The sequence below is a fragment of the Nonomuraea sp. NPDC004580 genome (genome assembly GCF_040609855.1).
In the GTDB taxonomy this organism is placed as follows: Bacteria; Actinomycetota; Actinomycetes; order Streptosporangiales; family Streptosporangiaceae; genus Nonomuraea; species Nonomuraea salmonea.
In genome coordinates this window covers 56,248-277,606 of sequence record NZ_JBEXLH010000002.1, presented here as the reverse complement: position 1 = coordinate 277,606, position 221,359 = coordinate 56,248, and the positions used below count along the sequence as shown (strand labels likewise).

Sequence of the window (221,359 nt, the reverse complement as noted above, 5' to 3'; positions counted from 1 at the left end):
GGCACCTTCAGCTACACCGTGCGCAGGCCGCTCGGCGTGGTTGCCGCGATCATCCCGTGGAACCTGCCGTTCCTGCTCATGACCTGGAAGCTCGCGCCCGCCCTGGTCTCCGGCAACACCGTGGTCGTCAAGCCGTCGGAGCACACGCCGGGCTCGGCGGCGATCTTCGCGGAGATCTGCGCCGCCGCGGGCCTGCCGCCCGGCGTGGTGAACATCATCTTCGGCCACGGGCCGGCGGGCCAGCTCCTGGTCGAGCACCCGGACGTGAACGCGGTGACGTTCACCGGCTCCACCAGGACCGGCTCGGCGATCATGCGGACCGCGGCCCAGCGGGTCAAGCCGATCTCGTTCGAGCTGGGCGGCAAGAACGCCGGGCTGGTCTTCGAGGACTGCGACCTCGACAAGGCCGTCGAAGGCACGGTGAGGTCGGTCTTCACCAACGGCGGCCAGGTCTGCCTGTGCACAGAGCGCGTGTACGTCCAGCGCTCGATCTTCGAGGAGTTCTGCGCCCGCCTGGCCGCCCGCGCCCAGGAGGTCGAGCCGCAGCCGATGATCTCCGCCGCGCACCGGGACAAGGTGCTGTCCTACTACGCCCTGGCCCGCTCGGAGGGAGCCAAGGTGCTGACGGGTGGCGGCGTGCCGGTGTTCGGCGACCACCGCGACGGCGGTTATTTCGTCGAGCCGACGGTAGTGGCAGGCTTGTCGGAATGGTCGAGGTTCAACCGGGAGGAGATCTTCGGTCCCGTGTGCCACGTCGCGCCCTTCGACAGCGAGGCCGAGGCGATCGACCTGGCCAACTCCAGCGAGTACGGCCTGGCCGCCACGGTCTGGACGGACGGCCTGGACCGCGCGCACCGCGTCGCCCAGCGCCTGGAGGCCGGGCTGGTCTGGGTCAACACCTGGTACGTACGCGACCTGCGGACCCCGTTCGGCGGCGCGAAGCTGTCGGGCATCGGCAGGGAGGGCGGCACCCGGTCACTCGACTTCTACTCAGAACCCACCACGATCACCATCAAACTGGAGCAGCCCGATGCATGACGAATGGTCCCAGGCAGTGGACGCGCACGCCCAGGCGGCCGATCGGCTGGCGGAGGCGGCGCGTACGGGCAAGCCCTGCGCACCGATCAGGGACCTGGTCAGCACGCAGGCCGACGGGTACGCCGTCCAGGAGATCCACACCAGGCGGGCGCTCGGCGCGGGCCGCCGGCTGGTCGGCAGGAAGATCGGCGTCACGAACCGGGTGCTCCAGGAGCGCTTCGGCATCGACCAGCCCGACTTCGGCATGTTGTTCGCCGACACGTCCTACTGCGACGGGCTGCCGATCCCGTACGAGCGGTTCCTGCAGCCGCGCGCCGAGGCCGAGGTGGCGCTGGTGCTCGGCGCCGACCTGACCGGCGGTCCTTTCACCGTGGCCGACGTGATCAGGGCGGTGGACTTCGCGCTGCCCGCGATCGAGATCGCCGACTCGCGCATCGCCGACTGGGACATCACGCTGGCCGACACCATCGCCGACAACGCCTCGGCGGGGGCGTTCGTGCTGGGCGGCACGCCGGTCCCGCTGAGCGGGCTCGACCTGCGGGCGGCCGGGATGACGATGACGCGCGGCGGCACGGAGGTCTCGACCGGCTCCGGCGAGCTGTGCCTCGGCCACCCGCTCAACGCCGCCGTCTGGCTGGCCACCCGCCTCGGCCGCACCGAGTACGCGCTGCGGGCCGGCGACGTGGTGCTGACCGGCGCGCTCGGCCCGATCGTGCCGGTCGAGCCGGGCGACGTGTTCGAGGCGAGCATCGAGGGGCTCGGCTCGGTACGGGCGGTGTTCGGCAAGTGAGACCGCCGCCCAAGGCCATCCGGGTGCCCGGCAAGGCCATGCCACGAGGCCGGTTCCCGCACGTCAAGCGGGCCGGCGATTTCCTGTACGTGTCGGGCACGAGCTGCCGCAGGCCCGACGACAGCTTCGTCGGCGTCGAGGTGGACAGGTACGGCGCCACCAGCCTCGACATCCGCGCCCAGACCAGGGCGGTCATCGAGAACGTCGGCGACATCCTGAAGGCCGCGGGCGGGTCGCTGGCCGACCTGGTGCAGATCACCACGTACCTGGTGAACATGAACGACTTCAAGGGCTACAACGAGGTCTACGCCGAGTTCTTCGACGAGGAGGGGCCCACCAGGACGACGGTCGCGGTGCACCAGCTCCCGCATCCCCACCTGCTCATCGAGATGCAGGCGGTCGCCTACCACCCCCAGGAGCGGGCGTGAGCTGAAGGGAGCCTCCCCATGCGCGTCCCTGTGCTGGGGCTGCCGGTGGCCGGCCTCCTGATCACGAGCGTCGGCATGTACGCCCCCAGCCTCGGCAATCCGGACAATGCCGCCGTCGTCGCCCGCTGGGGGGCCAGGACGGGCAGGAACCCGTCGGCGGTGACGCTGCAGGGCTGGGACGCGATGCGGGTCATCGACGCCGCGCTGGCGAGGGGCGGCGACCTGGCGCGGCGGCTGGGGGAGCTGGGCGAGCTGGCGGGGCCGCGCGGCCCGTTCCGGCTGAACGATCAGCACGATCCGGTGCAGAACTGGTACGCCCGGAAGTATCAGAATGGGGTGAACAGCGTCATAGCCACCATTCCGCCATGAATTAGGAGCGACCGTTGGATCGCGACCAGTGCCTCGCCCTCGACGCGCAGGACCCGCTGCGGGCCTTCAAGGACGAGTTCGTCCTGCCGGAAGGCGTGATCTACCTCGTCGGCAACTCGCTGGGCGCGCTGCCGCGCCGTACGGCGGAGCGGATGCGGCGCACGGTCGAGGAGGAGTGGGGTGAGCAGCTCGTCGGCGGCTGGAACCACGCCGGCTGGTACGAGCAGCCGCTCACCATCGGCGACCGCCTGGCCCCGCTGATCGGCGCGGGCCCCGGCCAGGTCGTGGTGGGCAACACCACCTCGATCGCGATCTTCCAGGCGGTGGCCGCGGCGCTGCGGCTGCGTCACGAGCGCCGGGTGATCGTCTCCGACGCCGCGAACTTCCCCACCGACCACTACATGGTGCAGGGGCTGGCCGGGCTGCTCGGCGGCTACGAGGTGCGCGACCTGGCCGAGGGGCGCTTCGACGACGCGGCCGTGGTGCTGCTGTCGGAAGTGGACTACCGGACGGGCGCGCGTCAGGACGTGCCCGCGGTGACCGCCGCCGCGCACGCCGCGGGGGCGCTCATCGTGTGGGACCTGTGTCACAGCGTGGGCGCGATGGAGGTGGACGTCTCGGAGGCGGACTTCGCGGTCGGATGCACGTACAAGTATCTGAGCGCGGGGCCTGGCGCGCCCGCCTTCCTCTACGTCAACCCGCGCCACCAGGCCACGGCCGAGAACGTGCTGTCCGGCTGGCACGGGCACGCCGCGCCGTTCGCGTTCGAGACCGACTTCCGTCCGGCCGACGGCATGCGCAGGTTCGTGGTGAGCACGCCGCACGTGCTCTCGCTCGCGGCCCTCGACGCGGCGCTCGACATCTGGGAACGCGTGCCGATGGCGCAGGTCAGGGCGAAGAGCATGGCGCTCACCTCGCTCTTCGTGGACCTCGTCGGAGACCGGCTTGAGCTGGCCTCGCCCGCCGACCCGGCCGCCCGCGGCAGCCAGATCAGCCTGCGCCACCCCGACGGCTATCCGGTGATGCGGGCGCTGATCGACCGCGGCGTGCATGGGGACTTCCGCGCGCCCGACACGCTCAGGTTCGGCTTCGCGCCGCTCCACCTCGGCTACACCGACGTCTACGACGCCGCCGCGACCCTGCTGGAGGTGCTGGACAAGGAGCTGTGGCGCGACGAGAAGTACGCCGTCCGCCTCGCCGTCACCTGACCGCACGCCGCGCGCCCGCCCGTCGCCCGTCGCCCGGCCTCGCGCCCGCCCGCGCCGGGGGCGGGGGCGGGGGCGGGCGGCTCTCAGCGCGCGTCGAGCTCCTTGATCGCGCGCTTGGGCGCGACCGCGCGGTAGCTCTCCTCCACCCAGTCGAGCAGCACGTCGGTCCCGGGCAGCTCCGACAGGAACGGGACCGTCACCCAGCCCGCCTTGCCCAGCCCGTGGCCGCTCGGCTGCGCGCCCTCGACGCTCAGCGCGTGGCCATGGGCCTCGGACAGCAGCTTGACGGTGAACGTGGGGGCCCACCGGTCGGTCGGCTCGTCAGAGCCGAGGAAGACGAAGATCTTCTTGTTCACCTTGACGACGGTGTCGCCCCAGGGGTGGTCCTCGCGGGCCTCCGGCAGGCCCAGCGCGAACGCCAGCAGCTCTTCCCGAACGTCGTGCCAGTCGCTCATAGCCTCCGACCTTAACCGGCCCGGCGGAATTCTTCGAGCCTGTGTTCGATGGCGTCCCTGATGCGGTCGCGGGCCTCCATCCGGGGCACGCCCGCCATCAGCAGCTTGTCGTAGTCGGTGTCGAGATGCCGGATGGAGGCGATCACGGCGAGCGTGATGGCGTTCTCGTCGAGCGCCCTGGCCGCCGCCGACCTGCCCACCCGGCCGCTGCCGCGCTGGCCGGCGTGCTCGGCGATCTCGCGGGCGCGCGGCTCGGGGCAGCCGGGGAACAGCCGGGCGATCTCGGCCGCCATCGTGGCCTGGAACTCGACGTCCTGCTCGGCCCTGCGGACGCGGTCGCGCTCGCGGCGGCGCAGGCGTACCTCCTCGTCGGCCAGGCAGCGCTCCTCGGCGGCGGCCAGCGCGGCCTCCTCCACCAGCAGGCCCTGGCGCTGGTAGACCTTGCGCCGCCGGTTGTAGCGGACGACGACCGCCGACAGACCGCTCTCCTGCTTGGCGCGGCGGCTGAGCGCCGCGTTCCCGGCCGGCAGGAACACCAGGTGGTCGAGGTCGGCGCAGGTCAGGCAGTGGGGCTCGTCGTCCTCCATGATCAGGTAAGGGCCAGTGTCGCGGCAGGACGCGCACGTGAACGGCTCAAGCGGCGCCACCACCACCAGGTCGGGCGCCTTGCTCTGCGCCTCGGTGAGCCGGCGCACCCTGGCCTCGCTCAGGTCGGGCGACAACCAGTGCACGCGGAACGGACTCTGGTCGGGACCTGTGATGAAGCGCAGCTCGCGGCGGTCGCGGGTGCCCGCGACATAGGGGGTCTCGACCGGCCGCAGTCCCTTGGCCAGCGCCCACTCGCGCAGCAGGGCCGCCGTGGTGAGCAGCCGCTCCTCGTCCACCGCGGCCAGCTCCGCCAGCGTGCCCGCCCTGCCCTGCCGCCAGACGTCCACGTGCCGGGTGTGCAGCCAGCGCAGCCCCGTCACCACGTCGAGGAACGTCACGTATTTGCGGGTGGTCAGCGCGATCTCGGCCGCCTGCGCGATTCGGCGGGCCAGGTTGGGCTTGGACATCCTCCAAGTTTGTCGTGTGATGGCGCGGCACGAAGCTTTCCTTGGGCCGGTTACGGCAAGTAACTCCTTCGGACCCGGGCTCCGAAGGAGAAGAAGTGCGTCTGTTCTGGCCTGCCCTGCTCGTGCTCGCCACCTCGTGCGGGCCGGCGGACGAGGGCATGCAACCCGTCGTGTCCGGGCGGTTCGGCAGCCGGCCGATCGTCACCATCCCGAAAGGCAAGCCGGGCAGGACGCCGCAGATCACGGTGCTCTCGACGGGCACCGGGCGGCGCACGGTGCCCGGTGACGTGGTGCTCGCCGACGTGGACATCCGGCGCTGGAAGGGCAACCAGCCGTACATGAGCACGTACGACGGCAACCAGCCCACCACGGTCGTCTTCGACGGCCGGCAGGTGTCGGAGACCTGGCGGCAGTCGCTCATCGGCCGGCCCGCCGGCAGCCGGATCATGCTGGTCAGCGCGGCCGCCGAGGCGCTCGGCCCGAACGTGCCGCTGGCCGGCGTCTCGCCGCACGACACGCTGGTGCTCGTCTTCGACATCCTCGGCGGCTACCCGCCGGACGCCAGGCTCGTCGGCCGCACGCTGCCGGTCGTCCCCGCCGACCTGCGGCCCGCCGACCCGCCGCGGGTGCTCATCGACGGCTCAGGCAGGCAGGTCGTCGCCGGATCGAAGGTCGTCATCCAGTACGTCGCCGCGTCCTGGCCGTCCCGCGAGGTCGTGGACTCCTCGTACCGGCGGGGCGGGCCCAGCGCGTTCACGCTGGAGGCGGGCGCGGTGCCGGCCGCCTGGGTCGGCGCGCTGGCCGGGCAGCGGGTCGGCAGCAGGATCGCGGTGCCGTCGCCCGGCGAGCGGCCCAAGCTCTACGTGATCGACATCCTCGACACGATCACGAGCGCGTAGGCCGGGCGGCCCTCTCGCCGCCCGGCCTCCGGTTCACGCTTCCAGCTCAGCTGCAGTGCTCCCATGGGCTGTTGTACGCCGTGGAGCCGGCCTTGCCGCCCCACTTGACGCAGGTCGCCTGCGCCGCCGCCTTGACCGGTCCCGCGTAGTAGCCGTAGTTGCCGGAGTCGGTCTTGCGTGTGCTGCCCTGCACTTCCAGGTAGGCGCTGGTCGCGGTGGCCGTGCCGAGCGACTTCGCCTTCAGCGTCACCACGCAGTTGTTGGCGGTGCTGGAGTTGTAGAGCAGGTAGACGGTGCCGTCGCTGCCGAGCGCGGCCGAGTCGATCACGCTGAACCCGGAGCCGCACACCTCCTGCGGCGTGTACGGGTTCGCGGAGCCGCCGCAGTTGCGCGAGGTGAGGGTCTGGTTCGGGTATCCGAACGTGGTGCCGTTGAAGACGGCCCGCTGAATGTTGGACGGATAGCTGCTGCCCAGCCGTACCTCGTAGTGGAGGTGCGGCGAGATGTTGTTGCCCGGTTTGCTGGTGTTGCCGACGGTGCCGATCTTCTGGCCCTGGGAGACGGACTGTCCTGCGCTGACCGAGCGGGTGTTCAGGTGCCCGTAGTACGTCGACCACCCGCCCCCGTGATCGATCTTGACGAGGTTGCCGAAGCCGTTGGCCGAGCCCTGGTGCGCCGAGATCGCCACCGTGCCGGAGGCGGCGGCGACCACGGTGTCGCCGAGGTCGGCGTCCGCGGTGCTGCCCCTGTTGAAGTCGATCTCGTAGGACCGGTGCGCGCTGCTGGCGCTGGAGTTGCCCGTCCACGACTGGCCACAGGGGAAGGGGAGCTGGAAGTTCGTCGCGAGTATCTGGGCCTCCGCCGATTCCGGCGCCGGATCGGCCGCCGCGGGGGTGGCCGTGCCGAGGCCGGCGAGCAGCACGAGGCTCGCGACCATTGCTCCGTAGAGCTTCATCGGGTGATCCTTTCCGTGGGATCTCTGAGACCCAGGGTCCGCACGAGCCGCACAGAAACTGTCCACAACCGATACAAACGGCTGTCAGGCCTCTGTAGAGGAGCTGATGCGGATGACGGTCACCTTCCACGTGCTGGGGCCGCTGGAGGTCCGCCGAGACGGGCACCCCGTCCGGATCTCCGGCAGGAAGCCCCGCCTGCTGCTCGCCACGCTGCTGCTGGACGCGGGGCGGCTGGTGGGCGCCGACCTGCTGGCCGAGGTGCTCTGGGCGCACCGGCCGCCGCGCTCGGCGCAGGCCAACCTGCGGACGTACGCCAGCTCGCTCCGCACCGATCTCGGCGGGGGGGTCCTGCGTTCCGACGGCGGCGGGTACGCCGTCGACGTGCGCGCGTCCGAGCTGGACCTGCTGGCCTTCGAGCAGCTGGTCGACCGGGGCGAGTACGACGCGGCGCTCGCCCTGTGGCGCGGCGCGCCCTTGTGCGACCTGCCCGGCAGCCCGGTCTGGGACCGCAGGCTCGAACCACTCCATGAGCTGCGCGCGCGGGCCGCCGAGGCGCTGATCGAGCGGCGCATCGCGGCCGGCGACCACGACGGCGCGGTCTCGGAGCTGCGCGGCCTGCTGGCGGAGCAGCCGTACCGTGAGGACCTGTGGGGCCGGCTGGTGCTGACCCTGCACAGGGGCGGCAGGAAGGCCGAGGCGCTGCGGGCGTACGCGACCGTGCGCGGCCGGCTGGTGGACGAGCTGGGCGTCGAGCCCGGCGCGGAGCTGCGCGGCGCGTACGAGCTGATCCTCGCCGACGAGAGCGCGCCCGTCGTGCCCCGGCAGCTCCCGCCCGACCTGCCCGACTTCACCGGCAGGGCCGAGGCCGTCGCCGCGCTCGGCCTGCCGCATCCCGTGGCGGTCGTCTCGGGACCGCCGGGTTGCGGCAAGTCGGCGCTGGCCGTGCACGCGGGCCACGCGTTACGCGCGGCGTACCCGGCCGGGCAGCTCTACCTGGAGCTGGGCGACCGCGAGCCGGACGACCTGCTGGCCGAGGCGCTCAGGGCGCTCGGCGTGGCGGCGCCGCCGCCGACGACCGCCGAGCGCTCCGCGCTGCTGCGCTCGCTGCTGGCCGAGCGTCCCATGCTGATGCTGCTCGACGACGCCCGCGACGCCGACCAGGTACGCCCCCTGCTGCCCGGCAACGACAGCGCGGTGATCGTCACCAGCCGGCGCAGGATCACCGAGCTGCCCGGCGCCGCGCTCGTCCAGCTCGGCCCGCTCGCGCCCGACGAGGCGCTGTCCCTGCTGGCCAGGGTGGCGGGCGCGGACCGGGTGGCCAGGGAGCGCGAGGCGGCGCAGGCCATCGTCGCGGCCTGCGGTCACCTGCCGCTCGCCGTCAGGAACGCGGGCACCCGCCTGGCCGCCCGCCCCGGCTGGTCGCTGTCGGTGCTGCGGCAGCGGCTGGACGACGACTGGCTGGGCGAGCTGCGCGAGGTGCGGACCGGCCTGGACCGCGGGTACGCGCGCCTGCCCGCCGACGCCGCCCGCACGCTGGCCACCCTGGGCCTGCTCGGCCCCGCCGCGCAGCCCGGCTGGGTGATCGACGCCGCGCTCGGCCGCCACGGCGCCGGCGACGTCACCGACCTGCTGGTGGACGTCAACCTGCTGGACCCGGTCGGCACGGACGAGATGGGCCAGCCGCGCTACCGGGTGCCCGACCTGATCGCCAGGCACGCCAGGTCCCAGCGCGGCGACCCGGCGGCCGTGGGACGGGTGCTCGCGGCGTGGACGGCGACCGCGGAGCACGCGATGGCCCGGCTGCCGACCACGGTGTTCAGCCTGACGGCGGCGGGCGCGCCGCGCTGGCGGCTGGCGGGCGCCACGCTCGACCGGCTCACCTCCGATCCGGTGACCTGGTTCGAGGCGGAGCACGAGACGCTGAGCGCGGCCGTGGAGACGGCGGCGGGCAACGGGGCCGCCGAGTCGGCGTGGGGGCTGGCCGCCGCGATGGTGCCGTACCTGGACCTGCGTTGCCACCTCGACACCTGGCGGAGCACCCACACCACCGCACTGGCCGCCGCCCGCGCGGCCGGCGACCGGTACGGCGAGGCCGCCATGCTCAGGGGCCTCGCCCAGGTCGCCCTCTACCAGGACCGCTACGACGAGGCCGCCGACGCCTTCACCCGCTCCCGCCGCGTCTTCCGCGAGCTGGGCGACCGCAGGGCGGAGGCCACCTCGATCTGCGGCCTCGGCGCGGTCAGCCAGTTCCGCGGCCGGTACGCGCAGTCGCTCGGCCACTTCAGGGACGCCCTGACGATCTTCGAGGCGACCGGCGACAGGCCGGGCGAGGCGTATGCCCGGCAGGCCATCGGCCGGGTGTGCCTGAAGTCGGGCGACCTCGCGCAGGCGTCGGAGTCGCTGAGCCGGGCCATGCGGCTGGCCCAGGAGCTGGGCGACGCCCACCGGGAGGGCTGCGTGTGCGTGCAGATGGGGCACCTGCACCGGGCGATCTCGTTCCACCGGCACGCGCTGGAGATCTTCGAGTCGCTGGGCGACCGGCACTGCGGGGCGTACGCGCTGCAGAGCCTGGCCGGCTTACAGGCGGCCGGCGGCGACCTCGCGCTCGCCTCCACCGGGCTCGAACGCTCGCGGGAGATCTTCCAGGAGCTGGGTGACCGCAGCGGGGAGGCGTCCAGCACGCAGCTCCTCGGCGAGCTGCACCGCTCGGCGGGGCGTACCGGGCTCGCGCTCGACTACCTCAGGCACGCCCACGCGCTGCGCGCCGACCTGTGAGGCGCCTAAGGGCGGGACACGATGCGGCGGACGAACCTGGTGAGCCGCGACTTCTGCTGCTGCCTGGCCGGTGGCGGGGCGTCGCGCAGCGCCTGCAGGGCCTGCGCCGCCGTGGGCCGCTTGGCGGGGGAGTGGTCGAGCATCATGCGGACCACCTCGGGCACGTTGGGGCCCTGCGCGTCGGAGCTGGTCGGGAGCTGGCCGGTGAGCAGCTGGTAGGCGATGGCGCCGGCGGCGTAGACGTCGGAGGAGGTGGTCATGAGGTCGGGCCGCTCCTGGCACTCGGGCGCCACGTAGTGGGCGTCGAGCACGTTGCCCAGCTCGTGGGCCACGGTGTAGTTGCGCGGGCCCGGTTTGGCGTAGTCGAACCCGGTGAGCACCGCGTGGCCGTCGTCGCTGACCAGCACGGAGGCAGGGGTGAGCGCGCGGTGCACCACCCCGTGCAGGTGGGCGTGCGCCAGGCCGCGCAGCAGGTCCTGGATCACGCCCATCGGGGCGGCCTTGCCCATCGCCAGGTGCAGCGCCTCGCCGTGCACGTCGTCGAGGACCAGCACGAACCGGCTCTCGTCGTCGATGGCGAAGAAGTCGCGCGAGCGCACCACGCACGGGTGGGGCGGGATGCGGGCCAGCGTCTGGTAGGCGTTGGCGATGCGCTGCCGCTCGGCCGCCCGCGACTCCTGGTCGGCCAGCGGGTCGGCCTGGTAGACGCGCAGCAGCACGGTCTCACTGCCGGGCAGCGTGGCGTTGAACGCCCGGTATTCGGTGACCTTGGCGTCGCCGCCGAGCTGCTCCTCGACCTCCCAGTTGCCGAACCTGGGCGGTGCGGTGCTGCGGCGGACGGTCTGGTTGAGCGCGTCGAGGATCGCCGTGACGTAGGGACGCACGTCGGGGCTGCAGCCGCGGCGCACCCGCGAGACGTCGCTCAGCGTGGCCACCAGGCCGGGCAGGTCGGTGACGTTGACCGCGTCGCGCCCGACGGGATCGACCAGCTCGGCGTCGGGTGAGGTGAGCACGACCAGGCTGTCGACGTAGACCCGCTCGAGCTGGGTGGCCCGCGAGACCAGCAGGCCCTTGAGCGCCTTGGCGGTGCCCCGCAGCTTCGTCACCGGCGAGCCGAACGCCTCCCTGCGCGGCGGGAACCAGCGCGTGCCCGACACCTCGATGCGGCCCCTCGTGCCCTTGACGTCGACCACCACGAGCGAGTGACCGGTCAGGACGAGCACGTCGACCTCGAACACGTCGTGCCCGCGCGGCACCTCGACGTTGTGCAGCAGCAACCAGTCGGCAGGCGCGTGGTCTCGCAGATATGCGATCACGCGCCGCTCGGCGTCGTTGACCGGACGTCCTCCGCCGACGATCTCTGCCATGACCACTATCCTCGCACGGGATCGGGCCCGGACTCCCGCTGGGAGCCGTCCCCGGCCGGCCGAAGGTTCCCGCACGTCATCGCGGGTGTCCCCGGCCTCCCCACGGTGCTACGGCGGCCATTCCAAAAGCGTTTTCCTGCTGCCGGATACCAGCGCCAAGCAGCGGTCGATCATTGCCCAAAGACCGGTGAACGGACCCCCTATAAGCGGCGCGGCCGATCGGCGCTACCGGTTCAATGGCGGTCCCGCGCGGTGTCGCCCATGCGCCGCCGGTGCAGCGCAGGAAAACCGACTCAAAAAATCCAGATGGCTCTTTGACCTTGCCGAGAGATTTTCAAGTTGCGCTTTTCCAGGGTTCCCGTGATGGTTATTCGCGGCACCTAGCAGCCCTGCAACGAACGACCACGGCGCCAGGAATTCCACGCCGTTCCATGGAGGAAAGCAAACATGATCCGTCGCATTCTGGCCGGTGCCGCAGTCGCGGCCGCGGCCTTCGGCTTCTCCGCGTCGGCCGCGTCCGCTGACGTGGGTCCCAACCCGTACAACAAGGGCGCGGCCATCGGGAGCCAGTTCCAGATCCTGGACGACGTGCTCAACGACGTCGGCAACCACTCGCTGAACAACCTCGAGGTCAGCATCCTGACCGCGCTCGACGAGGTCAACGTCGCGCTGCTGAACAACAACCAGCCGCAGGTCGGCCACGCCAACAGGAACACGCGTATCGACAACGGCGACGCCCGCGCCCAGTAGGCCGGGCAGGCGGAAGGGGCGGCGACCGACGCCCCGCCGCCGGTGCGCGTGTAAAAGGTGAAGGCCCGCGACAGCAATGACGCCGCCGATCCATCGGGTGCCCGTGCCCGCCCGCGATATGCGGACGCCGGTTTCCAGCGCCGTGCCGGCGAAACCTGATGCCAAGGAATCGAGGCGGCTTCTTGACCTCCATAAGGTCTTTCCGGGTTGCGGGCCCAGCCGCCTGCCGCGATTGTTATTCGCGGCACCTCACAGCCCTGCACGAACGACTATGGCGCCGGGAATTCCGGGCCGTTCCATGGAGGAAAGCAAACATGATCCGTCGCATTCTGGCCGGTGCCGCAATCGCGGCCGTCGCTCTGGGCTTCTCCGCGTCCGGCGCGTCCGCGGACGTCGGGCCCAACCCGTACAACGGGGGCCAGGCCGTCCTCAGCCAGTTCCAGATCCTGGACGACGTCCTCAACAACGTCGCCAACCACTCGCTCAACGACCTCGAGGTCAACATCCTCAAGGTCCTCGACGAGGTGAACGTGAGCGCGCTGAACAACAACCAGCCCGAGGTCGGCAACCACAACAAGAACACCAAGATCCAGAACGGCCAGGCCCAGGCCAGGTAGGACGCGAACCTGAACGATCGTGGCGATCCGCGAGGCCACGGAGCGGTTCCCTGGAACACCGGAGCGTTCGACGGCCGTACGCCGTCGCGGCGAGCGACATCGCCCAGGACCGTACGGCCGGCGCCGTCGGAGAACGCTCACCGGAAATAGGCTGGAAAAGGCTACTGATCGCGCATCGGAGCTTTTCCAGCGGTAAGCCGGGAATCAGCACCACAGCATTCAAGCGCTCCTTGACCTCCATAACGAGTCGCCATCTCCGAGGTCTGCCACGATCACCGTCAGCGGCACCGCACAGCCCTGTACGAAAGAAGCTGGCGCCGGTAATTCCGCGCCGATTCATGGAGGAAAGCACACAATGATCCGTCGTATCCTGGCCGGCGCCGCCGTGGCGGCCGCCGCCTTCGGTTTCGCCACCTCCGCCGCGTCCGCCGACGTCGGCCCCAACCCGAGCAACAAGGGTCAGGCCCTGCTGACGCAGTGGCAGATAGCCGACGACGTCCTCAACAACCTGCTCAACCACTCGGCCAACGACATCGAGGTCGGCATCCTCCAGCTCCTGGACGAGACCAACGTCGCGCTGCTGAACAACAACCAGCCGCAGGTCGGTGACGGCAACGTCAACACCGACATCGACAACGGCCGCGCGCAGGCCAGGTAGGACCTGGACGTAGCAGGCGGGGAGGGTGCGGCGGTCCCCTACCGGACGGGCCGCGTGGCCAACGCTCCTCCCTCGACCTGGGTGAGCCGGTGAGGCCGGCCGTGGAGACTCGCGAGGCCACGGCGCCGCCTCTCCGGTGACCGAATGTTCGGTACGCCGTACGCCTCCGGCGCGGGACCCCATCAGGGCCCGCCCTGAGGCGTGCGGCATTCTCATGGCTCAGAGGCCTTGGTCGCCCCGGCCGACCTCCACCCGGACGATGCCGAGCAGGTCCGCGCGGTTCAGCGGGTCGATGCGGACCTGGGCGCCGGTGTGCGGCGCGTGCACCATCCGCTCGGCGTCCACCGCCAGCCCCACGTGCTCGGGGCCCGGGGTCGCCTTGTCGCTGTCGAAGAAGACCAGGTCACCCGGCTCCAGCAACTCTTTCGTGATCCTGATGCCCGCGCGCCACTGCTCGTACGTGGTGGTCCCGATGAGCGCGCCCGCCCGGGCGTAGGCGTACTCGGCGAGCCCGGAGCAGTCGAAGCCCTTGGTGGTGGCGCCGCGCCCGATGCCGTACCCGGGCCCGTGCACCCCGCCGCCGCCCCACGAGTACGGCACCCCGATCATCTCCAGCGCCGCCCGCAGCGCGATGCTCCCCGCCACCGACCTGGCGCTCACGGAAGACGTGGCCCCCGCCGCGTGGACCACGAGCCCTACCAGGCAGACCGCCACCACCCGCAGCGCCGACGGCCCGGTCGGTCCCCGCAGATCCCGCCTACGCCGGCTCCGCTGTCTTCGCTGTCTCCGTCTCTGGTCCATGGCACATCGACGCTCCCGATCCGAGCCGCGCCAGGCGCCGCCGTCGCCGCCCTGCCCGCAGTTGTCTCCTCTGTGGCTTTTCTCGCCTTCTATGGCGACAAAACGCCATCGATGGCAGCCCGCTAAAAGATGAAATTTCCACCAATTAGGGGTCGGTCTCCGCTCGCACGGGCGCCTCCCTAGATCCTCGGCAAACGACTCGAGAGCCCCACCGCCCAGGCCCGGCGAGCCACCGTGAAGCACGCCGGACCGCCAACTTCAGGATTATCCGAAAAACCGGTCATATTCCGACGAAAAATCCATAGCCCGGCATACTTCGTGTAGCCTAGGTTTCGGATTAATCGCCGAAAAGCGCGTGCGACAGATCCGCAGGTGCGACCACGGCGACAACCCCCAAGAGCCAGCGTGTTGGGGGGTGCGGGGAGCGTGAGCGTCCAAGAACGGCTGCTGTACCAGGACCGACAACTGACGATCAGTACGGCGGTGGCGCCAGGCCTGCCCGCCGTGCCGGCGGTCGCGCTGATCGGCGAGATCGACGTGACCAACAGCCGTGCGGTGGCCAGCACCCTGGCGAGCTGCCGCCAGGGCACCTACATCGTGGTCGACACGGGAGAGCTGACCTTCATCGACGTCTCGGGGCTGCGCGTGCTGGCGATGCCCGCGCTGCCGCCCGCCGAGCGGTGGATCCGCCTGTACAACGTCACGCCGTACCAGCGGCGCCTGCTGCGCATGCTGGGTTGGTTCTACCAGCCGAAGGACGTCAACGTCCCGCTGCAGCAGGGCTGACGGCGACAGGGCTGACGGCGACAGGGCTGACGGCGCCCGGCGGCCTGATGACCGCGGCCGAGGTGCCGAGCCCGGTCGGACCGTGGAAGCGTGGCAGCGGCGCCTGGTGGTGCCGCTGCAACGACGGCTCGTCGTAGCGGAAGCAGCCCTGGTGCCAGTTGAGAATGCCGGCCAGCCAGTCGCCCAGCTCGGTCAGGAAGCCGTCGAGGTCGCGCCGCGCCTCCTCGCCGAGGCCGAAGTCGTCGCACACGATCGGCAGCTCGTTCGCCGCGATGTGCTCGAACTGCCGCACCCGCGAGGCCATCAGGTCGGCCACGATGCCGAGCGCGGTGGGGTAGTCGCAGCCGAAGAAGTTCTGGACGACGAGGATCGCGTTGTGCACCTCGCCCTCGAACTCGATCTCCTTCTGGTACGAGAACACGTCGTTGACCAGCGTGCCCGCGTCCATCATGGCGTTCTCCAGCGCCACCATCGGCCCGCTGGCGTAGAAGTCGTCAGGGATCGACTTGGAGTGCCGCAGCCGGCTCAGGCTCATCGTGAGCTGCGAACCGAACGTGTGCCGCCGCATCTCGATGTAGTCGACCGGGTCGGGGATGTGGTGGGCGATCTCGCCGGCCAGCTCCCACAGCCACGCCTCGCACATCTGCTCCACCGCCGCCCGCAGCTTGCGCCGGTCCTCCTGCGGCATCGGCCCCGCCGTACGCGCCCAGATGTCGGCCAGCGACCGCTCCAGCGCGTTGGCGGGCGCGGGGGCGGGCGTGCCGTCGAGCGGCATGAAGTCGCCGAACCTGGCGACCGCCACCTTGGCGGCGGCCAGGTTGCGCGGGCGGCCGAAGACGACGGGGAAGTAGTCGTCGCCGTACGTCCCCCAGGCCAGCCAGGCGGAGGCCAGGTCGAGCTCCTCGGGCGTCGCGCCGGGATGCAGGCCGGCCGCGCACAGCGGCAGGTCGTAGTCGACGAGCTTGGCCTCGTCCCAGACGGCGGGCCCGGCGACGCCGTGCGGCGGCTCCAGGATCCCCATCTCGCGGCACCAGGAGACCAGCTCGCGCCTGGCGCCGTCCAGGTGGGGTGACAGGCGCAGCTCGAACGGCACGTACAGGTCGGGGATCCGCGAAGGACCCACCCGCTGGTACGGCACGTGCGTGAACGAGCGCACCCGCTTGGCCCCCAGCAGGTCGATCACGGACGACATGCCGAGCGGCCGGCTCGCCCCCGCCCGCTCGTTCATGTAGCGGCTGGAGCGCATGTGCCACTCGTGCCCGCCCGCCTGCCAGTCCTGCAGCCCCTTCACGTACGCCGCGACGCCGGCCGCGCTGAGCGGGTCGATGCCGTGCTCCACGAACAGCGGCCCCAGCTCGAAGACCGCGGTGTGCTCGAACTGCTGCAGCCGCGAGGTCAGCAGGTCGTTGACCGCGTTCGCGGCCTCCTGCGTGGAGCAGCCGAGGAACTTCTCCAGCACCAGCACCCCGTTGCTCAGCTCGCCCTCGTCGGTGACCTCCCGCTGGTAGGAGAACAGGTCGTTGCGCAGGTGCACGGCGTCGGAGAAGGCGTCCTTGAGCACCCGCAGCGGCCGGGAGCCCGCGATCACGGCCGGCACCTCGGCGCCGGCCGCGTGCTCGACCAGCCCGGCCGACCAGGGCGCGCCGCCGACCTTCCGGCGCATCTCGATGTACTCGACGGGGTTGGCGACGCGGCCCCTGTTGATGTTGGCCAGCTCCCAGAGCGACTCGTCCAGCAGGTTGCGGGTGCTCTCGGCGAAGCGGGCCCGCCAGTCGAGCGACATGCTCGGCACCGTACGCGGCCACAGGTCGGCGAGGCCCGCCTCCACCGGGTTCTCCGGCTCTGGGACGGTCAGGTCGAGCCCCATGGGCATGAAGCGGGCCAGCCGCGCGAGGTACTCCTTGCCGCCCTTGAGGTCGCCGGTCCGTTTGAAGAACTCCAGGAAGTGGTCGTCGAAGAAGAAGACCCACACGTACCAGTCGGTGATCAGGCCCAGCTCTTCCGCGTCGCAGTCGGGATGCGTATAGGCGCACATCAGCGGATAGTCGTGGGCGTCGAGGTCGGCCTCCTCCCAGACGCCCGAGCCTTCGAGCATGCCCATGTCGCGCGCCCACTGTCGGGAATGCACGCGGGCCTCGTCCAGGTGCCGGTTGAGCCGGGCCGGATACGGCAGGTAGAAGTCCGGCAGTTCGAACGGCTGCGTCATGGTCGTCTCCTTCGCGTCGTCAACGGTTCGGGCGGCAAGCGGCCCCGCCCGCCAGAGGTGGCGGACGGGGCCGTGGGAGGGTCTAGCCGTTACGGCCGAGCTCGACGTCCTCCAGCACGCCCAGCGCGTCGGGCACCAGGACGGCGGCCGAGTAGTAGACGCTGACCAGGTAGGAGATGACCGCCTTCTCGTTGATGCCCATGAACCGCACCGACAGGCTCGGCTGGTACTCGTCGGGGATGCCGGTCTGGTGCAGGCCGACGACGCCCTGGTTCTCCTGTCCCGTCCGCATCAGCAGGAACGACGTGGTGCGCGCGGCGGAGACGGGGATCTTGTTGCACGGGAAGATCGGCACGCCCCGCCAGGCCGGCACGCGGTGCCCGTTGACCTCGCTCTGCTGCGGGTAGACGCCGCGCTTGCTGCACTCGCGGCCGAAGGCGGCGATGGCCTGCGGGTGGGCGAGGAAGAACGAGGGCTCCTTCCACACCGTGGACAGCAGGTCGTCGAGGTCGTCGGGGGTGGGCGGGCCGGAGCGGGTGCGGATGCGCTGGCTGAAGTCGGCGTTGTGCAGCAGGCCGAAGTCGCGGTTGTTGACCAGCTCGTCCTCCTGCCGCTCGCGCAGGGCCTCGATCGTGAGGCGGAGCTGCTGGTCGAGCTGGCTCATCGGCTGGTTGTACAGGTCGGAGACGCGGCTGTGCACGCGCAGGACGGTCTGGGCGACGCTCAGCTCGTACTCGCGGGGCGTCTGCTCGTAGTCCACGAACGTGCCGGGCAGCTCGGCCTCGCCCGTGTGACCGGCGGACATGTTGATCGCGGCCTCGCCGTAGTCGTTCTGGGCGTGGTTCCCGCTGGTACGCCAGGTCTCGACGTGCTCGCGCAGGGCGGGCGAGCGCTCGGCGACCTGCTCGTAGTCCTGCCTGGACAGCGTCAGCACGGTGGTGGCGGTCTTGGCGCGGGCGGTGAACTCGTGGTGGCCGCCCTGCACGAGCGCCTGCTCGCCGAGGTGGTCGCCGTCGGCCAGCACGCCGAGGTTCTGATCGTCCCCGTACGCGCCCCGCCCGACCTTGGCCACCCGCCCGTGGGCGATCAGCACCAGCCGGTCCACCTCGGCGCCCTCGGCGACGATCTCCTCGCCGGCCGCGACCTCGCGCTGGGTGAACCGGTCGGCCAGCGCCTCCAGCACCTCCATGTCGTCGAAGCCGCGCAACATGGGCAGCTCGGTCAGCTCGGCCGGGATCACCCGCACGTCGGCGCCCGTGGTGCTGAAGGTGATCCGGCCATCACCCAGTGTGTACGTCAGTCGCCGGTTCACCCGGAACACACCGCCCGAGCACTGGACCCACGGCAGCAGCCGCAGCAGCCAGCGGGAGGTGATCTCCTGCATCTGCGGCGGCGTCTTGGTCGTCGTCGCCAGCTGTTTGGCGGCATCGGTGCTGAGGCTGAGCTGACCGTTGCCGTTGGCGCTGCCGTTGCTCGGCGCGGTCGAGTGGGTCGTTTCTGTCATCGTGCACCACCAATCTGGATGGGCGGGCTAGCCGCGGTTGCGGGAGGTTCGGAGTTCGAGCGGAAGGGAGAACGTCAGGGTCTCCTCGGTCAGGGTCACCGGCTGGACGTCGGCGAACCCGCGGGCCGAGAGCCAGTCGAGTAACTCCGTGACCAGCGGCTCGGGCACGGAGGCGCCGGAGCTGACCCCGACCGTGCGCACGCCGTCGAGCCAGCGCTCGTCGGCGTCGGAGGCCCGGTCGACCAGGTGGGCAGCGTCCGCTCCCGCGTTCACCGCGACCTCGACCAGCCGCCGCGAGTTGGAGGAGTTGGCCGAGCCGACCACGACCACCAGCTCGCACTCGGGCGCGATGCGCGCGACCGCCTCCTGACGGTTCTGGCTGGCGTAGCAGATGTCGTCGCTGGGCGGATCGACCAGGCCGGGGAACCGCTCGCGCAGCCCTTCGACCGCCCGCATGGTCTCGTCCACGGCCAGCGTGGTCTGCGACAGCCAGCTCACCGGCTCGGAGCCGTCCAGCTCCAGCTCCTCGGGCCGCGCCGGATCCATGACGTGGATGCGCTCGGGGGCCTCGCCCAGCGTGCCCTCGACCTCCTCGTGCTCGGCGTGCCCGATGAGCACGATCCGGTGCCCGGACTCGGCCATCCTGGCCGCCTCCTTGTGCACCTTCGTGACGAGCGGGCAGGTGGCGTCGATCGTCCGCAGGCCCCGCAGGCCCGCCGCCTCCTTCACCGCCGGGGCCACGCCGTGCGCCGAGAAGACGACCAGCGCCCCGTCGGGCACCTCGTCCAGCTCCTCGACGAAGACCGCGCCGCGCCTGGTCAGGTCGTCCACCACGAACGTGTTGTGCACGATCTGCTTGCGGACGTAGACCGGCGCTCCGAAGCGCCGCAGCGCCTCCTCCACCGTGACGATCGCGCGTTCGACGCCCGCGCAGTAGCCGCGCGGGGCGGCGAGAAGTACCCGTCCCATGTTGGGGATCCCCTCACTTGCTGCGATGTGCGAGCTGGTCGGCCATCTCGGCGAGCACGCCGGCCGCCTCTGGCTTGACCTGCGCCTCGCTCAGTGCCGACATGGCCTGGCGGACGCGGTCCTCGATCATGTCCTCGACCCTGGCCAGCGCCCCGGTGTCGATGAGGATGCGGCGCACCTCCGCGGCGCGCTCCTCGGTCAGCTCCGGGTTGCCGTGCCAGGCGCGCAGGTGGGCGAGCTGGGCGGGGGAGGCGTGCTGCACGGCGTGCGCGTACATCACGGTCTGCTTGCCCTCGCGCAGGTCGTCCAGCGCGGACTTGCCGGTCTCCGAGGCCGAGCCGAACGTGCCGAGCACGTCGTCACGGAGCTGGAACGCCTCCCCGAGCGGCACCCCGAACCGGGAGTAGGCGTCGAGCAGGTCGGGCGGCGCCCCGGCGAGCGCGCCGCCGATCTGCAGCGGCCGCTCGACGGTGTACTTCGCGCTCTTGTAACGGATCACGGTCAGCGCCTGAGCCTCGGTCGCGCCCGAGCGCAGCTGGGCGAGGACGTCGAGGTACTGGCCGCTGATGACCTCGGTGCGCATGGCGTCGAACAGGTGATGCGCGGCACGCAGCCGCGCCGGGTCGATGCCGCAGGACGACAGCAGCGCGTCGGACCAGGCCAGGCTGAGGGTGCCGAGCAGGATGCCGCCGGCCCGGCCGAACGCCTCGGCGCCCGGACCCCGGTGCAGGTCGGACAGGCTGCGGTGCACGGTGGCCTGCCCGCGGCGCAGGTCGCTGCCGTCCATGATGTCGTCGTGGATCAGCAGCCCCGCGTGACACAGCTCCAGTGCGGCGGCGGCGCTGATGATCTCCTCGCAGTCGTCGCCGCCGGCGCCGCGCCAGCCCCAATAGCACAGCTGGGGCCGCACACGCTTGCCGCCGCCGAGGATGAAGTCCGCCAGCAGCCCGTACGCCGCCTCGACCCCGGGGTCGGAAACCGGGTTGCCCCAGTCTTCGAGAAAGCCGCAGAGCCGCTGGTCGATGCGGGCACCAAGAGAGTGCTGCGGGAAGCTCACCGGCATACGCGCGGCCCTTCTGTCGTCCGTCACTACCCCTAGTTACTCACTGAATACGGAGTGTGTAAAGTAGCTTTTGCGGCCCAAGCTTTCTTTTGCCACAGCAGTCACACGGCCTGGGGATGTCATGAAGACGCTGCTGACTCACGTGTCCACCCCCGACGACCTGCGTGCCCTTCCGGCCGAGCTGCTGCCGGGGCTGGCCCGCGAGATCCGCGACTTCCTCATCGAGAAGGTGAGCGCGGCGGGCGGCCACCTCGGCTCGAATCTCGGCATCGTGGAGCTGACGATCGCGCTGCACCGGGTCTTCGACTCGCCGGACGACGCGATCGTGTTCGACACCGGGCACCAGGCGTACGTCCACAAGATCCTCACCGGCCGCCGCGACGCCTTCGACGGGCTGCGCGTGCGCGGCGGGCTGAGCGGCTACCCCAGCAGGGACGAGTCGCCGCACGACCACGTCGACAGCTCCCACGCCTCCACCGCGCTCGCCTACGCCGACGGCATGGCCAAGGCGCGCCGGCTGGCCGGCGAGGGCGGCCGTCCCGTGGTCGCGGTGGTCGGCGACGGCGCGCTCACCGGCGGCGTGGCCTGGGAGGCGCTCAACAACCTCGGCGCCGACCGCGGCCTGCCGGTCGTCGTCGTGCTCAACGACAACGGCCGCTCCTACGCGCCCACGGTCGGCGGCTGGGCCGAGCACCTCGGCAGGCTGCGGGCCGCGCCTGGCATCAGCGTGTTCGAGAGTCTGGGCCTGCGCTACCTCGGCCCGGTCGACGGCCACGACATCGCCGCCCTTGAGCAGGCGCTGCGCACGGCCCGCGAGCTGCGCACGCCGGTCGTGGTCCACTGCGTCACCCGCAAGGGCCGCGGCTACGGCCCCGCCGTGCAGGACCTCGACGAGCACCTGCACGCCATCCCGGCCTCCGACCCGGCCACCGGACAGCCGCTGTCACCGGTGCACGGCACCTGGACGCACGCCTTCTCCCACCACCTGTGCGCGCTCGGCGAGCGCCGCCGCGACGTGGTCGCCGTCACCGCCGCCATGCCGGGGCCCACCGGCCTCGCGGCGTTCGGGCGGCGCTTTCCCGGGCGCATGTTCGACGTCGGCATCGCCGAGCAGCACGCCATGGCCTCGGCGGCCGGCATGGCGATGAGCGGGCTGCATCCGGTGGTCGCGATCTACGCCACGTTCCTCAACCGGGCCGTCGACCAGGTGCTGATGGACATCGCGCTGCACCGGCTGCCCGTGACGCTCGTGCTCGACAGGGCCGGGATCACCGGCCCCGACGGGCCCAGCCACCACGGCATGTGGGACCTCGCGACGCTGGCGGTCGCGCCGGGGCTGCGGGTGGCCGCGCCGCGCGACGCCGTACGGCTGGGGCAGCTGCTGGACGAGGCGGTCGCCTGCGACGGGCCCACGGCGCTGCGCTTCCCCAAGGCGGCGGTCGAGGCGGAGATCCCGCCCGTCGGCAGCGTCGGAGAGGTGGACGTGCTGGCGTCGGGCGGTCAGGACGTGCTGCTGGTCGCGGTCGGCGCGATGGCCGGGCCGTGCCTGAGCGCGGCGGCGTCGCTGGCCGAGTCGGGCATCGGGGTGAGCGTGGTCGATCCGCGATGGGTCATCCCGGTCTCCGCCGACCTGCGCAAGGCGGTCGGCGGCAGCCGGCTGGTGGTGACGGTCGAGGACGGCGTCGCCGCGTCGGGGGCCGGCGCGCTCGTCCGCCAGGTGTGCGCGCCCGGTCAGGGGGTGCTCAACCTGGGGCTGCCGTGCGCGTTCATCGGCCAGGGCGGGCGCTCTGAGCTGCTGGCCGAGGCGGGGCTGACCGGCCAGGGCATCGCGCGGGCGGCCGGCGACGCCCTGCGCGCCCTCGACCGCACCTGACCCCGCCTCAAGCGGTGTGCGGTGGGCGGCCCAGCTCGAAGGTCATGCCGTGGCTGCTCGCCGTCGTGGTCACCGGGCGGCGGAGCAGCTCGCCGGCGCGGTGCGCCACCTCCTGGAACTGGCGCTGCCGCTCGGGGGTGTCGGCGGACGCCAGGCGGACGGAGCCCTTCTGCGCGAGCTCCTGGGCCAGCCACTGCGCCATGGAGCTGTAGAAGCGCGCCTCCTCGTCGGCGTCGAGCGGGGCCGGCCGCACGCGGCCGGTCTCGGGCGCGGGAGGGTGCACCGCGTGCGGCTCCAGGACGGACTCGCCGGCACGGGGCTCCAGGGGGTTCTCCATGCGGCGCAGTCTAGGGCGGCGAGCCCGGTGCGCGGCGCCGTTTGGCGCTCTGCGTGGGGGTATGCGGCATTTGTCCCCGACATCGAGGAGCCGAGCATGAAGGCAGTCACCTGGCACGGCAAGCGCGACGTACGGGTCGAGGAAGTGCCCGACCCCGCCATCAAGGAGCCCAACGACGCGGTCATCAGGGTCACCAGCACCGGGATCTGCGGCTCCGACCTGCACCTGTACGAGGTCCTCGGCCCCTTCATGACCGAGGGCGACATCCTCGGTCACGAGTCCATGGGCGTCGTCGAGGAGGTCGGCTCCGCGATCACCACGCTCAAGCCCGGTGACCGCGTGGTCATCCCGTTCAACATCTCCTGCGGCCACTGCCACATGTGCGGCCTGGAGCTGTACGCGCAGTGCGAGACCACCCAGGTGCGCGAGCAGGGCATGGGCGCCGCGCTGTTCGGCTACACCAAGCTGTACGGCCAGGTCCCCGGCGGCCAGGCCGAGTACCTGCGGGTGCCCGAGGCCCAGTTCGGCCCGATCAAGGTCCCGGACGGGCCGCCGGACGAGCGGTTCGTCTACCTGTCGGACGTGCTGCCCACCGCCTGGCAGGCCGTCGCGTACGCCGGCATCCCCGAGGGCGGCAGCGTCACCGTGTTCGGCCTCGGTCCGATCGGCCAGATGTGCGCCCGCATCGCCCGCCACCTCGGCCACCGCGTGCTCGCCGTGGACGGCATCACCGCCCGCCTGGAGCTGGCCCGCCGCCACGGCATCGAGGTCATCGACGCCAGCGAGGTCACCGACGTGCCAGGCGAGGTCAGGGAGCGCACGTCGGGGCGCGGCACCGACTCCGTCATCGACGCGGTCGGCATGGAGGCGCACGGCTCGCCCGCCGCCAAGCTCGCCCAGACACTCACGGGCCTGCTGCCCGACGCCGTGGCGGCGCCGCTCATGGCGAACGCGGGCGTCGACCGGCTGAACGCGCTCAACCAGGCCATCGAGACCGTCAGGCGCGGCGGCGTCATCTCCATCACCGGCGTCTACGGCGGCATGACGGACCCGCTGCCCATGCTGCGCCTGTTCGACAAGGGCGTCACGCTGCGCATGGGGCAGGCGCACGTCAAGCGCTGGGTGAGCCCGCTCATGCCGCTGGTCACCGACGACAGCGACCCGCTGGGCGTGATGGACCTCGCCACCCACCGGATGCCGCTGGAACAGGCGCCGCAGGCGTACGAGATGTTCCAGAAGAAGGCGGACGGCGCGGTGAAGATCCTGCTCAAGCCGTGAGCGCTGGTTTCGCCGCCCCAGGCTCGGGCAGCGGTGCTGCCATGAGAGTCGTAGTGGTGGGAGCCACGGGGAACGTGGGCACCAGTGTGGTGCGTGCGCTGGCCGCGGACGACGACGTCACCTCGATCGTCGGCGTCGCCCGCCGGCTGCCGGGCTGGCGGGCGGAGCGCACCGAGTGGCACCAGGCCGACGTGGCGACCGCCGACCTGACCAGGATCTTCGACGGCGCGGACGCCGTGGTGCACCTGGCGTGGCTGTTCCAGCCGACCAGGGACCCGGCGATCACCTGGCGGGCGAACGTGCTCGGCAGCATGCGCGTCTTCCGCGCCGCGGCGGAGGCCGGGGTGCCGGCGCTGGTGCACGCCTCGTCGGTGGGGGCCTACTCGCCGGGGCCCAAGGACCGGCCGGTGGACGAGAGCTGGCCCACGCACGGCTGGCCCGGGGCGGCGTACGGGCGGGAGAAGGCGTACGTCGAGCGGGTGCTCGACGTCTTCGAGCACGATCACCCGAACATCAGGGTCGTCCGCATGCGGCCCGGCTTCATCTTCCAGCGGGCGGCGGCTACCGAGCAGCGCAGGTTGTTCGGCGGACCCCTCGTGCCGCGGCGGATGATCAAGGCGGGCCGGGTGCCGTTCGTGCCGGACATCCCCGGGCTGCGGCTGCAGGTGCTGCATGCCGAGGACGCGGCGCAGGCGTACCGGCTGGCCGTGACCAGGCCCGTGCACGGCGCGTTCAACCTGGCAGCCGAGCCCGTGCTGGACCCGGGCGACCTCGCCGAGCTGCTGGGCACGCGCACCGTGCGGGTGCCGCCCAAGCTGGCCATGGCGGCGGTCTCCGCCGCCTGGAACCTGCGGCTCGTGCCGGCCTCGCCCGGGCTGCTGGAGATGGCGCTGCGGATCCCGCTCATGCGGACCGACCGGGCCAGAGACGTGCTGGGCTGGAGTCCCGAGCATTCGTCGTACGAGGCGATGCAGGCGTTGTTCGAGGGGCTGCGGGAGGGCGCGGGCATGGACACCGCGCCGCTGGCCCCCGACGGCGGCCCGGCCGGGCGAGTCCGCGAGATGGCCTCGGGCATGGGCAGACGTCCTTGACACTCTGACTTTGTGTAAATTCCGGGGGTCGGGGAAAAGGATCACGTGAGGTCCTGAAGCGCGGCCTGTGTCGGAATTGGCACGGAGGAGCGCATGCGCGTGTTGTACAGCCAGACCTTCACCTTCCACGACGTCGGCAGGTTGCGCCACGAGGTCGCCGAGCACGCCGGGAGCTGCGGGCTCCACGGGTTGAGACTCGACGACTTCGTGCTCGCCGTGCACGAGAGCGTGGTCAACGCCGTGGAGCACGCCGGCGGGCACGGCCAGTTGCGGCTGTGGACGGTCGACGGCGTCATCAGGGCCGAGACGAGCGACCGGGGCGCGGGCATCCCCGAGCCGTACGTGGACGGCGACAAGCAGGCGTCAGGCCAGGCGTGCACAGGACGCGGCCTCTACCTGATCCACAGATTGTGCGACGCGGCCGACCTGCGAACCGGGCCGGACGGCACCCGCGTGCTGCTCACCATGCGGTTACCGCGCGGCGCCGACCTGCCCGTGCGCAGGGGCATGCGGCGGATCAGGGTCGTCGCCCCGGGAGACGGGCACTCCGGCCACTTCACCGCCTGATCATTCTCCGTCCCGCGCGCGGCTGACCAGCGCAGGCGCCGGGTAGTCTCGTAGGGACGGAGAGGATCACCACGTGAGCGGCGACATGCCATCCCCCGAGATCATCGCTCCTGTCCGGCGTCTCGGCCGGCGAGAGTTCGATTTCGAGCGCCAGGTCGCGATCATGGCCATCGTCAACAGGACGCCCAACTCCTTCCACGACCAGGGCCGCACCTTCGAGCTCGACCAGGCGGTCGCGGCGGCCACGAAGGCCGTGTCCGAAGGGGCCGACTGGGTCGACATCGGCGGGTTCGCCTTCAGCGCCGCCCAGGCTCCGATCAGCGTGTCCGAGGAGATCGACCGCGTGGCGCCCGTCATCGCCAGGGTCAGGGCCGCCACCGACGCCGTGATCTCTGTCGACACCCACCGGCCCGAGGTGGCCGAGGCCGCCGTCGCGGCCGGCGCCGACGTCATCAACGACACCAACGGCCTGCGCGAGCCGGGCATCGCCGAGGTCGCGGCGGCCACCGGCGCGGCCGTGGTCGTCACCCACAGCCTGGGCGGGCCAGGCCGGCGGGTGCTGCGGCCCAGCTACGCCGACGTCGTCACCGAGGTGGCCGACTATCTGCGGGAGCGGGTGGCGTACGCGCTCAAAGCCGGCATCGCGCCCGAGAAGATCATCATCGATCCCGGCCACGACCTCAACAAGAACACCTTCCACTCCCTTGAGCTGACCCGCCGCCTTGAGGAGATCACCGCGATCGGCTATCCGACGCTGGTCGCGCTGTCCAACAAGGACTTCATCGGCGAGACGCTCGACCGGCCGCAGGGCGAGCGGAAAGAGGGCACGATCGCGGCCAACGTGGTCGCCGTCCTCAAAGGGGCGCGCATCCTGCGGGTCCACGACGTCGCGGCCACCGTCGCCTCCATCCGCATGACCGAGGCCGTGCTCGGCTGGCGCGGACCGCTCGCACCCCGTCACAACCTGGCATGAGGAGGTTCCGTACGTGACCCGGCGCAAGCCCATCGGGATGCCCTTCGAGAGCTGGATCGATCGCCAGATCCGCGAGGCGGAGGAGCGCGGCGAGTTCGACGACCTGCCAGGCAAGGGCAAGCCGCTGCCCGGTGAGGGCAAGCCGCTCGACGAGATGTGGTGGGTGAAGCAGAAGATCGAGAGCGAGGGGCTGTCGATGCCGCTGCCCCCGACGCTGGCGCTGCGCAAGGACGCCGAGAAGGCGCTGGCGGCGGCGCGTGACGCCCGGTCCGAGGCCGAGGCGCGGCGGATCGTCGAGGAGGTCAACGAGCGCATCCGCGAGGCGATCCGCACGGGGCTGTCGGGCCCGCCGCTCAACCTGATGCCGTTCGACGTGGACGACGTCGCCGCCGAATGGCGCCGCACCCACCGCTGACCCCCCGTAAGGAGTCGTGCGCCGCCCGGACCCCGGTCCATGCGTGGGACCGGGGTCCGGGCGCGGCGGCCCGGACCCCGGTCCGGTTGCTGAGGGACCCGGGTCAGGCGGGTCCCTCTGGCCGGCCGGCGCCCCGGGTCAGGCGGGACGCCGGTCGGCCGGGTCCTTTCAGTTGATCGGCGGGTAGGCGTTCTGCAGCAGCTGACGGAACTGCGCCGAGAACCACTGGCCGGAGATCGGCGCGTCCGCGAGGGCGCCCGACATGTTGTTGCCGTTGAGGTCGTTGCCCTCGTACGTCGGGTCGCACATCCGGTCGAACCTCTTGCCCTCGTCGTTGTCGATCTCCCGGCTGGAGCCGTCGGACTCGCCCGGAGGCTTGATCCAGACGTAGGCGTCGATGCCGCTGGCGGGCGCGGCGGTCGGGCGGGCGCCCATGCCGGCACCGTTCTGGTTGCACCAGTTACCGGCGTGGATGCGCCGGTCGACGCGGGACTGGTCGACGAACTGGTCCACGTTGGTCGAGGTGCTCGGGCCGCCCGGGCGGGCGCTGCCGCCCCAGCCGTTGCGCGAGGTGTCGATCAGCATGCCGAGCCCGGAGCGGAAGCCCTTGGCGACCAGGGCGTTGCGCAGGGCGACGGCGAAGGACTGCTCGTCGACGTAGTAGTTCCAGTCGACCCACTTGGACTGGCGGACCGAGATGTTGTTCACCATGGTGTTGACGGTGAAGTGCGGCTCGACCGTGGCGGAGTAGTTGGCGGTGTTGACGATGAAGCCGTCCACGCTGTCCACGCCGTCGGCGGTGCCGGCCACCGTCTCGTAGAAGAGGTTGACGGAGGGCTGGAAGTTCGAGTCCCAGCCGAGCCACGCGTGGTGGGCGGCGTCCACGTAGGTGTAGACGTTGGGGATGGCGTGGAGCTGGTCGAGCGCGTACCGGACGCCGTCACGGTAGCCGCCGGGGCCGTTGGCCTCGCGGCAGTCGGCGAACCTGTCGAGGTTCGTGACGAGGTTCGGCAGCGAGTCGGGCTCGATGATGGTGACGATGCGCAGGTTCGCGTAGGCGGAGTCGCCGAGGATGTCGGCGATCGGGTCGATGTACTCCGTCTTGTAGCGGTTGAGGCCGTTCTGCGAGATGCGCAGCTCGCCGTTGGAGGCCAGCGCCGAGCAGTCGCGGTTCGGCAGGTTGTAGATGACGACCTGGATGGTCAGCGGCGCGGAGCCGTTGGCGGCGTCCTGCCTGACGGCCTCGTCCATGTGCTCGCGCAGGCTCAGCGCGTCGCCCGGTCCCTCGATGGCGGCGATGCGGTCCATCCACACGGCGGTGGAGGTGTCGGCGACGGCGTCGCCGCCCGGCTCGGCGGCGGCCCTGGCGCTCCAGGTGGGGTTCACGTAGCCGGTGGCACCGGAGTACGGGTTCTCCACGTGGGTGGGCGTGGGGCCGCCGTCGTCATCGGCCTCGGTGGCGGTGACCGTACGCGAGGTCAGGCCGGTCGAGGCGACGGTGAAGGTACGGGTGCCGTTCGCCGAGTCGGAGTCCTGCGCGGCGGCCAGGGTGACCGTCTGCGGGGTGTTCCAGTTCGACGTGCTGAAGGTGAGCGAGCCGCCGGACCTGACGGTCAGGTCGGAGTCGCCGCTGCCGGCCGTCGTGGTGACGGTCACGCTGGAGGACGGCTGCGCGGCCAGGCGCGCGGTGAACGTGCCGGTCGAGCCCTCGGAAACGGTCACCGAGGTCGGCGTCACGACGATGGCCTGCTCCACCGTGGCGTCGTCGTCGACCTCGGTCGCGGTGAGCGTGGCGCCGGTGACGCCGCTGCCGCCGACGCTGAAGGCGGCGGTGCCCGCGGTGGTGTCGGAGTCCTGCGCGGCGGCCAGGGTGACCGTCTGCGCGGTGCTCCAGTTGCTGGGGGTGAAGGTGAGCGAGGCGCCCGAGCTGACCGTCAGGTCGGTGTCGCCGCTGGTACGGGCGGTGGCGACGGTGACGTTCGAGCTGGGCGCGGCGGACAGGCGCGCGGTGAACGTGGCCGTGCCGCCCTCGCCGACGGGCACGGAGCTGGCCGACAGGATCACCGACGGGGTGGTGGGCGTGGTGTCACCGCAGGTGGTGCCGTTGACGGAGAACCTCTCCGGGCTGGGGTTCGTGCCCGTCCAGGTGCCGTTGAAGCCGACGGAGACCGACGCGCCGGTCGCCAGGCTGCCGTTCCACGGCATGTTGGCGCCGGTGACGCGGGTGCCCGACTGACTCCAGTTCGCGCCCCAGCCGCTGGGGGTGTACTTCTGGCCTGTGGTCGGATAGTCGAAGGCCAGCGACCACGAGGAGATCGGGTCGCCGGTGTTCTTCAACGTGATGTTCGCGGTGAAACCGCCCTGACCAGGGCTGCTCGTCCACGAGTTGGCTGTGTAGGTCACGTCGCAGGCGACGGCGGCGTTCGCGGCCGTGCTCTGGCCTGCGACGAGCCCTAAGGCCGCGACACTCGCGGCGGTCATGGTCACGGCCCATTTGCGGAGGCCGCGGTGGAGTCTCACTTGCGATCATCTCCAGTACTAGGTGGCTGGGAGCGCTCCCATGGTCTGCCGCCTCCGCGGCGGTGTACAGAGGCCGGTCCTCGGGAAGGCCGCTGCCGCCCCGCATGCTCGCTGAATGCCCCGGAACGTGGATGAAACTTTCATCCCGGGCAGCCTGGTGAGAGGAAACGCGGGGGTTACCGCGACGCCATTCCGTTGACATACGAGCGAGGTCACCCACAATCCCGTTTGGGAGCGCTCCCACATCCCTACTCCCATGGAGACCCCGTGAAGCACAGACCTCCGATCCTCTTGACCCGCTTATCGAGGCGGCTCGCCGTGGCCACCTCCCTGGTCCTCGCGGCCGGGCTGACCTCGGCCATCACGGCGGCCCCCGCCCAGGCGGCCGTGGCGTGCGACGTGACGTACGCCGCCAACCAATGGACCAGCGGCCAGGGCCAGGGCGGTTTCACCGCGAACATCACGGTGAAGAACACCGGCGACCCCATCACGTCGTGGACGCTGGCCTTCGACTTCCCGACCACCGGCCAGCGCTACACGCCGAGCGGCTGGGGTGCGAACTGGAGCCAGTCGGGCACCCGAGTCACGGCCACCAACATGCCGTGGAACGGCAGCCTGGCCACCGGCGCCAGCACCAACATCGGCTTCAACGGCACCTGGACGGGCAGCAACCCGAGCCCGGAGACGTTCAGCGTGAACGGCGTGACCTGTGGCGGCACGGGCAGTGCGCCCAGCGTCGCGCTGACCTCGCCAACCGCGGGCCAGACGTTCACCGCCCCGGCCACCGTGCCGATCGCGGCGACCGCCTCCGACTCCGACGGCACGGTCACCAAGGTCGACTTCTACCAGGGCTCCACCCTGCTCGGCACCGACACCTCCTCGCCCTACAACTACAGCTGGGCGAACGTGGCGGCCGGCAGCTACTCCATCACCGCCCGCGCCACCGACAACTCCGGCCAGGTGACCACCTCGTCGCCGGTCGGCATCACGGTCTCGCCCAACAGCGGCCCGGCGCTGGTCGTCAGCCCGACGACGGTGTCCGTGCCCGAGACGGGCGAGGCGACCTTCGGCGTGCGGCTGTCGCAGGCGCCCTCGTCGAGCGTGACCGTCTCCGTCGCCCGCGCCAGCGGTGACGCCGACCTCACGGTCTCGCCGTCGTCCAGGACGTTCACCACGTCGAACTGGAACACCGCGCAGAACTTCACGATCAGCGCGGCCGACGACGACGACACGACCGCCGGCTCGGCCGTCTTCCGGGTCAGCGCCACCGGCTACACCGCCGTCGACGTGACCGCCAACGAGGCGGACGACGACGTCGGCGGCGACAACGAGTACGTGCAGCGCTTCGTGGAGCTCTACAACGAGATCCACGACCCGGCCAACGGCTACTTCTCACCCGAGGGCGTGCCGTACCACTCGGTCGAGACGTTCATGGTCGAGGCGCCGGACCACGGGCACGAGACGACGTCCGAGGCCTACAGCTACTACCTGTGGCTGGAGGCGGCCTACGGGCGGGTGACCGGCGACTGGTCCAAGTTCAACACCGCGTGGGCGTCGATGGAGAGGTACATCATCCCGTCCACGGCCGACCAGCCGACGAACTCCTTCTACGACCCGTCGAAGCCGGCCACGTACGCGTCGGAGCACAACGACATCAGCCAGTACCCGACCCAGCTGGAGACCGGCGTCAGCGTCGGCACCGACCCGATCGCGAACGAGCTGCAGAGCGCGTACGGCACCCGCGACATCTACGGCATGCACTGGCTGCTGGACGTCGACAACACCTACGGCTTCGGCCGCTGCGGCGACGGCACCACCAAGCCCGCCTACATCAACACCTACCAGCGCGGCGCCGAGGAGTCGGTCTTCGAGACGATCCCGCAGCCGTCCTGCGACACCTTCGAGCACGGCGGCCCGAACGGCTTCCTGGACCTGTTCACCAAGGACGCCTCGTACGCCAAGCAGTGGAAGTACACCAACGCCCCCGACGCGGACGCCCGCGCCGTGCAGGCCGCCTACTGGGCGCTGACCTGGGCCAAGGAGCAGAACAAGGCCGGCGACATCTCCGCCACCGTGGCCAAGGCCGCCAAGATGGGCGACTACCTGCGGTACGCGATGTACGACAAGTACTTCAAGCAGCCGGGCTGCACGAGCCCCTCGTGCCCGGCCGGCACCGGCAAGAACTCCTCCAACTACCTGCTGAGCTGGTACTACGCGTGGGGCGGCGCGACCGACGCCAACGCCGGTTGGGCGTGGCGCATCGGCTCCAGCCACAACCACGCTGGCTACCAGAACCCGTTCGCGGCCTGGGCGCTGTCGAACGTCAACGAGCTCAAGCCGAAGAGCGCCACCGGCGCCACCGACTGGAGCACCAGCCTCACCCGGCAGCTGCAGTTCTACACCTGGCTGCAGTCGGCCGAGGGCGCGATCGCGGGTGGCGCGACCAACAGCTGGGAGGGCGGCTACGGCACGCCGCCGTCGAACCTGCCGAAGTTCCACGGCATGGCCTACGACTGGCAGCCCGTCTACCACGACCCGCCGTCGAACCAGTGGTTCGGCTTCCAGGCGTGGACGATGGACCGCGTGGCGCAGCTCTACTACGCCACCGGCAACACCGCCGCCAAGGCGCTGCTCGACAAGTGGGTGGCGTGGGCGCTCGACCACACCACCGTCAACGCCGACGGCACCTACGAGGTGCCCTCCACGCTGGAGTGGTCCGGCCAGCCGGCCGGCAACTTCAACGCCACGACCGGCATGCCGCCGGCCAACCCCGGCCTGCACGTGACGGTCAAGGACTACACGCAGGACGTCGGCGTGGTCGGCGCGTACGCCAAGGTGCTCATGTACTACGCGGCCAAGGCCAACCACGCCGAGGCGCGCGACACGGCCAAGGCGCTGCTCGACGGCGTCTGGGAGAACCGTGACGACAAGGGCGTCTCGGTGCCGGAGACGAAGGCCGACTACCGGCGCGTGGACGACCCCGTCTACGTCCCGCCGGGCTGGAGCGGCACGATGCCGAACGGCGACCCGATCAACTCGAACTCCACGTTCCTGTCGATCAGGTCGTTCTACGAGGACGACCCGGACTGGCCGAAGGTCGAGGCGTACCTCGACGGCAGCGGCCCCGCCCCCGTCTTCAACTACCACCGGTTCTGGGCGCAGGTGGACGTCGCCGTCGCCCTCGCCGAGTACGGGCGGCTCTTCCCGTGAGAAAGGCAGCACTGATCGCTGCGGCGTCGCTGGTCCTGCCCCTTCTGGGGGCGGGGCCGGCGGCCCACGGGCAACACGCCGCGCAGACCGCGCAGGCGGCGCCCGCCTTCGCCTATGGTGAGGCGCTGCAGAAGTCGCTGTGGTTCTACGAGGCCCAGCAGTCGGGCGCGCTGCCCGGCTGGAACCGCGTCTCCTGGCGCGGCGACTCGGGCATGAACGACGGCGACGACGTCGGGGTGGACTTGACGGGCGGCTGGTACGACGCGGGCGACCACGTCAAGTTCGGCTTCCCGATGGCCTTCTCCGCCACCATGCTGGCCTGGGGCGCGGTCGAGTACCGCGACGCCTACGCCTCCTCCGGCCAGCTCACCCACCTGCTCAACAACCTCAAGTTCGTCAACGACTACTTCATCAAGGCCCACCCGTCGGCGAACGTGCTCTACGGGCAGGTCGGCAACGGCGGCACCGACCACGCCTGGTGGGGGCCGGCCGAGGCGATGGCGATGAACCGGCCGGCGTACAAGATCGACGCGTCGTGCGGCGGGTCGGACCTCGCGGGGGAGACGGCGGCGGCGATGGCGGCCTCCTCGATCGTCTTCCGCCCGACGAACCCCTCCTACGCCGACACGCTGGTGACGCACGCCAAGCAGCTGTACTCCTTCGCCGACACGGTCAGGAAGAAGTACACCGAGTGCATCACCGACGCCTCCAGCTTCTACAACTCCTGGAGCGGCTACAACGACGAGCTGGTGTGGGGCGCGATCTGGCTCTACCGGGCCACGAACGACGCCTCCTACCTGGCCAAGGCCGAGGCCGGCTACGCGAACCTCGGCACCGAGCCGCAGACCAGCACCAAGTCGTACAAGTGGACGATCGCCTGGGACGACAAGTCGTACGGCGCGTACGTGCTGCTGCACAAGCTGACCGGCAAGCAGCAATATCTGGACGACGCCAACCGGTGGCTCGACTACTGGACGGTCGGGGTGAACGGGCAGAAGGTGCCGTACTCGCCGGGCGGCCAGGCCGTGCTCGACCGGTGGGGCTCGCTGCGCTACGCGGCCAACACCGCGTTCGCGGCGCTGGTGCACAGCGACACGATCACCGACGCCACGCGCAAGGCCCGCTACCACGACTTCGCGGTACGGCAGATCGACTACGCGCTCGGCGACAACCCGCGCAACTCCTCGTACGTGGTCGGCTTCGGCGCCAACCCGCCGAAGAACCCGCACCACCGTACGGCGCACGGCTCGTGGACCGACCAGATCACCAACCCCGAGCAGACCCGCCACACGCTGTACGGCGCCCTCGTCGGCGGCCCGCCCGACCCGAACGACGCCTACACCGACAAGCGCGACGACTACGTGATGAACGAGGTCGCCACCGACTACAACGCCGGCTTCACCAGCGCGGTGGCCCGGCTCTACAAGGAGTACGGCGGCGAGCCCGCGGCGAACTTCCCCGCCGAGGAGACCCCCGACGGCCCCGAGATCTTCGTCGAGGCCGGCGTGAACGCCTCCGGCTCGACGTTCACCGAGATCAAGGCCATCGTGCGCAACCAGTCGGCCTGGCCGGCGCGGGTGCTGTCGGACGGGAAGTTCCGCTACTACTTCACGCTCGACGGCGACACGACCGCCTCGCAGATCAGCGTCTCGTCGGCCTACACGCAGTGCGCGGCGCCGGTGCTGCGCCAGGCGAGCGGCCGCACGTACTACGCGGAGATCGACTGCTCGGGGCAGGCCGTCGCGCCCGCCGGGCAGTCGCAGCACCGCAGGGAGGTGCAGTTCAGGATCGCCAGCTCGGGGACGTGGGCCCCGGCCAACGACTGGTCGTACCAGAACATCCCGACCACGCCCGGCACCACGCCGGTGCGGACGGACCGCATCACCCTCTACAGCGGCGCCACCAAGATCTGGGGTGAGCCCCCGGGTCAGGAGGAAGAGGACACGACGCCGCCCAGCAAGCCGGGCAAGCCCGCGGTCTCCGCGATCACGGGCTCGTCGGCCCGGCTGACCTGGACGGCCTCGACCGACGACGTGGGCGTGGCCGGGTACGACGTCTACCTGGGGTCCACCAAGGCAGGCACGGCCACCACCACGTCCTTCAACCTGACCGGGCTCACCCCCGCCACGGACTACACCGCCCACGTGGTGGCCAGGGACGCGGCGGGCAACACCTCGGCGGAGTCCGACGCGACCGCCTTCACCACCACGGAGTCCACCGACGGGACGCCGCCCAGCAGGCCGGGGAAGCCGGCGGTGTCCGGGATCACCGCGACCGGCGCCCGGGTGAGCTGGACGGCGTCCACGGACGACGTGGGCGTGGCCGGATATGACGTCTACCTGGGGTCCACCAAGGCAGGCACGGCCACGTCCACGTCGTTCGACCTCACCGGGCTGACCGCGGGCACCGCGTACACGGTGACCGTGGTGGCGCGGGACGCGGCGGGCAACAGCTCGCCGGCCTCCGAGGCCACCTCGTTCACCACGTCCGGCGGGTCGTCGGGCGGGTGCGCGGCGGCGTACAAGGTGATCGGCTCGTGGGGCGGCGCCTTCCAGGCGGAGGTGACGGTCACCAACGCCGGCACGTCCGCCGTCAGCGGCTGGACGGTCACCTGGAGCTCGCAGAACACGATCACGCAGCTCTGGGGCGGCCGGCACACCGTGTCAGGCGGCACGGTGACGGTGCGGAACGAGGCGTGGAACGGCTCGCTCGCGCCCGGCGCGTCGGCGACGTTCGGCTTCATCGCCAACGGGACGTCCACGACGCCGGAGCTCACCTGCACGCCCGCATGAAAGACCCCGCCCCCGCCGCAGCAGCGGCGGGGGCGGTTCCACTGAACCCGTCGGCCCGCACGTGCGTATGAGGAGGTGAGGCGAACCCTTCAATCCCTGCCCGAAAACCATCCCCGCCCGGATGGGACGGACGCGGCCGAACCTCCACTCGGCCGCGTCCGTTTTCTCGTGCACAGGGCGCGTCGAAGGGGGCGCGTCGAAGGGGGTGCGTTGCAGAGGTTGCGTTGCAGGGGGTGCGTCGAAGGGGCGCGGCCGGGGCTTCCGCCCCGGCCGTTTTGCTCTCTAGGGTTTCCCGGCCGCCGAAGTGGCCAGGGCGAAGCGTTCGCGGGCCGCCTCGATGGCGGCGTCGTCGGAGAATTCCTCGAACGCCTCCTGGTGGTAACGCTCGGGGATGAGCCGCTTGACCCTGTCGGGGTAGCCGGCGCCCGGCTCGGGCACCCGCACCTGCGGCGGGATGCTGATCTTCACGGCGATCGGCCCCGAGGCCCGCACGGACGACGCCCACTCGGGGCTCTCCCCGGTGATGGCGCACATGTGACGGGCGTAGACCCAGCGCACCTCGACCAGGGAGGTGGCGTTCGGAGGTTCGGTGCCGAAGGGCTCCACGGCGCACACGACGCCGGAGTCGAAGCTGTGTCCGTGGGCGTGGTGCTCGCCGGGTGAGGCCTGCTCGAGTATCAGGGTCACCTGCGCGGCGAGCTCGTCGTTCAGCGTGGAGGACGGCTGCCTGGCCGCGAAGAACATCACCCCGGCCAGGGTGGCCCCGGCCAGGGTGATGGTCGCCGCGATGAGCCCGCGACGCGTTTTGATCACGGGCTGGTGCAGGTCAGGCTCGGTGCGGGGTTCGGGACCGAGCCGGTGGCGTTGAACCCGAACGTGGTGGACGCGCCGGGCGCGAGCTGCCCGTTGTACGTGGCGTTCTTGACCGCCACGTTGGGAGCTTGGCCGGACAGCACGCCGTTCCACGGTGAGCCGTCGAAGTTCTGCCCGCCGGTGTAGGTCCACTTGACGGTCCAGCCGTTGACGGCGCTGGTGCCGTTGTTCTTGACCGTCACCTCACCCTGGAAGTGGCCGGCCCAGCCGGTGTCGGTGGCCTTCCACGTGGCGGTGCAGGCGCCGGGCGGCGGCGGGTCCGTCGGGCCCGGGTCGGGGTCGGGGCCGGGCGAGCTGCCGCCGGGGCCGACGCCGGTCACTTCGCCGTTGCCGCCGTCGAAGACGACGTCGGAGCAGCTGTAGAAGTTCTCGTTGCTGTCGGAACGGATCCAGTGGGTGAAGATGATGTGCCGGCCGCTCTTACCGGACGGGAGCTGGGCGTTCCAGTAGTAGTAGTTGAGGCCGCCCGCTCCGCCGGACTTGGGCGGGTTGCTGACGCTGCCGAAGCGCTCCAGGTCGGACCACTTCAGCGGCGAGCTGGGGTTCCAGCCGTTCTTGGTGATGTAGTAGTCGAACTTGCCGGGGTGCTCGGCCCAGTTGCTGTGCCGCATCTGGATGTTGGCGCCCGACGTGAGGTGGGTGGTGGGCCAGTCGGTGCGGGCCGCGTTGTAGGCCGAGAAGTCGTAGGGACCGCCGGTGCCGCCGCTGCAGATCTGGCCGTCGGGGATGAAGCCGGTGGTCCGGCCGGCGCCGTCGGAGCGCAGGACCGCGAACCAGTTGTAGAGGGGGGTGGCGCCGCTCTGGTTGACGGCGGAGGCGCACGCGGGGTTGTAAGGCTGGATCTGCCCGTTCTCCCGCAGGGCGTCCTGCCAGCACAGGAACGTACGGCTGCCGGGGAACATCGACACGCCGTGCGCCTGTGCCTGTGTGGGCACCATTAACGCGGAGGTGATGAGGACGAGGACGGCGGTGAGTGCCGCCGACTTGAACAACTTCATGGAGATTCCCTTGCGCTGACGACAGAGGAAACCTGCCCACGACCTGCCCGCCCGGCCTGCGCATTGAATCATGCTTTTTCGGGATTCGACAATCTTCCGTGAAACTTTCAGCCGATCTTGGTCATGGTTTGTGCTGGTGGTCGTACCTGGGGGCCATGAAGCACGTACGACATGCTTGCCGGAGTTTCTCGGCGGCTGGAGGCTGACGTAGTGGGAGCGCTCCCACTACACTCCCCTGTCAGAGAGGCGGGAGCTACACGCCATGAGGCACGCGCACATCTACTTGATCATCGGGGCGTTACTCAGCCTCGGCCTGTTCGCCTCACCGGCGAAGGCCGCGCCGGTGATCTGCGAGAAGTACGGCTCCACGAGCATTCAGAACGGCCGCTACGTCGTCATGAACAACGTCTGGGGCGCGAGCACGGCCCAATGCATCGACGTCAACCAGAGCGGCGGCTTCACCGTCACCCAGTCCGCGCACAACAACTCCACCAGCGGCGCACCGGCCGGCTACCCCGCCATCTACGCCGGCTGCCACTACGGCAACTGCACCTCGGGCAGCAACCTGCCCATGCGGGCGAACTCCTCCGGCTTCGCCGCGCTGCGCAGCAGCGTCAGCATGTCGTACCCGGGCTCGGGCACCTACAACGCCTCCTACGACCTGTGGTTCGACCCCACGCCGCGCACCGACGGCCAGAACACCGGCGCCGAGCTGATGATCTGGCTCAACCGGCAGGGCTCGATCCAGCCCATCGGCTCGCGGGTCGGCACCGTCAACCTGGCCGGCTCGACCTGGGAGGTCTGGTTCGGCAACACCGGCTGGAACGTCATCTCGTACGTGCGCACCTCGCCCGCCACCTCGCTCGACTTCACCATCGACACCTTCTTCTCCGACGTGGTCAACCGCGGCTACGGCCAGCGGTCGTGGTACCTGACCAGCGTCCAGGCCGGCTTCGAGCCCTGGATCGGCGGCGCGGGGCTGAGCGTCAACTCCTTCTCCTTCACCAACACCGGCGGTGGCGGTGGGGGCGGCGGTGGCGGCAACGGCAGCTGCACGGCCGCCGCCACCACCCAGGGCTCATGGAACAACGGCTACGTCGTCCAGCCCGTGACCGTGACCAACCGCGGCACCTCGGCGCTGAACGGCTGGACGGTCACCTTCCCGCTGCCGTCCGGCCACACGATCACCGGCATGTGGAACGCCGACTACTCGGTCAGCGGCGGCACCGTCACGGTGCGGAGCCTGTCGCACAACGGCGGGCTCGCGCCGGGCGCCGCGACCTCCTTCGGCTTCCAGGCGTCGCGGCCCAACGGGAACACGCAGGTGCCCAGCGGATACACCTGCGCATAAAGGCTCGCGCGGGCTCGCTTTGCGAGGGGCCCAGTCCGCGCGAACGAGGGGTACGGCTGGTGCTGCCGTACCCCTCATCACCTCCTCGGTCAGTCGCGCCGGAGGGCGGCTTCGATGTCGTCCAGCCGGGCCTGCAGCTCGCTCAGGCAGGCCGGACGCAGGCGGCCTTCGCGCAGCCGGTCGGAGAGCTTCTGGCGCAGGTCCCGCGTCCTGGAGACCTCCTCCGACGGGCCGTGCGCCGGCGCCTGGCCGTGGGAGACCACGGTGGCGAGCACCTGCTTGAGGTCGAGCACCACGTCGTCGTCCGTCGCGCCGCACGGCGTCCTGGCCTCCAGCGTGGTGGTGAACTCGGCGGCGGCCTGCTCGACCGTGCGCGCGGAGGCCGGGGAGCGCTCGATCAGCCGGGCGGTCGGCGACGGCGGCACCGGCACCACCGGTGCCACCCCAGGGTCGCGCATCGTCTCCTGCGGCGTCCCCGACTGCTGGAACCACAGCAGCGCCGACAGCGCGAGCGCCGCGGACCCGGCCACCGTGAGCCCGCGCCGCACGTGACGGCCCAGCGTCGCGGTGCCGAGGGCGGAGGTCAGCGCGGAGACGATCTCCGCCGCAGCCGGCCGGTCCTCCGGCCGGTGCGCCAGACAGCGCTGACAGAGCGTGGCGACGGCGTTCGGCACGCCGGGCACGCGGGGCGGCGGCTCGGTCCTGCGCGCCGCCTCGATCTCCTCCCACGTCGTCTCCGGGTACGGCGTCCGCCCGGTCAGCATGAGGTGCAGCAGCACGCCGAAGGCGTAGACGTCCACCGCCGGATGGGTGGGGGCGCCCAGCAGCCGCTCAGGAGCGACGTAGGGCGGAGTGCCGCGGTCGTCCTCCGGGTCGCCGGCCCAGGCCGCGATGCCGAAGTCGAGCAGCTTGGGGCCGCTCGTGGTGAGCAGCACGTTCTCGGCGGTGACGTCCCGGTGCACCAGGCCGCGGGCGTGCCCGGCCATCAGCACCCTCGCCAGCCGCAGCGCGATGGAGGCGGCCTCCTGCCAGGACAGGGGGCCCTGCTCGATGCGTTCGGCCAGCGGCGTGCCGTCGAGCAGCGGCATCACCACGTACGCGGCGACGCCGCCGCTGGTGGTGACGGTCTCGCCGTAGTCGTAGATCTCGATCGAGTCGGGATGGATGAAGCGGGCCGCGGCCCTGGCCTCGCTGCGTACGCTGACCCGCTCTCCCGGGTCGGTGTGCAGCGAGGCCGTGAGCACCTTGACCGCGATCATCCGGTGCAGGGACTGGTCGAAGGCACGCCAGATGACCGACATGCCCCCGCGGGCCAGCGGGTCCAGCAACAGGTACCGCCGGGCCAGGACGTCCCCTGGATTAAGCCGACTCACGGACGACCAGTTCCGTGGGGAGTACGGGGTCGACGCCCGAGGCCCCTGTCAGGAGCAGCCGGGTGGCGACCGTGGCGAGCTCCTCGACGGGCTGGCGGATGGTGGTCAGGGCGGGGACGGTGTGCCGGGCGACCGGCGCGTCGTCGAACCCGATCACCGCGACGTCGGCGGGCACCTTGCGCCCTGCTCTGCGCAGGGCCTGGATGGCGCCCGCCGCCATCAAGTCGCTGGCCACGAACACGGCGTCGAGACCGGGCGCGTGGCGTAACAACCATTGCATGGCGTGGGTGCCGGATGCGGCGGTGAAGTCCCCGTACGCGACGGGGACGTCCGGAGCCCCAGCCGCCTGGAGGGTCCTGACGAGACCTTCCAGCCGGTCGCGGGCGCCGGGTAAGGAGGGCGGGCCGCCGATGGCGGCGACGTTGCGGCGGCCGGAGAGCAGGAAGTGCTCGGCCGCCTGGCGGCCTCCGTCGAGGTTGTCGACGTCGGCGAACGGGAGCTTGAGGTCGTGGGGCGGGCGGCCGATGTTGCGGACCGGGATGCCCGAGGTGGATAACTTGATCGCCAGGGGATGGCGTTCTCTGGCGCCGATGATCAGCACCGCGCCGGATAACGCGGGCAGCGTGGACGAGGTCGGGGTGACGGTGGTCACCATGAGGTGGGTGCCGTGCTCGCTGATCACGGCGCCTGCGGCGGACAGGAGCCGGGCATAGTAGGGTTCGGAGAACAGCCGGGGCAGGTGGTCACAGATCACCGCCGTGACTCCGTCGGCCATGGTCTTGGCGGCCGTTCCCCGGGGTGCGCGTTGTCGGACGTATCCCATTCGGGACACGGCGTCGTAGACTTGGCGGCGGGTCGAGGTACTGACCCGCACCGAGCCCGTGAGGACTCTTGATGCGGTCGCGGGGGAAACCCCTGCAGCGGCCGCCACCTGTGCCAGTGTGGGCTGCTCGGTCATGGAGCACCTCGCGGAAAGATCCTGGGAGCGCTCCCACGTTACCAATGTTTCGCCGCTGTTAATAGGGCCTTTGCTAGGAGTGCGTCCGCTTGTGCGGACGCACTCCGAATTTGCTCAGCTAGAGGCGGTGGTAACCGTCAGAGGTTTTTGTGCAGGAACGAGATCACGGAGATATTTCCGTGCCCGATTTGTCGTATCCGACAATCAGGAAACCCTGCCATTGTGATCAACCGAAGTCCGCGATGTCCGCCTCGTCCAGGGTGCCGTCCTCGATGTCGCTCGTCGCGTCGTCCGGCTGCGTCTGGCGCACCGGTGCGCAGCCCGAGCCGCAGCCGCCGAAGCGGGCCGTGTTGACCGGGTGGAACTCGGTGGCGGGCACGCCCTTGAGCGCGGCCATCATGGTGTCCTTCCAGATCGGGCCGGGGATCGTCGCGCCGAAGACGTTGCCGTAGTACTTGCCGCCGATGGTGACGCCGTTCAGCTTGTGGTCCTGCGCGCCGCGCGGGTCGCCGATGCTGACCGCGCCCGCGAGGTCGGGGGTGAACCCGGCGAACCAGGCGGTGGCCTGGTTGTCCGTGGTGCCCGTCTTGCCGGCGGCGGGCCGGCCGATGCCGCCCACGCCGCGCATGGTGCCCTTGGTGAAGACGCCCGACAGGATGTTCGCCGCCGCGTCGGCGACCTCGGGGTCGAGCGCCTTCTTGCAGTCCGGCTTGTAATTGGTCACCTTGCCGTTGCGGTCGGTGATCTTGGTGATCGCCATCGGCTCGCAGAACTTGCCGCGCGCGCCCAGCGTGGCGTACGCGTTGGCCACCGTCACCGGGTCCATCTCGTTGGTGCCCAGCGTGAACGTCTCGAACTCGAGCAGCGGCAGCCCGTCGGAGCGGTGGATGCCCAGCGACTTGGCGGTCTGGACCGTCTCGCACAGGCCGACCTTCTGCTCCAGCATCACGAAGAAGGTGTTGACCGACTGCCACGTGCCGGTGGCCAGCGTCTTGAAGCCGCCGCCGCCCTCGTCGTTGGTGACGGTGTGGCTGGGGTCGCCGATGCTCTCGCCCTTGCAGTTCTTGAACGAGGAGTAGTACGGCGCGGTGTAGCCGCTGCCCACGGTGAACCCGTCGTTGATCTTCCAGCCCTTCCTCAGGGCCGTGACCAGCGTGAACGTCTTGAACGTGGAGCCTGCCTGGAAGCCGGTGCCGCCGCCGTGCTTCGCGTCGGCCACGACGTTGTACGACATCTCCTTCTTGCGCTTGTTCATGCCGTACTTGCGGCTGGCCGCCATCGCCTTGATCTCGCCGGTGCCCGGCTGCACCAGGGCTTCGGCGGCGACCGGGTTGTCCTTGGCGAAGACGTACTTCTTGATCGCCCGCTCGGCGGCCCGCTGCATCGTCGGGTCGAGCGTGGTCTGGATGGTCAGGCCGCCCCGGTTGAGGAACTGCGAGCGCGCCTTGGCCGTCTTGCCGAACGCCTTGTTGCTGAGCACCTCGTTGCGCACGTACATGCAGAAGTACGGGTACGGGCTCGCGCCGCAGCCGCCGGGCAGCGGGGTGCCCTTGTAGCCGAGCGGCTTGGCCTTGGCCTCCTCGGCCTCCTCGGGCGTGATCTTCTTCAGCTCGGCCATCCGGTCGAGCACCACGTTGCGCCGGTTGAGCAGCCGCTTGCGCTGGGCCTTGCCGAGGTTGGGGTCGGTCGCGTTGGGGTCCTGCACGGCGCCGGCCAGGGTCGCCGCCTGCACGAGGTTGAGCTGGGACGCCTTGACGCCGAAGAAGCGCTTGGCGGCGGCCTCGACGCCGTTGGCGTGGGCGCCGAAGTAGGCGATGTTGAGGTACTTCTCCAGGATCTCGTCCTTGGTGTACTTCTCCTCCACCGCCATCGCGTAGCGCAGCTCCTTGAGCTTGCGCGCGTAGCTGGCCTCCAGTGCGGCGTTGCGCTCCTTGTCGGTGGTGGCCGAGTTGAGCAGCACCTGCTTGACGTACTGCTGGGTGATGGAGGAGCCGCCCTGCGCGATGCCGCCCGAGGCGAAGTTCTTGGCCAGGGCGCGCATGGTGCCCTCGATGTCGATGGCGCCGTGCTCGTAGAAGCGGAAGTCCTCGATGGAGATGATGGCCGTCTTCATGATCGGTGCGACCTGGTCGAGCGTGACCGACTCGCGGTACTGCTCGTAGAACTGCGCGATCGGGTTGCCCTTGGCGTCGACGACGGTGGTCTTCTCCGCGAGCGGGGGCTCTTTGAGCTCTTCGGGTTTGATCCCGAGGTCCTCGGATGCCGAGACGAATATCGCTCCGGTGCCGCCGACCGCGGGCAACGCGACCGCGGCGGCCAGCACGCCGGCCGCCGCAGCGGCCGCCGTCAGGCGCGCGACACTCGACAAACGGGAACCCATGGTGGTAATCCCCTCCCCCTCGTGGCAATAGGGTGCATCCTAAACCCGGGCATGACATGCTCCGCGTAAAACCTTGGACGCCTCATGACGCCGGAAAGTTGGCCCACATCGGCGTTTTTTGCCGGGGTCATGGGTATAACCGACGTTTGCCCAGCTTGAGGCCGCTGCGGTTCCAGTGATCTTCTGTGGCGGCTGTGATTCCGTCCAGCCGCGGGCAAAGAAGCGTGTCGGCCGCCGTGTCCCCGTACGCCGATCTGGCAACGTCTACCAGGCCATTTCTTCCCGCGCCTTGGTGGAGGGGCTTCATGCGTCACGTCGGGGAAGGCGAGCACGTCGATCGGCTGCTCGCCGCCGCCAGGACCTGCTGGGGGGAGCACCCCGGCGGAGACGGGTACGTCGCGGTGGAGGCGTACGACGAGGACCTGCGGGCCGTGGCCAGGACGCTGCTGGTGGGCCGGGCGCTCTGCGGCCTGCTGGGGACACGGCTCGTCGCGCGCACCCGGCCGTCGTGGGCCCGGCTGGCCGTGGCCTTCGGCGCCGCCGACACGCCGCCCGACCAGCCGCCCGCGGCCGTGGTCACCACGGTGGCCGACCGGTCGGTGCCGAGGGAGGTCCCCGTCCTGCACGTGCACGGCACGGGCTCCCTCCAGGCGTACGCGCTCTTCCCCGACCAGGGGGCATGCTCGATCGACGAGGAGCTGCCCGCCAGGGTGGGCGCGTTCTTCGAGCGGCACGTCTGGCCCCGCCGCGAGGCGATCAGGCCGGGCGCCGAGCGGGTGACCAGGCGGGCGCGGCGCGGCTACCAGGTCCGTACGGAGACGGAGCGCCGCCAGCTCCGCCACTACGGCTGCGCCAGGCTCGGCCTTGACCCCGACCGCCCCACGATCGCCGTGCACGCCCACGCGCCCGGCCGCGACGACCGCATGTTCGCCGCGATCACCCAGTACGCCGCCTCCGACGAGTCCGCGAACTGGCTCTTCCACGACCCCGTCACCTGGCACGCCCGCACCCGGCGGGTGGACGGCAAGCTCTCGGCGAACCTGCTGTGGAGCATGACCGACGCCGCCGTCACGTTCGGAGACAACGACCTGCCCGCGTTCGGCATCCCCGTCATCCAGGCCGGCTGGTCGGCGGGACGCGCGTGCGGCGCCGTGCACGCGCCGGCCACGCCGTCGGAGCTGCGCGCGCTGCTCGGCGAGGCCATCGCCAGGCACGCCAAGGGCGAGAGCATCCTCGCGCCGGAGCAGCGCGAGCGCGCCCGCCTCTGGCTCTGGCTGCGCCGCTGCGGCGCCGACGTGCCGAGCCAGCTCCTGCCCCACTGGGAGCAGGGCGACGACTACGCGCGGGTGCTCGCCGTCAACCTGCGGCACGTCGAGCCGGACGGCGACCCGCTGTTCAGCGCCGTCGCCCGGCTGTGGGAACGGCGCGACCCCGTCCTCACCCGCTTCGACTTCCACGATCAGGACACCACGTGCACCCCCTGGAGGAACACCCGATGAGCAGCTCAGGATCAGTCACCGATGTGGACCCGGTGATCCTTCCCGCCATTCCACCCGTGCATCTGAGCAGCGGCAAGGTGGCCCCGCTGCAGGTCACCGACAGGCTGCGCAGGGGCAGCCAGATCGTGGGCAGGTTCGAGACCTCGGGGCTGGCCGGGTTCAAGGTCGCGGCGCAGGGGCGGCCGCTGCGGGTGCAGGTGTCGCTGTCGGCCGACGAGCGGTCGGTGAGCGGCTGGCACGAGGGGCGGGTCGAGCCGCTGGGGCCCGTGCCGCGTTTCCTCCAGGTCAGGTCCCAGGGCCGGCTGCGGCAGTGCGTGCTGTTGCGCGGCCGCAGGGCGCACGCCAGGGTGGCTTTCGACCTGACGCCGGAGGAGATCCCCGACGACGGGCTCATCTGCGTCGAGGTCCTCGACATCACCGAGGGCGACGGCATCAGCGAGGAGGTCCGCGAGGCCGTCTCCGGGCGGATCGCGTCCGACGGGGTGGCCGGGGTGCGGCTGGACAAGGTCGTCTTCGAGGAGCCGCCGCCCGTGGACTACGACCCCGACACGCTCGACGGGTCGCGCTGCGAGCTCTACTCGCTGATCAGCGCGGGCGGGCTGGCGAACGTCAACCGGCAGGGCGCGCGGGTGCTGCGCTCGGGCATGTTCGTGGTCAATCCCGTGCTCAAGGACCGGTTCGGCTCCAGCGGGGACATCACGCTGCGGCTCGGCACGCGGGCCGAGGCCGTGAGCATGATCCCCGCGACGTGGAGGCGGGTCAACAGCGAGCTGCGCTGGCTGCGGCACGCCACCAGGAAGCTGCTGCACTCGGCCGCGCCGCCGGTCGAGCGGGTGCTCAGCGTCAGGGACGGCTCCCTGGGCGAGCCCAGGCAGAGCGTGCAGGGGAACGTGACCGAGCTGGTGGTGCCGAGCCCGTCCACCTCGCCGCTGCTCGTCATGCTGGGGCCGTGCCCCGACTGCATGCCGACGCTGGAGTCCGGTACGCAGTCGGTCTGACCCACCCCAGGTCGCATGCCGGATCAGCCCAGTTTTAGCGGCTTATATCGCGATCACCTGTGAGAACGCCGCTCAGCGGGCAGTGTTCTTCTGTGGGAACGAGCGGATTGCGGATCGAGACGACCCGGCACCTTCACTGCACGGTCGTCCGTGCCGGCGGAGTGCTCGACCACGCCGGCCGCGTGCGCTTCAGCTCCTGCATCGACCTGGTCTGGAACTGGTCGGTCGGCCCTGTCCTCGTGTTCGACCTGGCCGACCTGGACTTCTACGACGCCTCGATCATCGGGGTGCTCGGCATGGCGCTGCAGCGGATGGAGGAGGAGGGCGGCAGCGGCCGAATCATCCTGGTCCGGCCGTCGGCGCACCTGCTGACCGTGCTACGGCAGACCGACCTGCTGTCACACGTGGAGCTGCGCGACAGCGTCGCCGAGACGGTCACCGAGCTGACCCTGCACCCCTCGGAGCCCGAGCACCACCACCCCGGCGCCGCCCGCCGCGCCACGGGCTGACCGCCTCAGAGCCCGTACGTCTCCAGCAGGCGGAGCCAGATCTCGCTCACCGTCGGGAAGGACGGGACCGCGTGCCAGAGGCGGTCGAGCGGCACCTCGGCCGTCACCGCGATGGTGGCCGCGTGGAGCAGCTCCGCCGCGCCCGGCCCGGCGAAGGTGACGCCCAGCAGGACCTTCCTGTCCTCGTCCACGACGGCCTTGGCCCTGCCGCGGTAGCCGTCGCCCAGCAGGTAGGCCCCCGTGACGGCGCCCATGTCGTACTCGACCGCCCGCACCCGGAAGCCCTCGTTGCGGGCCTGCTCCTCCGTGCGCCCGACCGCGCAGACCTGCGGGTCGGTGAAGACGACCTGGGGCGAGCCGTAGGGGCCGGCCAGGTCGCGCATGGCGGGCAGCTCGTCGCCGCGCGCCCTGGCGGCGATCACGTCACCGCAGATCCGCGCCTGGTACTTGCCCATGTGCGTGAGCAGCGCCCGCCCGTTGACGTCGCCCACGGCGTAGAGCCAGCCGTCGGCCACGGCGGTGGCCCGCATGCTGTCGTCGACCTCGACGGGGGCGTCGTCGGGCAGGCCGATCGTGTCGAGCCCGAGCCCCCGGGTGGCGACGTCGCGGCCGGTGGCCACCAGCACCTCGTCGGCCTCCAGCGGCGGGTCGTCGCCGAGGTGCACCGTGACCTTGCCGCCCGGCTCGGGCCGCTCGACCCGCTCCATCTGCGCGTGGAAGCGCACGTCGATGCCGGCCTCGGCGAACGACTCCGCGACCAGCTCGCCGGCGAACGGCTCCATGCGGCCGAGCAGGCGGCCCCCGCGTACCACGACGGTCGTCTGACGGGCGCCCAGCCCGTGCATGGCCTGCGCCATCTCGCAGGCGACCACGCCGCCGCCCAGCACGACCAGCCGCTCGGGGACCGAGGACGCCGCCGTCACCTCGTGGCTCGTCCACGGGTTCGCCTCGGCCAGGCCGGGCACGGGCGGCACGGCGGCGGTGCTGCCGGTGGCGAGCACGACGGCCTGACGGGCGGTCAGCACGCGCTCGTCGCCGTCCTCGGTGGTGACCCGGACCCGCTTGGGGCCGTCGAGCCGGCCGCGCCCGCGGAAGAACTCGATCGGCACGCTCTCGATCCAGCGCACCTGCCCGCCGTCGTCGTAGCCGGAGACCGCCTCGTCGCGCCTGGCCAGCACCCTGGCGACGTCGATCTCGCCCAGCGTGAGCCCCGGCACCCTGGCGACCTCGGCGGCCAGGTCGACCGGCCGCAGCAGGGCCTTGCTGGGGACGCACGCCCAATAGGAGCATTCGCCGCCGGCCAGCCGTTCCTCGACGATCGCTGCGGTCAGCCCGCCGCGCACCGCGCGGTCCGCCACGTTCTCGCCGGCGGGTCCGGCGCCGATCACGATCACATCGAACTCGTCAGCCACCGCTGCCTCCCCAAGCACTCGCTCGGCCCATGAGGAGATGTTTTCACGTCGCGGCTGTCAGCGGGCGTGGCGGGGGTGGCCTGCATCGTTGCGAGCCCCCTCTCATGTCCGGGGCGCGTCAGCGCTCCCTCATCCTCCTCCTGCCGCGCGCGATCGGATAGGCACTACGGACTCAAAGCACGTCCAGAAGGGGGTTCGGCAGGCTCGTCCAGTGGTCTCCGATGCCTCTCACCCGCGTGAGCAGGTGGGCTTTGGCCGGGAGCCGTTCCGCGAACAGGGCGGCCCGGTCGGCGGCCGGCAGCACGTCGGCGGCGTCGCGGGCGGCGGTGGCGACGACGTGCCACAGCTCGCCCTCCACGGCCCTGTCGCCCCGGCCGGCGGCGGAGATCAGGCTGCCGAACGTGGTCGCGGCCAGCGAGCCGAGCAGCTTGGCGTGCAGGACGGCCGGATCGTCGCTGAGCAGCCGCGCGCTGACCGGCGGGGTCTCGATGCCGTGGCGGGTGAGCCTTTCCGGGCTGATTCTGACATCGGCCAGGTCGCGGTAGATCAGCCGGTACGGCCGTCCGTCGCCGTCCAGGACCACCAGCAGGTTCTGGCCGTGCGCCTCCAGCGCGATCCCGTGGGCCAGCATCCCCAGCGCGCCCTGCCAGAGCAGCCGCGCGAGCGCCCCCAGCCAGGTGGCCGTCGCCTGGGCGGGGAGGGCGGCGAGGGGCAGGACAGGGTCCGGGTCCGGGGTGGGGTCGCGGAGCATGACCGACACGTCCGCGCTGGGCCGCCCGTCCACCGATCCGGCGGCTCCGGCCAGGTAGCGGGCGATGCGCAGCCCTCCGCCCCGCTCGGCCACCGTGGTGAGCAGGTCGGACAGGGGCACGCAGTCGCGTACGGAGCCGGGGGAGATGTCCCTGATCCCCGAGGTCATGCGGGTGGTGAAGGCCGTCTTGAGGTGGGGACCGCCGTCGAGCGGGGCCAGCGTCCGTACGGACATGAGGGGCCGCGCGGGCAGCGCTCCCGTCGACTGGGGACGGAACCCCAGCCCGGCGAGCACGTGGCGGGTCTGCCACGGGTGCACGGGCAGCAGCAGCCGGTCGCCGTCCACGAAGGGCCATGGTCCGGTGACGAGGCAGTCGCGGGCGGGCAGGGCCAGCAGGTCGAGGTGGACGGTGGGGCGGTGCTCCGGCATGTACGCCAGCTGCTCGGCCACCGACACCCCTGGCCTGTTGCGGCACCCCGGATGGTAGGGATGCCCGTCGATGACGCTCTGCTCGTGCTCCTCGGCCGTCTTCGGGGCCTGCTCCGACGCGCCGGCGCGGGAGAGCGCGAGGGAGGCGACGCTGTTGTCCAGGTCCTCGACCAGGGCGGCGGTGCCGGGCAGGGCGAGCGCTTCGAGCAGCGCGGCCGGGTGGGTGCGGGGCCTCCCGTCCAGCAGCAGCTCGGGCTCGTCCCGGACGTCGTACGGCCGCCGCTCCGGCCCGGTGAGCCGGCGTCCGTCGGCGAGCACCACGCACCCCGGTCCGGCCGCTCTCAGGCCGGGCAGCGGCTCGTACAGCAGCCCCCGCCACAGCCGCCCCATGACGGCGGCCCGCGCGCCCGGCAGCCCGGCGGCGTAGCGGCCGGACAGCTCGGGCCGTACGCGGGCCAGCTCCCCGGCGAACGCGACCTCCACCGGCCTCATGATCTCCACCTTCCGCGTCCTCATTCCCGCTGGCTACCCTGTGGGCACCAATGGGGACAAAAGGGTAGGAGTACGGTCGCCATGGCAGCCACCGACGACGTACTTGCACCCACCGGCCCTCCACCGGACCCGGCCGGCGAAGCCGCCGCACTCGCAACGACGGCCCTGCTCAACTGCCTGATCAGAGAGGTGGCTCAGCCCCCACGGTCCGCGCAGGTCTATCGGTTGCCCGCGACCGGGCGCCTGTTGCGCGTGGCGGGTGGCCGGCGGCCGGGTGCGCCGCTGTTGCGGGTCGCCGGCGGGTGGCGGCCCCTGACGCTGGGCGAGCTGGTCGAGCTGACCGCCGCCGAGCTGCGGGCGGGCACCGGGGTGGGCAACGACGTGGTGCCGGCCGAGATCCTGCACAGCCGCGACGTCGCCGCCGCCCTGCTCGCGGCCAGGCGGGACGTGCCCTTGCCCGCCGACCTCTACCTGCGCTCCGAGCAGGCGCTGATGGCGGGGCACCCCTACCATCCCGCCCCCAAGGCCAGGGGCGGGATGGGGCCGGAGGCGTGGCTGCCGTACTCGCCGGAGGTGCGGGCCGGCTTTCCGCTGACGTTGCTGGGCGTGCCGGACGGGAAGCTGATCGAGAACGGGGACGTGAGCGCGCTCGACCGGCTCGGCGGGCCGCTGCCCGCTCATCCCTGGCAGGTCGAGCTGCTCGGCGGGCTGCCGGACCTGCACAGGCTGGGACGAACGCAGGGCATGGCGGTGGCGACGGCCTCCATCCGTACCGTGTACCTGCCGGACGCGGACCTGTTCCTCAAGTTCAGCCTGGACGTCCGGATCACCAACGACCTACGCCGCCTGTGGCTGCACGACCTGCGGCACCTCCCCGTCGTGGCGGCCCTGCTGGAGACGGTCTTCGATGACCTGCCCGGCCCGTCGCTGCTCCGGGATCGGGGTTACCGCAGCGCCGAGCTGGACGGCGACGGCGGCGAGGCGCTGGCGGTGATCGTCAGGGACGGGCTGGGCGAGCACGTACGCCCGGGGCTGACGCCGCTGCTGGCGGCCGGGATCGCGGAGGGCTTCCCCGGCAACCCGCTGGACGCCCTGGACGAGGACGCGGCACTGCTGTGGTGGCAGCGCTACCTGGATCACGTGGTGCCGCCGGTGCTGCACGCGTACCTCAGGCATGGGGTGGTGCTCGAATGCCACCTGCAGAACGTGCTGGTCGCGGTGGACGCGGCCGGGCTGCCCGCGCAGGCGCTGTTCCGCGACTACGAGGGCGTCAAGCTGGTCGCCGAGCGGCACGGCGAGGGGCCGCTGCTGGGCGCCGTACGGGCGTGGGAGCGCCTGGTCTACTGCCTGGTCGTCAACAACCTGTGCGAGATCGCGGGCGCGCTGATCGAGCGGCATCCGGGGCTGCGGGCGGAGCTGTGGGCGCGGGCCAGGGCGGTCTTCGCGGCGGCGGGCAAGGAGTACGGCGATCCGCCGGAGCTGCGCGAGCTGCTGGCCGCCGCGTCCGTGCCGGCCAAGGCCAACCTGCTGCTGCGCTGGCTGGACGCCGACGGCGCGGCCATGCGCTGGGTGCCGGTCCCCAATCCGTTGAGACTCTTTACGGCATAAGCTATTGTCGCCGCATTAATTCTTTACGGCGTAACGAATCAGGGGAGGGCGCCATGGCCGAGGCGACGATGCACGACGGCGAGACGATCGAGGTGGAGGTGCACGGGCCGGGACCCGCCGTGCTGCTGCCGGTCGATCCACACCCTGTGGAGGGCGAGCGGGCCGAGGAGATGCGCAAGTGGGGCATGGACCCGGCGCTCGGCCGCACCTTCGTCGACGGGCTGTCGGACGCCTTCCAGGTGGTGGTCTTCGACTACCAGGGGCACGTGATGGACCACCCCAAACCCGGCACCCTCACCCCCGATAACGTCGCCCGCGACCTCCTGGCCGTGGCCGACGCCGCAGGGGCCGAGCGGTTCGCCTACTACGGGTACTCGTGGCTGGCGCTCAGCGGGCTCCAGCTCGCCCTCCGCACCGACCGCCTCTCCGCGCTGGTCATGGGCGGGTTCCCGCCGTACGCGGGGCCGTACGCGGAGATGCTCAAGGTGACGATGGCGACGTACGAGATGGCCGTCGACCCGCCCGCGCCCGAGCAGAGCGACGACCCCTGGTCGTCGACGGACGGGCTGCCGAGCGAGGAGCAGGCCAGGCAGTTCGTCACCCTCTACGAGGGGCTGCAGGGCTTCGACGACAAGGAGGCCGGGCTCACCTGTCCGCGCCTGTGCTTCGCGGGCTCGGAGGACGAGATCCGTTACGAGGAGAAGTGGGGCGGCGTGACCGTGGACCTGCGCGGCCCGCTCGTCCGGCACCGCGCCGCGCTGGTGGAGCGGGGCTGGGACGTCGAGGTGCTCGACGGGCTCGACCACATGAGCGCGATGCAGCCCGTCAACGTGCTGCCGGTCCTGCGTCCGTGGCTGTCCAAGGCACTGGGGTGAGTCAGGGCAGCAGGCGCAGGCGGCCGATGATGGCGGTGGTGGAGCGGTCGGGCAGGTAGTCGAGCACCCGCACCTCGCCGCCCAGCGCCCGCACCAGCGGCGCCTCGGGCAGCATCTCGGCGGTGTAGTCGCCGCCCTTCACGTACAGCTCGGGGCGGATCATCCGCAGCAGCCGCTCCGGGGTGTCCTCGTCGAACTCGGTCACGTAGTCCACGAAGGTGAGCGCGGCCAGCACCGACATGCGGTCCTCGCACGGGTTGACCGGGCGGCCGGGGCCCTTGAGCCTGGCCACGCCGGCGTCGCTGTTCACCGCCACCACCAGCACGTCGCCGAGCCGGCTCGCCTGCTCCAGGTACGTCACGTGCCCCCGGTGCAGCACGTCGAAGCAGCCGTTCGTGAACACCACCCGCTCGCCCCTGCGCCGGTGCTCGTCCAGGAGCCTGGCCAGCTGCTCGGCGGCCCGCACGGTGCCCTCCTGGCCCTCCTGGCGGCGCAGGGCGCGCTGGAGCTCGTACCGGGTGCAGACGGCGGTGCCGTGGCGGCGGACGACCACCCCGGCCGCCGCCTGCCCGGCCCGCGCCGCCTCCTCGGGGGCCGCGCCGCCGGCCAGCCAGAGCGCGAACGCGGCGGTGTACGTGTCGCCCGCACCCGTCGCCATGTGCTGCGGCGCGGGCTGGGCGTAGGTCCGGTACGGCGGCTGCCCCGGGCGGTGCAGCAGCGTGCCCTCGCCATCGAGGGTGGTGACGATCATGCGCGCGCCGGTCAGCTCCAGGAGCTGCTCGGACCTGGCCATCAGGTACGCGGGCCGGTCGCCGGTCTCGTCCTCGTCGTCGAGCAGGCGGACGACCTCGGCGAAGTTCGGCAGCACCGCGTACGGGCCGCACTCGCGCCAGGGGGCGACCGCGTGCGCGTCCACGACCAGCAGCGGCAGTCCCGCCAGGGCCTTGCGGACGGCCGGCGTGCAGACCCCGCCCCCGTAGTCGCAGGCCACGACCACGTCGGCCCCCGCCAGGGCGCCGGTCAGCCGGCTGAGCAGTTCGCGCTCGGCGTCCTCGGGGAGTTCGCCGTGGTCCTCCTCGTCGTAGCGGGCGGTGAGCTGGCCGCTGGTGATCAGCCGCCGCTTGTGCGCCGTACGCCGGCCGGGCACGGTCACGAGATCGACGCCGACGCCGAGCAGGCACAGCGACTCGACGAGCGTCGCGCCGCACTCGTCGTCGCCCACCACGCCGACGAGCCGGACGCGGGCGCCGAGCGCCACCAGGTTGGCGGCGGTGTTGGCGGCGCCGCCGGGGGCGTCCTCGGTGGTCTCCAGGCTCATCACGGGCACCGGCGCCTCCTGGGCGAGACGCTTGGCAGAGCCATGGAGCCACGAGTCGAGCATGACGTCGCCGACGACCACGGCGCTGGGGATCTTGTCTGTGCCCATGAGGGGGAGGTACCAGTAAAAGCCCTGCTCAAACCCGTCATACCGGAAGTTAGGCGCGATAGGGGACGGGTAGCCAGGCGGCTATGCACGGCCCTGGAGACCTCGATGTGCTCGTACCGACCAAGGACCGCCCGGCTTCGCTGGCGGTGACGCTGGCCGGGCTCGCGGCGCAGGACGCGCGCGGGTTCCGGGTCGTGATCTCCGACCAGTCGTCCGTGCCGGTGACCGGCGACCCGCTGGTGGCGAGCGCCGTACGGATCCTGGAGCACCGCGGCCATCCCGTCTCCCTGCTGCGCCACGTGCCCGCGCGGGGGCTCGCCGAGCAGCGGCAGTTCCTGCTGGAGCAGTCGGAGCGGCGGTGGTGCCTCTACCTGGACGACGACGTGTGGCTTGAGCCATGTGCGGTCTCCGTGCTGGTGTCCGCTCTTGGTGAGCTGGGGTGCGGGTTCGTCGGGTACGGGCTGCACGGGCTGTCCTACCGGCACGATCGGCGGCCCCACGAGCTGGCGCCGTACGAGGAGTGGGCCCGGCAGGTGTGGCCCGAGCGGGTGCGCAGGGACGGCCCCGCCTGGCGGCGGCACACCCTGCACAACGCGGCCAACCCGCTGCACCTGGCCGAGAAGGTGGGGATCAGGGCGGCGTGGCGGGCGTACAAGGTGGCCTGGATCGGCGGGTGCGTGCTCTACGACCGGGCCCTGTTGCAGGGGTGCGGCGGGTTCGAGTTCTGGCGGTCGGTGCCGGTCGCGCACGCCGGCGAGGACGTCGTGGCGCAGCTCCGCGTCATGGAACGGCACGGCGGCGCCGGGCTGCTGCCCAGCCGCGCCTACCACCTGGAGCTCCCGACCACCGTCGTGGATCGCGGCGCCGAGTGCTACGACTACGTGATGGAGCCGTCATGATCGCTCCTGATCCCGCAGTGAGCGCCGGGCCGGCGACCGTGGCCGGCTCGGAAGCGGGCGGCGGGCTGGTGGCGGATGTGCGGCGGATCGCGGTGCTCCGGGCGAACGCGCTCGGCGACTACCTCATGGCCGTGCCGGCGCTGGACGCGCTCAAGCGTGCCTATCCCGGTGCGCATCTGACCCTGCTCGCCACGCCGTGGCACGCGGCGTTCCTCACCGGGCGTCCAGGGCCCGTGGACGACGTGGTGGCGCTGCCGCCGATCACGGGCGTGTCCACGTCCGAGGGCGGGCGCAGCGCCCCCGACGTGCTCTACGACGAGCTGCGCGAGCGGCGCTTCGACCTGGCGGTGCAGATCCACGGCGGCGGGCGCTACTCCAATCCGTTCGTGCGCCGGCTGGGCGCCCGGGTGACCGCCGGGCTGCGCGCGCCGGGGGCGGAGAGCCTGGACCGGTGGCTGCCGTACACCCACTACCACCACGACACCCTGCGCTTCCTCCAGGTCGCGGCGCTGGTCGGCGGGGTTGTGGGCGGGGTTGTGGGCGGGGTGGGCGGCGGGCTGGAGCCGCGCGTCGAGGTCACCGGCGGCGACCGGGCCGAGCTGGCCCGCGTGCTCGGCAGGACGCCGCGGGGGCTGGTCGCCGTGCATCCCGGCGCCACCGACCCGCGCAGGCGCTGGCCGGTCGAGCGCTTCGCCGAGGCCGCCGACCGTACCGGAAGACCGGTGGTCGTGACCGGCACCCGCGCGGAGGAGGACCTGGTCACGGGCGTCGTCGCGGCGATGCGGCGGCCCGCGATCCCCGTCGTCGGCACCCTCGGGCTGGGCGGCCTCGCCGCGCTCTACGAGCGCTGCGACCTGCTCATCGCGAACGACACCGGCCCGCGCCACCTGGCCGCGGCCGTCGGCACCCCCACGGTCGCCGTCTACTGGTGCGGCAACCTCATCAACGCGGGCCCGCTCAGCAGGGCCGCGCACCGGCCGCTGATCTCGTGGACCACGGCCTGCCCGGCCTGCGGCGCGGACGGCGTGGACCCGGCGGCCGAGCGCTGCCCGCACGTGGAGTCCTGGGTGCGCGACGTCACGGTGGACATGGTGGCGGAGCAGGCGGACGACCTGCTCCACGGAACTCCGGGGGAGAGCTGATGACGGAACACGCGGTGCTCGACGAGCTGCGCCAGGCGATCGACGAGGCGTTCCAGGGACGCGAGCGGGTGGCGATGAGAGACGTGTACGCGCAGGCGTCCCGGCACGTCAGCCTGCCCGCCGACCTGCTCGGGCACCTCAACGAGCTGCCCGAGGGCGCCTACGACAGGCAGGAGCTGACCGAGGCCATCAACGCGGTCATCACCCGCAGAGGCGAGCAGGACACGCTCGGCCTGCTGGAGGTGCCGGGGGACGACGCGTCGCTCGACTACCTCAATCCCACGCCGACCCGCCCAGAAGGCGAAGATCGCTAGGCGGGCGGGAGCAGGGCGGGGGACGCGTCCAGCAGCTGGAATCCGTTGTCCCGCTGCCGGACCCGTCCGCCGGTGGGATGCGTGAAGTGGGTGCCCAGCAGCAGGTCGTCGGTACCGGCCAGCTCGGTCAGCAGGAGGCGGCGGGTGGTCCGTGCCTCGCCGGGATCGACGTCGCCGACGCTCCCCATGTCGGGGTACGCCAGTTGCACGGGATGATGCAGGCTGTCGCCGCTGATCAGTGCGTTGCGGCCGGTGCCGGTGAGCTTCACCGACAGGTGGCCGGGCGTGTGGCCGCGGGTCGGCACCAGGCGGACGCCGTCGGCCACGTCGAGGCCCGAGGCGGGGATGTCGAGCAGGTCGTACAGGTCGTGGTCGCGGATGGGACGCAGCGAGTCGCGGTGCACCTGGGCGACGTCCTCGTCGGTTTCCGCGACGGCGGTCCAATAGTCCCATTCCCTGCGGTCGGTGAGGTAGCGGGCGTTGGGGAAGGTCGGCGTCCAGCGGCCGTCGGCCAGGTGGGTGTTCCAGCCGACGTGGTCGACGTGCATGTGCGTGGTGATCACCAGGTCGACGGTGTCCGGGGCGAAGCCCGCGGCGGTCAGCCGGTGCAGCAGCGGGGTCCGCAGGTTGTCGGCGTCGGGGATCTGCCGGGGCTTGTCGTTGCCGATGCCGGTGTCGACCAGGATGCGCTTGCCGTTCGCCTCGATGGCGAAGAGGTGGACGTGCATCGCGACGGCTCCGCCGTCGGTGAAGTCGGGGTGGAGCCAGGGGTGGTGCAGGTGCTCCGGGGTGGCGTCGGGCAGCAGCCATTGACTGGTCGCCGGTGACATGTCGATCTCGTCGACTCGGCGCACCACGATGCCTCCGAGGTCCCAGCCGAGGAAGGCCGGGGATACATGGCTCGCTACCACTTTGAATCCATTCGTCGGGTTTCCGATGCGTCGACCCTAGAGCCGTTGCTCACCTTTCGTAAGTACGTACCTTTATGTAAGGTCGTGGCATGGCGGTGAGTGAGCAGTTCGAGCTTCCGGCGGACTCCTTCGACAAGGACTGTCCGACCCGGCCGGTCATGGCCGAGGTGACCGGCCGGTGGGGTGCGTTGATCATCGCCGCGCTGGTTCCCGGGCCGATGCGCTTCTCCGCCCTTCACCGGCACGTCGGCGGCATCAGCCAGAAGATGCTGTCGCAGCACCTCAAGTCGATGGTGCGCTACGGGCTGGTCGAACGCCTGGTGGAGCCGACCGTCCCGCCGCAGGTCAGCTATCGCCTGACGCCACTCGGGCGGAGCCTGGCGCGGCAGCTGTGCGCGCTGCTGAGCTGGTTCAGCGACAACACCCCGGCGCTGCAGGCCGCCCAGCAGCGCTACGACGAAGACCGTCCCAAGGTCGCATAGCGGGGCGGCGCCACGGCGTCTGCAAGGGTGAATGTCGATCCCCTTGGAGGTGACCGTGGACGCCGCGGACGAACACCTGTTCCGCGAGTTCGTCGCCGCTCGATCGCCTGCCCTCATGCGGCTCGGGTACCTGCTGACCGGCGGTGACCAGCACGCGGCCGAGGACCTGGTGCAGACGGCGCTGGCGAAGCTGGCGGGCAGATGGCGGCGGGTGTCGGCGCCGGAGGCGTACGTCCGGCAGATCATGTACCGGCAGCAGGTGAGCTGGTGGCGGGCGAGCGTACGCCGGCCCGAGGTGGTGCAGGCGAGCCCGCCGGAACGTGCCGCGCGCGACGCCCACCACCAGAGCGAGCTGCGCCTCGTGCTGCGCTCGGCTCTGTCCAGGCTGACCGCCCGGCAGCGGGCGGTGCTCGTGCTGCGGTACTTCGAGGACCTGCCTGAGCAGGAGGTGGCGAAGATGTTGGGCTGCACCGTCGGCACCGTGCGCAGCACCGCGCACCGGTCGCTGGCGCGGCTGCGCGAGATCGCCCCCGAGCTGGCACAGGTAATGGAGGAGGTGGCCAGATGACCAGGTTGCTGCGTGACACGTTCAAGGATTGGGCGGACGAGGCCGAGGTGCCGGCCGACCTCGCCGACCGGGCGCTGCGCAGGCGCGCGCCCTGGCTGCCGATTGGGGCCGCGCTGCTGGTGGGCGCCATGATCGCGGCCGTCGCGGTGTTCGTGACCTGGCGCGCCGACCCGGTCGTGGTGCCCGCCGACGGGGTGCAGCTGCCCGCCAGGCCGTCGCCCGCGCCGACGGACGTGCATACCGACACGGAGAACGTCCCGCCGGCCAAGCTGATCGCCGCGGGGACCATGGCTGTGTCGGCCTACTACCAGAACAGCGCCGAGCCCATCGAGAACGGCCTGAAGCGCGTCCGGTACACCTGGTCCCTGTACGACCCGCGCACCGGCGGCTACGAGCGGATCCCGTACGCGTGGGTGGACGTCGCCCCCGGCCTTCAGGTCGCGGCCGTCGTCGAGGGCGACGTTATGGGCAAACGGGTGGGCGTGCTCGACATGAACACCCGGCAGATGCTCGCCTGGTACGAGCTGGAGCGCGACGTGGCCTCGGTCGCCTGGTCTCCAGACGGCACCAGGATCCTCGCCACCGCCTACTCCGAATACCCTGACCTGCAGGAATCCCGCGGCGAGGAGTTCGGCCCACGCAGGGCCCCCAGCCCGCGCACCGGCTACTACGTCATCGACGTCCCGGCGGGCACCACCGACTACCACGAGCTGGCGCCGCTGCCCACCATGGACGAAGGTCTTCCCTTCCTGCGCACCCCTGGGGAGCGGCGGCTCGAAGGGAACAGGCGCCAGGACCTCGGCTGGAGCCTCGACGGCACGCTGATCTGGAGCCCCACGATCAATCGCCCCGATCGCGTCTGGTACACGATCGACGGCAAGGAAACGGAGGCGCCGGCCGGGCAGCACTACGTCGGCCACTCGCGACACTCGGCGCTCTCGCCGGACGGCCGGCTGCTGCTCGGTGACGACGGGCTGCCCACGAAGATCACCGATGTCAAGACCGGCGAGGTGGCCGGCCGTCAGCGGGTGCTGCAGCTGCACGCCTGGGCCGGCGACGACGAGGTCATCGCGCTCGGGTGCGCGGGGACGTGCGAGAACGAGTTCAAGAACGGGCTGGTGCTCGTCAGCGTGGACGGCTCCAGGTCCACCCAGCTCGCCGCCAACTCCAACAGCCAGGCGGACGGCGCCTGGAGGGCGGTCCTCACACCGCGCTGAGGGGTGGCTCGGCGGACCCGATTTTTGACCGATCGGTCTCGATACTGCTAGCGTCACGTCCGTGGCAAGGACCAAGGAGTTCGACCCGGACGTGGCGCTGCAGCATGCGCTTGAGCTGTTCTGGGAGCGCGGCTACGAGTCGACCTCGATGGCCGACCTCGTGGAGCGGCTCGGGGTCGCGAAGGCGAGCATCTACGCGACGTTCGGCGGCAAGCGGGAGCTTTACGTCAAGGCGCTCGACCGCTACGTGCGCGGGCGCGACGTGATCGGCCCGCTCTCCCAGCCGGGGCCGGCGGTGCCCGCCGTCCGGGCGCTCCTGGACTCGTACGTGGCCACCTGCCTGGCCGACGAGCTGCGGCGGGGCTGCATGGTGGTCAACTCGGCCGTCGAGTTCGCCGCCCGCGACCCGGCCGTGCTGGCGAAGGTGGCGGCGAGCTGGACGGAGCTGGAGACGGCGCTGACCGGCGCGCTCGTGCGGGCCCGCGCCCAGGGCGAGATCCCGTCGGGCAAGGACCCGCAGGCGCTGGCCGCGTTCCTCCTCGTCCTGCTGCAGGGGCTCCAGGTCCTCGCCCGCGCCGACCCCGACCCGCGCCGCCTGCGCGACGCGGTCGACCAGGCCATGATGGCCGTCCAAATATGAGAACGATTGGTATGGAATCCATGCAGCGAAGGTTCGAAGGCAAGGTCGCGCTCGTCACGGGCGCGAGCGGGGTCGTGGGACGGGCGGCGGCGCTGGCGTACGCGCGGGAGGGCGCCGCCGTCCTGGTCGCCGGCCGCGACGAGGCCCGGCTGGCGGAGCTGGTGAAACTGATCGAGGACAGCGGCGGGCGGGCGAGCGCGTACGCGGTGGACGTGACGCGCTCGGCGTCGGTCGCCGCCATGGTGGACGCCGCCGTGACCCGCCACGGCCGCCTCGACATCGCGCTCAACGCAGCCGGCATCTTCGGCACAGTGGCCCCGCTGGCCGACTACGACGAGGACACCTGGGACGACGTGGTCGCCGTCAACCTCAAGGGGGTGTTCCTGTCGATGAAGCACGAAATCTCGTACATGCGGGCCCACGGCGGCGGCACGATCGTGAACGTCGCGTCGAACCTGGGAGCCCACTGGCGCCTGGCAGGGGCCAGCGCCTACGCCGCATCGAAGGCCGCCGTAAGCCACCTCACGAGAACCGCCGCCCGCGACCACATCGCCGACGGCATCCGCATCAACGCCCTGAGCCCCGGCCCCATCGATTCCCCCATGTCGATGCGCCCCGGCGAAACCCGCGAAGACCGCGACACCCGCATGAAAGGCTCGCTGCCGATCGGCCGCGTCGCGACCCCGGAGGAAATCGCCGCCGCCGCATTGTGGCTGTCGTCAGAGGAGTCAAGCTTCGTCGTGGGCACCGACCACGTCATAGACGGCGGTGCCACCGCCTGAAACGACCCTCTGGCAGTCGCGGTCAGACGCGCAGAGTACGCAGCGCCTTCAGGACCTCTGACCCTCCCAGCACCACCTCGGCACCGGGGCGGGGTGCGGCCCTCAGCATGGCGTGCAGCACGTCGACGAACGGCTGGACGAGGAGAGCGTTGGCCATCTTGGTGGCCTCGCGCGAGTCACCGCCGTCCTGCAGGCGCAGAGATTCGCGAAGCATCGCCTGGCATCGCGGAAAGGCCAGCTCCCTTCCCCGCCGGAGCTCCCCACGGTTGAGATCGAGGACGTCGATCGTCGTCCGGCCTTTGAGGGTAAGCCCGCGATACGCGCCCGTGCTCAGAACGAGGCGTAAATGATCGAACGGATCCTCTGCGGTGGGGTCGATGAGCAGCGGTTCCCCCGCCTCGTCACACGGGAACCGCTCCCTCTTGGCGTTGCTGTTGCAAGAAGAGCACGCCAGCAGGTGGTTCAGCCAGTCGAAGGTGCGTACCGGCGCCAGGTTGAGGGGTTCGAAGTGATCGACGTCGGTCCCGCGGCTGTCACCGCAGTACATGCACCTTTCGAGCGCGGACGACATCTCCTGGAGCTTCTCGCGGATGCGGGTCGTCTCGACACGAGCCCTGCTCCAGGCACGACGCGCGGCACGGGCGTCGGCGCCGGTCGCCATCAGCTGGTCGGTGCGCTGCTGCAGTCTTCGAGATAGGTCGGCCTCGAGGTCCAGGCGAGTGATCCGGATCAATCGCGTCTCCCGAACCGTGCGGAGACTTCGTCGACGCGCGCGCTCAGCGAGCTTTCCAGCATCTCGCTGAGCCTGCGGTATTCGTCGACCTCCGCTGGTGAGGCAGACCCGCCGAGCACCTTCTCCTCAAGGTCACCGAGCACGCGCCGGAGGTCTTCCGCGTGCCGGGAGTAGGGGCTGTCCATGCCGAAGAGCTCGGTCAGGACGGCGTCGTCGCCGCTGCCGAACACGACGCGTTCGTACAGCTCCCGGTCCACGACGTGAGGTGGCCTCTGCTCGTTCGGGCCCGGCAGCGCTATCAGCCCGTTGGGGTCGGCGCTCTGGCAGATGTATGGGCTGTGGGTCGTCACGATGAACTGGACCAGCGGGAAGTGGGTCTTGAGCCAGTCGCCGATCTTCTTCTGCCAGCCGACGTGCAGGTGGTTCTCGATCTCGTCCACAAGGACGACGCCGGGGTAGCGCAGAGTGGGTGCGGTTCCGTCGTAGGTGAGGGTCAGTTTGCCGTACGCGAGGTGGAGTTGGCGCATGATGTCGACGACCAGGGCGGTGATGGCGCGGTAGCCCTCGCTCATCTGCTGGAGCGGTAGCTCGTCGCCCTTGTCGTTCCTGAGCCACAGCCCATCCGAGTTGACCCTGACGACCCTGTGATCGTCGGGGAGCAAGCCGTCGGCGAGGACGGCCAGGGCGGCTTCGAGGAGGTCGGCGGCGCCCGGTCGCTCCTCGAATGCGTAAAGGTGCTGCTCGATGAGCCAGTTCACGCCTTCTAGGAGTGGTACGTCCTCGTCGAAAAGGGTGCGTAGACCGGCGTACATCGCCGTGCGCGTATTCGTCTGGCGGTTGAGGGCCACTGCGGAGAGGCGGCGGAATGCTCCATAACCGGCGAAGAACCAGCCTTCGCCGGGGCCGAAGCGCAGGGATCTGTCGCCTTTGCGTTTGATCGGCCAACCCGTGTGGCTGTAGTAGCCCTCCGCGTCGTTCCAGCGGAGCTCGAAGTGCTGGGTGCCGAAGTCCAGGCCGCCGTCATATTCAGCGTCTTGCTCAACGGTCACGCGCACCCGCGAACCTTCGGCATTCTGCTCGCCGCCCCATGCTGTGAGGTCGCGGACGAAATAGTCGCCGACTACTCCGAGCGCGATGGCCTGCAGCAGGGTCGTCTTTCCCGAGCCGTTGCGGCCGGCCAGCACGGTCCAGCCTTTGTGGGAGCCGTCCGGACGGACGAAGTCGAGATCCGCCTCTCGTGGCCCGGTGAATCCGCGAACACCCTGGATGGCCAGCTTTGACACATACATTGCTGAGCCTCCTCCCATGGAATTCGTGCCGGTGAGTCTACGCGAGACGGGCACAGTCGCTGGGAGGAATGCGGCCCGCGCCCGGGAGGTGAGCGGGCGCGGGCCGGGGTTGTTCAGGTGGTCAGCGGCTGATGCGGACGGCGTCGGCTATGACGAGGCCGGTGCCTGAGGTCCAGCGGCTCACCCCGACCACGTTGTACGTGCCCGCGTTCAGGGAGAAGGTGCCGATGGAGCGCCAGGCTCCGCCGCCTGAGCGTTGGTCGACGTACACGGTCTGGTTGCCGCTCGACGTCGCCACGATGTACGGCGCCGAGCTGCTGTAGCCGGGGTCGGCCGGGTACCAGACCTCGACCCGGTACGTGCCGGCGCTGGGGATGGTCGCCGAGTACCAGGCCGGGTCACTGGAGGCGACCGGGTCGGCGAAGCGGTAGTCGGTGCCGTGGCGCTGGCTGGAGTAGCTGGAGGTGCCCCAGTTCGCGCTGGCGGTGAACTGTCCGGAGGTGCTGTTGTCGACCGTGGTCGTCCAGGTCGGGGTGCCGCCGCCACCGGTCACGTAGTTCATGTACGTGGTCCAGTTCCAGTTGGAGCCGGGGTCGGTGTGGGTGGCGCCGGGCACCTCGTTGTGGCCGATGATGCCGGTCCGGTTCTTCGGGATGTTGTACTTGTCGCACAGGTAGCGCGTGAGCGCGGCCGAGGCCCGGTACATGGCGTCGGTGAACCACGAGGCGTCGTTGACGAAGCCTTCGTGCTCGATGCCGATGGAGCGGTTGTTGTAGCTGGAGTTGCCGGCGTGCCAGGCGACGTCCTTGTCGCGGACCATCTGGGTGATGGCGCCGTTGGAGGACTTGACCACGTAGTGGGCGGAGACCTGCGCGGCCGGGTTCTGGAACCAGGAGATGGTCCCGGCGTAGGAGCCCTGGGTGACGTGGATGACGACCTTGTCGATGTTGTAGCTGGTCTCCCGGTTGGAGACGCGGTAGTTGCTGGAGCTGGCGGCGACCCAGGCGGCCGGCGGGTAGTCGGCGCTGGCGATGGCGGCGGGGGTCTCGGCCTCCTTGCCTGACTTGTCGCCGGCGCGCGCGTTCAGGTCGCGGGCCTTGGCGTACTCGCCGCGGTCCGCGGTGATCTCCTGGGGCGCGACGCGGACGCCCTTGCTGTCGATGCCGAGTCCGAGCTGCTCGTAGACGGCGTCGGCGTACAGGCGGGCCAGCTCGGGGGAGGAGGCGTTGCCGTACTTGGCGACGGCCGGGTACCAGCGGCCCGGGTCCTTGCGTGCGCTGTCGTCGAGGCCGAGCGCGTCGGCGTGGGCGCGCAGGACGGCCGCGCCGCCGAGGATGTTGGCGGCGTCGTCCTTCTTCAGCTGGTCGGCGGGGATGCCGGTGAGCTTGGCGGCCTGTTCGAGCGAGTGGTTGGTCGGGTTGCTGACCAGGTGCATGACGCCGTAGCCGTTGCTGGCGCTGGGCTCGCCGCCGTGCCCGTCGAGGTGGGTCTCGGCGTAGGCGAGCGCGACCAGCAGGTCACGCGGTACGTCGTGCGTCTCGGCCGCCTTGGTGAACGCGGCGGGCAGTGGAGGCTCGGCGGCCTGGGACCAGGCGGGCTGGCCTGCGCCGATGAGGATGAGGGTGAGGATCGCGGTGGCGAGGGCTGCTAATCGCGTGCGGGCGAGAGTCATGGGGGGCTCCTCGTTCACAGACGTGACGGCAGCACGCTACGGCAATCTCCTGACAAATGTCGATAATTGACATTACTTCCGAGTTAAGTGAAACTTCTCGCCCTTCAACGGACGCCTGGGTCGTCCGATCTTTCTGAAAACCATTGCGCAATCCGTCGATTGCGCTGAAACTTTCCTTCGTGACCGCGCTTCCGCGTATCGTCCTGGCGGCGCTCACCGCCGCACTCCTCAGCCTCGTGAACCCCCTCTCCGCCGCGGCCGCGGCCTGCACCCCCGACCCCGCCACCCCGAAGCGCCAGCTCCGGGCCATGTGGATCTCCTCGGTCGCCAACATCGACTGGCCCAGCCGCACCGGCCTCAGCGTCTCCGCGCAGCAGGCCGAGTATCGCGCCTGGCTCGACCTGGCCGTCTCCAAGCGCATGAACGCCGTGATCGTGCAGGTCAGGCCGACGGCCGACGCGTTCTGGCCGTCGCCGTACGAGCCGTGGTCCCAGTGGCTGACCGGCACCCAGGGCCGCGACCCCGGCTACGACCCGCTGGCCTTCATGGTCGCCGAGGCCCACGCCAGGAACCTGGAGTTCCACGCCTGGTTCAACCCTTACCGGATCGCCAACCACGACGACCCGTCCAGGCTGGTCTCCACGCACCCCGCGCGGCAGCACCCCGGCTGGCGCTTCGCCTACGGCGGCAAGCTCTACTACAACCCGGGCATCCCCGAGGTCCGCGCCTTCATCGAGGACGCGATCATGGACGCCGTCAGCAGGTACGACGTGGACGGCGTGCACCTCGACGACTACTTCTACCCGTATCCGGTCAGCGGCCAGAACATCCCCGACGCCGACGCCTACGCCCGCCACGGCGGCTCGTTCGGCAACGTCGGCGACTGGCGCCGCGACAACGTCAACCGCCTCGTACGCGAGCTCGACCAGCGCATCCACGCCGCCAAGCCGCACGTGGCGTTCGGCATCAGCCCGTTCGGCATCTGGCGCAACGCGGGCACCGACCCGCTCGGCTCGCGCACGACGGGCCTGCAGTCGTACGACGCGATCTACGCCGACACCCGCACCTGGGTCAAGCAGGGCTGGGTCGACTACCTGGCGCCGCAGATCTACTGGCACATCGGCTTCTCGACGGCCGCGTACGAGGTGCTCACCGCCTGGTGGTCCGATGTGGCCAGGGGCACCGGCGTGCAGCTCGTCGTCGGCCAGGCCGCCTACCGGGCGGGCGCGTCGGGGCAGGACGCCGCCTGGCAGGACCCGGCCGAGCTGAGCGACCACCTCCTCGACAACCGCCGGCATCCCGAGGTCGTCGGGGACGTCTTCTTCAGCGCCAAGGACGTCAAGGCCGACAGGATCGGCGCGTTCACCAGGGTCGTCCGCGACCACTACACGAGGCCGGCGCTGGTGCCCGCGCGCGGTTCCGCCGCCGCGCCCGCTGTGCCGTCGATCACGTCGGCCACCCGCTCGGGCGGGAGCGTGCAGCTCGCCTGGACCGGCTCGGGCACCGCGTACGCGGTCTACCGGGTGGACGGGACGGCCGGCGAGTGCTCGTTCGCCGGTGCGACGAACCTGATCGGGACGACCAGGCAGAAGACGTTCACCGACCCCGCGCCGACCGCGTCGCCCACCTACTACGTGACCGCGCTCAACCGCACCCACCAGGAGAGCGCGCCCAGCCAGGGCCGCGCGCCGGGCGGTGGCGGCGGCGGGTTCAGCGTGGTGGTGGACAACGCCGACGCCGCGTTCACGGCCGGTTCCGCGTGGGGCACCTCGACGTACTCGGGGCAACTGCACGGCACCGACTACCGCTTCGCCGATCCGGTCGCGGCCAGCGATCCCGCGTGGTTCCGCGCCGCGATCCCGAGCGCGGGCAGCTATCGGGTCGAGGTGTGGTATCCGGCCAACGCGGGTTACAACAGCGCGACGCCGTACGTGGTGACGGCCTCGGGCGGGAACCAGACCGTCACCGTGGACCAGCGGAGCAACGGCGGAGCCTGGCGGTCGATAGGCACCTTCTCCCTCAACGCGGGGACGTACAACGTGGTCGGGGTGAGCCGCTGGACCTCCACCACCGGGTACGTCATCGCCGACGCCGTCCGCATCACGCGGGTCTGACCGGCTACCGGATCGGGGGTGGGCAGGCACGGCGGGTGATCGTACGATGAGGCGGTGGACGGTGCCCGCCCGCGACCGATCGACGCCATCGCGGTCCTGGTCGCGGCCGGCTTGACGCTCGCGACCGGCCATACGGGCGCGGTCCTGGTGATCCTGCTGGCGGCGGCGGTCCCGGTGTTGTGGCTGCGCCGCGCTCCGCTCGCGGTGGCCTGGGTCGGCGCGGCCACGGCGGTCGCGCTGCCCGTCCTCGCGGTGCTCTTCCCCTCGGTGGTGCCGCCGCCCGCGCCCGGTGCCCCGATCTGGCCGCCCGCCGGACCGTTCGCCGCGTACGCCGCGATGGCGTTCGCCTCCGGGGAGCGGTCGCTGGCGCGCTGGCTGCCGGTGATCGTGCTGGCGCTCGGCGTGCTCGCGCTCTCCGACCGGCTCCCGCTGGCCGGACGCACCGAGGCCGTCATCGCCCTGTCCGTCATGTACGGCCGCTACGTCCGCGTCAGGGAGCGCCTCCGCGCCGAGCTGGCCGAGCGCGACCAGCGCGTCGAACGCGAACGCCTCGCCGGCGAGCTGCACGACGTCGTCACCCACCGCGTCAGCCGCATGATGCTCCAGGCCGGCATCATGGCGATGAACTCCGGCGACGAGCGGGCCAGGGCGGCGGCCGAGGAGATCAGGGCGGCGGGGTCGGAGGCGCTGGACGAGCTGCGCCACATGGTCGCGCTGTTACGGCGCGGCACCGGCGAGGGGTTCGACCTCGGGCTGCCGCTGCCCGACCTGCGGCCCCTGGTGATCGACTCGGCCAGGGAAGGGCTGCCGGTCGAGCTGACGGTGGACGGCACGCCGGTGCCGGTGCCCGGGCTGGTGGGGCGGACGGCGTACGTGGTGGTGGAGGCGGCGCTGGCGCACGCCCGCAAGCACGCGCCTGGGGCGGGCGCGCGCGTGCTGGTGCGGTGGCTGCCGGGCGCGGTACGCGTGACCGTGCGGCACACCGGCGGGCGCCCCGACGCCGGCGTGCCCCACTTCACCGCCACGTCCGGCATCGGCCTGCTCGACCTGCGCCGCCAGGTGGAGCTGGCGGGCGGCACGCTGGAATGCGCCCCCCTGCCGGAGGGCGGCCACCGCATCGAGGCCACGTTCCCGACCTGACGCCGGGACCGGCCGTGGACGGCCGAACCCGGCGCCGGGGGTCAGCCGCCGTAGATGACCGACAGGAAGCGCACCAGCACCGCCTCCCTGGACGCGGGCGGCAGGGCGTCCAGCACGGCGTTCACCACGGCCATCTCCGGCTGTCCCGAGCCGGGCCGCAGGTCGACGCCGACCGACGCGCTCAGTTCGGCGAACGTGGCGTCGTCGATCGTCTCCAGGTCGATCCCGGCGACCAGCTCCACGAGGCCGTCGGGCAGCACGGCGGGCCCGCGCTCGCGGGCGGCGTCGGCCGACTCGGCGATGACCTTCAGCATGGCCTCCACCCCGGACAGCGTGACGCCGGTGACCGTGATGTGCAGGTTCGCGGGTATCCCGGCGTACGAGAGCTGCGGTTGCAGGAACCAGCCGCGCGCCCGCGCCTCGTCGGCCAGCACGAACACGTCCACGTCCGCGCCCGTGAAGGCGACCAGCGACGACTCGGGCGCGCCGAGCACCCGCAGCCCGGGGATGGCGGCGAGGCCGTCGCGCAGCCGGCGGGTCGCCTCCAGCGTGGCCCGGCCGAGCTCCACGTACCCCTCGCGGCCCAGCGCCTGCAGCGTCGCCCAGGCGCCGCCGAGCGGCCCGGCCGAACGCGAGCTCTGCACGGTCGCGTTGATGATCGTGTACCCGGGCCAGCCGGCGGAGGCGAAGTACGCCTTGCGCCGCATCGCGGGATCGGCGAACAGCAGCACCGAAGCGCCCTTGGGGGCATAGCCGAACTTGTGCAGATCGCAGGAGAGCGACGTGACACCGGGCACCGACAGGTCGAACGCCGGCACCGCCGCGCCCGCCTCCCGTAACCAGGGCAGCAGCCACCCGCCCACGCACGCGTCCACGTGGCACGGCACCCCGGCGGACGCGGCCAGCGCCGCGACCTCCTCGACCGGGTCGATCACGCCCTGCGGGTACGACGGCGCGGACACGACGACCAGCACCGTCCGCTCGTCCATCGCGGCGGCCACGTCGGCGGGCCGCACCTTGTACGTCTCCAGGTCCACCGGGACGGACTTGACCTCGACGCCCAGGTAGTGGGCCGCCTTGTGGAAGGCGGGGTGCGCGGTGACGGGCAGCACCAGGTTCGGCCGGTCGAGGGCGGCGCGGTCGCGGGCGGCCTTCACGGCCAGCATGATCGACTCGGTGCCGCCGCTGGTGAAGATCCCGTGGCCGCCGCCGAGCAGGTCGGACACCGCGCCGACGACCTGCCGCTCCATCTCGACCACGCTGGGGAACGCGGTCGGGTCGAGGCAGTTGACCTCCAGCATCTCCAGGTACGCCCGGGTCGCGGCGTCGTGCACGGCGGCCCGGCCGGTGTCGTAGACGTAGGCGGTCACCTGGCCGCCGCGTACGGGCAGGTCGTGCTCCTTGAGCCGGGCGATCTCCGCCAGCAGGTCATCGGCGGGCCGGCCGGCAGGGGGGAGGTTCACACGGCCTCCTTTCCAGCGAGGGTGAGCCTGCCGTAGCGGAGGACGAACGGCAGGCTGATCAGCATGAGCAGGGCGGGCAGCGCGGTGAAGCCGAGCAGCAGCCCGGTCAGCGCGCCAGGGGACTGCGCGACGGGGGCCGCCGCGGCGACGAACCCGGACAAGGCCAGCACCAGCGCGTACAGGCCGGGTCCGAGCGCGAGGCCCGCCGTCTCGCCGGCGTCGTAGCCGAGCAGCCGGCCGCGCCCGAGCGGCGCGGCGCCGCGGCCGGTCACCGGGGGTCGCCGGGCAGGCCGAGCGTGCGGTGCACGACGCGGTGCAGGTGGGCGCGGAAGCGGCGCAGCGCCGCACGGTCGCCGGCCGCCCTGCGGCGGCCCTCCGCGTCGAGCACGCCGCCCTTGGCGAAGCCGTGCACGGCCCAGACGACGGTCCAGACGGTGTACTCGACGTCGGCGTCGGGGGAGATCAGCCCCGACTCGACCGCCGGACGCAGGGCCGCGGTCACCGTCTCCATCAGGGGTTTGACGTATTGGCGTTCGAGCTGGGTGATGTCGCCGGCGTCGGAGAGCCAGCGGTGCATCCACAGGGCGGGCACCTCGGGGTGGTCGACGCAGAAGTCGAGGTAGTCGTCGGTGAGCCGGTGCAGGGCGGCCACGGGGTCGTCGCCGGGCAGGCGTTCGAGCGCGCGTTCCAGGGCGGCCTTCTCCGCCTGGTGCGCGGCCTCCATGACGGCGAGATAGAGCTCCCGCTTGCCGCCCACGTGGTAGTTGACGGTGGCGATGTTCAGCCCGGCGGCCTCGGCGATCTGGCGGGTGGACGTGCCGTCGTAGCCGAGCGCCGCGAACAGGTGGGTCGCGACCTTGAGGATCAGGGCGGCCTGCGTGCTCTCCCCAGGGGTCATGGGGCCGACGGTAGTTCTGGTCCGGCTTCTTGGTCAATCACTTGATGGAGAGCTTTACTCGTAGCTGACCGGGCCGCCGGGCTCCCAGCGGGTGAGCACCGTCCGGTGGCCGGTCTGCACGCCGGTGCCCGGGTCGAGGGCGAAGGCGCCGTACAGGGTGGTGGTCCGCAGCTCCGCGGCGGCCCGCCACAGGTCCTCGGGCGCGGTGCCGCCCGCCAGCTCCGCGCAGTGGACGGCGAGGATCGCCGCCGCCGCGGCCTGGACGGCGGGATAGTCGGGCGGCCCGCCGTACGCGGCGATGAAGTCGGCCTCGGAGCAGCCGATCGCCGCCTCGGCGCCGCTGCCGGGGAACCACTGGCCGACGCCGTAGACGCCGCGCGGATCGGGTACGGACTCGCCGAACGCGCGCACGCCCGCCGCCACCGCGCACACCGCGCCTGGCACCTCCGTGTGCGTCACCGTGGTGACGTCCTCGTCGAACGAGCCCGCGGTGAACAGGTGCCACGACGGGTCGCGCGGCCGCTGCCTGGTCACCGGCAGGCCCGCGATCCTCGCCCGCCGCTCCGCGCCCAGTGCCACCTCGCGGGCGAAGCGGCCGGTGCCCTGGACGATCCAGAGCGGGCGCGAGTCGCCGCCGCGTACGAGGTGCCGGACGAACGGCTCGGCGTACCGGCTCGCCGGGGTGAGGACGGGGACCATGTGACCGGGGAAGGCGGGACCGCCGGAGCCTCCGTGGTTCCACAGCAGGAGCCCCTGCTCCACGGCGACCCGGCCGGCCCGGCGGGCGAGCCCCGCGGAGTACGGCCCCAGCAGCAGGTCACAGCGCCCCGCCAGGTCGCGCAGCACGCGCTCGACCATCTCGGGGTCGCTCTTGTCGTCCTCGACCACCAGCTCCACGCCGTCCGTGAGCGACCGCCAGGCGTCGAGGCCGCGCGCGGCCTGGCCGCCGAACCGGGCGTACCGGCCGGACAGCGAGAGCGGGACCCCGATGCTGAGCACGCCGTTCTCCTGCCCGCGACCGGCTCAGTCAGGCGCCCAGTACTTTTCCATCGCCCGCTCCAGGTCGCCCACCACGGGCTTCCAGGTCGCGGGCAAAGAGTAGCGGCTGACGCGGTGCCGGTCGTACACCAGTGTGTACTTGAGGAAGCCGGCCCCCTGCGGCCTGGCCTCCGACGTGCCGAGCCGCAGCTTCCCGAGGTGGGTCCGCAGCCGGCGGCGCTCCTTGAACATGAGGGCCCTGGCGATGGCCGTGCGCCGGCGCCCGTCCCCGGACATGCCGGTCGGGTGCGTACACCCGGCCCGGTGACCGGGGCCGAGACGCTACGGCGCCGCCAGGGCCCGTCCCCGCGAAGCCGGTCCGGTCGCGAGGGGCGACCGGTTCCGGCTCCGTCCGGCAGCGTAGTGGTCTTCGTGCCGTCCGAGGACGTAACTACCTAAATCCGGGCGAACCCGCTCGGAGGTTCACCCGCAGCGGGCGCCGTTCACATGGAACACCTCGGGCGCCGGGTTCGGCCCCGACGGATTGGTGCCGTTGAAGCCGAACGTCACCGTCCCGCCCGGCCTGATCCGGTCGTTCCAGCCGGTGCCCTTGGCCGTCACCACCGAGCCGTCCTGCGAGAGCCCGGCCCCCCAGGAGTGCCCGGCCTTCTGACCGGCCAGGAACGACCAGCGCAGCCGCCAGCCGTCCACCGCCTTCTTGCCGACGTTCTCGATCACGACCTGCGTGGTGAACCCGCCCGGCCACGAGCCGTGCGCCGAGTAGCGCACCTTGCAGTCCGAGCGCTCGCCCCGGTCGGCCAGGAACGCCGAGACCCAGGCCAGCGGCGAGTTCCAGTTGATGGTCAGCTCGTTCGTCGCCCACGACTCGATGTCGTCGATGTAGCAGAACTGCGGCTCGCAGCCCTGCAGCAGGCGCTGCGCGACCGGGTCCTGGATGGCCGAGTTCGGGCCGCCGGCCAGCGTGCCGCGCGGCGGGTTGGGCAGCTCCGGGTTGAGCTGGCGGGCGTACCAGCGGCTGTGCTGGTTCTTCGAGGCCACCTCGCCGTAGCCGGTCACGTACGACTGGTTGAGCGCGTTGCGGCCGAGGATGTAGTCCATGCCCTCCCTGACCGCCGCCCGGTACTTCTCCTTGCCGGTCAGGTCGTAGGCGGTGGCCAGCACGACGAGGTTGTTGAGCACCAGGTTGTTGGAGCCCCAGTCGTAGTCGGGCACGTCGTACGGGATGCCGTACGGATGCGCCTGCTGGATCGCCAGGTACTTCTCGGCCCCCTGCACCACCGACTGCCGCACCCTGGCGCGGTCCGGCAGCGCGTTCGGCACGGTCGCCAGCTCCAGGCGGCCGAGCTGGGCGGTGTTGCCCCAGTCGAAGCCGCGATCGCGCCAGATGTCGCCCGTGTGGTGCGGCGAGGCGAGCACGAAGTCCTTGAACTCCTTCTCGCCCGTCGTGATGAACAGCTCGGCCGCCGCCCAGTAGAACTCGTCGCTGACGTCGCCGTCGCTGTAGGCGCCGCCGCCGACGCCGTCGTTCGGGTCGGCGTACTTCTCCGGGTTCGCCTTGGCCGCCGCCCACGCCTTGCGCGCCGCCGCCAGGTTCTTCTCCGCGAACGCCGCGTCGTACGGCGCGAACAGCCGGGCCGCCTGCGCCGCCGTCGCGGCCAGGTTCAGCGTGGCCGCGGTGGACGGCGGGTGCAGCTCGCGCGGCTGCGGGTCCAGGTGCGGCAGCAGCGGCAGGCCCGTCCACGCCTGGTCGTGGATCTTGTGGTGCGCCATGCCCGCGAGCGGCTTCCCGTCCGGCACCTGCATGCTCAGCAGGAACTCCTGCTCCCAGCGGGCCTCGTCCAGGATGTCGGGGCGGCCGTTGCCGCTCTCCGGGATGGTCAACTGGCCGTCGCTGAAGGCGGCCTTGTCCCGCTCGTACGCCGACATGAGCTGGTGGACCGAGATGCCGCCGTTGACGACGTACTTGCCGTGGTCGCCCGCGTCGTACCAGCCGCCCTTGACGTTCAGCGTGTAGTCGCAGACGCCGGGCTGGCAGGGCACCTCCACGTCACCCTGGTTCGGCGCGACGCCGACGTGGCCGGCCGGGCGGCCGTAGCCGGGCCTGAGGCTGTCGAGGATCTCGATGCCGCTGCGCTGCGGGTAGTAGAACTTCAGCGCGTCCGTCGGCAGCTCGTCATAAAGGTCTTCCTTGATGTCGAACGGGCGGCTCGTCTCGCCGTCCGCCGTCAGCGTGTAGCCGGCGCCCGGCTCGCGGTGGGCGCCGAAGTCGATCGTGTGCACGTTCTGGCCGGAGCTGTCGTCCACACCCCTGGGGACGGTCCTGCCGCGCGCCACCGTATTGCCGTCCGCGTTCTTCAGCTCCCACTCCAGGGCGCTCGTCCCGGACGTCACCAGCGTCGCCTTCTTCGGGCCCGCCGGGAGGTAGCCGACCATGTTGACGCGTACCCTCGGGCCGGTGTCGGGCTCGTACACCTCCGGCTCCGCCCCGCCCTTGAGCGACACGTCGTCCATGCAGAATCTCCAGGGTTCGGCGCTGCCTCCCAGCTGGAAGACGGCCTGCGCGTTCGTCAGCGACACGGGGGCGGTGAAGGTGTACGCGTAGTCGTTGCCCGAGACGCTCAGCTCGGGGTTGGCGGCGAAGTACTGCGTCCAGGGGTCCACCGGAAGCTGGATCAGCGCCTTGCCGACCTTGGCCGGGGTGCCTGAGGCGTAGAACCTGTAGGCGTAGGTCTCGCCCGCCACCAGGGGGAGGTTGTCCTGGCCGATGATGACGTCCCAGGGATTGGCGGTGCCGCCGGGGATGTCGGCGCACAGACGGCCGTCTTCCACCGCCGGCGTGATGTTCGCCGTGCCCCACCAGGGGGCGGTGCCGGTGTCGAAGGTACCGTTCACGATCTGCTCGGGGCCTTCGTCCGCCGCCGCGGCGGGGACGGGGGATAAGGCGAGCGTGGTGATGAGGGCCAGTAAGGCGGCCCGGTATCTCTTCATGGAGGTTCCTTAGGTTTTGGGAGCGCTCCCAACAGAACGCCCCGATCCTCTGTTGCCCACCGCCTCCCCGTCAACGGTCCCGTCCTGCTCCGGCCTCCTCCGGCGGCGGCACCTCACGATCACCCCTGCCAAAGTGATGAAACTTTCATCGACCCGGGGTGGGCGAGGCAGGCCGCGACGGCCTCCGCCCGTACGCGGTCATACGGGACGTCCAGTCGCGTCGCCACCCGCACGGCCTCCTCCGCCGCCCGCCGAGCCGCACCCCGCCTACCGGCGACCGCCAGGACGAGCGCCCGCGCCCACCCCACCCGAGCCGCCGCACCCGGGTTGCGGCGGACGAACCGGGCGAGATGCCCGTGCAGCCGTCGCGCGACGGCCGGTTCCGGCCACGGATCCATCGCCCACAGCAGCTCGGCCAGCCCTGCCCAGCACTCCAGCATCCCCCGCTGCGCCGAGGGCAGCCGCTCCGCCATCCCCAGCACCTCACCCACCACCCGGCGCTCCGCCTCGCCGGTGAGGCGGGCGGTGGCGGTCAGGAGGCGCATCTCCTGGATGATGGTCATGGTGGGCCCGTCGTGCAGGCCCAGCTCCTTGGCATGGACGCGGCGGCGGTCGTGGGAGGCGCGGGCCGCTGCCAGCACGTCGCTTATGTGGGCTTCTGAGAGGCCGTCCCATCTGAGCAGGGCCTCTGCCCGGCCCATCAAGCACCAGTGGCGGCCGATGTCGTCGCCCACCCGCCTGGCCGCCTGTTCCGCCGTGGCGGCGAACAGGTCCGCGGCCTCCTCGAAGCGGCCCTGCCAGAGTGCGGTTTCCGCGAGCATGCCCGCGCAGTTCTCGGCCACGCGGGGCGCGAGGGTCCCTGCCCGGCAGGTCGTGAACGAACGCCTGGCTGCTTCGAAGGCGCCCGCGTGCAGGTGGTCGATGCCGCGGGCCAGGTGGGCGCGGTGGGCGGGCTCCGCGGGGTGGGTGACGGCGGACAGCGCGTGGTCGGCCATGGTTCCGTAGCGGTCGGCCGTGCGGCGGAGCCCGGCGAGGCGGGCGATGGTGGCGGCGTTCGCGTACGCCTCCGCCCGCAGCGCGGCGTCGCCCGACTGGTCGGCGGCCTTGAGCTGGCGCAGGGAGGCGGCCAGCATCGTGAGCACGTCCTGCTGGTGGTAGGCCAGTCTGGCCAGCATCGTCAGCGCCTGCGCCGCCTCCGCGCCATGCCCAGGCGATCCGCGCCCGCCCTCGGGGAGGAGCCTGCGGCCGGCGGCGGGCAGGGCGGTGGGCAGGGCGGCGGGCAGGGCGGCGGGCAGGGCGGCGGTCGCGGTCGCGATGAGGAGGCCCGCTCTGGACTCGGGCAGGGGCTCGCCCAGCGTGGTCAGGGCCGTTCTCGCCAGGCAGGTGGCCTCGCGTTCGCGGGCCAGGTGGTGCTCGCTGGTGCCGGCCATCCACAGGTGCCTGGCCCGCAGCCTGGGCTCCTCGTCGGTACGCGCCAGGTGCCGGCGCACGACGGCCGCCGACTCCTCGTACAGGTGCAGGCGCAGGCACAACGTCCAGTACAGCTCCAGGAAGCGGGGGCGGCCCGACGTGGTCCAGGCGGCTCTGACGTTGTCGAGCTCGGGGGCCAGCAGGCGGATGACCTCGGTGTCGGCGGCGTCCTGGAGGGCGGTGGCGCGGTCTTCGAGAAGGCGGCCGAAGCAGGCGGCGTGGCGGCGGCGGGCGGCCCGGCGTTCGGCGGGGGTCAGGTGGGAGGCGGCGTACTGCCGGATCAGGGGGTGGACGGCGTACCTGCCCGAGGGGGTGAGCTGGAGCATGCTGTGGTCGACCAGGCGTACCAGCACGTCCGGAGTGGTCATGGCGACCTCCACGGCCGCCTCCAGCGTGCACCCGCCGCCGAACACCGACAGCGCCGCGAGCGCCGCCTGCGCCTCCTGATCCAGCAGCCGCCACGACGTCTCGAACACCGTCCGCATGCAGGCGTGCCTGGGACGGGCGGCGGGACCGGCCACGGAGAGCAGGCCGAGGTCGGCGCCCAGCAGCCGGGCCAGCTCCGCGCAGGGCACGGCCCGCAGCAGGCCGGCCGCCAGCTCGATGGCCAGCGGCAGGCCGCCGGTGGCGGCGCAGATCGCGGCCACCGGCGCCGCCTCCCGCTCCGGGGCGAACGCGGGCTGCGCGGCCCGCGCGCGGGCGGCGAACAGGGTCTCCGCCGCCTCCGCCGCCAGCTCCCGTACGGTGATCGCCGTCTGCCCCGGCAGCTCGGGCCGCCGCCTGCTGGTGACCAGCAGCCGCACGGCCGGAGCGGCTTCCAGGATCCGGCCGATCACCGCGTCGAAGGCGGGCAGCTGCTCAAGATTGTCGAGCACCAGCAGGAGCGGACGCGACCGTCCGGACAGGGCGGCGAGCAGCAGATCGAGCGCCGGCCGGGAAGGTGAGAGATCAACCCCGAGCCGCCGCGCCAACGTCGTGACCGCCGCCTCCTCCCGCACCCCGGCGAACCCCACGAACACCGCCTCCGCCCGCGCCGCCTCGGCCCGCCCCTCCTCCGCCGGCTCGCGAGAGTGGGCGGCGGCGATGGCGAGGCGGGTTTTGCCGATGCCGCCTGGTCCCAGGAGAACGACCAGGCGTTCGCGGTCGAGCAGGGCAGTTAATCGGCGGACGTCCGCCTCGCGTCCGATCAGTTCGGTCGAGGGCACGGGCAAGGCGCCCGGCCGGCGCTTTCCTGGCGGTAGTCCGCGCGCCCGCCGGAGCTCCGAGGCGAGGCCGGGACCGGTCAGCTCTCTTCTGAGGGCCTGGGTTTCCGGGGCGGGGTTCACGCCGAGGTCGGTGGTGAGGCGGTGGCGTAGCTCGTCGTAGCGGGCCAGGGCGGCGGCTCGGTTGCCCGCGCGGGCGAGCGCGGTCATGAGGACCCGGTACGCCTCCTCGTCGTACGGGTCCAGCTCCGTCACGATGGACGCCAGCCGCGCCACCTGCGCGCACGGCGAGGAGATCGCCGAACGCAGCAGCACCTCGCGCAGCAGCAGCCGGACCCGGGAACGCTCGGCGGCCAGCCAGTCACCGAAGACGGGAGCGTCGCAGAAGGAGACCCCGTCCATGAAGTCGCCCCGCCACAACCGCAGCACCTCGGCGACCGGAGGAGCGCCGGCGAGCTGGTGCCGGTCGACGAAGCAGCCCTCGGCGGCGGGGAAGCAGACGTGCTCGCGGGTGACGTCCAGCCAGCCGCCCACCTCTCTGCGCAGCTCGGACAGGGCGAGGCGGAGGCTGCCGCGGGCGTTGGCGTCGGGCCGTTCGCCCCACAGCAGCGTGGCCAGCTCGGCACGCGAACGGGGCGCCTGCGCGGTGGCGAGGTAGCAGAGCAGGGCCCGCGCCTTCGCGGAGCGCACGCCCAGCGGGGTGCCCCCGGCGGCGAGCCGCGGCGAGCCGAGCAGCAGCACGGACAGCGACTCCCTCATACCGCGGAGGGTAAGCACGCCGAGGCCGTCCGGACTGTGCAAAACGTTACATCCAGCCTGTGCTTCAGGGCACTCACCCGCTGACCGGCCCCGCCGCGGACGGTGGCGGGGCCGGCCCGCGGTCACAGGACCGAGGTGACGGCGGCGGCGACGGCGGCGGTGACGGCGGTGGCGAAGCCGCGCATGCCGCGCGCGTTGGGGTGGAAGGGCACGGCGGGGGAGGTGGGCACGTACGGCTCGATCCACCGCCGGCCGGACGAGGCGCACGGGGAGTGGCCGGCGCTCGGCGTCTGGAGGTCGATGAAGCCGACCCCGGCCGCGGCCGCCTGCTCGGCGAGCATCTGGTTGAAGTACATCAGCGTGGCCCTGATGTAGTTGGCGTCCGCGCGGATGATGGGGACGCGCGGGTAGCAGCCGTTCGGCGGCGCGTACGTGGCGTAGCCCACCATGAAGATCCGCGCCTGCGGAGCGCGGGCGCGGATGTCGGAGACCAGGGTGAGCAGGCGGGGCCGTAACGCGTCGGTCTCGACCCGCCACTTGTCCTGGCCGCCCACGATGTAGTCGTCGTTGCAGGCGTCGCCGACGGGCGGGGGCAGCAGGTTGAGGCAGTCTTCGATGAAGTCGGTCAGGCCGAGGTCGTTGGCGCCGATCTGCACGGTGACCAGGGTCGTGTCGGGGCCGACGGCGTCGAGCTGGGGCGGCACGTCGCCGAGGTCGGTGCTCTGGGAGTTGTAGAGGTCGTCGGTCTCCGCGCCTGAGCAGGTACGGTCACGCAGCACGCTCGCGCCGATGGCCTGGGCGGTCAGGTGGGCGTAGTTGCGGTCGGAGCGCCAGCAGCCGTAGTCGGGGCCGATCTGGTTCGGGATGAGCGGTCCTGAGGCGGCCGAGTCGCCGAGTGCGACGTACACCTCTCCCTGGGCGGCCTGCGCGGGCGGCGCGAGGCTCAGGACGAGTAAGGCCGCGGCGAGCACGACGAGCATCCGTCGGACCATGGGGACTCCCTCCGGCAGGGTGTGCGGGGTGCGGGCAGCCACGACCGGCCGGGGGTGCTGGCCGGGGACGTGGGGCGATCACCCACACGATGAGCCATGTCCGCCGGTCTGTGAACCGCGCGGAGGGAGTGATGCTGATGCGGTATGAATCAGCGCCCGCCGAACCGCTGCTCAGAGCGGCTGCGAGCCGTTGCGGTCAGGGGTCGCCCACGTCAGGGGGCGGCGGGGCGCCACATGGGCCAGAACAGGGCGCCGTCGGGCAGTGCGAACGGCTCGCGGGCCTGGTAGCCGTGGCGGGCGTACAGGTCGCGGTTGCGCGGGTCGCTGGCCTCCAGGTAGACGGGCAGCCCGCCGAGCCGCGCGTGCTGGTGACGCAGCAGGGCCGTGCCGAGCCCCTGGTTCTGGCAGTCGGGGTGGACGGCGAGACAGGCCAGGTAGTGGTGCGGCTCCGTGGGGTGGTGCCGGCGGAACAGCTCGTCACGCAGCCGGAACCGGTCGGCGAACTCGCCGGTGGCCTCGCCCAGCCGCCGGTCGTAGTCGGCGGGTTCGGACGCGCCCTCGGCGTACGGGATCCACACGGCCGCCGCCTCGTCGTCGATGAGGTGCACCGCGCCGTGCTCGATGGCGTGCTCGACGACGATCAGGAAGCCGTCGGCCAGCACCTGGTGCCGCCGCCTGCGCTCGGGCACCAGGTAGGCGACGGACCGCAGCCCGGCGAACGCGGTGGCGATCAGCTCGGCCGCCCGCGCGGCGTCGGCGGGTGTGGCGGTGCGGATGCCGGGCCGGAAGGACATCTCCTGCCCGGCGCCTCTGTCGCTGACCGGCCAGGTCTCGATGGTCTCTCTCATAACTCCAGGTCTCCTCTCGTCAGTGGTGCGGTGCCTGGAGGTCTCCTGAGAGGTGGTCGCCGAAGGCGCCCATCCCTATGGGAGCGTAAACACCGGACCGCCCGGTGTGCTTCCGAAATCAGACAGGAAAGCCTGCTCACAACCCGCGGACCGGCAGGTGACGTGCTCGGCCGCTAAGAGCTGACGTGTCCCTTACGCGGTTGGGAGATCCACTTGTTCTGGCCTGGGGTATCGGTGCCCGTGATCACGATCAGGAGGCAGCAACATGGCGGACTTTCCCATTGTTGTCGGTATAAATCGCACCCAGGATGGTTCCATTGCCGTCGCCGTGGGCGAGTCGGGCATGTACAGCCTGCAGAAGGAGCGGATCAGCCGAAGAAAGCACCACTGGGGCCGCCTCGGCGACCTGCCCGACCGCTACCTGCCCGCCATGCCGCTCCTCAAGGAGCCGATCGACCTCGTGGTCGAGGGGTACTCGTCGGACACCGAGATCGAGCACTCGGGCGCGTACCAGGAGGAGGTGCGCGAGACGCTCGGGCTCAAGGAGAACGCACAGATCGTCCTGGTGTCCCACCACCTCAGCCACCTCTACAGCGCGTTCTACCCCTCGCCGTTCGACGAGGCGGCCGGGCTGGTGATCGACGCGCAGGGCAGCCACGTCAGGGACTTCACCGAGCAGGTCGAGCTGCCGCGGGACGCGGGCGGCGACCTGCTGGAGGTCGCCTCCTTCTACCGGTGCTCACGTGGCGGCCGCATCGAGTGCCTGGCCAAGCAGCTCTGGGACGGTGACTGGACACGGCCCGCCGGGCTCGGCTGCTTCTACGCGCTGCTGACCAAGATGCTGTGGCCCGAGGGCGAGGGCAACGAGGGCAAGGTGATGGGGCTGGCCCCGTTCGGCGACCCCGATGCGCTCGGCCTGCCCGACCTCGACGTACGCGGCCACGAGGTGCACATCCCGCCCGCCTGGCTGGAGCTCTTCGCCGACCGCGACGCCTACCTCTACGAGCCGGGCGGCGAGGAGTTCCGCCGCGCCGCGAACCTGGCCGCCGCCGGCCAGCGCGCCTTCGAGCGGGCGCTGACCAGGGTCGTCGCCTGGCTGCACGACAGGACCGGCCTCGACGCGCTGGCCTTCGCCGGCGGCACCGCGCTCAACTGCTCGGCCAACGGCCGGCTCATCCGCGAGTCGCCGTTCCGCGAGCTGTTCATCCCGCCCAGCCCCCACGACGGCGGCACGGCGATCGGCTGCGCGCTCTACGGGCTGATCGCCTGCCTGGGCGTCGAGAGCCGGTGGCGCTGGACGGACGACTTCCTCGGCCCCGACCCGGACGAGAGCGCTATCGAGGCGGCCGTCCGCGGCCTGCCCGCGGGACTGTACGCCGAGCGGCCCGACGACCTGGCAGGCGAGCTGGCCGGGCTGCTGGCGAGCGGCCGCGTGGTGGGCCTGCACCAAGGCCGCGGCGAGTCCGGCCCGAGGGCGCTCGGCAACCGCAGCATCCTCGGCGACCCGCGCAGCCCCGACATGCAGGACTACATCAACTTCGAGGTCAAGGGCCGCGAGTGGTTCCGCCCGCTGGCGCCGCTGGTGCTCGCCGAGCACGCAGGACGCGTCTTCGAGGTGGACCGCCCTGCCCCGTTCATGCAGTACGCCGCCGCCGTCCGCCCCGCCTACCGCGACAGGCTGCCCGGCATCACCCACGTGGACGGCACCGCCCGCCTGCAGACCGTGGAACGCTCCACCACGCCCTTCCTGCACGCCCTGCTGACCAGGTGGCACGCGCTCACCGGCGTTCCTGTGCTGATCAACACCTCGCTCAACGGCCCGGGCGAGCCGCTGACCGAGACGCCGGAGCACTCGATCGAGGCCCTGCGCACGACCGGCATGCACGCCCTGGCGCTGCCGCCGTACCTCATCCGCAAGCACGAGGAGCCGCGGCTGCCCGGCGCCTAGGAGAGGCGGTCGAGCACGTTCGCCGTGATGCGCTCGACCGCCGCGCAGGTGGCCAGGCCGCGCGGCCAGTCGGTGGTGGCGGCGTTGAACACGATGCCGCCGGACGCGGGGGGCCGTGTGGCCGGGGCGCCGGACGCGCGGGGCATCGTGGCCGGTGCGGCGGCCTCGTAGAGGCCCATCGTGGCGGCGCCGTTGCCGAAGCCCCACCCGCTCGCCCTGGCGTCGCCCACCGCGAGGATGGTGAACCCTGGAGGCGTGCCGTCGGCGCCGGTGGGCGCGTACGGCGGCGCCGCCGCCCGGTCGAAGTCGGCGCCGTCGCACTCGTAGCCCACGAGGTTCTCCGCCAGCCCGAACGTGTCGCCGTCGCGCAGCCCGGTGCCTTCGTAGACCCAGTGATCCGCGTGCTGCACCCGGTAGCCGACCGGCTCAGGATGATCGTCGCGGTCGCGCTCGCCGCCGTTGCGGAAGCTGACGCCGATCAGCTCGTTCTCCGGCGGCCCCTCCTCGTGCCAGACACCGACGCGGGAGAAGGTGAGCGGGTCGTGGAAGACGACCCGCCACCAGCAGGTGTTGCCGCCGAAGAAGGCCGCGTTCCGCCCGGCCGCGACGTGCTCGGCGACGGCGGCGCGCATGGCGTCGCTCCAGTACTCGTCGTGCCCCGCGCTCACCGTCAGCCGGTACGGCTCCAGCAGCGCCGCCCCCTCCTGATGCAGGTCGAGATCGGTGCAGTAGTCCACCGCGTACCCCCGGCGCGCGGCCCAGGCGATGAACCTGGCGTCCCAGTGCACGAACGTCTGGCGCGGCGTCGGGTCGTAAGGGTCGAAGTTGTGGACGTCCCACGGCGTGCCCCCGGTGCCGCCGCCCGGCCGGTGCAGCGACACTCCGGGCTCGGGGACCTGGTCGGGCATGGTGTAGAGGCACCAGTGGCCGGTCAGCCGCTCAGGATCGTACGGCCGCCCGTCGATCAGGTTGTAGGCGTGGTAGGTGAACAGCGGCAGCTTGTAGAGGATCCGCGCCGCCGGGCGCACGGGCCTGACCACGAACAACGCCCTGGCCTCCCGCCCGTCGGGGGTCGTCCGGTCAGGGTCGGTACGGTCGGAGCCGCTCTCGTCGCCCTCCACCAGCACCGCCACGTAGACGCCTGGCTCGGCCGGCGCCCGCACCGGATAGACCGCCCAGGGCCGCAGCGGCTCGCCGCGCAGCCCCGTGCCCGGCCGGCCCCAGTCGTGCGCGGGCAGGTGCGGCGGCGCGTGCTCGCCGGGCAGCCACGGCGTCTTGTCGGTCAGCGTCATGCCGGTCTCGTATCGGTGGAACTCCACCCGGAACGTGGGCGCGTCCGTCGAGACCCGCAGCGTCATGTGGCCGCCCGCGTACGGGCTCGGCTGCTCCGCGTACCCCCTGATCATCTCGCCAGTCTCCCACCGTTCATGGGCCACGTCACGACACGAAAGGCCAGGTCAGGGCGGGTCGTGGGTTTCTCCGGCAGCGCCGGGTACGGTCGTTGCCATGCGCGCCCACCTCACTGCGGCCCTGCTGATGACGCTTGCCGGCCTGGCCGCCGGATGTGCCCAAGGCGCGGCGCCCGCCGTACGCGAGGCCGGGCCGGCCGTACGCGAGGCCGGGCCGGCCGCCTCGCCCACCGCCACCGCCTCGGGGCCGCTGGCGGGCAAAGTCGTGGTGATCGACCCGGGGCACAACGGCGGCAACGCCTCCCATCCCAAGGAGATCAACCGCCAGGTCGACGTCATCACCGGGCGCAAGCCCTGCAACACCACCGGCACCCAGACCGCGTCGGGCTTCCCCGAACACGCCTTCACCTGGGACGTCGCCACCAGGCTCAGGCCGATCCTGCAGCGCATGGGCGCCAAGGTCGTGCTCACCCGGCCCAACGACAAGGGCGTCGGCCCCTGCGTCACCGAGCGGGCCGCCATCGGCAACGAGGCCAGGGCCGACGCGGTGCTGTCCATTCACGGCGACGGCGCCGCGCCCAGCGGGCACGGCTTCCACGTGATCATGCCGGGCCTGCTCAAGGGCCACAACGACGCCGTGGTCAAACCGTCGCGCCGGCTCGGCATCGACGTGCGCGACGCCTTCCGCGAGGGCACCGGCATGCCGTACGCGACCTACAGGGCCCGCAGGGGCCTGGAGACCCGCACCGACCTCGGCGGGCTCAACCTGTCGAAGCGGCCGGCGGTGTTCATCGAGTGCGGCAACATGCGCAACGAGGGCGACGCGGCCAAGATGACCGACCCCGCCTTCCGCGAGCGCATGGCGACCTCGCTGGCCGCCGGCATCAGACGTTTCCTGACCTGACCGGTCAGCCGTCACGGCACAGCGGGTCACCGCCCACCACGCAGGCGATGTCGTCGAGCCGGCAGCTCAGCAGGGTGCCGTCCATGCCGAGCACGAGCACGAGGTCGCGCTGGGACGAATGAGCCAGCACCACCCTGCCGACGACACCGTTGTCCAAGATCACGGTAGGGCGGCCTGCCGCGTTGTCCATGCCCTCGCGACTCCTCTCGGGTCCGGAACGAGCCCTCGCGCCGGACCCGTCCCCACCAGGATGCACAGGCTTATGCCTCGAGCGCATCGGTCAGGCGGCGGTAATTACGTACGCGGAGGACAGTACCTTCCCCATCGGCGTCCGCACATGCCGGGTGCGAAAGCCAACCGGCGAGTAATATAACGGCCAAGCTGCCCCCGGTGAAGGAGACGGCCCTGTGACCGAGCTCGAACGGGTACCACCCGGCATCGACCCCTATGTCCCCAGCTCAGCGCGGGTCTATGACTACCTGCTCGGCGGCAAGGACAATCTGGGCGTGGACCGCGAGGTGGCCGAACGACTCCTCGCCGTCGCCCCCGACAGCCGCCTGGTCGCCCGCGCCAACCGGCAGTTCCAGATCGAGGTGGTCGGGCATCTGAGCGAGCAGGGCATCCGCCAGTACATCGACCTCGGCACCGGCATCCCGACCTATCCGAACGTCCATGAGGTCGCCCGCAAGGCGCGCCCGGACGTCCGGGCGATCTACGTCGACAACGACCCCGTCGTCCACATGCACGCCCAGGTGATGCTCACCGACTCGCCGACCGTCGCCGGCGTGCACGCCGACCTGCGCAGGCCCGCCGACATCCTGGGCCACCCCGACGTCGTCGAGCTGATCGACTTCGGCGAGCCGGTGTGCGTGCTGATGGTCGGCGTGCTGCACTTCATCATGGACGAGGAGGACCCGGCCGGCATCGTGGCCGCGTTCAGGAAGCGCATGGCGCCGGGCAGCCACCTGGTGATCTCGCACGCCATGGCCGAGAGCGACCCCGAGGCCATCGCCCAGCTCACGGCCGCGACGGCCGGCTCGCCCGCGCAGCCCACGTTCCGCACGCGGGAGGAGGTGCTGGCGCTGTTGGACGGGTTCGAGCTGATCGGGCCCGGGCTGGTGCCGGTCCAGGACTGGCACGTCGTCCCCGACGACGGCCGCATCCCCCTGCTGGACGCTCCGCCCAAGCTCCGCATCGAGGGCGCCGCCGGCCGCCTCACGGCATGACCTGCTCGTACGACTTGAGCTTGATGTCGGTGGCGAACTTGTCCGTCACCTTCAGCATCAGGCCGAGCAGGAAGCCGTACTTGAAGGTCCAGTTGCGCAGGCGCATCTTGGCCGGGCTTCCCGGGGCGAGGAACGGGCCCGCGTTGCCGTTCTTGGCGATCTTGGCGTAGGGGCGGAACCGGCGTTCGTACTCGGCGAAGGCCGCCCGGTGGTCGCCGCCCGCCGCCGCCAGCTCGCCCGCCAGCACGTACGCGCCCACCACGGCCAGGCCGGTGCCGAAACCGCCCAGAGTGTTGCCGTACGCCGCGTCGCCCAGCAACACCACCCGGCCCTGGCTGTACCGGTCGATCCTGACCTGGCTGAGCGAGTCGAAGTAGACCTCGCGCGCGTCGCGTACCGCGTCCATGACCTCGGGGACCCGCCAGCCCATGCCGGCGTAGGCCCGGTCGAGCAGCTTCTTCTGCTGTTCGACGTCGTAGCGGTCGTACTCCAGCGGTTCCGAGGCGAACACGAAGAACGCCGGCGCCTTCGTCCCGCCCACCGCCACCATCCGGCCAGGCTCGTTGTACATCTTCGCCGGCTCCCCGAAGTCCAGGCCGGTCTCCACCAGCGCGTAGTAATGGCCGAGGAACCTCACGAACTCCTCCTCGCGCCCGAACGCCAGCCTGCGCACGTTCGAATGGATCCCGTCCGCGCCCACCACCAGGTCGAAGGTGCGCGGCGCCGCGCGTTCGAAGGTGACGTGCACGCCGTCCCTGGTCTCGGTGAGCGAGGTGATGGAGTCGCCGAAGACGTATTCGCAGGCGAGGGCGGTGCGCTCGTACAGCAGGCGCGACAGGTCGCCCCGGGTGATCTCGACGTCGCCGCCGGTGAACTCGCCGGGGATGACCGCCAGCCTCCGCCCGGCCGCGTCCACGATCTCCTGGTCGCTGCCGCCGGTCCGGAGCCGGCGCACGTCGTCCAGGACGCCCATGCGGCTCAGCACCGTACGGTGAGTGACGCCCTTGAAGTCGACGGCCTGCCCGCCCAGCCGCAGCGACGGCGCCCGCTCGACGACGGTGACGGCGAATCCGTACCGGATGAGCCAGTGAGCCAGTGCGGGTCCGGCGATGCTGGCGCCCGAAATGAGGACGTTGGTGTTTCGCATGCCCCCACGTTCGCGATTCCTGCTGACAACCCGCCGATCACTCGCTGACAGCCCGCTTCCGGGGTGTCAGCGACCCGTCGCCTTGAGCGTGGCCAGGGCGTCGGCTCTGGTCATGGCGGCGCCTTCGGCGTAGGAGGCGGCGAACGCCTCAGCGCCGAGGATCGCGCCGGCCTTCGCGGCGGTACGGGCCACGTCGCGGTCGCCCGCCACCGCCATGCCGCGCAACGCCACCGCGACGCCCAGCAACAACGCCGCCCGTTCCGCCTCCTCCTCGCTCACGAGACCGCCCGCGAGACCGCCCGCGAGACCGCCCGCCAGGGCTTCGGTGGCGTCGGCCCAGTCGGAGGTCATGGGGGAGGAGAGGGCGGCGGCCAGGGCGTCGGTGTGCAGGGTGGTGGCGCGTTCGACGTCACCGTGGGCCTCGGCGAGGCGGGCCAGGGCGGTGAGGACGTGGGAGCGGGTGCCGGCCGAGGTGAAGGCGCCACTCCCGGAGCCGGCCAGCGCCGCCGACAGGAGCCGTTCCGCCTCGGGCAGGTCGCCCTCGTGGCGGGCGATGTCGCCGAGCTGGAGCTGCACCCAGGCGGTCAGCTCGGGGCGGCCGAGCCGCCGTTCCAGCTCGCCGGCGCGTTCGTAGTCGGCGCGGGCGGCGGCGACGTCACCGGCCCGCCACAGGGCGGCGGCCCGCCGGATCAGCACGTCGGCCAGCTCGTCGAGCCCGCCCAGCTCCTCCAGTAGCCCGAGCGCCTCCTGCCACAGCCGCCGGGCCCGCGCCCAGTCGCCGCGCCAGCCCGCGATCACCGCCAGCCAGTCGAGCGCCTGCGCCTTGCCCCATCGCTCGCCGAGCCGGCCGAAGGCGGCGAGCACCTGTTCCAGCTCGGGTTCGGCCTCGGCGGGCGCGCCGTTGAGCACCTTCATGAGGGCGGTGCCGAGGTCGCCGAGCGCCCGGCTCCACGGGTCGTGGCTGAGGTTCTCGCGGCGGCCGCGTTCCTCCTCGTCTTCGCCGGGCGGCCCGGCGATCATGCCCCACAGCGCCACGCCGAACCGGTGCCGCATCGGCCGTCCCAGCGACTCGACGATCTTCCTGGCCTGGCGCCAGTGCGGTGACCCCGCGTCGGGGACGGCGTGCAGCACGGTCATCACGTACTCCTCCGCCAGCCCGTCGGGCGGCTCCGTGCCGACGCGGTCGAGCAGGCGTACGGCGTGCGGGGCGGCCTGGCCCCGCCGCCCGCTCAGCCACCAGTACATGGCCAGCGCCGCCGTCAGCCGCAGTCCGGTCGCCGGGTCGTGCTCGGCGCTCCACCGCAGCGCCGCCCGCAGGTTGGCGTCGTCGGCCGACAGCCGGGCCAGCCAGTCGAGCTGCTCGTCCCGGTAGAGGTGGTCGTCGGCGCGGCCGGCGAACTCCAGGAACCAGGCCGCGTGCGCCCGCCGTACCGCCGCCTCCTCGCCGGCCGCCGCCAGGCGTTCGAGGCAGAACAGGCGGATGGTGTCGAGCATCTGGTATCGCTCGCCGTCGGTCTCGACCAGCGACTTGTCCACCAGGCCGGCCAGCACGTCCGCCCCGTCGGGGAAGCAGACCCGTTCGACGGCCTCCAGGGTCGCGCCGCCGCTGAACACCGACATCCTGCTGGCCAGGGCCTGTTCGTCGGCGTCCAGCAGGCTCCAGCTCCACTCGACGACCGCGTGGAGCGTACGGTGGCGGGCCGCCGCCGTACGGTCGCCGCGCGACAGCAGCCGGAACCGGCCGTGCTCGGCCAGCCGCTCGGCGATCTCCGCCACCCCGAACGTCCGCACCCGCGCCGCCGCCAGCTCGATCGCCAGCGGCAACCCGTCCAACTCGGCGCAGATCCGCGCCACCACGTCCAGCGTCCGCGGGTCCAGGGCGCCGGGGCGCACCGCTGCCGCCCGTTCGGTGAACAGCCGGACCGCCGGGTACGCGAGCGGGTCCTGCTCCGCCCCGGGTGGCGGGACGGGCAGCGGGGTGAGCGGGACGAGGTGCTCGCCGGTCAGGCCGAGCGGCTCCCGGCTGGTGGCGAGGACGCGCAGGCCCGGGCAGCCGGCGAGCAGGCGGCGTACGAGCGTGGCGGCCTCGTCGATGACGTGCTCGCAGTTGTCGAGGACGAGCAGCAGCTCCTGCCCGGCGAGCGCGGCGACGAGCCGCTGCACGGGATCGGGGCCGGCGTTGGACGGCCGCAGCGCCGGTTCGCGCAACCCGAGCGCCTGCCACACCACCCGCGCCACCGCCGACCCCGGATCCGGCTCCCCGCCCACGCTCACCAGGGAGAGGTCGGCGAAGGCGGTGGTGCTGAGGCGGCGGGTGTGTTCGATGGCCAGGCGGGTCTTGCCGGTGCCGCCGGGGCCGACGACGGTGATCAGGCGAGCCTTCAAGGTCGCCAGGTGGGCCAGCTCGGGGTCGCGGCCGATGAAGCTGGTCAGTTGGGCCGGGGGGCGAACCAGGGACGTGCGGTTCTGGTGGCCGCGAAGGATCTCCAGGTGAAGGGCGGCCAGCTCCGGCGAGGGATCGGCGCCCAGCTCGTCGGCCAGGAGGCGGCGGCCTTCTTCGAAGACCTGCAGGGCCTCTGCCTGCCTGCCGGATGCGTGAAGGGCGCGCATGAGGAGGGCGCGGGTTCGCTCCCGGAGGGGGTCGGCGGAGAGCAGGTCGCTCAGGCCCGTCACGGGCGGGGCGGTGCCGGGGAGGGAGAGTTCGGCCTCATAGAGGTCTTCTGCCGCCGACAGGCGCAGGTCGTCGAGTCTCTGCGTCTGGGGCGCGGCGAAGGGGGCGTCGGCGACGTCGGCGAAGGCGGGGCCGCGCCACAGGTCCAGGGCCTCGCGGAGGACGGTCGCCGCGGCGGCGTGGCGGCCGGCCGAGAGCAGGGCGCGGCCGTCCCTGGCCAGGCGGTCGAAGCGGTGGACGTCCACGTCGTCGCGGTCCACGGCGAGCCGGTAGCCGGAGCCGTGGGACTCGATCAGGCCCCCTGGGAGGTTTCTGCGCAGCCGGGAGACCTGGGCCTGGACGGCGTTGGCCGCGCCCGACGGAGGGCGGTCGCCGTACTGGCCGTCGATGAGGCGTTCGAGGGTGACCAGGCGGCCGGCGTCGAGGAGCAGCAGGGCCAGCAGCGCGCGCGGGCGGGGGCCGCCGACCGCGACGGGCTCGCCGGCGGCGGTCCGTACGTCGAGGGGACCCAGTACGCGGAACTGCACCCTGCCGATTGTCCCCCAAGCGCCGGACGCCGGTCGCATCGCCGGAAGGGGGAGGCGATGTGCGAGTCAAGATCCTTTTGGGGCAGAATGATCTTGTGCGAGCCCTCTCCGCAGCGGGGGCTCGCACGCCTCCCGGTAGGCTGACCGCACTATGGACCCCACGCCCGGGCTGCGCGAACGCAAGAAGGCCGAGACTCGCCAGGCCGTCCACGAGGCGGCGTTGCGGCTGGTGGTCGAGCACGGCCTCGACGCGGTCACGGTCGAGTCCATCGCCGACGCGGCCAACATCTCACGCCGGACGTTCTCCAACTACTTCGCCGGCAAGGAGGACGCGCTGCTCTACGGCGAGGAGCAGCGCATGGGCGCCCTCGTCGAGCGGGTACGCGCCCAGCCGCCCGGCATGCCCGCCTGGCAGGCGCTGCGGGTCTCGATCGAGGAGCTGCAGGAGGAGCTGGGGGAGCCGGAGCGCGAATGGGCGTTGCGTACCCGCCTCGCCCGGCGGCATCCGTCCCTGCTGGCCCGGCAGCTCGCCAACCACGCCGGTCTGGAGAGCGACCTCGCCGCGGCCGTCTCGGGGCGGCCGGGTGACGTGCCCGGGCGGGTGCTGGCGGCGGCGTTCCTGGTGGGGTTGCGGCTGGCGTCCCATGTGTGGACCGAGGAGGGTGAGGCCCGCACGTTGCATGAGGTCATCCGCGAGACCCTCGACCAGATGGCCCGTCCGTTCAGCTGACCGGAGCCCGGCGCGCGGGCCGCCTGATGGGCACCCGCGCGCCGGAGTTCAGGTAACTACAGCGTTCGGCCAGCATGGTCTCGTTCGGCGAGCCGTCGTGGTCGAGCCTGATCGCCCTCGGGTAGCTCGCGTCCCCCTGGGGGAACGTGGCCAGGTCGGGCGAGTAGAGCACCTGGCCGGCCGGGGCCGCCGAGGCGGGGCCGGCCAGTGCTCCGAGGCAGGTGGCGATGAGGGCTAACGCGGTCACGATCCGCGTGGGGGGTGTCAGCCGCACGTGCTTACTCTCCTTGGCTAGGACTGGCGGTCGTCTCCGATGACGGGAGCTGTGTGGGTGTCGACGTCCACGGCGGAGCGGGCCACCACGACGCCGTCGCTGACGAGGGCCAGGTGCAGGCGCCCGCTGGTCCAGCCGTCCGGCAGCTCGGCGGTGACCTCGGCGGGGCCGCTGAGCAGGAACGGCTTGGCCTCGATCCACGGCCCCTCGGCGCCGGGACCGGCGGGCGGCGCGCCGAGGACGGGCGTCCAGGCGGTGTGCAGGTGGCCGTTGACCGGCTCGGCGCCGTGGTGCGAGACGCGGACGGGCACGCTGACCCGCCCCGACTCGCTGAGCAGGTCGCGGCCAGGTGCGACGGGGACGACGTCGAGGACGAGCGTGGTCGTGGCGTTCACGTCGGACGGCCGCACCCCGCCGAGGTCCTTGGCGCGGCGCTCGTAGTCGAGCAGGCCGGCCATCTCGTGCTCGATGTCGTACAGCTCGGTGTAGACGTAGCCGGCCACCCGGTCGTGGCGGCGCAGCTCCTGGGTCTGCCAGCGCAGCTGCCAGCCCCGCTCGACGGAGGTGAAGCCGGTGCCGTACTCGCTGTTGAGGTTGGGCAGGCCGCGCAGCGGCTGGTCCGGGACGCCCGCCAGCTTCTTGCGCACGACGTAGTCGGGGCCGAGCTTGACGGGGAAGTCGTCCTGCTCGCCGTCCAGCAGTGCGGCGACGGTCCTGCCCCAGGAGGCGGCGGACTCGTCGTAGTAGTGCCAGTCGAGCAGGTCGGTCCTGACGTGGGTCCAGCCGGAGTTGTCCACCGCGGGCCGGCTCGGGTCGAGGGCCTTGATCAGGTCGTACGCCCGCGCCACCGCCTCCTGCTTGGCCGGGTCGCCGGGGATGTCCCAGTCGAGACCCCATTCCTCGTTGTAGAGGCCCCAGATGACGATCGCCGGCGAGTTGCCGTCGCGCTCGACCATGGGCGCGATCTGCTCCTCGAACGCCGCCACGGACGCCTCCGTGAACGTCCCCGTCGCGGCCGGTTCCGCCCACACCAGGATGCCGAGCCGGTCGGCGTGGTGGACGAAGCGCGGGTCCTCCAGCTTGAGGTGCTTGCGCACCAGGTTGTAGCCCGCCTCGGCGGCCAGTTCGAGGTCGCGGAGGAGAGCGTCGTCGTCCGGCGGGGTGATCCCCGTACGCGGCCAGTAGCCCTGGTCGAGCACCCCGCGCACGAACAGGCGGCGCCCGTTCAGAAAGAGGTCCTCGCCGATGACCTCGATGCGCCGCAGCCCGGTGTAGGCGGCGACGGTGTCGGCGCCGGCGGCGGAGGTGAGGGTGGCGTCCACGTGGTAGAGGTGCGGGTCCTCGGGGGACCACAGGCGCGGCTCGGTCACGGGCAGCACCGCCTCGGCCCGCCCGCCGGAGATCGGCACCTCGACGCTCGTGTCCGTGCCGCGCAGCGTCAGCCGCAGCAGGGCCCCCTCCGCCGGCCCTCCCACGGTGGCGACGACCGCTATGCCGTCAAGACCCTCGGCGGGCCGCAGCCGTAGCCCGGCGAGGAAGGTTTCGGGCCGCGCCTCCAGCCACACGCTCTGCCAGATGCCGGACGACGGGGTGAAGCAGACGCCGTCGAAGTCGTCGCGCGGGACGCTGCGCTGCTTGCCGTGCGCGATCTCCCGCTTGTCGAGCGGCGCGGAGACCCGGACCACGACCTCCTGCTCGCCGGCACCGCTCAGCGCGCCGGTGATGTCGGCCTCGAACGGCGTGTAACCGCCCCGATGGCTGACCACTTCGGTGCCGTTCACCCAGACCGTGGCCTCGTGCTGCACCGCGCCGAAGTGCAGCACCACGCGCTGCCCCGACCACTCGGACGGGACGGTGAAGCGGCGGCGGTACCAGGCGAGGGGCAGCCAGTGCGCCTCGATCCCCGACGCGGGCGTCTCCCAGGCGAAGGGCACGGTGATGGTGGCGGTCCAGTCCGGCTCGGTGTCGGCCCGGAACTCCCACTCACCGTTCAGGCTCGACCAGGAGTGCGACCGGTCGAAGTGGGGGCGGGGATATTCCGCACGCGGCGTCATGGTTCTCCGTTTCATGTGTGGGGTCAGCCCTTGACGCTGCCCGCGAGGATGCCGTTGATGAAGTGGCGCTGCAGCAGGACGAAGATCACCAGCAGCGGCAGCAGCGCGATGCTGCCGGCGGCGAGCAGCTCGCCCCAGACGGTGGCGAAGTCGGCGCCGATGCGGTTGCCGGTGACGTTCTGCGCCAGTGTGGACAGCACCACCTGCAACGTCTGGTGTGCGGTGTCGTTGACGGCGACGACCGGCCAGACGAAGTCGTTGTAGATGTTCATGGTGGTCAGCACCGCCAGCGCGGCGAGGCCCGGCCGGATGACCGGCAGCACGACCCGCCAGAAGATGCCGAACTCGCCGGCGCCGTCCACCCGCCCCGCGTCGATCAGCTCGTTCGGGATGGCGGCGATGGTCTGCCGCATCCAGAAGATGCTGAACGCGTCCACGCTCCCCGGCAGGATCAGCGCCTGGTACGTGTTCACCCAGCCCAGCGCGCTCATCTCCAGCAGCAACGGGATGATCAGCACCAGCGTCGGCAGCATCAGCGTCAGCAGCACCACGCCGAACAGCAGGTTCTTGAACGGGAAGTCGTACTTGGCGAAGGCGTAGCCGGCCAGCGGGCAGAAGAACATCGTCATCGCGCCCTTGACCGCCAGCACCAGCGCCGTGTTGGCGAAGCCGGTGCCGATGGGCACGTCGGCGAACATGGCCCGGTAGTTGTCCAGGGTCGGCTCGCCGAGCGACAGCGGGCTCGTGATGATCTCGGCCGCCGGTTTCAGCGACGAGCTGACCGCCCACCAGATGGGGTAGAGGAACGCGATCGCGAGCAGCGTCAGCACCGCGTACTGGACGATGCCCGGCCTGTTCTGCGTCATGACACCTCGTCTTTCGGGCGCAGCAGCCTGACCGAGATCAGCGATAGGCCGAAGACCAGCAGGACCAGCAGGAACGAGTTCGCCGCGCCGGTGCCGAGGTCGGAGGCCGTGATGTGGTCGTAGAGGTAGAGCCCGGCGGTCGTGGTGGAGCCGTACGGGCCGCCCTCGGTCACCACGTACGGCTCCGAGAACATCTGGAAGACCGCCAGCGTCTGGATGACGACGAGGAACGCCATGCTCCGCCGCACCAGCGGCAGCGTGATCGACCAGAACTGGCGCCGGCGGGAGGCGCCGTCGAGGGAGGCGGCCTCGTACACGCCGCCCGGCACGGCCTGCAGCCCCGCGAGCAGGATGATGATCGCGAACCCGGTCGTCTTCCACAGGAACAGCAGCGCCAGCGTCGGCTTCGACCACGTGGTGGAGGTGAGCCAGCCGACGTCGGGCAGCCCGACCAGGTTGAGCAGGTAGTTGACCAGGCCGTAGTCCTGGTCGAACACCACGATCCAGACCTGCGCCATGGCCACCAGCGGGGTCACGAACGGCGCGATGAACGCCACCCGGAAGAACCCGCGCAGCCGCAGCTTGGCGTTGGCCAGCAGCACCGCGCCGCCGAGGCCCGCCACGACCTGGATCGGCACGATGAGCAGCCACATGACGGCGCTGTTGCCGAGCGAGGCCCAGAAGTCGGGGCTGGTCAGCAGGTAGAGGTAGTTGTCCAGGCCGACCCAGCGCGCCGCCCCCGCACCCCGCCAGCGCATGAAGCTGAGCTGCAGCGCGTAGATCAGCGGGTAGACCCCGAACGCGGCGAAGACCACGAAGAACGGGGCGATGAACAGGTACGGCGACAGCCGGGCGGTCCGCCACGGCGACGGCCTGGCGGGCCGCCGGAGACCACGGGTGAGACTCGTCATGAGCGGTCGATGAGGTTGCGCTGGATCTTCTCCGCCGAGTCGGAGATCACCTGGTCGGGCGTCATCTTGCCGTCGATCAGGCGCTGCATGTTGTTGCCCAGGTAGTCCACCGACTGCGCCCACCACCACGGGATCGGCGCGGCGGCCGGGATGGTGGCGGCGGCGTCCACGGCGACCTTCCACAGGTCCTGGCCGCCGAGTGCCTCGATGGGCTGGAACAGCGGCTTGGCGGGGTCGAGTGCGGGCTGGTAGCTCGGGATCGAGGTGGACAGGCCGCCGGGGTAGACGTCGTTGGGGCCGTACACGGCGGTGTAGCCGGGCTCCTTGAAGCACAGGAACTCGTACAGCAGCCAGGCCAGCTCGGGGTTCTTGGCCTTGGCGGGGATGACGAAGCTGCTGCCGCCCATCGCGCCGCTGCGCGCGCCGCCCGGTGTCCAGGCGGGCAGCGGCGCGGCCCGCCACTTGCCCTTGGTGTTCTTCAGCAGTTGCTGCGGCGCGAACGACCACCAGATCGCCCACGGCACGAACACCTGCTGGCCGTTGTCGAGCGTGTTGACGTCGGCCGGCTCCAGGTAGGGCGCGTGGGTGACGAGGCCGTCCTTGACCGCCGTGTCGATCCAGCCGAAGATCCGCCGGTACTCCTCGGAGTCGAGGCGCAGCTTGCCCTGGGCGTCGGTGAGGCTGGTGCCCTGCTGGTTGGCCAGCATCTCCAGCCAGAGCTGGCCGAGGAACGGCGTCTTCTCCAGGTGGATGGGCCTGGTCTTGGGGTCCTTCTCCTTGACCGTCCTGGCCGCGGCGAGCAGGTCGTCGTACGTCGCGAGGCTCGCCGGGTCGACGCCCGCGTCCTCCAGGATGTCCTCGCGGTACCACAGCAGGCCGGGGTCGAGGTCCCACGGGACGCCGTAGATCTTGCCGTCCACGGTGTTCACCGACAGCTTGTACGCCGACGTCTGGTCCTTGTACGGCGCGATGAGGTCCGTCAGGTCGAAGAGGTGCTCGGCCTGCCCGCCGATCTTGGCGTCGTCCCAGAAGCTGCCGTCGGGCACGTCGGTGCCGCTGATGAGGGTGTTGGCGAGCTTGGCGTCGATGTCCACGGCCTGGTGGTTGACCCTGACGTTCGGGTACGCCTTGCGGAACTCGCCGATCGCCGCGTCGAACACCTTGAACAGGTCGCCCGACCGGTTCCAGATGGTGATCTCGCCCTTGGCGGCCGAGGCGGCGGCGGTGGGCCTGGTGAGCTTGCTGGGCTCGGCGCCGGTCCCGCCGGGGGCGGCGCAGGCGGCGGCGAGCGAGCCGGTGGCGGCGAGGGCCCCGATGCCCAGGGCTCCCTTGAGAAAACCACGGCGGCCAATGGGGGATGGGGGCATCTTCGACTCCTAGCCGGACGGGATGAGACGGTGTGAGGGCTCTGCAACGATGCAGACATCATGCATACTCGTCTGCAACGATGCAAGAGCGGGTTTAGGATCTACCCAACAGACAGCGCGGGAGGTATAGGAGACGCATGGCCGGTCCAACCTTGCGTGACGTCGCCAAGCGGGCGAACGTGTCGATCCGCACGGTGTCCAACGTGGTGAACGGTTACGCGCCGGTCTCCGACGAGCTGCGCGCCCGGGTGCAGACCGTGCTCGACGAGCTCGGCTACCGTCCCAACCTCATCGCCCGCAACCTCAAGCAGGGCCGCACCGGGATGATCGCGCTCGTCGTGCCCGAGCTCGACGTGCCCTACTTCGCCGAGCTGGCCCGCGAGATCATCACCGCCGCCCGCGCCCGCGGCTACGTCGTCATGATCGACCAGACCGACGGTGACGGCGACAGGGAGCGCGAGCTGCTCGGCCGCGACTCGCGCGCCACGCTCTTCGACGGCCTGCTGATCAGCCCCATCTCCGTCACCGCGGAAGAGCTGCGCGGCCGGGCCAACAAGGTGCCGATCGTGCTGCTCGGGGAGCACATCTTCAACGGCAGCCTGCCCCACGTCGCCATCGACAACGTCGCCGCCGCCCGCGAGGCCACCACCCACCTGCTCGACCTCGGCCGGCGCCGGGTGGCCGCCATCGGCGACCAGCCGTACGCGACCGGCGAGACCGCCCAGCTCCGCACCACCGGCTACCGGCAGGCGCTGGCCCGCGCCGGCATCGAGGTGGACGAGACGCTGATCGTCTCCACGCCGCACTTCCACCGGCGGCTCGGCGCCGAGGCCGTGCAGCGCCTCATCGCCCTGCCGGAGCCGCCCGACGCCGTCTTCTGCTACAACGACCTGCTCGCCCTCGGCGCGATCAGGGCGCTGACCAGGGCGGGGTGGCGGGTGCCCGACGACGTCGCGGTGGTGGGCATCGACGACATCGAGGAGGGCCAGTACAGCACGCCCAGCCTCACCACCGTCGCCCCCGACAAGGGCGAGCTGGCCAGGCGGGCCGTGGACGCGCTCCTGGAGACGATCAACGCGGCCGAGCCGTCAGGCCCCCCACCCGAGATCGTGGTGCCGCACCGGCTGATCGTCCGCGAGAGCACGGCGGGCGGGCAACCGACCTGATCGGTCGTTCTGATCGGACGACGTAAGGTTGGATGATGCCCGTCGCTCGTCAAGGTCTCCTGCTCGGCGCGGCGGCGTACGTGCTGTGGGGCCTGTCCGTGCTCTACTGGCCGCTGGTCGAGCCCACCGGCGCCATCGAGATCCTCGCCCTGCGCGTGCTCTTCTCGCCCATCGCGGTCGGCCTCCTGCTGCTCGCCATGGGCCGGGCGAGAAGGGTGGCCGAGATCCTGCGCAAGCCCCGCGAGCTGGGCCTGCTCACCCTCGCCGGGGTGCTCACCTCGGCCAACTGGGCGCTGTTCATCTGGGCCAGCACCAACGGCCACGTGGTGGACGCCTCGCTCGGCTACTTCATCACCCCGCTGGTCAGCGTCGCGTTCGGCGTGGCCGTCCTGCGCGAGCGGCTGCGGTCTGGCCAGTGGGCCGCCATCGGGCTCGGCGCCGGAGCCGTCGCCGTGCTCACCGCCGCGTACGGCGGCCTGCCCTGGATCGCGCTCGGCCTGGCCGCCACCTTCGGCCTGTACGGGCTGATCAAGAAGCACCTCGACGTGGGCGCCGTCGAGGGGCTGATGGTGGAGACCGCGGTGCTGTTCCCGTTCGCCGCGGTCTACACGATCGTGTTGCAGACCTCGGGGCAGGCCACGTTCGGCCAGGTGTCGCTCGGCAACACCCTGCTCGGCGTCGGCTCGGGGTTCGTCATGATGGCGCCGATGCTGCTGTTCAACGCGGCGGCCACGCGGGTCCCGCTGAGCGTGGTCGGCATGCTGCAGTTCATCGAGCCGATCGTGCAGTTCCTCCTCGGTGTGCTGGTGTTCCGCGAGGTGATGCCGGCGGTCAGGTGGGCGGCCTTCGCCCTGCTGTGGGCCGCGCTCGCCATGCTGACCGCCGAAGGGGTCAGGCGACGGAGCCGGGCTGCCGCCGCGGCTCGTCGAGCTCCACCGCGCTCCGCTCGATCATCTCGAACTGCGTCATCAGCCGTTCGAGATCAGGGGGAGACACCGTGAACGTGTCGTGCACCGCCTCACCGGCCGCCGTGTAGCTCAGCTCGTGGCCGCAGGTGCCGTCCCACACGCCGCTGATCACCCGCATCGCCGGCGGGAGCCGGTCCACGTGCACCCTGCGCACCCGTACGCCGGCGGCGATCTGTTCGCGGGCCAGCGACTCCAGCTCCTCGCTCCACTCGTGGTAGATGAAGACCCGGCGGATCGTCACGCCCCGCGCCAGCGCGTCGAGCTGGGCCTGCCAATACTGGCGGCCGACCGGCTCGCGCCACCAGGTGAGGTCGACCGAGGGCACGCTGGTGGCGCACATGGTGGCCTTGGTCTGCTCGATCAGCCGCTGGAAGACCGCGTTGTCGCCGTACGGCGCGCGGAAGTGGCCGCGTTCGAGGTCGGCCAGCGTGCGCAGGCAGTCCTCGAACGCCACCCGGCACGCGTCGGCCGCCGGGGTGCCCGCGTACTCGCGCTCCACGTGCTTGGCCGCCCGCAGCATCGGCACCATCAGGTCGGGCAGCCACGGGATCTTCTCGATGGTCGCCACCATCTGCCCCACCCGCGTCTCGTGGTCGATCCTGCGCTTCTCCCGCAGCAGGGTCTGCACCTGTAACGTGATCACGCCGCCGATGAGCCCCGCCACCATGCCCAGCCCCTGCGCGGTGTCCTCCCGGACGTAGAAGATCACGCCGAGCAGGACCGACAGCGCGGTGCCGATGACCAGGACGGGGTCGAGCGCGAACGTCGGCTGCTTCTTCGCGCGTTGCGTCATATGGATCTCCCGGGAGGATGTGGCGCACTGGAGTCCCTGGGTACGTACCCCGTTTGCGATCAATGCTCGCCCGTCATGCCGCCAGGGAACCGGTTAACCTCACCATCCCAGCCGTTGACGGCCCTGAGGCTCCCACGTAGAGTCACGTGGGCTTATTCGGTTTAGTAGGGAGACAACACGTGTTCCGTGCGCTGCACGACGGCTGGACCCTCCGCGCAGACGGCGAACGTGACCTCGCCGGCATCCCGGCGGCCGTGCCGGGCAGCGTGCACACCGACCTGCTCGCCGCCGGGCTCATCGACGACCCCTACCGCGACGACAACGAGCGGCGGCTGGGCTGGATCGGGCGGACGGACTGGAGCTACGAGACCGCCTTCGACTGGCACGACGACGGGGAAGAGCGGGCCGACCTCGTCTGCGAAGGGCTGGACACGGTCGCCACCGTGCTGCTCAACGGCCACGAGCTGGGCCGCACCGCCAACATGCACCGCACCTACCGCTTCGCCGTCCGCGACCTGCTGCGCGACGGCCGCAACACGCTGGAGGTGCGCTTCCGCGCTCCCTACGCCTACGCCGAGGAGCAGCAGGCCAGGCACGGCGACCGGCCGGCTGCCTACGACGAGCCGTACGCGTTCATCAGGAAGATGGCCTGCAACTTCGGCTGGGACTGGGGACCCACGCTGGTGACCAGCGGTATCTGGCGGCCCGTCGGTCTGCACTCCTGGTCCGGCGCGCGCCTGGCCGAGGTGCGGCCGCTGGTGCGCGGCGACGGGGTCGACGTGCACGTGCGCGTCGAACGTAGCGGTGAGGCGCCCGTCACCGTCACCGCCGAAGTGGCGGGCGTGACCGTGGAAGCCAAGCTGGAGCAGGGCGAGAGCGAGGCCGTGCTGCGCCTCGACGTGCCGCACGCCGAGCGGTGGTGGCCGCGCGGCCACGGCGCGCAGCCGCTCTACCCGCTGACCGTGCGGGCCGGCTCCGACCAGTGGCGGCGCGACATCGGCTTCCGCACGGTCGAGCTGGACACCGACGCGTTCCGGCTGATCGTCAACGGCCGGCCGGTGTTCGTACGCGGCTTCAACTGGATCCCCGACGACTGCTTCCCCGCCCGCGTCACCCCCGGCCGCCTGGCCGAACGCGTCGATCAGGCCGTCGCCGCCGGCGCCAACACGCTGCGGGTGTGGGGCGGCGGCGTCTACGAGTCCGACGCCTTCTACGACCTCGCCGACCGCCTCGGCCTGCTGGTGTGGCAGGACTTCCCGTTCGCCTGCTCCGCCTACCCCGAGGAGGAGCCGTTCCGCTCCGAGGTCGAGGCCGAGGCGCGCGACAACGTGGCCAGGCTGTCGGCTCACCCGAGCCTCGTGCTGTGGTGCGGCAACAACGAGAACATCGAGGGCCACCAGCACTGGGACTGGCGCGAGCGGCTGGACGGCAGGAGCTGGGGCGCCGCGTTCTACTACGACCTGCTGCCTTCGGTGGTCTCCGAACTCGACCCGACCCGTCCGTACTGGCCGGGCAGCCCCTACTCGGGCAGCCCCGACCGCGACGTCCGCGACCCCTCGACCGGCACCGTGCACATCTGGACGGTCTGGGGCGGCGGGCTCGACTACGTCCATTACGCCGACTACACGCCCCGCTTCGTCGCCGAGTTCGGCTACCAGGGGCCGCCGACGTACGCCACCTTGCGGGCCGGCTCCTCCGACGAGCCGCTGACCCCCGGCTCCTCGCACCAGAAGGCCCCAGGCGGGCAGGACAAGCTGCTGGCCGGGCTGGGCGAGCACCTGCCGCGCCCCGAGACGTTCGACGACTGGCACTACTACACCCAGCTCAACCAGGCCCGCGCGATGACGTTCGGGGTCGAGCGGTTCCGTGCGCTGATGCCGTACTGCATGGGCACGATCGTCTGGCAGCTCAACGACTGCTGGCCGGTCACCTCGTGGGCCGCCGTGGACGGCGGGGGCCGCAGGAAACCCCTCTGGTACGCGCTGCGCCGCTCCTACGCCGACCGCCTCATCACCCGGCTCGGCGACGAGGTGGTCCTGGTCAACGACACCGACGACACGTGGTCCGGCACCCTCACCCTGGCCCTGCGCGACCTGACGGGCCAGGCCCTGGCCGCCCAGACCGACCAGGTGGAGATCCCCGCCCGCACCACGGTCCGTGTGGCCCCGCCACAGGGCCGGCAGGCCGCTCTGCTGACCGCGGAACTGGGCGATCACAGGGCCCTGTTCACCACTGCAGAAGACCCCGCCATGAATTACCCCCCGGCAGACTACACGGCGGCCGTGACCCCGGAAGAGGGCGGTCACGCGGTCACCATCACCGCGGAGACGATCCTCCGCGACCTGGCCCTCTTCCCCGACCGCCTCGACCCGGCGGCGACGGTGGACGACCAGCTCGTCACGCTGCTCCCGGGCGAGACCGTCACCTTCCACGTCACGGGGGACGTGAACCCGGAGGCTCTGACGTCGTACCCGGTGCTGCGCTGCGTCAACGAACGGCGCGGCTGACCGGGGTCAGACAGCGTCGAGCGGCTGGTCGCTGGTGACCCGCAGCCGTGTCATCCCGCCTCGCTCCACCAGCAGTCCTTCGACGGACACGCCGCGACCGTGACGGGAGGGCGGGCGCAGCCGCAGCGGCGCGCAGCCCGTCACGGAGAACATCGCGGCGGCCCGACCGGTGCCTGCCGGCACCAGGTGAGAGCCGACGAACTGCTTGTGCGGCTCGAGCCCCACACCGGCGAGCTGCTCGATCTCCTCGTCATCGAAGTCGAACAGCGGCGCGAGGGTCGCGGCGTCGCTCCGCAGCCCGCTCAGCGAGGCGGGCCTGAAGACGAACGTGAACTGCGGCGCGATCAGCTCCAGGAGCAGGCAGGCGAACATCAGCTCGGGGAAACCGAACACGCCGATCATCGTGTCGATCGCGGGCTTGACCACGCCGGCCCTGGCCAGCACGTAGGGCGGCTCGATGATGACGGGATCAGGCACGATGACGTCGCCGACGCCGCCCTCCCTGAGCCGGTCGATCAACGTCTGATGGAACGGCCCGGTGTCGCGCGAGTGCGTGACCACGCGAACGTCGCCGAGCCCGCGGCCGTATTGGGCACCGATCAGATCGACCAGCTCCAGCGCGTGCTCCTCCGGCGGAGTGCTGATGTCCAGCCGGGAGGCGATCGAGATGGGGGCGAGCACCGCGTACGCCTGCAGGTCGGGCACGGCCCGCAAGCCCACGCCGAGGCCGCCGAGCGACAGCGCGCCCGGCAGGCCGAGCGCCGTGAGCGTGGTGCCGTCGACGTAGTCGAAGACGCCGCTCCAGGTGCGCCCGCCACCGGCGCCGAACTCCTGGCCCAGCAGAGCGCCGGGCATCTGCTCGCCGGGGCCCTCGCCGGCCACGATGACCAGGCGTTCGGTGAAGCCCTTGAGTATCGACTCCGCGGCGGCGGTGGCCTGGCCGTCGATGCGGCGCTTGCGTACGTGGATCTCCTCGTCGCCCTGCCCGTCGTCGGGCTCGGCGGCCGACCAGCCGGCGCGGGCCGCGGCGGCCATGGCGGCGACGAGGACGGCCTTCGGGTCGGAGCGGTGCCGCGCCGGCTCGCCGGATTGGGCGGACGAGACCGTGCGCACCTCTGTCACCGAGGCGTCGAAGGCTTGGATCCGCCGGGTCCACGACCGGCTGAAAAGAGGTGTCGCATGGATCGCATCGTCCGTGGCAGTCATTTCGCCGCCTGGCTGGTGAAGGGCACGGAAATCATCGACGGCCTTTCCAAATCTTCAGGATCACCGCGATTATCGTAATGGCAAGGCAGAATGCCAAACCTACCTTCCACCAACTCCGCTCACCGATCCAGGCATCGACTTGTTCCACTACCTGGGGTATTCCGCCGATTGCCAGACCGGCGGCGAGTGCGGCCAGCAGGGTGTTGGAGTTCGACTGCACGAGTTGGTCGCGAGCGCGGCTCAGCTCGGTGGCGAGCTGCGCCACGCGATCCATTTCCTTCATGGTGCGCGCCACCGCCTCATCCGATTTGCGCAGGAGACACAGTTCCTCGTCGAAATGCCGGTTACGGGCCTCCCGCATGAAGTGACGAAAGTGCTGCAACTCGACCAGCATCGCCGAATGCCGCAATTGGGACTTGCTGATGTCGATGTTGCGCTTCGTGGTGATGGACGACTCCTCGACCAGAGCCCCCATCGCGCTGCGGTAGTGCCGCTCCAGGTTGTCCGACACCGCCAGCCGGAGGTTCGCGATCGTCCACACGAAGATCGAGCTCGAGTCGTAGCCGTAGTACCGCATGCGGAACTCTGAGCGTGTCCGCAGGCCGACGGGAAGGTGCGAGATCTCCAGGCAGCAGCTCGTGTTCAGGAACACCATGTGGTCGCCGAGCACCGTGTAACCGGTGCCGACGTCGTTGAAGACCTGGTCGGGGCTGCGGCGGCGCCACAGCCCGTCGAACGCGACGTGGTCCGTGGCGTGCGCCATCAGCGTGGAGATCTCCCAGCAGAAGCGACGCGACTCGGCCACGCCCTCGTACGGCGCCTCCTGCCGGTCGGAGCCGCCGAGGTCCCAGATCTGGATGGCCGGCAGCGCGTACAGCGGGCGCACGTCGTACACGTCGCCTTCGGCTAGGACGCCCTGCTCGACCAGGGCGGCGACCGCCTGTCCAGCGACCTTCTCACACACCTCCCTCCTGGTGATCTCCGTGACCAGCCGCAGCAGCTCGTCCAGGCTGAGCGGGTGAGCCAGGCGCAGGCTGCCCAGCGCGTCGGTCCTGTTGGCGGTGGCGAACACCCAGGGCAGGACGAGCAGGGCGTACTCGTCGTCCAGCCAGACGATCGCCTGCTGCAGATCGCCTTCCTGCGCGTGGGCGACGAAGGCGATCCCGTTGGGCAGCCTGCCCGCGGGGACCAACTCGGAGTAGTGCAGCCCGTGCTGGTCGATGAGCTTGGTGAGATACGAGTTCGGCCCGGTGTCCTCGTTGAGCCTGCCGGCGGCGAGAGCGGTCGTGAGCGCCTCCCGCCTGAGACGCACGGCCGTGTACGTGACCAGGCTGAGCCCGCTGACGAACAGCTCGGCGGTCGCCGGTGCGGCAGGGATGTCCTCAGGGCCGGTGAAGATCACCGTACGATGGTTCGCGTCCGTCATTCCTGCCGCGCCTCGAGTCCCCGGACGACCTCGGCCGTCACGGTCTCCAGCTGTTCCAGCGGGAAGCCGGCGCCGGTCGGCAGGCACAGCACCCGCTGGGCGAGGTCGGCCGAGCGTTCCGGCGACGGCATGTCCCAGAGCCGGCTCTGCGACTCGAAGTAAGGCCTGATCTCCAGACCGACCTCGGCGAGGCGGGAGATGAGCGCGTCGCGCCGGCTTCGCCCGGAGCCGGGCGGCAGCAGGAACGGCGCGTGCAGCCGGTTGGACCTGCCGCCGTCGTCCTGCCCGCGCAGGCCGGTGCCCACGAGCTGCTCGCAGTAGGCGTCGTACACCAGGCGCAGCTTGTCGACCACCGCGGGCAGGTCCGGCCAGGCGAGCGCCAGGTATGCCGCGTTCAGCTCGGGCAACCGTCTGGGATAGGTGAGCAGTTCGGGACGTCCTGCCCGGTCCTCGACGACGGGGCGGGGCGCGCACAGGGCGCCGCCCATGCCCGCCGCGTGGATGGGCTTGGTGAAGCTGAAGCTCAGGGCCACGAAGTCGGCCTGATGCCCGGCGTTCTCCTGCGCCTCCGCCGCGCCGAGGCTCTCGCAGGCGTCCAGCACGAAGGGGATCGCGTGCTCACCGCAGACGCGGGCGATGCCGGCGCGGTCGCACGGCGTGCCGTAGTTGTCGACCGCGATCACCGCGGCGACGGCCGCGGCCTGGCAGGCGGCGGCCAGGTCGGCCACGTCCAGGTTGAGCGTGCGCGAGCCGACGTCGATCCACCGTGGGACGGCGCCCACCTGGGAGATCGCCGCGCCCACCGCGTGATAGGCCAGGTCGGGCGCTGCGACGAGGTCTCCTGGACGTACGCCGGCCATCGTCAGGGCCATGACGAGCGCGTCCGTTCCCGACCGGGTGGGCAGCACCTCCCACGAGTCCGGCAGCCGCAACTCCGCCGCCACATAGCCAGCGATCTGCGCGGACCAGCCGGTCATACTGCGATAGGTGCCGGTCTCGGTGACTGATTCCATGACGGCCATGAACTCCGACTGCCGCGTGGCGCCGAGCCGGTAAGGGCTGACGTTCGGCACCGTGAATGTGGTCCTGCCGGTGTACAGCATGTGAAATCTCCTGTCGGAGACCGGCTGATCAGAACTATAGATTCCGCACCGGCGGAGTCAAGGTTTCATACGGTGCACGCAGGTTTCGGTGCGTGAATTATCGATATGTGCATCAGGATCGGCTCTTTTTGGCCTCCTGCCCAAAATGCGGATCTATTTCAGTGGGATCAGGGCGCGTTTGAGGATCTTGCCGGTGGGGCTCATCGGGAGTTCGTCGACGAATGTCAGGCGGCGGGGATACTTGTACGCCGCCACCCGCTCCCGTACGAAGGCGCGCAGCTCGTCCCCGTCCACAGGGGTGCGCAGAGCCACCACGGCGGCGATCTCCTCGCCCAGTTCCGGGTGTGGCACGCCCACCACGGCGGCCTGGCGGACGGCCGGGTGTTCGTACAGGACCTCCTCGACCTCGCGCGGATAGACCGTGTAGCCGCCGCGGATGATGACGTCGCGGCGGCGGTCCACCAGGAAGAAGTAGCCGTCGGGGTCCACCCGGCCGAGGTCGCCGGTGTGGAACCAGCCCTCGCGGATGGCCTCGGCGGTGGCGGCCGGGTCGTTCCAGTAGCCCTTCATGACGTTGGGGCCGCGGACCACGATTTCCCCGATCTCGCCGCTCGGCACCTCGCGGCCGTCCTCGTCCACGACCTTCATCTCGACGTCCCTGATGGGCCAGCCGATCGAGCCGGGCCTGCGGTGGTGGCCGCCGCGGTTGGTGGCGGCGACGGGGGAGGTCTCGCTGAGGCCGTAGCCCTCGATGATCTCGCAGCCGAAGCGGGTCTCGTACGCGCGCAGCACGTCGAGCGGCAGCGCCGCCCCGCCCGAGGCGCAGACCCGCAGCATCGACATGTCGGAGGCGCCCGGATGGTCGAGCAGCGCGATGAACATGGTGGGCACACCCTGGAAGACGGTCACCCCGTCGCGCCTGATCACCTCCAGGGCCCGGCCGGGGTTGAAGCGGTTGAGCAGGGTGAGGCGGGCCCCGGCGTGCACGGAGGCGTTGAGCGAGCAGGTCTGGCCGAAGGTGTGGTAGAGCGGCAGCGCGCCGAGCACGACGTCGTCCACGCCGAGTGCGTGCATGCGGGCCACGGTGGCGGCGTTGCCGCCGAGGTTGCCGTGGGTCAGCTCGATGCCCTTGGGCCGGCCGGTGGTGCCGGAGGTGTAGTGGATGACGGCGGTGTCATCGGGCGCGGCCGAGGCGATCGCGGGCTCGGCGGCGACGCGGCGCAGCAGCCGGCGGAACTCGCCCGGCACCACGAAGAAGCAGTCGGCCTTGGTGCCGGCCGAGCCCGCCTCGGCCGTCTCGGCGAAGGCGTGCCAGGCGATGAGCAGCCTGGCTCCGCAGTCCCCCAGGTACGCGGCGATCTCCCGCCGCTTCAGCAGCGGGTCGAGCGGCACCACCACCGCCCCGGTCCGCAGCACCCCGTAGTAGACGACGCCGAACTCCGGCACGTTCGGCAGCATGATGGCGACCCGGTCGCCAGGGCCGATGCCGCGGCAGCGCAGCAGGCCCGCCAGGCGGGCGCTCAGCTCCTCCAGCGCCCCGTACGTCAGCTCCGCCTCGTCCAGCGTGAGAACCGCCCGGCCGCCCAGCCGGTGGGCGGCGGCGTGGAGCCGGTCAGCGAGGTTCATGCAAAGACCGTACGTCGGCTCTCCCACGCCCCTCATTGGTCGCGGCACCCAGTCTTTCCCGCCCGGCATTGGTGGGAAGCGCATCGTGCAGCGCGATGGCGACGAGCAGCTCCAGGAGATCGTTGATCGAGCGCAGGCTCCGCCCGGTGCGCTCCTGGATGCGGCGCAGCCGGTATTGGGCGGTGTTGGGGTGGATCTGCAGGCGTTCTGCGGCGGCCCGCAGGTTGAGGTCGGCTCCGGCGAACGCCCTGATCGTGGCGGTGAGCACGCCGCCGCGCGCCCGGTCCTCCGACAGCAGCGCGGTGATGCGGCGGTCGACGAGGTGCCGGGCGGTGTCGTCGGCCTTCAGCGCGAGATACTGGAACGGCGTGATCCTGGGCAGCGCGGCCACGCCGCCGTCCTCGGGCACGAAGTCCAGCACCGCCCGCGCCTCCTGGTACGCCTGCGGGATCTCCGCGGTGCCCGCCGCGACCGTGCTGATGCCCATGGCCAGCCTGACGCCCTCGGCGGCCAGGCTCTCGCGCACGCCCTGGAGCCGGTCGCACAGCTCTTCGGCGTCCACACCGGGACCGAGCACGGGGATGGCGACGATCTCCGACTGGCGGACGACCGACAGCGTACGGGTGCCGTTCCCGCCGGTCCGCGCGATGGCCGCGCAGGCGGCGTGCCGGGCGTCGGCGCCCTGGTCGGGCCCGGTCGCGACGGGCGCGGTCGGACCGGCCAGCACGGCGATCACCACGAGCAGCGGCGTGCGCGCGTCGGGGGCGAGACCATGCGCCTGAGCGGCGGCCAGCTCCCTGCCGCGCGTCGGGACGGCGCCGGCCAGCAGCGTCTCCAGCAGGTCGCGGCTCTCGCGCACGGCCTCGGCCGCCGCGTACTGCTGGAACTCCATGTACGCGTTGGCCGCGTGCGTGCTGGCGAAGTCGCAGTAGCGCATCAGCGGGGCGGCCAGCGTCAGGGCGGCCTCGCGCCCGGCGTACGCGTGCCCGGCCCGCTCGACCACGGCCTCCCAGAAGACCTGCTGCCCGACCCTGAACGCGTTGATGTAGTCGGCCAGCGCCACCCCTGCCCTGGCCCGGCGCATCGCGGCCCGCCGGGTGAAGGTGATGTCCTCCAGCGTGACCGTGCGGTCCTCGAGCAGCACGCCCAGCTTGGCGCGGTAGTGCTTGACCACCTGGTCACGGACGTCGGCGTGGAAGGCCGGGCCCTGGGCCTCGTAGGCGGGGATCTCCTCGCGCATCGTCGCCACGGCGACGTCGGCGAGCGCGGGCAGGTCGCTGAGCAGCTCGGAGAGTATGCGTGTGCGTTCCGCGCGTACGGCGGCTTCCACGGTGCTCGAACCGGTGGACATGCCGGGATGATCCATGGCCTGCGGCGGGCGGTCAACGGGTCGTAACCGGGATGAGACCCACGCTGTGCTCAGAAGACAACTCGCCGGAGACATCTTGGGTCACCGTGCCCAATGCGGCTCCTGACGAGCGGCTCCTACGCTGAGGCCAACTTCAGAACATTGTTCTCCAGGAGGCCGGATGCTGGAGGTACACGATCTTACCGTTCGCTTCGGCGGCATCACCGCGCTGGACGGCGTGGGGTTCGGGGTCGCGGGCGGGGAGATGGTGGGGCTCATCGGGCCGAACGGCGCCGGCAAGACCACCCTGTTCAACTGCCTGACCCGCCGGTACGACCCGGACGCCGGGACCGTCACGTACGAGGGCGCCGACCTGACCGCGCTGGCCCCGCACGCCATCGCCAGGCTCGGCATCGCGCGCACGTTCCAGAACCTGGGCCTGTTCCCGCGCCTGTCGGTCCGCGACAACGTGCTGGTCGGCGCGCACCACCGGGGCCGCGCCGGCTTCCTGTCCGCCGGGCTCCGGCTGCCCGGCGTGCGACGCGAGGAGCGGGCGCTGCGGGAGGACGCGGACGCGGTCCTGGACCGGCTGAACCTGTCCGGGGTGGCCGGGCATCCGGCGGCGGGGCTGCCGTTCGGCACGCTGAAACGGGTCGAGCTGGCCCGCGCGCTCGTCGCCAGGCCCCGGCTGCTGCTGCTCGACGAGCCGGTCAACGGGCTGAACGCGGCCGAGGTGGAGGAGTTCGCCGGCACGCTCGCGGCGATCCGCGGCGAGTACGACCTGACGGTGATCGTGGTCGAGCACCACATGGGGTTCGTCATGGGCACCTGCGAGCGCATCGTCTGCCTCGACTTCGGCCGCAAGATCGCCGAAGGGCCGCCCGAGGAGGTCCAGCGCGATCCCGGCGTCATCGAGGCGTACCTGGGGACCTCGGGAGAGGAGGCGGGCGCGTGAGCGACCTCGTGGTGGACGGCCTGTTCGCCGGCTACGGCGACGCCCGGGTGCTGCACGGCGTGCGCTTCACCGTACGGCAGGGGGAGGTCTGCGCGATTCTCGGCCCGAACGGCGCCGGCAAGACCACCCTGCTCAGAGCCCTGTCGGGGATGGTCAAGGCGCGCGGGAAGATCACTCTCGGCGACGCCGACCTGACCGGGCGCCCGCCCGACGCGGTGGCCAGGCTCGGCGTGGCCCACGTGCCCGAAGGGCGCGGCACGTTCATGCCGCTGACCGTCGAGGAGAACCTGCGGCTCGGCGCGTTCGTCCGCCGCGACCGCGCCTCCGTCACCCAAGACCTCGACCGCATCTACACCTACTTCCCGGTGCTGAAGAGCAGGCTCAAGCAGGCCGCGGGCAGCCTGAGCGGCGGCGAGCAGCAGATGCTGGCCATCGGCAGGGCGCTCATGCTGCGCCCCAGGGTGCTGCTGCTCGACGAGCCGTCGCTCGGCCTGGCCCCGCTGGTCACCCGGGAGCTGTTCCGCATCGTGCAGACCATCAACGCAGAGGAGCAGACCACCGTGGTCGTCGTCGAGCAGAACGCCCACCTCGCTCTCGGCATAGCCCAGCAGGCGCACGTCCTGGAGACCGGGCGGATCGTGCTGTCCGGCACGGCCGAGCGGATCAGGGCGGACGAGCAGGTCGCGCAGTCCTACCTCGGGTACCGGGTGTAGCCGATGGCCGGATTCCTGCAGCAGGTCGTCGAGGGGCTCGGCGCGGGCGCCATCTACGCCAGCCTGGCGCTGGCCCTGGTGCTGATCTACCAGTTCACCGGGATCGTGAACTTCGCCCAGGGCGAGCTGGCCATGTTCTCCACGTACATCGCCTGGCAGTGCGTGGCGGCCGGGCTGCCGTTCTGGCTGGCGCTGGTGCTCACGCTGGCGGTGTCGTTCGCGGGCGGGATGCTCATCGAACGGGTGATCATCCGGCCCGTCGAGGGCGCGCCCGAGCTGACCCTCGTCATCGTCACCGTCGGGCTGTTCATCTTCGTCAACGCGGCGGCCGGGTGGATCTGGACGTTCCTCATCAAGGACTTCCCCAACCCGTTCCCGGGCGGCGCGCTGGAGGCGGCCGGGGTCAGCGTGAACGTCTCCACGCTGGGCGTGCTCGGCGTGGTGGCGCTCACCATGGGCCTGCTGTACCTGCTCTTCCAGCACACCAAGATCGGGCTCGGCATGCGCGCGGTGGCGACCAACCCCGCCTCGGCGAAGCTGGTCGGCATCAGGGTCGGCTGGACGCTCGCGCTCGGCTGGGGCCTGGCCGCCACCGTCGGCGCGGTGTCCGGGGTGCTGGTGGCGCCGCTGCTGTTCCTGGAGCCCAACATGATGGGCGGCGTCCTCATCTACGCGTTCGCGGCGGCCACGCTCGGCGGCTTCGACAGCCCGGTCGGCGCGGTCGTCGGCGGGCTGATCGTGGGCGTCGCCGAGACGCTCGCCGGGGCGTACGTCGGCGTCATCGGGTCCGACCTCAAGGTGGGGGTGCCGCTGGTGATCATCCTCGGTGTGCTGCTGCTGCGGCCCCAGGGGCTGTTCGGGCGAGCGGTGGTGGAACGCGCATGATCCAGATCAAGGAAGCCTCACCCCGGGCGCCCGTACGGGCGCGGCGCGCCCCCGACCCGCGCCGGCGGTGGGCCGGGCTCGCGCTGCTGCTCGCCGCCGCCGTCTACGCGCCCTTCCAGCTCGCGCCCTTCCACGTCTTCCAGCTCACGATGGTGCTGATCTACAGCGTGGCGCTGCTCGGGCTCAACCTGCTCGTCGGGCACGCCGGGCAGATCTCGCTCGGGCACGGCGCGTTCTTCGCCGTCGGCGCGTACGCGGGCGCCATCATGCTCGACCGGTACGACCTGCCGTACCCGCTGACCCTGCCCATAGCGGCGGCCGTGGCGTTCGTGATCGGCCTCGCGCTCGGCGTGCCGGCGATGCGGCTGCGCGGCCTCTACCTCGCGCTCGTCACCCTCGCCATCGCGATCTTCCTGGTGCCGCTGCTCAAGCGGTTCGAGGAGCTGACCGGCGGCTCCATGGGGCTGACGCTGGCCAAGCCGGCGCCGCCCGCGTGGAGCGGCCTGGCCGAGGACCAGTGGCTGTACTTCCTCACCCTCGTCGTCGCCGTCGTCGCCTTCCTGGTGGCGGCGGGGCTGCTGCGGTCGCGGGTGGGGCGGGCGCTGCACGCCGTCCGCGACAACGAGACGGCGGCCGAGGTCATGGGCGTGCGGCTGTCGTCGTACAAGACGCTCGCGTTCGCCTGGAGCGCCATGTACGCCGGCGCCGCCGGATGCGTCTACACCTGGGTGATCGGCTTCGTCTCGCCTGACTCGTTCACCGTGAACCTGTCGATCACCCTGCTGGCCGGCCTGGTCGTCGGAGGGCTCGGCTCGCTGTCGGGACCCGTGCTCGGCGGGCTGTTCGTGATGTTCGTGCCGAGCATCTCGCAGGACCTCAACGACGCCGCGCCCGGCGTCATCTTCGGCCTGCTGATCATCGCGGTCATGTACGTGGCCCCGACGGGGCTCGCCGGTCTGGCCGGGCGCCTGCTCAAGAAGATTCCCCGGAAGGAGTAAGAGGGATGCGAGTATCTGCGATCGGCTGCACGGCGCTGCTCCTGCTCGCCGTCGCCGCCTGCGGGGGGCGGGACAGCGGCGGCGGCACCACCGGTACGGCGGCCACCGGCCAGTGCCAGGGGCAGCAGACCACCGGCATCACCGACACCAGCATCAAGCTGGGCGGCATCTACCCGCTGTCCGGCCCCGCCTCCGCCTACGGGGACATCCCCAAGGGCATCAAGGCGTACTTCGACTACGTCAACGCCGAGAAGAACGGCATCGGCGGGCGCAAGGTCGAGTTCGTCGTCCGCGACGACGGCTACCAGCCGCCCAAGGCCGTGGAGGAGGCCCGCAGGCTGGTCGAGCAGGAGCAGGTGTTCGCCCTGTTCCAGACGCTCGGCACCCCCTCGACCGCGGCCACCTGGGACTACACCAACCAGCGCAAGGTCCCGCAGATCTTCGTCGCCACCGGCGCCTCCCAGTGGGGCACCGACACCGCCCACCCGTGGACGATCGGCTGGCAGCCCAACTACATCTCCGAGGCCCGCGTCTACGCCGCGTACCTGAAGAAGGAGAAGCCGCAGGCCAAGGTCGCCGTCCTCTACCAGAACGACGACTTCGGCAAGGACCTGCTCGGCGGCTTCAAGCGGGCCATCGAGGGCACGCAGGTGCAGGTCGTCGCCGAGCAGAGCTACGAGGTGACCGACCCCAGCGTGGACCCGCAGATGCGCAACCTCGCCGAGTCGGAGGCCGAGGTGTTCCTCAACGTCACCACGCCCAAGTTCGGCTCGCAGGCGCTGGCCGCCGACGCCAAGAACACCAAGTGGAACCCGCTGCACATCGTCAACAACGTGGCCGCCTCGATCACCGTGCTCAAGCCGGTCGGCTTCGAGAACGTGCAGGGCGTCGTGTCCTCCACCTACTACAAGGACCCGAACGACCCCACGTGGGAGAGCGACCCCGAGATGGTGCTCTACAAGGAGAAGATGAAGCAGTACGCGCCCGGCGCCGACGTGAACGTGCCGTACCACACCTTCGGCTGGGCCGTCGCGAGCAGCTTCCACAAGGCGATGGAGGCCGCGCCCTGCCCGACCCGCGAGGGGCTGCGCGACTCCGTACGCGCCCTCAAGGGCGTCAAGGTCGACATGCTGCTGCCCGGCGTCACGCTCGACACCGCCGCCGACGACGGCTTCCCCATCGAGTCGATGCAGCTCATGCGGTTCAAGGGCGAGCGGTGGGAGCTGTTCGGCGAGGTGATCGACACCCGCGCCGAGTTCGGCCCCCTGACCGGCTGACCCCCGCTCTACGGCTTGATCGTCCCCGCGCGCACCAGCCAGTCGACCGCCTCGGCGATCGCCTCCAGCGAGGTGTAGCGGGGACGGTGACCGAGCAGCCGCGCCGCCTTGTCCATGCTGCAGTGGGGGCTGTGGGCGATGTGGTCGTACGTCGCCGCCGCGTCGTCCTCGGAGACCGTCTTGCGCCACTGCTCCCACGGCAGGAACGACAGCCGCGCCTCCTTGCCGAACCAGCCCGCCACCGCCTCGGCGTAGCCGCGCAGCGACAGGGCGGTGGTGGCGACCGAATGGAAGCTCTCGCCCACCGCGGCCGACCGGCCCGCGATGGCGTCCATGAACAGCCGGGCCACATCGTCGGCGTGCACGTGCTGGACGGTCTCCAGCCCCAGGTTGGGCAGCGCCAGCTCCGACCCCTCCGCCAGGGTCTGGAACACCGCCGGGTTGACGTTGCCCGCCGGGTTGACCGGCACCCATCCCGGCCCGGTGATGTGGCCGGGATGGATGATCGTCGCCGGGAACCCGTCACGCTGGGCCCGCTCCAGCAGCATCGCCTCGATGGCCGCCTTGCGCACGCCGTAGTCGCCGAAGGGCGCCCGCTTGACGTCCTCCGTCGTCGGCACCTGCGCGCTCGGCCCGTGCACCCAGATCGTGCCGCAGTGCAGGAAGTGCCGCACCTTGCCGGCCAGCGCGTCGGCCAGCAGCGCCGCGCTGCTCTCGGTGAAGCAGATCAGGTCGATGACGACGTCCGGTTCGAGCTTCGCGATGCGCCGCCCGAACGTGCCGTCGGCCTCGTCCACCTTCCTGTCGGCGGTGACCGTGGTCACCTGCCGCCAGGCGCCATGGGGAGAGTAGGGCTCCCGCGACCCCCTGCTCACGTTGACCACGTCATGCCCGGCCGCCACCAGCCGCGGAATGAGATACGTCCCGATATGCCCACTACCACCGATCACCACAACGCGCATGCGCCCAGCGTAGACCCGCCCGAGCCTCTCCCCGAGAGCCGGTGACGAGCATGGAACATTCTCACCGGCTGTACGTAGGTGCAAGTTGACACCGCGACCCTCGTGCTGCCTAGAACGCGACATCGCCGCGAGTTACCATCGAGTGCATATACTATTGATGGTATGTCACAGTGGGAGATCGCCCTAGAGCCGGAGGTGGAGTCCTGGCTGGACGGACTTTCTTTCCCGCTCTACCAGCGTGTCATGCGCAACGTAGACGACTACCTCGTCACTGGTGGACATCGCCCGAGCAATCGCCGCCAAGAAGCGGTGTGAGGCAGAGCACGACCTGACCACCACGCATGTGTTCGAGAGGAGTGCATGATGGGTCACAGCCGTTGGGAAACCTACAAGGCGAAGCGTCTGCGTGAGATGGAAGCGGATGCACAGCCCCACCCCGAATACGAGCAGGCGGGACGTGATCTGGAGCTCGGAGACCAGTTGCGTGAGATCCGTAGGCGCCGAGGCTTGTCCCAGAAGACCGTAGCGGAACGCTCTGGGATGTCCCAGCCTGCTCTGTCTCGCATCGAGGGTGGCGGCGGCATTCCCGATATAGCGACCCTGCTGCGCCTCGGTGCTGCGATGGGGGTACGGTTCCGCGTCGAACTGGTCGTCGACGACGACATCACTGAAATCGAGCCTCTGACCGTGTATCACCGACAGCTCACGAACGCATAAGTGCAGGTGGCCGTATCGAACCCGCGCTGTCGGCCCGAAAAGGATCCGGATCGGGATGGGCAGAACCGCTGACCTGTCGCCGTCACCGCCGACGGGCCCTGGACGATCAAGCGCGGCCAGCGGCCCCGCGTCATGCCCGACCACGGCCTGGTACCTCCGTTACCAGGCGACCTCCAGGGAGGCGAGGCCGTAGACGATGCTGGAGGTGCGGAACTGGGCGGCGTTGTCGGTCAGGCGCAGGTTCGGGAAGCGGTTGAGCAGGGCCGGGAAGGCGATGCGCAGCTCCATGCGGGCCAGCGGGGCGCCCAGGCAGTGGTGGACGCCGTGGCCGAACGCCAGGTGGCCGGGGGCGCCGCGGCCGAGGTCGAAGGTGTTCGCGTCCGGCAGGAACGACGGGTCCCTATTGGCGGCCGGCAGGCTGCACAGCACCAGGTCGCCCTCCGCGATCTGCCGGCCGCCCACCTCGACGTCCTTCGTGGCGACCTTGGTGGTGCCGCTGTTGACGATGCTGAGGTAGCGCAGCAGCTCCTCCACCGTGGCGTCGATGCGCTCGGGCTCGCGGCGCAGCAGGTCGAGCTGCTCGGGGTGGCGCAGCAGGGCCAGCGTGCCGAGCGAGAGCATGTTGGAGGTGGTCTCGTGGCCGGCGAACAGCAGCAGGCCGCCGATCCCGATCAGCTCGTCGGTGGACAGGTCGTCGCCGTGCTCGCGGACGAGCATGCCGAGCAGCTCCTCGCCCGGGTCGGCCTGGATGCGCGCGACCAGGGTCTCCATGTAGGCGCGCTGCTCGAACTGGAGCATCATGCGCTCCTCGCCCGGCACGGTCATGTCGAGCATCCGGTTCGTCCGCTGCTGGAAGCCCTCGCGGTCCTCGTACGGGACGCCGAGCAGCTCGCAGATGACCAGCGACGGGATCGGTAACGCGAACGACGGCACCAGGTCGGCGGGGGAGCCGGCGGCTTCGAGCGCGTCGAGGTGCTCGTCCACGATGCGCTGGATCCTGGGCTCCAGGCGGCGCATGCGGCGGATGGTGAACTCGGGCGTCAGCATCCTGCGCAGCCGCGTGTGCTCGGGCGGATCGACGCCGAGGAGGTTGCCCGCGCGTACCTTGGCGAGCTGCTCCTCGGTCATCGGCGGCGCTCCGGGCAGGCGGGCGATGGTCTGTGGCGCCACCTTGAACGTCTCCGCGTCGCCCAGCACCTCCCGGACGTCGGCGTGGCGGGTGACGAGCCATGCCTCCGCCCCGAACGCTGTCGTTATCTTCCTGATACCTTCCGCATCCCGCACCGCCGCCAGCTCCGGTGCCGGATCGAACGCCACCCGCCGCATGTGCAGCGGCATCGCCGAGGTCTCGCTCATGCAATCCCCTGAGATGGTTCCGTTATTTGCACAGCACCGTACTGATCCCGGTGATCGGTTCACTAGAAGCGATCATCAATCGTTGTGGGGTCGTACTTGAACCATGGCCGCATCGCAGTCGGGCGGCTTGACGCGGGCTCGGCGACGCCGGAAACATACCCCCACTTATCAGGATGAAGAGGACGGCCCATGGATGTAAGGCAAGTGCCCGTGCTGGTCGCCGGCGGCGGGCCCGTCGGCCTGGCGACCGCGGTGGAGCTGGCGCATCACGGCATCGAGTGCTTAGTGGTGGAGCCGCGCGAGACGGTGTCCTGGCTGCGGCCGCGGGCGAAGACCACCTCGGCCCGGTCGATGGAGATCCTGCGCAGGTGGGGCCTGGCGGAGACGCTGCGCTCGCGGGCGCCGCTGGCGGTGGCCTGGTCGGACGAGGCGGTGTTCGCCACCAGCCTGCTCGGCAGGGAGATCACCAGGATCGACCGCTGCTTCGGCCTCGACCTCGTCGGCTCCGACCTCGCCGCCGAGCCCGGCCAGCAGGTGCCGCAGCCGCTGGTCGAGGAGGTGCTGCGGGAGGCCGTCGGAGACGCGCTGCTCACCGGGTGGCAGGTGACGGGCCTGGAGGAGGACGCCGACGGCGTGACCGTGCGCATCGCCGCCGCCGACGGCGCCGAGCGCGAGGTCCGCGCCCAGTACGTGGTCGGCTGCGACGGCTCACGCAGCGTCACCAGGGACGCCATCGGCTCCCGGTACGAGGGCCGCCAGGACGCCAGGCCCAACTTCAACATCGTCTTCCGCGCCCCCGACCTGGCCGGCCGGGTGCCGCACGGGCCCGCCGTGCACTACTGGGTGCTCAACCCGGCCCAGCCCGGCATCGTCGGCCGGCTCGACCTCAAGGACACCTGGTGGTGCATCGCCCAGGGGGTGCGGGCCGAGGACGCCGACCCGGTACGGCTGGTGCGCAACCTCGCGGGTGCCGACATCGACGTGGAGATCCTGGCCACCGACCCGTGGACGGCACGCATGCTGCTGGCCGACCGGTACGCCAGTGACCGCGTCTTCCTGGCCGGCGACGCCGCGCACCAGAACCCCCCCTACGGCGGTCACGGCTTCAACACCGGCGTCGGCGACGCGGTCAACATCGGCTGGAAGCTCGCCGCGGTGCTGCGCGGATGGGCGCCGGAGGCGCTGCTGGCCACGTACGAGAGCGAGCGCCGTCCCATCGCGGCCGACACCATCGAGGCCGCCGCGGCGAACATGGCCACCCTCGCCCCCGAGCTGGCCGACCCGGCGCTGATGGGCACGGACGAGGAGTTCACGAAGGTGCGCCCGGCCGTGGCGGAGGCGGTCAGGCGGACCAAGGACAGCGAGTTCCACAGCCTCGACCTGGTGCTCGGCTACACCTACACCGGTTCGCCGATCGTCGCGCCCGGGACGGGCGAGCGCCTGCCGCACCGCTGGCTCGCGCCGGGCGAGTCCCTGTACGACCGGCTCGGCCGCGCCTTCAGCCTGGTCGGCGACCTCGGCTCGCCGCAGGCCGCCTCGCTGGTGGCGCAGGCGCGCGAGCTGGGCGTGCCGCTGGAGGAGGTGGACCTGCCCGGCGAGCCGCTGACGCTGGTGCGCCCCGACCAGCACGTGGCCTGGCGCGGCGGCGACCCGGAGGGCGCGCTCCGCCTGGCTTTGGGGCACCTCAGGTAGCCGGCCGCCGGTTGTCCCCATGGGCCGGGGTTGCGGCGAGTTTACCGGGATCAAGACAGCCATAGAGTAATCGAAACACTACTCCTGGTTACGATGGCGAAGTTCGCGCACCTATCACTCCAGGGGGCTGGATATGACTGACGAGACCCGGGCCGGCAGGACGATCGACGAGGAAGACGGCGTGCTCGGCGGCGAGACCGCCCTGCTGCACGCCCAGGACGACCCGGCGGCCTCCGCAGCCGTGGACGCGGCCGTCGAGGCCGAGCTGCTGGAGGACGCCCCGGCCCGCGAGGCGGTCGAGGCCAGGCGCGAGAGCGAACGTCAGATCGCCGACCTCACCGCCCAGGACCAGCAGCGCTTCCGCGACTTCCAGCGCGAGCTGCGCACGATGGGCGCCGACGTGTGGCCGATCGCCCGGTGGTGGGGCTTCGAGATCCACCTCAACGAGTCGGCCGCGTTGCTCGCCGCCGAGATCCCGCAGCTCATCGCGCAGAGCGCGGCGACCGTCGTGGGCGGCTGGCTGACCCCGGTCATCGAGCGCGCCGTACGCGGCAAGGCCGCCTGGATCGCCTCCATCGCCCGCCCGTACGGGGTCAAGCTGGTCTCGCCGTGGACCGCGCCCGGCATGCTCGTGCCCGCCCGCCAGGACGGCAGGCCCGCCGGAGAGAGCGGCCTGTACTGGGCGGTCCACGAGCCGGAGCAGGGCTGGAGCGCGGACCAGCGGTTCGTCGACCACTTCAGCGTGACAAGCCCGGCGCTGGGCGAGTTCCAGGACCGGCTGTTCCTGGCCCACCGGGGCGGCGCGGGCGACGCGAGCCTGTGGTGGACGGTCTACGACGCCGAGGAGGGCTGGAGCGAGGACCAGCGCTTCCCGCAGCACCTCAGCCAGGCCGCACCGGCGCTGGCAGCGTACGACGGGCGGCTCTACTGCGTGCACCGGGGCGCGGGCGACGACACCGCGCTGTGGTGGACCCGCTTCGACGGGGCGAGCTGGAGCCAGGACGAGCGGCTGCCGCGGCACTTCAGCGAGAGCGCGCCGGCGCTGGCGGCGTACGACGGGCAGCTCTACTGCGTGCACCGGGGCGCGGGCGACGACGCCCTGTGGTGGACGCGCTGGGACGGGTCGAGCTGGAGCCAGGACCAGCGGCTGCCCGGCCACTCCAGCCGCTCGAACCCGGCGCTGGCCGTCTACCGGGGCCACCTCTACTGCGTGCACCGGGGCGCGGGCGACGACACCGCGCTGTGGTGGACCCGCTGGGACGGCTCGACGTGGAGCCCCGACCAGCGGCTGCCCGGCCACCACGCCGGCGAGGGGCCCGCGCTGACCGTCTACAAGGACCGCCTCTACTGCGTGCACCGCGGCACCGCCGACCAGAGCCTGTGGTGGAGCAGCTTCAACGGCTCCGCGTGGAGCTCCGACGAGCGGCTGCCCGGCCACTACAGCGGCGAGAGCCCGGCCATCATGGCCTACCGCGACAGGAACGCCACCCGCGACCAGCTCCTGGTCCTGCACAAGGGAGCCCGCTGAGCCCAGACACGCGGGTGCCGGCCCGCCCCGCGAGCCGGCACCCGTTCATGGCCGCCTACCAGCCGGCGAGCTGGTCGAGGAACCACTCGATGAGCGGCCTCGACACCGCGCCGTGCTCGGTGTTGGCCGTGTCACAGCAGAACGCGTCGAGGAACGTCTCGTCCTTCGGCAGGTCACCGAGGTCGCGGTAGAGCTCCGCCTGCCACTGGAACGGATCCCTGGCCAGCGCCACCGCGCTGACCGCGGGCACGAAGCAGCCGCGCCTGAACCGGTCCTGGATCGGCAGGCCCATCGCGTCGGCCAGCCGGCCCCACGAGTCGAGCGTGCCGCCCGGCGCGCCGTCGAACGCGGCGACGTGCGAGGTCGCGCTCGTCCACACCGGCGCGCCGAAGCGCACGACGCCGATGTTCTGCAGCTCGCCCATGTCCGGCTGGACGCGGGCGGTCAGCTGCAGCGTCTCGTGCTGCAGGTCGAAGACCGGCGTGCCGGGCGCGAGGTCGGGACCGACGCCGTCGCCGGTGCCGTTGGCCAGCCCCAGCTTGTACGGCCGCGTCGGGAACCAGCCCACCCGGCGCAGATCCTCCAGGAACTCCAGGCGCAGCGGGCTGGCGCTGGTCACCGGCCCCGAGTAGTCGGCGTCGTCCACCCAGCCCCACAGCAGCTGCTGCGCGGCCGGGCTGCGGATCAGCGCGGCCTGGCCCGGGCCGTCGGAGCGCGGGGCCAGCGACTCGTGCAGGTACGCCAGCTGCTGCAGCACCAGCGGGATCCAGGCGCCGAGGTGCGGGCTGTCGTAGGAGAAGTACTTGTCGGTCTGGTGGTCGACGCCCTCGCTCTCCATGCGGGCCAGCGCGTACCTGGTGACGATGCCGCCCATGCTGACGCCGCCGACCACGAGCTGGTCGTCGCCGAGGCGCTCGTCGATGACCCGCCGCACGCAGCTCACCGCCACCGCGGCGTTGGCCTGGACGGCGGCGTGCCGCTGGTCGAAGCCCAGCAGGACGACGTCGATGCCCATGGACCTCAGCTGGTCGAGGAAGCCGGGCACGCCCCTCTGGTAGGGCTGGTTGAAGTGCCGCCACAGCGCGTCGAGGTCGCTGGGCCCGTAGTTGAAGCCGTCGGCCAGGATCAGCGGCCTGGTCAGTGCGTCGTGCCCGTCGGCCAGATGTACGGCGGCGCGGCCGGTCGCCGTGTAGCCCTGGTACGGCTCGTCGCCGACCAGGTCCCAGGTGAGCTCGGGCCGGCGGGCCTCGCCGTCGCGGCGCGGCGGGGCGGCGAACCAGACCCCCTGCTGCCCGAGCGCGGCGGCGATGCGTTCGACCTGGTCGGTGCTGAGACTGCTCTCGAAGGTGTGGGCCCTGGTCTCGACGTCTATTCGCGGTTCCTGCGGCATGTCCGATCCTCTTTTCGCTGAGGGGCCAACTGGGGCCACTGACCACACCTTACGGTCACTGTCAGCAATTGACCGAGCACGCCACGTGATGTCGTTTTCGCAGGTCAGACCTGATGACGTGACACCCGGCGGTCACGGGGCAGGAGGTGCGCGACAGCCCGGCGAGCACGCCTGCTCTTCCACCGACGGACCGCGTGAGGTGAGCACGATGCCAGAACGACGCGACGACGACGAGTTCTTCGCTCCCGTGCTGAAGGAGCCGCCGCCCGGCGAGGACGCGAGCGACACCGGCGTGCCGCACGTGCACGGAGCAGGGCAGGGGGAGTGGGCGCGCCGGCCCGCGCCGTCCACCGCGGTCAGCGTGCGCCTGCTGGCTGCCGCGCTGCTACTGCTCGGCGGCGTGGTGCTGGCCGTGCTCGCGGTGCTCGCCGGCAACCCGCCGCTGGCCGTGCCGCCCGCCCTGGTGGCCCTGGCCGCCGCCTTCTACCTGGTGCTGTTCGGCATCCGCCGCGCCCGCCAGGACGGCGGCCCCCCGACCTTCGGCTGAGCCGCGGGGAGGGGGTCTGCCGGGTTTCGGCGCTGCTCACCGGGTATGCGGCCTGCTGGGAGGGCCGGACCGGAGGAGTTGCGATGTCCACGACGTCTTTGATCGACAGGGAGTGCGTACGCCGGCTGCTGGACTCCCGGCACCCGGACGCCACGCTGGTCTTCATCCGTGGCGGCTGCGAGGTGCTGCCCGCCGGTGAGGTGGACGACGCCCACAAGGGCCTGGTGATCGCCAGCCGCGACGATGTCATGGCCCAGATCCCCGGCGGCACCCCCACGGACGAGGTGCTCGACGCCCTGGCCCACCGCCTGGACAACATCGTCCGCGACCTGGGCGCCTGAGCCGCTAACGCCGGTGGCCGCTCTCCAGATATCGCAGGACGGCGGCCACCCGCCGGTCGGTCTTGTCGGTCGGCGCGAGGTCGAGCTTGGCGAAGATGTTGCGGATGTGCTTGTGTACCGCGCCGTCGGTGACGACCAGCCGCTCGGCGATGGCCGCGTTGCCGAGCCCCTCGGCCATCAGCGCGAGCACGTCGCGCTCGCGCGGGCTGAGCCGGTCGAGCCGGTTGTCGGGGCGGGAGCGGGTGAGGAGCTGCGCGACGACCTCGGGGTCGATGGCGGTGCCGCCCTCGGCCACCCGGTGCAGCGCGGCGAGGAACTCCTGCACCCGGCCCACCCGCTCCTTGAGCAGGTAGCCGAGCCTGGCGCTGCCGTGGGAGAGCAGCTCGGTGGCGAACGCCTGCTCGACGTACGCCGACAGCACCAGCACCGCTAGCCCGGGCAGCCGCCGCCTGGCCTCGACGGCGGCCACGATGCCCTCGTCGGTGTGGGTGGGCGGCATGCGCACGTCCACGATGGCGACGTCGGGCTCGCACTCGTCGATCGCCTTCAGGAAGCCGCTGGGGTCGGCGGCGGTGGCGACCACGTCGAGCGCCTCGGCGCGCAACAGCAGCGCGAGCCCCTCGCGCAGCAACGGGTCGTCCTCGGCGATCACAATCCGCATGGAAGGCTCACATTCATGGTGGTGGGTCCGCCGGCGGGACTGGTCAGCGCGAACGTGCCGTCGTGGGCCTCGGTCCTGCGGCGGATGCCGCTCAGCCCGGACCCGCCGCTCTCGGCCGCGCCGCCGCGCCCGTCGTCGGTGATCTCGATGCGCAGCCAGGCGTCGTCACGGCGCACGGTGACCTGCGCCCGCGTGGCCTGGCTGTGCTTGGCGATGTTGGTCAGTGCCTCGGCCACCACGAAGTAGGCGGTGGCCTCGACGGAGGCCGGACACCGTCCCGGCACCTCGGCGTCGATCCGGCAGGGCACGGGGCTGGCCGCGGCCAGGCCGGTCAGCGCGTCGGGCAGGCTCCGGTCGGCCAGCACCGGCGGCAGGATGCTGCGCACGACCGCGCGCAGCTCGGCGAGTGCCGTCTCGGCGGCGTTCTGGGCGCTTTCGAGCACGGCGTCGGCGGTGGCCGGGTCGCGGGCCAGCGCCCGCCTGGCCGCACCGAGCAGCATGGTGACCGCCACGATGCGGTTCTGCGTGCCGTCGTGCAGCGAGCGCTCGATCCTGCGCAGCTCGGCGGCGTGCGCGTCGAGCGCCGCCGCGCGGGTGGCGGTGAGCTGGGCGACCCGCAGTGCGAGGTCGGTGGCGGGGTCGGCGGCCAGCAGCCGGCGCCCCGGCCACGCCTGGAGCCTGGCCATGACGGGCACGAACGCCAGCGTGAGCGCCAGCCAGAACAGGCTGAGCGGGCTGACCGCGAGCGCGCTGGGGAAGGTGTCGGCGTCCCAGATGCCGAGCCCGGCCCCTGCCGTCTCGCCGGGCGGCAGGACCTGCCAGTACAGGGGGTAGAGCAGGTCGCGGACCGCGCTGAACGGCAACGTCAGCCCGACGAAGCCGATGAGCAGCCCGATCGTCGCGTGCGGCAGCACCCAGGCCAGCTCCCGCCGGCTCGCGGGCCGCTTGATGGCCGCCCGCCAGCCGTCGGGCACCGGATCGGGGCTGATGAGGTCGCCGGGACCCCAGCGGGTCAGCCGGGCCCGCTCACGGTCGGCGACCGCGCGCAGGGCGCGCAGCGCGCCGGGCAGCAGCGGCAGGCCCACGCCCACGAGGCAGAGCAGCCCCACGAGGACGAGCCCGACCAGCACGAGCAGCGCCAGGGCGCCGGTGCCGATGCCGCCGACGAGGTGTTCGAGCCCGTCGAGCGTCGCCCTGGCACGGGCGGACGGATCCCACCTACGGGCGGGCCGCCGCTCGGCCGGCGAGTCGTGGTCGGGCATCCGCACCTCCTTCGCCACCGACCCTAGGTCACCGGCGGGCGCCGCCGTCAGGGCGGCGGCGGAAGAGTACAGCAGGCTGTACCTCGGCTGTCGCGTTGGTGGGATCGCCGGGCCGGCAGGAGGTTCGTACCGTTTCGTGGTGAAAGCGGAACACAGAACGGCAAGGAGATCGCGATGACCCAGCACACCTCCGAGAGGCGTCAGGCCCGCCACAACGTCAGCCGTCCGGTGCTGTGGGCGCTGCTCGCGGTCTTCGCGGTCTGTAACGTGGTGACGTCGGCGTCGGATCTACCGGTGCTGGTCGGCATGGGCTTCGGTCTGCTCACCCTGGCCTGCGCCGGCGCGCTGATCCACCAGCACTACACCGTCCGCCGCCGCTGACCAGGGGGTGTCAGGTCAGGCCGCCCGCCGCTGAGCCGGGTGTCCTCCCCGGGCTCCCAGCCCGGTGAGCAGGGTGTCCATCCAGGACGCCCGCCGGTGAAGCGGCAGGTAGGATTTCCCCTTCCAGGGATGAAAGGGGATATTTATGGAAAAAGCCTCGGAAGATCGTCCTGAGCAGGAAGCATTCGTCCGCAAGGAGCTGCAGCGGCTCCGCGACAGCATCGACAACCTCGACGCCGCGCTCGTCCACCTGCTGGCCGAGCGGTTCAAGTGCACGCAGGAGGTCGGCCGCCTCAAGGCGGAGTATGAGCTGCCCCCGGCGGACCCCGAGCGGGAGGCCGCACAGATCCGCCGCCTGCGCGCCCTGGCCGAGCAGTCGAAGCTCGACCCCGTCTTCGCCGAGCGCTTCCTGAACTTCATCATCGCCGAGGTCGTCAGGCATCACGAGCTGATCGCCAGCAACCGGGCGGCCGCCCGCGCTACGTGAGCCGATCGAGGAAGGCGAGCACCCGCTCGGTGAGCAGCCCCGCGGCGGCCCGATCGTAGGACGGCAGGCTCGGGTCGGCGAAGTTGTGCCGGTCACCGGGATAGAGGAACAGCTCCGCGTCGGCGGCCGACCCCACAAGGGCCCGCGCCGCGTCGAGGTCGCCCTCACCGGCGAAGATCTCGTCGGCCTCCATCCCGTGCACCTGCACCGGCACCCCCTGCGGCCACGCGCCGCCGAACTCCGCGACCGGTGCGCACGCGTCGACCAGCACCGCGCCCCTCGCCCCCTCGCGCGTCTGCGCCAGGCCCTGGGCCGGCAGCACGCCAAGAGAGAACCCCACGTAGACCAGCCCGGCGGGCAGGTCGAGCGCAGCGGCCCTGCCCCGCTCGACGAACGTGCCGAAGCCCGCCTTCTCCGCATAGGTCACGCCGTCCTGGAGTGTGTCGAAGACGTGCCCGTCGTAGAGGTCGGGCGTGTGCACGGTGTGACCCGCCGCCCCCAGCGTCGCGGCGAACTCGCGCACACCCGCCGTCAGCCCGCAGGCATGATGGAACAGCAGCACCTCGGCCATGACCGGCCTCCCCTTTTCGATCGGGCGTTCGGATGTCGAGTATGTCAGGGCACGCGCGGCGGCGCCACCGACGAGCGCCTGATCAGCCTTGAGCGCAACGTGTGCATCGTGCCGGCCGGCTCGCCGCCGCCCAGGATGCCGAGCAGCACCTCGGCCGCCCGCGTGCCCAGCTCGTGGACCGGCTGGGCGATCATCGTCAGCGGCGGGTCCATGACCGCCGCCCACGCGCTGTCGTCGAACCCGATCAGCGCCACGTCGTCCGGATAGCGCAGCCCCGCCTGGCGCAGCGCGCGCAGCGTGCCCGTCATGCCGTCGGTCTCGGTGCAGAAGACCGCCGTGACCCGGTCGGGCAGCGCCAGCATCCTGCCCACCTCGCCGACCACCCGCTCCTCGGTCTTCGGCCCCACCATGACCAGCTCGGGGTCGAACGGGATCTGCGCGTCGTCGAGCGCGTCGAGGTAGCCGCGCAGCCGCTCGCCGTCCGTCCACAGGTTGCGGGAGGCGGCGGCCAGCAGCTCGCGCCGCGTCGCGGGCGGCCGCTCTACCGGCGGCCCCCACACGAACCCGATGCGCCGGTGACCCGCCGCGATCAGCACCTCGACCGCCTCCCGGGCCGCGTCGCGGTTGTCGATGACGACCGCGTCGAGGTCGAGCGCCGAGACCGCCCGGTCCACCAGCACGACCGGGATGCCCCGGTCCATCGCCCCCTTCAGGTGGGCCACCTGGTCGCGCTGCAGCGCCGCCGACGCCACGATGACGCCGTCGACCCGCTTGTCGATCAGCACGTTCGTCGCCGCCACCTCCTCCTGGAGGTTCTCGTACGTGCTCAGCACGATCACGTCGAACCCGCGCGCCCGCGAGGTGTCGGAGACGCCCCGCAGCAGCCCGGCGAAGAACGGGTTGCCGATGTCGGCCACGATGACGCCGAGTGTGTGGCTCACGCCCGTGGACATGCTCCTGGCCAGCGCGTTGGTGCGGTAGCCGAGCTTCTCGGCCGCCGCCAGCACGCGGGCGCGCAGCTCGGGGCTGACGTAGCCGTAGCCGCCGAGCGTGCGCGCCGCCGTGGCCCGGCCCACGCCCGCCTCCGCCGCCACCTCCGAGATGGTCGGCCGCGCCTGGCCGCGCTCAGCTGGCATGGATCTCGCCCCTCCTCGCCTGTCATGGTGACCACTCAAGTCTGACCGCTCCCCGCCGCGCCCTTCACCGTGGGCGGGGACGCCGTCAGGGAGTGCGGCGGCCGTGGCCAAAGGCGCCCTCGACCTGGCACTGCGCTCGGGCCGCCGCCGCCCCCGCCACCAGTGCGCGCTCTATCGCGGCGGGGGTGGCGGGCGCCTGGGCCGACCAGCCGTCGCGCAGCAGGGACACGGCGAAGCCGGTGACGAAGGCGTCGCCGCAGCCCATGGTGTCCACGATGTCGGACGCCAGGTCGGCGGGCGCCGACAGCATGCGCCGCCCGTCGCTCGCGATCGCCCCGTGCACGCCCCTGGTGCCCAGGGCGAGGCGGGCGCCGCGCCGTACGGCCTCGGCGAGCAGCGCGGCCGTGGCCTCCTCGTCGAGGTGGGAGCAGGACAGCAGCACCAGGTCGGCGTGCGGGCAGACGCGGTCGAGGTAGCCGGGGTCGCGGTGCTCGTCCTCGCTGGACAGGTCGAAGCTCACCAGCGGGCCGAGCCCGGTGAGCTTGGGCAGCTCCTCCTCGCTGCGGGAGTAGACGCTGGAGTGCACGAGGTCGAAGCCGCCGACGTAACCGAGCAGGTCGTCGTCGAGGGTGAGCGGCTCGCGTACGGTCACGCCGCCGCCGTTCCAGCCGAGGAAGACCCGGTCGCCGTCGTCCACCTTCAGATGGGAGACGCCGCTCTCGCCGCTCCGTACGACGCACCGATCGACCGCCACCCCTTCGGCGGCGATCGCCGACCGCAGGAACCCGCCCAGCTCGTCGTCGCCGAAGACCCCGAGGTAGGCCGACGCGACGCCGAGCCTGCGGGCGTAGACGGCGACGTTGACGCTGTTGCCACCGGGGTAGTCGATGCCCCGGTCGACGAACCGGTCGACGATGTTGTCGCCGAAACCGAGCACTCTCATGCCTCAGTAGTCCATGACCCGGTAGTAGCGGCGCAGGTCGAGCGAGTGGTCGCGGACCCGCTCCAGGTGCTTGCTGACCCGGCCCATGACGGTGTCGAGCACGACGGGCGCGAGCAGGTGGCGGTGCTCGGGGCTGATGCCGGTGAGCGGGTAGTCGCGGGTGTCGAAGACGGTGACGTCCTTGGAGACGCGCTTGGCGAAAGCCTCGGCCCGGTCGGTGAGCGGGCGCGTCTCGTCCTCGCCCTGGAAGACGATCACGCTGGTGTCCTCTTCGAGCAGCTCAAGAGAGCCGTGGAAGAACTCGGCGCTGTGCACGCGGGTGGTGCGCAGCCACTGCATCTCCTCGAGGATGCACATGGAGTAGAGGTACGTGAAGCCCCACAGGTTCCCGCCGCCGATGAGGAAGTGGTAGTCGGTGTCCTTATGGGCGTCGGCGAACGCGGCGGCCACCGGCTCGGCCTGCCTGGCCACCTCGACGAGGATCTGCGGCAGCCCGGCCAGCTCGTCGGCGAACGTCTCGTACCCGTCGAACTCGCCCCTGCGCGCCAGCAGCCGGGTCATGAAGAGCAGGAGCTGCATGTCGAAGGGCCAGGTCTTGGGCTCGGAGACGAGCGCGGCGTCGACCTTGGTGGCGATGGGCGAGTCCGGGTAGCCGGTGAAGGCGATCGTGTAGGCGCCCTTCTCCTTGCAGTGCTCGATGGCGCGGATGCTGTCGTCGGTGGTGCCGGAGACCGAGGTGAAGACGGCGACCGTGCGTTCGCCCAGGCGGGCGTCGCCGGAGACGACGAGCTCCGCGGCGATGGCCGAGCGCACGTCGAGGGTGGACAGGCGGCGGGCGAGGTGTTCGTACGGCCAGGTCAGCGCGTACGTCCCGCCGGCCCCGACGAGCAGCAGCGTGTCGAAGCCCTCGTCCACGAGCCGGTCGACCAGCTCCTCGACGCGCGGACGCAGGGCCACCGCGCTGGCCACCTGGGAGACGAATTCCGGCTCGTTGAAACCGAGCATTGCAGATCCTTTCCTGGGGATGGCGTGCCCGTCTGATACCGGTATCACGCGGCAGTCACGTTGGCACAGCGTCCGGCCCGGCGTCAACACGGGCTTCTCCGCAAGCGGCCTTGATCTGCTGTTTCTACGGCTTTGAGAGGTCACGCCGGCGCAACGAAGAAAAGATCTTGGCGCTCAGGTCTGGTACCGGTATCAGGTGAGCTGTAAGGTCGGCCAACACCAAGGCTCCTGGCAGAGAAAGGAAGCCCATGCGCCCTCGCGCCCTGCCGACGCTCGCGGCACTCATCGGGACCCTCACGCTGGCCGCCTGTTCAGGAGGCGGCGGCGCCGAGCAGGCACCGGCGGCCGACCCGGCCGCCACGCCGGAGTTCTCCGGCACGCTGAGCGTCCTCACCAAGTTCGCCGGCGAGCCCACGGGCCCCTACTTCGAGAACCTCGCCGCCGCCTACAGCAAGCAGCACCCCGAGGTGAAGGTCGAGCTGATCCAGGAGACCGACCAGAGCGTCAAGGACAAGCTCAAGACCCTCACCGCCTCCGACGCGCTGCCGGACATCTACTTCACCTGGACCGGCAACTGGGCGGACAACTACATCCGCGGGGGCCGGGCCGCCGACCTGACCAAGGTCATCGGTCCGGACACGGAGTGGGGCAAGACGTTCAGCCCCGGCTCGCTGGCCGCCTTCGCCCGCGACGGCAAGAACTACGGCATCCCGCTGTACGGCAACGGCAAGTTCATGGGCTACAGCAAGGCCGCCTTCGAGAAGGCCGGCGTCAAGGTGCCCGCCACGTTCGAGGACCTGCTGGCCGCCTGCGGCCCGCTGCGCAAGGCCGGGTACGAGCCCATCGCCTTCGGCAACAAGGACGGCTGGCCCGCCCTGCACTACCTGCAGCAGCTGTTCGCGTACAACGTGCCGGACGCCACCCTCCAGGCCGACTTCGACCCCGCCACCGCCAAGCTCGACCACCCCGGCTACGTCACCGCGCTCAACCAGTTCAAGACCCTGGTCGACCAGTGCACCGACACCCGCGACGCCACCAACGGCGTGCTCTACAGCTCCGCCCAGGAGGCGTTCGCCAACGGCAAGGCCGCGATGTACTACCAGGAGATCCTGGAGTTCGACAACGCCACGTCGGCCAAGGTCAAGCCGGACGACTTCGGCATCTTCCAGCTCCCCGTCCCGCGGAACGCCGCCGGTGACCCCGACGTGCTCGAAGGCTCGCCCGAGGGCTACCTGATCAACGCCAGGTCACCGCGGGTCGCGCTGGCCGTGGACTTCATGAAGTTCGTGACGAACGCGGAGAACGCCAAGACCCTGTCGGCGCCCCCGTACGGGCAGCCCAGCACGGTCGTCGGCGCCGTCACGCCCGAGACCTCCAGCAAGGCCGTCTACGAGGGCATGCGGCTCGTCAACAAGGCGCCCAAGCTGGCCATCTGGCTCGACACCGTGACCGTGCCCGAGGTGGCCGACGCCTGGCTGGCCGGCGGCGAGGCGATGATCAGCGGTGGCACGACCGCCGAGAAGGTGCTCGAAAGCGTCCGCCAGGCCTCGGCCGAGGCCAGGTAGGGAGCCGTTCATGCAGCCGCCCGCACGCGCCGGCGTCCTGCGCAGGACGCTCGGGCTCGCGTGGATCGTGCCCGCGCTCGTCCTGGTCGCGGTGTTCGTCTACCTGCCGCTGGTGCAGAACCTCGAGTTCAGCACGCTCAAGTGGGACATCTACAGCGGCGAGCAGGAGTACGTCGGTCTCGCCAACTACACCAAGCTCGCCGAGGACCCGGTGTTCTGGTCCTCGCTCGGCAACAACGCGCTCTACGCGGTGATCTCCATCGCGTTCCAGGTGTTCGGCGCGCTGCTGCTGGCCGCCGTCATCGAGAGCGTGCGGAGCCGGCGCTGGCAGCGCGCGCTGCGGGCGATCTACTTCATCCCGTCGGCGATCTCGCTGACCGTCGCGGGCCTGCTGTTCTACTTCCTGTACGAGCCCAACCTGGGCCCGCTCAACCACGCGCTGCGCGCCGCCGGCCTCGGCCACCTCGCCCAGGCGTGGCTCGGCCAGGAGAGCACCGCCATGTCGGCGATCATCGCGATGAGCCAGTGGCAGGGCTTCGGCTACTCGACGCTGCTGTTCGCGGTGGCGATCCAGCGCATCCCGTCGGAGATCTACGGAGCCGCCGCGCTCGACGGCGTGGGCGCGGTACGGCGCTTCTTCAGCGTGACGGTGCCGCTCGTGCGGGAGATGACCGGGCTCATGACGATCGTCACGATCTCGGGCGCGTTCCAGGTGTTCAACGAGGTCATGGTGATGACGGCGGGCGGGCCGAACAACTCGACGCAGGTGCTCGGGACCTGGCTCTACCGCAGCGGCTTCGTCCGCAACAACTTCGGTTACGCCGCCGCCATCGCGACCGTCCTGTTCGTGATCACGCTGGCCATCGCGGTGGCGCAGATGTGGGTCACCCGCAGGAGAAGGGTGGAATGGTGACGCGGCTCAGCTTCCTCGGAGTGATCGCCCGGGTCTTCATGTGGGCGTTCCTGCTGGCACTCGCGGTGGTCGTGGTTTATCCGCTGCTGTGGATGACGCTGAACGGCTTCAAGACCAACGCCGAGCTGTTCGGCGACCCGTTCGCGCTGCCCCTCGACTGGAGCTTCGACAACTACCGGAAGGCGTGGAACCGGGGCGTCAGCGACTATCTGACCACCAGCGTGCTCGTCACGCTGACCTCGACCGTCGCCACCGTGTTCGTCAGCGCGTGGGCCGCCTACGGGCTGACCAGGGTGAACGTGCCGCTCAACAAGGGACTGACGGCGGCGATCCTGGGCGGGCTCATGCTGGCGCCGACCGTGGCGCTGGTGCCGCTGGTCAAGATGTTCCAGGCGCTGGGGCTCTACAACACGTTCTGGGCGCTGCTGATCCTCTACACCGCCTTCCGCATCCCGTTCACGACCTTCCTGCTGCGCGCGTACATGATCGACCTGCCGCGCTCGGTGGACGAGGCGGCCGAGATGGACGGCGCGAGCAAGTGGACGACGTTCTGGCGGGTGATCCTGCCGATGTGCAAGCCGATCCTCACCTCCACGGTGCTGCTGCACATCCTGTTCACCTGGAACGAGTACCTGTTCGCGATGATCTTCACCAGCGGCTCAGGCGTGCAGACGCTGCCGGTCGGGCTCACCAGCCTGATGAGCAAGCACGGCACCGAATATCCGGTCGTCTTCGCCGGGATGGTGATCGCCGCGCTCCCCGTGGTGCTGCTGTTCTTCCTCGGCCAGCGCTACATCATCAAAGGACTCGCCGACGGCGTCGGCAAATGAAGGACTCGCTCATGACGCTCTCCCTGACGCAGTTCACCGGCTCGAACTTCGCCTACCAGCACCTGCCGTTCGACCGCTTTCTCGACGACGCCGCCGAGCTGGGCCGCGAGCACCTGGAGCTGTGGGGCATCGCGCCGCACCTGCACGTGCCGCAGATCGGTGACGCCGAGGCCCGCGCGATCCGGCGGCGGGCCGAGACGCGCGGGCTGGCCATCCGGTGCCTGACGCCCGAGCAGGTGATGTACCCGGTCAACCTGGCCTCGCCGGTCACCTGGCTGCGGGCGCGCAGCGTGGCACTCTTCCGCCGGGCCGCCGAGCTCTGCGCCGAGCTGGGCGCCGGCATGCTGCTGCTCACCCCCGGGCGCGGCTTCGAGGACGAGCCGGTCGAGGCCGCCCGCCGGCGCTCGGTCGACGCCGTCGGCGAGATCACCGCGTACGCCGCCACGCTGGGCGTCACCTGCGTGCTGGAGGCGCTGCAACGCGTCGAGTCGAACCTGGTCAACGACTCCAGGGCGCTGGCCGCGATGATCGACGAGGTCGGCGCGCCGAACCTGGGCGCCGTGCTCGACACCGTGGCCATGGCCGTGGCGGGGGATTCGGTGGACGACTACTTCGACGCGCTCGGCGACCGGGTCAGGCACGTGCACCTCATCGACGGCCGGCCGGCCGGGCACCTCGCCTGGGGCGACGGCTCCTTGCCGCTGGCCTCGTACGTCGAGTCGCTGGGGCGGCGCGGGTACACGGGGCACCTGACGTTCGAGCTGTTCGGGGACGGCACGTACGCCTTCGAGCCGCGCCCGGCCGTCGAGCGCTGCCTGACCGGCGTACGCGCCGCCCTCAGTCCACCAGCGCGACCTTGACCTGGCCGGGGTCGTCGCCGGTCAGCGGGACCGCGAAGACGGCCGTGCGGCCATGGGCGCCGTAGACGACGAAGCGCACGCCGTCCTCGTCCCACGTCTCCTGGACGTCCGAGGTGAGCTGGGCGGACGCCGAGCAGTACGCGGGGCTGCGGCGCAGCAGGTGCAGGGACGCCTCCAGCGGCACCCCGTCCTGCGGGGGCGCGGCGACCGGGCGTACCAGGCGGCGGCGCAGCGGCGTGAGCCAGTGGCCGTCGAGCTCCGAGGAGAGCGCCAGCAGTGCCGCCACCTCCAGGGTGACGACCACGGCGACGACCGGAGCGGAGACCGTGCCCGCCGGTCCGGCCAGCGCAAGCAGGGCGCCGACCAGCAGGAGTCCCGCGCGGGCGAACGAGCGCACGTCCACCGGCTGGGAGTGGGTGCCGAGACAGCCGCAGGACGCGGTAGGCGCGGCGACGTGCGCGTACCAGAGATAGGCGAGGAAACCGGCCGTGAGCAGCGCCGCCGCCCCCGCGTTCCACGGGTGCGCGGACGGCACCAGCAGCCCGGCCGCCACCGCCAGCTCGGCCACCCCGGCCAGGCGCAGCGCGGGGACCGCGCGCGCCGCACCGGTGAGCCTGGCCAGCGCGGTGCGCCCGGCCTGTGCCCGCATCCGCCGGCTGAACAGCTTCAGCAGACCTGCCCAGACGAGGAACGAGGCGATGACGTACGGCTGCGACGCGGCGATCCCGTTCACGAGCTGCCTCCTAGTGCGGGGAGAAGACCGTGGCGATGTCCACTTCGTTGGTGTCGGGCCGCCAGGCGCCCAGGACCTGCACGTGCTGGCTGACCTTCAGCATCGACAGGTCCGTGGTCGGCGGCGACTGGGAGTGGATGGCGACCGTCGTGCCGGCGACCACGTGGCACAGCACTTCGTGCCCGTTGTGGTCGAGGTGGAAGGTCTGGCCCTTGATGTTGGTGATGTGGCCCTTGATGTTGACGATGTTCAGCCACACCGACTCGGCGGCCAGCATGCCGTCCGGCATCCGCACGCCTCTGGCGTACAGGCCGTCGCCCGGCTTGGCCTGGTCGAACCCGACGGGGCCGAGCTTCCACAGGCTGGTGCCGTCCACCACCCTGATCGTGTGGAGCACCATGTTGGAGCCCAGGACGAGCAGGGTGTTGTCCTTGATCGAGCGGATCCGTCCCTCGGCGAAGTCCGGGTCCGGTGCTCCCGGCTCGACCTTCTGGGCGGTGGCCGTGGTGGCTGCGTTGGCGGCGAAGGCCGCCTCGGGGCCGAGTGAGCCCATCGCGGTCGCCGCGACCACGCTCGCGCCGCCGCCGAGCACGGCCGACCTCAGCACGTCTCTTCTGCTTGGCACTGTGATCACCGTCCCTCAGGGCGTCGAGATCTCGGCCGGCCGCAGGCCGGATGAGAGGCTGGCGATCTGGCTGTAGGCGGCGGGCGTGAGGTCGATCAGGCGGTTGTTGGCGCAGGTCGCGCCGCAGCAGCTGCGCTCGCCGCAGAACAGGTCGGTCTGCGGGCCGCAGTCGGCGATCGCGGTGACGACGCTGCCGCCGCCGCACAGCGAGGTGATGCGGTGCCGGAAGCCGCACGTTCTGCGCGACAGGCTGACACCGCAGCGGTCGGGACGGGTGATGGACCAGCACGCGTCGGATGCGTTGGGCCAGGCGTGCTGGAGACTGCCGGAGTTGCAGGTGCCGCAGGCTCCCTTACCGGTGCTGCTGCACGGGCCCCATGCGGTGCCGCAGCAGAACCAGGAGACCTCTCCTTGGACGGGGCCGAGTAAGTCGGCGGGCGGGTCGGTGGCCTTGCTTCGCGCCATGCGCGTCCTCCTTGGGTGCGCTTGTGGACGGTCTCTGCGAGGGGTTGAAGGTTTCCGACTCGATCTATGAGTACCATGTAAGGAATTTTCGTCAATGCCCTGATTTTTCATGACCCGTGGGGCGGCGGAGGCGTGATGGGCGGCCGGCCAGTGGTGGGCGCGGGGCCCGCCGGCCGCCGGTCAGGCTGCGCCGCCACTCCGGCCCGCCGGGCGGCGGTCAGACCGCGTCGGCGTTCTGCGCGGCGCGGTAGACGGCCATCGCCTCGTCGCCGAAGAACGGGCCGAACATGAAGCCGGGCGCGAAGTTATAGGTGAAACTGTTCACCGAGTTCAGCGAGCCGAGCCCGGTGGCCGCGTCGAAGCTCTGGAACCAGGGCCCGCCGCTGGAGCCGCCGGTCATGTTGCACCGCAGTCCCTGGTCCTGCGTCATGACCGTGTCGTTGAACGCGCGCCCGCTGCAGTAGATCAGCCGCGACCCGTCGAACGGCTCCGCCGCCGGATACCCGAAGGCGAACATCTGCTGCTGCCTGGCCTGGTTGAAGGCCACGCCCTGCCCGCCGACGACGTCCGTCAGCGTGCGCCCGTCGAGCGGCGCCACCACGACGGCGGCCACGTCGAAGTTGATGTCCTCGCGGGCGTTCCACTGCGGGGTGGTGAACATCCTGGTGCCCACCCACGTGCCGAACGGCCGCCGGCCGTTGTCGAACGCGGGCACGAACACCCAGTTGCGGTGCGCGGCGCCGTTCAGCTTGACGCAGTGGCCCGCGGTGATGACGACGCTCTCGTTCGCGCTGGTCACGGCCGAGCCGGAGCAGGAGGAGTTGCGGCCGTCGGCGGTGGTGAAGAAGACCCGGCCGGTGGTGCGGACGACGGCGCCGCCGTCGGTCCAGCGCAGGCCGGGGCTGTTGTTGAGGGCGGTCCGCTGCTGGTTGCCGTTGCCGTTCCCTTGATCACCGTTGCCCTGGCCACCTGTTCCCTGGCCACCGGTGCCCTGCCCGCCCGTCCCCTGCCCGCCGGTTCCCCGGGTGCCGGTGCCCTGGTCGCCGCGTTCGTACCAGGACGAGCCGCGGCTGCCCGCGGCGCGGGTGCCCTGGGTGGACCAGGGGTTGCCCCGGGACGGGCCGCGCCACTGGTTGCGCCGCGGGGCGGGGGTGTTCAGCGGCTGGGCCGCGAGCATGCGGTTGGTGCTCCAGTACTGCGAGACGGTCCTGCGCTCGCGCCAGGAATCCGTCGCCGTCCACCCGGCGGGCCGCCTGAAGTCCGGCCCGCCGGCGGCGCCGGCGCTCGCGGTGCCCACGGGGGCCAGGGCGCCCGCGAGGGCGAGCGCGACGGCGGGGAGCAGGGCGACTCTGCGGTGCATTACGTACCTCCCGAAACCCGGTAACTGCCGTAGGGAGGTACGTAGGGTGTGGTCGATTGTCCTCAATGCCTGCCCAAATGGATATGACGACATCACCGGATGAATCCGACACGTCACGCTGAGTGCATAGAGGTGCCCATAGGCGGGGACACTGCTTTTTCTTTACGAAATGGCCATGAGCGGCGAACGCATTTTCAGGGATTCTTTCCCTGGTGCGGGATATTGACCTGCGGCGTGGCGTTGTCACTCGGCTCGCGGCAACTGTAAGCATCGTACCGGTCTGGCGACCATGGGTCGTATTCCGAAAGGAACGGTAAATGCTCACCCCAATGAGAAAAATGGCGAGGCCGGCGGTGCACGGGCTGCTCACGGTGGCGCTGGCGGTCACCATGGCACCGCCGGCGAGCGCGGACGACCGCGACGACCGACACCTGCGCAAACTCAAGGGCATCCACAGCGACAGGGGCTTCCACACCGGCAGGAAGGACGAGGACGGCGGGCGTAACTGCAGGCCGCACACGTTCTGGCGGATTCACAAGCTCTCGCCGCGCAACTTCTTCCTGCCCCGCACCCGCTACATCGACGGCCCCGGTGGCTCGATGACGGTGTCGGTCACGCGGGAGCACGAGGTGCTCGCCTTCCTCGAAGCCGAGAACGAGAAGTCGAAGTCGCTGGAGAAGACCAGGGCGCGGACGGTGGACGACGTCACCGACACCAAGTCGGTGGTGGAGGCCCTGCGCCGGCTCGGCCTGCCGCACCTCGAAGAGCGGCACATGGTCTTCACCGGGCACGAATACACCAGGGAAATCACGCCGGGCAAATACGGAAACATGTGGTACCGCGTTTTCGGTTACCGCATCGGTTGGTCGGCCTGGTCCGTCCTCGGCACCTGCGACCGCCGCAAGGTGGCCGCGGGCCTGGCGAACGTGCCCGCCCGCGTCGAGGGCTGGCGCTACTGGGAGACCGAGCATCCCAAGTTCAAGCGCCGGATCCTGTCCGCCAAGTAGCCGGATTTCGCAGGTCAGGAGGGTTCTCAGGAGACATCGCGGGTATGGGGGGTGGCAGTCCGGCACGGCCGGGCGCGCAGCCGTCCGGTGCGCCGAACCCCACGGCTTCTACGAGGGGGACACCAATGGCCATACAGCGATATCTCGGATTCAGAGTCTTCCGGCTGCCCGCCTCAGGACCGGAGCCCACTCCGGGCAGCGGGGGCGACACCTACGGGCGGGCGCGCCGGCGCCGGCGCCGCCGCCGCTGAGCACGGTCAGCCAGGAGATGTGAGGGTATCGGGCCCTCACATCTCGGCTCTCCAACGGCCGCACCTCATCCGCAGGAGCGAGCCGCCGTCTCGTCGCCGGCACCGTTTGTGGCGGTGAGCCCTCTGCGAAGGCCGCTCATTCGCGGCGTGAGCCGCGGAATCCCGCCAGCTCATTCGCAAGAGTGAGGCGCCGGATCACTCCCGTCGGCGATGTCCGGCGGCCCCCGCCGGCCGCACCATCGCCTTATGACTCCCCGATTCGCGCTGATCGCCGCGCCTCTCTTCGCCTGCGCCTACGGCGCCATCCGCATCGTCGACGGCCTGGACGGCAGCCGGGGCCCAGGGTTCGCCTGGACCGCCGGGCACCTGGCCTTCATGGCGGCGCTCGTCCTGTTCGCCTGGCTCTTCTTGTGGTTCCGCGAGCTGGCCGGGCGTGACGCGCCGGCAACGGCGAGCGCGGCGGCCGGGATCGCCGGGGTGGCGGCGCTGCTCGTCCAGTTCGGCATCGACGTCGCGGTCGGGTTCGCCGCCGCCGACCAGGAGGGCATGAGCGCGCTGTTCCAGCAGGTCACGAGCGTGCCGGGCGTGTCGTTCCTGGTCTACGACGGCCTTCCTTACCTGTTCTACGTGGCGCAGCTCGTCCTGATGATCAGGCTCGCGGTGCTGCGTGTCCTGCCCGCGTGGACGCTCGCGCCGGTCGTGGTCTACCTGGCCCTGCCGATCGTCAGCAAGGACCTGATCCCGGTCTCCGCGCTCTTCATGCTCGTCGCGCTCTTCCCGCTCGTCCGCCGCCCCGTCACGGCCCCTGCCGCGGCATGACGCGGGCGGGCAGGATGAGTGCCATGCCCGACAACCGGCCCGACAACCGGCCCGACTTCCGGCCCGACTTCCCGCACCTCACCGAGATGCGCCGCCGCGCGGCGGCGCTGCCGCCGATGCTGGTGGACGGCGGGCTCGCGGCGCTGGTGCTGGTGTTGCAGCTGTGGCCGCTGGTGTCCAGAGACAACCCGGCGGGCGGGGCATGGGACTGGTGGGGGTACGCGGTCGTGATCGCCTCCGCCGTGCCGCTGGTGTGGCGGCGCCGCGCGCCGGTGACCGCCCTGCTCTGCTCGCTCATCCCGAGCGGCCTGTACGACCTGGCGGACGAGGTCGCCGACCAGCCCATGTGGTACGGCAGCCTGGTGGCCCTCTACACCGTCGCGCTGACCGGCACCCGCTGGGTCCGCTGGACGGTCCTGGCCGTCACGCTCGGCGGCGGCCTGCTCGTCGTCGGATCGTCGGAGACGGCGCTGCGGGGCATTGTGCAGTTCGTCGCCGCGTACGCGATCGGCCGGGCCGCCGCCTCCTCCCGCGCGCACGCCGCCGCCCTGGAGGAGCGCGCCGCCCAGCTGGCCAGGGAAAGGGAGGCCGAGGCCGGGCGGGCCGCCGAACGGGAACGGGCCAGGATCGCCCGCGACATGCACGACATCCTCGCCCACGCGGTCAGCGTCATGGTGGTGCAGGCCGAGGCGGGGCCGGTGGCGGTCGCGACGCAGCCGGCCAGGGCGGTGGCCGCGTTCGACGCGATCGCCGCGGCCGGCCGCGACGCGATGGAGCAGCTGCGCCGGCTGCTGAACGTGCTGAAGGAGGAGGCGGGCCCGCGCGGCCCCCAGCCCACGATCGCGGCGCTGCCCGCCCTGGCCGACCAGCTCAGGGCGGCCGGGCTGCGGGTGGACTGCTCCAACGCGGGCGACCCGCGGCCGCTGTCGCCGGACGCGGAGGTGGCCGCGTACCGGATCGTCCAGGAAGCCCTCACCAACATCGTCAAGCACGCCGGCGCCACCAGCGCCGGCCTCGCGCTGACCTGGCAGGAAGACGCACTCATGATCGACATCACCGACGACGGGCACGGCAGGGAGCCCGTGCTGCCTTCGGGCGGCAACGGCCTGATCGGCATCCGCGAGCGCGCCGCCGCGTGCGGCGGCAGCGCCGTGGCGGGCCCGCGCGAGGACGGCCCCGGCTTCCAGGTGCTGGTCCGGCTGCCGCTGGCGGCGTCGTGACCGTCCGCGTCGTCGTGGCGGACGACCAGGAGCTGGTACGCGCCGGGTTCGGCATGATCCTCGACGCCCAGCCGGACATCGAGGTGGTGGCCGAGGCGGGCGACGGCGAGCAGGCGATCGCCGCGGTCCGTGAGCACGCCCCCGACGTGCTGCTGCTCGACATCCGCATGCCCGTCATGGACGGCATCGAGGCGGCCCGCGTGGTCTGCGCGGAGGGAGCGTGCCGGGTGCTCATGCTGACCACGTTCGACCTCGACGACTACGTCTACGACGCGCTGCGGGCCGGGGCGAGCGGCTTCCTGCTCAAGGACGTGCGCCGCGACGACCTGGTGCACGCCGTACGCGTGGTCGCGGCCGGCGAGTCGCTGCTGGCCCCCTCGATCACCACGAAGCTGATCGCCGAGTTCACGTCGCGGGCGGCGCCCCGGCCACCTGCCGACAGGCTGTCGGTGCTGACCGCCCGCGAGCAGGAGACGCTGCGGCTGATCGCCCGCGGGCTGTCCAACGCGGAGATCGCCGCGGCGCTGGTGGTCAGCGAGCACACGGTGAAGACGCACGTCAGCAACGTGCTGACCAAGCTGGGGCTGCGCGACCGGGTGCAGGCGGTGATCGTCGCCTACGAGACGGGGCTCGTCACGCCGGGAATTTCCGGCTGATCTCCAGCGGCGGACGAGGCCGCGGCCAGCGGTGATAAGGCGGCCATCAGGGGGTTCCGGCGCGGGCGGCGTACCGCTTAGCCGGTGTTTACGCGCCTTCGATCACGCTTGTGTCATCGGGACTCTAGGAGATGACATGAGCGCGAACGAGCCGAGGGAGCCTCGCACCGGTGGCTGGAGCCAGTTCGGTGCCACACCACCGTCCGCCGGAGGGTTCACCCGGCCGATCCCGTCGATGCCGCCGCCCCCGCGGCCCGCCGCGAAGCAGGCGTTCACGCTGACCCGCAAGGCGATCGCGGGGCTGGCGCTGGCGGCCGTCGCGGCGCTCGGAGCTGCCGCGCTGGGCGGCGGGGCCGTGGGCGCGTACCTGGCAGGGGGCAGCACGCCCGTGGCGACCGCCACCCCGAGCCAGCCGAGCCCCGTCTTCCGCACCGCCGCCGACCAGTACACGGTGGCGCAGGTGGCGGAGAAGGTGCAGCCGTCGGTGGTGATGATCCAGGGCAGCACGTCGGAGGGCTCCGGCGTGGTGCTGTCGGCGGACGGCCTGATCCTCACCAACAACCACGTGGTGTCGGGGCAGGACAGCGGGCTGACCGTGAAGTTCAACGACGGCAAGATGGCCAAGGCCACCGTCGTCGGCACGGACCCGGCCACCGATCTCGCCGTCATCAGGGCCCAGGACGTGTCGGGGCTGGCCGCGGTGGCGCTCGGCGACAGCGACCAGCTCAAGGTGGGCGACGACGTGCTGGCCATAGGCAGCCCGCTGGGCCTGGACGGCACGGTGACCTCCGGCATCGTCAGCGCGCTCGACCGTACGGTGACGGCCGGCAACGGCCCGCAGGACCAGCAGCTCCCGCCGGGCTGGGGCGGGCGGTCGCAGCCCGAGGACATCACCACGCTCGGCGGCATGATCCAGACGGACGCCGCCATCAACCCCGGCAACTCCGGCGGCGCGCTGGTCAACGCGGCCGGTGAGCTGGTCGGCATCAACAGCGCGGTGGCCTCCGACGGCGTCAACCTCGGCTTCGCGATCCCGGTGAACACCGCCAAGCACGTCTCGGAGCAGCTCATCAAGGACGGCAAGGTGACCCACGTCTACCTGGGCGTGAGCGTCACCAACGCGACCGGCGACGTGCCGGGCGCGCTCATCCGGCAGGTGACGAAGGGCAGCCCGGCGGAGAAGGCGGGGCTCAAGGAGGGCGACCTCATCACCAAGATCGGCAACACCCAGGTGGCGAGCGGTGACACGGTGGTCGGCCAGGTTCGCGGCTACAAGGTCGGCCAGCAGGTGGCGATCACCTATCAGCGCGGCGGCGAGGAGTCCACGGTGACCGTCACCATGGAGGAACAGAAGAACTGACGTCATAGAAAATCCCGATCGCCTCCTGCCCCGGCAGGTGGCGATCTTTTTGTTGTCGCCTTTCGCACTTAGTGCGATCGGGGGCGGGAGATACGCGGGCCGGCGTGAATTAGGCCCTCCTCGATCGGCGTAACTCGGGTTACATTCACGTTAATTTGCCCTCTCTTATCCACCCGAGTAGACCGAAGGAGAGAGGCGTGAGAGCGAGAACCATGATCGCGGCCATGAGCGCCGCGGCGATCATCATGCCGGCCTGCGTGCAGGCCGTCGCACACGCCGGCGTGGCGGCCCCCACGACCAGCGCGCCGCCAGACGACCAGTTCCAGAAGGTGACGCTCAACGACCACCCGGGTGAGCCCATGGACCTGGCGGTCTTACCGGACAACCGGGTCCTGCACACCACGAGGCGCGGCGAGGTCTGGTTACACGACCCGAAGACCGGGCTGAACACGCTCGCCGCCACGCTCGACGTCTACCAGCACGACGAGGAGGGGCTGCAGAGCATCGCGCTCAGCCCGGGCTTCGGCAAGGGCTCCAAGAAGGACGACTGGGTCTACCTCTACTACTCGCCCCCGCTCGACACCCCCGTCGACGACCCGGCCACCCCCGGCGTCAACGAGGGGGACGCCCCGATCACCGGCACCCCCGCCGACTTCGCCCCGTTCGAGGGCCTGATCAGGCTGTCGCGCTTCCGCTTCACCGGCGCCACCATCGACCTGCGCACCGAGCAGCGCATCATGGACGTGCCGGTGGACCGCGGCATCTGCTGCCACGTCGGCGGCGACATCGTCTTCGACGCCGCGGGCAACCTCTACCTGTCCACCGGCGACGACACCAACCCGTTCTCCTCCGACGGCTTCACCCCGATCGACGAGCGGCCGGACCGCAACCCCGCGTTCGACGCCCAGCGCAGCTCGGGCAACACCAACGACCTGCGCGGCAAGATCCTGCGCATCAAACCGCGCGACAGCGGCGGCGGCTACTCCATCCCCCGGGGCAACCTGTTCCGGCCCGGCACCAAGGGCACCAGGCCGGAGATCTACGCCATGGGGTTGCGCAACCCGTTCAGGATCGAGCTGAACCGCAGGACGGGGGAGCTGTACGTCGGCGACTACTCGCCCGACCAGCAGCAGGCCAACCCGAGCAGGGGCCCGGCCGGCACCGGCAAGTGGACGGTCGTCCGCAAGGCGGGCAACTACGGCTGGCCGTACTGCGCGACGGCGCGGCTGCCGTACGTGGACTACGACTTCGCCACCGGCGCCTCGGGGGCGACGTTCGACTGCGCGGCGCCGGTCAACGAGTCGCCGCGCAACACCGGGCTGCGCAAGCTGCCGCCGGTCACCCAGCCCGACGTCTGGTACTCGTACGGGCCTTCGGCGGAGTTCCCCGAGCTGGGCACCGGCGGGATCGGGCCGATGGGCGGGCCGGCGTACGACATCGGCAAGGCCGACACCCGCGGCCGCGACTCGGTGGCCTGGCCGCGTTACTACGACGGCGTGCCGCTGCTCTACGAGTGGACCCGCGACTACGTCAAGGCCATGCACCGGGACGGCCGCATCGAGAGCGTGCTGCCGTCGATCGTCTTCGACAACCCGATGGACATGGAGTTCGGCCCGGACGGCGCGCTGTACGTGCTGGAGTACGGCGACGGCTACTTCAGCGAGAACCCCGACGCGCAGCTCGCCCGCATCGACTACATCGGCCGCACCGGCAACCACTCGCCGATTCCGGTCGCCGCGGCGTCCGTGACGAGCGGGCTGGCTCCGCTGACGGTCGCCTTCACCAGCACGGGCACCAGCGACCCCGACGGTGACCGGCTCAGCTACGCCTGGGACTTCGACGCGGACGGCCGGGTGGACTCGCGCAGCCCGTCGGCGTCCTACACCTACCGGCAGAACGGCCTCTACAACGCCACGCTCAAGGTCACCGACCCGCGCGGGCGGTCGGCCGCGACGTCCGTACGGGTCGTGGTGGGCAACGCGGCGCCGGTCGTCGAGCTGGTCAGGCCGGCGGACGGCGATCAGTTCAGCTTCGGCGACGTCGTCGAGTTCGAGGTGCGGGTCACCGACGACCAGCCGGTGGACTGCGCCGCCGTCACCGTGGACTACATCCTCGGCCACGACGACCACGGCCACCCGCAGACCACGGCCCGCGGCTGCACGGGGTCGATCCAGACCACCGAGCCGAGCGGGCACGACCCGGAGACGGACAACCTCACCGGCGTCTTTGTGGCCACCTACACCGACCCCGGCACCGGCGGACTGCCGCCGCTGACCAGCAGCACCCAGGTCGTGCTCCAGCCGACGCGATAGGAGAACCACCATGTGTTACGGCTACGGCCCCAGCAGGCGCTCCCTGCTCGCCGCGGGTCTCGGGCTCGGCGCGGCGGCGGTCGCCGCCGGCTCGCCCGCCGCCGCGGCGGTGACGAATCCGCACCACCAGCACCACCCGCGCGGCGAGAAGGTGCCGCCCGGCAAGATCAGCATCCAGCTCTACACGCTCCGCGACGACCTGGCCCAGGACTACGACGCCACGCTCAGGTACGTGGCGCGGGCCGGGTACCCGAAGGTGGAGCTGGCGCTCGGCTACTTCGGCCGCACCGCCAGGCAGCTGCGGCGCTTCCTCGACGGGCTGGGCGTGCGGGCCACGTCCAGCCACGACGGCATCAGCGCCGACGACGCCGCGCTCGACACGAAGATCGAGAACGCGCTGGCGCTCGGCCAGAAGTACATGGTGGTGCCCTACCTCGCGTCGAACAGCCTGGACGAGTGGAAGGGCTGGGCCGAGCGGATGAACGTCGAGGCGCGCGCGGCCCGCTCGGCCGGCCTGCGCTACGGCTACCACAACCACGCCCACGAGTTCACCACCGACCTCGGGGGCGGGGTCACCCCGTGGGACGTGCTCACCTCCGAGCTGGATCCCCGCCTGGTGCACCTGGAGATCGACATCTACTGGGCGGTCACCGGCGGCGTCGGGCGCGGCGCGAGCGACCCGGTGAAGTTCGCGATCGACGTGATCCGCCGGGCGCCGCAGCGCGTGCTGCAGTACCACGTCAAGGACCGGCACCTCGACGGCGACATGGCCGACCTGGGCACGGGGACGATCGACTTCCGCCGGGTGTTCCGCGCGCACCGGGTGGAGGAGTACATCGTGGAGAACGACACCCCGGACGTGACGCCGCGGCAGACCGCGGAGGTGGGCTACCGCTACCTGCGCAAGCTGCGGTACTGACCGCACGGGCCCCGGGCCGGCGGCGGCCGGTCCGGGACGCGTCTTCTGAGGTCAAAAAGTTCGTACGGATCTCCGCGACACGCCTGAAGAAAACGGTCATTACCCCTCATTAGCGGGCACTTCTCTGGCACAACAGCACGTGTGCCGGCCAGCGCCGCGACACGGGGGGAGGGACCATGTACCGCTTTCTCGGCGTCCTCGCCATCGCGGCCCTGGCCGTGGTGCCGGGCACCGCGGCGCACGCGGCGCCGCCCCAGGTGGACACCATCGCCCACCGGGGCGGCTCCGCGCACGCCCCTGAGAACACCATCGCCGCCTGCGCCCGGGCCAGGACGCAGGGGGCGGACGTGTGCGAGTTCGACGTCCAGCAGACCAAGGACCACAAGCTCGTGCTCATGCACGACGAGACACTGGAGCGGACCACGAACGTCGAGAAGGTCTTCCCCCGCCGGGCGCCGTGGCGGGTCTCGGACTTCACGCTCGCCGAGATCCAGCGGCTCGACGCCGGCTCCTGGTTCTCCCCCCGCTACCGCGGCGAGGGCGTGCCCACCCTCGCCGAGGCCCTGCGCGCGGTCCGCGGCACCGGCGCCCGGCTGCTGCTGGAGATCAAGCACCCGCCGGACAGCCCCGACATCGACCGCAGGGTGGCCGCCGAACTGCAGGGGTCGCGCGAGCTGTGGGGCGACGGGTTCCTCACCGTGCAGGCGTTCGGCTGGCAGTCGATGCGGTTCCTGCACGCCATGGTGCCCGGACTGCCGATCGCGCTGCTCGGCAAGCCGAACGCGGCCCGGCTGAGCGAGCTGTCCCGCTACGCCGACGGGCTCACGCTGGCCCATAAAAGCCTCACCGCCCGCTACGTCAAGAAGGTGCACGACCGGGGCATGCGGGTCTACACCTGGACCGCCGACAAGCCGGCCGTGCTGCGCAAACTGGTGTCGTACGGGGTGGACGGCATCATGACCGACCACCCCCGGCGGCTCACGGCCGTCAAGCGCGGGCTGCGCTGAGCCCCGCCATCGTGCGCCAGCCGGTCGTGAGCGACGCCGCCAGCAGCACCACCCCCGACGCCACCCCGCTCACGATCGGCACCCAGGCCAGCGCGGACGTGCCGGCCAGCGCGAACCCGGCCACGCCGAGCAGGGCCAGCACCGCGCCCGGCACGGCGATCGTCCAGTCCTTCCACACCGGCGCGAGCGCGACGAAGTGCACCCCCACCACGAATGCCACCCAGGCCACGTTGGCCTGCTCGGGGGCGCCGAGCGCGGCCAGCACCCGCAGTCCGCCGAAGAGCAGCACCACCTCGGCCAGCACGATGAGCAGGTAACCCCGCCCGTACATGCCGGGGCCCTGCGGCTGACCCGACCGGCGCTCCCCGCGCACGGTCATGAACCACATGGCGACCACCCCGGCGGCTCCCAGGCAGGCGGCCACCCGCAGCACGCCCGCCACCGTGCCGCCCAGCGGGCCGCCCGCGTTGACGAGCACGAAGACCGCCCCGAACACCGCACCGACCAGCAATCCCGTCATTCGTTGCATGAGACCATCGAACCGGACCCCGCGCCGGCGCCGCGCGGGGGTTACGGCGAGAGCGAGGTAGCTCTGTCCCTACCGTCAGCGGGCCGTGCCGCGCAGATAGGCCAGCACCGCCAGCACCCGCCGGTTGACGTCGTCGGTGGCGGGCAGCTCCAGCTTGGCGAACAGGCTCGTCACGTGCTTGCCCACGGCCGCCTCGGTGATCGACAGCGCGTCGGCGACGGCCCGGTTGGAGCGGCCCTCGGCGATCAGCGCAAGCACCTCGCGCTCGCGCGGCGACAGCCGGTACGCCGGCGCCGTCACCTCCCTGGCCCGCTCCCACGTCAGCTCGAACAGGTCGATCAGCGCCGCGATCACGCTCTGCTGCCTGATCACCAGGGCGCCGGGCGCGTGCGCGACGGGCGTGGTGCGCAGGAACGCCACCGTCCGGTCGAAGACCAGCAGCTGCTGGATCGGCTCGTCGATGATCCGGTGCAGGTCGCCCGCCGCGTGCAGCTCCCTGATGCGGGCCGCCTTGACCGGGTCGTCCAGCACGGCGGAGCCCACGATCGTGCGCATGCTCAGGCCGCCGCGCAGCGCGTCGAGCACGTCGCGCCGGCTGCGCTGCTCCCTGCGGCCCCGGTCGGTCGAGCCCAGCGGGTGCATGGCCCGCAGCTCTTTGGCCGCGCCGGCGGCCTCCAGGATGAGCGGGTGGACGAGCGTGTTGTCGGCCACCCGCTCGACGTCCACGGGGATGCCGCGCAGCTCGCCCACGACCTCCTCCAGCCGGCGGGCGAGGTCCGCCAGCGACCCGTTCTCCTCCACAAGGGCCGATTCTCCCCTATAGCGGGCGCTTGCCGCGCTCAAGTGCGGCAGCCCGCCCGGCACTCGGTCGGGCTGACACTGTAGAAGCGCTTGAAGGCCGTGCTGAACCCGAAAGCGTCGGCGTACCCGACCCGGCGGGCCACCGCGCCGACGGTCGAGGCCGGCTCGGTCAGCAGGTCGGCGGCCAGCGCCATCCGCCACTCCTTCAGGTACGTCAGCGGCGGCTTGCCCACCACCCTCACGAACCGCTCGGCGAACGTGGCCCGCGACACGCCCGCCTCGCCGGCCAGCGCGGCCAGCGTCCACGGCCGGCCGGGCGCCGCGTGCATCGCCCGCAGCACCGGGCCGAGCGTCTCGTCGTGCCACCCGGCGGGCGCCTCATCCTGCTGGTCGAACCACGCCCGCAGCGTGCACACCAGCAGCCACTCCAGCAGCCGGTCCAGCACGACCTGCCGGCCGGGCGCGCACGAGGCGGCCTGCGCCACCAGGAAGTCTCTGGTCGCGACGCAGTCGTCGCCGTCCGGCAGCACGAGCAGGGGCGGCAGGACGTCGAGGAGCCGGTGCCCGACGGCGCCGCGCACGTCGTACGTGCCGACGAGGAGCACGGCACGCCCGGGCGCGCGGGCGGTGAACGGCCCGCGCACCACCGCCGTCTCGCCGGCCCGCACGACGCCGTGCGGCAGCTCGGTGACGCCTTCGATGGGCGCCAGCAGGGTCAGGGCCGCGCCGCCGGTGAGGGGGCGCGCCGGCGTCAGCTCCTCGACGCCGAGCCCGGCGCCCTCGGACCGGACACCGCGCAGCAGATCATCGAACGGATCCATGCCTCCGATGCTATGGACGATCGCGCATGCGGTCTGGATCCTGAGCCATGGCCGCACCCCGTGCGCGGCCGGTTCACTGAGGGGCATGACGATCGTGGTGTTGGGCGGCACGGGCAAGACCGGCAGCCGCCTGGTGAAGACGTTGCGAGGACGCGGTGCGGACGTGCGGGTCGCGACCCGGTCGAGCGGGACGCGGTTCGACTGGTCCGACCCCGGCACGTGGGCGGGCGCGGTGGCGGGCGCGTCGGCGCTCTACCTCATCGCGCCCCAGGAGCCTGAGGCCGCCGAGCCGTTCGTGAAACAGGCGACGGAGGCGGGCGTACGCAGGCTCGTGGCGCTGTCCGGCCGCGACATCGAGCGGTTCCCCGGCTACTTCAGGGGCATGGCCGCGCTGGACCAGGCCGTACGCCAGTCGGGCGCCGAATGGACGATCATCCGCCCGAACAACTTCAACCAGAACTTCGACGACCCGTACATCTGGCGGGCCCCGCTGCGCGAAGGACGGCTGGGCCTGCCGATCGGGGACGTGCCCGAGCCGTTCGTGGACGCGCAGGACATCGCCGACGTCGCCGCGGCGGCGCTCACCGAGGAGGGCCACCACGAGCAGGTCTACACGCTGTCCGGCCCCCGGGCGCTGACCTTCCGCGCGGCCGTGGCCGCCATCGCCGAGGCGGCGGGGCATCCCATCAGGTACGAGGAGCTGACCCCCGAGCAGTACAGGGACGAGCTGCTCGCGCAGGGCGCGCCGGAGGAGGCGGCGGCGGAGCTGAACGCGCTGTTCGCCGGCATGCGCGCGGGCCTGTACGCCGAGCCGCGCGACGGCGTCCAGAGGGCGCTCGGCCGCGACCCGATCGACTTCGCCGCCTACGTCGCCCGCACGGCGTCCGCCTGGCGGCTTGAGTAGGGGATGCTCAGGACAGCGGAGGAGGCCGGTTGACCCGGACGTCGTTGGCCGGGTCAGGCCGTCAGATGAGGCCGCGTCAGATGAAGCCGCGTCAGATGAGGCCGCGTCAGATCAGGCCGAGGGCCAGCATGGCGTCCGCGACGCGGCGGAAGCCGTCGATGTTCGCGCCGGCCACGTAGTTGCCCGGCATGCCGTACTCGTCGGCGGTGCTGAGGCAGCGGTCGTGGATGTCATGCATGATCTCCTGCAGCCGCTGCTCGGAGAACTCGAACGTCCACGAGTCGCGGCTGGCGTTCTGCTGCATCTCCAGGGCGCTGGTCGCGACGCCGCCCGCGTTGGCGGCCTTGCCGGGCCCGTACGCGATGCCCGCCTCCTGGAACACCTTGATGCCCTCGGGCGTGGTCGGCATGTTGGCGCCCTCGCCGACCGCGACCAGGCCGCCCGCGACCATGGCGGCGGCGGCTTCGCCGGTGATCTCGTTCTGGGTGGCCGACGGCAGCGCGACCTCGCCTGGCACCTCCCAGACGCTGCGGCCGGACACGAAGGTGGCGTGGTCGCGGCGCTGCGCGTACGCGTCGAGCCTGCCCCGCTCCGCCTGCTTGATCTGCTTGAGCAGCTCCAGGTCGATGCCCTTCTCGTCCAGCACGTAGCCGGAGGAGTCGGAGCAGGCGACGACGAGGCCGCCGAGCTGCTCGACCTTCTCGATGGCGTAGACGGCGACGTTGCCCGAGCCGGACACCACGACCCGCTTGCCGTCGAACGACGTGCCGCGCGCCTTCAGCATCTCGTCGACGAAGAAGACGCAGCCGTAGCCGGTGGCCTCGGTGCGGACCTGGGCGCCGCCGTAGACGAGGCCCTTGCCGGTGATGACGCCGGACTCGTAGCGGTTGGTGATGCGCTTGTACTGGCCGAACAGGTAGCCGATCTCCCGGCCGCCGACGCCCGTGTCACCGGCGGGCACGTCGGTGTACTCGCCGATGTGCCGGTAGAGCTCCGTCATGAAGCTCTGGCAGAACCGCATCACCTCGCGGTCGGAGCGGCCCTTGGGGTCGAAGTCGGAGCCGCCCTTGCCGCCCCCGATGGGCAGGCCGGTCAGGCTGTTCTTGAAGATCTGCTCGAAGCCGAGGAACTTGACGATCCCCAGATAGACGGAGGGGTGGAAGCGCAGGCCGCCCTTGTAGGGGCCGAGCGCGCTGTTGAACTCCACGCGGAAGCCCCGGTTGATCTGCACCTGGCCCTGGTCGTCCATCCACGGCACACGGAAGATGATCTGCCGCTCGGGCTCGCAGATGCGTTCGATGATCTTCGATTCGGCGTACTCGGGGTGCTTCCCGAGCACGGGGCCGATGCTGTCGAGGACTTCGCGGACCGCCTGGTGGAACTCGATCTCACCGGGATTGCGGCGCAGGACGTTGTCATAGATGGACGACAACTTCTCGTGCAACACGTACTCCAAGCTCACAGGGGTTGTGGCGGACACCTCACTGTACGGGGAGGCGAGTTGTGAGCCGCACGCAGGTTCAGCCGTCTCGCTCCACCTTGACCGTGCCGGCGGCCCCGTCGATGGTGATCAGGTCGCCGGTCCTGATCGCGCGGGTGGCGTCGCGGACGCAGATGACGGCCGGGATGCCGTATTCCCTGGCCACGGTGGGGCCGTGGGCGATGGCGGAGCCGGTCTCGGTCACCAGGCCCGCCGTGGTGAGGAACAGCGGCGTCCAGCCTGGGTCGGTGGTGGGCGCGACGAGGATCTCGCCCGGCTCGATGCGCGCGCCCGCCGGGTCGCGGATCACCCTGGCCCGGCCCGTCGCCCGTCCAGCCGCGCCCGCCATGCCGACCAGCACGCCGTCCTCGGCGGGGATGCTCGGCGGGGCCAGCGCCTCCAGGTCGGTGCCGTTTGACAGCAGCGCGCCGGGCACGGTGGGGCGGCGCAGCTCCCGCGCGTACTCGGCGCGGCGGCGGGCGATCAGCGGCCGGTGGTCCTCGCCGTGGCGCACGGCCTGGGCCAGCTCGGCGAGGTCGAGGAACATGACGTCACCGGCCTCCTCAAGCAGGCCCCGCCCGGCCAGGTCCGCGCCGATGAGCAGGAGCTGGCGGCGCGACTCCTGGATCATCGGCAGCCAGGCGAACTTGCCGATCTCCCGCAGCCCGGTCAGCTTGCGCGAGCGGCGCATGAGGAACACCGCGAGTCTGCCGCGCACCGGACGGGCGAGGCGGGCGCGCGGCGCCAGCGTGCGGATCATCCGCTCGGCCCGCGCCGCGGCCAGCTCGAAGCGCCGGTCGGGCGCCTGCTCGGGGTCCTCGACCCGCAGGTAGTTGGCGATGGTGCCGAACAGCGGCGCCGGGTCCTCCGCCCAGCGCGGCATGCCGACGTCGATCTCCGCCGCCGCCCGCATGCCGTAGCGGCCCAGGAAGCCGTCCAGGCCGATGTCCGGCAGCTCGCCCGCGCGGTGGCGCGCCGCCAGCTCGGCGGGGTCGGTGCCGAGGAACAGCTCGCGGTGCTCGCGCGCGTTGACCGCGACCCGCCACAGCGCGAGGTCCATGTCCGTGGTCACGTTGTAGGGCATGCCGCCGAGCACCACGTCCAGCTCCTCGGCGGAGGCGACGCCCGCCAGCAGCCCCGCCGGCGACGTGCCGGCCAGCATGCCCGCGACCAGCGGTCCCATCAGCCCGTACAGGCCGGGCGTCCGCAGCGGGCGATGGGCGTCCTCGATCACCCAGCGCAACCGCTCGGCCGCCGTGGCGGGCTCGGCGGGCGGGACGACGTCGCGCCGCATCCGGTGCACGGCGCGGTAGGCCCTGGCCCGTCCCGCGTCGGGCGCGGCCAGGCTGCGCACGACGCCCGCGACGAGGCCGGGGGCGAGCCGCAGCGTCATCCGTACGGCGCTGCCCAGCCGGAACGGCAGCCCGGGACGCGGGGCGAACCGCGGATCGTCCAGCACCCGGTCGACCGCCTCGCGCACCCGCGGCCCGTAGACCTCCAGCGACGCGCCCAGCTGCCCGCGCAACGAGGTGTTGCGCAGGAAGTCGGTCAGGTCGAAGTAGAGCCGCCCGCCGATCGGCACCACGCGCGGCAGCGGGTCGCGCCGGTCGAACCTGCCGCCCGTGGACTCCAGCCACACGCCCATCGCTGCCTTGAGCAGCGACATGCCCATCGGCGTCACCGGCCTGAGCATGCCCTGCATGTGGCCGACCTCAAGATAGAGGCGGGTGTCGCGGGTGGCGGGCGGCGCGGGGAACAGCGTGGTGATCGGCCGCGACTGCAGCAGCCACAGCGTGCCGGCGGCGTCGAAGGCCCACTCGACGTCCTGCGGCGTGCCGAAGTGCGCCTGCAGCCGCCGCCCCGCCTCGCGCAGCGCCACCAGCCGTCGCCGGTCGAGGCAGCCGCCGCCGTCGGGCGCCGCGTGGTGGCCGAAGACGTAGTGGTCGGGGACGACCGTGCCGTCCACGACCGACGTGCCGAGGCCGGGGGCGGCGTCCACCACCATCTCCGTACGGCAGCCGGTCACCGGGTTCGCGGTGAACAGCACGCCGGCGACCTCGGCGTCCACCATGCGCTGCACGACCACGCCCATGGCGGCCTCGTCGACGCCCACGGCCTTCCTGTAGGCCGTCGCCCGCTCGTTGTGCAGGGAGTCCCAGCAGCGGCGTACGGCGTCGAGCAGCGCGGCGTGGCCCTCCACGTTCAGACAGGTGTCGTGCTGACCGGCGAAGCCGGCATCGGGCAGGTCCTCGGCGGTGGCGCTGGAGCGCACCGCCACCCGCCCGCCGCCGAGCCGCTCGTAGGCGTCGATCAGCTCCTGCTCGGGCAGCTCCCCGCTCCGGTACGCCGCCACGGTCAGGCAGAAGCCGTCGGGAACCCGCTCACCCGCCCTGATCATCTCGCCGAGACCGGCGGCCTTGCCGCCCACGGTCTCGACCATGGATGAGTTGGCCGCGGCCACATCGATGATGGTCATTGCGCCCCCCGACCTGGTCAGCCGGTAGATGATCCATCAACCTACGCCTCGCCTCCCGGCCCCGTCCATCCTCGCACGTCAGAGCGAGCCGCCGGCGCGGTGCGCACGGACGATCAGATAGACGAGGTACGGCGCCCCCAGCACCCCCGTGACCACGCCCACCGGGAAGCGCGTGTCGAATGCGAACTGCCCCGCGAAGTCGGCGGCGAGCACCATCAGCGCGCCGACCAGACCGGCCGGCACCAGCAGCGAGCCGCCTGGGCCGATCAGCCGCGCCGCGATCGGCCCCGACAGGAACGCCACGAACGCGATCGGCCCGGCCGCCGCGGTGGCGAACGCGATCAGGCAGACCGCGGCGACGATCACCGTGATCCTGGTGCGCTCGACGTGGACGCCGAGCGCGGCGGCCGTGTCGTCGCCGAGCTGCAGCGTGGACAGGTCGCGGGCCTGCCACAGCAGCACGGGCGTCAGGACGACCAGCGCGGCCAGGGCCGGTCGGACCTGCTCCCATCCCGCGCCGTTGAGGCTGCCGGTGAGCCAGCGCATGGCCTCCTGGAGGTCCCATTCCGCGGCCCGCGACAGGACGTAGGAGGTGACGCTGTCGAGGATGGCCGCGACGCCGATGCCGATCAGGATGAGCCGGGTGCCCGCCACCCCGTCGCGGAAGGCCAGCGTGTAGACCAGCAGCGCGACGGCCAGGGCGGCGACGATCGCGATGGCCGACACCTGCGGGCCGCCCAGCGAGAACGACACGATCGCGATGGCCGCCGCCGTGCTCGCGCCCGCGCTGATGCCGATGATGTCGGGGCTGGCCAGCGGGTTGCGAAGCATCGTCTGGAACGTCACGCCCGCCAGCCCGAAGCTGAAGCCCGCGACGACCGCGAGCACGGCGCGCGGCAGGCGCAGCCGGCCGACGGTGAACGACGCGCCCGGCACCCGCTCGCCCAGGATGACCTGGATGACGTCGCCCGGCGGGTAGAACGTCTGCCCGGCCATCAGGGTCACCGCGAACGCGGCGACGACGAGCACGGCCAGCGTCACCACGACGACCCGCCGCCGTGACACCCGCCGCCGCCTTCCGCGCGCCACCGCCCGCACGACCTCGGCCGACGGCGGTCTGGTCAGAAAGGCGGTCACAGTTCACGTACCTTCTGGCGGCGGACGATGAAGATGAAGAACGGTGCGCCGATCAGGGCGGTCACGATGCCGACCTCGACGTCCTCGGGGCGCGCCACCATGCGTCCGACGACGTCGGCGGCCGTCAGCAGGGCCGCGCCGCCCAGTGCCGAGAACGGCAGCGACCAGCGGTGGTCCACGCCGGCGAGCAGGCGGACGGCGTGCGGCACGACCAGCCCGACGAACGCGATCGGCCCGGCCGCGGCGGTCGCGGTGCCGCACAGGACGACGGCGCCGAGCGCGGCGGTGGCCCTGATGAGGGCGACCCGCTCGCCCAGCCCGGCCGCGATGTCGTCGCCCAGGGCGAGCGAGTTCAGCCCCCGCGCGCACAGCAGGCACAGCACGAAGCCGGCGGCGGCGAACGGCAGGATGTGCCCGATCCGCTCGTACGACGCCCCGCCGACCCCGCCGATCTGCCACAGCCGGAAGCTGCCCGCGATGTCGTTGCGCGGCAGGATGACGGCGCTGACCAGGGACGCGAACGCGGCCGACGTGGCGGCCCCGGAGAGCGCGAGCTTGAGCGGCGTGGCACCGCCGCGCCCGAGTGAGCCGACGGTGTAGACGAACAGCGCGGCGGCGGCGGCCCCCGCCATCGCGACCCAGACGTATCCGGTGGGCGAGGTGAGCCCGAAGAACGCGACGGCGGTGACGACGGCCAGCGAGGCGCCCATATTGACGCCCAGGATGCCCGGATCGGCCAGCGGGTTGCGGGTCACGCCCTGCATCACGCCCCCGGCCAGGCCGAGCGCGCCGCCGATGAGCGCGGCGAGCAGCGTACGCGGGACGCGCTTGGCGACCGCGGCCTGTTCGAGCGAGCCGTCGGCCCCGCCGAGCGCGGCCCAGACGTCGGCCCAGGAGACGTCCCGCGAGCCCAGGGCGACCGAGGCGACCATGAGCGCGGCCAGCACCACCACGACGGCCAGCAGCCACAGGACCCGGACACGCGCAGGACGCCGCGCGGCGGCGGCGTCCTGGTTCCGGCCGGCGGCGGCCTCGGGTCGCGACAGGGTCACTTGACCTTGTCCGCGGCCTCGGCCAGCGCCTTGACGTAGTCCTTGAGCACGTACCTGATCGACAGCGGCGTCGGGTTGGCGGCGGTGCCGAGCGGCTTGCTGTCGGGCAGCAGGTAGATCGAGCCGCGCTCGACGGCGGGGATCTTCGACAGCAGCGGGTCCTTGCGGATCTTGCCGAGCAGCTCGCCCTTCTCGTCGCCGTAGCCGGTGATGATGTCCACGTCGTCGAACACGTCGATCTGCTCGGCGCTCCTGGTCAGGGCGAACTTGTCGGTGCCCTTCGACGCCTCGGCGACGCTGCCCGGGATCGTCAGCCCGAGGTCCTCGAAGAACAGCGTGCGGGTGTCGTGCGTGGTGTAGAAGCCGATCTCGCTGACGTCGTTGGGGTCCACGTGCGTCATGAACATGATCGACTTGCCTTTGAGCTGGGGGTGTTCGGCGACGGCCGCCTTGATGTCGGTCTCGATGTCGCCGATCAGCCGCTCGCCCTCCGCGGCCAGGCCGATGGCCTTGCTGTTCAGCCTGACGATCTCGCGCCACGGGGTGGCCCAGGCGGCGTCAGGGTAGGCGATCGTGGGGGCGATCTCGCTGAGCGTGTCGTAGTCCTGCTGGGTCAGGCCCGAGTACGCGGCCAGGATGACGTCCGGGCGCGTGTCGGCCACGGCCTCGAAGTCGATGCCGTCGGTCTCGTCGAACAGCACGGGAGCCGGGGCGTTCAGCTCCTTGAGCCGTTCTGCCACCCAGGGGAGCAGGCCGTCGGTGTCGTCGTCGCCGAAGTTCGCCTTGGCCATGCCGACGGGGACGACGCCTAGGGCCAGCGGCACCTCGTGGTTGGCCCAGTTGACGGTGGCGACGCGGGTCGGCTTGGCCGGGATGGTGGTGGTGCCGAGCGCGTGCTTGATCGTCATGGGGAAGGCGGCGTCGCCGCTCGCGGTCGGCGCCGCGGCGCTGTCCCGCGCCTGTTCCGGCTGGCTGCTGCCGCAGGCGACGATGCCCATGAGCAGGGCGATCGCCACGGTGATGAGGCGCAGGCTGGGTGGACGCTTCACTCGTACTCCACTGGTGGTGACCCACTACTTAGGTAAGGCTTACCTATGACCTGCACGATAGGAGAAATGGGCGACTTGTCGCAATCAAGCGTTCAGGACACCGGATATCGCGATCGGGACACACCCGAACGGCCAGAACCGGCCTGTCCCGCACCTCTGCGGCGCCCAGGGCGCCACGCCTCAGCGCCTATGGCGCTCTGAACACTCCCGGCGTCAGCCCCGTCGTCCGGCGGAAGGCCGCGCCGAACGCGCTCGCCGACCGGTAGCCGACCCGCTCCGCCACCACGTCCACCGGCCACCCCCGGGTGAGCAGCTCCACGGCGTGCTGCGCCCGCACCGCCGCCACCCAGCGCGCGAAGCTCGTGCCGGTCTCGGCGTTGAAGGCCCGCGAGATCGTCCTGGCGCTCACCCCCAGCAGGGACGCCCACTCGGCCAGCCCGCGCCGGTCGGCGGGATCCGTCGTGACCGCGTCGGCGATCGGCCGCAGCAGCTCGGACGTCGGCATCTTGAGCAGCAGCTCGTGCGGCGACGGGGTGAGCACGTCGAGCACCATCGCCTCGGTCAGCTCCCGCGAGCGCGCGGGCAGCTCGGTGCCGGCCAGCCGTTCGAGCAGCAGCCGCAGCAGCGGAGTGATCTCGACCGCGACCGGCGTGGGGGAGATCGGGGCGACCGCGTCGAAGCCGAACAGGCTGGCCCGGCAGCGCGTGCCGGCGGCCGCCGAGCCGGAGTGCAGCGTTCCGGCGGGCATCCACAGGCCGAGCGTGGGGGTGACCGTCCAGACCCGCGCGCCCACCACGGCCGTGGACGCGCCCCGCTCGTTCCACAGCAGCTCGTGGTAGGGGTGGGAGTGCTCGTTCCAGTCGAGGTCGTGCGTGAAGTCCTCGCTCCAGCTGAGGATCGGGAACGGCATGTCCACCGGCCCGGCCGCGAGCGCGGGCAGCACCCTGACCTCCCTGCCCGTCCGCCCCCGTCCCTGCGCGCTCACCGTGCCGCCTCCTGCGATGGCTCCTGCCATGACTCCTGCGGTCACCTTAAGGGGACGCTCTCACAGGCTCCGGCCCTCGTGGACACGGAGGACACAGGGAAAGGCGCGTGCCCGCCGCAAGCCCCTGTCGGCGGGCACGCGCCTCGTCTTCAGGCCGTCACTGCGCCGGCTGGTCGCCCGCGGCCTGCGCGGCGACCCGCTCGATGGACTCGACGGCGAGCTCGGGCTGGTCGACGTAGATGTAGTGCTCGCTCTTGTCGGCGACGATCAGCTTGCTGTCGCTGGACAGCTTCAGCCAGGCGCGCTGGCCGGCGGTCCACGCCTGCTCCAGCTTCGGCCCGTACGTCGGCAGCGCCGCGAGGTACTCCTTGCCGTGCTTGAGCACCTCGACCGGGATGTCACCGGCGGAGGCGACCGGCCCGTCGGGCATGCTCATCATCTCGGGGTTCTGCCCCTTGAAGACGGCCAGGTTCTGGGCGCGCAGCTCGCCGGCCGGGCCCTTGGCGTTCGCCGGGATCGACTTCTCCATGTCGCTGAGCATGGTGGACGGGGTGGCGTCCATGAGGACGACGCCCTTGACCTTGTCGGTGTGCTCGGGGGCGTACCTGGCGGCGATCAGGCCGCCGAGCGAGTGCCCGGCCAGCACCACCGGGTGGTCGCCCGCGGCCTTGTCGAGCACCGCGGTCAGCACCTCGCCCGCGCTCTCGAAGGTCTGCGGGCCCTTGGGCTTGTCGCTGGCGCCCTCGCCGGGACGGTCGTACGAGCAGACCCGGTTCTTCGCGCTCAGCGTCTTCTGCAGGGCGGCCAGCTTGTCCAGCCCGTCACCCGCGCCGGCCAGCAGCATGATCACCGGCTTGCCCTCGGCCGCCTCGCCGGCGCAGGACACGTTCACCTTCACGCCCGCCACGTCGATTTTCTCGGTGCCGGACAGCAGCTTCTCCCCGGCCTCCTGGGAGGTCGACGGGGTGGCGTCCAGTGCGTCCAGTTTGTCCAGCTCATCGAGTCCGTCGGCGTTGCAGCCGGCGGCTCCGACGCCGACCACGGCGGCGCAGAGGGCGGCCACGGCGGTGGTCTTGAACGTGCGGATCATGATGTCCTCCAGGGGCTAAAGGAACGTCGTCGGCGTTATGACCATTACGCTATGGAATCGAGCACCCCGGAAGCGTCACCACACAGTGGACAATCGCCCGTAGCTCGCATGGGGGACAAGCCGCCTATTTCGGTTTCGCTCCGAAGCGGGCACGCCACCCCTTGCTACCGCTAGGCTCGCTCGGTGATGGATCTTCGACGCATAAGGGACGTCTGGCGACGGAGCGACGTCACGGTCCGGGACCTTCCCTTGGCCCTGCTGCTGATCGTCCTGTCGTTCGTGCCCGAGTTCCATGGCAGCGGCACCACGCTCGGCGAGCTGCCCAACCAGCCCTTCGGCGCGCTCACCCTCCTGGTGGTCGCCCTGGAGTGCCTGCCGCTCGCCGTACGCCGGCGCTACCCGGCCGCCGCCATCGCGCTGATCTCGATCGGGTTCTCCCTCGACCAGGTCTTCGCCTACCACGCGGTGGGCAGCATCGCCCTGCCGATCGCCCTCATCAGCGCCGGCGCCCACATCGAGCGCCGCCGCCGGCTCACCCCGGCGCTGCTGTCGGTGGCGTACGTGGGGCTGGTGCTCTGGCTCGACCAGCTCGGCTCGAAGGAGACGCTGCCTGACCTGGTCGTCTTCTACGTGGCGCTGGTGATCCTCTGGACGGTCGGCTCCTGGCTGCGCGCCTACCGCGCCTCCGAGGCCGAGCGCCGCCGCCACGTCGCCGAGGCCACCCGCACCGCCGAACGCACCCGCATCGCCCGCGAGCTCCACGACGTCGTGACCCATCACGTGACGGCCATGGTCGTGCAGGCGGAGGCGGCCCGCTACCTGACCGCCAGCCCTGAACGCCTCGACGCGGCGCTCGGCTCCGTCACCCAGACGGGACGGCGTGCCATCTCCGACCTGCGCCACCTGCTCGACGTGCTCAACCCCGACCACGAGGCCGATTTCAGCGTGCCGTCGGCGAGCGATCTCGCGGACCTCGTCGAGCAGACGCGGCAGGCCGGGCAGCCGGTCGAGTTCGACGAAGACGGCGAACCATCCGAATCCGCAGGCAGCGCCGAGTTCGTGACCTATAGAGTCGTCCAGGAAGCTCTGACGAACGCCCTCAAATACGCCCATGGCAGCCAGACCGTGGTCCGGGTGCGCTATGGCGAGGAGGAGATCAGCGTGGTGGTCACCACCGACGGCTCCGGCTCCCGCGCCACTTCCGTGGGAGGAAGCGGGCGCGGCCTGAACGGGCTGCGCGAACGTGTCGAGGCCCTCGGCGGCAGGTTCGAGTCCGGGCCGCGGGCCGGCGGCGGCTTCGCCGTACGCGCCCACATCCCGGCGGGCAGCGGTTCGTGAGCGCGCCGATCCGCGTCCTGATCTGCGACGACCAGGCGCTCATCCGCACCGGGTTCGCCACCATCATCGACGCGCAACCCGACATGGAGGTCGTCGGCGAGTGCGGCGACGGCCGCACCGGGGTCGAGATGGCCCGCAGGCTCAGGCCCGACCTCGTGGTGATGGACGTCCGCATGCCCGTGCTCGACGGCATCAAGGCCACGGCGCAGCTCGCCGGCACCGGGGTCGAGGACCCCGTCAAGGTGCTCGTCGTCACCACCTTCAACCTCGACGAGTACGTCTACGAGGCGCTGCGCGCCGGGGCCAGCGGCTTCCTGCTCAAGGACGCCCCGCCGCCCCAGTTGCTGCACGGCATCCGTACCGTCGCCACCGGCTCCGCGCTGCTCGCCCCCGAGGTGACCCGGCAGCTCGTCGGCAAGTACGCCGCCCGCATCCGCCCGGTGGACCAGCCGGCCGCCGACCCGGCGCTGACGCCGCGCGAGCTGGAGGTGCTGCGCCTCATCGCCGACGGCCAGTCCAACAGCGAGATCGCCGCCACTCTGGTCATCAGCCAGGAGACGGTCAAGACGTACGTCTCCCGCATCCTCACCAAGCTCGACCTGCGCGACCGCGTCCAGGCAGTGGTCTACGCCTACCGCCGCGGCCTCGCCACCTGACGCCCTCACGCCTCCGGCCGCACGAACCGCGCACCGCGTCGGCGACCGGCTGACGTTCTTCGCCGACGGGGTCGTGGTCGAGAGCGGCGCGCCCGCCGATCTCGCCGCCCCCGGGACACGAGCGAACCAGGCGTTCCTGTCGAGCGTGCTCAGCCAGGGGCCTGACCAGGCCGAAACCGTTTACCCTGCCACGGACCTGGAGACGAGAGGGGCCAGAGGGTTCGTGGAACAGCAGGAGAGCCCATGCCGACTTCGGATGGCCGCGACGCCGCCCGCCCGCCCCGTACGGACTGGGCGGTGTTCGGCGTGGCCGCCGTCCTGGCCCTGGTCTTCATCGTCTGGGGCGCGGTCGCCACCGGCTCGCTGCAGGGCGTGTCGAGCGCGCTGCTCGCGGCCACCATGCACAACCTGGGCTGGGCGTTCGTCCTGGTCGCCTCCGGCCTGGTGGTGTTCGTGCTGTGGCTGGCCCTCAGCAAGTACGGCCGGATCACGCTCGGCGAGGAGGACGAGCAGCCCGAGTTCAGGACGGTGTCCTGGATCGCGATGATGTTCAGCGCCGGCATGGGCATCGGGCTGATGTTCTACGGGGTGAACGAGCCGCTCACGCACTTCACCGAGCCGCCGCCCGGCACCCACGAGGCCACGGCGCCCCCGGCCGCGCGGATGCGCACCGCGATGGCCACCACGCTCTTCCACTGGACGCTGCACCCCTGGTCGATCTACGCCGTGGTCGGCCTGGCCATCGCGTACGGCACCTTCCGCAGGAGCCGGCGGCACACCATCAGCGCGGTGTTCACCCCGCTGATCGGCGCCAGGCACGCCGACGGCGGGGCGGGCAAGGTCATCGACGTGCTGGCCATCCTGGCCACCCTGTTCGGCTCGGCCGCCTCGCTCGGCCTCGGCGCGCTGCAGATCGGCAGCGGCGTCAGGGAGGCCGGGCTGATGGCCAGGACCGGGGTCGGCCTGCTCATCGTCATCATCGCGGTGCTGACCCTGGCGTTCGTGGCGTCGGCGGTGTCGGGGGTGGAGAAGGGCATCCAGTGGCTGTCCAACACCAACATGCTGCTGGCGGTGGCCCTCGCCGTGTTCGTCTTCGTCGTCGGCCCGACCGTGCTGATCCTCAACCTGCTGCCCACCTCCGTCGCGTCCTACCTGGGCGAGCTGGCCGGGCTCGCCGGCCGCACCGAGGCGACAGGGGGCAAGGAGGTCGCCGGCTGGCTGTCGACGTGGTCGGTGTTCTACTGGGCGTGGTGGATCTCCTGGACGCCGTTCGTCGGCATGTTCATCGCCAGGATCAGCAGGGGGCGGACGATCAGGCAGTTCGTCGGCGGCGTGATCCTGGTGCCCAGCCTGGTCAGCCTGGTCTGGTTCGCCATCTTCGGCGGCACCGCGATGTCGCTGGAGGCCGAGGGGGCGGGCCTGACCCGCGAGGCCACCGCCGAGGGCCGGCTGTTCGCCGTGCTGAACCAGTTCCCGCTGGTGGGCGTCACGACCGTGCTGGTGATAGTGCTGGTGAGCATCTTCTTCGTCTCGGGTGCCGACGCCGCCTCCGTCGTCATGGGCACGCTCTCCCAGAACGGCTGCCTGCGGCCCACCCGGCCCATCGTGATCTTCTGGGGCGTGCTGACCGGCGCGGTCGCGGCCATCATGCTGCTGCTCGGCGGCGGTGGCGAGGCGGCGCTGACCGGCCTGCAGAACGTCACGATCCTGGCCGCGGTGCCGTTCATGCTGGTGATCGTGGCGATGTGCGTGGCGCTCACCCGCGACCTGCGCCACGACTCGCTGATCCTGCGCGGCAAGCGCGGCGTGGAGATCGTGCACTCGGCCGTCGAGACCGGCCGCGAGAGGTACGACGATGACTTCGAGCTGATGATCAGCCCCGCCGACGGCGACAAGGACCGCACGTAGGGCGCATCAACCGATCGGTTGATTTGTCGGTCAGCCGGATCCGCGCCGGGTCGTGGCCGGCTGGGCGATTCGGGCGGAGGGCGTTCCCCGCCACCATGAACGCATGACGGTGATCGAGGTGAACGCGCTCGTCAAGCGGTACGGCGGGCTGCCAGTGGTGAACGAGGTGTCGTTCTCCGTGGCCGAGGGTGAGATCTTCGGCATCCTCGGCCCCAACGGGGCCGGGAAGACGACGACCGTGGAGTGCGTGGAGGGGCTGCGGCGGCCCGACGGGGGCTCGATCAGGGTGCTCGGGCTCGACCCGGTCAAGGACCGGAAAGAGCTGAGCCACCTGGTGGGCGTGCAGCTGCAGCAGTCGCTCCTGCCCGAGAACATCAAGGTGGCCGAGGCACTCGACCTGTTCGCCTCCTTCTACCGCACGCCCAAGGACTGGCGGGCGCTGCTGGAGGAGTGGGGGCTGGCCGAGAAGCGGCAGGCGAAGTTCGGCTCGCTGTCGGGCGGGCAGAAGCAGCGGCTGTTCATCGCGCTGGCGCTGGTGGGCGATCCGAAGGTGGCCTTCCTCGACGAGCTGACGACGGGCCTCGACCCGGCCGCCAGGCGGTCCACGTGGGAGCTGATCAAGCGGGTCCGCGCGGCGGGCGTGACGGTCGTGCTGGTCAGCCACTTCATGGACGAGGTGGAGGAGCTGTGCGACCGGGTCGCGGTGTTCGACAGGGGCCGCATCGTCGCCCTCGACAGCCCGGCGAACCTCATCTCCAACGTGGACGCCGACCAGCACCTGCGGTTCAGGCCGCTGGCGCCGTTCGACGACGCGTTGCTGACGCGGCTGCCGGGGGTGGCGTCGGTGACCCGCTCGGGGGAGCAGGTCATCGTGGCGGGACGGGGGGACTTCGCGGTCGCGGTGACGTCCGCGCTGGCACGTGACCAGGTGCCGGTGGCCGAGCTGCGCATCGAGCAGCACACTCTCGACGACGCGTTCGTCGCCCTGACGGGACGGGCCTTCGACGCCAAGGAGGACGCGTGACCGGCTTCGGGAAACTCACGGGCGTTGAGACCAAGCTGCTGATGCGCGACCCCGGCGCGATCTTCAGCATGGTGATCCCGCTGTTCATCCTCATCGTCTTCAGCAGCGGGGTGGCGCCGGGCGACACCATGCTGCCCGCGCTCTCGATGACGGTCGCGGTGGGGCTGGTGGGGCTCTACATGGTGCCCACGACGCTGGCGACCTACCGGGAGCGGGGCATCCTGCGCCGGTTCTCCACGACGCCGGTCAGCCCCGGTGCGCTGCTGGGCGTGCAGCTGATCCTCCAGCTCGTCTTCGCGGTGGTGTCGTCGGCGCTGCTCGTCGCCGTCTCGGTGACGGTCTTCCAGGCGGCGGCGCCCGCGCGGGTGGCGTCGCTGGTGGCCGCGTTCCTGCTCGGCACCGCGGCGATCGTCTCGGTCGGCCTGCTCATCGCGGCGACGGCCACCAGCGGCCGGGCCGCGAACGGCATCGGCGTGCTGCTCTACTTCCCGCTGGCCTTCCTCGGCGGCGTGATGCAGCCCGTGGACGCCATGCCCGAGGTCCTCGCCACGATCGGGCGGTTCACGCCGCTGGGGCTCTTCCGGCAGGCCGTGCACGATGCCTGGAGCGGGGCGGCGACACAACCACTCCTTCTTGCCATAATGGCGGCATATGCGCTGGTCATCGGTGGGGTCGCGGCCCGGTTCTTCCGCTGGGAATGAGGCAGGCGTGCAGCCGGAAACCGCTCACACGCGGCTGGTCGCCGGCCTCGACGCCGCCCCGTACGTGCTGCTGGCCGTCGCGGCGGGGCTCGCGCTGCTCACCGGCGACCTCACGGCGGGGCAGCGGATCGCCGTCCTGGTGCTGAGCGTGCTCGCGGCCGGCTGGATGGTGGTGCTGCGCCGCCCGTTCTGTACGGCGACCACCAGGGGAGCGGTGCTCTACCTCACCGGCCTGATCGCGCTGGTCACCGCGCTCGGCCTGCTCAGCCCGTGGTTCGCCGGCTTCTACGCCTTCACCGGCTATCTGGACTCCTGGCGCCTGTTGCGCGGCCGCTGGCGGATCGCGGGCGTGACGGCCACGGCGGCGGCGGCCGTCACCGGCTACTTCGGCGGGCTGCCCGGCCCCGACCCGGCCGTCATCTCCTCCTACGTGCTGGTCATCGTCGCCATCGTGGTGCTGGTCGTCCTGTTCAGCCTCTCCGGCGACATGATCAACGAGCAGAGCGTACGCAGGCAGCAGATGGTCGACCAGCTCGCCGCCACCAACGCCAAGCTGGAGGAGACCATGCGGGAGAACGCCGGGCTGCAGGCCCAGCTCCTCCTCCAGGCCCGCGAGGCCGGCGTCACCGACGAGCGGCGGCGGCTGGCCAGGGAGATCCACGACACGCTCGCCCAGGGGCTGGCCGGGATCATCACCCAGGTCCAGGCCGCCGCCAAGGCCAAGGACGACCCGCAGACCTGGCAGCGCCACCTCGACAACGCCGCCCAGCTCGCCAGGGACGGCCTGGCCGAGGCCCGCAGGTCCGTGCACGCGGTGGGGCCGGCCGAGCTGGAGACCGCCCGGTTGCCCGAGGCGCTGTCCGAGGTGGTGCGGCGGTGGGAGGGCCTGCACGGGGTGCCTGCCGCGTTCGCGACGACGGGGACGGCCCGGCCGCTGCATCCCGAGGTGGAGGTGACCCTGCTGCGGGTCTGCCAGGAGGCCCTGGCGAACGTGGCCAAGCACGCCCGCGCCTCCCGGGTCGGCGTCACCGTGTCGTACATGGACGACGTGGTCACTCTGGACGTACGCGACGACGGCGCCGGGTTCGTCCCCGGCGCCCAAGGAGGCGGTTTCGGCATGACGTCGATGCGGCAGCGGGTCACCCGGCTGGCCGGCAGCTTGGAGGTCGAGTCGGAGCCGGGCGGGGGCACCGCCGTCTCCGCCAGCGTCCCGGCCATGGAGCCGCGATGAGCGTGATCCGGCTGATCGTCGCCGACGACCATCCCATCGTGCGGGACGGGCTGCGCGGCATGTTCGCCGGCGAGCCCGGCTTCGAGGTGGTCGGGGTCGCGGGCGACGGGGCCGAGGCGGTCGGTCTGGCCGAGGAGCTGCGGCCCGACGTGATCCTCATGGACCTGCGGATGCCGGGCACCGACGGGGTCACCGCGATCCGCATGCTGGCCGAGCGGGGGAGCACGGCCAGGGTGCTGGTGCTGACCACGTACGACACCGATCGCGACGTGCTGCCGGCCATCGAGGCGGGCGCCACCGGCTACCTGCTCAAGGACGCGATGCCCGACGAGCTCGTCCGCGCCGTCCGCGCCGCCGCCCGCGGCGAGGCGGTGCTGTCCCCGTCGGTGGCCACCCGGTTGCTGGGCCAGGTACGCGCCCCCGCCGACCCCCTGAGCGCCCGCGAGCTGGAGGTGCTCGGCCTGATCGCCCGCGGCTGCACCAACAGGGAGGCCGCCGCCCGCCTGTTCATCAGCGAGGCCACCGTCAAAAGCCATCTGCTGCACATCTACACCAAGCTGGGCGTCAAAGACCGCGCCGCCGCCGTGGCCGCCGCCTTCGAACGCGGCCTCTTCGACCGCCCCTGACCCCCGGGGCGGGGTGTGGGAGAGCGGCGCGGTGCGCTGACCTACCCGGACGAGGCCACGCGGGCCCTGCTCGCCTGAGAAGGATCAGCCCTTGGTGGCGCCGGCGGTGAGACCGGACACCACGTACTTCTGCACGAACAGCGCGATCACCATGATCGGCAGGGTGACCACGGTGGTCGCGGCCATCAGGCCGCCCCAGTCGATGCTGGCGTACCCGACGAAGTCGAAGATCGCGACGGGCAGGGTCTTGGTGTCCGCGTCGGACAGCACGAGCGCGAACATGAAGTTGTTCCACGAGAAGATGAACGACAGGATCCCCGACGTCGCGATGCCCGGCACCGACAGCGGCAGCGTGATCCGCCGGAACGCGCCGACGTGCGTCAGCCCGTCGACCAGCGCCGCCTCCTCCAGCTCGGTCGGCAGGCTGTCGAAGTAGCCCATCATGATGTAGACCACGAGCGGCAGCGACACGAACATGTGGCTGATGATCAGCACCCCGAAGCCGCCGACCATGCGCAGGTTGGAGAAGACGTAGAACCACGGCACGAGCAGCGAGACGCCGGGGATGATCCGCGCCATCAGCACGACCAGCGCCGACTTCTTCATGGTGAACCGGCTCATCGAGTAGGCCGCCGGTACCCCGAGGATGAGCGAGGCCACCGTGGCGGCGAAGGCCACCCACAGGCTGTTGAGGATGAACTCCACGTAGTTGGCCTGCTGGAGCACCTTGTCGTAGTTGTCCAGCGTGGGGGAGAAGGACAGCGCCTTGGCCGGGTCGTAGATGTCGACGTTCGTCTTGAGCGACGCGGCGACCATCCAGACCAGCGGCGCGACCAGCACGAGCACCACGACGGTGAGCGCGGTCGCGCGGAAGATCCGGTACGCGGGCCGGGCCCTCATCGCTTCGCCTCCTTGCGCCGCGCGGTCAGGGCCCACATCGCCCCGATGATGATGAGGAAGAAGAGGATGAGGACGGTGGACGAGACGCCGTACTCGTTGTAGTCGAAGCTGAGGCCGTAGGCGTACACGTTGAGCGTCTCCACCTCGTGGAACGAGCCGCCGCCGCGGCCCTTGGTGGCGTACAGGATGTCGAAGGTCTTGAGCGCGTCGATGCCGCGCAGCAGGACCGCGACGGTCAGGGTGGGCGTCAGCAGCGGGAGCGTGACGTGCCTGAAGCGCTGCCAGGTGCTCGCGCCGTCGATGCGGGCGGCCTCCTGCGGCTCCTCCGACAGCGAGGTGAGCCCGGCGAGCAGGATCAGCACCACCATCGGCGTCCACTGCCACACGTCGATGAGGATGGTGGTGGGCAGCGCGGTGTGCTGGCCGGCCAGCCAGGGCTGCGGCCCGACGCCGAACCAGCCCAGCAGCTGGTTGGCCAGGCCGATGTTGGGGTCGAAGATGAGCCGCCACATCATGCCGACCGCGACGGGGGTGGCGACGAGCGGCAGCAGGATGGCGACGCGGACCCACCGCTCGCCCTTGAACGGCCGCCACAGCAGCAGCGCGATCGCCATCCCCAGGACCACCTCGAACAGCAGCGCCACGACCGTGAACGTGGCCGTGCGCCCGACCGCGGGCCAGAACCGCTCGGTGTCGGTGAGCACGTCGAGGTAGTTCCGCAGGCCGACGAAGTCGCTCTCTGCGCGGACGGAGCCCTCGGCGTCGGTGAGGCTGAGGAAGATCGTCCAGCCCAGCGGGAAGATGAGCAGCGCGGCGACGAACGCCATCGCCGGCGCGGCGAAGAGCCATTTGCGGTGGTCGTCCACCCAGCGCGCCCACCCCGGCGTGGCGGGGGTGGGGGTGGACGCGCTGCGCGGCGGCTCGGTGGTGGTCGTTGCCACAGAATCTCCAGAAAGAAGCGAGGTGGCTGCTACCTGGCCTCGTCGTCCAGGAACTTCTGGAACGCGGTGTTGGCGGCGTCGGCGGCCGCCGCCGCGTCCTTGCCGGTGATCGCGTCCACGATGGGCTGGCCGACGATCTCGCGGGACTCGGCGACCTTCACGACCAGCGGCCGGTCATGACCGACCCCGGCCTGGGTGCTGGCCGCGATGGCCTCGGCGAGGTCCTTGGGGAACGTCGAGGTGCCCTCGGGGTTCTCCCACACGGACGCGCGGGCGCCGGGGACGCCGGCCTTCTGCTGGGCGAGCGTCTGCTCCTTGCTGGTCGCCCACTCGATGAACTTCCAGGCGTTGGCCGCGTTCTCCGAGCTCTCGTTGATGCCGAGCGCCCACGACGGGATGTTGTACGGCTTGGACCCGGCGGGACCGGCGGGGAACGGCGCGAAGCCCACCTGGTCCGACACCTTCGACTTCGCCGGGTCGGTGGCGTTCTGGTAGAGCGAGTTGGCCTCGGTGTAGAAGGCGGCCTTGCCCTGGGTGAAGATCGCCATCGCCTCGGGCCAGCTCATGTCGGTGCTGACGTTCGCCGGGCCGCTGTCCTTGATCAGGCTGCCGTAGAAGGCGTACGCCTGCTTGGCGGCGTCGCTGGCGACCGCGGACTTGCCGTTCGCGTCCACGAAGTCGCCGCCGAAGCTGTAGAGGAAGCTGGAGAACTGGGTGACGGCCGCGGACTTGCCGGTGCGCGCGACGAACCCGGCGACGTCGGGCTCGCTCTCCTTGATCTTGGCGGCGGCGGCCTTCAGTTCGTCGAGGGTCTTCGGCGGGGCGTCGAGCCCGGCCTTCTCCAGCAGGTCCTTGCGGTAGTAGAGGACCTCCTGCTCGGTGATGATGGGGACGCCGACGGGCTTGCCCTCGTACGTGGTGGCCTCGACCGGGCCGGCCTGGAAGTCGCTGAAGTCCCAGTTCGCGTTGGCCTTGACCTGGGTGGACAGGTCGGCCAGGTACTTGTTCTTGGCGAAGAGCTTGCCCTCCTGGAGGGGGCGGTACATCATCACGTCGATGTCGGCGGAGCCGGCGTTGAGCTTGACGTTGTACTGGTCGGACAGCTGGTCCTCGCCGAGCTGGGTGATCTCGACCTTGAGCCCGCTCTGCTTCTCGAACTCGGGCAGCGCCTTCTTGATGTTGTCGGTCCACACGTGGTTGGCCAGCGTGACCCGGACCGTGGTGGACGCGCCCTCGCCGTCGTCGCCACCGCAGGCGGACAGGGTCATGGACACCACCACGGCCAGAGATGCACCGATGATCGACCGATGTCGCACGTGATCTCGCCTTTCTTTCATGGTCGCCGCCCCCTATGCGCCACGTATCCGTAACATCCGGTTAATGCCGGGATGCTAGGACAAAAAAGCTGACTTATTCAAGTATCGTCTTTCAATTGATATGCTTTATTCGTGACTCAGTCCTCCCCCAAGGGCGCACCAACCCCACCCGCCCCTGCCGAGGCTGGGCTGCACGCTCAGGTCCTCGACCGGCTCGGCACCGTCATCTGCAACGGCGAGCTGCCCGCGGGCTCCGTCCTCAGCATCGACGACCTGATCGACCGCTATCAGGTCTCCCGCTCGGTGATCCGCGAGGTGCTGCGCGTGCTCGCGTCCATGGGGCTGATCGAGACCCGGCGCAGGGTCGGCATCATGATCCAGCCCGCCCAGGCGTGGAACGTCTTCGACCCGCAGGTGATCCGCTGGCGGCTCGCCTCCGGCGGGCGCATGGCGCAGATGCGCTCGATCACGGAGCTGCGTACCGCGATCGAGCCGTACGCGGCCGCGCTGGCCGCCACCCACGTCAGCGACGACGAGGCGAGCGAGCTGGTGGGGCTCGCGGCCAAGATGTGGGCCGCGGGGAAGGCCGGCGACGAGACCCGCTTCCTCGACCTGGACATCGAGTTCCACCGGCGGGTGCTCGCCGCGTCGGGCAACGAGATGTTCGAGAAGCTGCATCTGATCGTCGCCGAGGTGCTCGCCGGGCGGCATCACTACCACCTGATGCCGCACTATCCGGACGAGCAGGCGCTCCACCTGCACACCGACGTGGCCCAGGCGATCCAGCGCCGTGACGGGGAGCGCGCGCGGCGGGCCATGGTGGGCATCATGGAGCAGGGGTTCGCGGAGATGAAGTCGATGTGGGAGCGCAGCGCCGAGCCCGGCGGCAGGTGACGGAAGGGCACGTCATCCTCGGAGACCGAACCGAGATTTGACCGGTTTGCGTATCTTGTGAAAGATCGCCAAGGTGATTCAGGAGGCGGGATGACATCACCGAGAGATCCGTTCACCACCACCGGCGACGAGGAACTGGGCCGGCTCCTCCGCGGCTACCAGCAGGATCTCGCTGAGCTCGAAAGCCTGCGCGACCGGATCGCCGCGGTCAAGGGCCGGGGCGAGGCCGCCGACGGCCGGGTCGTGGTGGAGGTGACGCAGACAGGGGCGCTCGCCGGGGTCACCATCGACCCGCGCGCCATGCGGCTCGGCTCGGAACAGCTCGCGGCGGCCATCATGGAAGCCGCGGGACGGGCCGGCCGCCAGGCGGAGCAGGAGGCGCAGGACCTGGTGACGCCGTTCGTCGCCGGCACGCTGCTCGACGCCGACCGCTCCGACGGGACGCGCCGCCGTTGAAGCTTCCCTACGGCCGTGCGGGCGTCTACACGTTCGGCACCCTCGGCATCGCCGGCTTCGTCTTCCAGATGCTCGCCGTCGACTACCCCGAGGGCGACCCCGACCGGGCACGCCAGGCCGCCGGCGTCTACGCGCGCCTGGCCGAGCGCATCGAGAAGAGCCCGTCGCACACCTACCCCGCCGCCGCCTCCGTGTGGCGCACCAACCACGGGGCCGGCGTGGACCAGTTCAAGCGGGCCATGACCGAGGGGCTCTACCCCGAGCCCGAGGAGAACGGGTACGCCGCCAAGCTCGCCCAGCGGTGCCGCGACACCAGTGCGGCCTGCAACGAGTTCGCCGACGCGGTCGAGGCGGCCAGGCACGCCTACTGGACGCTGGCCATGGCGAACTTCGCCAGCTTCGTCTTCATCTCCACCTTCCCCTGGCAGGCCGGGGCGGCGTACCAGATCACCCAGATCCTCATCCGCCGGGCGCAGGCCGGGCTGCTCGCCAAGCTGCTGCAGCACGGCATGGCCAAGATCGTGCTGGCCAAGCTGACCGAGTACACGATCGGCAGCGTCTTCTTCGCGGTCGGCGACGTGGCGGCGGTGGCCGGCGTCAAGGCCGCGCGCGGCGAGGACGTCGGCTCGCTCGGGGACAACGCCACGCAGGCGCTCAAGGAGTTCGCCGCCTCGGTCGCCTTCTACGGCGTCTTCGACGCCGCCGCGCCCCTGGCCAAGAAGGTCACCTCGAACGCGGACGTCCAATACTTCCTGAGCCGCATGGCCGGCGGGTCCATCGCGTACGGGCCCTCGTACGACCTCATGAACGGGCAGCGCGGCGAGGAACTGCTCCCCACCTGGAAGGAGACCCTGGGCCGGGTGCTCCTGTACTTCACCATGGCCCACAAACCAGCGGGAGGCTGAGTTTCCGTGGAGATCGGCAAGTCACGCATCCGCTCGGCGGCGGTCGCGTTCGACGTCGAGGGCACCGAGCTGGCCACGTTCGTCGCGGCCGCGGCCGAGGAGCTCAACGCCATCGGCGACTTCTGGGGCGGCACCACCGAGGGCGTCACGTTCTTCAAGGGCCAGGGCGGGGGCAGCGGCTACGAGGCGGTCGCCGGCCAGCTGGCCGCCGGCGTCAAGGTCCTCATGGAGGCCCACCACGAGATCGCCGACCGCCTGCGCCTGATGACCGACAACGTGGAGGTCGGCGACTGGAACAGCGTCGCCGAAATCCTCTCCGAACTGCCACCCCCGGACCCCGACCAGCCCATCTGGGGCATCGCCAAAGCCTGACCTCAGCGGCTGACGGCGGTCGGGCGGTTGATGTGGGATAGCTTTTCGGGGTTTCTGACGTGGCAGGCGCCGCCGCCCTCCGCGCGCACCTGAGCTGATCACGAGGGTGTGCGGGCCTCGGGGGCGTCGAGGAGCGCGTCCATGTGCGTCTCGGCCCAGGCGCGGGCCGCGCCCAGCAGGTCGAGGAGGCTGCGGCCGAGCGGGGTCAGCTCGTACTCGACGTGCCGCCCGGGCCCTCTGCGGACCGTACGGACGACGAAGCCGTCCCGCTCCAGTGCACGGAGCGACTTCGTGAGCACCTTGGGGGTGACGGTCCGCAGCGGGACCATCAGCTCGGAGAACCGCCGCGGACCACCCTCAAGGCACTGAATGATCATCCCGCCCCATTTGTCCCCTACGCGGATCGGCATCAGCTCAGAGGGACAGACCGGCTCGAACATCTCCGGATCCAGCAGCGTAACTGGTGGGCGAGCCCTGCTCACGCCGATAAGCGGCATCCTTTCGCGGCACATACTTCCGTTGACCATGACGGAGCTCATCTCATCGTGATCGGGCGGAGCCCACCGGCTCCTGGGTGAACCTGGTCAGGAGGACCGCCAGCCTGTGCTCCTGGACCTCGCGGGGGATGCGGCCGCCGCGCATCAGCGTGACCTGGCCGTGCAGGGCGGCCCAGAGGATCTCGGCCAGCATCTCGGGGGCGGTGCCGTGGGCGTAGGGGCGTACGGCCGCGACGAACTCGCCGAACGCCTCCTTCAGTGCCTGCGGGGCCTCCGGGGTGGCGAAGGGCAGGTCGACGTGGCGGCTGAACATGGCCTCGTAGAGGGCGGGCCGCTGCTCGGCGAAGGCCACGTACGCGGTGCTGAGCCCGGCGAGTGCGGCGGCGGGGTCGTGGGCGGCGGTGCGGGCGGCGTGCAGCTCGGCGGCCAGGTCGGTGATGCCTTCGAGGGCGACGGCGGTGACGATGGCGTCCTTGCCCTTGAAGTGGCTGTAGAGCACCGGCTGGCTGTATTCGACCTCCTCGGCCAGCCGTCGCGTGGTGACCGCCTCCCAGCCCTCGGTCTCGGCCAGCTCGCGTGCGGCGGCGATGATCAGCTTCTCCCGCTGGGCGCGTTCGCGTTCCTTACGGCTCTGGATCGACATGAGACTGAATCTAGCACCGCTAGAACTATTGCCGTCGCTCTGCTAGCGTCGTACTTGTTCCTAGCGTTGCTATATTTTCAGGAGTCAGTCATGCTCACCGTTGTCGCCTATGGCCTCGCCATCCTCATCAACGCCCTGTGCCTGCTCATCGGCGCGCGTTTCCTGCTTCAGCCGTACGCGGCCGCCACCGGCTACGGGGTGCCCGCCACGACCGACCGCGCGTACCTGACGATCAAGGGCGTGCGCGACGGCACGTACGGACTGGTCGGCCTGGCCCTGCTGGCCTTCGCCGGCGCCCACGCCGAAGCCTGGTTCCTGCTGGTCGCCACCGCGGCGCCGCTCGGCGACACCCTCATCGTGCTGCGCAACGGCGGCACCAAGGCCACGGCCTTCGGAGTCCATTTCGCCACCGCGGTCATCATGCTGATCAGCGCCGCCCTGCTCTTCGCCGTCTGATCCGCGGCTGATCCGCCGCGAGCCCCGGGGCGGCGGGTCTAGGATGACTGCCTCATGAGCAGATCGGGGCGCGTCGAAAGAGCCGCATTCGCCATATTGCCGAAGTTCCTGCACGGCCTGGTGTGGAGATACCGCGAGATGCTGAAGTTCGCGGTGGTGGGCGGGGCGGCGTTCCTGGTGGACAACGCGGTCTTCTACGGCCTGAAACTGACAGTCCTGGAGCCCAAGCCGGTGACCGCCAAGGTCATCGCCGTGCTGGTGGCCACCATCGTGTCGTACGTCCTCAACCGCGAATGGTCGTTCCGCACGCGGGGTGGCCGCGAGCGTCATCACGAGGCGGCGCTGTTCTTCCTGGTCAGCGGCGTCGGTTTGGTGCTCAGCTCGGTGCCGCTATGGATCTCCAGGTACGTCCTCCTCCTGGAGACCCCCCACGTCACCCTGCTCACCCAGGAGATCGCCGACTTCACCAGCGCCCAGCTCATCGGCACCCTGGTCGCGATGATCTTCCGCTTCTGGGCGTTCCGCAAGTGGGTCTTCCCCGACGAAGAAACGAACCCCCGCCACCTCCACCTCGCCCCCCCAAGGACGAGGCGGCCTGACGGAGGTGTCACAGGGGGAGGTCGGGTCTCGTCTTATAGGTGACTGCTGACCACACCAAGGAGGACATCATGGAAGCCCGTCTCGACGTCATGAGCCAGCCGACCACCGGCAAGCTCGTGAAGCACCTCATGTCCGCCGGCAAGATCCTGCAGGAGAGCGGCCTGCCGCAGAGCACCCAGGAGCTCGTGGCGCTGCGCATCAGCCAGATCAACGGCTGCGCCGTCTGCGTCGACATCCACACCAGGAACGCCGTCCAAGCAGGCGAGAAGTCCGAACGCCTGCACATGGTCGCCGTCTGGCGGGAGGCGACGATCTTCACCGAGGCCGAGCGCGCCGCCCTGCGGCTGGCCGAAGAGGGCACCCGCATCGCCGACGGCGCCCCGGGCGTCACCGACGAGACCTGGGCCCAGGCCGCCGAGCACTACGACGAGGACCAGCTCGCCGCCCTGGTCGCCCTCGTCGCCCTCATGAACACCGTCAACCGCCTGAACGCCATCACCCGCCGCCCCGCGGGCGGTCACCGCCCTGAGCCCGTGCCGTCCTCGGTCTGAGAACTGGCCCGGCGCGCGGGACGTACGCGATCATGGGGCGTGACCCGAGCCCCTGGAGAGCGCATGAAGTGGTTCACCGACCGGCGCATCGTGTTGCTCGGCTGGAGCGGTTTCGTCTTCGTCCCGGCGCTGGTCAAGGAATGTGTTCAGCGGTGGGCTACGGCCGGCAGGCGACCGTACGACTCGGCCGCACCCTGAACGGACGCACGGTCCTGGAGGCCGGAACGGCATGCCGGTCGCGCGGACATGATCCAGCCGAATAGCGGTTCCGCCAGGTGAACGCGTGGACGCGGTGACCCTTGATGTGGCCGAAAGTATGGACACAACCCTGCTTTCGGCCGGTGCCGGGCATCTGGCGGCCCTGCAGGATGAGGCCCCATGTCACGCGAAGATCTCCCCAACGCCTCGCCTCCTCGTCGCCGAAAGGGTCCCCCGCACGACGCGCCCGCCTCAGGACGGCCCCGTATCGTCGCGCTCGACGTGCTCCGCGGGTTCGCGCTGTGCGAGATCCTGCTCGCCAACGTCCAGCTCATGGCCACCGGCGGCTCCGCCGTCGCGGTGCAGCCCATGGGCGAATGGGACCCGTGGCTCGGGCTGCCGATCTTCTCCCTGCTGTTCGGCATCGGGTTCGCGCTGCTGCTGGACTCCGCCGCGGGCCGCGTCGCCAGCCCTCGGGTGGTGCTGCTGCGCCGGCTCGCGGCGCTGCTCGTGATCGGCCTCGTGCACATGCTGCTGTGGCCGGGCGAGATCCTGGCCGACTACGCCGTCGTCGGCATGCTGGTGCTGCTGCCCTCGACCTGGCTGCCCCGCTGGGCCATCGCGGGCCTCGCCGCCGTGCTGATCCCGGGGGCGCTCGTCCTCAGCGGAGGCGGGCCGTTGCTGATCGCCGGGCTGTTCCTGCTGGGCTCGGCCCTGGTCCGCTACAAGGTGATCGAGAGGATCGAGCGGTCCACCAGAGGGCCGATGGTGGTGGGCCTGGCCTTCGCCGTGGGCCTGGCCGCCGCTCTGTGGGTGCGGGACAGCATGCGGGCCGTCGGTGACACGACGTACCTGACCTCGATGTCCGGCCTCGCCGACCTGCTGCTCGTCGGCGTGTACGTGTGCGGCCTGCTGGTCCTGCTCAGGACGCCGCTGCGAGCGGTGCTGCGGTTCGTGCTCGCACCACTGGGCCGGATGGCGCTGACCCACTACCTGGGCGCCACCCTCCTTGTCCTGGCGGCCGCCCGCGTCCTCGGCCTGCCGATCGGCGAGTCCTTGACGGCGGCGTACTGGACGGCGGGCGTCATTCTGGCAGCCCAGTGGCTGTTCTCGGCCCTCTGGCTGCGCCGCCACCGTCAGGGCCCCCTCGAATGGCTCTGGCGCTGGGCCACCTGGGGCCACCGGCCGTCCGTCTCGTAGCATGGCGAATCCGCGACAGAGGGGCGCTCGGCGGCAGCCTGCTCACCGTCGAGGGCGAGCAGCACGGCGCGATCCTGACCACGAACGCCTGCGTCGGCCGGGCCGTTGCCGGCTACCTGATCGACCTCAGGGCTCCGGCCGAAGGGGCCCGCTGCACGCTCTGACGGGTCAGCACATCACCCACTTGATCGACTTCGACAGCTTCTTCGGCGAGGTGAGCTGGCGACGTTCGGCATGAAGGGTGTGACTCCTGGTGTGGGTTGCGGTCACGACTCACCGTCCGGCCTTTACGTGGTTTTTCGGGGGTCGTTGGTTACGTGGTGATCTGTACCTCGTTGATCCACATCTGGGAGCGTCGTGAAGCTGAAGACCGTTCTGACCGCGGCGGCCGTGGTCACCTGCCTGTCCGTGCTCACCCCACCGGCGGTCGCGAGCCCCGCACCGCCCGATCCCGCCCCCGGCGGGCCGCAGCGTCCGTACGAGCCCGACGTCGAGGGCACGAAGAACATCGACTCGTTGTCGGTGACCGCGACCCGCGGGGCCGGCCGCAGCGTGACGATCGCCTTCGACCGGAGCAGCCGGGCCGAGACAGGGGAGGTTCCTGCCGGGGCGCGGCGGTTCGTGTTCCTGTTCGACCGGTCGGTGCGCTTCAATCCGGAAGCCTTTCCCACATGTGCGCGTACCGTGATCGAGGAGCGGGGGGCGCGGGCGTGCCCGGCGGGGTCGCGGATCGGTGGCGGGCTCGGGACGTCCGCGGACGGGCAGTCGCAGGAGGTGCTGGCCTTCAACACGCGGGTGGGGCGGTCGCCAGGGGTGCTGGTGGTGCTGACCGGCTCGGGCGTGGTCCTGGAGCAGACCTTGGAACGGGTCGCGGACCCGTACCGCAAGGACTACCGGTGGGCACTGGACGAGATCCTGCCACCCACGTCCGTGCCCCCGCAGGACCGCGCGGGCACGATCCGCTTCCAGCTCTCCTTCGGCGCGACGCGCCGGCACCAGGGCCGCACGGTCGGTTTCGCCGAAACCACCGCCAAGCCGGGCGACCGGCTGACCTTCGGCCTGTGGAGCGAGTTCGTCACCGGCCAGGTCGTCCTGCCCACCGCCCGGACGCCGCTCAAGAACGGCGGCCGGTAGCCAGGTCCTTGACGTCTCCGGTGGTGCTGGTGGCCACCAGGGCGGTGGCGAAGAGAATGAGCTGGTTGAGCACCTTGAGGAAGAGCAGCATCGCGACCGCTCCCGTGACCACCTGGTACGCGGGATTGGCGGCCGTGAGGTTGAGCACGGCCTGGCCGAGCGTCTTGAGGATCTCCAGGCCGATCGTGATGACCAGCGCAGGCACGATCACCCGCCGGGGCGACAGGTGCAGCCGTGGCGGCGCGGTCAGCAGCGCGATGGCCAGCACCGTGTTGACCCCGATGCCCAGCACGAACGCCGCCACCGGCAGCATCCACTGGACAGGGGCGGCCCGCACGCCCACGGTGTGGCCCGCGACCCAGGTCAGCAGCCATTCGGCGGAGAAGGCGACGGCGAGCGACAGCGCGAGCAGGAGCCCGAGCCCCGCCACGATGCCCAGGTCGATGAGCTGACGCAGGAAGAAGCCGCCCGGATACTCCTCCAGCCGCCAGATCGCCCTGGTCGCCGAGCGGAGCGTGTCCATCCAGAACAGGCCCGCCAGGGGGAGGGCCACGCAGGCCACGAGCCCGGCGGTGTCACCGGCGTCGCGCAGCGCCTGGACGTCCAGGCGCGGGAAGGTGTCGCTCAGGTAGAGCTGCACCTGGGCCAGCGCCGCCGGCGAGTGCAGGACCCGGCCGAGGATGGCGAACCCCAGCAGGCCGAGGGCGAAAGTCGCGAAGAAGGCGTAATAGGTGAGGGCCGCCGACAGCCGGCCCGCGTCGACCTGGTCGTAGCGGATCAGGGCGCGTGCCGTGTGATCCAGCCAGCCGTGCCGGCTCCTCGCGCTCTTCCAGCCCTCCGCCATCCGGCCGAGCCAGTGGCGGGCGCTCATGGCGAGGTCCGGTACGCCGGCGTGCGGAGGTCATGAGCACCGCGACGATCGCGGCAGCCGGGACCGACACGGCGGCGGGCGGAGAGCCGGTCAGTACGGTGCACGCATGAATGGTGTCATAAGGCTGACTTTAGCTCCGCCAGGATCAGTGGTGCCTTGACGGACGCTGGAGTCGGCCAGGGGCAGGAGCGCCGATCGCGGAGCCCGGCGAGCCGGGCGGCGTCCACCGGGAGCGGCTCGCCCGCGTAGACGGGCCGCAGTTCGTCGCGTTCCAGCAGGACCTCGAAGCTCAGCAGCTTCCACCGCCCGTCCTCCCGGACGGCACGGGAGAAGAACCGGCAGTAGGCGTGGTGGAGGGAGTGGAGGTCGACTTTCTCCACCTCCTCACCCACATGGACACTCCCCGCAACGACACCCCGTGATCTGCAGGAAGACCTGTCTACCTACGGTCGCCGATGCGGACATGCAGGTTCGTCAGCACGCGGAACTTCCAGCCGTGCAGGTCATGCGGCCGTCCGGGGTCCAGGGAGAGCCGGGGGTGTTGCTGGAGCAGCACGTCCAGCAGGGCCGCGATGATGCCGCCGACGACCGGGGCGGCGAGGCAGGCGTGGCGGGAGTAGCCGAGGCCCAGGTTGGGGAAGGGGTCCCGGTTGATGTCGAAGGTGTCGGGGTCGGTGAAGATGCTCTCGTCCCGGCCCGCCGAGGCGATGACCGCCATGACGGTCGCTCCGGCGGGGATGATCTGTCCGGCGAGGAGCACGTCTCTGGTCGCGCGGCGGGTGAGCGCGCCGTTCGGTGACAGCCAGCGCAGCGTTTCGTGGACGGCCCCGCGGATCAGGCGCGGGTCATCGCGTACGGCCCGCAGCTGCGTGGGGTGCTGGAGCAGCGCGAGCAGGGTGAGCCCGGCGCCGGCCGCCGGTTCCAGGAACGCCGAGAGGATCTCGATGAAGGTGGGCATGACGTTCTCGGCGGATCGGACGGTATCGGGCGGGCAGCCGCTGTGGAGCAGCTGTGACAGGACCGAGCCGTCGGGCCGGTCCGCGGCCTTGCCGGCGCAGGGCTCGATCGTCCGGCGGATCTCGGTGGCGGCGGCCAACGCCCGTTCGTGTACGCCCGGATCCGCCATGAAGTTGCTCATCCCGGCGCTGAGGTCGCGGGCCCAGCGGATGAGCGTGTCGGTGTCCGCGTCCCGCAGGCCGATGAAACGGGCGAGGGCGGTGCTCGCGGCGGGTTCGAAGTAGCCGGACATCAGCTCGTCCCGGCTACTGAGCCCGGCGGCGTACGGCCGTGCCGCTTCGCGGGTGAGTGTGGCGGCCCGTTCGATGAGTTCGTGGGCGAATCGCGTGTCGACGGCGGCTCGCAGATCGGCGTGAGCGTCGCCCTCGGCCCTGAGGACGGATCCTTCCCCGAATATCTGCGTGGCCAGCGAAGGGAAGGCGCTGGTGAACGACTCGTAGGCACTGAGAACCTTGCGCACGTCATCCCAGCGGGTGACCATCCACAGGTCGAGCTTCGGCAGCAGGACGACCGGCGCTTCGCGGCGCAGCCTGGCGAAGATCGGATAGGGGTCACTGCCGAGCTGGTCGAAGGTGATGGACCCGGCGAAGTCGTTCACCGACGTCACCCTCCCGTCGGCACACCCGGCTGCTCGGCGGACGCCTCATCGCCGCCGAGGCGAGGGCGCGGAACCGGATTGCCGCGCAGATACTCGACCTCGGTGCGGATGTTCGCCAGCAATTTGGCGGCGGTGTCCTGGCTGAAGCCGTTGCGGATGACGAAGCGGATGACGGCTATGTGCTCCAGGTCAGGCGGCAGATAGTACGTCGGGGCCTGCCAGCCGTGCATCTTCAGCCGGGCGGCCAGGTCGAAGACGGTGAAACCGTCGAAGCCGGGGGCGGTCCGCAGGGCGAGCACGGGGAGCTCGGAGCCGTCGGCGATGAGCGAGAGCTCGGGAAGCTTCGCGATCTCCGCGCCGAGGTAGGTCGCCACGTCCCGGCAGGTCTGCTGGACGGCCTGGTAGCCCTCGAAGCCGAGCCGCAGGAAGTTGTAGTACTGCGCGACGACCGGGGCGCCGGAGCGGGAGAAGTTGAGCGTGAAGGTGTCCATGGTGCCGCCGAGCAGGTCGCAGGAGAGCACCAGGTCCTGCGGCAGGGCGTCCGGCTCCTGCCAGACGATCCAGCCGACGCCGGGGTAGACCAGGCCGAACTTGTGCCCCGATGTGTTGATCGACTGCACCCGGGGAAGCCGGAAGTCCCACACCATGTCGGGCTCCAGGAACGGGGTGATGAAGCCGCCCACGGCCGCGTCCACGTGCAGCGGTATTCTCAGCCCGCGCTCGGCCTCCAGCCGGTCCAGCTCGGCCGACATCTGCTCGATCGGGTCGTACTTGCCGCATTGCGTGGAGCCGAGCACGCCGATGACGCCGATGGTGTTGTCGTCACAGAACTCGCCGAGCCGGGCCGGGTTCAGGGTGAAGGCCGGCTCCTCGATCGGTATCCAGCGCGGCTCGACGTCCCAGTACTGGCAGAACTTCGGCCAGCAGGTGTGGACGGCGGTGCCCATCACGAGGTTGGGGTTGGTGGTGGGCAGCCCGGCCGCCCTGCGCCGCTCGCGCCATTGGAACTTCATCGCCAGCGCGCCGAGCATGGCCGCCTCGCTGGAGCCGCCCGTGGAGCAGCCGACGCTGACGCCGTTCGGGTCGCCCCACAGGTGATCGAGCATGTTGACGCAGCGCGCCTCGATGTCGGCCGTCTGCGGGTACTGGTCGTGGTCGACGAGGTTGCGGTCGAGGGTTTCTGCGATGAGCTCGCGGGCCTGGGGCTCCATCCAGGTCGTGCAGAAGGTGGCCAGGTTGAGCCGGGCGTTGCCGTCGAGCAGAAGTTCGTCGCGGATGAGCGCCTGGGCCGCTGTCGGACTCATCGGGCCGGCCGGCATCTTGAACCGCGGCACACCGCCTTCCGGCACCAGCCCGTTGTAAAGGGGGTTGACGTCGAGTGATTCTTGCCACCGGTCGGATTCGACTCGTCTGAGCATGAGTGCCACCCCTCGAGAGATCTTTGCCGCGTCAATCACTCACGGTAGGCATGTCTTTACGAGGAGTCAATGCCGGGGCTACGGCGTCTCTCGTGGCGGACACGTCGAATTTCGTTTTCCCGACGCCATGTTGGTCTCTTGCCGACGACGCGTCGGTAACTAGGGCGTCGGATCCGTGAAATCCCCTCAACGCCATCGTGTTCGCCGGGTCTCGGCTGATCGAGTCCGGCACCGACCTGCAGACCGTCTGGGCCTCCGCACGGGCCTGCTGGAGCCGTTCGTCCGCACCTCGGACCAGGCAACGCCCTGAGCGCGACCGGCCCGCTCCGAGCGGATGACCTTCCTACCTGACCGCGGACTCCGCACGTCTCAGCTCGTCGGCGCAGGCGAGGGCTGGGAGGTGAACCCGAGTTCCTGAGAGATCAGCGCAGAGGTCTCCAGCAGGAGCGGCAGCTTCTCCTTCAGTTGCTCCAAAGTCGCGATCACCTCGATCGCGGTCACGGAGACGGCCGCGATGACCTGTCCGCGCGAATCCCTGATCGGTGCGGCGACGCACATGACATAGGCGTCGTGCTCGCCGTCGTCGACGGCCCAGCCGCGTTCGGCGACGCGGGTGAGCTCGGCCTCAAGGGATTCGCGGTCGGCGAGGGTGGTGCTGGTGTACCGCTCGAAGGTGACGTGCGAGAGCAGGCGGTCGCGTTCCTCCTGGGAGAGGTGGGCGAGGATGACCTTGCCCACCGCGCTCGCGTAGATCGAGACGGCGCGGCCGATCCGTGACGGCAGCTTCACCGCGGCGAACGCGGCGCTGTCCACCTTGTCGACGTAGATGATCTCATCGCCGGTCAGCTGTGCCAGGTGCACGGTATGGCCCGTCTGCCGCTGGAGCGCACGCAGGTGCGGGGATGCGAACTGACGTAGGTCCATGGAGCCGAGCGCGAGCTCCGACAGCTCGATGAGCCCGCTGCCGAACACGTACGTCCCCGCTCCCGTCTTGCGCACGAACCGTGCGTTCTCCAGCGTCTGGAGGATGCGGAGGGCCGTGGACTTGTGGACGCCGAGCACGTCCGCGGCCTCGGCGAGGGTCAGTGGATGCTCCGCGGCCAAGCGGATCAGGTCGATCGCGCGCTGGATCGATTGCCCCACCTGACGCCTCCTTCGCGTTGCGTATGTTGCAATGTAGCGCATGACCAGCGCAATCGCTACTTGACACCGTTGCACATGTCGCTACGATCGTTGCAATTCCGACAGGAAGTAACGAGTCATCACTCTGGAGTACAAATGAGGCTGCATCGCGTTGGCCGGAGCATGGTCGCGGCGGCCGGCGTCACCTGTATGGCCGCCGCCCTCTTGACCGGCTGCGGCTCGGACGGCGGATCCACCGAAGGCGGCGTGACCAAGCTGACGTTCGCCGCCTCGACCCTCGGCGACCCCGGCCGAGGCCCGCTCCTCACGAAGTGGCTCGAGGAGTTCAACAAGAGCCAGAACAAGATTCAGGTCTCTGCCGCTGCGGTGCCGTACCCGACCTTCGGCCAGACCGTCCTGACCCAGATGGGCAGCGGAAAAGGGCCCGATCTGATCCGCTTCGACATGCCGGAGTTCGAGGCCGCCGCGGATGCGGGCCTCATCGCACCGCTCGACGACCTCATCGACGTCAGCAAGTACGACCTGATCAAGCAGCCGGACCAGTTCATGCTCCATGACGGCCGGCGTCACGGGATCATCTTCGAGGCGTCGAACTACGCGATGTTCTACAACGCCGACCTGATCAAGAAGCCGCCCACGACCTATGAGGAGTTCGTCAAGACGGCCAAGTCGCTGACCAAGGGCGACACCTACGGCCTGGCGTTCCGCCAGACGGAGGCCGAGGAAGCCGGTGTGTGGCAGGACATCTTCAACTACGTCTACGGCTTCGGCGGCGCGTGGTCGGACGGCCAGAAGCTGACGATCAACTCGCCCGCGAACCTCAAGGGCCTGCAGGCGTTCAAGGACCTGTACGACGCCAAGGTGATCCCGCGCGGCACGGACGCGGCGACGTTCCGGCGCATGTTCGCCGAGGGCAAGGTCGGCATGGAGCTCAACAACGGCGGCTACGTGACGGCGACCCGCGGCCAGAACGCCGATCTGAACTTCAACGTCGCGCCCATCCCGTTCCCGGTCCGCAAGCAGGGCGCGATCCTCGCCCCCATCGTGATCAACGAGGCGAGCCCGGCCAAGGAGGCGGCGGCGACCTTCATCAAGTGGACGCTCGAGCCGGAGAACCAGGTCAAGCTGCAGGAGATCCTCGGCGCCAGCAGCGTGGCGACGGTCACCAAGCGAAGCCCTGAGCAGCTCAAGGAGACGCCGTTCCTGACCGTCTTCGACGACCTCACCGAGACGAGCCTGCCGCAGATCGTCCAGGGATTCGAGGCGCAGACGCCGGACATCCGGAAGATCGTCGTGCAGAACGTGATCGCGGCGCTCCAAGGCACGGTCGACCTCAAGACCGCACTGGACCGCGCTCAGCAGCAGGCGACCCAGCAGGTCGGCTGACCGGACGACACCGCCGGCGAGCCCCTCCCGCCGGCGGCGTCCTATTCTCTAAGGACCACATTCGATGACCGCGCTGGAACAGCAGCAGCTTCCAGGGCCTCGAACCGGGACCCGGCGTCGAGGCAGCCCCCTGGGGAGCAAGTGGACGCCCTACTTCTTCCTGGCCCCCGCAGCCCTCTTCATCCTGATCTTCCAGGTCGTTCCGCTGGCGCAGGAAGTCTTTCTGAGCTTCACGCGAACCTCATTGCTGAACCCCACACACAGCACCTGGGTGGGGCTCGACAACTACACCCGCATCTTCGGCGACGCGGAGTTCCGCCGTACCCTCCTCATCACCCTCGTCTACGTCGTCGTGTGCGTCGTCGCCGCCGTGGGAACCGGGCTCGGAGTCGCCCTGTTGCTCAACAAGGGCTTCCGCGGCCGGGGGCTGGCGCGGGCACTGGTGACCATTCCGTGGGCGGCGCCCGGCATCGCGGTCGCGCTCATCGCGATCTGGATGCTCAACCCGGACTACGGCATCGTGAACCGCATCCTTGACGCGGTCGGCCTCGGCGTCCCCGGCGGCGCGATCCTCGACAGCCCGCGATACGCCCTCCCGGCCATCCTCGTCACGACCATCTGGCAGTTGTTCCCGTTCACCTCGGTGGTCCTGCTGTCCGCGCTGCAGGCCGTCCCGTCGCACCTCACCGAGGCCGCGATGATGGACGGCGCGGGACGATGGTCGACCTTCCGCGCCGTCACCTGGCAGTCCATCAAGCCGACCGTCGGTCTGCTCGCCGTCCTCATGACGATCTGGTCGCTGCGGCGATTCGAGCTCATCTGGCTCATGACGAAGGGCGGACCGGTCGGCGCGACCCAGACGCTGGTCATCGACCTCTACTCGCAGGCCTTCGACTCCAAGCAACTCGGCTCGGCGGCGGCGGTCGGCATGGTCGGTGTGATCATCTCGCTCATCGTCATCGCCGGCAGCCGGTTCGTCGCCCGCGCCGCTGAAAGGGAGGCCGGCTGATGAGGCTGCCCCGCATCGGTCTGACCCTGCGGATCGTCGGTGTTCTCGTCGTGCTCGGGATCGCCGTCTTCCCGCTGTACTGGATGTTCGTCACCGCGCTGTCCGGCGATTCGGAGCTCTTCGCCGCCGAGGCCCGGCTCGTCCCCGACTTCTCCCAGTTCGGCGTCTTCATCGACGCGCTGGCCGAAGGCAAGGCGGCGACCTGGCTGCGCAACAGTCTGGTGATCGCCGCGGGCACGACGATCCTCTCGATCGGTCTCGGCATCCCGCTCGGCTACGCCCTGTCGCGCTTCTCGTTCCGGGGCAAGGTCCTCATGACCGTCGTGCTGCTGTTCACGCAGATGCTTCCCGAGGCGCTCATGGTCGTGCCGCTGTTCGCGCTCTTCCGGCGGTTCGACCTCCTCGACTCGCTCGGCGGGCTCATCCTGGTCAACTCCGCCTTCGTCCTGCCGATCGTCGCCCTCATCCTCAAGGGCGCCTTCGACGGCCTGCCCCGTGAGATCGAGGAGTCCGCGCGGGTCGACGGAGCACGACCGCTCACCGTGCTCACCCGCATCAACGTGCCGCTGATCGCCCCCTCGCTCGCCGCCAGCGCGGTCATCGCGTTCTTCCACGCCTGGAACGAGTACGTCTTCGCCGTGACGTTCATCTTCACTCCCGGGACGCAGCCGGCATCGGTCGGCATCGCCAACTTCATCGGCGAGCTCGGCACGCCCATCCAGACGGTCATGGCGGTCTCGTTCCTGTTCACGGCGCCGGCCGTCGTCTTCTATCTGTTCGTCCAGAAGTATGTGGTCGCCGGCATGACCGCCGGCGCCGTGAAGGGCTGAGCCGCACGTGAAGATCACCTCGGTCGACACTCTCGTCGTCGACTTCTACCGCACCAATCTCGTGATCGTCCGCGTCTCGACGGACGAAGGAATCGTCGGGCTGGGCGAAGCGACCCTGGAAGGCAAGGAACGCGCCGTCCAGGGCGCCGTCACCGAACTGGCCGAGGCCGTGACCGGGCTGGACCCCACGCGCATCTCCGGCATCCTGTACGAGCTGGCCAGGGACTGGTACTGGCGAGGCGGCCCCGTCATCATGACCGCGCTGAGCTCGTTCGAGATGGCGCTGTGGGACATCTCGGCACGAGAGCTCGGCGTCCCGGTCTCCCGCCTGCTCGGCGGCGCCACCCGCGACCGGGTGCGCGCGTACGCCAACGGCTGGTTCTCCGGAGCCGCCACGCCCGAGGAGTACGCGGCCGCCGCGAGGAAGACCGTCGACAGCGGCTTTCGCGGTCTCAAGTGGGATCCCTTCGAGAACTTCGACCTCACGATCACCTCCCGGCAGATGGACCGCGTGCTCGCGCAGATCGACGCCGTCCGCTCCGCCGTCGGGCCCGACGTCGAGCTGTTCATCGAGGGCCACGGCCGGTTCGACGTCTCTCACGCCATCAAGATCGCGCGGGAGATCGCGCAGTTCGATCCGGTGTTCTTCGAGGAGCCCTGCCCGCCGGACAACCTCGACGCCCTCGTCGACATCCGCCGGGCGTCGCCGGTGCCCATCGCCGCGGGGGAGCGATGGTTCGGGCGGCAGGGTTTCGCGCCGGCGCTCGCCCGCCAGGCGGTCGACTACGTCCAGCCTGACGTGACGCACGCCGGCGGCATCGCCGAGCTGGCCTTCATCTCGACGCTCGCCGCGACCAGCTACGTCGGGTTCGCGCCGCACAATCCCAGCGGACCGCTGAGCACGGCGGCGACGCTGCAGCTCGGGGCCGCCCTGCCCAACTTCCGCTACCTGGAGATCATGGCCACGGACGTCCCATGGCGCCCGGAGGTCACCAACGAGGGACTCGTGCTGACGGAGGAGGGCGACGTCCTCATCCCGACCGGGCCCGGTCTCGGCATCGAGCTCGACCTTGAGGCGATCGCACGGCATCCCTTCACACCCCACCCCATGCGGTTGTTCCAGGACGCCGTCTTCGACATCCGCCCCCCCGACGAGCGGTCCTTCTTCAACCTGGGAGACGGCGAATGAGCCTGTCATCGTCCGCTGAGCCCGCCTGGTTCGGGACGGCCGCGGACGCGCTGCCGGACGATGCCGCGGACGCCGTCCTGATCGGCCGGATCTGGGATCCTCTCGTCGAAGGGCCGTCACCCGTGGTGGTCCGCGACGGAGAGGTCATTGACATCAGCGCGGAGTTCCCGACGGTCCGCGACATCTGCGAGCTGCCGGAACCGGCTGCCGTGGTCTCCGGGCTGGACGGCCGGCACGTCGGCGCCTTCGAGGACGTGCTCGCCAATACCGGCTCCCCTGCCCGCGACCGTACCCGGCCCTGGCTGCTCGCACCGGTCGACCTCCAGGCGCTCAAGGCCGCCGGGGTGACCTTCGCCGTCTCGATGATCGAGCGCGTCATCGAAGAACGGGCCGGCGGCGACATGGCACTCGCGGCGGACATCCGCCACCGGATGCTCACCGGCGTCGGCGCCGACCTTCAGGACATCTCGCCAGGTTCCGAGGAGGCGGCGCGGCTGAAGACCCTGCTCGTCGCCGAAGGCATGTGGAGCCAGTACCTGGAGGTCGGGATCGGCCCCGATGCCGAGATCTTCACCAAGGGCCAGATCCTGTCCGCCATGGGAACCGCGACGCCTGTCGGGGTGCTCGCCGCCTCGACGTGGAACAACCCTGAGCCCGAGGTGTCACTCATCGTCCAGTCGAGTGGCCGGATCGTGGGGGCGACGCTCGGCAACGACGTCAACCTCCGGGACGTGGAAGGCCGATCCGCGCTCCTGCTGCCGATGGCGAAGGACAACAACGCGTCCTGCGCACTCGGCCCCCTCATCCGGCTCTTCGACGAGCGGTTCGACCTGGACCACGTACGCGGCCTCGCGGTGCGGCTGGACCTCGAAGGCGAGGACGGCTTCCGCCTTGAGGCGGTCTCGGAGATGTCGCGGATCTCACGCGATCCGGAAGCGCTGGTGCGGCAGCTGATCGGCCCGCACCATCACTATCCCGACGGCGCGGTCCTCATGCTCGGCACGATGTTCGCCCCCATCCAGGACCGCGACCACCCGGGCGAGGGGTTCACGCACAAGACCGGAGATGTGGTGAGGATCAGCTCTCCCGCACTCGGCACCCTGGTCAACCGCGTCCAGCACGCCGAGGACTGTGCGCCTTGGAGCTTCGGGACCCGTGACCTCATGGGAAATCTCCACGAGAGAGGACTTCTGTGAGCACTGCCCTGCCCGGGGCGTCCTTCAAGCGGCGAGAAAGGAGAGTGAAAGGCGGGCCTGGAAGGGTCGTCACGTCTCTGATGGAGAGGTGAGCATGACGGTCCACACCCCCGCGCCGTCCGGCGCCGCGCGTCGGCCGGGACGGCTCGGCCCCCTGCTGATCGGCCTGATCGTGGGCGTCGTGTTGTGCGCAGGGGCGGTGATCGCCATGCGCTGGCCCGCCCAGCAGACCCTCTACACCGACAAGCAGCCGGGCACGGTCGCGTACGACGACGACTCCTCGCACGTGATAGCGCTCATCCGCGATCACTCGCTGGTGGAGGACTCCTATCGCCTGTACGCGGGACGCGATCCGTCGCTGCGCTACGGCCACTTCGTCGACGTCGACCTCCCTGGCATCGCCGACACGCCGGTGCAGTCCACACAGTGGACTCCGGAAGGCGTACGGGTCCGCTTCGGCACCGGGCACGAGCTGTTCGTCCCCGCCACCGCCTTCACCGGCGGCCGATAGGGGACCACACGGTGCACGGCTGAGAGGATGCCTCCTACTCCGGTCCTGGCCCACTCGGCACCTGGGACGGCCACCTCTTCGGAGCCGCCTCCCTCGGGGATTGGGTTCTCCTCGTCGAGGTGAACGGGCATCTCGGCGTGAACAGGAAGGCCATCGTGCCGTTGTCGGCCGGTACGCGGCTCGTTTCCCATTCCCGTAACGTCAACGCAGTGGGCTGCTTCCACTGGGTGGAGGACGGGGAGATCCGCCTCTCCTTCGACCCGCTTTTCCCCTCCCTCCGCCACGGCAGCGCCCCGGACGAACTCGTGGAGACGATGCGACAAGTCGGCTTCGACCTCGGCGACGACATCGATCGCGGCATCCACGACAAGGCGGCATTCGCCCTGGCCGAGCACCTCACCGGAGTCAAGCTGACGCCACAGTCGCTGGAGGGGTCCACTTATCTGTGCGGCCTGGCGCCTCGATCCCGTTGAGCAACGGCGCGGTGCGCGCGAGGCCGTATCTGGCCGGTGCGGGCGGCCCGCCGCAGCAGCAGGATCGTGGGCACCATGCAGATCAGCAGTGCGAAAAGGCTGGCCTCGGGGCCGAAGGCGCCGCCGGTCAGTGCGGATGGGCCGGACAGCGTGACGTTCAGCAGGCCCTCGGACTGTACGGCCGATCCGGAGACCGTGACACCGAAGATCCCGGCTTGGGTGAAGTTCCAGGCGAAGTGCAGGCCGATGGGCAGCCACAGCGAGCGGGTCGCGATGTAGGCGGCGGCCAGCATGACTCCGGCCGTCAAGGCGATCGCGGACGCACCCCACAGGGTGGCGTTGGCGTTGATCAGGTGCATCGCACCGAACAGCACCCCGGATACGACTAGGGCGATCACCGTTCCGGCACGTTCCTCCATGATGCGGAACACCACCCCGCGGAACAGCAGTTCTTCGGTGACGGCGACGCTCGCCATCAGGCCCGCGGCGCCGAGGAACCCGCCGACGGAACCCCAGGACACCCCCTGCCAGCCACCGAACACCGCGATCAGCGTCATCAACCCGGCGAACATGCCGAGCCCGATCAGGGTTCCGCGCCGCAGCTGGGACCATCGTCCCGTCCTGCCGAGTTCGGGGATGTCCGGGCGGAGCTCGACGACCCGGCACAACCAGCGGTAGCAGGTCAGAGCGGCGATGGCCAGGCCGACCCCCACCGGCAGGGCGAGGATCGGTACAGGCAGGACGAGTTGGGTGATCCCGCCCGCCACCACCATCACACCGAACAACGTGATCAGCAGGACGGGGAACCGGACCCTGCGCAATCGGCCGCGGCCCGTGGTGGAGCCGGCCTGCGGGAGGGTATTTTCCGGTTGCTCCGGAGACGCCACGATCGTGATCCTTTCGAGTGAGTTTCCGCGGTGTCCTCCGCGGTGTCCTCCGCGGCGGAAAGAGCCGCTTGAGCCGCGCCGCACGGCCTTTGAATCGCCAACAGCGCCCATAGCACGACGGTCAGGGCCGGGGGCCGTCGCAGGAGACATCCTTGGCCGGCAGGGTTCCCTTGATCAGGAACGCGGCGGTGGCCTTGTCGGCGCAGGTCGATCCGGTGCCGTAGACGAAGTGACCGCCGTGCTCGACGCCGAGGAAGCCGGCGCGGTCACCCAGGGCCCTGCGCATTCCCCGGCCCGCTGCCCACGGTGTGGCGTTGTCGCGGCGGTTCTGCAGGATCAGGATGGTACGCGCACCGCGCGAGGTGATCTTGACCACCGGCTCGATCGGCTTCTGCGACCAGAACGCGCACGGCAGGATGTTGTTGGGCATGCCCGCGCTCAGCGGGTACTTCGCGCGGGCGGCCGCGGTGGCGTCGGCGTAGGAGTCCACCTTTCGCGACCAGGTGGTGTCCCCGCAGAGCATGGCCAGGACCATGGTGGCCTGGTTGTCCGCCGGCACGCCCTTCGCAGCCGGGGTGTCGGCGAGAACCTGCCGGAGCACGGCGACGTCCGCGTCCGCCGGGGCCTTGCCGGCGGACAGGTCGGCCGCCGCCTTCCAGAACCGGGTGAGCGGGGCGAGCATCTCGTTGCGCTGCAACATCTGGTATGTGACGCCGCGTAGCAGCGCACCGCTGATGGCCACCGACGTGCCCGGCATCGTGGCCGGCTCGCGGTCGAGACGGTCGGCCAGCGCGAGGAAGGTGTCGGTGACCTCGTCGGCGGTGCCGCCCAGCCCGAGGTCGGCGTCGTTCGCCGCGGCCACGCGGGCGGCGTCCGGGAACCGGTCGTTCATGCCCTCGTTCCAGGTGTTCAGCATCTTCGCCCACACCTTGGCCGGGTCGACGTTGCCCTCCAGCACCATCCGGTCGGTGTTGCGGGGGAACAGTGAGGCGTAGACCGCGCCGAGGTAGGTGCCGAAGGACTGACCCCAGTAGGAGATCTTCCGCGCTCCGAGCGCCTGGCGGATGCGATCCATGTCGCGCGCTGTGTTCGCGCTGTTGAAGAAGCGAAGCTTGCCACCGATCGTGGCGCACTGCCGGGCGACGGCGCGCGCGGTGGTGACGTTGCCCTCGATCGAGCCGCCGGCGCCGGGGTAGGGGAAAACGGTGAGCAGGCTGCTGCCGGACAGACCGCAGCTCATCGGGGTGCTGTGGCCGACGCCGCGCGCGTCGAACCCGATCAGATCGTAGGAGTCCCGCACCCCTTTGGGGAGCGTGAGTGCCATCTGGCCGGGCATGTCCAGGCCCTGCAGTCCCGGACCGCCCGGGTTGAACAGCAGGTCGCCGCGCTTCTTGCCGGGCTTGGCGGTGGCGATCCTGGAGACCGCGACGGTGATGGTCTCTCCGCCGGGGCGGCGGTAGTCCAGAGGCACCTTGACCGTGCCGCAGGTTTGCCTGGGGTCTCGTCCGGCGCCCGGCGCGGGTTCCGGGCACGCGCCCCACTTGATCGAGGTCTGGACGTGACCGGCGGTCGCCACGGCCCTGGCCTCGGCCGGTCGGCCGCCGATCACGGCCCCCGTTGCCGCGACCGCGGTCAGGGCGCCGGCGGCGGCGACGCGTACGCGGATGGTGTTTCCCATGGTGCTGTCCTCCGAATCACCGATGTGCCGCGATCTGGCGTCGCGGTCGACCGTGGTTGCCGGCCGCTGATGAGAAAGGTAGGAGTGGACGGCCCTGTCCCGAATCACTGTGTTGCGGACATTGCGTGTAGCTCACATGAGGGACAAGCGCGGCAACATCGGGATCAGGTATCGCTAGGCTCTGACCTATGTCGGGGACCTGTGCCAGCGACCGGTTGCGGAGGTTGCGGGAGCTGCGGCGCGTCCACGACGCCGCGGTGTGGGACCGATGGCTGGCCGTCGTGTGCACCGGGCTGGCATTCGTGCCGGCGCTGTCGATCATGAGCGTCGAGTTCGGCGACCGGTCAGGACGTCCGGCCGACGCGTTCCAGATCGTCCTGATCCTGGCCCAGACGGTGCCTCTGGCCGTGCGGACCCGATGGCCCGCCGCGTGTCTGGCGATCAGCGGCACGGCTTTCGTGCTCCACGAGACGCTCGGCTACCCGATGCAGTTCGGCACCGTGACGGTGTACATCGCGCTGTACTCCGTGGGCGCGCACCAGGAGCGATTCCGGCGCGTCATCGCCGCCGTGGCGTCGGCCGCGTACGTCGCGCTGTGCGTGGCCATAGTCCTGCTCGGCTCACCGCTTCTGCAGAGCGACTTCCTGATCTTCTACCTGCTTTTCGCCGCGTGCTGGCTGGTCGGCGCCTTCGTACGCGGGCAGCGGCTCCAGGAGGCCGAGCGACGCAGGCTCGCCGCCGAGGCCGCGGCCGCCGCGGAGCGGGCGCGCATCGCGCGGGAGCTGCACGACGTGGTGACCCACCACGTCACCGGCATCGTCGTGCAGGCCGACGCCACGCAGTTCGTGGCCACCTCGCCGGAGCAGGTGGTCGCGGCGCTGTCCACGATCGGCGGCGCCGGCCGCCGAGCCCTGGCCGAACTGCGGTCTCTGCTGGACGTGCTGGAGGCGACCGGAGAGTCGGCCACCCCCGTCGTGGGCAGCGTGCGAGACCTGGTCGAACAGACCCGAAGCGGCGGCCAGCCGATCGAGCTGGTGGAGGACGGCGACCAGCCCTCGCTTCCGGCCGTCGTGGGGCTGGCCGTGTACCGGGTGGTCCAGGAGGGCCTGACGAACGCCGTCAAGTACGCCGAAGGCCGCCCCACCACCGTTCGCATCGGCTACCGGGACGACCGGGTGGAGGTCGAGGTGTCGAACGCCGCCGCCGCGGTCCCCGTCGACGCGAGAAGCAGCCTCTCCGGCGGGCGCGGCCTGGCCGGTCTGCGCGAGCGGATCGGCGTGCTGGGTGGCGCGCTGGCCGCAGGCGAGCAGCCGGACGGTGGTTTCCGGGTCTCCGCGTCGATCCCCGTGGGCGGTGCCGAATGACCATCCGTGTCGTGATCTGCGAGGACCAGGAGGTCGTCCGTACCGGCTACCAGACGGCGTTCGACGCGCAGCCGGACATGGCGGTGGTCGGCGTGGCCGCCGACGGCCCGGCCGCGGTCGAGGCGGTCACCAGCCTGCAGCCCGACGTGGTGATCATGGACATCCACATGCCGCTGATGGACGGCATCGAGGTGACGAGGCGCATCGCCGGCCCCGGAGTCGTGGCGCCGCCGAAGGTACTGGTGGTGACCACGTTCAACGTGGACAAGTACGTCTACGAAGCCCTGCGTGCCGGAGCCAGCGGCTTCCTTCTGAAGGACGCCCCTCTACTGGAGCTGGTGAACGGCGTCCGCACCGTCGCCCGCGGAGAGTCCCTGCTGTCCCCCACCGTGACCCGTACCCTGATCGGTCGCTTCGCCGACCGCCTCCGCCCGGCCGCCCCCACCCCCGACGAGGATCCGCTGGCCGTCCTGGCTCCCCGCGAACGCGAGGTACTGCGGCTGATCGCCCGCGGCCTCTCCAACGCCGAGATAGCCGCGGAACTGGTCATCAGCTTCGAGACCGTCCGAACCTACGTCTCCCGGATCCTCACCAAACTGGACCTGCGCGACCGCGTCCAGGCCGTGGTCTTCGCCTACCGCACAGGCTTCGCCGACGACGACCGCTGAAACCGGCAAGGCCCTTCAACACCGATAAGGTGCAGGTCGGATGGGGTGGTGGCGTGGTAGGGCGCCCGGGGCTGGAAGGCGTGCGCGGCGCGGTTGCGGCGGGTGGGTCGAAGAACCCTGAGAAATCTCGTCCCGCCGGTGAATCCTTTCGCGAGGCGGCGGACTCTTATGAGGTGATGGCCACATCGGAGAGGAATCGGGCATGGATGACGTCGTGACGCCGGCGGCTGACCGCACGTGGGCGAGCGCGCAGCTCATCGAGGCCGCACAGGCCGGCGACCGGCAGTCGATCACCGCGGTGGTCGACGGGGCCCATGCCCACGTGCGGCGCTTCGCGCAGCGTCTGTGCGCGTCCCCGCAGGACGCCGAGGACGCCGCGCAGGAAGCACTGATCACCCTGTACCTGAAGATCGGCACGCTGCGCGCCACCGGGGCGCTGGCCTCGTGGATGTTCCGCATCGTCAAGAACGAGTGCCTGCGCCGCGCGCGACTGCTGTTCGACCGCGACGAGGAGGCCGGCGCCGATGCGGTGACGTCCGCCGAGGACGAGGTCATCCGGCGGCTGGAAGCCGAGCGCGTTGCTCAGGCGATCAAGGAGTTGCCGGACGTCCAGCGCCGGGTTCTGATCATGCGGGATGTGCTGGGGCATCCGGGCCGGAGGACGGCGGCGACACTCGGCCTGAGCAACGCCGCGATGAAATCCCATCTCCACCGGGCCCGCACGAGGCTCCGGCTCAGCCTGGGCGACACGACCGGCCCTGCCTGATGTGAGCCGTCCGCTGTTTTCCGTTCGTCACAAGGGAGTTTCGCCATGCTCATGACCGGATCGCCTGCGCCTGACATGGTGCTCGAGGACACCGACGGCCAGGCTTTCAGGCTGTCCGACCATCAGGGCAAGAACGCCGTGCTGATCTACTTCATGCGGTCGACGTCGTGCCCGGTCTGCAACAGGCACGTCCAGGATCTCGCCCGGAGCCGCGACGAGTTCGTGGCCGGCCACGTGCGGGTGTTCGTCGCGGTCCCGGAGGATCGTCAGGAAGCGGCGGCGTGGAAGGCCAGGCGCCAGATCCCGTTCCCCGTCCTCACCGGGCGGCGCGGCACCCCGCACGAGATGGTCGGCCTGAGCAGGAGGCTCTTCGGCTCGATGCAGCAGTCAGGCGACCTCCTCGTCGACATCCGGAACGTCATCCGCCACGTCCACGGCGCCACCCTCCCCACGAGTGCCTACGACAGGAAGGGGATCATCGCCGCCGTCCAGGGTCTCCGCGCTCACCCTTAGCTCTGGTCGCGGAACTTCCTCAAAGCATGGCCGGCCAAATACTCGGGAAGTTGATGGCGGATCCACGCTTTTGGACGGGGCGACCTCCCAGAGGTCTTTGACCTGGCGGTGCAGCAGGCCGGCGAATGGGTAGTCGTGTGCGCCGGCCGCGCGCGCCGCGATGTGGTCCTCGTGCGCGGCGATGGAGACGGTGAAGCGCTCGGCGGAACGGTGGTCCTCGGTCCCGGGACGTTTTTTCTGGGAGAAGGGACGGTGAGCTTCGACGGCCGGCGCCGCACGGGCCTCGCCGTCACGGGCTGTGGTGGGCTGCCGGTCCTGATGCCCCCGGGTGCGGCCGAGGGTCAGGAGCGGTCAGTGGCGCTGGCGGAGTTCTTCGTTGATGCGCAGTGCCTCGGCGAGCTGGTCTTCCAGGATGATGATGCGGCAGGCCGCCTCCAGCGGGGTGCCGGCGTCGGCGAGTTCGCGGGCACGGGCGGCCAGGCGAAGTTGGTAGCGGGAGAAGCGGCGGTGGCCGCCCTCGCTGCGTAGCGGCTCGATCAGCTTGGCGGCGCCGAGGCTGCGCAGGAACGCCGGGGTGACGCCGAGGATCTCGGCGGCCCGGCCCATGCTGTAGGCGGGGTAGTCCTCATCGTCGAGGCGCTGCCCGAGGCTACTGGCCGCTTCGGCTGACTGGCCGGCCGGGTGAGCGCTGGTTGGGTGGGGCTGCTCCCGCCTGGAGATGGTGGTCGATGCCTGGGGTGTTCGATTCATGCAACCTTCCGAATGCAGACAGGGGCCCCGGCGCCTTGATGCGCCGGGGCCCGCATGAGGTTTAACACCATCGACCGGCCTGCTGGCCGGTCCACTTGTTCCGCATCTGGCCGCTCGATGGGGCGGGATGCGAGGATCGCGTAAGCGTGACCGTAGACCACCGTCCTGTTCGTGGAGCTGCGGTACCCGTGCGGCATTCTCCAGCCGGCGACGGGCGATCCTGATGGCGTTCAACACTCCCTTCTGATGTATCCGTACCTCGACACCCCGACCTCTGGTGTCGGCTTCGCGCAACGGCAGCGCGTCCATCACCCGGGCCCTGTTCAACTGCGCCGGCCCCGGCGATCCGACCTTCTGCCTGCACTTCGTTCTGCACTCCTGCGTCCACGTCCGTCCGGGCAGACCGTCGTGGTGCTCGTCCTGCGCTGCCCTCGTGGATCCGTCTCTTGCGACGTAAGAAACTCTAGCTCCCCACCGCACGAATTTCTACAGTTGCGACTACAGATTTTCTTGAGCGTGTCAGGTACGAAGTTGCTCTCCCGCCACACGATCGACGCGAGAAGCGGGCCGGGCCAGGGGTGAGTGATGGCGATGAGCGAGCACGACCAGGGTCAAGATGGCAGCAAAGATCGAGGGATCGATCAGGGGCGGGGAGATGGGCTGGTGATCGTGGTGTGGCATTCGGCGGTGTGCCCGGTGATGGACCTGCGGGGGTGAGCCGCGCGCCACGACGGCCGCCGGCCCGGCATGTGGACCTCGCCGCACCGGTGCATGATGGCCGGCAACTCTAGGATCTTCACACGGGCGTCCCAGCGGGGCGCTTCGTCGAGCACCACGAACCAGCCCACCGGACGGGTACGCGCCAGAGCTTGGGCAGCCGATCGGGCAACCCGATACGGGTCGCCGTCCTCGACGGTGACAGCCGGGCTCTCGTCGACGGCCTGGCGATGGCCAGGAGCACGTCGACAGCGACCTTGCGGCGCAAGGCCCGCGGATCCTGGGCCAGCCGCACGAGGAACGGCACCGCCGGTGCGGTGGCGTCCACCTGCAGAAGCAGGCGAGTACGTCGCAGACGATGACCAGCCGCTTCTCCAGCTCAAGGACGTTCGATCCCGCTCCTGTGCCGGGTCGATGGGCCGAGGTCCCACCCACTCCGTGCAGCAGCGCGGGAACACGTCCTCGGTCGCCGCGACAGTCCACCAGCGCGGCCCCGGTCCACATGGTCAAGCCCAGCCAGCGGCGCGCTCGTTTCCCGACCGTCTCTCTGCCGGCCCGCGGCACTCGAAGAGAGATCCTCGCACATGTCAAGCCCCCTGCTTCTCCGCCCGCGCTCGATTCGGGGCGAATTTTGCGGTATCGACGTTGTCACCTCTGCCCCGCAGTCGTCCTCGAGGTGATCATGCCGGTGAAGCATGTGGCTGGCGCAGAGCCTCCAGCACGGACGCGTACAAGCGCGTCTTGATGGTTCTCAGAGTGTCCCCGGTTTTGTCCACCTCGTGCCGCGCCCATGCGACGGCCATGTCCCGCACCTCCTCGGCTGCGGCCGCCCGGTCGACGATCGCCGAACCTGCCGCGTCGTACCCGCCGTAACGCCGGGCGGTCACCATCGCCTCATGAGCCACCTGAGGCGTGAGCCTGGAGTGGATGAGCGCCGACATGCCGTCGGTGAAGGGAAGGTTGAGATCAGCTTCGGGCAGGCACCAATACCCGCGGTCACGGCGCATCACACGGAAATCGTGCGCCAGCGAGAACATCGCGCCGGCGGCGAAGGCGTGCCCCTGTATCGCCGCCACCGTGACCACAGGCATGGTCAACATGCGGGCCAGCAGCTCATGGGCGTCCAGCAGGACGCGCTCGGCCTGATCTTCGTTCGCGAGCATCCAGTCGAGATCCAGGCCGTTGGAATAGAACTTCCCGGTGGCCGTGGTGACCAGGGACTTGGGTCCGGTGTCGTTCTCCACTTGGTCCAGCAGCGTGTTGACCGAGTGGATCCAGTCAGGATTGAAGCGGTTCTCGGTGTCGCCCAGATCAAGGATGTAGACGTCATCCTGGCGGATCATCGAAGGCATGGCCGGTCCCCTAGTGTCTTGCGCGTTTCCCCCCACCATGCCGCAACCGGCTCGCGGCGGCATCTGTCGCGTGACTGGAAAATCCCAGTCGGGCTCTCGCAGCCGAGTGTGGGGGGCGATCACGCGGCCGCGGACCGCGGCTCACCGCCCCGGACCCGGGGTACTGCCGCAACGCCCGGCGGTAGCCGCGGGTGCGACGCCGCTGCGACGGTGCAGGTTGGCGGGCACGGGCGCCGTCCCGCCCGACGCCCCACGCCATGACCGCCCTGCCCTGCGCTGTCAGGCGTGGGCTCGCGTCTCCCGCCACGATGGGCGATCAGGGCTCACCCGAGGTCGATGGTGGGCAGTTGGCGGCGGGAGCTGTTGATCCGGTAGATCATCAGCCGGTCGAGGCCGCCGTCGGAATCGCCATGGTTCCTTCCACGTCAGGCCGTATGTCGGCGGCTGCGCCAGTGCCGGCGTCGTGAACGCCGAGACGGGCTGGTCTCCCGGTCCTCCCAACGTGATCGTGAAGAGGCGCTCCAGGCCGGCGTCGTCGCCTGGGAAGGCGCCGCCACACCGCCGCCGTCAGCTCGATCGCTGCCACGTCCGTCACCGGCCGGCCCCTGGCCGTGACCGCCGGCAACGACGAGACCGTGCGAGTGTGGGACCTCACCACCGGCGAGCAGATCGGCGCGCCCGGCGTCAGTCACCGCCGCTGGGTCCGCGCGGTCGACACCGCGGTGATCGACGGCACACCGGTCTCCGTGGCCGGGTCCTTCCATGGCGGCCTCCAGATCCGGGAACTGGCCACCAACCGGCGCGTCAGTGTCATCTCCCCCCTGCAGCACGGCCCGTGCGGCGGTTCGCCACCGCCGTGGTAGGCCGTCAGCCGGTCTCCCTCACCACGAGCGAGCACCGGAACTGGGATGAGGAGCTGCCGGTGCAGCTGTGGAGCTGCGCACCGGCCGGCACCTTGGTGACCTACCGGCCGTCGACGTGCGGGCGCTCACCGCAGTCTCGGTGCGCGGTCACCCGGTCGCCGTCACCGCCGACGGCCGCGGGGTGGAGGTATGGGACCTGACCAGCCGGCGGCGTATCGGCCCCCGCCTGTACCTCCCTGACGCCGTGACGGCCATCGCCGTGGACGAGACCGGACACATCGTCGTCTGCTCCGGCAGCGGCATCGCGGTGTTCGGCCTTCCTCAGGCGCAACATGCGCAAGGTCTTCCCGGACCACTGGTCGTTCCTGCTGGGGGAGAGCGCGAGTGCTCACCGGCGCGGACGTGGCCCCGATGAACGGGGTGCTCCCCAGCGCGCGCCGCAGCTGGCTGGGCCGCTTCCACGCCTGGACGAGCCGCACGTACGGCGGGGAGAGGATCGCCCTGGACCCCGGCCGGAGCGATGGGCACGGGAGCGGCAGCACGAGTTCGGCGCCGGCTCAGGCTTCCTCCTCGGGCGCGATGCCACTGCGCCTGGCCAGTACCCGGGTCCCCGGGCCGTAGGCGGCGCCCGGGCCGGGCAGCGCCGTCACATTGGCCGCGGTGACCGGCTCCCCGCAGGTCGAGCAGCAGACCTGCGGCGTGAATTCCGTCCCGCACCCGTCGTGCACCAGACGCACCGGCCGGCCACCCTCCGGGGTCGCCCACCTGTCACCCCAGGCCATCAGCGCCATCAGCACCGGTACGAGTTCACGGCCGGCCTCGGTGAGGTGGTACTCGTGCCGCAATGGCCGCTCCTGGTAGGCCCGGCGCTCCACGATGCCGTCGGCGACCAGCCCCTGGAGCCGCCGGGTGAGCAGGTTGCGCGCGATGCCGAGGTTCTCCGCGATGTCGTCGAACCGACGCAGGCCGAGGTAGATGTCGCGCACGATGAGCGGCGTCCACCACTCGCCGACGCGCTCGAGGGACTGCCCGATCGAGCAGTGCATCTGCGCGAAGCTGGTGCGTTGCATGACGCCAGTGTAAAGGGTTGCTTCATTGAACTCACCGTCGTACGGTGAGGCCATGCAGGTTTAATGAAAGGACTCACTTATGCCGTTCGTGGAACTGTTCATCCCCAAGGGCTCGCTCGATCAGGAGCAGCGCGAAAGGATCGGCGGGCGACTGGTGTCGGAGGTGATGGTCGCCGAAGGCGCCCCTGACACCGAGACGGCCAAAGCCATCTCCTGGCTGGTGGTCAACGAGACCGACGCCTGGTTCGTGGGCGGCCGGCAGCTGCCAGCTGGCGAGAAGCCGAGATACGTGGTACGCGTCGGAGTCCCCGCCGGCTCGATGAACGACGACAAACGCCGCGACATTGTCCAGCGCGTCACGTGCGTGCTCGCCGAAGCCGACACTGATCCGGACAGGTTCGCCGAGCCCACCACCGCATGGGTGCACATCAACGAGATCCCCGAGGGCAACTGGGGCGCAGCCGGTCAGATCGTGCGTATCGAGGACATCGCAGCCTTCGTGACCAGCGGCTGACAGGCGGTCGGGCGAGCTGCCCCGGCGTCAGGCCCGAGGCTCAGAGATCTCGATGACGTGCAGCGGCTCGTCGAGGGCGTGTGCGGCCGCGGCCCAGTGCGAGCCGTCAAGGGTGAGGACGAGGCAGTCGGTAGTGTCGGCCAGCATGGCGACATGGGCGTCGCCCCAGCCGAGCCCGCTTCGGTCGAGCACCGCCGCCAGTCGATGCTGTGCTCCGGCTCACGCAGGCCCGCGGCGGTGCTCCATGGCGGCGTCTTGGCGAGCCGCTGTCGGGAGCCGCCGCGGGCGATGGCGACGACCGACATGACCATCGCCTGGCCCTGGTCGTCCCGGCGGACCAGCATCTCCACTGGTGGCCCGGCCCGTCGATGGCGTCTGGACCGCAGAGCGTCAGTCACTGGACCTGGTGGCCGAAATCGGCGGCACCAGGTTCGGCCAGCGGCAGGATCGGCTCGGCCCGGCTGCCGTCGTGCATCTTGAAGCGGCTGGCGTCCAGGAACGGGTAGTCCAGCTCCACCCCGGCAAGGGCGCGCCGGCACCAGGCGTCCTACTCCGAGCGGCTTCCGTCACACCATCGCGCAGGCCCGGCGGTAGAAGGCGACCTGGTCGGCGACCACGCGGTCGCGCAACGCGGGGTCGGTGTAGAAGGTGAAGTGGGTGCCGGGGTAGACGCGCAGCTCGCCGTCCGAGGCGCGTTCGGCCAGCTCCCGGTTGCTCTCCGGCGGTGTCTCCCGGTCGTCGGCGGCAACGCACACCAGCAGGGGACAGGTCAGGCGGGCCGCGGACTCGGCGGGGTGGTAACGCATCATCTGCAGCAGCCCTCTGGGGGCGACGCTGTTGCGCCACGACGTCTGTTGTTCGCCGCCGGTCAGGGTCTGGATGTGCTGGTCAGCCTCGGGGGTCGCGGTCACGGCGAGCTCTCCCGGCCGTCCCACCATGGGGATGTAGTACGGCCGCAGGCCCAGCCTGCCCCGCAGCGCGTCCCAGAAGATCGCGCCCAGTACCTTCAACGTCTCACCGGTTGACCGTCCCTCGACCTTCTTCGGGAAACCGTTGAACGGGATCTGCGACACCACGGCCGCAATGCGGGGGTCGTCCGCGGCCACGGTGATCACGTGGGCGCCGCCCAGCGAGTTGCCCCACAGCAGCACCTTGCCGGGGTCGACCCGCTCGTGCCCCCGGACGAAGTCCACGGCGGCGCGAACATCGGCGAGCTGGCCGCGGATGTCGGGAACCTGGCGCGGCTCGCCGTCGCTCTCGCCGAAGCTCCGGTAGTCGAAGACCAAGGCTGCGAACCCTGCGGCGGCGAAGCGCTCGCCGTAGTCGAAGAGCCGGTCCATCGTCCCGCTGAAGCCGTGACAGAGCACCACGCACGGCGCCGGGCTCGCTTCGGCGGGCAGATAGAGGTATCCGGCGCACCGGACGCCGTCAACGGTGAAGGACACTTTGGATCGCATGCAGATCTCCCCGTGGCAATAGACTGACTTCCGGTAAGCACGTTAGCGAAAAAACTGACTATTGGTAAGTGAGACCTCTTGACTGCCGAGCGGATTCTGGAGGCGGCGCGCGTCCTGTTCGCCGCCCGCGGCTACCGGGCGACCACCATGCAGGCCATCGCCGACGAGGTGGGCATCACCAAGCCCGCCCTCTACTACCACTTCGACTCCAAGGAGGAGCTCCTCCACCGGATCACGGTGCCGTTGCTGGACGAGCTGGAGGAGGTGCTGGCCAGGGCCGAGCGCGGCACGAGCGCCGAGGAGGTGCGGTGGCGGGCGATCGAGGGCTACGTCGAGGTGCACCTGCGGCACCGCCACACGCTCACCATGCTGGTCAAGGACATGACGCTGCTGGTGCAGGCGCCGATCGCCGACCGGTTCCGCACCGCGATCGCGCTGGCCAACGAGCTGGTGGCCGGGCCGTCGCGCGGGATCGAGGAGCGGGTGCGGGCCTGCCAGGTGGTGGCGGGGCTGGCCGATCCTGTGCTGCTGTTCCGCGACGAGCCGCCCGAACGGCTGCGCCGCCTGATCCTGGACGGCGCCAGGGCGCTGCTGAACGCGCCCCCAGCGCCAGTGCCGTCGCCTGCGCCCGGGAGCGAAAGCGGGAGCGGGAACAGGGCCGGGGACGGGGGCGGGGCGCGCGGGCGTGCGCGGGGCCGTAACGGCGGGCGGCGCGCCATCCTCAGCGAGGAGCAGGCCGCCCAGGCCCGTTCCCTGTACGCCGAGGGCCACGGCGCCGAGGAGATCGCCGCCCGGTTCGGCGTCTCCCGGGCGACCGTCTACCGCCATCTCAAAATCTAAAGATTGTGAGATTTTGATTATGAGACTGAGAACATTCGGATCAGTAGTAGGCCCGCATCAGCTCGGTCGCTCACTCCGGCTGCACCGTCTCTGCGCCTGCCGATAATTCCGTCCGTCCAGGTCACGGCCTTGTAGTGCTCCTCTCGGAGGCAGGCTTCGGCTCATATAGAGGAGTCAGTGCGGCAGGATGACCGGTCGTGCTCCTTCACCTGGCTTATCTCGCTGTCACGAACACCTTCGCGGCGGTGCGGCTGCTGCCGATGGGCCATCGGGACAAGGACATCGAGATTCTCGCCCTGCGTCACCAGATCACCATCCTCGAACGGCAACTCGGCGTCGGCGCCAGGGCGCGGTTCGCGTCCGAGGATCGAGCCTTCCTCGCCGCTCTCCTGGCACCGCTACCCCGTGACGTCCTGCGTCATCTGCGACTCCTCGTCCGGCCCGATACCGTCATGCGGTGGCACACCACCGCGATCTCGGGCAACGGCGTCATGCTCGTGCCTGCGTGCCGAAGCGACGCGGGCGTCCGCCAACCGTCCGTTCCATCCGCGCCCTCGTCCTGCGTCTAGTGCGTCTGCCGACAATCCTGTCCGGGCAGGTCATGGCCTCGCGGAGCCCGCAGATGGCATGGACGGTCTACCCGTCCGTGGAGGAGCACCGGTGCGGCATGATGATCGTTCGCGCTTCTTCGTCTGGCCTTTCTGACCGTCACGATCGCCTTCGCCGCCTTGCGGTTACTACCGATGAGCGATCGTGACAAGGATGTCGAGATTCTCGCTCTGCGTCACCAGGTCATGGTCCTGCAACGACAGCTCGGCACCGATGTACGGGTGAGATTCACCCCCGAAGACCGCCTCTTCCTGGCGGCACTTCTGACCTCGCTTCCCCGCGCAGTCTTGCGCCGGCTCCGGCTTGTCGTCCGCTCGGACACCATCCTGCGCTGGCACCGCGAGATCGTGAAACGGCAGCATGCCCGGACCTGCCGGCCGAAGCGTCCGCCGACGCGACCGGCTCGGCGGAATCCTCCACGAATACTCCCACGCCGCTTGATCTGCACGGATGGAATTCTCGGCAGGCGCAATCTTGTGGCTCTGTCCTGGCAAAACAGGCCCACCTGCGGCCGGTCGGGTCATGTGCCGGAACCGTGTCGAAGAGCAACCAGCGAGCAATCAATGGTGTGTCTCGGCCTCGCGCAAGGCCCCCGAAACTCGAGAAACCCCAGTTCAGATAGGGTGTGGAGTGGTAGGGCGCCCGGGGCTCGAACCCGGAACCTACGGATTGAAAGTCGCAGTTGTCAATGCCGTCCACTACCGAATCGTGTCCTCTTGTATCGCGATGTCATCGGTTGCCGGCGTTTGAATGTTCGGAGATGCCGCCCGGTGGTATGCCGTGTCAGGTGCCGACGAGCATCCGATGAGCAACCACGGGAGGGATGTCATTCTCTACTGTCAGGGTTGTGCGGGGGTGATGTCGGTGTGCGGGAAGTCCTCGCCTTTGAAGAGCAGGGGCTGGTCGAGGTCTTTGGCGCGAGCATAGGCGAAGCAGTCGCCCATGTTGAGCTTGGCCTTGGCATTGTTGCCCTTGCCGTAGGTCCGGTAAGCCTGGCGCGCGATCCTCGCCTGATGGGGTGTTACCGGCTCGATGATGAGGCCATCTCGTCAACGAGTGTGTCGAAGGCGTTGCGCATGGCCTCACTGCGGTTGTCCGCCACGATGGCCGCTTCGACGTAGTTGACGGCCGAGATGCGACATACGGTTGTGGCGATGGCGTGGGCGAATTGGGTGGCCTCGGGCTCGCCGTTGATGACGGCAATGATGGCGCTGGAATCGATGATCATGCGGGAAGGCCGGTGTCCGGGTCGTACAGATCTTCAACGGACAGTCGGTCCCGACCGAGGTGGGTTCGCATGTCGGCGGCGATGCTCAAGATACGCTCGGCTCTGCCGGCGGCTTCGCGGCGTTCCAGCGCATCCAGACGGCGTTCGAGCACTTGAGCGGCGTGCTGGGTTTCCTCGGCCAGTCGGATGACCCGGCGGGCGAGGTCATGCAGGGGTTCGTGTTCGAGGTCCACACTCACCGTCGCTCGACTCCCTCTGTCGCGGTGCCTGAGTTGCACCTCCAGCGTAACTGGTGGCCGAGCTTCACTTTGGCCGATGGCCAGCGTCCTGCGGTTTTAGCAGTCAGGCATTCTCCCCTGGCATGGTGCCGGCGGCGACATGCCAGGCTTTCCAGATCTCGGGGCGGAGTCTGCCGCGGTTGGCGACCGGCAATCCTTGTTCACGAGCCCATGCGCGCACGCGCGATGGGGTCGGCTGCTGGTCGCTTGGCTGCATGGCCGTCCGTGGAACGCTCCCACGAGCGGAGATCAAGCAGATCGCGGCGGCCACTTACCACCAGGTCTGGTGGCCCTCCGTCGATCGCGTGGTCTTCGAGGGCGAGCACCTGCCGGTCTGGCAGGACGGGGCCGGCTACCTCGCCCCCGACACCGGAGAGGTTCTGCCCACCTGGGACGAAGCCCTCGACGACTTGGACACCGACGAGGACGCCGAACCCCTGCACGTGATCCGCTTCGGCGAGCAGGTGGACGTCAAAGGCGTGCTCGCGGGCACCAAGGACGCCGACCAGTGCATCCGCTACCTGTCCAAGTACCTGACCAAGAGCCTTGGCGACGGCCTGGACAGCCAAGCCCAGCAGGAGCACGCGTCCCGCTTCGTCGATGCCCTGCGCTACGAACCCTGCTCACCCACCTGCCCGAACTGGCTCCGCTACGGCATCCAACCCAAAAACGCCAAAGCCGGGATGGCCCCCGGCCGGTGCCGCTCCAAGGCCCACAAGCCCGAACACCTCGGCTACGCCGGACGCTGCGTCCTGGTCTCCCGCAAGTGGAGCAACAAAACCCTGACCGAACACAAGCAAGACCGCCGCACCTGGGTCCTGGAAGCCCTCGGCCAGACCGACCAGCCCACCCACCCACACCGCTACGTCTGGAAGCCCGTCCCGGCCGGAGACGCCAACGTCGCCCCTCTAGCCGTCCGGCTCCTGCGGTCCATCCGCGAGCGGCAACGCTGGCGCGCTCACATGGCCGAACTCCAAGCCAGAGCAGACGGACAAGATCTTTCGGCAACTGAAGGGAGGGCGGCCTGATGGAAAGACTCTTCTACCGGCCAAACGACGCGGCGACGGTCCTGGGGATGAGCCGTACGGCGATCTTCAGGCTCATCAAGACCGGCGAGCTGCGATCCATCAAGCGCGACGGCTACCGCCTGATTCCTGCTGCCGCCCTGCTGGACTTCGCGCGAGAGCTGGAGGCGGCGTGATGGCGCGCAAGCCCAACGGTCGCTCTTCGATCTTTCTGGGGAAGGACGGCAAGTGGCACGGCTACGTGACCATGGGGGTCAAGGACGACGGCATGCCCGACCGCCGCCATCGCGTCGGCGACACCGAAGCCGAGGTGACCAAAAAGGTTCGCGAGCTGGAGCGTAAGCGCGACTCCGGTAAGTCCGACAAACCGGGGCTCACGCCCACGGTCGCCGAGTGGATGCGTACCTACCTCGACGAGATCGCTCCTCTCAAGGTGAGCGACCGCACCTTGGAGAGCACCTACCGGCCTAAAACCGAGCATTGGATCATCCCCCGCCTCGGTGCTCACCGCCTTGACCGGCTGCGCCCGGAACACCTGGACGCCTTCTACGCCTATCTCGCACAGCAGGGCCTCGCCCAGAACACCATCGTGCAGATCCACCGGATCCTCCCCCGCGCCCTCAAGATCGCAGTACGGCGGGAGAAGGTCGCCCGCAACGTCTGCACCCCGATCGACGCACCTGCCGCCGAGGACGTGGAGATCGAACCTCTCGACGCCGACGAAGCCCGCGATGTCCTCGACGTGGCCGACAGCCGGAGGAACGGCACCCGGTGGTCCGTGGCGCTCGCGCTGGGTCTTCGGCAATGTGAAGCCCTCGGGTTGCGCTGGAAGTACGTGGACCTCAAGCGAGGTGTCATCCGCGTCTTCTGGCAGATCAAGCACCAGCGCTATCGCCATGGCTGTAAAGACCCGCACGTGTGCGGCGAACGACTCCACCGCTACCCGTGCCCGAAGGACTGCCCCAAGGCCAAGCGCACCTCAGGCCGCAAGCACGTGTGCAACAAGCCAGGGCAGAGTTACTGCGCTCCGGACTGCACCAAGCACGCGCCCTCCTGCCCCGAACGTGTCGGCGGCTGGACCTTCGTGAAGCCGAAGGGCAAGAGCGAGCGAACGATCATGATTCCACCTCCGCTGATCCCGCTGCTCGAACTCCACCAGCAAGCCCAGCGGGGTGAGAAAGAGGCGGTGGGGGAGCGGTGGCAGGACTATGACCTCGTCTGGTGTCACCCGGACGGGCGCCCCATAGACGCCGGCCAGGACTGGGACGAATGGAAAGAACTTCTGCGCCTGGCCGAAGTGGACAAAGACGCCCGCGTCCACGACGCTCGCCATACGGCCGCGACGCTCTTGATAGAGCAGGGCGTGGACATCAGCGTCGTTCAGGAAATCCTCGGCCACTCACAACTGACCACGACGAAGCGCTACACCCACATCACGGCCACGCTCTCGACCGAAGCAGCAGCCCGCATGGGCCGGGCGCTCTGGGGATAACTGCAACTGAAAATGCAACTGGGCGGGCTTCCGGATCATGGAGATCAGGGAGTCCGCCCAGGTCGTTGAGGTAGGGCGCCCGGGGCTCGAACCCGGAACCTACGGATTAAAAGTCCGCAGCTCTGCCAATTGAGCTAACGCCCCTAGCAACAGCAAGGGTACAGAGATTACCGCGCTGTCCGCGACGCCACCATCACCGGTAAGCCGCCAGCCCGGTCAGCGCCTCTCCCAGCACCAGGGTGTGGACCTCCTGGGTGCCTTCGTAGGTCAGCACGCTTTCCAGGTTGTTCATGTGCCTGATCACAGGGTACTCCAGGGTGATCCCGTTGCCGCCCAGGATGGAGCGGGCCTGGCGGGCGATGTCGAGGGCGGCGCGTACGTTCGCCAGCTTGCCGAAGCTGATCTGCCGGGGCTCCAGGGTGCCGGCGTCCTTGAGGCGGCCGAGGTGGAGTGCGGTGAGGCCGGCCTGGGCGAGCCCGACGTACATCCAGGCGAGTTTCTCCTGGGTGAGCTGGAACGCGCCGATCGGCTTGCCGAACTGGACGCGGGTCTTGGCGTATTCGGTGGCGGCCTCGAGGCAGGCGCGGGCAGCGCCGGTGACGCCCCAGACGATGCCGTACCGGGCCTCCGACAGGCAGGAGAGCGGGCCGCGCAGGCCGGTGACGCCGGGCAGGACGGCGGAGGCGGGCAGGCGTACGTCGTCGAAGTAGAGGGAGGAGGTGACGGACGCCCTCAGGGACATCTTCTTGTGGATCTCAGGGGCGCTGAAGCCGGGGGTGCCGGCGGGGACGACGAAGCCGCGTACGCCGTCGTCGGTCTGCGCCCAGACGACCGCCACGTCCGCGACGGAGCCGTTGGTGATCCACATCTTGGAGCCGTTGAGTATCCAGTCGGAGCCGTCCTTCTTCGCGTACGTGCGCATGCCGGCCGGGTCGGAGCCGTGGTCGGGCTCGGTCAGGCCGAAGCAGCCGATGGCCTGACCGGCGGCCATGCGCGGCAGCCATTCCTCCTTCTGCTCGTCGGAGCCGTACTTCCAGATGGGGAACATGGCGAGCGAGCCCTGCACGGACACGAACGAGCGCAGCCCCGAGTCGCCGGCTTCGAGCTCGCGGCAGGCGACGCCGTAGGAGGTGGCGTCGGTGCCGGCGCAGCCGTACCCCTGGAGGTGCATGCCGAGCAGGCCGAGCGAGCCGAGCTCTGGCGCGAGCTCGCGCGCGGGGAAGACGGCCTCCTCGAACCAGTCTCCGACGTGCGGGAGGACGCGGTCGGCGACGAAGGACCTGACGGTGTCGCGGATCAGCCGCTGGTCGGCGTCGAGCTCGTCGTCCAGGCGCAGCAGGTCGTCCATCGCGGGTCCTCTCCTCGCATAGGGGACTACCAGGGTTCTACCAGGGGCAATCCTGATGTGCGAACACCAGGGCGCCGGGCAGTCTTGAGGCATGAGCGAATACAACGTCAAGAAGCTGCGCAGGACTCACAAGGGCCGGATCATCGCGGGCGTCTGCTCGGGCATCGGCGAGTACGTCGGGATCGACGCGAACCTCGTGCGGATCGGCCTCGCTATCGCGACGCTGTTCGGCGGGCTCGGCGTCGGCGTCTACGCGATCGGCTGGCTGCTCATGCCGGACGAGGAGCACGACACCTCGATCGTCCAGGACCTCATCGCCAAGCAGCAGCAGAGCAGGACGACGACCGACTGGAGCGGCGAGCACAAGCCGCAGCCGTGATCAGGCGGCGGCCTGGGCGCGTACCCGGCCCTTGCCACGGGACTCGGCCCACACCAGGGAGAGCGCGGCGGCGCTGACCACCCCGGCGACCCCCGCCATGGCGACCACAGGCTCAGGGCCGAGTCTCTCAGCGGCGAACCCGCCCACCAGGATCCCCACCCCCTGGACGGCCATCAGCCCCGACTGCACGAGGCCGAACGCCTGGCCGCGACGTTCGGCCGGTACGTGTTGCACGAAAGCGGCATTGGCGGCGAGCTGGTACGCCCCGCCGATCCCTGACAGAACCCACGCGACGAGCACGACGGCCAGCGGCGGCTTGATCGCGGTGATGATGAGCGGCGCGCAGCTCAGGATGGCCATCCACCCCATGAGCCGCAGCCGCCGCGCAGGTGAGACGAACCTGCTGAAAAGGAACGCCCCCACGACCGTTCCCGCGGGCATGGCGGCCATGAGCAGCCCGGTGATCACGGGTGCGGGCAGGTCGTCGGTGGCGAGCCGGGCCGCGTAGGGGGCGGCGATGCCCTCGGGCAGGATGTAGAAGCCGCACAACCAGGCGAACAGTACGAGCGTCCGCAACCGCCGCGATCCGAACACCAGCCGGGCGCCGCTCGCGGTCATGTGCCACATGGACGGCTTGGCGCCGTCGGTGTGGGGGGCGGGACGCCGCCGGACGCCGGAGACGATGATCAGCGCGGAGCCGAGGAAGGTGGCCGCGTCGAGGGCCAGCGCGCGGTAGGGGCCCATGCCGGCGATGAGCGCTCCGCCGGCCGCGAAACCGAGCATCTGTACGGCCTGGTTCGTCATGTTCTGCAACGCCGAGCCGATGACGTACGCGTCGCCTTCGAGCACCTCGGGCAGCAGCGCCGCCCGCGCGGCCGAGAAGGGGGCACTGAGCAGCACCACCAGGAACACCAGCGCGCACAGCGCCCAGAACGGCACCCCCGGCACCGCCATCACGGCCACCAGCGCCGCCCTGATGAGGTCGCAGGTCAGCATGACGCCGCGGCGCGCGAACCGGTCGGCCAGCCCGGCCAGCAGCGGCCCGCCGACGATGGAGGGCAGGTAGGTCAGCGCGTAAACGGCGGCGGTGGCGAGCGGGGAGCCGGTGCGGTCGAAGACGAGCACGGCGAGCGCGACCTGGGCGAGCTGGTCGCCGAGAAGCGACAGACCCTGGCCGTACCAGAGGGAGCGGAACTCCCGGATGGCGATGACTTCCCGATATGTGACTTGTGCTGCTTCTCCGGCACGGCGATGCCGTCCCGGGTGCCGTCGCGCCCGCATGGCCCCCATTGGACTCCGCTGTGCCTGACTCAGGGTGTTCGCTATGTCACCTAAGGTGCCCGACCGAGCCCGTCGGCCGCAACCGGAAGCAGCCAACCAAAAGCAAAGGGTTACCAGCCCAATTCGTGAAGGCGGGCGTCATCGATGCCGAAGTGATGCCCCACCTCATGGATGACCGTGATGCGGACCTCGTCGATCACGTCCTGTTCCGAGTCGCAAATCTCACATATCGGGTTGCGGTAGATCTCTATCCGGTCGGGCAGAACCGCTGAGTACCAGTCGCCGCGTTCGGTGAGGGGGACCCCGGTGTACAGGCCGAGCAGATCAGGCTCAGGCGCATCATCGACGACGGTGACGACGACGTTGCTCATGGCACGGGTGAGGTCGGGGGGAATCGTGTCCAATGCCTCGGCCACGAGTTCCTCGAATCTCTGCCGCGATACCTCGATCACACTTGCCATTCTGCCCCGTCGTTCGGGTAAGCAAGAATCTGTATGAAGTTCGTGCAGAGGTCAAAGGCCATTCTCCGGTCACGAGCCGCAAAGGCCGTGGTCGTCCTCTTCGTGGCCGCGGTGGGCGCGTGGCTCGGGATCTTCCTCAGCGGCACCGTGACCACGCAGGTGGGCCCGGTGGAGACCGGGATGTCCCTGCGTCCGGCCTGGCACGGCGAGACCGTCGTGGACGCCAGCCCGCTCGGCACCCTCACCTTCCACACCCACAGCGCGCCCCTGCGGCTGCGCATCACGCTCGAGAACATCGACCAGGAACGCGCCAAGGCCCTCATCGAGGACCCGCGGCTGGCCGACCGCCTGCCCGGGATCATCGAGGAGGACCTCCTCGACGGCGTGCGCGCCCTCCTCGTCCGCTCGCTGCTGTGTGCGGGGGCAGGGGCCCTCGTCGCCGTCCTGCTCGTCCACCGGCGCCCCAGACTGGCCCTGACGGGCCTTCTGGCGGCCTCTGTGGCCCTTTCCGCCACGGGGGCGCTGGCGGTCCTCACGTTCCGCCCCAACTCGCTCGTGGAGCCGCGCTACTCGGGTCTGGTGGCCGCGGCGCCGTCGCTGGTCGGCAGCGCGGAGTCGATCGTGACGCGTTTCGAGTCGTACCGGTCGCAGCTCACCAAACTCGTGACGAACGTCTCGAAGCTCTACGAAACGGTCTCCACCCTGCCGCTGTACGAGGCCGACCCCAAGACCATCAGGGTCCTGCACGTCAGCGACATCCACATCAACCCCATCGCCTGGAACGTCATCCGCTCGCTCAAGGACCAGTTCGCCGTCGACATGATCATCGACACCGGCGACATCTCCGACCACGGCACCAAGGCGGAGAACAAGTTCGTGGACGAGATCAGCGGGCTGAAGGTCCCGTACGTGTACGTACGCGGCAACCACGACTCGATGACGACCCAGAAGGCCGTGGCCAAGCAGAAGAACGCCATCGTCCTCGACGACAGCAGCAAGAAGGTCGCCGGCCTGACCATCTACGGCCTGGGCGACCCCCGCTTCACCCCGGACAAGACCACCGACGCCTACTCGAACCCCCAGGCACTCGGCGAATTCGCCCGCGCCCACCTCGGCAAGGTGGGCAAACCCGACCTGATCGCCGTACACGACCCCGACGTCGCCCGCGGCTTCTCCGGCCTCACCCCCATGATCCTGTCCGGGCACACCCACGCCCGCCGCACGAACATGCTCCCGACCGGCACCCGCATCCTCATCCAGGGTTCCACCGGCGGGGCCGGCCTGCGCGCGCTCGAACACGCCCAGCCCACCCCCGTCCAGGCGTCCGTCCTGTACTTCGACAAGGAGACCAGACGCCTGCGGGCCTGGGACGACATCACGCTCGGCGGCCTCGGCGAGCAGTCGGTGTACATCCAGCGTCACGTGGAGCCCGACCCGCAACGTATGATTTCCCCGGAGCCAACGAACGCCCCGTCGCCAACGGGAACGATCACAGGCACCGGGTCGTCGACCGCCGGTCCGCCACTTTGGCATCAGGGGCAATCGTCCCCTATGCTTCAGAGGTCTCCGACGGAAGGCGACAGGGAATCCTGAGCCCCCATCGTCTAGCGGCCTAGGACACCGCCCTTTCAAGGCGGCGGCACGGGTTCGAATCCCGTTGGGGGCACTGCGAGCGCCTAGCGCACCGCGAAACGGCTGGTCTCAAGACCACCGAAGAGCTGGTAAGCTAAGCGAGCGCAAACAGCAAGAAACGCAAGGTCCTGTAGAGCAGTTTGGAGTGCTCGCCACCCTGTCAAGGTGGAGGTCGCGGGTTCAAGTCCCGTCAGGACCGCTCTGGGTCAGGTAGCTCAGTTGGTATGAGCGTCCGCCTGAAAAGCGGAAGGTCGGCAGTTCGACCCTGCCCCTGACCACCAGCTTTGAACAGCAGAAACGCCCCGAACGGATCATCGTTCGGGGCTTTTTGATCTCTACTGACAGCAACGTCCCCCGTCGCTTCATCGGGTGGTCAGCCCTTGCCGTGGCGAGTGATCGTTCTGGTCTACCCGGTGGTCCGACTTGTAGATCTTGTGCAGACGCTTAGCTCTTGAATGACGCTCGGGCCCGAAGACTAGGCAGACATCATGTTGGCGGGTTCGAATACCGCGGGCCTCGTCATCTACGACGATGCCAGGGGCTTCTTCCCCATCGCATCCAGCTGTGTCCAGGGCGTCGAGGACGTCTGGCTGGTTGAGCCGAATGGAGACGGCACGCCGCCAGCCGGACAACGCGGTGGGGAGGGCAACCGTTTCCCGCCACAGGGGTACTCCGATATCGATCACAAGCCCATGGCAGATCAGGATCTCAAGGTCATCCCAGAGGTAGAGCCGGGGCCGCCATCGGCGAGGCTTGGAGTCGTGCAGGCGGTCGTGGAATGGCCCGATCAGAGCTTCTAGCTCCTGCAAGGGCATGCCGCAGTGCAAAGGTCCGAGTCGGCCGCTCATGGCGAATCGGGCGACGAGGTCAAGAGCTTGGGCCACGTCGACAGTGAAGCAGTGCCTCCAACGATCTCTCACATCGCCAAGGGTCTGGAGCAGCAGCGGAGGCCACCAACCCGATGGGCGGTGGCCTCCGAGAAGTGCCGAGTTCGGGTCAGCCCAAGGCATCTCCGAGTTTCCGCAGAGCGTTGCGTTTGTCGCCGAGGGAGGCGTGGGCGTAGATGGTCATGGTCACCTCGATGTCACTATGGCCGACGATTCGCGGACGACCTGGGGCGGGACGCCGAGGTTGAGCAGGAGCGTCACGCAGGTGTGGCGGAGGTCGTGGAAGCGCATGTCGCCGAGACCGGCGGCACTGCGGATCGCTCCCCAACTCCGCCGGAGGGTGTCCGGCTCCATCGGGGTCCCGCCGCCCATCACTGCCTGCCGAGTCCGGCGCGAAGCCCGAACCAGCCGATCGCGGCGACGAGCGCGACCTGGAGCAGGTACCCGACAGCGACGACCACAGCGCCGAGTGACTCGGTCGGCAGCCCGACGAACACGACAACGTATGCGATGCCCGTGATCGACAAGCGGCGCGGCGCCGTCTTCGAGATCAGCGTCCCGATGAGCGCGAGCAGCACACCGAGCGCGATGGCGATCTGGGTGCCGATGATCGCCGGCAGGAGCCGGTCGAGATGTGCGTTCAGGACGTCGAAGAGTTGCCGGCCCTCGGCCTCGGGCAGTACCGCGGGGTCGGCCGCGTACGCGAACGGCAGCACCTCGGCGGTGATCGTGAGGGCGAAGAGGATCCCGCCGATCCCGGCCAGCAGGGCGCCGACCAGGTTCAGCACGCCGGCCCTGCCTCGGGCGAGCAGCACGATGAAGACCGCGCTGGCGACCCAGGAGACTGCATACCCAGGACCCCCGAGGTACAGGTTCATCGGCCAGTACGCGCCGCCCAGCGCGCGCACGTCGTCGTACCGGACCGTGCCGTCGAACGGCGGCTCCCAGAACGCGAATCCGGTCCGTCCAGCCAGCGAAACCAGCAGCAGGACGAAGAGTCCGACGAGGGCGACGCGCTGCGGGGCCGAGCGGGTCAGAACCGGCTCGGCAGCTGCGGCGGCCGGGGGGATCACGGCGCCGGGGAGTTCGGATGCAGTCACGGTCGTATGTCTCCTTCGATCGGTGTCAGCGCGGCTCGCGCTGTTCCTCAGCGTCATCGCAGGGGCCTCGTGCGGGCATCGGCCTCAGCACCTATCTTCGGGAAAGGCCAGCTCAGTCGGCCGTGCTAGCCCCGGTTGCCCCGATTCGCGGCGGCGTGATCCAGCCAGATCCTCGTGGCCTGCACGCGACGGTTCGTCTCGGCGTGGGGCGTGAGGCCGAGCTTTGCGAAGATCGCGCGCAGGTGGGCGTCGACCGTGCGCTCGGACACCACGAGCTGGGTCGCGATCCCGGCGTTGCTCGCGCCCTCGGCCAGGACGGCGAGCACCTCGGCCTCGCGTGGGGTCAGGCCGGTGACCGGTATTTCTCCGGCCGGCACCGCGACACCCTTGTCGTTCAGGGCCTGCGGGGCCTGCGGGACCTGCAGGGCCAGGACCCGGGCGAGCCGTCCAGTTCCGGCCCAGGCGCCGCCGCCGACGACGACCGTCACGGCCGCGATGAGGAACGCGACCGAGGTCGCGCCGAGCCGGAGACCGGGGGCCGCGATGATGGTCCCGGTCCCCATCACGGCCAGGGCCGCGCCGGCGAACCCGGTGCCGCGCACGACGATCGCCACCTGGCGACGCTCGACGCCGCCGCGTGCGGCGATCAGCGCGCAGGCGGCGCTGAACGCCGAGGCTCCAGCGAGCGCGACGAGGAATGCGACCGAGCCCAGCGACGGCTCGACGGCGCCGGGGTCACGGGCAATGGCAAGCAGGAGGCAGAAGCAGACAGTGAGCGGCGCGGCGGTGGCCCCGGCCGCGGCGACCCCGATCCGCGCGCGGGCGGATCCCTCCGAGCCGAGCGCGGCACGCCACAGCGTCACCGGGACGAGCAGGAGGGCAAGGATGCCGAGCAGCGTGGCGAAGGCGCCCACCGGCTCGATCACCGTCCGCCAGGACTCCGGCGCGATGGTCGGCAGGCCGCTGAACGGTTCGCTCGCCGTCGTCAGCAGCGCGTTGGCGAGCGTGACCGTGCCGATCAGCGCGGCCAGGACTGGATGCGTCCAGGGCGTCCTTGTGCCGGTCCGGATGGCCGCGGATGCGGTGAGCTGCATGAGGGCGAGCGGCGGGATCCACGCCGAATTCCAGGCAGCAACCACAAGCGCGGCGGTCGGGTGCCTGGCCGTGACCACCCACACTGCCCAGGCCGCCAGGATGAGATAGGCGAGCAGGGAGGCACAGAGCCAGGTCGCGAGCTTGCCGGCTCGCCGGTTGCCCACCCCGGCGAGCCGAGTGGCGGCAACGGCCGCGCCGATCGCTCCCGCCGCCAGCGCGAGCACACCCACCGGGTCGGTTGCGAACCCGCCGTCGCCGGCCAGCCTGAACGCGAGCAGGACGGACACCGCGACGCCTCCGGCGACCCCGCCCAAGACCCGGCCCGCGGAGGGCAACCGGGCGATGGCGATCATGCCTCTCACCCTCGGCCAGTCACGAGCCGAACCGGCGTCATGCGCCATACTTTAACCTCCGGCGGCCCGGGCGTCGCGGCCCCTCGTCGGGCTTTGTCACCGGGCATGAGGTTTGAGGCGACAGCAGCAGTGACAGCAACGTCCCCGTACGGGAGCATCTCTCGACAACCGCTCACAACCCTCTGACCGCGGTCTCCGTCACCCGAGCAGGAGGATCGGTCCGCCTGAAAAGCGGAAGGTCGGCAGTTCGCCCCTGCCCCTGACCACAAGACTTCACCAGCAAGAACGCCCCGAACGGATCATCGTTCGGGGCTTTTTGATCTCTGGTGGCAGCAACGTCACCAGTCTTCTTCAGCCGGCTCCCAGCAGGTCGCCGGACCCGGGCGTCCCGGCGAGCAGGTGGTTCAGCTGCTTGCCCGCGATGAGCCCTTGACGTGGGTTGACGGCGACGGCCAGGTGCTCCATCGTGAGCGCCCCGACTGCCTCGCTCGGGTAGCGGAAGAAGCGCCGGGTGGTGGTCGCGGGCCGAGGGCCTGATCGCTGGTAACGGCGGTCAGGCCCTCGACCGTTCGGCCGCCATGTGACCGTCCCTGGAGGCGCCGACGATTCAGGGTTTCGTTGGCGCGGGGTCAGCAGGGCCGGGTGACGGCGGTGGATGGACGTACCTCTGCTCGCGGGATCAGCAGGAGAGGGTGTAAGTCGCGGACCCGCCGCTCATCACGAGCGGCGAGTTCGCGTAGCCGGCCTTCGTGAATTGCGCGGCCCCCAGGGACTGGTAGGTGGCGCTTCCTCCCGGGCACGCGACGGATCTGGAGTTCCCCACCTGCGAGACGTTACTCCCCGTCGTGATCTGCCAGGGTAGTCCGGTGCCGTTGACGACGAAAGTCATGGCGAGGTCGATCGTGTCGACGGGGGCGTCGCACTGCGCGGAGGCGGTGGCGACCACCTGGGCGCCGACCACGGTCGGGTTGGAGATGCCCCCACCGCAGGTGATAATGGCCGGCAGAGCCTGCCCGCTCGTCGGCACCGCGACGGCCGTCCGGACGAGAGTCACGGTGTACGAGCGCTTGTAGCCCTTCCAGGGGGTGTTCTGGTTCTCAGTGGAGAACGGCGTGGACGGGGTACGGTCCGCGTCGGCCGGGCTGGTGATGAAAGCGGCGATCAGGGCGCAGTTCATGGCCACCAGGGCGGCCAAGCGCATGGCGCGCGTTCGGAAACGCATTGTGATCCCTTCGCGTGAGTGGTTTCTTTTTGCCGGACTGTTTCTGAATGGGATCCAGTCAGGAGCGCGCGATCGATCGAGCATGCCGGGATGTGCGCGAGTAAGCCACTTCAAGAGTCGCTGCTCTATTTACTCCTGACCTCGTGCGCAGTCACAAGAAACGGCTTATGACGAAGCCTGCAAGGGTGTTTTCAAATCCGGCTGCTGAGGTCAAGGGTAACTCAGAGATGCGCTGGGAAGAATGCGCTATACCTGGCTGGTTCCGGCCAGATCGAACGGTTGCGAAAGAAGGCGCAGCTCATCAGGGTTGGCCACTGGTTTGGCACGGTGTCGAGATTGGTGCAGGCCAGGGCCGGATTCATTGATCTCAGGCCATAACCGGTGATGCGGAAATTCCGTATCATCGGAGTAAGCCGTTCTCCGTAACTGAAGATCACGTTATGTGATGGCGGCATGGTCCGGTCATGCTCGTGATGCAGCAGGACGAGCGCTGCCTGGAGGATTTTCCGATGCGCCAGGGATCCTGGCTGACCTGGCGCAGAGTTTTGAAGGTGACCGTGAGCAGAGCACGCTGCCGCAAATGAGTCGACCTTCGATCCGGTGCTGGATGACTTGCGAAGAAAGTCCATCGACTCTGGTTGGCGCCATGGAAGCGACTACGCCTCACCGCACCGGGCATCCCCGAGCTGCTGCTGGCCGGGCGCGAACGCGAGTTTCTCAGCCGGTACGCGTTCCCCGCCATGACCGCGACCCCGGGCGCGTTCACCGACGCCGACCTCGACGAGTTCGCCCGCGTCTACTCCCGGCCGGACGGCTGGCGGGGCGCGAGCGGCCTCTACCGGTCGATGCTGCGGGAACCATCCGGGTTCTGGTGCCGTCCGGGCGCCTACGATGGCTCGGATGATGGGGAATCGGACCTATCGCGTCGTCGATGGTGAACGGATCGAGGGAGTCTTCCGGCCGGTTTTCATCCGGAACGGCGATACCTACTACCTGAGTGAACTGAAAGTCTTCTCGGACGGCGCCATCTACTACTGGGAATGGGGCGACCTCGACGGGCTTCGCTCGAAACTCGAGGCCGGTTGGGTGGCGACGACTTTCGACGAGGGCGCTCGGGCGAGCGTTCACCAGCTGGTGAGCTGGCGGTTCAGCGAGGTCGACGCCTGGATCACAGCCGAGGAACTGCTCGGGGAAGTCGCCGATGCGATCGAGCGGTTGAACGGGCGTCCCGATTCCACGGATCGGTGCATCGCGGCGGCGCTGCGTTACGTCGATTCGCGTACGGAGGCCGACCGGCTCGCGCTGCGCGCCGCCTACGAGGCCATCCCGGCGCATCTTCGCATCTTCGCACTCGGCGACATGGACGCCCGCGACATTCCGCTGCGCGTGCTCGCCTCCGAAGTGGGCGAGACATGGGATGAGGACGTCTTCTTCGAGTTCGAGGACGGCAGCGAGGCGTTGGACGATGACTGCGCCGTCACCGAAGAAGGGCTGCGAGCGGCATTCGAGTATTTCGCGGACTGGCGGCGGCCGGATCCCGCCGCGATCGCGAGGCGGGAGGCCGACGGGCCGGCCGAGGCTCGATCGCCGACCGTGAAGCTCACCTATGGCCGTCCGATGTACCCGCGTACGCACGGGCTGCGCAATGAGTTCGCCGCCTCTATCGAGATCGCCGGTGTCGTCTACCCGACGGTCGAGCATGCCTACTGGGCTCTGTCCACGGACGACGAAGGCGCACGCGAACGCATCCGTACGGCACCGAACTCCACGCAGGCGCGGGACATCGCGGTCGGAGCAGAACGGCGGCCGCACTGGCCGGACGTGCGCCTCGTGGTGATGGCCGAGCTGCTGCGCGCGAAGTTCGCCCAGCATCCGGAGCTGGCCGAGGTGCTCCTGGCCACGGGCGACGGAAGAATCGAATACCAGTACGCCGATTCTGAATTCTGGGACACCAGCGGCTCCGCTGGACGCAATTGGATGGGCCGGCTCCTCGAATTGGTTCGCGCCGAACTCGTGGCCGACCGCATCGGCTTTCGTACGGCTCAGTAGTGGGTCAATCATCCTGGACGATGCGCGCGGCCTCGGTGCGTTCCTTTTCGACCCTCTTCGCATGGGGAGGCGGCCGCTCCGGCCTGACCATGATGTCGATCTTGCCAATAAGTCTTCACGATTGTCAACCGCCGGTTTGCAGGGGTGCTGAGCTGCGGTTATAGCTGAACGGCGGGCCAGGGAACGTCTTCCGTGATCACCCCTAGCGGATCCGGAACCCTTCCCCTACTCTTGGCCGCAACGCCAGACGATCTTCGAAAGTCGAGAGGACTCGCGATGAAGAAGGCATGCTTGAAAGCACTGGCCGTCGCCTCGGGAACCGCGCTCCTGCTGATTTCCGGGGCGGCCTCCGGAAATGCGCAGACCGCGCAGGCGGCGGACTGCTTCAAGGTGGTCGAAAAGGGCTTCACCAGCGCCCTGGAGCCCTACGTCAAGGTGAAGAACAACTGCGCGTGGAACTACAACATCATTTTCGTATGGAAGAACGCGCCTGACAGCTCCTGCGCGCTGATCAAGCAGGGCCAGACGAGGAGAAGCCAGGCGCATCAGCTCGCGACATTCGACAAGGTGAAGATCTGCTGAGACCGCGCACGTCATGACGCCATGACCGCGATCGCGGTTGCTCCGCTGGTCGATCCACCGGCTGAGGCGGCGCTTTTCATCGTGAGCGGCATCGTCATAGCGCTGGTCATGGTGACCGGTGGGTCCATCTGGGCCCACCGCGAAGTCCATTGACCACCACGTCCCGGTCGTAACATGTGGCGATGGGGTGGGAAGCGCTGAAGCGGTGGGGTACGGACGTACGCCGGGTTGAGCCGTTCACGCGAGGCGTCGCCAATGACGTGTGGAGTGTGCGCGTTGATGGGCGGCTCGCGGTGGGGCGGCTCGGGTCCAGGAGTGATGATGATCTTGCCTGGGAGACCGAGCTGCTGGTTCACTTCGATCGGGCCGGGTTGAGTGTGCCGGTGCCCCTCCCGACCATGGACGGGCGGTTGTTCGTGGATGGGCTCGTGGTGATGTCCTACGTGGAGGGTCGGCCCCCTGAGACCAAGGATGACTGGCGACGGGTGGCCGAGGTGCTTCGGGAGGTGCATCGGCTGACGGCTGAGTGGCCGCAGCGGCCGGGGTGGCGGTCGTCCACAGACCTGCTGCACGCCGAGAGCGGGACGAAGGTCGATCTACGGGACATGCCGGCGGAGGCCGTTGCTCGGTGCCGGGCGGCCTGGGCGCGGCTGGCCGGGCGGGCCACCTGTGTGGTGCATGGTGATCCCAACAATGTGGGCAATGTCCTCATCAGCGGAGACCGGGTCACGTTGATCGACTGGGATGAGGCGCACGTCGACGTTCCCGAGCTTGATCTGGTGCTGCCTGACAACGCGGCCGGGCTCGATGACGAGGCGTACGACGTCGCCTACCAAGCGTCGGCCGCGTGGGAGGCCGCTGTCTGCTGGGACGACGACTACTCGGTCAAGCGGCTCGCCGAGGTGCGGGCGGAATGAGGAGCCACCGGTTGCCTGAGGAGGGTCTTCGGGGTGGGGTCGGTGAACGGGGTCAGGTAGATCTCGTGGTGGAGGCCGTTGGGGACCAGGCCGTGTTCGGTCATGAAGGCGTCCATCACCTCCAGCGACCTCTTCTCCTCGCTGTACGGCCCCACATGCAGCAGCTCCACGCACTCGCCCTCGGTGAAGGTGACCACCTGGACGCGGTCTACGGGCGCGCCGGACGCACGCGACCGCTCGCGGGCCTCCTCCACAGCCCCCGGCTCCGGCAGGCCGGGCAGCGACAGCAGCAGGTGCCAGCGCCACTGGTCACGCGGTACGTCCAGCGGTGACCCGGAGGCGTCCTCCACCCACCAGCGGCCTTCCAGCGGGCCGGTCTCGGCGTTCATCGCGGAGGCCACGGTGGACAGGGCGTTGATGGCCGAGAGGTGCTCGGCACCGCCTGGTTCCCCCATGCCGGTGACGTTGAGGCAGGTGACGGGGCCACAGTTGACCAGGCGGGGTGTCATTGTTCCTCCAAAAGGGATCAGCAGGTGGGGGACCAAGCGGTCGAGCTCCGCCAGGAGTCGACCGCCTCCTGGCGGAGCCGCCGATGGGCAGCAGAGCCGCGGATCCCAGGATGGAGTCTCCCGTTGTGGGAGAGTCCAGTCAGCGGAGGGTGCAGACCGTGCCGTTCAGGGAGAAGACCCGGGGCAGGACGTTCGGGCCGGTGTAGTTGCCGACGAAGCCGATCGACGCCGTCGCCCCCGTCCCCAGCGTCGGGTTGGCGGCCTCGTTGACGGCGCGGACCTCGCGGCCGTCCTCCGTCCACACGGCGCTCCAGCCGCTGCCCAGGCTCTGCCACGTCCGTGGCCAGGCGAACGACAGGGTCCAGCCGTCGAGCGGGGCGCCGTGGTTGGTGACGTCGAGGGCGCCGACGTAGCCGCTGGCCCAGTCGGACTGCACGGTCAGCTTCACGCTGCACGTGCTGGTCGCCGGGGTGCCGGTGGTGAAGGTGAGCGGGAGGGACGGAGAAGACTGGGCGCCGGCGTGGGTGCGGGCGAGCACGTTCACGGTGTAGCGGGTGCCGGGCGCCAGGTTGCGTACGGTCAGCTTGGTGCCGGTGGTCTCGCCGAGCTGCTCGGTGATGGCGCCGTGCTGGCGGACGAGCTCGTACTTGGCCACGCCGGGGACGGCGGGCCAGGTGATCGTCGCGGTGGTGTCCGTGACGGCGGCGAGCTTCGGCCGGCCAGGGGCGCCGGGGCGGGCGGCCTGCGGGTTCGCGGGGCGCAGGAGGACGGTGGTCATCGAGAGCGGCGGGAGCGTCTGCGCGGTCGCGCTGCCGGTCGAGCCGGTCGTGATGGCGGTGGCGCCGTTGGTGTGGCTCAGCACGGTGGGGGCGCCGGCCGCGGGGGAGAAGCCGGCGTAGTCGAGCTCGACCGGGTACGACGTGTCGGCCGAGGTGTTGATCAGCAGGACGGCCAGGTCGCCGTTGGGCCGCCGGGCGGCGTGGGCTTGGATGTCGGACCGGGAGGCGGCGGCGCGGATGAACTGGTCGCCCGGCCTGGCGAACTTGCCGACCATCTGCAACGCGTAATAGGGCGCGAAGGGCGTGTTGAGCGGTGGTTCGCAGACGCTGCCGTCGGCGGTGCAGGTGGCGCTGGACAGCAGGCCGAAGTCACCGTAGTCGGTGTGTCCCGCGACCTCGGTGACCTCGCCGATGCCGTTGTGCACGTTCCACCAGTCCACCGTGAACACGCCGCCGGCCAGCAGCGTCGCGTACGCGTCGGCGGCGGCCAGCGCGCCCGGCTGGGTGTTGGTGCCGTTGCTGCTCGACCCCGTGTTGAACTCGGTCATCGCGATGCCGATGCGCTCGGCGCCAGACCCCGCGTACGTGGCGATCTGCTCGCGGGTGAGCTGGATGATGTCGGGGATGTGGCCGGTCTTGTCGAGGGCGCCCGGGTACCAGTGCAGGATGACGAAGTCGATCTTCGAGCCGGCGGTGGACAGGACGACCTGGTTCCACGAGCCGCTGTCACCCTCGGCCACGATGGCGTCCGGCCAGTTCGCGGGGGTGGTCAGCACCGCGCCGATCTTGATGGTCGGGTCCACGGCCTTCATCGCGTCGGCGTAGGCGACGACGTGGCGGGCGTACTCGTGCGGGCTCTTGTCCTCGTGGTCGTCGGCCTCCCAGGCGGCGCCGTAGTGGCCGTTGCCGTAGTTCTCGTTGCCGATCTCCCACAGCTTGACGCCGTAGCGCTTGGTGACGTTGGCGTAGCGGACCCAGGCGGCGGCCTCCTCGGCGGTGCCGGTGCCGTAGTTGGCGGTGACCATGGGCTGCGCGCCGGTCCTGCGTACGCCGGCCATGAACGTGTCGAAGTCGGTGTTCGGCGCCACGTAGCCGCCGGGGGCGGTGTGGTCGGCCCAGTGGTAGATGTCGGAGTAGGAGCCGCCGGGATAGCGCAGCAGCTTCACGCCGGCGTCCTTGAGCAGGTCGGCGGTGGCGTTTGTGCCCAGGTTCGTGTCCCAGATGGCGTGGTTGGTGCCGATGCCCGTCTCGGGGACGGCGGCCAGGCCCGCGCGGGCGTTGACGGTCACGGCCACGGGTTCGTCATCGGCCGCGTACGCGGTCGCAGGGGCGTTGAGCGCGGTCAGCGTCAGCAGGACGGTCAGCGCGGCTCGTAACGGGACTTTCGGCATCGGGCGCACCTCATGCTGGGAAGGGGGACACCGGGAAAGCAGTGCGATCATCAGCGGGTCGCCGCGCGTCCGTCAATCGCGGCTGAAACTTTCATGAAATGTCCCGGATGCCATGATGGACGGCATGTTGAAGGCTGCGGGGCTGGACGAGCTGGAGGAACGGGTCTACCGGGCACTCGTCCGAGCAGGCGAGGCCGACACCGCGGGCCTGGCCGCCGAGCTGGGCGCCGGAGAGGCGGAGGCGGTCCGCGCGCTGGCCGGGATGCGCGAATCGGGGCTGGTCAGGGAGGTGGCGCCGGGCAGGTTCGCGCCCGTGGCGCCCGAGGTGGCGCTGGGACCCCGGCTCGTACGCGGCCAGGAGGCCATCGACTGGGCCCGCCAGGCGGTCGAGCAGCTCTCGGAGGAGTACCGCGCGAGCGCGCGCAGGCGCGACGCCCACCGCCTGATCGAGGTGCTGCCGAGCCGGGCCGCGCTGCGCGAGCAGGTACGCCACCTCCAGGACGGCGCCCGCGAGGAGGTCCTGTACTTCTGCCGCGCCGGCCACGTGGTGATGCCGTCGCAGGACAACGACGAGGAGCTGCAGGCGCTCGGCAGGGGAGTGCGCTACCGGGTCATCTACGAGCGGGCCCTGCTGGAGGAGCCTGGCATGGTCGCCAACGTGGCGTACGGGATCAAGCTGGGCGAGCAGGCCCGCGCCGTAC

General features: G+C 70.7%; 218 protein-coding genes and 4 tRNA genes (2 of these 222 running past the window's edge). 118 read left to right on the top strand and 104 right to left on the bottom strand.

Going from position 1 to position 221,359, the window contains the following annotated elements; translation table 11 throughout:
- The 5 genes in view from ABZW11_RS04425 to kynU are tightly spaced (at most 18 nt apart) and all read left to right on the top strand, a layout consistent with a single transcriptional unit that may run on beyond the window.
- Positions 1–1,038: the 3' portion of an aldehyde dehydrogenase family protein gene (locus ABZW11_RS04425; RefSeq protein ID WP_355412547.1), read on the top strand. It extends 372 nt beyond the left edge of the window; only the last 1,038 of its 1,410 coding nucleotides appear in the window; its start codon lies off the left edge, out of view; its stop codon occupies positions 1,036–1,038.
- A complete protein-coding gene (locus ABZW11_RS04420) occupies positions 1,031–1,828 on the top strand; it encodes a fumarylacetoacetate hydrolase family protein (protein WP_355412545.1) in 798 nt (265 codons plus the stop codon). The genes ABZW11_RS04425 and ABZW11_RS04420 overlap by 8 nt, the downstream gene beginning before the upstream one ends.
- Positions 1,825–2,256 (top strand): RidA family protein, encoded by a 432-nt coding sequence (locus tag ABZW11_RS04415; RefSeq protein WP_345392278.1) that lies wholly within the window; start codon positions 1,825–1,827, stop codon positions 2,254–2,256. The genes ABZW11_RS04420 and ABZW11_RS04415 overlap by 4 nt, the downstream gene beginning before the upstream one ends.
- Positions 2,257–2,274: 18 nt before the next feature.
- A complete protein-coding gene (locus ABZW11_RS04410) occupies positions 2,275–2,625 on the top strand; it encodes an ABC transporter substrate-binding protein (protein ID WP_355412543.1) in 351 nt (116 codons plus the stop codon).
- 14 nt (positions 2,626–2,639) lie between these two features.
- The gene (kynU, locus tag ABZW11_RS04405) at positions 2,640–3,833 is read left to right on the top strand and encodes a kynureninase (protein WP_355412541.1); all 1,194 of its coding nucleotides are present in this window, start codon (positions 2,640–2,642) and stop codon (positions 3,831–3,833) included.
- A gap of 83 nt (positions 3,834–3,916) precedes the next feature.
- On the opposite strand, the gene ABZW11_RS04400 is transcribed toward kynU, so the two are convergent.
- The gene (locus ABZW11_RS04400) at positions 3,917–4,288 is read right to left on the bottom strand and encodes an MmcQ/YjbR family DNA-binding protein (protein ID WP_355412539.1); all 372 of its coding nucleotides are present in this window, start codon (positions 4,286–4,288) and stop codon (positions 3,917–3,919) included.
- Between the two features lie 11 nt (positions 4,289–4,299).
- Positions 4,300–5,343: a DUF2293 domain-containing protein gene (locus ABZW11_RS04395; protein ID WP_355412537.1), complete on the bottom strand. Its 1,044-nt coding sequence runs from the start codon at positions 5,341–5,343 to the stop codon at positions 4,300–4,302.
- A 95-nt stretch (positions 5,344–5,438) separates the two neighbouring features.
- Here ABZW11_RS04395 and ABZW11_RS04390 point away from each other — a divergent pair, with 95 nt between their 5' ends.
- Complete coding sequence (locus ABZW11_RS04390; protein WP_355412535.1) at positions 5,439–6,242, top strand: FKBP-type peptidyl-prolyl cis-trans isomerase; 804 nt, start codon at positions 5,439–5,441, stop codon at positions 6,240–6,242.
- A gap of 46 nt (positions 6,243–6,288) precedes the next feature.
- On the opposite strand, the gene ABZW11_RS04385 is transcribed toward ABZW11_RS04390, so the two are convergent.
- Complete coding sequence (locus ABZW11_RS04385) at positions 6,289–7,197, bottom strand: M23 family metallopeptidase (RefSeq protein WP_355412533.1); 909 nt, start codon at positions 7,195–7,197, stop codon at positions 6,289–6,291.
- Positions 7,198–7,309: 112 nt separating this feature from the next.
- Here ABZW11_RS04385 and ABZW11_RS04380 point away from each other — a divergent pair, with 112 nt between their 5' ends.
- A complete protein-coding gene (locus ABZW11_RS04380) occupies positions 7,310–9,973 on the top strand; it encodes a BTAD domain-containing putative transcriptional regulator (RefSeq protein WP_355412531.1) in 2,664 nt (887 codons plus the stop codon).
- Positions 9,974–9,978: 5 nt separating this feature from the next.
- Here the strand turns inward: ABZW11_RS04380 and ABZW11_RS04375 are convergent, their stop codons facing one another.
- Complete coding sequence (locus tag ABZW11_RS04375; protein WP_355412529.1) at positions 9,979–11,340, bottom strand: NERD domain-containing protein kinase family protein; 1,362 nt, start codon at positions 11,338–11,340, stop codon at positions 9,979–9,981.
- A 447-nt stretch (positions 11,341–11,787) separates the two neighbouring features.
- On the opposite strand from ABZW11_RS04375, the gene ABZW11_RS04370 reads away from it, so the two are divergent.
- The 3 genes from ABZW11_RS04370 (at position 11,788) to ABZW11_RS04360 (ending at position 13,365) form a co-directional block, all read left to right on the top strand.
- Entirely contained in the window at positions 11,788–12,090 is a 303-nt protein-coding gene (locus ABZW11_RS04370; protein ID WP_355412527.1) for a hypothetical protein, read from the top strand.
- Between the two features lie 314 nt (positions 12,091–12,404).
- Positions 12,405–12,707 carry a hypothetical protein gene (locus ABZW11_RS04365; RefSeq protein ID WP_355412525.1) on the top strand — a complete coding sequence of 101 codons (303 nt, stop codon included), beginning with the start codon at positions 12,405–12,407 and terminating at the stop codon, positions 12,705–12,707.
- 355 nt (positions 12,708–13,062) lie between these two features.
- The gene (locus ABZW11_RS04360) at positions 13,063–13,365 is read left to right on the top strand and encodes a hypothetical protein (protein ID WP_355412523.1); all 303 of its coding nucleotides are present in this window, start codon (positions 13,063–13,065) and stop codon (positions 13,363–13,365) included.
- A 219-nt stretch (positions 13,366–13,584) separates the two neighbouring features.
- On the opposite strand, the gene ABZW11_RS04355 is transcribed toward ABZW11_RS04360, so the two are convergent.
- Positions 13,585–14,025, bottom strand: a complete 441-nt coding sequence (locus ABZW11_RS04355) for a C40 family peptidase (RefSeq protein ID WP_355412521.1) — start codon at positions 14,023–14,025, stop codon at positions 13,585–13,587.
- A gap of 567 nt (positions 14,026–14,592) precedes the next feature.
- Here ABZW11_RS04355 and ABZW11_RS04350 point away from each other — a divergent pair.
- Complete coding sequence (locus ABZW11_RS04350) at positions 14,593–14,952, top strand: STAS domain-containing protein (protein WP_355412519.1); 360 nt, start codon at positions 14,593–14,595, stop codon at positions 14,950–14,952.
- On the opposite strand, the gene ABZW11_RS04345 is transcribed toward ABZW11_RS04350, so the two are convergent.
- The 4 genes from ABZW11_RS04345 to ABZW11_RS04330 form a co-directional block, all read right to left on the bottom strand.
- On the bottom strand, positions 14,927–17,158 hold the full coding sequence (locus ABZW11_RS04345; protein WP_355412518.1) for a terpene synthase family protein: 2,232 nt from the start codon (positions 17,156–17,158) through the stop codon (positions 14,927–14,929). The two genes, ABZW11_RS04350 and ABZW11_RS04345, sit on opposite strands and share 26 nt — an antisense overlap.
- Before the next feature lie 82 nt (positions 17,159–17,240).
- The gene (locus ABZW11_RS04340) at positions 17,241–18,662 is read right to left on the bottom strand and encodes a family 2B encapsulin nanocompartment shell protein (RefSeq protein ID WP_355412516.1); all 1,422 of its coding nucleotides are present in this window, start codon (positions 18,660–18,662) and stop codon (positions 17,241–17,243) included.
- Positions 18,663–18,689: 27 nt separating this feature from the next.
- Positions 18,690–19,631, bottom strand: coding sequence for a 4-hydroxy-3-methylbut-2-enyl diphosphate reductase (locus ABZW11_RS04335; protein ID WP_345392238.1), 942 nt, complete (start codon positions 19,629–19,631; stop codon positions 18,690–18,692).
- A 13-nt stretch (positions 19,632–19,644) separates the two neighbouring features.
- The gene (locus ABZW11_RS04330) at positions 19,645–20,721 is read right to left on the bottom strand and encodes a polyprenyl synthetase family protein (RefSeq protein WP_355412514.1); all 1,077 of its coding nucleotides are present in this window, start codon (positions 20,719–20,721) and stop codon (positions 19,645–19,647) included.
- Between the two features lie 94 nt (positions 20,722–20,815).
- On the opposite strand from ABZW11_RS04330, the gene ABZW11_RS04325 reads away from it, so the two are divergent.
- The gene (locus ABZW11_RS04325; protein WP_355412512.1) at positions 20,816–22,567 is read left to right on the top strand and encodes a 1-deoxy-D-xylulose-5-phosphate synthase; all 1,752 of its coding nucleotides are present in this window, start codon (positions 20,816–20,818) and stop codon (positions 22,565–22,567) included.
- A 7-nt stretch (positions 22,568–22,574) separates the two neighbouring features.
- Here the strand turns inward: ABZW11_RS04325 and ABZW11_RS04320 are convergent, their stop codons facing one another.
- Positions 22,575–22,904 (bottom strand): hypothetical protein, encoded by a 330-nt coding sequence (locus ABZW11_RS04320; protein ID WP_355412510.1) that lies wholly within the window; start codon positions 22,902–22,904, stop codon positions 22,575–22,577.
- Between the two features lie 96 nt (positions 22,905–23,000).
- Here ABZW11_RS04320 and ABZW11_RS04315 point away from each other — a divergent pair, with 96 nt between their 5' ends.
- The 5 genes from ABZW11_RS04315 (at position 23,001) to ABZW11_RS04295 (ending at position 27,228) form a co-directional block, all read left to right on the top strand.
- On the top strand, positions 23,001–24,182 hold the full coding sequence (locus ABZW11_RS04315; RefSeq protein ID WP_355412508.1) for a zinc-dependent alcohol dehydrogenase: 1,182 nt from the start codon (positions 23,001–23,003) through the stop codon (positions 24,180–24,182).
- Between the two features lie 41 nt (positions 24,183–24,223).
- Complete coding sequence (locus ABZW11_RS04310; protein WP_355412506.1) at positions 24,224–25,273, top strand: NAD-dependent epimerase/dehydratase family protein; 1,050 nt, start codon at positions 24,224–24,226, stop codon at positions 25,271–25,273.
- Positions 25,274–25,366: 93 nt separating this feature from the next.
- The gene (locus tag ABZW11_RS04305; RefSeq protein WP_355412504.1) at positions 25,367–25,840 is read left to right on the top strand and encodes an ATP-binding protein; all 474 of its coding nucleotides are present in this window, start codon (positions 25,367–25,369) and stop codon (positions 25,838–25,840) included.
- 73 nt (positions 25,841–25,913) lie between these two features.
- Positions 25,914–26,813 (top strand): dihydropteroate synthase, encoded by a 900-nt coding sequence (gene folP, locus ABZW11_RS04300; RefSeq protein ID WP_355412502.1) that lies wholly within the window; start codon positions 25,914–25,916, stop codon positions 26,811–26,813.
- A 13-nt stretch (positions 26,814–26,826) separates the two neighbouring features.
- A complete protein-coding gene (locus tag ABZW11_RS04295; protein ID WP_355412500.1) occupies positions 26,827–27,228 on the top strand; it encodes a DUF1992 domain-containing protein in 402 nt (133 codons plus the stop codon).
- 168 nt (positions 27,229–27,396) lie between these two features.
- Here the strand turns inward: ABZW11_RS04295 and ABZW11_RS04290 are convergent, their stop codons facing one another.
- A complete protein-coding gene (locus ABZW11_RS04290) occupies positions 27,397–29,709 on the bottom strand; it encodes a glycoside hydrolase family 6 protein (protein ID WP_355412498.1) in 2,313 nt (770 codons plus the stop codon).
- A 357-nt stretch (positions 29,710–30,066) separates the two neighbouring features.
- Here ABZW11_RS04290 and ABZW11_RS04285 point away from each other — a divergent pair, with 357 nt between their 5' ends.
- Positions 30,067–32,958, top strand: a complete 2,892-nt coding sequence (locus tag ABZW11_RS04285; RefSeq protein WP_355412496.1) for a glycoside hydrolase family 48 protein — start codon at positions 30,067–30,069, stop codon at positions 32,956–32,958.
- Positions 32,955–35,750, top strand: a complete 2,796-nt coding sequence (locus ABZW11_RS04280) for a glycoside hydrolase family 9 protein (RefSeq protein WP_355412494.1) — start codon at positions 32,955–32,957, stop codon at positions 35,748–35,750. Before ABZW11_RS04285 ends, ABZW11_RS04280 begins: the two co-directional genes overlap by 4 nt.
- Positions 35,751–36,032: 282 nt before the next feature.
- Here ABZW11_RS04280 and ABZW11_RS04275 read toward each other — a convergent pair whose 3' ends face one another.
- Both ABZW11_RS04275 and ABZW11_RS04270 read right to left on the bottom strand, forming a co-directional pair.
- A complete protein-coding gene (locus tag ABZW11_RS04275) occupies positions 36,033–36,563 on the bottom strand; it encodes a hypothetical protein (RefSeq protein ID WP_355412492.1) in 531 nt (176 codons plus the stop codon).
- Positions 36,560–37,621, bottom strand: a complete 1,062-nt coding sequence (locus ABZW11_RS04270) for a lytic polysaccharide monooxygenase (protein WP_355412490.1) — start codon at positions 37,619–37,621, stop codon at positions 36,560–36,562. The genes ABZW11_RS04275 and ABZW11_RS04270 overlap by 4 nt, the downstream gene beginning before the upstream one ends.
- Positions 37,622–37,883: 262 nt before the next feature.
- Between ABZW11_RS04270 and ABZW11_RS04265 the strand changes: the two genes are divergently transcribed.
- Positions 37,884–38,972, top strand: a complete 1,089-nt coding sequence (locus ABZW11_RS04265) for a cellulose binding domain-containing protein (RefSeq protein WP_355412488.1) — start codon at positions 37,884–37,886, stop codon at positions 38,970–38,972.
- A gap of 89 nt (positions 38,973–39,061) precedes the next feature.
- Here ABZW11_RS04265 and ABZW11_RS04260 read toward each other — a convergent pair whose 3' ends face one another.
- The 3 genes from ABZW11_RS04260 to ABZW11_RS04250 form a co-directional block, all read right to left on the bottom strand.
- Positions 39,062–40,345, bottom strand: a complete 1,284-nt coding sequence (locus tag ABZW11_RS04260; protein WP_355412486.1) for a serine/threonine-protein kinase — start codon at positions 40,343–40,345, stop codon at positions 39,062–39,064.
- Entirely contained in the window at positions 40,332–41,303 is a 972-nt protein-coding gene (locus tag ABZW11_RS04255) for a LacI family DNA-binding transcriptional regulator (protein WP_355412484.1), read from the bottom strand. The genes ABZW11_RS04260 and ABZW11_RS04255 overlap by 14 nt, the downstream gene beginning before the upstream one ends.
- Before the next feature lie 226 nt (positions 41,304–41,529).
- Positions 41,530–43,671 carry a transglycosylase domain-containing protein gene (locus ABZW11_RS04250; RefSeq protein ID WP_355412482.1) on the bottom strand — a complete coding sequence of 714 codons (2,142 nt, stop codon included), beginning with the start codon at positions 43,669–43,671 and terminating at the stop codon, positions 41,530–41,532.
- A gap of 317 nt (positions 43,672–43,988) precedes the next feature.
- Here ABZW11_RS04250 and ABZW11_RS04245 point away from each other — a divergent pair, with 317 nt between their 5' ends.
- From ABZW11_RS04245 to ABZW11_RS04235, 3 genes are all read left to right on the top strand, one after another.
- A complete protein-coding gene (locus ABZW11_RS04245) occupies positions 43,989–45,182 on the top strand; it encodes a hypothetical protein (RefSeq protein ID WP_355412480.1) in 1,194 nt (397 codons plus the stop codon).
- 56 nt (positions 45,183–45,238) lie between these two features.
- Positions 45,239–46,180 carry a hypothetical protein gene (locus tag ABZW11_RS04240; RefSeq protein ID WP_355412478.1) on the top strand — a complete coding sequence of 314 codons (942 nt, stop codon included), beginning with the start codon at positions 45,239–45,241 and terminating at the stop codon, positions 46,178–46,180.
- A gap of 92 nt (positions 46,181–46,272) precedes the next feature.
- Entirely contained in the window at positions 46,273–46,689 is a 417-nt protein-coding gene (locus ABZW11_RS04235; protein WP_355412476.1) for an STAS domain-containing protein, read from the top strand.
- Between the two features lie 5 nt (positions 46,690–46,694).
- On the opposite strand, the gene ABZW11_RS04230 is transcribed toward ABZW11_RS04235, so the two are convergent.
- Positions 46,695–48,101 (bottom strand): NAD(P)/FAD-dependent oxidoreductase, encoded by a 1,407-nt coding sequence (locus ABZW11_RS04230; RefSeq protein WP_355412475.1) that lies wholly within the window; start codon positions 48,099–48,101, stop codon positions 46,695–46,697.
- Positions 48,102–48,273: 172 nt separating this feature from the next.
- Positions 48,274–49,773: an IucA/IucC family protein gene (locus ABZW11_RS04225; RefSeq protein ID WP_355412473.1), complete on the bottom strand. Its 1,500-nt coding sequence runs from the start codon at positions 49,771–49,773 to the stop codon at positions 48,274–48,276.
- Positions 49,774–49,854: 81 nt separating this feature from the next.
- On the opposite strand from ABZW11_RS04225, the gene ABZW11_RS04220 reads away from it, so the two are divergent.
- Entirely contained in the window at positions 49,855–51,381 is a 1,527-nt protein-coding gene (locus ABZW11_RS04220; RefSeq protein ID WP_355412471.1) for an IucA/IucC family C-terminal-domain containing protein, read from the top strand.
- A gap of 53 nt (positions 51,382–51,434) precedes the next feature.
- Positions 51,435–52,256 (top strand): alpha/beta hydrolase, encoded by an 822-nt coding sequence (locus tag ABZW11_RS04215; protein ID WP_355412469.1) that lies wholly within the window; start codon positions 51,435–51,437, stop codon positions 52,254–52,256.
- 1 nt (position 52,257) lies between these two features.
- Here the strand turns inward: ABZW11_RS04215 and rfaE2 are convergent, their stop codons facing one another.
- Positions 52,258–53,682: a D-glycero-beta-D-manno-heptose 1-phosphate adenylyltransferase gene (rfaE2, locus tag ABZW11_RS04210; protein ID WP_355412467.1), complete on the bottom strand. Its 1,425-nt coding sequence runs from the start codon at positions 53,680–53,682 to the stop codon at positions 52,258–52,260.
- Between the two features lie 83 nt (positions 53,683–53,765).
- Here rfaE2 and ABZW11_RS04205 point away from each other — a divergent pair, with 83 nt between their 5' ends.
- The 3 genes from ABZW11_RS04205 to ABZW11_RS04195 are packed head-to-tail and all read left to right on the top strand — an operon-like array spanning position 53,766 to position 56,037.
- Entirely contained in the window at positions 53,766–54,581 is an 816-nt protein-coding gene (locus ABZW11_RS04205; protein WP_355412465.1) for a glycosyltransferase, read from the top strand.
- A complete protein-coding gene (locus ABZW11_RS04200) occupies positions 54,578–55,723 on the top strand; it encodes a glycosyltransferase family 9 protein (protein WP_355412463.1) in 1,146 nt (381 codons plus the stop codon). The genes ABZW11_RS04205 and ABZW11_RS04200 overlap by 4 nt, the downstream gene beginning before the upstream one ends.
- On the top strand, positions 55,723–56,037 hold the full coding sequence (locus ABZW11_RS04195; RefSeq protein WP_355412461.1) for a hypothetical protein: 315 nt from the start codon (positions 55,723–55,725) through the stop codon (positions 56,035–56,037). The genes ABZW11_RS04200 and ABZW11_RS04195 overlap by 1 nt, the downstream gene beginning before the upstream one ends.
- Here ABZW11_RS04195 and ABZW11_RS04190 read toward each other — a convergent pair.
- The gene (locus tag ABZW11_RS04190; protein WP_355412459.1) at positions 56,034–56,894 is read right to left on the bottom strand and encodes an MBL fold metallo-hydrolase; all 861 of its coding nucleotides are present in this window, start codon (positions 56,892–56,894) and stop codon (positions 56,034–56,036) included. The two genes, ABZW11_RS04195 and ABZW11_RS04190, sit on opposite strands and share 4 nt — an antisense overlap.
- Positions 56,895–57,037: 143 nt before the next feature.
- Between ABZW11_RS04190 and ABZW11_RS04185 the strand changes: the two genes are divergently transcribed.
- The 5 genes from ABZW11_RS04185 to ABZW11_RS04165 all read left to right on the top strand — a co-directional run bounded on the left by ABZW11_RS04185 (position 57,038) and on the right by ABZW11_RS04165 (position 60,637).
- Positions 57,038–57,430 (top strand): helix-turn-helix domain-containing protein, encoded by a 393-nt coding sequence (locus ABZW11_RS04185; RefSeq protein ID WP_355412457.1) that lies wholly within the window; start codon positions 57,038–57,040, stop codon positions 57,428–57,430.
- Positions 57,431–57,461: 31 nt separating this feature from the next.
- The gene (locus tag ABZW11_RS04180; protein WP_355412456.1) at positions 57,462–57,998 is read left to right on the top strand and encodes a SigE family RNA polymerase sigma factor; all 537 of its coding nucleotides are present in this window, start codon (positions 57,462–57,464) and stop codon (positions 57,996–57,998) included.
- The gene (locus ABZW11_RS04175; RefSeq protein ID WP_355412454.1) at positions 57,995–59,215 is read left to right on the top strand and encodes a hypothetical protein; all 1,221 of its coding nucleotides are present in this window, start codon (positions 57,995–57,997) and stop codon (positions 59,213–59,215) included. Before ABZW11_RS04180 ends, ABZW11_RS04175 begins: the two co-directional genes overlap by 4 nt.
- A gap of 61 nt (positions 59,216–59,276) precedes the next feature.
- On the top strand, positions 59,277–59,855 hold the full coding sequence (locus ABZW11_RS04170) for a helix-turn-helix domain-containing protein (protein ID WP_355412452.1): 579 nt from the start codon (positions 59,277–59,279) through the stop codon (positions 59,853–59,855).
- A 20-nt stretch (positions 59,856–59,875) separates the two neighbouring features.
- Positions 59,876–60,637, top strand: coding sequence for an SDR family oxidoreductase (locus ABZW11_RS04165; protein WP_355412450.1), 762 nt, complete (start codon positions 59,876–59,878; stop codon positions 60,635–60,637).
- A 22-nt stretch (positions 60,638–60,659) separates the two neighbouring features.
- Here the strand turns inward: ABZW11_RS04165 and ABZW11_RS04160 are convergent, their stop codons facing one another.
- The 3 genes from ABZW11_RS04160 to ABZW11_RS04150 all read right to left on the bottom strand — a co-directional run bounded on the left by ABZW11_RS04160 (position 60,660) and on the right by ABZW11_RS04150 (position 64,331).
- Complete coding sequence (locus ABZW11_RS04160; protein ID WP_355412448.1) at positions 60,660–61,370, bottom strand: HNH endonuclease; 711 nt, start codon at positions 61,368–61,370, stop codon at positions 60,660–60,662.
- The gene (locus ABZW11_RS04155; RefSeq protein WP_355412446.1) at positions 61,367–62,659 is read right to left on the bottom strand and encodes an AAA family ATPase; all 1,293 of its coding nucleotides are present in this window, start codon (positions 62,657–62,659) and stop codon (positions 61,367–61,369) included. Before ABZW11_RS04155 ends, ABZW11_RS04160 begins: the two co-directional genes overlap by 4 nt.
- 121 nt (positions 62,660–62,780) lie before the next feature.
- Complete coding sequence (locus ABZW11_RS04150) at positions 62,781–64,331, bottom strand: N-acetylmuramoyl-L-alanine amidase (RefSeq protein WP_355412444.1); 1,551 nt, start codon at positions 64,329–64,331, stop codon at positions 62,781–62,783.
- A 179-nt stretch (positions 64,332–64,510) separates the two neighbouring features.
- Here ABZW11_RS04150 and ABZW11_RS04145 point away from each other — a divergent pair, with 179 nt between their 5' ends.
- Both ABZW11_RS04145 and ABZW11_RS04140 read left to right on the top strand, forming a co-directional pair.
- Positions 64,511–66,445: a family 10 glycosylhydrolase gene (locus ABZW11_RS04145; RefSeq protein WP_355412442.1), complete on the top strand. Its 1,935-nt coding sequence runs from the start codon at positions 64,511–64,513 to the stop codon at positions 66,443–66,445.
- A 54-nt stretch (positions 66,446–66,499) separates the two neighbouring features.
- A complete protein-coding gene (locus tag ABZW11_RS04140) occupies positions 66,500–67,585 on the top strand; it encodes a histidine kinase (protein WP_355412440.1) in 1,086 nt (361 codons plus the stop codon).
- 41 nt (positions 67,586–67,626) lie between these two features.
- Here ABZW11_RS04140 and ABZW11_RS04135 read toward each other — a convergent pair whose 3' ends face one another.
- From ABZW11_RS04135 to ABZW11_RS04095, 9 genes are all read right to left on the bottom strand, one after another.
- Positions 67,627–69,048 carry an aspartate aminotransferase family protein gene (locus tag ABZW11_RS04135; protein ID WP_355412438.1) on the bottom strand — a complete coding sequence of 474 codons (1,422 nt, stop codon included), beginning with the start codon at positions 69,046–69,048 and terminating at the stop codon, positions 67,627–67,629.
- Positions 69,045–69,320, bottom strand: coding sequence for an MFS transporter (locus ABZW11_RS04130; protein WP_355412436.1), 276 nt, complete (start codon positions 69,318–69,320; stop codon positions 69,045–69,047). The genes ABZW11_RS04135 and ABZW11_RS04130 overlap by 4 nt, the downstream gene beginning before the upstream one ends.
- Positions 69,317–69,946, bottom strand: coding sequence for a TetR/AcrR family transcriptional regulator (locus ABZW11_RS04125; protein ID WP_355412434.1), 630 nt, complete (start codon positions 69,944–69,946; stop codon positions 69,317–69,319). Before ABZW11_RS04125 ends, ABZW11_RS04130 begins: the two co-directional genes overlap by 4 nt.
- Positions 69,947–70,000: 54 nt before the next feature.
- On the bottom strand, positions 70,001–70,945 hold the full coding sequence (locus tag ABZW11_RS04120) for an ABC transporter substrate-binding protein (protein ID WP_355412432.1): 945 nt from the start codon (positions 70,943–70,945) through the stop codon (positions 70,001–70,003).
- A gap of 24 nt (positions 70,946–70,969) precedes the next feature.
- Positions 70,970–71,221, bottom strand: coding sequence for a hypothetical protein (locus ABZW11_RS04115; protein WP_355412430.1), 252 nt, complete (start codon positions 71,219–71,221; stop codon positions 70,970–70,972).
- A 186-nt stretch (positions 71,222–71,407) separates the two neighbouring features.
- Complete coding sequence (locus ABZW11_RS04110; RefSeq protein ID WP_355412427.1) at positions 71,408–73,933, bottom strand: glycoside hydrolase family 9 protein; 2,526 nt, start codon at positions 73,931–73,933, stop codon at positions 71,408–71,410.
- Positions 73,934–74,052: 119 nt separating this feature from the next.
- Entirely contained in the window at positions 74,053–77,364 is a 3,312-nt protein-coding gene (locus ABZW11_RS04105) for a BTAD domain-containing putative transcriptional regulator (RefSeq protein WP_355412425.1), read from the bottom strand.
- 122 nt (positions 77,365–77,486) lie between these two features.
- On the bottom strand, positions 77,487–78,356 hold the full coding sequence (locus tag ABZW11_RS04100; RefSeq protein WP_355412423.1) for an SGNH/GDSL hydrolase family protein: 870 nt from the start codon (positions 78,354–78,356) through the stop codon (positions 77,487–77,489).
- Positions 78,357–78,568: 212 nt separating this feature from the next.
- Positions 78,569–79,204, bottom strand: coding sequence for a GNAT family N-acetyltransferase (locus ABZW11_RS04095; protein WP_355412421.1), 636 nt, complete (start codon positions 79,202–79,204; stop codon positions 78,569–78,571).
- A 343-nt stretch (positions 79,205–79,547) separates the two neighbouring features.
- Here ABZW11_RS04095 and ABZW11_RS04090 point away from each other — a divergent pair, with 343 nt between their 5' ends.
- On the top strand, positions 79,548–81,152 hold the full coding sequence (locus ABZW11_RS04090; protein ID WP_355412419.1) for a carbamoyltransferase C-terminal domain-containing protein: 1,605 nt from the start codon (positions 79,548–79,550) through the stop codon (positions 81,150–81,152).
- On the opposite strand, the gene ABZW11_RS04085 is transcribed toward ABZW11_RS04090, so the two are convergent.
- Positions 81,149–82,558, bottom strand: a complete 1,410-nt coding sequence (locus tag ABZW11_RS04085; protein ID WP_355412417.1) for a N,N-dimethylformamidase beta subunit family domain-containing protein — start codon at positions 82,556–82,558, stop codon at positions 81,149–81,151. The two genes, ABZW11_RS04090 and ABZW11_RS04085, sit on opposite strands and share 4 nt — an antisense overlap.
- A gap of 100 nt (positions 82,559–82,658) precedes the next feature.
- Here ABZW11_RS04085 and ABZW11_RS04080 point away from each other — a divergent pair, with 100 nt between their 5' ends.
- Positions 82,659–83,465, top strand: a complete 807-nt coding sequence (locus ABZW11_RS04080) for an N-acetylmuramoyl-L-alanine amidase (RefSeq protein WP_355412415.1) — start codon at positions 82,659–82,661, stop codon at positions 83,463–83,465.
- Between the two features lie 4 nt (positions 83,466–83,469).
- Here the strand turns inward: ABZW11_RS04080 and ABZW11_RS04075 are convergent, their stop codons facing one another.
- Positions 83,470–83,655 carry a hypothetical protein gene (locus ABZW11_RS04075; RefSeq protein WP_355412413.1) on the bottom strand — a complete coding sequence of 62 codons (186 nt, stop codon included), beginning with the start codon at positions 83,653–83,655 and terminating at the stop codon, positions 83,470–83,472.
- A 217-nt stretch (positions 83,656–83,872) separates the two neighbouring features.
- On the opposite strand from ABZW11_RS04075, the gene ABZW11_RS04070 reads away from it, so the two are divergent.
- Positions 83,873–84,691 carry an SAM-dependent methyltransferase gene (locus ABZW11_RS04070; RefSeq protein ID WP_355412411.1) on the top strand — a complete coding sequence of 273 codons (819 nt, stop codon included), beginning with the start codon at positions 83,873–83,875 and terminating at the stop codon, positions 84,689–84,691.
- Here ABZW11_RS04070 and ABZW11_RS04065 read toward each other — a convergent pair.
- A complete protein-coding gene (locus ABZW11_RS04065; protein ID WP_355412409.1) occupies positions 84,681–85,838 on the bottom strand; it encodes an FAD-dependent monooxygenase in 1,158 nt (385 codons plus the stop codon). The genes ABZW11_RS04070 and ABZW11_RS04065 overlap by 11 nt on opposite strands.
- Positions 85,839–85,904: 66 nt before the next feature.
- Positions 85,905–89,036, bottom strand: coding sequence for a BTAD domain-containing putative transcriptional regulator (locus ABZW11_RS04060; protein WP_355412407.1), 3,132 nt, complete (start codon positions 89,034–89,036; stop codon positions 85,905–85,907).
- A 151-nt stretch (positions 89,037–89,187) separates the two neighbouring features.
- Here ABZW11_RS04060 and ABZW11_RS04055 point away from each other — a divergent pair, with 151 nt between their 5' ends.
- Entirely contained in the window at positions 89,188–89,766 is a 579-nt protein-coding gene (locus ABZW11_RS04055) for a TetR/AcrR family transcriptional regulator (RefSeq protein ID WP_355412405.1), read from the top strand.
- Here the strand turns inward: ABZW11_RS04055 and ABZW11_RS04050 are convergent.
- The 5 genes from ABZW11_RS04050 to ABZW11_RS04030 are packed head-to-tail and all read right to left on the bottom strand — an operon-like array spanning position 89,759 to position 95,238.
- Entirely contained in the window at positions 89,759–90,040 is a 282-nt protein-coding gene (locus ABZW11_RS04050) for a hypothetical protein (protein WP_355412403.1), read from the bottom strand. The two genes, ABZW11_RS04055 and ABZW11_RS04050, sit on opposite strands and share 8 nt — an antisense overlap.
- A gap of 17 nt (positions 90,041–90,057) precedes the next feature.
- Positions 90,058–92,094 carry a sugar-binding domain-containing protein gene (locus ABZW11_RS04045; RefSeq protein WP_355412401.1) on the bottom strand — a complete coding sequence of 679 codons (2,037 nt, stop codon included), beginning with the start codon at positions 92,092–92,094 and terminating at the stop codon, positions 90,058–90,060.
- Positions 92,095–92,117: 23 nt separating this feature from the next.
- On the bottom strand, positions 92,118–92,960 hold the full coding sequence (locus ABZW11_RS04040; protein ID WP_355412399.1) for a carbohydrate ABC transporter permease: 843 nt from the start codon (positions 92,958–92,960) through the stop codon (positions 92,118–92,120).
- Positions 92,957–93,871, bottom strand: a complete 915-nt coding sequence (locus tag ABZW11_RS04035) for a sugar ABC transporter permease (protein ID WP_355412397.1) — start codon at positions 93,869–93,871, stop codon at positions 92,957–92,959. The genes ABZW11_RS04040 and ABZW11_RS04035 overlap by 4 nt, the downstream gene beginning before the upstream one ends.
- Positions 93,868–95,238: a substrate-binding domain-containing protein gene (locus ABZW11_RS04030; RefSeq protein WP_355412395.1), complete on the bottom strand. Its 1,371-nt coding sequence runs from the start codon at positions 95,236–95,238 to the stop codon at positions 93,868–93,870. The genes ABZW11_RS04035 and ABZW11_RS04030 overlap by 4 nt, the downstream gene beginning before the upstream one ends.
- A 137-nt stretch (positions 95,239–95,375) precedes the next feature.
- Between ABZW11_RS04030 and ABZW11_RS04025 the strand changes: the two genes are divergently transcribed.
- Entirely contained in the window at positions 95,376–96,404 is a 1,029-nt protein-coding gene (locus tag ABZW11_RS04025; RefSeq protein WP_355412393.1) for a LacI family DNA-binding transcriptional regulator, read from the top strand.
- A 35-nt stretch (positions 96,405–96,439) separates the two neighbouring features.
- Positions 96,440–97,405: an EamA family transporter RarD gene (rarD, locus tag ABZW11_RS04020; protein ID WP_355412391.1), complete on the top strand. Its 966-nt coding sequence runs from the start codon at positions 96,440–96,442 to the stop codon at positions 97,403–97,405.
- Here the strand turns inward: rarD and ABZW11_RS04015 are convergent.
- Positions 97,296–98,165 carry a hypothetical protein gene (locus tag ABZW11_RS04015; protein WP_355412389.1) on the bottom strand — a complete coding sequence of 290 codons (870 nt, stop codon included), beginning with the start codon at positions 98,163–98,165 and terminating at the stop codon, positions 97,296–97,298. The genes rarD and ABZW11_RS04015 overlap by 110 nt on opposite strands.
- A gap of 179 nt (positions 98,166–98,344) precedes the next feature.
- Between ABZW11_RS04015 and ABZW11_RS04010 the strand changes: the two genes are divergently transcribed.
- The gene (locus ABZW11_RS04010; RefSeq protein ID WP_355412387.1) at positions 98,345–100,672 is read left to right on the top strand and encodes a glycoside hydrolase family 2 protein; all 2,328 of its coding nucleotides are present in this window, start codon (positions 98,345–98,347) and stop codon (positions 100,670–100,672) included.
- A 6-nt stretch (positions 100,673–100,678) separates the two neighbouring features.
- On the opposite strand, the gene ABZW11_RS04005 is transcribed toward ABZW11_RS04010, so the two are convergent.
- The 5 genes from ABZW11_RS04005 to ABZW11_RS03985 form a co-directional block, all read right to left on the bottom strand.
- Positions 100,679–101,794 (bottom strand): fructose-bisphosphatase class II, encoded by a 1,116-nt coding sequence (locus tag ABZW11_RS04005; protein ID WP_355412385.1) that lies wholly within the window; start codon positions 101,792–101,794, stop codon positions 100,679–100,681.
- 115 nt (positions 101,795–101,909) lie between these two features.
- Positions 101,910–103,280, bottom strand: a complete 1,371-nt coding sequence (locus ABZW11_RS04000; protein ID WP_355412383.1) for a hypothetical protein — start codon at positions 103,278–103,280, stop codon at positions 101,910–101,912.
- Between the two features lie 20 nt (positions 103,281–103,300).
- Positions 103,301–104,407 (bottom strand): DegT/DnrJ/EryC1/StrS family aminotransferase, encoded by a 1,107-nt coding sequence (locus tag ABZW11_RS03995; RefSeq protein WP_355412381.1) that lies wholly within the window; start codon positions 104,405–104,407, stop codon positions 103,301–103,303.
- 153 nt (positions 104,408–104,560) lie between these two features.
- Positions 104,561–106,033 (bottom strand): long-chain fatty acid--CoA ligase, encoded by a 1,473-nt coding sequence (locus ABZW11_RS03990; protein ID WP_355412379.1) that lies wholly within the window; start codon positions 106,031–106,033, stop codon positions 104,561–104,563.
- Complete coding sequence (locus tag ABZW11_RS03985; RefSeq protein WP_355412377.1) at positions 106,020–107,384, bottom strand: helix-turn-helix domain-containing protein; 1,365 nt, start codon at positions 107,382–107,384, stop codon at positions 106,020–106,022. Before ABZW11_RS03985 ends, ABZW11_RS03990 begins: the two co-directional genes overlap by 14 nt.
- Before the next feature lie 178 nt (positions 107,385–107,562).
- Between ABZW11_RS03985 and ABZW11_RS03980 the strand changes: the two genes are divergently transcribed.
- Genes ABZW11_RS03980 through ABZW11_RS03960 form a run of 5 tightly spaced genes read left to right on the top strand, consistent with a single transcriptional unit; the run spans position 107,563 to position 112,209 of the window.
- Positions 107,563–108,336 carry an ABC transporter ATP-binding protein gene (locus ABZW11_RS03980; protein ID WP_355412375.1) on the top strand — a complete coding sequence of 258 codons (774 nt, stop codon included), beginning with the start codon at positions 107,563–107,565 and terminating at the stop codon, positions 108,334–108,336.
- Complete coding sequence (locus ABZW11_RS03975; RefSeq protein WP_355412373.1) at positions 108,333–109,049, top strand: ABC transporter ATP-binding protein; 717 nt, start codon at positions 108,333–108,335, stop codon at positions 109,047–109,049. The genes ABZW11_RS03980 and ABZW11_RS03975 overlap by 4 nt, the downstream gene beginning before the upstream one ends.
- A 3-nt stretch (positions 109,050–109,052) precedes the next feature.
- A complete protein-coding gene (locus ABZW11_RS03970; RefSeq protein WP_355412371.1) occupies positions 109,053–109,934 on the top strand; it encodes a branched-chain amino acid ABC transporter permease in 882 nt (293 codons plus the stop codon).
- Positions 109,931–110,932 (top strand): branched-chain amino acid ABC transporter permease, encoded by a 1,002-nt coding sequence (locus ABZW11_RS03965; RefSeq protein WP_355412369.1) that lies wholly within the window; start codon positions 109,931–109,933, stop codon positions 110,930–110,932. Before ABZW11_RS03970 ends, ABZW11_RS03965 begins: the two co-directional genes overlap by 4 nt.
- Before the next feature lie 5 nt (positions 110,933–110,937).
- Positions 110,938–112,209 carry an ABC transporter substrate-binding protein gene (locus ABZW11_RS03960; RefSeq protein ID WP_355412367.1) on the top strand — a complete coding sequence of 424 codons (1,272 nt, stop codon included), beginning with the start codon at positions 110,938–110,940 and terminating at the stop codon, positions 112,207–112,209.
- A gap of 8 nt (positions 112,210–112,217) precedes the next feature.
- Here the strand turns inward: ABZW11_RS03960 and ABZW11_RS03955 are convergent, their stop codons facing one another.
- Entirely contained in the window at positions 112,218–113,171 is a 954-nt protein-coding gene (locus ABZW11_RS03955) for an NAD-dependent epimerase/dehydratase family protein (protein WP_355412365.1), read from the bottom strand.
- A gap of 162 nt (positions 113,172–113,333) precedes the next feature.
- On the opposite strand from ABZW11_RS03955, the gene ABZW11_RS03950 reads away from it, so the two are divergent.
- Together ABZW11_RS03950 and ABZW11_RS03945 are read left to right on the top strand one after the other, a co-directional pair.
- Positions 113,334–113,486 carry a hypothetical protein gene (locus tag ABZW11_RS03950; protein WP_355412363.1) on the top strand — a complete coding sequence of 51 codons (153 nt, stop codon included), beginning with the start codon at positions 113,334–113,336 and terminating at the stop codon, positions 113,484–113,486.
- A gap of 45 nt (positions 113,487–113,531) precedes the next feature.
- Complete coding sequence (locus ABZW11_RS03945; protein WP_355412361.1) at positions 113,532–113,888, top strand: helix-turn-helix transcriptional regulator; 357 nt, start codon at positions 113,532–113,534, stop codon at positions 113,886–113,888.
- Between the two features lie 159 nt (positions 113,889–114,047).
- On the opposite strand, the gene ABZW11_RS03940 is transcribed toward ABZW11_RS03945, so the two are convergent.
- Positions 114,048–115,244, bottom strand: coding sequence for a cytochrome P450 (locus tag ABZW11_RS03940; RefSeq protein WP_355412359.1), 1,197 nt, complete (start codon positions 115,242–115,244; stop codon positions 114,048–114,050).
- Positions 115,245–115,433: 189 nt separating this feature from the next.
- Between ABZW11_RS03940 and ABZW11_RS03935 the strand changes: the two genes are divergently transcribed.
- Both ABZW11_RS03935 and ABZW11_RS03930 read left to right on the top strand, forming a co-directional pair.
- A complete protein-coding gene (locus tag ABZW11_RS03935; RefSeq protein ID WP_355412357.1) occupies positions 115,434–116,936 on the top strand; it encodes an FAD-dependent monooxygenase in 1,503 nt (500 codons plus the stop codon).
- 133 nt (positions 116,937–117,069) lie between these two features.
- A complete protein-coding gene (locus ABZW11_RS03930) occupies positions 117,070–118,464 on the top strand; it encodes a hypothetical protein (RefSeq protein WP_355412355.1) in 1,395 nt (464 codons plus the stop codon).
- Between the two features lie 55 nt (positions 118,465–118,519).
- On the opposite strand, the gene ABZW11_RS03925 is transcribed toward ABZW11_RS03930, so the two are convergent.
- Positions 118,520–119,854 carry a hypothetical protein gene (locus ABZW11_RS03925; RefSeq protein WP_355412353.1) on the bottom strand — a complete coding sequence of 445 codons (1,335 nt, stop codon included), beginning with the start codon at positions 119,852–119,854 and terminating at the stop codon, positions 118,520–118,522.
- 208 nt (positions 119,855–120,062) lie between these two features.
- On the opposite strand from ABZW11_RS03925, the gene ABZW11_RS03920 reads away from it, so the two are divergent.
- Both ABZW11_RS03920 and ABZW11_RS03915 read left to right on the top strand, forming a co-directional pair.
- Positions 120,063–120,401, top strand: a complete 339-nt coding sequence (locus ABZW11_RS03920) for a hypothetical protein (RefSeq protein ID WP_355412351.1) — start codon at positions 120,063–120,065, stop codon at positions 120,399–120,401.
- An 83-nt stretch (positions 120,402–120,484) separates the two neighbouring features.
- Positions 120,485–120,742 (top strand): hypothetical protein, encoded by a 258-nt coding sequence (locus tag ABZW11_RS03915; protein WP_355412349.1) that lies wholly within the window; start codon positions 120,485–120,487, stop codon positions 120,740–120,742.
- Between the two features lie 4 nt (positions 120,743–120,746).
- Here ABZW11_RS03915 and ABZW11_RS03910 read toward each other — a convergent pair whose 3' ends face one another.
- Positions 120,747–121,403 carry a response regulator transcription factor gene (locus ABZW11_RS03910; RefSeq protein WP_355412348.1) on the bottom strand — a complete coding sequence of 219 codons (657 nt, stop codon included), beginning with the start codon at positions 121,401–121,403 and terminating at the stop codon, positions 120,747–120,749.
- Positions 121,391–122,665: a sensor domain-containing protein gene (locus tag ABZW11_RS03905; protein WP_355412346.1), complete on the bottom strand. Its 1,275-nt coding sequence runs from the start codon at positions 122,663–122,665 to the stop codon at positions 121,391–121,393. Before ABZW11_RS03905 ends, ABZW11_RS03910 begins: the two co-directional genes overlap by 13 nt.
- A gap of 174 nt (positions 122,666–122,839) precedes the next feature.
- Between ABZW11_RS03905 and ABZW11_RS03900 the strand changes: the two genes are divergently transcribed.
- Together ABZW11_RS03900 and ABZW11_RS03895 are read left to right on the top strand one after the other, a co-directional pair.
- Positions 122,840–123,046, top strand: a complete 207-nt coding sequence (locus tag ABZW11_RS03900; protein WP_355412344.1) for a hypothetical protein — start codon at positions 122,840–122,842, stop codon at positions 123,044–123,046.
- A 145-nt stretch (positions 123,047–123,191) separates the two neighbouring features.
- Positions 123,192–123,533, top strand: coding sequence for a chorismate mutase (locus tag ABZW11_RS03895; protein ID WP_355412342.1), 342 nt, complete (start codon positions 123,192–123,194; stop codon positions 123,531–123,533).
- On the opposite strand, the gene ABZW11_RS03890 is transcribed toward ABZW11_RS03895, so the two are convergent.
- The 4 genes from ABZW11_RS03890 to ABZW11_RS03875 all read right to left on the bottom strand — a co-directional run bounded on the left by ABZW11_RS03890 (position 123,526) and on the right by ABZW11_RS03875 (position 127,188).
- Positions 123,526–124,104 carry a dienelactone hydrolase family protein gene (locus ABZW11_RS03890; protein WP_355412340.1) on the bottom strand — a complete coding sequence of 193 codons (579 nt, stop codon included), beginning with the start codon at positions 124,102–124,104 and terminating at the stop codon, positions 123,526–123,528. The two genes, ABZW11_RS03895 and ABZW11_RS03890, sit on opposite strands and share 8 nt — an antisense overlap.
- Positions 124,105–124,148: 44 nt before the next feature.
- Complete coding sequence (locus ABZW11_RS03885; RefSeq protein WP_355412338.1) at positions 124,149–125,240, bottom strand: LacI family DNA-binding transcriptional regulator; 1,092 nt, start codon at positions 125,238–125,240, stop codon at positions 124,149–124,151.
- A gap of 85 nt (positions 125,241–125,325) precedes the next feature.
- Positions 125,326–126,183 carry a PfkB family carbohydrate kinase gene (locus tag ABZW11_RS03880; protein WP_355412336.1) on the bottom strand — a complete coding sequence of 286 codons (858 nt, stop codon included), beginning with the start codon at positions 126,181–126,183 and terminating at the stop codon, positions 125,326–125,328.
- Positions 126,184–126,186: 3 nt separating this feature from the next.
- Entirely contained in the window at positions 126,187–127,188 is a 1,002-nt protein-coding gene (locus tag ABZW11_RS03875; protein ID WP_355412334.1) for an SIS domain-containing protein, read from the bottom strand.
- A gap of 248 nt (positions 127,189–127,436) precedes the next feature.
- Between ABZW11_RS03875 and ABZW11_RS03870 the strand changes: the two genes are divergently transcribed.
- Genes ABZW11_RS03870 through ABZW11_RS03855 form a run of 4 tightly spaced genes read left to right on the top strand, consistent with a single transcriptional unit; the run spans position 127,437 to position 131,356 of the window.
- Positions 127,437–128,753, top strand: coding sequence for an ABC transporter substrate-binding protein (locus tag ABZW11_RS03870; RefSeq protein WP_355412332.1), 1,317 nt, complete (start codon positions 127,437–127,439; stop codon positions 128,751–128,753).
- A 10-nt stretch (positions 128,754–128,763) separates the two neighbouring features.
- A complete protein-coding gene (locus ABZW11_RS03865; protein WP_355412330.1) occupies positions 128,764–129,666 on the top strand; it encodes a sugar ABC transporter permease in 903 nt (300 codons plus the stop codon).
- Positions 129,660–130,496 (top strand): carbohydrate ABC transporter permease, encoded by an 837-nt coding sequence (locus ABZW11_RS03860; protein ID WP_355412328.1) that lies wholly within the window; start codon positions 129,660–129,662, stop codon positions 130,494–130,496. The genes ABZW11_RS03865 and ABZW11_RS03860 overlap by 7 nt, the downstream gene beginning before the upstream one ends.
- Positions 130,497–130,507: 11 nt before the next feature.
- Positions 130,508–131,356 (top strand): TIM barrel protein, encoded by an 849-nt coding sequence (locus ABZW11_RS03855; protein WP_355412326.1) that lies wholly within the window; start codon positions 130,508–130,510, stop codon positions 131,354–131,356.
- On the opposite strand, the gene ABZW11_RS03850 is transcribed toward ABZW11_RS03855, so the two are convergent.
- The 4 genes from ABZW11_RS03850 to ABZW11_RS03835 form a co-directional block, all read right to left on the bottom strand.
- Complete coding sequence (locus tag ABZW11_RS03850; protein WP_355412324.1) at positions 131,334–132,089, bottom strand: MauE/DoxX family redox-associated membrane protein; 756 nt, start codon at positions 132,087–132,089, stop codon at positions 131,334–131,336. The genes ABZW11_RS03855 and ABZW11_RS03850 overlap by 23 nt on opposite strands.
- A 10-nt stretch (positions 132,090–132,099) precedes the next feature.
- The gene (locus ABZW11_RS03845; RefSeq protein WP_355412322.1) at positions 132,100–132,696 is read right to left on the bottom strand and encodes a cell wall protein; all 597 of its coding nucleotides are present in this window, start codon (positions 132,694–132,696) and stop codon (positions 132,100–132,102) included.
- A gap of 33 nt (positions 132,697–132,729) precedes the next feature.
- The gene (locus ABZW11_RS03840) at positions 132,730–133,179 is read right to left on the bottom strand and encodes a hypothetical protein (protein WP_345391939.1); all 450 of its coding nucleotides are present in this window, start codon (positions 133,177–133,179) and stop codon (positions 132,730–132,732) included.
- A gap of 217 nt (positions 133,180–133,396) precedes the next feature.
- Positions 133,397–134,539, bottom strand: coding sequence for a trypsin-like peptidase domain-containing protein (locus ABZW11_RS03835; RefSeq protein ID WP_355412319.1), 1,143 nt, complete (start codon positions 134,537–134,539; stop codon positions 133,397–133,399).
- A 338-nt stretch (positions 134,540–134,877) separates the two neighbouring features.
- On the opposite strand from ABZW11_RS03835, the gene ABZW11_RS03830 reads away from it, so the two are divergent.
- The 8 genes from ABZW11_RS03830 (at position 134,878) to ABZW11_RS03795 (ending at position 144,090) form a co-directional block, all read left to right on the top strand.
- The gene (locus ABZW11_RS03830; RefSeq protein WP_355412317.1) at positions 134,878–135,546 is read left to right on the top strand and encodes a hypothetical protein; all 669 of its coding nucleotides are present in this window, start codon (positions 134,878–134,880) and stop codon (positions 135,544–135,546) included.
- A 497-nt stretch (positions 135,547–136,043) separates the two neighbouring features.
- On the top strand, positions 136,044–136,616 hold the full coding sequence (locus ABZW11_RS03825) for a hypothetical protein (protein ID WP_355412315.1): 573 nt from the start codon (positions 136,044–136,046) through the stop codon (positions 136,614–136,616).
- Positions 136,617–136,639: 23 nt separating this feature from the next.
- Complete coding sequence (locus ABZW11_RS03820) at positions 136,640–137,836, top strand: histidine kinase (RefSeq protein WP_355412313.1); 1,197 nt, start codon at positions 136,640–136,642, stop codon at positions 137,834–137,836.
- The gene (locus tag ABZW11_RS03815; RefSeq protein WP_355412311.1) at positions 137,833–138,492 is read left to right on the top strand and encodes a response regulator transcription factor; all 660 of its coding nucleotides are present in this window, start codon (positions 137,833–137,835) and stop codon (positions 138,490–138,492) included. Before ABZW11_RS03820 ends, ABZW11_RS03815 begins: the two co-directional genes overlap by 4 nt.
- Positions 138,493–138,628: 136 nt before the next feature.
- A complete protein-coding gene (locus ABZW11_RS03810) occupies positions 138,629–139,852 on the top strand; it encodes a trypsin-like peptidase domain-containing protein (protein ID WP_355412309.1) in 1,224 nt (407 codons plus the stop codon).
- Positions 139,853–140,049: 197 nt separating this feature from the next.
- Positions 140,050–142,164 carry a PQQ-dependent sugar dehydrogenase gene (locus tag ABZW11_RS03805; RefSeq protein ID WP_355412307.1) on the top strand — a complete coding sequence of 705 codons (2,115 nt, stop codon included), beginning with the start codon at positions 140,050–140,052 and terminating at the stop codon, positions 142,162–142,164.
- Positions 142,165–142,174: 10 nt separating this feature from the next.
- Complete coding sequence (locus ABZW11_RS03800; protein ID WP_355412305.1) at positions 142,175–143,083, top strand: sugar phosphate isomerase/epimerase; 909 nt, start codon at positions 142,175–142,177, stop codon at positions 143,081–143,083.
- Between the two features lie 176 nt (positions 143,084–143,259).
- Positions 143,260–144,090 (top strand): glycerophosphodiester phosphodiesterase family protein, encoded by an 831-nt coding sequence (locus tag ABZW11_RS03795; protein ID WP_355412303.1) that lies wholly within the window; start codon positions 143,260–143,262, stop codon positions 144,088–144,090.
- Here the strand turns inward: ABZW11_RS03795 and ABZW11_RS03790 are convergent.
- The 3 genes from ABZW11_RS03790 to ABZW11_RS03780 form a co-directional block, all read right to left on the bottom strand.
- On the bottom strand, positions 144,071–144,610 hold the full coding sequence (locus ABZW11_RS03790; protein ID WP_355412301.1) for a hypothetical protein: 540 nt from the start codon (positions 144,608–144,610) through the stop codon (positions 144,071–144,073). The two genes, ABZW11_RS03795 and ABZW11_RS03790, sit on opposite strands and share 20 nt — an antisense overlap.
- Positions 144,611–144,694: 84 nt before the next feature.
- Positions 144,695–145,420, bottom strand: coding sequence for a LuxR C-terminal-related transcriptional regulator (locus ABZW11_RS03785; protein WP_355412299.1), 726 nt, complete (start codon positions 145,418–145,420; stop codon positions 144,695–144,697).
- Positions 145,421–145,458: 38 nt separating this feature from the next.
- Complete coding sequence (locus ABZW11_RS03780) at positions 145,459–146,241, bottom strand: AraC family transcriptional regulator (protein WP_355412297.1); 783 nt, start codon at positions 146,239–146,241, stop codon at positions 145,459–145,461.
- 85 nt (positions 146,242–146,326) lie between these two features.
- Here ABZW11_RS03780 and ABZW11_RS03775 point away from each other — a divergent pair, with 85 nt between their 5' ends.
- Entirely contained in the window at positions 146,327–147,145 is an 819-nt protein-coding gene (locus ABZW11_RS03775; RefSeq protein WP_355412295.1) for an NAD(P)H-binding protein, read from the top strand.
- 106 nt (positions 147,146–147,251) lie between these two features.
- Here ABZW11_RS03775 and gdhA read toward each other — a convergent pair whose 3' ends face one another.
- From gdhA to ABZW11_RS03740, 7 genes are all read right to left on the bottom strand, one after another.
- A complete protein-coding gene (gdhA, locus tag ABZW11_RS03770; RefSeq protein WP_355412293.1) occupies positions 147,252–148,592 on the bottom strand; it encodes an NADP-specific glutamate dehydrogenase in 1,341 nt (446 codons plus the stop codon).
- Between the two features lie 73 nt (positions 148,593–148,665).
- The gene (locus tag ABZW11_RS03765; RefSeq protein WP_355412291.1) at positions 148,666–151,101 is read right to left on the bottom strand and encodes a PEP/pyruvate-binding domain-containing protein; all 2,436 of its coding nucleotides are present in this window, start codon (positions 151,099–151,101) and stop codon (positions 148,666–148,668) included.
- A 78-nt stretch (positions 151,102–151,179) separates the two neighbouring features.
- A complete protein-coding gene (locus tag ABZW11_RS03760) occupies positions 151,180–152,238 on the bottom strand; it encodes an iron ABC transporter permease (protein ID WP_355412289.1) in 1,059 nt (352 codons plus the stop codon).
- Entirely contained in the window at positions 152,235–153,290 is a 1,056-nt protein-coding gene (locus ABZW11_RS03755; RefSeq protein WP_355412287.1) for an iron ABC transporter permease, read from the bottom strand. The genes ABZW11_RS03760 and ABZW11_RS03755 overlap by 4 nt, the downstream gene beginning before the upstream one ends.
- A complete protein-coding gene (locus ABZW11_RS03750) occupies positions 153,287–154,339 on the bottom strand; it encodes an iron-siderophore ABC transporter substrate-binding protein (protein WP_355412285.1) in 1,053 nt (350 codons plus the stop codon). The genes ABZW11_RS03755 and ABZW11_RS03750 overlap by 4 nt, the downstream gene beginning before the upstream one ends.
- A 187-nt stretch (positions 154,340–154,526) precedes the next feature.
- A complete protein-coding gene (locus tag ABZW11_RS03745; protein ID WP_355412283.1) occupies positions 154,527–155,354 on the bottom strand; it encodes an AraC family transcriptional regulator in 828 nt (275 codons plus the stop codon).
- A gap of 127 nt (positions 155,355–155,481) precedes the next feature.
- Complete coding sequence (locus tag ABZW11_RS03740; RefSeq protein WP_355412281.1) at positions 155,482–156,414, bottom strand: alpha/beta hydrolase; 933 nt, start codon at positions 156,412–156,414, stop codon at positions 155,482–155,484.
- Between the two features lie 183 nt (positions 156,415–156,597).
- Between ABZW11_RS03740 and ABZW11_RS03735 the strand changes: the two genes are divergently transcribed.
- The 7 genes from ABZW11_RS03735 (at position 156,598) to ABZW11_RS03705 (ending at position 163,898) form a co-directional block, all read left to right on the top strand.
- The gene (locus tag ABZW11_RS03735) at positions 156,598–157,752 is read left to right on the top strand and encodes a sensor histidine kinase (protein ID WP_355412279.1); all 1,155 of its coding nucleotides are present in this window, start codon (positions 156,598–156,600) and stop codon (positions 157,750–157,752) included.
- Entirely contained in the window at positions 157,749–158,408 is a 660-nt protein-coding gene (locus ABZW11_RS03730) for a response regulator transcription factor (protein ID WP_355412277.1), read from the top strand. The genes ABZW11_RS03735 and ABZW11_RS03730 overlap by 4 nt, the downstream gene beginning before the upstream one ends.
- Before the next feature lie 243 nt (positions 158,409–158,651).
- Positions 158,652–160,316: a BCCT family transporter gene (locus ABZW11_RS03725; RefSeq protein ID WP_355412275.1), complete on the top strand. Its 1,665-nt coding sequence runs from the start codon at positions 158,652–158,654 to the stop codon at positions 160,314–160,316.
- Between the two features lie 103 nt (positions 160,317–160,419).
- On the top strand, positions 160,420–161,340 hold the full coding sequence (locus tag ABZW11_RS03720; RefSeq protein WP_355412273.1) for an ABC transporter ATP-binding protein: 921 nt from the start codon (positions 160,420–160,422) through the stop codon (positions 161,338–161,340).
- The gene (locus tag ABZW11_RS03715) at positions 161,337–162,041 is read left to right on the top strand and encodes an ABC transporter permease (RefSeq protein WP_355412271.1); all 705 of its coding nucleotides are present in this window, start codon (positions 161,337–161,339) and stop codon (positions 162,039–162,041) included. The genes ABZW11_RS03720 and ABZW11_RS03715 overlap by 4 nt, the downstream gene beginning before the upstream one ends.
- 7 nt (positions 162,042–162,048) lie before the next feature.
- Positions 162,049–163,272 (top strand): sensor histidine kinase, encoded by a 1,224-nt coding sequence (locus tag ABZW11_RS03710; RefSeq protein ID WP_355412269.1) that lies wholly within the window; start codon positions 162,049–162,051, stop codon positions 163,270–163,272.
- Complete coding sequence (locus tag ABZW11_RS03705; protein WP_355412267.1) at positions 163,269–163,898, top strand: response regulator transcription factor; 630 nt, start codon at positions 163,269–163,271, stop codon at positions 163,896–163,898. Before ABZW11_RS03710 ends, ABZW11_RS03705 begins: the two co-directional genes overlap by 4 nt.
- Before the next feature lie 84 nt (positions 163,899–163,982).
- On the opposite strand, the gene ABZW11_RS03700 is transcribed toward ABZW11_RS03705, so the two are convergent.
- The 3 genes from ABZW11_RS03700 to ABZW11_RS03690 are packed head-to-tail and all read right to left on the bottom strand — an operon-like array spanning position 163,983 to position 167,055.
- Positions 163,983–164,798, bottom strand: a complete 816-nt coding sequence (locus ABZW11_RS03700; RefSeq protein WP_355412264.1) for a carbohydrate ABC transporter permease — start codon at positions 164,796–164,798, stop codon at positions 163,983–163,985.
- Positions 164,795–165,739: a sugar ABC transporter permease gene (locus ABZW11_RS03695; protein ID WP_355412262.1), complete on the bottom strand. Its 945-nt coding sequence runs from the start codon at positions 165,737–165,739 to the stop codon at positions 164,795–164,797. Before ABZW11_RS03695 ends, ABZW11_RS03700 begins: the two co-directional genes overlap by 4 nt.
- Positions 165,740–165,768: 29 nt before the next feature.
- Positions 165,769–167,055, bottom strand: coding sequence for a sugar ABC transporter substrate-binding protein (locus tag ABZW11_RS03690; RefSeq protein WP_355412260.1), 1,287 nt, complete (start codon positions 167,053–167,055; stop codon positions 165,769–165,771).
- A 132-nt stretch (positions 167,056–167,187) separates the two neighbouring features.
- On the opposite strand from ABZW11_RS03690, the gene ABZW11_RS03685 reads away from it, so the two are divergent.
- The 4 genes from ABZW11_RS03685 (at position 167,188) to ABZW11_RS03670 (ending at position 169,682) form a co-directional block, all read left to right on the top strand.
- The gene (locus ABZW11_RS03685; protein WP_355412258.1) at positions 167,188–167,949 is read left to right on the top strand and encodes a FadR/GntR family transcriptional regulator; all 762 of its coding nucleotides are present in this window, start codon (positions 167,188–167,190) and stop codon (positions 167,947–167,949) included.
- 90 nt (positions 167,950–168,039) lie between these two features.
- Positions 168,040–168,405 (top strand): YbaB/EbfC family nucleoid-associated protein, encoded by a 366-nt coding sequence (locus ABZW11_RS03680; protein WP_355412256.1) that lies wholly within the window; start codon positions 168,040–168,042, stop codon positions 168,403–168,405.
- Positions 168,402–169,310 carry a hypothetical protein gene (locus tag ABZW11_RS03675; RefSeq protein ID WP_355412254.1) on the top strand — a complete coding sequence of 303 codons (909 nt, stop codon included), beginning with the start codon at positions 168,402–168,404 and terminating at the stop codon, positions 169,308–169,310. Before ABZW11_RS03680 ends, ABZW11_RS03675 begins: the two co-directional genes overlap by 4 nt.
- Positions 169,311–169,316: 6 nt before the next feature.
- Positions 169,317–169,682 (top strand): hypothetical protein, encoded by a 366-nt coding sequence (locus ABZW11_RS03670; RefSeq protein ID WP_355412252.1) that lies wholly within the window; start codon positions 169,317–169,319, stop codon positions 169,680–169,682.
- A 98-nt stretch (positions 169,683–169,780) separates the two neighbouring features.
- Here the strand turns inward: ABZW11_RS03670 and ABZW11_RS03665 are convergent, their stop codons facing one another.
- Both ABZW11_RS03665 and ABZW11_RS03660 read right to left on the bottom strand, forming a co-directional pair.
- The gene (locus ABZW11_RS03665) at positions 169,781–170,092 is read right to left on the bottom strand and encodes a helix-turn-helix domain-containing protein (protein ID WP_355412250.1); all 312 of its coding nucleotides are present in this window, start codon (positions 170,090–170,092) and stop codon (positions 169,781–169,783) included.
- Positions 170,093–170,222: 130 nt separating this feature from the next.
- Complete coding sequence (locus ABZW11_RS03660) at positions 170,223–170,822, bottom strand: TetR/AcrR family transcriptional regulator (protein WP_355412248.1); 600 nt, start codon at positions 170,820–170,822, stop codon at positions 170,223–170,225.
- A gap of 90 nt (positions 170,823–170,912) precedes the next feature.
- Between ABZW11_RS03660 and ABZW11_RS03655 the strand changes: the two genes are divergently transcribed.
- The 7 genes from ABZW11_RS03655 (at position 170,913) to ABZW11_RS03625 (ending at position 174,961) form a co-directional block, all read left to right on the top strand.
- Complete coding sequence (locus ABZW11_RS03655) at positions 170,913–171,278, top strand: DUF4267 domain-containing protein (RefSeq protein ID WP_355412246.1); 366 nt, start codon at positions 170,913–170,915, stop codon at positions 171,276–171,278.
- A gap of 54 nt (positions 171,279–171,332) precedes the next feature.
- Complete coding sequence (locus ABZW11_RS03650) at positions 171,333–171,920, top strand: GtrA family protein (RefSeq protein ID WP_355412244.1); 588 nt, start codon at positions 171,333–171,335, stop codon at positions 171,918–171,920.
- Between the two features lie 26 nt (positions 171,921–171,946).
- The gene (locus tag ABZW11_RS03645) at positions 171,947–172,429 is read left to right on the top strand and encodes a carboxymuconolactone decarboxylase family protein (protein WP_355412242.1); all 483 of its coding nucleotides are present in this window, start codon (positions 171,947–171,949) and stop codon (positions 172,427–172,429) included.
- Between the two features lie 63 nt (positions 172,430–172,492).
- Positions 172,493–172,627: a hypothetical protein gene (locus tag ABZW11_RS03640; RefSeq protein WP_355412240.1), complete on the top strand. Its 135-nt coding sequence runs from the start codon at positions 172,493–172,495 to the stop codon at positions 172,625–172,627.
- Between the two features lie 180 nt (positions 172,628–172,807).
- The gene (locus ABZW11_RS03635; RefSeq protein WP_355412238.1) at positions 172,808–173,827 is read left to right on the top strand and encodes a DUF418 domain-containing protein; all 1,020 of its coding nucleotides are present in this window, start codon (positions 172,808–172,810) and stop codon (positions 173,825–173,827) included.
- Entirely contained in the window at positions 173,779–173,991 is a 213-nt protein-coding gene (locus tag ABZW11_RS03630; RefSeq protein ID WP_355412236.1) for an alpha/beta hydrolase, read from the top strand. Before ABZW11_RS03635 ends, ABZW11_RS03630 begins: the two co-directional genes overlap by 49 nt.
- A 193-nt stretch (positions 173,992–174,184) precedes the next feature.
- Positions 174,185–174,961: a hypothetical protein gene (locus ABZW11_RS03625; RefSeq protein WP_355412234.1), complete on the top strand. Its 777-nt coding sequence runs from the start codon at positions 174,185–174,187 to the stop codon at positions 174,959–174,961.
- On the opposite strand, the gene ABZW11_RS03620 is transcribed toward ABZW11_RS03625, so the two are convergent.
- From ABZW11_RS03620 to ABZW11_RS03600, 5 genes are all read right to left on the bottom strand, one after another.
- Positions 174,942–175,832 (bottom strand): YihY/virulence factor BrkB family protein, encoded by an 891-nt coding sequence (locus ABZW11_RS03620; RefSeq protein WP_355412232.1) that lies wholly within the window; start codon positions 175,830–175,832, stop codon positions 174,942–174,944. The two genes, ABZW11_RS03625 and ABZW11_RS03620, sit on opposite strands and share 20 nt — an antisense overlap.
- A gap of 116 nt (positions 175,833–175,948) precedes the next feature.
- Positions 175,949–176,212: a hypothetical protein gene (locus ABZW11_RS03615; RefSeq protein ID WP_355412230.1), complete on the bottom strand. Its 264-nt coding sequence runs from the start codon at positions 176,210–176,212 to the stop codon at positions 175,949–175,951.
- A 59-nt stretch (positions 176,213–176,271) separates the two neighbouring features.
- Positions 176,272–177,447 carry a cytochrome P450 gene (locus tag ABZW11_RS03610; RefSeq protein WP_355412228.1) on the bottom strand — a complete coding sequence of 392 codons (1,176 nt, stop codon included), beginning with the start codon at positions 177,445–177,447 and terminating at the stop codon, positions 176,272–176,274.
- Positions 177,448–177,452: 5 nt separating this feature from the next.
- Complete coding sequence (locus ABZW11_RS03605) at positions 177,453–178,865, bottom strand: glutamate decarboxylase (RefSeq protein ID WP_355412226.1); 1,413 nt, start codon at positions 178,863–178,865, stop codon at positions 177,453–177,455.
- Between the two features lie 369 nt (positions 178,866–179,234).
- Positions 179,235–180,008 (bottom strand): IclR family transcriptional regulator, encoded by a 774-nt coding sequence (locus ABZW11_RS03600; RefSeq protein ID WP_355412224.1) that lies wholly within the window; start codon positions 180,006–180,008, stop codon positions 179,235–179,237.
- Positions 180,009–180,143: 135 nt separating this feature from the next.
- Between ABZW11_RS03600 and ABZW11_RS03595 the strand changes: the two genes are divergently transcribed.
- The 7 genes from ABZW11_RS03595 (at position 180,144) to ABZW11_RS03565 (ending at position 186,602) form a co-directional block, all read left to right on the top strand.
- Positions 180,144–181,394, top strand: coding sequence for a sugar ABC transporter substrate-binding protein (locus tag ABZW11_RS03595; RefSeq protein ID WP_355412222.1), 1,251 nt, complete (start codon positions 180,144–180,146; stop codon positions 181,392–181,394).
- A 64-nt stretch (positions 181,395–181,458) separates the two neighbouring features.
- Positions 181,459–182,403 (top strand): sugar ABC transporter permease, encoded by a 945-nt coding sequence (locus ABZW11_RS03590; RefSeq protein ID WP_355412220.1) that lies wholly within the window; start codon positions 181,459–181,461, stop codon positions 182,401–182,403.
- Complete coding sequence (locus tag ABZW11_RS03585; RefSeq protein ID WP_355412218.1) at positions 182,403–183,233, top strand: carbohydrate ABC transporter permease; 831 nt, start codon at positions 182,403–182,405, stop codon at positions 183,231–183,233. The genes ABZW11_RS03590 and ABZW11_RS03585 overlap by 1 nt, the downstream gene beginning before the upstream one ends.
- 7 nt (positions 183,234–183,240) lie before the next feature.
- Positions 183,241–184,422: a mandelate racemase/muconate lactonizing enzyme family protein gene (locus ABZW11_RS03580; protein WP_355412216.1), complete on the top strand. Its 1,182-nt coding sequence runs from the start codon at positions 183,241–183,243 to the stop codon at positions 184,420–184,422.
- The gene (locus ABZW11_RS03575; RefSeq protein ID WP_355412214.1) at positions 184,419–185,618 is read left to right on the top strand and encodes a fumarylacetoacetate hydrolase family protein; all 1,200 of its coding nucleotides are present in this window, start codon (positions 184,419–184,421) and stop codon (positions 185,616–185,618) included. Before ABZW11_RS03580 ends, ABZW11_RS03575 begins: the two co-directional genes overlap by 4 nt.
- A 94-nt stretch (positions 185,619–185,712) precedes the next feature.
- The gene (locus ABZW11_RS03570; RefSeq protein WP_355412212.1) at positions 185,713–186,129 is read left to right on the top strand and encodes a hypothetical protein; all 417 of its coding nucleotides are present in this window, start codon (positions 185,713–185,715) and stop codon (positions 186,127–186,129) included.
- A 119-nt stretch (positions 186,130–186,248) separates the two neighbouring features.
- On the top strand, positions 186,249–186,602 hold the full coding sequence (locus tag ABZW11_RS03565; protein WP_355412210.1) for a DUF6461 domain-containing protein: 354 nt from the start codon (positions 186,249–186,251) through the stop codon (positions 186,600–186,602).
- On the opposite strand, the gene ABZW11_RS03560 is transcribed toward ABZW11_RS03565, so the two are convergent.
- Positions 186,569–187,489: a type II CAAX endopeptidase family protein gene (locus ABZW11_RS03560; protein ID WP_355412208.1), complete on the bottom strand. Its 921-nt coding sequence runs from the start codon at positions 187,487–187,489 to the stop codon at positions 186,569–186,571. The two genes, ABZW11_RS03565 and ABZW11_RS03560, sit on opposite strands and share 34 nt — an antisense overlap.
- 121 nt (positions 187,490–187,610) lie before the next feature.
- Positions 187,611–189,167, bottom strand: a complete 1,557-nt coding sequence (locus tag ABZW11_RS03555) for an alpha/beta hydrolase (protein WP_355412206.1) — start codon at positions 189,165–189,167, stop codon at positions 187,611–187,613.
- Positions 189,168–189,355: 188 nt separating this feature from the next.
- On the opposite strand from ABZW11_RS03555, the gene ABZW11_RS03550 reads away from it, so the two are divergent.
- From ABZW11_RS03550 to ABZW11_RS03535, 4 genes are all read left to right on the top strand, one after another.
- Positions 189,356–190,531, top strand: coding sequence for a histidine kinase (locus ABZW11_RS03550; RefSeq protein WP_355412204.1), 1,176 nt, complete (start codon positions 189,356–189,358; stop codon positions 190,529–190,531).
- Positions 190,528–191,199 carry a response regulator transcription factor gene (locus tag ABZW11_RS03545; RefSeq protein ID WP_355412202.1) on the top strand — a complete coding sequence of 224 codons (672 nt, stop codon included), beginning with the start codon at positions 190,528–190,530 and terminating at the stop codon, positions 191,197–191,199. The genes ABZW11_RS03550 and ABZW11_RS03545 overlap by 4 nt, the downstream gene beginning before the upstream one ends.
- A 202-nt stretch (positions 191,200–191,401) precedes the next feature.
- Positions 191,402–191,965 carry an RNA polymerase sigma factor gene (locus tag ABZW11_RS03540; protein ID WP_355412200.1) on the top strand — a complete coding sequence of 188 codons (564 nt, stop codon included), beginning with the start codon at positions 191,402–191,404 and terminating at the stop codon, positions 191,963–191,965.
- 45 nt (positions 191,966–192,010) lie between these two features.
- Positions 192,011–192,478, top strand: a complete 468-nt coding sequence (locus ABZW11_RS03535) for a redoxin domain-containing protein (RefSeq protein WP_355412198.1) — start codon at positions 192,011–192,013, stop codon at positions 192,476–192,478.
- A gap of 351 nt (positions 192,479–192,829) precedes the next feature.
- Here the strand turns inward: ABZW11_RS03535 and ABZW11_RS03530 are convergent, their stop codons facing one another.
- A complete protein-coding gene (locus tag ABZW11_RS03530) occupies positions 192,830–193,228 on the bottom strand; it encodes a MerR family transcriptional regulator (RefSeq protein ID WP_355412196.1) in 399 nt (132 codons plus the stop codon).
- Positions 193,229–193,819: 591 nt separating this feature from the next.
- On the opposite strand from ABZW11_RS03530, the gene ABZW11_RS03525 reads away from it, so the two are divergent.
- Positions 193,820–193,945 carry a hypothetical protein gene (locus tag ABZW11_RS03525; RefSeq protein ID WP_355412194.1) on the top strand — a complete coding sequence of 42 codons (126 nt, stop codon included), beginning with the start codon at positions 193,820–193,822 and terminating at the stop codon, positions 193,943–193,945.
- A 680-nt stretch (positions 193,946–194,625) separates the two neighbouring features.
- Here the strand turns inward: ABZW11_RS03525 and ABZW11_RS03520 are convergent.
- The gene (locus ABZW11_RS03520) at positions 194,626–195,297 is read right to left on the bottom strand and encodes an enoyl-CoA hydratase-related protein (RefSeq protein ID WP_355412192.1); all 672 of its coding nucleotides are present in this window, start codon (positions 195,295–195,297) and stop codon (positions 194,626–194,628) included.
- A gap of 635 nt (positions 195,298–195,932) precedes the next feature.
- Here ABZW11_RS03520 and ABZW11_RS03515 point away from each other — a divergent pair.
- Together ABZW11_RS03515 and ABZW11_RS03510 are read left to right on the top strand one after the other, a co-directional pair.
- Positions 195,933–196,160, top strand: coding sequence for a hypothetical protein (locus ABZW11_RS03515; protein ID WP_355412190.1), 228 nt, complete (start codon positions 195,933–195,935; stop codon positions 196,158–196,160).
- A 67-nt stretch (positions 196,161–196,227) separates the two neighbouring features.
- Positions 196,228–196,575: a hypothetical protein gene (locus ABZW11_RS03510; protein ID WP_355412188.1), complete on the top strand. Its 348-nt coding sequence runs from the start codon at positions 196,228–196,230 to the stop codon at positions 196,573–196,575.
- Positions 196,576–196,717: 142 nt separating this feature from the next.
- Here ABZW11_RS03510 and ABZW11_RS03505 read toward each other — a convergent pair whose 3' ends face one another.
- Positions 196,718–197,230, bottom strand: a complete 513-nt coding sequence (locus ABZW11_RS03505; protein WP_355412186.1) for a helix-turn-helix domain-containing protein — start codon at positions 197,228–197,230, stop codon at positions 196,718–196,720.
- Between the two features lie 79 nt (positions 197,231–197,309).
- Here ABZW11_RS03505 and ABZW11_RS03500 point away from each other — a divergent pair, with 79 nt between their 5' ends.
- Positions 197,310–197,744 (top strand): hypothetical protein, encoded by a 435-nt coding sequence (locus tag ABZW11_RS03500; protein WP_355412184.1) that lies wholly within the window; start codon positions 197,310–197,312, stop codon positions 197,742–197,744.
- Between the two features lie 27 nt (positions 197,745–197,771).
- Here ABZW11_RS03500 and ABZW11_RS03495 read toward each other — a convergent pair whose 3' ends face one another.
- The 3 genes from ABZW11_RS03495 to ABZW11_RS03485 form a co-directional block, all read right to left on the bottom strand.
- Positions 197,772–197,936: a hypothetical protein gene (locus ABZW11_RS03495; RefSeq protein ID WP_355412182.1), complete on the bottom strand. Its 165-nt coding sequence runs from the start codon at positions 197,934–197,936 to the stop codon at positions 197,772–197,774.
- 202 nt (positions 197,937–198,138) lie between these two features.
- Positions 198,139–198,261, bottom strand: a complete 123-nt coding sequence (locus ABZW11_RS03490; protein WP_355412180.1) for a hypothetical protein — start codon at positions 198,259–198,261, stop codon at positions 198,139–198,141.
- A 49-nt stretch (positions 198,262–198,310) separates the two neighbouring features.
- Entirely contained in the window at positions 198,311–199,201 is an 891-nt protein-coding gene (locus tag ABZW11_RS03485) for an alpha/beta fold hydrolase (RefSeq protein WP_355412178.1), read from the bottom strand.
- 78 nt (positions 199,202–199,279) lie between these two features.
- On the opposite strand from ABZW11_RS03485, the gene ABZW11_RS03480 reads away from it, so the two are divergent.
- Positions 199,280–200,041 (top strand): TetR family transcriptional regulator, encoded by a 762-nt coding sequence (locus tag ABZW11_RS03480; protein ID WP_355412176.1) that lies wholly within the window; start codon positions 199,280–199,282, stop codon positions 200,039–200,041.
- Positions 200,042–200,238: 197 nt separating this feature from the next.
- Positions 200,239–200,610 carry a hypothetical protein gene (locus tag ABZW11_RS03475; protein WP_355412175.1) on the top strand — a complete coding sequence of 124 codons (372 nt, stop codon included), beginning with the start codon at positions 200,239–200,241 and terminating at the stop codon, positions 200,608–200,610.
- A 168-nt stretch (positions 200,611–200,778) separates the two neighbouring features.
- On the opposite strand, the gene ABZW11_RS03470 is transcribed toward ABZW11_RS03475, so the two are convergent.
- The 5 genes from ABZW11_RS03470 to ABZW11_RS03450 form a co-directional block, all read right to left on the bottom strand.
- The gene (locus ABZW11_RS03470; RefSeq protein ID WP_355412173.1) at positions 200,779–201,012 is read right to left on the bottom strand and encodes a hypothetical protein; all 234 of its coding nucleotides are present in this window, start codon (positions 201,010–201,012) and stop codon (positions 200,779–200,781) included.
- Between the two features lie 477 nt (positions 201,013–201,489).
- Entirely contained in the window at positions 201,490–201,594 is a 105-nt protein-coding gene (locus ABZW11_RS03465) for a type II toxin-antitoxin system VapC family toxin (RefSeq protein WP_355412171.1), read from the bottom strand.
- A gap of 77 nt (positions 201,595–201,671) precedes the next feature.
- The gene (locus ABZW11_RS03460) at positions 201,672–201,878 is read right to left on the bottom strand and encodes a type II toxin-antitoxin system VapC family toxin (protein WP_355412169.1); all 207 of its coding nucleotides are present in this window, start codon (positions 201,876–201,878) and stop codon (positions 201,672–201,674) included.
- Complete coding sequence (locus tag ABZW11_RS03455; protein WP_355412167.1) at positions 201,875–202,117, bottom strand: hypothetical protein; 243 nt, start codon at positions 202,115–202,117, stop codon at positions 201,875–201,877. The genes ABZW11_RS03460 and ABZW11_RS03455 overlap by 4 nt, the downstream gene beginning before the upstream one ends.
- Before the next feature lie 103 nt (positions 202,118–202,220).
- Complete coding sequence (locus ABZW11_RS03450) at positions 202,221–202,373, bottom strand: histone-like nucleoid-structuring protein Lsr2 (protein ID WP_355412165.1); 153 nt, start codon at positions 202,371–202,373, stop codon at positions 202,221–202,223.
- Between ABZW11_RS03450 and ABZW11_RS03445 the strand changes: the two genes are divergently transcribed.
- From ABZW11_RS03445 to ABZW11_RS03435, 3 genes are read left to right on the top strand one after another with little or no spacing between them, the layout of a single operon-like run.
- Positions 202,372–203,184, top strand: a complete 813-nt coding sequence (locus tag ABZW11_RS03445; protein WP_355412163.1) for a replication initiator — start codon at positions 202,372–202,374, stop codon at positions 203,182–203,184. The genes ABZW11_RS03450 and ABZW11_RS03445 overlap by 2 nt on opposite strands.
- Positions 203,184–203,357 (top strand): helix-turn-helix domain-containing protein, encoded by a 174-nt coding sequence (locus tag ABZW11_RS03440; RefSeq protein ID WP_344212982.1) that lies wholly within the window; start codon positions 203,184–203,186, stop codon positions 203,355–203,357. Before ABZW11_RS03445 ends, ABZW11_RS03440 begins: the two co-directional genes overlap by 1 nt.
- Positions 203,357–204,673 (top strand): tyrosine-type recombinase/integrase, encoded by a 1,317-nt coding sequence (locus ABZW11_RS03435; RefSeq protein WP_355412161.1) that lies wholly within the window; start codon positions 203,357–203,359, stop codon positions 204,671–204,673. The genes ABZW11_RS03440 and ABZW11_RS03435 overlap by 1 nt, the downstream gene beginning before the upstream one ends.
- 71 nt (positions 204,674–204,744) lie before the next feature.
- Here the strand turns inward: ABZW11_RS03435 and ABZW11_RS03430 are convergent.
- Positions 204,745–204,817, bottom strand: a tRNA-Lys gene (locus ABZW11_RS03430).
- Positions 204,818–204,866: 49 nt separating this feature from the next.
- Positions 204,867–206,021: an acyl-CoA dehydrogenase family protein gene (locus ABZW11_RS03425; protein WP_355412159.1), complete on the bottom strand. Its 1,155-nt coding sequence runs from the start codon at positions 206,019–206,021 to the stop codon at positions 204,867–204,869.
- Positions 206,022–206,112: 91 nt separating this feature from the next.
- On the opposite strand from ABZW11_RS03425, the gene ABZW11_RS03420 reads away from it, so the two are divergent.
- The gene (locus ABZW11_RS03420) at positions 206,113–206,400 is read left to right on the top strand and encodes a PspC domain-containing protein (RefSeq protein ID WP_355412157.1); all 288 of its coding nucleotides are present in this window, start codon (positions 206,113–206,115) and stop codon (positions 206,398–206,400) included.
- On the opposite strand, the gene ABZW11_RS03415 is transcribed toward ABZW11_RS03420, so the two are convergent.
- Both ABZW11_RS03415 and ABZW11_RS03410 read right to left on the bottom strand, forming a co-directional pair.
- Positions 206,401–207,681, bottom strand: a complete 1,281-nt coding sequence (locus ABZW11_RS03415; protein ID WP_355412156.1) for an MFS transporter — start codon at positions 207,679–207,681, stop codon at positions 206,401–206,403.
- 110 nt (positions 207,682–207,791) lie between these two features.
- Positions 207,792–208,133 carry a metallopeptidase family protein gene (locus tag ABZW11_RS03410; RefSeq protein ID WP_355412154.1) on the bottom strand — a complete coding sequence of 114 codons (342 nt, stop codon included), beginning with the start codon at positions 208,131–208,133 and terminating at the stop codon, positions 207,792–207,794.
- Between the two features lie 96 nt (positions 208,134–208,229).
- Between ABZW11_RS03410 and ABZW11_RS03405 the strand changes: the two genes are divergently transcribed.
- The 5 genes from ABZW11_RS03405 (at position 208,230) to ABZW11_RS03385 (ending at position 210,574) form a co-directional block, all read left to right on the top strand.
- Complete coding sequence (locus ABZW11_RS03405) at positions 208,230–209,735, top strand: metallophosphoesterase (protein ID WP_355412152.1); 1,506 nt, start codon at positions 208,230–208,232, stop codon at positions 209,733–209,735.
- Positions 209,736–209,808 (top strand) — tRNA-Glu (locus tag ABZW11_RS03400).
- Between the two features lie 90 nt (positions 209,809–209,898).
- A tRNA-Asp gene (locus tag ABZW11_RS03395) sits at positions 209,899–209,973 on the top strand.
- A 5-nt stretch (positions 209,974–209,978) separates the two neighbouring features.
- A tRNA-Phe gene (locus tag ABZW11_RS03390) sits at positions 209,979–210,055 on the top strand.
- 207 nt (positions 210,056–210,262) lie between these two features.
- Positions 210,263–210,574 (top strand): hypothetical protein, encoded by a 312-nt coding sequence (locus ABZW11_RS03385; RefSeq protein WP_355412150.1) that lies wholly within the window; start codon positions 210,263–210,265, stop codon positions 210,572–210,574.
- Positions 210,575–210,847: 273 nt separating this feature from the next.
- On the opposite strand, the gene ABZW11_RS03380 is transcribed toward ABZW11_RS03385, so the two are convergent.
- The 5 genes from ABZW11_RS03380 to ABZW11_RS03360 all read right to left on the bottom strand — a co-directional run bounded on the left by ABZW11_RS03380 (position 210,848) and on the right by ABZW11_RS03360 (position 215,060).
- Positions 210,848–211,015 carry a tyrosine-type recombinase/integrase gene (locus ABZW11_RS03380; RefSeq protein WP_355412854.1) on the bottom strand — a complete coding sequence of 56 codons (168 nt, stop codon included), beginning with the start codon at positions 211,013–211,015 and terminating at the stop codon, positions 210,848–210,850.
- A 17-nt stretch (positions 211,016–211,032) separates the two neighbouring features.
- Positions 211,033–211,761: a hypothetical protein gene (locus ABZW11_RS03375; RefSeq protein WP_355412148.1), complete on the bottom strand. Its 729-nt coding sequence runs from the start codon at positions 211,759–211,761 to the stop codon at positions 211,033–211,035.
- Between the two features lie 125 nt (positions 211,762–211,886).
- Positions 211,887–213,209 carry a LuxR C-terminal-related transcriptional regulator gene (locus tag ABZW11_RS03370; protein ID WP_355412146.1) on the bottom strand — a complete coding sequence of 441 codons (1,323 nt, stop codon included), beginning with the start codon at positions 213,207–213,209 and terminating at the stop codon, positions 211,887–211,889.
- 679 nt (positions 213,210–213,888) lie between these two features.
- Positions 213,889–214,431 carry a hypothetical protein gene (locus ABZW11_RS03365; RefSeq protein WP_355412144.1) on the bottom strand — a complete coding sequence of 181 codons (543 nt, stop codon included), beginning with the start codon at positions 214,429–214,431 and terminating at the stop codon, positions 213,889–213,891.
- A 221-nt stretch (positions 214,432–214,652) separates the two neighbouring features.
- Positions 214,653–215,060 carry a hypothetical protein gene (locus ABZW11_RS03360; protein WP_355412142.1) on the bottom strand — a complete coding sequence of 136 codons (408 nt, stop codon included), beginning with the start codon at positions 215,058–215,060 and terminating at the stop codon, positions 214,653–214,655.
- Positions 215,061–215,069: 9 nt separating this feature from the next.
- On the opposite strand from ABZW11_RS03360, the gene ABZW11_RS03355 reads away from it, so the two are divergent.
- The 5 genes from ABZW11_RS03355 to ABZW11_RS03335 all read left to right on the top strand — a co-directional run bounded on the left by ABZW11_RS03355 (position 215,070) and on the right by ABZW11_RS03335 (position 217,979).
- Positions 215,070–215,369: a hypothetical protein gene (locus ABZW11_RS03355; RefSeq protein WP_355412140.1), complete on the top strand. Its 300-nt coding sequence runs from the start codon at positions 215,070–215,072 to the stop codon at positions 215,367–215,369.
- A complete protein-coding gene (locus tag ABZW11_RS03350; protein ID WP_355412138.1) occupies positions 215,332–216,480 on the top strand; it encodes an NADAR family protein in 1,149 nt (382 codons plus the stop codon). Before ABZW11_RS03355 ends, ABZW11_RS03350 begins: the two co-directional genes overlap by 38 nt.
- Positions 216,481–216,771: 291 nt before the next feature.
- Positions 216,772–217,062: a hypothetical protein gene (locus ABZW11_RS03345; RefSeq protein WP_355412136.1), complete on the top strand. Its 291-nt coding sequence runs from the start codon at positions 216,772–216,774 to the stop codon at positions 217,060–217,062.
- Between the two features lie 21 nt (positions 217,063–217,083).
- Entirely contained in the window at positions 217,084–217,215 is a 132-nt protein-coding gene (locus tag ABZW11_RS03340) for a hypothetical protein (protein WP_355412134.1), read from the top strand.
- Positions 217,216–217,244: 29 nt separating this feature from the next.
- Entirely contained in the window at positions 217,245–217,979 is a 735-nt protein-coding gene (locus tag ABZW11_RS03335) for a hypothetical protein (protein WP_355412132.1), read from the top strand.
- Here the strand turns inward: ABZW11_RS03335 and ABZW11_RS03330 are convergent.
- Together ABZW11_RS03330 and ABZW11_RS03325 are read right to left on the bottom strand one after the other, a co-directional pair.
- The gene (locus ABZW11_RS03330; protein WP_355412130.1) at positions 217,940–218,488 is read right to left on the bottom strand and encodes a hypothetical protein; all 549 of its coding nucleotides are present in this window, start codon (positions 218,486–218,488) and stop codon (positions 217,940–217,942) included. The genes ABZW11_RS03335 and ABZW11_RS03330 overlap by 40 nt on opposite strands.
- Before the next feature lie 139 nt (positions 218,489–218,627).
- Positions 218,628–220,658: a cellulose binding domain-containing protein gene (locus ABZW11_RS03325; protein ID WP_355412128.1), complete on the bottom strand. Its 2,031-nt coding sequence runs from the start codon at positions 220,656–220,658 to the stop codon at positions 218,628–218,630.
- 124 nt (positions 220,659–220,782) lie between these two features.
- On the opposite strand from ABZW11_RS03325, the gene ABZW11_RS03320 reads away from it, so the two are divergent.
- On the top strand, positions 220,783–221,359 hold the 5' portion of the coding sequence (locus ABZW11_RS03320; protein WP_355412126.1) for a helix-turn-helix domain-containing protein. It continues 401 nt past the right edge of the window; 577 of the gene's 978 nt are visible here — the first part of the coding sequence; its start codon is at positions 220,783–220,785; its stop codon lies beyond the right edge, outside the window.

What these genes read in the sequence shown, in the direction of transcription:
- ABZW11_RS03820 (WP_355412313.1), top strand. Translation starts at nt 136,640, where the DNA reads ATGCCCGACAACCGGCCCGACAACCGGCCCGACTTCCGGCCCGACTTC.
- ABZW11_RS04155 (WP_355412446.1), bottom strand. Translation starts at nt 62,659, where the DNA reads ATGTATGTGTCAAAGCTGGCCATCCAGGGTGTTCGCGGATTCACCGGG.
- ABZW11_RS04150 (WP_355412444.1), bottom strand. Translation starts at nt 64,331, where the DNA reads ATGACTCTCGCCCGCACGCGATTAGCAGCCCTCGCCACCGCGATCCTC.
- ABZW11_RS03370 (WP_355412146.1), bottom strand. Translation starts at nt 213,209, where the DNA reads ATGATCGCCATCGCCCGGTTGCCCTCCGCGGGCCGGGTCTTGGGCGGG.
- ABZW11_RS04025 (WP_355412393.1), top strand. Translation starts at nt 95,376, where the DNA reads ATGGCCGGTCCAACCTTGCGTGACGTCGCCAAGCGGGCGAACGTGTCG.
- ABZW11_RS04095 (WP_355412421.1), bottom strand. Translation starts at nt 79,204, where the DNA reads ATGAGAGAGACCATCGAGACCTGGCCGGTCAGCGACAGAGGCGCCGGG.
- ABZW11_RS03640 (WP_355412240.1), top strand. Translation starts at nt 172,493, where the DNA reads ATGAAGTGGTTCACCGACCGGCGCATCGTGTTGCTCGGCTGGAGCGGT.
- ABZW11_RS04115 (WP_355412430.1), bottom strand. Translation starts at nt 71,221, where the DNA reads ATGTCCGGGGACGGGCGCCGGCGCACGGCCATCGCCAGGGCCCTCATG.
- ABZW11_RS03915 (WP_355412349.1), top strand. Translation starts at nt 120,485, where the DNA reads ATGTCCACGACGTCTTTGATCGACAGGGAGTGCGTACGCCGGCTGCTG.
- ABZW11_RS03325 (WP_355412128.1), bottom strand. Translation starts at nt 220,658, where the DNA reads ATGCCGAAAGTCCCGTTACGAGCCGCGCTGACCGTCCTGCTGACGCTG.
- ABZW11_RS04215 (WP_355412469.1), top strand. Translation starts at nt 51,435, where the DNA reads ATGGCCGAGGCGACGATGCACGACGGCGAGACGATCGAGGTGGAGGTG.
- ABZW11_RS03525 (WP_355412194.1), top strand. Translation starts at nt 193,820, where the DNA reads ATGAGCGAGCACGACCAGGGTCAAGATGGCAGCAAAGATCGAGGGATC.
- ABZW11_RS04220 (WP_355412471.1), top strand. Translation starts at nt 49,855, where the DNA reads ATGGCAGCCACCGACGACGTACTTGCACCCACCGGCCCTCCACCGGAC.
- ABZW11_RS04185 (WP_355412457.1), top strand. Translation starts at nt 57,038, where the DNA reads ATGGCGGTGAGTGAGCAGTTCGAGCTTCCGGCGGACTCCTTCGACAAG.
- ABZW11_RS03540 (WP_355412200.1), top strand. Translation starts at nt 191,402, where the DNA reads ATGGATGACGTCGTGACGCCGGCGGCTGACCGCACGTGGGCGAGCGCG.
- ABZW11_RS03910 (WP_355412348.1), bottom strand. Translation starts at nt 121,403, where the DNA reads ATGCGGATTGTGATCGCCGAGGACGACCCGTTGCTGCGCGAGGGGCTC.
- ABZW11_RS04255 (WP_355412484.1), bottom strand. Translation starts at nt 41,303, where the DNA reads ATGACCGAGCAGCCCACACTGGCACAGGTGGCGGCCGCTGCAGGGGTT.
- ABZW11_RS03890 (WP_355412340.1), bottom strand. Translation starts at nt 124,104, where the DNA reads ATGGCCGAGGTGCTGCTGTTCCATCATGCCTGCGGGCTGACGGCGGGT.
- ABZW11_RS03505 (WP_355412186.1), bottom strand. Translation starts at nt 197,230, where the DNA reads ATGCAACGCACCAGCTTCGCGCAGATGCACTGCTCGATCGGGCAGTCC.
- ABZW11_RS04105 (WP_355412425.1), bottom strand. Translation starts at nt 77,364, where the DNA reads ATGAGGGAGTCGCTGTCCGTGCTGCTGCTCGGCTCGCCGCGGCTCGCC.
- ABZW11_RS03930 (WP_355412355.1), top strand. Translation starts at nt 117,070, where the DNA reads ATGACTGACGAGACCCGGGCCGGCAGGACGATCGACGAGGAAGACGGC.
- ABZW11_RS03945 (WP_355412361.1), top strand. Translation starts at nt 113,532, where the DNA reads ATGATGGGTCACAGCCGTTGGGAAACCTACAAGGCGAAGCGTCTGCGT.
- ABZW11_RS03865 (WP_355412330.1), top strand. Translation starts at nt 128,764, where the DNA reads ATGCAGCCGCCCGCACGCGCCGGCGTCCTGCGCAGGACGCTCGGGCTC.
- ABZW11_RS04265 (WP_355412488.1), top strand. Translation starts at nt 37,884, where the DNA reads ATGAGGCACGCGCACATCTACTTGATCATCGGGGCGTTACTCAGCCTC.
- ABZW11_RS04380 (WP_355412531.1), top strand. Translation starts at nt 7,310, where the DNA reads ATGACGGTCACCTTCCACGTGCTGGGGCCGCTGGAGGTCCGCCGAGAC.
- ABZW11_RS03765 (WP_355412291.1), bottom strand. Translation starts at nt 151,101, where the DNA reads ATGACCATCATCGATGTGGCCGCGGCCAACTCATCCATGGTCGAGACC.
- ABZW11_RS03470 (WP_355412173.1), bottom strand. Translation starts at nt 201,012, where the DNA reads ATGCTGCCGTTTCACGATCTCGCGGTGCCAGCGCAGGATGGTGTCCGA.
- ABZW11_RS03885 (WP_355412338.1), bottom strand. Translation starts at nt 125,240, where the DNA reads ATGCCAGCTGAGCGCGGCCAGGCGCGGCCGACCATCTCGGAGGTGGCG.
- ABZW11_RS03840 (WP_345391939.1), bottom strand. Translation starts at nt 133,179, where the DNA reads ATGGCGCGAAGCAAGGCCACCGACCCGCCCGCCGACTTACTCGGCCCC.
- ABZW11_RS03725 (WP_355412275.1), top strand. Translation starts at nt 158,652, where the DNA reads ATGCCGACTTCGGATGGCCGCGACGCCGCCCGCCCGCCCCGTACGGAC.
- ABZW11_RS03340 (WP_355412134.1), top strand. Translation starts at nt 217,084, where the DNA reads ATGACCGCGATCGCGGTTGCTCCGCTGGTCGATCCACCGGCTGAGGCG.
- ABZW11_RS03795 (WP_355412303.1), top strand. Translation starts at nt 143,260, where the DNA reads ATGTACCGCTTTCTCGGCGTCCTCGCCATCGCGGCCCTGGCCGTGGTG.
- ABZW11_RS04375 (WP_355412529.1), bottom strand. Translation starts at nt 11,340, where the DNA reads ATGGCAGAGATCGTCGGCGGAGGACGTCCGGTCAACGACGCCGAGCGG.
- ABZW11_RS03855 (WP_355412326.1), top strand. Translation starts at nt 130,508, where the DNA reads ATGACGCTCTCCCTGACGCAGTTCACCGGCTCGAACTTCGCCTACCAG.
- ABZW11_RS03895 (WP_355412342.1), top strand. Translation starts at nt 123,192, where the DNA reads ATGGAAAAAGCCTCGGAAGATCGTCCTGAGCAGGAAGCATTCGTCCGC.
- ABZW11_RS03900 (WP_355412344.1), top strand. Translation starts at nt 122,840, where the DNA reads ATGACCCAGCACACCTCCGAGAGGCGTCAGGCCCGCCACAACGTCAGC.
- ABZW11_RS03965 (WP_355412369.1), top strand. Translation starts at nt 109,931, where the DNA reads ATGATCCAGATCAAGGAAGCCTCACCCCGGGCGCCCGTACGGGCGCGG.
- ABZW11_RS03780 (WP_355412297.1), bottom strand. Translation starts at nt 146,241, where the DNA reads ATGGATCCGTTCGATGATCTGCTGCGCGGTGTCCGGTCCGAGGGCGCC.
- ABZW11_RS04320 (WP_355412510.1), bottom strand. Translation starts at nt 22,904, where the DNA reads ATGGAGAACCCCCTGGAGCCCCGTGCCGGCGAGTCCGTCCTGGAGCCG.
- ABZW11_RS03970 (WP_355412371.1), top strand. Translation starts at nt 109,053, where the DNA reads ATGGCCGGATTCCTGCAGCAGGTCGTCGAGGGGCTCGGCGCGGGCGCC.
- ABZW11_RS03645 (WP_355412242.1), top strand. Translation starts at nt 171,947, where the DNA reads ATGGAAGCCCGTCTCGACGTCATGAGCCAGCCGACCACCGGCAAGCTC.
- ABZW11_RS04420 (WP_355412545.1), top strand. Translation starts at nt 1,031, where the DNA reads ATGCATGACGAATGGTCCCAGGCAGTGGACGCGCACGCCCAGGCGGCC.
- ABZW11_RS03740 (WP_355412281.1), bottom strand. Translation starts at nt 156,414, where the DNA reads ATGATCCGCACGTTCAAGACCACCGCCGTGGCCGCCCTCTGCGCCGCC.
- ABZW11_RS04040 (WP_355412399.1), bottom strand. Translation starts at nt 92,960, where the DNA reads ATGACGCAGAACAGGCCGGGCATCGTCCAGTACGCGGTGCTGACGCTG.
- ABZW11_RS03555 (WP_355412206.1), bottom strand. Translation starts at nt 189,167, where the DNA reads ATGGGAAACACCATCCGCGTACGCGTCGCCGCCGCCGGCGCCCTGACC.
- ABZW11_RS03425 (WP_355412159.1), bottom strand. Translation starts at nt 206,021, where the DNA reads ATGGACGACCTGCTGCGCCTGGACGACGAGCTCGACGCCGACCAGCGG.
- ABZW11_RS03385 (WP_355412150.1), top strand. Translation starts at nt 210,263, where the DNA reads ATGTTGGCGGGTTCGAATACCGCGGGCCTCGTCATCTACGACGATGCC.
- ABZW11_RS03590 (WP_355412220.1), top strand. Translation starts at nt 181,459, where the DNA reads ATGACCGCGCTGGAACAGCAGCAGCTTCCAGGGCCTCGAACCGGGACC.
- ABZW11_RS03995 (WP_355412381.1), bottom strand. Translation starts at nt 104,407, where the DNA reads ATGCTGTACACCGGCAGGACCACATTCACGGTGCCGAACGTCAGCCCT.
- ABZW11_RS03860 (WP_355412328.1), top strand. Translation starts at nt 129,660, where the DNA reads ATGGTGACGCGGCTCAGCTTCCTCGGAGTGATCGCCCGGGTCTTCATG.
- ABZW11_RS04195 (WP_355412461.1), top strand. Translation starts at nt 55,723, where the DNA reads ATGACGGAACACGCGGTGCTCGACGAGCTGCGCCAGGCGATCGACGAG.
- ABZW11_RS03415 (WP_355412156.1), bottom strand. Translation starts at nt 207,681, where the DNA reads ATGCGGGCGCGACGGCACCCGGGACGGCATCGCCGTGCCGGAGAAGCA.
- ABZW11_RS04015 (WP_355412389.1), bottom strand. Translation starts at nt 98,165, where the DNA reads ATGACGCAACGCGCGAAGAAGCAGCCGACGTTCGCGCTCGACCCCGTC.
- ABZW11_RS03575 (WP_355412214.1), top strand. Translation starts at nt 184,419, where the DNA reads ATGAGCCTGTCATCGTCCGCTGAGCCCGCCTGGTTCGGGACGGCCGCG.
- ABZW11_RS03775 (WP_355412295.1), top strand. Translation starts at nt 146,327, where the DNA reads ATGACGATCGTGGTGTTGGGCGGCACGGGCAAGACCGGCAGCCGCCTG.
- ABZW11_RS04290 (WP_355412498.1), bottom strand. Translation starts at nt 29,709, where the DNA reads ATGACCGCCGCGAGTGTCGCGGCCTTAGGGCTCGTCGCAGGCCAGAGC.
- ABZW11_RS03605 (WP_355412226.1), bottom strand. Translation starts at nt 178,865, where the DNA reads ATGCTCAGACGAGTCGAATCCGACCGGTGGCAAGAATCACTCGACGTC.
- ABZW11_RS03445 (WP_355412163.1), top strand. Translation starts at nt 202,372, where the DNA reads ATGGCCGTCCGTGGAACGCTCCCACGAGCGGAGATCAAGCAGATCGCG.
- ABZW11_RS03705 (WP_355412267.1), top strand. Translation starts at nt 163,269, where the DNA reads ATGAGCGTGATCCGGCTGATCGTCGCCGACGACCATCCCATCGTGCGG.
- ABZW11_RS04225 (WP_355412473.1), bottom strand. Translation starts at nt 49,773, where the DNA reads ATGAGGCCGGTGGAGGTCGCGTTCGCCGGGGAGCTGGCCCGCGTACGG.
- ABZW11_RS03870 (WP_355412332.1), top strand. Translation starts at nt 127,437, where the DNA reads ATGCGCCCTCGCGCCCTGCCGACGCTCGCGGCACTCATCGGGACCCTC.
- ABZW11_RS03940 (WP_355412359.1), bottom strand. Translation starts at nt 115,244, where the DNA reads ATGAGCGAGACCTCGGCGATGCCGCTGCACATGCGGCGGGTGGCGTTC.
- ABZW11_RS03635 (WP_355412238.1), top strand. Translation starts at nt 172,808, where the DNA reads ATGTCACGCGAAGATCTCCCCAACGCCTCGCCTCCTCGTCGCCGAAAG.
- ABZW11_RS04345 (WP_355412518.1), bottom strand. Translation starts at nt 17,158, where the DNA reads ATGACGCAGCCGTTCGAACTGCCGGACTTCTACCTGCCGTATCCGGCC.
- ABZW11_RS04200 (WP_355412463.1), top strand. Translation starts at nt 54,578, where the DNA reads ATGATCGCTCCTGATCCCGCAGTGAGCGCCGGGCCGGCGACCGTGGCC.
- ABZW11_RS03745 (WP_355412283.1), bottom strand. Translation starts at nt 155,354, where the DNA reads ATGGCAGGAGCCATCGCAGGAGGCGGCACGGTGAGCGCGCAGGGACGG.
- ABZW11_RS04340 (WP_355412516.1), bottom strand. Translation starts at nt 18,662, where the DNA reads ATGACAGAAACGACCCACTCGACCGCGCCGAGCAACGGCAGCGCCAAC.
- ABZW11_RS03570 (WP_355412212.1), top strand. Translation starts at nt 185,713, where the DNA reads ATGACGGTCCACACCCCCGCGCCGTCCGGCGCCGCGCGTCGGCCGGGA.
- ABZW11_RS03595 (WP_355412222.1), top strand. Translation starts at nt 180,144, where the DNA reads ATGAGGCTGCATCGCGTTGGCCGGAGCATGGTCGCGGCGGCCGGCGTC.
- ABZW11_RS04085 (WP_355412417.1), bottom strand. Translation starts at nt 82,558, where the DNA reads ATGATCAGGGGGTACGCGGAGCAGCCGAGCCCGTACGCGGGCGGCCAC.
- ABZW11_RS04305 (WP_355412504.1), top strand. Translation starts at nt 25,367, where the DNA reads ATGCGCGTGTTGTACAGCCAGACCTTCACCTTCCACGACGTCGGCAGG.
- ABZW11_RS03980 (WP_355412375.1), top strand. Translation starts at nt 107,563, where the DNA reads ATGCTGGAGGTACACGATCTTACCGTTCGCTTCGGCGGCATCACCGCG.
- ABZW11_RS03520 (WP_355412192.1), bottom strand. Translation starts at nt 195,297, where the DNA reads ATGCCTTCGATGATCCGCCAGGATGACGTCTACATCCTTGATCTGGGC.
- ABZW11_RS03535 (WP_355412198.1), top strand. Translation starts at nt 192,011, where the DNA reads ATGCTCATGACCGGATCGCCTGCGCCTGACATGGTGCTCGAGGACACC.
- ABZW11_RS04065 (WP_355412409.1), bottom strand. Translation starts at nt 85,838, where the DNA reads ATGCGAAACACCAACGTCCTCATTTCGGGCGCCAGCATCGCCGGACCC.
- ABZW11_RS04245 (WP_355412480.1), top strand. Translation starts at nt 43,989, where the DNA reads ATGCGTCACGTCGGGGAAGGCGAGCACGTCGATCGGCTGCTCGCCGCC.
- ABZW11_RS04370 (WP_355412527.1), top strand. Translation starts at nt 11,788, where the DNA reads ATGATCCGTCGCATTCTGGCCGGTGCCGCAGTCGCGGCCGCGGCCTTC.
- ABZW11_RS03990 (WP_355412379.1), bottom strand. Translation starts at nt 106,033, where the DNA reads ATGAACCTCGCTGACCGGCTCCACGCCGCCGCCCACCGGCTGGGCGGC.
- ABZW11_RS03350 (WP_355412138.1), top strand. Translation starts at nt 215,332, where the DNA reads ATGATGGGGAATCGGACCTATCGCGTCGTCGATGGTGAACGGATCGAG.
- rarD (WP_355412391.1), top strand. Translation starts at nt 96,440, where the DNA reads ATGCCCGTCGCTCGTCAAGGTCTCCTGCTCGGCGCGGCGGCGTACGTG.
- ABZW11_RS03585 (WP_355412218.1), top strand. Translation starts at nt 182,403, where the DNA reads ATGAGGCTGCCCCGCATCGGTCTGACCCTGCGGATCGTCGGTGTTCTC.
- ABZW11_RS03380 (WP_355412854.1), bottom strand. Translation starts at nt 211,015, where the DNA reads ATGGAGCCGGACACCCTCCGGCGGAGTTGGGGAGCGATCCGCAGTGCC.
- ABZW11_RS04325 (WP_355412512.1), top strand. Translation starts at nt 20,816, where the DNA reads ATGAAGACGCTGCTGACTCACGTGTCCACCCCCGACGACCTGCGTGCC.
- ABZW11_RS04270 (WP_355412490.1), bottom strand. Translation starts at nt 37,621, where the DNA reads ATGAAGTTGTTCAAGTCGGCGGCACTCACCGCCGTCCTCGTCCTCATC.
- ABZW11_RS04035 (WP_355412397.1), bottom strand. Translation starts at nt 93,871, where the DNA reads ATGACGAGTCTCACCCGTGGTCTCCGGCGGCCCGCCAGGCCGTCGCCG.
- ABZW11_RS04110 (WP_355412427.1), bottom strand. Translation starts at nt 73,933, where the DNA reads ATGAAGAGATACCGGGCCGCCTTACTGGCCCTCATCACCACGCTCGCC.
- ABZW11_RS03830 (WP_355412317.1), top strand. Translation starts at nt 134,878, where the DNA reads ATGGCGAGGCCGGCGGTGCACGGGCTGCTCACGGTGGCGCTGGCGGTC.
- ABZW11_RS03440 (WP_344212982.1), top strand. Translation starts at nt 203,184, where the DNA reads ATGGAAAGACTCTTCTACCGGCCAAACGACGCGGCGACGGTCCTGGGG.
- ABZW11_RS03720 (WP_355412273.1), top strand. Translation starts at nt 160,420, where the DNA reads ATGACGGTGATCGAGGTGAACGCGCTCGTCAAGCGGTACGGCGGGCTG.
- ABZW11_RS03935 (WP_355412357.1), top strand. Translation starts at nt 115,434, where the DNA reads ATGGATGTAAGGCAAGTGCCCGTGCTGGTCGCCGGCGGCGGGCCCGTC.
- ABZW11_RS04100 (WP_355412423.1), bottom strand. Translation starts at nt 78,356, where the DNA reads ATGGTCCGACGGATGCTCGTCGTGCTCGCCGCGGCCTTACTCGTCCTG.
- ABZW11_RS04385 (WP_355412533.1), bottom strand. Translation starts at nt 7,197, where the DNA reads ATGAAGCTCTACGGAGCAATGGTCGCGAGCCTCGTGCTGCTCGCCGGC.
- ABZW11_RS04180 (WP_355412456.1), top strand. Translation starts at nt 57,462, where the DNA reads ATGTCGATCCCCTTGGAGGTGACCGTGGACGCCGCGGACGAACACCTG.
- ABZW11_RS03950 (WP_355412363.1), top strand. Translation starts at nt 113,334, where the DNA reads ATGTCACAGTGGGAGATCGCCCTAGAGCCGGAGGTGGAGTCCTGGCTG.
- ABZW11_RS03485 (WP_355412178.1), bottom strand. Translation starts at nt 199,201, where the DNA reads ATGCGATCCAAAGTGTCCTTCACCGTTGACGGCGTCCGGTGCGCCGGA.
- ABZW11_RS04045 (WP_355412401.1), bottom strand. Translation starts at nt 92,094, where the DNA reads ATGACGCCGCGTGCGGAATATCCCCGCCCCCACTTCGACCGGTCGCAC.
- ABZW11_RS03500 (WP_355412184.1), top strand. Translation starts at nt 197,310, where the DNA reads ATGCCGTTCGTGGAACTGTTCATCCCCAAGGGCTCGCTCGATCAGGAG.
- ABZW11_RS03875 (WP_355412334.1), bottom strand. Translation starts at nt 127,188, where the DNA reads ATGCTCGGTTTCAACGAGCCGGAATTCGTCTCCCAGGTGGCCAGCGCG.
- ABZW11_RS03465 (WP_355412171.1), bottom strand. Translation starts at nt 201,594, where the DNA reads ATGGGCGACTGCTTCGCCTATGCTCGCGCCAAAGACCTCGACCAGCCC.
- ABZW11_RS03365 (WP_355412144.1), bottom strand. Translation starts at nt 214,431, where the DNA reads ATGCGTTTCCGAACGCGCGCCATGCGCTTGGCCGCCCTGGTGGCCATG.
- ABZW11_RS03880 (WP_355412336.1), bottom strand. Translation starts at nt 126,183, where the DNA reads ATGAGAGTGCTCGGTTTCGGCGACAACATCGTCGACCGGTTCGTCGAC.
- ABZW11_RS03620 (WP_355412232.1), bottom strand. Translation starts at nt 175,832, where the DNA reads ATGAGCGCCCGCCACTGGCTCGGCCGGATGGCGGAGGGCTGGAAGAGC.
- ABZW11_RS04365 (WP_355412525.1), top strand. Translation starts at nt 12,405, where the DNA reads ATGATCCGTCGCATTCTGGCCGGTGCCGCAATCGCGGCCGTCGCTCTG.
- ABZW11_RS03360 (WP_355412142.1), bottom strand. Translation starts at nt 215,060, where the DNA reads ATGGACTTTCTTCGCAAGTCATCCAGCACCGGATCGAAGGTCGACTCA.
- ABZW11_RS04075 (WP_355412413.1), bottom strand. Translation starts at nt 83,655, where the DNA reads ATGGACAACGCGGCAGGCCGCCCTACCGTGATCTTGGACAACGGTGTC.
- ABZW11_RS03800 (WP_355412305.1), top strand. Translation starts at nt 142,175, where the DNA reads ATGTGTTACGGCTACGGCCCCAGCAGGCGCTCCCTGCTCGCCGCGGGT.
- ABZW11_RS04030 (WP_355412395.1), bottom strand. Translation starts at nt 95,238, where the DNA reads ATGCCCCCATCCCCCATTGGCCGCCGTGGTTTTCTCAAGGGAGCCCTG.
- ABZW11_RS03655 (WP_355412246.1), top strand. Translation starts at nt 170,913, where the DNA reads ATGCTCACCGTTGTCGCCTATGGCCTCGCCATCCTCATCAACGCCCTG.
- ABZW11_RS03985 (WP_355412377.1), bottom strand. Translation starts at nt 107,384, where the DNA reads ATGTCCACCGGTTCGAGCACCGTGGAAGCCGCCGTACGCGCGGAACGC.
- ABZW11_RS04410 (WP_355412543.1), top strand. Translation starts at nt 2,275, where the DNA reads ATGCGCGTCCCTGTGCTGGGGCTGCCGGTGGCCGGCCTCCTGATCACG.
- ABZW11_RS04360 (WP_355412523.1), top strand. Translation starts at nt 13,063, where the DNA reads ATGATCCGTCGTATCCTGGCCGGCGCCGCCGTGGCGGCCGCCGCCTTC.
- ABZW11_RS03460 (WP_355412169.1), bottom strand. Translation starts at nt 201,878, where the DNA reads ATGATCATCGATTCCAGCGCCATCATTGCCGTCATCAACGGCGAGCCC.
- ABZW11_RS03825 (WP_355412315.1), top strand. Translation starts at nt 136,044, where the DNA reads ATGACTCCCCGATTCGCGCTGATCGCCGCGCCTCTCTTCGCCTGCGCC.
- ABZW11_RS04310 (WP_355412506.1), top strand. Translation starts at nt 24,224, where the DNA reads ATGAGAGTCGTAGTGGTGGGAGCCACGGGGAACGTGGGCACCAGTGTG.
- ABZW11_RS03660 (WP_355412248.1), bottom strand. Translation starts at nt 170,822, where the DNA reads ATGTCGATCCAGAGCCGTAAGGAACGCGAACGCGCCCAGCGGGAGAAG.
- ABZW11_RS03955 (WP_355412365.1), bottom strand. Translation starts at nt 113,171, where the DNA reads ATGCGCGTTGTGGTGATCGGTGGTAGTGGGCATATCGGGACGTATCTC.
- ABZW11_RS04395 (WP_355412537.1), bottom strand. Translation starts at nt 5,343, where the DNA reads ATGTCCAAGCCCAACCTGGCCCGCCGAATCGCGCAGGCGGCCGAGATC.
- ABZW11_RS04165 (WP_355412450.1), top strand. Translation starts at nt 59,876, where the DNA reads ATGCAGCGAAGGTTCGAAGGCAAGGTCGCGCTCGTCACGGGCGCGAGC.
- ABZW11_RS03925 (WP_355412353.1), bottom strand. Translation starts at nt 119,854, where the DNA reads ATGCCGCAGGAACCGCGAATAGACGTCGAGACCAGGGCCCACACCTTC.
- ABZW11_RS03680 (WP_355412256.1), top strand. Translation starts at nt 168,040, where the DNA reads ATGACATCACCGAGAGATCCGTTCACCACCACCGGCGACGAGGAACTG.
- ABZW11_RS04055 (WP_355412405.1), top strand. Translation starts at nt 89,188, where the DNA reads ATGGACCCCACGCCCGGGCTGCGCGAACGCAAGAAGGCCGAGACTCGC.
- ABZW11_RS04175 (WP_355412454.1), top strand. Translation starts at nt 57,995, where the DNA reads ATGACCAGGTTGCTGCGTGACACGTTCAAGGATTGGGCGGACGAGGCC.
- ABZW11_RS03330 (WP_355412130.1), bottom strand. Translation starts at nt 218,488, where the DNA reads ATGACACCCCGCCTGGTCAACTGTGGCCCCGTCACCTGCCTCAACGTC.
- ABZW11_RS03650 (WP_355412244.1), top strand. Translation starts at nt 171,333, where the DNA reads ATGAGCAGATCGGGGCGCGTCGAAAGAGCCGCATTCGCCATATTGCCG.
- ABZW11_RS03810 (WP_355412309.1), top strand. Translation starts at nt 138,629, where the DNA reads ATGAGCGCGAACGAGCCGAGGGAGCCTCGCACCGGTGGCTGGAGCCAG.
- ABZW11_RS04125 (WP_355412434.1), bottom strand. Translation starts at nt 69,946, where the DNA reads ATGACCCCTGGGGAGAGCACGCAGGCCGCCCTGATCCTCAAGGTCGCG.
- ABZW11_RS03960 (WP_355412367.1), top strand. Translation starts at nt 110,938, where the DNA reads ATGCGAGTATCTGCGATCGGCTGCACGGCGCTGCTCCTGCTCGCCGTC.
- ABZW11_RS03335 (WP_355412132.1), top strand. Translation starts at nt 217,245, where the DNA reads ATGGGGTGGGAAGCGCTGAAGCGGTGGGGTACGGACGTACGCCGGGTT.
- ABZW11_RS03530 (WP_355412196.1), bottom strand. Translation starts at nt 193,228, where the DNA reads ATGAATCGAACACCCCAGGCATCGACCACCATCTCCAGGCGGGAGCAG.
- ABZW11_RS03920 (WP_355412351.1), top strand. Translation starts at nt 120,063, where the DNA reads ATGCCAGAACGACGCGACGACGACGAGTTCTTCGCTCCCGTGCTGAAG.
- ABZW11_RS04315 (WP_355412508.1), top strand. Translation starts at nt 23,001, where the DNA reads ATGAAGGCAGTCACCTGGCACGGCAAGCGCGACGTACGGGTCGAGGAA.
- ABZW11_RS03450 (WP_355412165.1), bottom strand. Translation starts at nt 202,373, where the DNA reads ATGCAGCCAAGCGACCAGCAGCCGACCCCATCGCGCGTGCGCGCATGG.
- ABZW11_RS03630 (WP_355412236.1), top strand. Translation starts at nt 173,779, where the DNA reads ATGGCTCTGGCGCTGGGCCACCTGGGGCCACCGGCCGTCCGTCTCGTA.
- ABZW11_RS04080 (WP_355412415.1), top strand. Translation starts at nt 82,659, where the DNA reads ATGCGCGCCCACCTCACTGCGGCCCTGCTGATGACGCTTGCCGGCCTG.
- ABZW11_RS03905 (WP_355412346.1), bottom strand. Translation starts at nt 122,665, where the DNA reads ATGCCCGACCACGACTCGCCGGCCGAGCGGCGGCCCGCCCGTAGGTGG.
- ABZW11_RS03700 (WP_355412264.1), bottom strand. Translation starts at nt 164,798, where the DNA reads ATGAGGGCCCGGCCCGCGTACCGGATCTTCCGCGCGACCGCGCTCACC.
- rfaE2 (WP_355412467.1), bottom strand. Translation starts at nt 53,682, where the DNA reads ATGGGCACAGACAAGATCCCCAGCGCCGTGGTCGTCGGCGACGTCATG.
- ABZW11_RS03550 (WP_355412204.1), top strand. Translation starts at nt 189,356, where the DNA reads ATGTCGGGGACCTGTGCCAGCGACCGGTTGCGGAGGTTGCGGGAGCTG.
- ABZW11_RS03835 (WP_355412319.1), bottom strand. Translation starts at nt 134,539, where the DNA reads ATGCACCGCAGAGTCGCCCTGCTCCCCGCCGTCGCGCTCGCCCTCGCG.
- ABZW11_RS03665 (WP_355412250.1), bottom strand. Translation starts at nt 170,092, where the DNA reads ATGCCGATCCGCGTAGGGGACAAATGGGGCGGGATGATCATTCAGTGC.
- ABZW11_RS03790 (WP_355412301.1), bottom strand. Translation starts at nt 144,610, where the DNA reads ATGACGGGATTGCTGGTCGGTGCGGTGTTCGGGGCGGTCTTCGTGCTC.
- ABZW11_RS04335 (WP_345392238.1), bottom strand. Translation starts at nt 19,631, where the DNA reads ATGGGACGGGTACTTCTCGCCGCCCCGCGCGGCTACTGCGCGGGCGTC.
- ABZW11_RS03435 (WP_355412161.1), top strand. Translation starts at nt 203,357, where the DNA reads ATGGCGCGCAAGCCCAACGGTCGCTCTTCGATCTTTCTGGGGAAGGAC.
- ABZW11_RS03545 (WP_355412202.1), top strand. Translation starts at nt 190,528, where the DNA reads ATGACCATCCGTGTCGTGATCTGCGAGGACCAGGAGGTCGTCCGTACC.
- ABZW11_RS04090 (WP_355412419.1), top strand. Translation starts at nt 79,548, where the DNA reads ATGTACAGCCTGCAGAAGGAGCGGATCAGCCGAAGAAAGCACCACTGG.
- ABZW11_RS03420 (WP_355412157.1), top strand. Translation starts at nt 206,113, where the DNA reads ATGAGCGAATACAACGTCAAGAAGCTGCGCAGGACTCACAAGGGCCGG.
- ABZW11_RS04400 (WP_355412539.1), bottom strand. Translation starts at nt 4,288, where the DNA reads ATGAGCGACTGGCACGACGTTCGGGAAGAGCTGCTGGCGTTCGCGCTG.
- ABZW11_RS04205 (WP_355412465.1), top strand. Translation starts at nt 53,766, where the DNA reads ATGCACGGCCCTGGAGACCTCGATGTGCTCGTACCGACCAAGGACCGC.